General features: G+C 52.9%; 111 protein-coding genes, 14 tRNA genes, 1 rRNA gene and 2 pseudogenes. 100 read left to right on the forward strand and 28 right to left on the reverse strand.

Features of this window, described 5'->3' with window-relative positions:
* The 3 genes from ACFSOY_RS00030 to ACFSOY_RS00040 all read right to left on the reverse strand — a co-directional run.
* Positions 1-652 (reverse strand): ArsB/NhaD family transporter (locus ACFSOY_RS00030; RefSeq protein ID WP_386044432.1); only part of this gene is annotated, 652 nt, incomplete at its 3' end.
* 40 nt (positions 653-692) lie between these two features.
* Positions 693-1,016 (reverse strand): ArsR/SmtB family transcription factor, encoded by a 324-nt coding sequence (locus ACFSOY_RS00035; protein ID WP_386043121.1) that lies wholly within the window; start codon positions 1,014-1,016, stop codon positions 693-695.
* 112 nt (positions 1,017-1,128) lie between these two features.
* Positions 1,129-1,740 carry an ArsI/CadI family heavy metal resistance metalloenzyme gene (locus tag ACFSOY_RS00040; protein ID WP_417852002.1) on the reverse strand — a complete coding sequence of 204 codons (612 nt, stop codon included), beginning with the start codon at positions 1,738-1,740 and terminating at the stop codon, positions 1,129-1,131.
* Between the two features lie 442 nt (positions 1,741-2,182).
* On the opposite strand from ACFSOY_RS00040, the gene ACFSOY_RS00045 reads away from it, so the two are divergent.
* The gene (locus ACFSOY_RS00045; protein ID WP_386043123.1) at positions 2,183-2,686 is read left to right on the forward strand and encodes an AAA family ATPase; all 504 of its coding nucleotides are present in this window, start codon (positions 2,183-2,185) and stop codon (positions 2,684-2,686) included.
* A gap of 59 nt (positions 2,687-2,745) precedes the next feature.
* Here the strand turns inward: ACFSOY_RS00045 and ACFSOY_RS00050 are convergent, their stop codons facing one another.
* The 3 genes from ACFSOY_RS00050 to ACFSOY_RS00060 all read right to left on the reverse strand — a co-directional run bounded on the left by ACFSOY_RS00050 (position 2,746) and on the right by ACFSOY_RS00060 (position 4,200).
* Positions 2,746-3,207, reverse strand: a complete 462-nt coding sequence (locus ACFSOY_RS00050; protein WP_386043125.1) for an ArsR/SmtB family transcription factor — start codon at positions 3,205-3,207, stop codon at positions 2,746-2,748.
* Between the two features lie 112 nt (positions 3,208-3,319).
* Positions 3,320-3,787, reverse strand: coding sequence for an ArsI/CadI family heavy metal resistance metalloenzyme (locus tag ACFSOY_RS00055; protein ID WP_386043127.1), 468 nt, complete (start codon positions 3,785-3,787; stop codon positions 3,320-3,322).
* Between the two features lie 80 nt (positions 3,788-3,867).
* Entirely contained in the window at positions 3,868-4,200 is a 333-nt protein-coding gene (locus tag ACFSOY_RS00060; protein WP_386043129.1) for an ArsR/SmtB family transcription factor, read from the reverse strand.
* Between the two features lie 567 nt (positions 4,201-4,767).
* Here ACFSOY_RS00060 and ACFSOY_RS00065 point away from each other — a divergent pair.
* The gene (locus ACFSOY_RS00065; RefSeq protein WP_386043131.1) at positions 4,768-5,802 is read left to right on the forward strand and encodes a flavin-containing monooxygenase; all 1,035 of its coding nucleotides are present in this window, start codon (positions 4,768-4,770) and stop codon (positions 5,800-5,802) included.
* Between the two features lie 575 nt (positions 5,803-6,377).
* Positions 6,378-7,544 carry an MFS transporter gene (locus ACFSOY_RS00070; protein WP_386043133.1) on the forward strand — a complete coding sequence of 389 codons (1,167 nt, stop codon included), beginning with the start codon at positions 6,378-6,380 and terminating at the stop codon, positions 7,542-7,544.
* 139 nt (positions 7,545-7,683) lie between these two features.
* Here the strand turns inward: ACFSOY_RS00070 and ACFSOY_RS00075 are convergent, their stop codons facing one another.
* Positions 7,684-8,667, reverse strand: coding sequence for an arsenic resistance protein (locus tag ACFSOY_RS00075; protein ID WP_386043135.1), 984 nt, complete (start codon positions 8,665-8,667; stop codon positions 7,684-7,686).
* A 530-nt stretch (positions 8,668-9,197) separates the two neighbouring features.
* Here ACFSOY_RS00075 and ACFSOY_RS00080 point away from each other — a divergent pair.
* The gene (locus ACFSOY_RS00080) at positions 9,198-9,677 is read left to right on the forward strand and encodes a hypothetical protein (RefSeq protein WP_386043137.1); all 480 of its coding nucleotides are present in this window, start codon (positions 9,198-9,200) and stop codon (positions 9,675-9,677) included.
* A 134-nt stretch (positions 9,678-9,811) separates the two neighbouring features.
* Here the strand turns inward: ACFSOY_RS00080 and ACFSOY_RS00085 are convergent, their stop codons facing one another.
* Positions 9,812-10,123, reverse strand: coding sequence for a hypothetical protein (locus ACFSOY_RS00085; RefSeq protein WP_386043139.1), 312 nt, complete (start codon positions 10,121-10,123; stop codon positions 9,812-9,814).
* Between the two features lie 446 nt (positions 10,124-10,569).
* Positions 10,570-10,953: a hypothetical protein gene (locus tag ACFSOY_RS00090; RefSeq protein WP_386043141.1), complete on the reverse strand. Its 384-nt coding sequence runs from the start codon at positions 10,951-10,953 to the stop codon at positions 10,570-10,572.
* 723 nt (positions 10,954-11,676) lie between these two features.
* Between ACFSOY_RS00090 and ACFSOY_RS00095 the strand changes: the two genes are divergently transcribed.
* From ACFSOY_RS00095 to ACFSOY_RS00160, 14 genes are all read left to right on the forward strand, one after another.
* Positions 11,677-12,615 (forward strand): cation diffusion facilitator family transporter, encoded by a 939-nt coding sequence (locus tag ACFSOY_RS00095; RefSeq protein WP_386043143.1) that lies wholly within the window; start codon positions 11,677-11,679, stop codon positions 12,613-12,615.
* Between the two features lie 255 nt (positions 12,616-12,870).
* Positions 12,871-13,488 carry an SCO family protein gene (locus ACFSOY_RS00100; protein WP_386043145.1) on the forward strand — a complete coding sequence of 206 codons (618 nt, stop codon included), beginning with the start codon at positions 12,871-12,873 and terminating at the stop codon, positions 13,486-13,488.
* A gap of 164 nt (positions 13,489-13,652) precedes the next feature.
* A complete protein-coding gene (locus ACFSOY_RS00105; RefSeq protein ID WP_386043147.1) occupies positions 13,653-14,228 on the forward strand; it encodes a class I SAM-dependent methyltransferase in 576 nt (191 codons plus the stop codon).
* Between the two features lie 16 nt (positions 14,229-14,244).
* Positions 14,245-14,853, forward strand: a complete 609-nt coding sequence (locus ACFSOY_RS00110; protein ID WP_386043149.1) for a DedA family protein — start codon at positions 14,245-14,247, stop codon at positions 14,851-14,853.
* Positions 14,832-15,533, forward strand: coding sequence for a response regulator transcription factor (locus tag ACFSOY_RS00115; protein WP_386043151.1), 702 nt, complete (start codon positions 14,832-14,834; stop codon positions 15,531-15,533). Before ACFSOY_RS00110 ends, ACFSOY_RS00115 begins: the two co-directional genes overlap by 22 nt.
* Complete coding sequence (locus tag ACFSOY_RS00120) at positions 15,523-17,025, forward strand: sensor histidine kinase (RefSeq protein ID WP_386043153.1); 1,503 nt, start codon at positions 15,523-15,525, stop codon at positions 17,023-17,025. The genes ACFSOY_RS00115 and ACFSOY_RS00120 overlap by 11 nt, the downstream gene beginning before the upstream one ends.
* A 148-nt stretch (positions 17,026-17,173) precedes the next feature.
* Positions 17,174-18,646, forward strand: a complete 1,473-nt coding sequence (miaB, locus tag ACFSOY_RS00125; RefSeq protein WP_386043155.1) for a tRNA (N6-isopentenyl adenosine(37)-C2)-methylthiotransferase MiaB — start codon at positions 17,174-17,176, stop codon at positions 18,644-18,646.
* Positions 18,643-19,062 carry a YlbF/YmcA family competence regulator gene (locus ACFSOY_RS00130; protein ID WP_386043157.1) on the forward strand — a complete coding sequence of 140 codons (420 nt, stop codon included), beginning with the start codon at positions 18,643-18,645 and terminating at the stop codon, positions 19,060-19,062. The genes miaB and ACFSOY_RS00130 overlap by 4 nt, the downstream gene beginning before the upstream one ends.
* Before the next feature lie 129 nt (positions 19,063-19,191).
* On the forward strand, positions 19,192-21,939 hold the full coding sequence (gene mutS / locus ACFSOY_RS00135; protein ID WP_386043159.1) for a DNA mismatch repair protein MutS: 2,748 nt from the start codon (positions 19,192-19,194) through the stop codon (positions 21,937-21,939).
* Positions 21,940-24,066: a DNA mismatch repair endonuclease MutL gene (gene mutL / locus ACFSOY_RS00140; protein WP_386043161.1), complete on the forward strand. Its 2,127-nt coding sequence runs from the start codon at positions 21,940-21,942 to the stop codon at positions 24,064-24,066.
* Complete coding sequence (locus ACFSOY_RS00145) at positions 24,067-24,861, forward strand: class I SAM-dependent methyltransferase (RefSeq protein WP_386043163.1); 795 nt, start codon at positions 24,067-24,069, stop codon at positions 24,859-24,861.
* Positions 24,858-25,799, forward strand: coding sequence for a tRNA (adenosine(37)-N6)-dimethylallyltransferase MiaA (miaA, locus tag ACFSOY_RS00150; protein ID WP_386043165.1), 942 nt, complete (start codon positions 24,858-24,860; stop codon positions 25,797-25,799). Before ACFSOY_RS00145 ends, miaA begins: the two co-directional genes overlap by 4 nt.
* Positions 25,800-25,844: 45 nt before the next feature.
* Positions 25,845-26,075, forward strand: a complete 231-nt coding sequence (hfq, locus tag ACFSOY_RS00155; protein ID WP_038094535.1) for an RNA chaperone Hfq — start codon at positions 25,845-25,847, stop codon at positions 26,073-26,075.
* 101 nt (positions 26,076-26,176) lie between these two features.
* Positions 26,177-26,386, forward strand: coding sequence for a hypothetical protein (locus ACFSOY_RS00160; RefSeq protein ID WP_386043168.1), 210 nt, complete (start codon positions 26,177-26,179; stop codon positions 26,384-26,386).
* 48 nt (positions 26,387-26,434) lie between these two features.
* Here ACFSOY_RS00160 and ACFSOY_RS00165 read toward each other — a convergent pair whose 3' ends face one another.
* Positions 26,435-26,986 (reverse strand): Hsp20/alpha crystallin family protein, encoded by a 552-nt coding sequence (locus tag ACFSOY_RS00165; RefSeq protein WP_386043170.1) that lies wholly within the window; start codon positions 26,984-26,986, stop codon positions 26,435-26,437.
* A gap of 251 nt (positions 26,987-27,237) precedes the next feature.
* Here ACFSOY_RS00165 and ACFSOY_RS00170 point away from each other — a divergent pair.
* The 24 genes from ACFSOY_RS00170 to ACFSOY_RS00285 all read left to right on the forward strand — a co-directional run bounded on the left by ACFSOY_RS00170 (position 27,238) and on the right by ACFSOY_RS00285 (position 58,879).
* Positions 27,238-27,313 (forward strand) — tRNA-Trp (locus tag ACFSOY_RS00170).
* A 23-nt stretch (positions 27,314-27,336) separates the two neighbouring features.
* A tRNA-Gln gene (locus tag ACFSOY_RS00175) sits at positions 27,337-27,411 on the forward strand.
* 346 nt (positions 27,412-27,757) lie between these two features.
* Positions 27,758-29,461 carry an FAD-dependent oxidoreductase gene (locus ACFSOY_RS00180; RefSeq protein ID WP_386043172.1) on the forward strand — a complete coding sequence of 568 codons (1,704 nt, stop codon included), beginning with the start codon at positions 27,758-27,760 and terminating at the stop codon, positions 29,459-29,461.
* A gap of 456 nt (positions 29,462-29,917) precedes the next feature.
* Positions 29,918-30,000, forward strand: a tRNA-Leu gene (locus ACFSOY_RS00185).
* A gap of 23 nt (positions 30,001-30,023) precedes the next feature.
* Positions 30,024-30,100 (forward strand) — tRNA-Arg (locus ACFSOY_RS00190).
* A gap of 29 nt (positions 30,101-30,129) precedes the next feature.
* Positions 30,130-30,205, forward strand: a tRNA-Ala gene (locus tag ACFSOY_RS00195).
* Between the two features lie 4 nt (positions 30,206-30,209).
* A tRNA-Asn gene (locus ACFSOY_RS00200) sits at positions 30,210-30,285 on the forward strand.
* A 4-nt stretch (positions 30,286-30,289) separates the two neighbouring features.
* Positions 30,290-30,366, forward strand: a tRNA-Glu gene (locus tag ACFSOY_RS00205).
* Positions 30,367-30,438: 72 nt separating this feature from the next.
* Positions 30,439-30,514, forward strand: a tRNA-Val gene (locus tag ACFSOY_RS00210).
* 18 nt (positions 30,515-30,532) lie between these two features.
* Positions 30,533-30,608, forward strand: a tRNA-Met gene (locus tag ACFSOY_RS00215).
* A gap of 4 nt (positions 30,609-30,612) precedes the next feature.
* A tRNA-Asp gene (locus ACFSOY_RS00220) sits at positions 30,613-30,689 on the forward strand.
* Between the two features lie 22 nt (positions 30,690-30,711).
* Positions 30,712-30,802, forward strand: a tRNA-Ser gene (locus tag ACFSOY_RS00225).
* A gap of 3 nt (positions 30,803-30,805) precedes the next feature.
* Positions 30,806-30,879: transfer RNA gene (locus tag ACFSOY_RS00230), tRNA-Gly, on the forward strand.
* A gap of 5 nt (positions 30,880-30,884) precedes the next feature.
* Positions 30,885-30,961 (forward strand) — tRNA-Ile (locus ACFSOY_RS00235).
* 25 nt (positions 30,962-30,986) lie between these two features.
* Positions 30,987-31,103 (forward strand): 5S ribosomal RNA (gene rrf, locus ACFSOY_RS00240).
* Positions 31,104-31,557: 454 nt separating this feature from the next.
* Entirely contained in the window at positions 31,558-31,731 is a 174-nt protein-coding gene (gene sspK / locus ACFSOY_RS00245) for a small acid-soluble spore protein K (RefSeq protein ID WP_386043174.1), read from the forward strand.
* A 124-nt stretch (positions 31,732-31,855) separates the two neighbouring features.
* The gene (locus ACFSOY_RS00250) at positions 31,856-35,008 is read left to right on the forward strand and encodes an MMPL family transporter (protein ID WP_386043176.1); all 3,153 of its coding nucleotides are present in this window, start codon (positions 31,856-31,858) and stop codon (positions 35,006-35,008) included.
* A 51-nt stretch (positions 35,009-35,059) separates the two neighbouring features.
* A complete protein-coding gene (locus ACFSOY_RS00255; RefSeq protein WP_386043178.1) occupies positions 35,060-35,641 on the forward strand; it encodes a TetR/AcrR family transcriptional regulator in 582 nt (193 codons plus the stop codon).
* Between the two features lie 70 nt (positions 35,642-35,711).
* Positions 35,712-36,836 carry a tRNA 2-thiouridine(34) synthase MnmA gene (gene mnmA, locus ACFSOY_RS00260; protein WP_386043180.1) on the forward strand — a complete coding sequence of 375 codons (1,125 nt, stop codon included), beginning with the start codon at positions 35,712-35,714 and terminating at the stop codon, positions 36,834-36,836.
* 187 nt (positions 36,837-37,023) lie between these two features.
* A complete protein-coding gene (locus ACFSOY_RS00265; RefSeq protein WP_386043182.1) occupies positions 37,024-39,036 on the forward strand; it encodes a PAS domain S-box protein in 2,013 nt (670 codons plus the stop codon).
* A gap of 71 nt (positions 39,037-39,107) precedes the next feature.
* Positions 39,108-39,386 carry a hypothetical protein gene (locus ACFSOY_RS00270; RefSeq protein ID WP_386043184.1) on the forward strand — a complete coding sequence of 93 codons (279 nt, stop codon included), beginning with the start codon at positions 39,108-39,110 and terminating at the stop codon, positions 39,384-39,386.
* A 343-nt stretch (positions 39,387-39,729) separates the two neighbouring features.
* Positions 39,730-40,353 carry an HIT domain-containing protein gene (locus ACFSOY_RS00275; RefSeq protein WP_386043186.1) on the forward strand — a complete coding sequence of 208 codons (624 nt, stop codon included), beginning with the start codon at positions 39,730-39,732 and terminating at the stop codon, positions 40,351-40,353.
* Between the two features lie 236 nt (positions 40,354-40,589).
* Complete coding sequence (locus tag ACFSOY_RS00280; protein ID WP_386043188.1) at positions 40,590-45,809, forward strand: amino acid adenylation domain-containing protein; 5,220 nt, start codon at positions 40,590-40,592, stop codon at positions 45,807-45,809.
* 167 nt (positions 45,810-45,976) lie between these two features.
* On the forward strand, positions 45,977-58,879 hold the full coding sequence (locus ACFSOY_RS00285) for an amino acid adenylation domain-containing protein (RefSeq protein WP_386043190.1): 12,903 nt from the start codon (positions 45,977-45,979) through the stop codon (positions 58,877-58,879).
* A 185-nt stretch (positions 58,880-59,064) separates the two neighbouring features.
* On the opposite strand, the gene ACFSOY_RS00290 is transcribed toward ACFSOY_RS00285, so the two are convergent.
* Positions 59,065-59,742 carry a hypothetical protein gene (locus ACFSOY_RS00290; protein ID WP_386043192.1) on the reverse strand — a complete coding sequence of 226 codons (678 nt, stop codon included), beginning with the start codon at positions 59,740-59,742 and terminating at the stop codon, positions 59,065-59,067.
* A 12-nt stretch (positions 59,743-59,754) separates the two neighbouring features.
* The gene (locus ACFSOY_RS00295; RefSeq protein ID WP_386043193.1) at positions 59,755-60,183 is read right to left on the reverse strand and encodes a hypothetical protein; all 429 of its coding nucleotides are present in this window, start codon (positions 60,181-60,183) and stop codon (positions 59,755-59,757) included.
* 250 nt (positions 60,184-60,433) lie between these two features.
* On the opposite strand from ACFSOY_RS00295, the gene ACFSOY_RS00300 reads away from it, so the two are divergent.
* From ACFSOY_RS00300 to ACFSOY_RS00310, 3 genes are all read left to right on the forward strand, one after another.
* Positions 60,434-61,228 carry a thermonuclease family protein gene (locus ACFSOY_RS00300; RefSeq protein ID WP_386043195.1) on the forward strand — a complete coding sequence of 265 codons (795 nt, stop codon included), beginning with the start codon at positions 60,434-60,436 and terminating at the stop codon, positions 61,226-61,228.
* Positions 61,229-61,345: 117 nt separating this feature from the next.
* Positions 61,346-61,903 (forward strand): GNAT family N-acetyltransferase, encoded by a 558-nt coding sequence (locus tag ACFSOY_RS00305; RefSeq protein ID WP_386043196.1) that lies wholly within the window; start codon positions 61,346-61,348, stop codon positions 61,901-61,903.
* Positions 61,904-62,233: 330 nt separating this feature from the next.
* Entirely contained in the window at positions 62,234-70,507 is an 8,274-nt protein-coding gene (locus ACFSOY_RS00310; protein ID WP_386043198.1) for an amino acid adenylation domain-containing protein, read from the forward strand.
* Between the two features lie 193 nt (positions 70,508-70,700).
* On the opposite strand, the gene ACFSOY_RS00315 is transcribed toward ACFSOY_RS00310, so the two are convergent.
* Positions 70,701-71,288: a flavin reductase family protein gene (locus ACFSOY_RS00315; protein WP_386043200.1), complete on the reverse strand. Its 588-nt coding sequence runs from the start codon at positions 71,286-71,288 to the stop codon at positions 70,701-70,703.
* A gap of 58 nt (positions 71,289-71,346) precedes the next feature.
* On the opposite strand from ACFSOY_RS00315, the gene ACFSOY_RS00320 reads away from it, so the two are divergent.
* Entirely contained in the window at positions 71,347-72,033 is a 687-nt protein-coding gene (locus ACFSOY_RS00320) for an ArsR/SmtB family transcription factor (RefSeq protein WP_386043201.1), read from the forward strand.
* Positions 72,034-72,271: 238 nt separating this feature from the next.
* Here ACFSOY_RS00320 and ACFSOY_RS00325 read toward each other — a convergent pair whose 3' ends face one another.
* Together ACFSOY_RS00325 and brnQ are read right to left on the reverse strand one after the other, a co-directional pair.
* Positions 72,272-72,829 (reverse strand): GNAT family N-acetyltransferase, encoded by a 558-nt coding sequence (locus ACFSOY_RS00325; RefSeq protein WP_386043202.1) that lies wholly within the window; start codon positions 72,827-72,829, stop codon positions 72,272-72,274.
* Between the two features lie 151 nt (positions 72,830-72,980).
* The gene (gene brnQ / locus ACFSOY_RS00330) at positions 72,981-74,294 is read right to left on the reverse strand and encodes a branched-chain amino acid transport system II carrier protein (RefSeq protein WP_386043204.1); all 1,314 of its coding nucleotides are present in this window, start codon (positions 74,292-74,294) and stop codon (positions 72,981-72,983) included.
* 455 nt (positions 74,295-74,749) lie between these two features.
* Between brnQ and ACFSOY_RS00335 the strand changes: the two genes are divergently transcribed.
* Positions 74,750-75,127, forward strand: coding sequence for a rhodanese-like domain-containing protein (locus ACFSOY_RS00335; RefSeq protein ID WP_386043206.1), 378 nt, complete (start codon positions 74,750-74,752; stop codon positions 75,125-75,127).
* Between the two features lie 330 nt (positions 75,128-75,457).
* Here ACFSOY_RS00335 and ACFSOY_RS00340 read toward each other — a convergent pair whose 3' ends face one another.
* Positions 75,458-76,069 (reverse strand): hypothetical protein, encoded by a 612-nt coding sequence (locus tag ACFSOY_RS00340; protein ID WP_386043208.1) that lies wholly within the window; start codon positions 76,067-76,069, stop codon positions 75,458-75,460.
* Between the two features lie 517 nt (positions 76,070-76,586).
* Here ACFSOY_RS00340 and ACFSOY_RS00345 point away from each other — a divergent pair.
* From ACFSOY_RS00345 to ACFSOY_RS00405, 13 genes are all read left to right on the forward strand, one after another.
* Complete coding sequence (locus ACFSOY_RS00345) at positions 76,587-77,804, forward strand: MFS transporter (RefSeq protein ID WP_386043210.1); 1,218 nt, start codon at positions 76,587-76,589, stop codon at positions 77,802-77,804.
* Positions 77,805-78,096: 292 nt separating this feature from the next.
* Positions 78,097-78,387, forward strand: a complete 291-nt coding sequence (locus ACFSOY_RS00350) for a putative quinol monooxygenase (protein WP_386043211.1) — start codon at positions 78,097-78,099, stop codon at positions 78,385-78,387.
* A gap of 908 nt (positions 78,388-79,295) precedes the next feature.
* Positions 79,296-94,496 carry an amino acid adenylation domain-containing protein gene (locus tag ACFSOY_RS00355; protein WP_386043212.1) on the forward strand — a complete coding sequence of 5,067 codons (15,201 nt, stop codon included), beginning with the start codon at positions 79,296-79,298 and terminating at the stop codon, positions 94,494-94,496.
* A gap of 407 nt (positions 94,497-94,903) precedes the next feature.
* Positions 94,904-95,626 carry an NlpC/P60 family protein gene (locus tag ACFSOY_RS00360; RefSeq protein ID WP_386043213.1) on the forward strand — a complete coding sequence of 241 codons (723 nt, stop codon included), beginning with the start codon at positions 94,904-94,906 and terminating at the stop codon, positions 95,624-95,626.
* Positions 95,627-96,165: 539 nt separating this feature from the next.
* Entirely contained in the window at positions 96,166-96,849 is a 684-nt protein-coding gene (locus ACFSOY_RS00365) for a response regulator transcription factor (RefSeq protein WP_386044434.1), read from the forward strand.
* Between the two features lie 4 nt (positions 96,850-96,853).
* Complete coding sequence (locus tag ACFSOY_RS00370; protein ID WP_386043214.1) at positions 96,854-97,855, forward strand: sensor histidine kinase; 1,002 nt, start codon at positions 96,854-96,856, stop codon at positions 97,853-97,855.
* 94 nt (positions 97,856-97,949) lie between these two features.
* Entirely contained in the window at positions 97,950-98,633 is a 684-nt protein-coding gene (locus tag ACFSOY_RS00375) for an ABC transporter ATP-binding protein (RefSeq protein WP_386043215.1), read from the forward strand.
* The gene (locus ACFSOY_RS00380) at positions 98,630-101,221 is read left to right on the forward strand and encodes an ABC transporter permease (protein ID WP_386043217.1); all 2,592 of its coding nucleotides are present in this window, start codon (positions 98,630-98,632) and stop codon (positions 101,219-101,221) included. Before ACFSOY_RS00375 ends, ACFSOY_RS00380 begins: the two co-directional genes overlap by 4 nt.
* A 483-nt stretch (positions 101,222-101,704) precedes the next feature.
* Positions 101,705-102,820, forward strand: a complete 1,116-nt coding sequence (locus tag ACFSOY_RS00385; RefSeq protein WP_386043218.1) for a hypothetical protein — start codon at positions 101,705-101,707, stop codon at positions 102,818-102,820.
* Between the two features lie 793 nt (positions 102,821-103,613).
* Positions 103,614-115,850 carry a non-ribosomal peptide synthetase gene (locus tag ACFSOY_RS00390; protein WP_386043220.1) on the forward strand — a complete coding sequence of 4,079 codons (12,237 nt, stop codon included), beginning with the start codon at positions 103,614-103,616 and terminating at the stop codon, positions 115,848-115,850.
* Positions 115,847-119,236, forward strand: a complete 3,390-nt coding sequence (locus ACFSOY_RS00395; RefSeq protein WP_386043222.1) for a non-ribosomal peptide synthetase — start codon at positions 115,847-115,849, stop codon at positions 119,234-119,236. The genes ACFSOY_RS00390 and ACFSOY_RS00395 overlap by 4 nt, the downstream gene beginning before the upstream one ends.
* Before the next feature lie 12 nt (positions 119,237-119,248).
* Positions 119,249-122,179, forward strand: a complete 2,931-nt coding sequence (locus ACFSOY_RS00400; protein WP_386043223.1) for a type I polyketide synthase — start codon at positions 119,249-119,251, stop codon at positions 122,177-122,179.
* 28 nt (positions 122,180-122,207) lie between these two features.
* Positions 122,208-128,183, forward strand: a complete 5,976-nt coding sequence (locus ACFSOY_RS00405) for an amino acid adenylation domain-containing protein (RefSeq protein ID WP_386043225.1) — start codon at positions 122,208-122,210, stop codon at positions 128,181-128,183.
* A gap of 73 nt (positions 128,184-128,256) precedes the next feature.
* Here ACFSOY_RS00405 and ACFSOY_RS00410 read toward each other — a convergent pair whose 3' ends face one another.
* Positions 128,257-128,457, reverse strand: a complete 201-nt coding sequence (locus ACFSOY_RS00410) for a hypothetical protein (RefSeq protein WP_386043227.1) — start codon at positions 128,455-128,457, stop codon at positions 128,257-128,259.
* 427 nt (positions 128,458-128,884) lie between these two features.
* Between ACFSOY_RS00410 and ACFSOY_RS00415 the strand changes: the two are divergent.
* The 13 genes and pseudogenes from ACFSOY_RS00415 to ACFSOY_RS00475 all read left to right on the forward strand — a co-directional run.
* A pseudogene (locus tag ACFSOY_RS00415) lies at positions 128,885-129,352 on the forward strand (AAA family ATPase); the annotation flags it as partial.
* Positions 129,352-129,576, forward strand: coding sequence for a hypothetical protein (locus ACFSOY_RS00420; RefSeq protein ID WP_386043229.1), 225 nt, complete (start codon positions 129,352-129,354; stop codon positions 129,574-129,576). The pseudogene ACFSOY_RS00415 and the gene ACFSOY_RS00420, both read left to right, overlap by 1 nt.
* Before the next feature lie 187 nt (positions 129,577-129,763).
* Positions 129,764-130,339, forward strand: a complete 576-nt coding sequence (locus ACFSOY_RS00425; protein ID WP_386043231.1) for a hypothetical protein — start codon at positions 129,764-129,766, stop codon at positions 130,337-130,339.
* Positions 130,326-130,994: an HNH endonuclease gene (locus ACFSOY_RS00430; RefSeq protein WP_386043233.1), complete on the forward strand. Its 669-nt coding sequence runs from the start codon at positions 130,326-130,328 to the stop codon at positions 130,992-130,994. The genes ACFSOY_RS00425 and ACFSOY_RS00430 overlap by 14 nt, the downstream gene beginning before the upstream one ends.
* A gap of 99 nt (positions 130,995-131,093) precedes the next feature.
* Positions 131,094-131,207: pseudogene (locus tag ACFSOY_RS00435) on the forward strand (HNH endonuclease); the annotation flags it as partial.
* 34 nt (positions 131,208-131,241) lie between these two features.
* Positions 131,242-131,553, forward strand: coding sequence for a hypothetical protein (locus ACFSOY_RS00440; RefSeq protein ID WP_386043235.1), 312 nt, complete (start codon positions 131,242-131,244; stop codon positions 131,551-131,553).
* 94 nt (positions 131,554-131,647) lie between these two features.
* On the forward strand, positions 131,648-131,977 hold the full coding sequence (locus ACFSOY_RS00445) for a hypothetical protein (RefSeq protein WP_386043237.1): 330 nt from the start codon (positions 131,648-131,650) through the stop codon (positions 131,975-131,977).
* A gap of 239 nt (positions 131,978-132,216) precedes the next feature.
* Entirely contained in the window at positions 132,217-132,564 is a 348-nt protein-coding gene (locus ACFSOY_RS00450; RefSeq protein ID WP_386043239.1) for a hypothetical protein, read from the forward strand.
* Positions 132,565-132,588: 24 nt separating this feature from the next.
* Positions 132,589-132,906 (forward strand): hypothetical protein, encoded by a 318-nt coding sequence (locus ACFSOY_RS00455; RefSeq protein WP_386043241.1) that lies wholly within the window; start codon positions 132,589-132,591, stop codon positions 132,904-132,906.
* A 175-nt stretch (positions 132,907-133,081) separates the two neighbouring features.
* The gene (locus tag ACFSOY_RS00460; RefSeq protein WP_386043243.1) at positions 133,082-133,567 is read left to right on the forward strand and encodes a hypothetical protein; all 486 of its coding nucleotides are present in this window, start codon (positions 133,082-133,084) and stop codon (positions 133,565-133,567) included.
* Between the two features lie 12 nt (positions 133,568-133,579).
* Positions 133,580-133,867, forward strand: a complete 288-nt coding sequence (locus tag ACFSOY_RS00465) for a DUF3850 domain-containing protein (protein ID WP_386043245.1) — start codon at positions 133,580-133,582, stop codon at positions 133,865-133,867.
* A 13-nt stretch (positions 133,868-133,880) separates the two neighbouring features.
* Complete coding sequence (locus ACFSOY_RS00470; protein ID WP_386043247.1) at positions 133,881-134,156, forward strand: hypothetical protein; 276 nt, start codon at positions 133,881-133,883, stop codon at positions 134,154-134,156.
* 79 nt (positions 134,157-134,235) lie between these two features.
* Entirely contained in the window at positions 134,236-134,754 is a 519-nt protein-coding gene (locus ACFSOY_RS00475; protein ID WP_386043249.1) for an ArpU family phage packaging/lysis transcriptional regulator, read from the forward strand.
* A gap of 214 nt (positions 134,755-134,968) precedes the next feature.
* Here the strand turns inward: ACFSOY_RS00475 and ACFSOY_RS00480 are convergent, their stop codons facing one another.
* Positions 134,969-135,580, reverse strand: coding sequence for a hypothetical protein (locus ACFSOY_RS00480; protein ID WP_386043251.1), 612 nt, complete (start codon positions 135,578-135,580; stop codon positions 134,969-134,971).
* Between the two features lie 649 nt (positions 135,581-136,229).
* On the opposite strand from ACFSOY_RS00480, the gene ACFSOY_RS00485 reads away from it, so the two are divergent.
* From ACFSOY_RS00485 to ACFSOY_RS00495, 3 genes are all read left to right on the forward strand, one after another.
* Positions 136,230-136,304: transfer RNA gene (locus ACFSOY_RS00485), tRNA-Ile, on the forward strand.
* A gap of 143 nt (positions 136,305-136,447) precedes the next feature.
* A complete protein-coding gene (locus tag ACFSOY_RS00490; protein ID WP_386043253.1) occupies positions 136,448-136,741 on the forward strand; it encodes a hypothetical protein in 294 nt (97 codons plus the stop codon).
* A 51-nt stretch (positions 136,742-136,792) separates the two neighbouring features.
* On the forward strand, positions 136,793-137,008 hold the full coding sequence (locus ACFSOY_RS00495) for a hypothetical protein (RefSeq protein WP_386043255.1): 216 nt from the start codon (positions 136,793-136,795) through the stop codon (positions 137,006-137,008).
* Between the two features lie 27 nt (positions 137,009-137,035).
* Here the strand turns inward: ACFSOY_RS00495 and ACFSOY_RS00500 are convergent, their stop codons facing one another.
* Positions 137,036-137,779, reverse strand: a complete 744-nt coding sequence (locus ACFSOY_RS00500; RefSeq protein ID WP_386043257.1) for a Cthe_2314 family HEPN domain-containing protein — start codon at positions 137,777-137,779, stop codon at positions 137,036-137,038.
* A gap of 96 nt (positions 137,780-137,875) precedes the next feature.
* Here ACFSOY_RS00500 and ACFSOY_RS00505 point away from each other — a divergent pair, with 96 nt between their 5' ends.
* The 5 genes from ACFSOY_RS00505 to ACFSOY_RS00525 all read left to right on the forward strand — a co-directional run bounded on the left by ACFSOY_RS00505 (position 137,876) and on the right by ACFSOY_RS00525 (position 140,504).
* On the forward strand, positions 137,876-138,199 hold the full coding sequence (locus ACFSOY_RS00505; protein ID WP_386043259.1) for a hypothetical protein: 324 nt from the start codon (positions 137,876-137,878) through the stop codon (positions 138,197-138,199).
* Positions 138,200-138,266: 67 nt separating this feature from the next.
* Entirely contained in the window at positions 138,267-138,419 is a 153-nt protein-coding gene (locus ACFSOY_RS00510; RefSeq protein WP_386043261.1) for a hypothetical protein, read from the forward strand.
* A 660-nt stretch (positions 138,420-139,079) separates the two neighbouring features.
* Complete coding sequence (locus tag ACFSOY_RS00515; protein WP_386043263.1) at positions 139,080-139,367, forward strand: hypothetical protein; 288 nt, start codon at positions 139,080-139,082, stop codon at positions 139,365-139,367.
* A 442-nt stretch (positions 139,368-139,809) separates the two neighbouring features.
* The gene (locus tag ACFSOY_RS00520; protein ID WP_386043265.1) at positions 139,810-140,307 is read left to right on the forward strand and encodes a hypothetical protein; all 498 of its coding nucleotides are present in this window, start codon (positions 139,810-139,812) and stop codon (positions 140,305-140,307) included.
* A 71-nt stretch (positions 140,308-140,378) separates the two neighbouring features.
* On the forward strand, positions 140,379-140,504 hold the full coding sequence (locus ACFSOY_RS00525; protein ID WP_386043267.1) for a hypothetical protein: 126 nt from the start codon (positions 140,379-140,381) through the stop codon (positions 140,502-140,504).
* Positions 140,505-140,721: 217 nt separating this feature from the next.
* On the opposite strand, the gene ACFSOY_RS00530 is transcribed toward ACFSOY_RS00525, so the two are convergent.
* A complete protein-coding gene (locus tag ACFSOY_RS00530) occupies positions 140,722-141,021 on the reverse strand; it encodes a hypothetical protein (RefSeq protein ID WP_386043269.1) in 300 nt (99 codons plus the stop codon).
* A 110-nt stretch (positions 141,022-141,131) separates the two neighbouring features.
* Between ACFSOY_RS00530 and ACFSOY_RS00535 the strand changes: the two genes are divergently transcribed.
* From ACFSOY_RS00535 to ACFSOY_RS00545, 3 genes are all read left to right on the forward strand, one after another.
* Positions 141,132-141,638, forward strand: coding sequence for a sigma factor-like helix-turn-helix DNA-binding protein (locus tag ACFSOY_RS00535; protein WP_386043271.1), 507 nt, complete (start codon positions 141,132-141,134; stop codon positions 141,636-141,638).
* Between the two features lie 185 nt (positions 141,639-141,823).
* Positions 141,824-142,654, forward strand: a complete 831-nt coding sequence (locus ACFSOY_RS00540) for a hypothetical protein (RefSeq protein ID WP_386043273.1) — start codon at positions 141,824-141,826, stop codon at positions 142,652-142,654.
* A gap of 47 nt (positions 142,655-142,701) precedes the next feature.
* The gene (locus tag ACFSOY_RS00545) at positions 142,702-144,183 is read left to right on the forward strand and encodes an ATP-binding protein (protein WP_386043275.1); all 1,482 of its coding nucleotides are present in this window, start codon (positions 142,702-142,704) and stop codon (positions 144,181-144,183) included.
* Between the two features lie 335 nt (positions 144,184-144,518).
* Here the strand turns inward: ACFSOY_RS00545 and ACFSOY_RS00550 are convergent, their stop codons facing one another.
* The 4 genes from ACFSOY_RS00550 to ACFSOY_RS00565 form a co-directional block, all read right to left on the reverse strand.
* Positions 144,519-144,668, reverse strand: a complete 150-nt coding sequence (locus ACFSOY_RS00550; RefSeq protein WP_386043277.1) for a hypothetical protein — start codon at positions 144,666-144,668, stop codon at positions 144,519-144,521.
* A 527-nt stretch (positions 144,669-145,195) separates the two neighbouring features.
* On the reverse strand, positions 145,196-145,573 hold the full coding sequence (locus ACFSOY_RS00555; protein WP_386043279.1) for a hypothetical protein: 378 nt from the start codon (positions 145,571-145,573) through the stop codon (positions 145,196-145,198).
* A 2,909-nt stretch (positions 145,574-148,482) separates the two neighbouring features.
* A complete protein-coding gene (locus ACFSOY_RS00560) occupies positions 148,483-148,773 on the reverse strand; it encodes a hypothetical protein (RefSeq protein WP_386043281.1) in 291 nt (96 codons plus the stop codon).
* Positions 148,774-149,085: 312 nt separating this feature from the next.
* Complete coding sequence (locus tag ACFSOY_RS00565; protein ID WP_386043283.1) at positions 149,086-149,526, reverse strand: hypothetical protein; 441 nt, start codon at positions 149,524-149,526, stop codon at positions 149,086-149,088.
* 374 nt (positions 149,527-149,900) lie between these two features.
* On the opposite strand from ACFSOY_RS00565, the gene ACFSOY_RS00570 reads away from it, so the two are divergent.
* From ACFSOY_RS00570 to ACFSOY_RS00620, 11 genes are all read left to right on the forward strand, one after another.
* Positions 149,901-150,365 carry a hypothetical protein gene (locus ACFSOY_RS00570; protein ID WP_386043285.1) on the forward strand — a complete coding sequence of 155 codons (465 nt, stop codon included), beginning with the start codon at positions 149,901-149,903 and terminating at the stop codon, positions 150,363-150,365.
* Between the two features lie 105 nt (positions 150,366-150,470).
* A complete protein-coding gene (locus tag ACFSOY_RS00575; protein WP_386043287.1) occupies positions 150,471-150,665 on the forward strand; it encodes a hypothetical protein in 195 nt (64 codons plus the stop codon).
* 352 nt (positions 150,666-151,017) lie between these two features.
* Positions 151,018-152,409 (forward strand): hypothetical protein, encoded by a 1,392-nt coding sequence (locus tag ACFSOY_RS00580; protein WP_386043289.1) that lies wholly within the window; start codon positions 151,018-151,020, stop codon positions 152,407-152,409.
* Positions 152,410-152,422: 13 nt separating this feature from the next.
* Complete coding sequence (locus tag ACFSOY_RS00585; protein WP_386043291.1) at positions 152,423-153,097, forward strand: DUF4376 domain-containing protein; 675 nt, start codon at positions 152,423-152,425, stop codon at positions 153,095-153,097.
* 344 nt (positions 153,098-153,441) lie between these two features.
* Positions 153,442-153,636: a hypothetical protein gene (locus ACFSOY_RS00590; protein WP_386043293.1), complete on the forward strand. Its 195-nt coding sequence runs from the start codon at positions 153,442-153,444 to the stop codon at positions 153,634-153,636.
* A 5-nt stretch (positions 153,637-153,641) separates the two neighbouring features.
* On the forward strand, positions 153,642-155,294 hold the full coding sequence (locus tag ACFSOY_RS00595; RefSeq protein ID WP_386043295.1) for a recombinase family protein: 1,653 nt from the start codon (positions 153,642-153,644) through the stop codon (positions 155,292-155,294).
* A gap of 34 nt (positions 155,295-155,328) precedes the next feature.
* Complete coding sequence (locus ACFSOY_RS00600; protein WP_386043297.1) at positions 155,329-155,766, forward strand: hypothetical protein; 438 nt, start codon at positions 155,329-155,331, stop codon at positions 155,764-155,766.
* Positions 155,741-156,334 carry a GTPase gene (locus ACFSOY_RS00605; protein WP_386043299.1) on the forward strand — a complete coding sequence of 198 codons (594 nt, stop codon included), beginning with the start codon at positions 155,741-155,743 and terminating at the stop codon, positions 156,332-156,334. Before ACFSOY_RS00600 ends, ACFSOY_RS00605 begins: the two co-directional genes overlap by 26 nt.
* Entirely contained in the window at positions 156,315-156,923 is a 609-nt protein-coding gene (locus ACFSOY_RS00610) for a hypothetical protein (protein ID WP_386043301.1), read from the forward strand. The genes ACFSOY_RS00605 and ACFSOY_RS00610 overlap by 20 nt, the downstream gene beginning before the upstream one ends.
* Positions 156,920-157,114, forward strand: coding sequence for a hypothetical protein (locus ACFSOY_RS00615; protein WP_386043303.1), 195 nt, complete (start codon positions 156,920-156,922; stop codon positions 157,112-157,114). The genes ACFSOY_RS00610 and ACFSOY_RS00615 overlap by 4 nt, the downstream gene beginning before the upstream one ends.
* A 167-nt stretch (positions 157,115-157,281) precedes the next feature.
* Positions 157,282-157,644: a transposase gene (locus ACFSOY_RS00620; RefSeq protein ID WP_386043305.1), complete on the forward strand. Its 363-nt coding sequence runs from the start codon at positions 157,282-157,284 to the stop codon at positions 157,642-157,644.
* Positions 157,645-157,715: 71 nt separating this feature from the next.
* On the opposite strand, the gene ACFSOY_RS00625 is transcribed toward ACFSOY_RS00620, so the two are convergent.
* Positions 157,716-158,795, reverse strand: a complete 1,080-nt coding sequence (locus ACFSOY_RS00625; protein WP_386043307.1) for a DUF418 domain-containing protein — start codon at positions 158,793-158,795, stop codon at positions 157,716-157,718.
* Positions 158,792-159,379 (reverse strand): TetR/AcrR family transcriptional regulator, encoded by a 588-nt coding sequence (locus ACFSOY_RS00630; RefSeq protein ID WP_386043309.1) that lies wholly within the window; start codon positions 159,377-159,379, stop codon positions 158,792-158,794. Before ACFSOY_RS00630 ends, ACFSOY_RS00625 begins: the two co-directional genes overlap by 4 nt.
* Positions 159,380-159,800: 421 nt before the next feature.
* Here ACFSOY_RS00630 and ACFSOY_RS00635 point away from each other — a divergent pair, with 421 nt between their 5' ends.
* Positions 159,801-160,577 (forward strand): stalk domain-containing protein, encoded by a 777-nt coding sequence (locus tag ACFSOY_RS00635; RefSeq protein WP_386044436.1) that lies wholly within the window; start codon positions 159,801-159,803, stop codon positions 160,575-160,577.
* A gap of 185 nt (positions 160,578-160,762) precedes the next feature.
* On the forward strand, positions 160,763-161,302 hold the full coding sequence (locus ACFSOY_RS00640) for a cysteine hydrolase family protein (RefSeq protein WP_386043311.1): 540 nt from the start codon (positions 160,763-160,765) through the stop codon (positions 161,300-161,302).
* 142 nt (positions 161,303-161,444) lie between these two features.
* On the opposite strand, the gene ACFSOY_RS00645 is transcribed toward ACFSOY_RS00640, so the two are convergent.
* The gene (locus tag ACFSOY_RS00645; protein ID WP_386043313.1) at positions 161,445-161,573 is read right to left on the reverse strand and encodes a hypothetical protein; all 129 of its coding nucleotides are present in this window, start codon (positions 161,571-161,573) and stop codon (positions 161,445-161,447) included.
* A 202-nt stretch (positions 161,574-161,775) separates the two neighbouring features.
* Here ACFSOY_RS00645 and ACFSOY_RS00650 point away from each other — a divergent pair, with 202 nt between their 5' ends.
* Both ACFSOY_RS00650 and ACFSOY_RS00655 read left to right on the forward strand, forming a co-directional pair.
* Positions 161,776-162,357 carry an LOG family protein gene (locus ACFSOY_RS00650; RefSeq protein ID WP_386043315.1) on the forward strand — a complete coding sequence of 194 codons (582 nt, stop codon included), beginning with the start codon at positions 161,776-161,778 and terminating at the stop codon, positions 162,355-162,357.
* A gap of 411 nt (positions 162,358-162,768) precedes the next feature.
* Entirely contained in the window at positions 162,769-163,272 is a 504-nt protein-coding gene (locus ACFSOY_RS00655; protein WP_386043317.1) for a VUT family protein, read from the forward strand.
* A 68-nt stretch (positions 163,273-163,340) separates the two neighbouring features.
* Here the strand turns inward: ACFSOY_RS00655 and ACFSOY_RS00660 are convergent, their stop codons facing one another.
* Positions 163,341-164,054, reverse strand: a complete 714-nt coding sequence (locus ACFSOY_RS00660) for a hypothetical protein (protein ID WP_386043319.1) — start codon at positions 164,052-164,054, stop codon at positions 163,341-163,343.
* A 169-nt stretch (positions 164,055-164,223) separates the two neighbouring features.
* On the opposite strand from ACFSOY_RS00660, the gene ACFSOY_RS00665 reads away from it, so the two are divergent.
* Entirely contained in the window at positions 164,224-165,447 is a 1,224-nt protein-coding gene (locus tag ACFSOY_RS00665) for a glycosyltransferase (RefSeq protein WP_386043321.1), read from the forward strand.
* The last annotated feature ends 52 nt before the right edge of the window (positions 165,448-165,499 follow it).

Here is a 165,499-nt window from a genome sequence, read left to right on the forward strand (position 1 = left end):
GTGGCAATAAGGCAAAACACGTTGCTTGAACAGGTGTCACGCGCTGGATATTCCGGAAGAAAAGGTACAAAACCAACAAACTGGCCGCGAGCGAGAAGAAGTTGGGAATGATCATTCTGCTGGCGTATTCAACGAACCCAATGTTGAAATAGTCGGCCGAAACGATGTTCACCAGGTTGCTCACGACGAAAGGAAGCGATGTCGTATCCGCGATAAAGCCGCTCGCGAGTATGAACGGAAATATCATCTTGTCAGGTAACTTCAGCGCTCGAACCTGAGCGAGTACGATGGGAGTGAGGATTAGAGCGGCACCATCATTTGCAAACAAGGCAGCGACCGCAGCCCCTAAAAATACGACATACACGAACATCAAGCGACCGTTGCCTTTCGCTAGACGGGCCATGTGAAGAGCTGACCACTCAAAAAAGCCGATCTCATCCAGTAGCAAGGAGATGAGAATGATCGCAACAAAAGCTAACGTAGCATTCCAAACGATCCCGGTGACTGTCCAAACATCGGCGAAACTCACAACTCCGCAAAGGAGTGCGAGCATTGCCCCTCCGGAAGCCGACCAGCCAATGGAAAGCCCTTTCGGTTGCCAAATCACAAAGACCAGAGTGATCGCAAAGATGGCAATCGCAATCCATGCCATTGAAGACATATTTCCAACCACTCCTTTTAACGAGAGATGTTTACCTACAACATACTTTGCGGCCTTTTGTTTTGAGTTCCTCAATCTGACTGCCCATGTCCGGAAGAACTTTCAGGTTTTCTTGTAGGAACGGATAAAGCGAGCCATCTAAAGAGTAGAAGATCCACTGTCCTTCTCGACGCTCTTGCACCAGCTTTGCGTTTTTGAGTTTTCTTAAGTGCTGAGAAATGGCAGGCTGTGTCATCTGCAAGATCTCGACGAGCTCACAAACACATAGTTCTTCACTTCTCAACAAGGCGAGAATGCGCAAGCGTGTCTTATCTGCTAGGGCTTTGAAGCATTCCTCCAAAACTTCGATCTCCATCTCATCACCTCATCAGTATATAATCATATGCTTATATACATGTCAATCGAGATGCTTTTACATTTCTCCAGAAGCAAAAGCATAGTCCATCGTAGGGATGGACTTTGCCTATTTACTTGCAACAGGAATCGACGGAAGCCAGTTCAGAGGGGGCCGACGGTGCACAGCAAATCGATCCTGCTTGTGGAGCTTGAGCTGACTCGAACTCGGAGTCCGCTTTCGTGTAGAAGATCTCCCACGCATTTCCTTCCGGATCATGGACCCAAATCTTATCCTGTACAGCATAGCAGCAGGTAGTGTTGATTTCATCAAGAGATACAAGGCCGGCTGCTTGGAGACGAGCTTTGTGTGCAATCACCTGTTCTGTGCCCTGCACTTGGAATCCAAGATGATTAAGTGCACCACGGTTCTCATAGGGACGAACGTTCATCGAGAAGTGCAACGGTGGGTTGTTCAGCTCAAATTTCGCATAGTTTTCCTTCACCTTGGTCGGTTCTGTTCCGAAAAAGGCTTTGTAAAACTGGAGGTTCGGTTCAAGAGCCTTTACATTGATGGCAAGATGCATAACTTCCGGATCGATGATGTCCGAAGTTTGTTTCGAGATGTCGATCCCTTTCTTAGCCATCGATTTGACAGCACTCGGGTTCAGACCATGTGCTTCGATGCCTGCACTTCGAACCTCAAATCGGTCACCCAAATACTTTTTCCCGAACCCTTCTGCAATTTGGCTGCGGCAAGAATTTCCTGTGCATTCATCGAGAAATGAAGGGGAGGATTGTTCAGTTCGAACTTTGCGTGGTTCTCTTTGACTTTAGTTGGTTCGGTGCCAAAAAAAAGCGAGGTAAAACTCCAAATTCTCCTCAAGGTTCGTTACATTAATTGCGACGTGTATACGGAAATCAGCCATGATTCTCATCCTTTCATCTACTGAATAATTGTCAACCAGAAGTATAAACCGACTAGCGTAATGAAGAGCGTTGGAAGTGTTAACACAATACCTGTTCAAGGGGCTCGCTTTTCGTAAATCGCAGCTGAGCAAAGTTCAACTAACGTTTCCCGGTAGCGAAATCGTCGTTACTTACTTTACGATACAGTTATCACCCGAAGCCCTCTACTAAGTGTTATTATTGACATAATCTATTTTCGATGAAAAAGGGGTAAAAAATATGATGAACTCTTCGGATTCAACATCAAATAAGAAGGCGATAATTCTGGTGACAGGGATGTCGGGTACAGGGAAATCAACGGTTCTGGTCGAACTTGCTCGTAGAGGGCATAGAGTTATCGACACTGATTACGATGGGTGGAGTGAGAATGTGGATGGTTCCGGGTGGTTGTGGCGAGAGGATCGCATCGATACGCTGCTCACTAGACATACCGAAGGTGCTTTATTCATTTCAGGTACAGTATCAAATCAGGGTAAATTTTACTCGAGGTTTGATGCAATAGTGCTGTTAAGCGCCCCCCTTGAAGTAATCCTTGAACGTGTGGCTTCCCGAAAGACGAACGAATATGGAAAAACTGCCGAACAACGTGAAGAAATTGTACACTATGTCAACACTGTCGAGCCTCTATTACGTGCTGGAGCTACAATTGAAATTGATACCCGCACGCCACTTGATCAAGTTGCAACCGAGCTTGAGCTCATTGCCAAGAATCCAGCAATCTAATACTTTATTTTCACAGACAAACATCTACAATATAGTCTAGAATGAACGTCCATGAAATCTTAAGATAAATGGACATGAAAAAGGGGCGTCGCTGTCACCAAGACCAAACATGTGGATATAATTGGATATCCATTGGTGACCTCGCTATATTCGTTTTCTTTTGCATCATTTTCGCTTAGCGTACGTTTTCCGCGTTTTGTTGGCGGTACCCCTTTAAGGCCTTTCTGCTTGAGTTCCTCAATCTGACTGCCCATGTCCGGAAGAACTTTCAGGTTTTCTTGTAGGAACGGATAAAGCGAGCCATCTAAAGAGTAGAAGATCCACTGTCCTTCTCGACGCTCTTGCACCAGCTTTGCGTTTTTGAGTTTTCTTAAGTGCTGAGAAATGGCAGGCTGTGTCATCTGCAAGATCTCGACGAGCTCACAAACACATAGTTCTTCACTTCTCAACAAGGCGAGAATGCGCAAGCGTGTCTTATCTGCTAGGGCTTTGAAGCATTCCTCCAAAACTTCGATCTCCATCTCATCACCTCATCAGTATATAATCATATGCTTATATACATGTCAATCGAGATGCTTTTACATTTCTCTAGAAGCAAAAGCATAGTCCATCGTAGGGATGGACTTTGCCTAATTACTTGCAACAGGAATCGACGGAAGCCGGTTCAGAGGGGGCCGACGGTGCACAGCAAATCGCTTCTGCTTTTGGAGCTTGAGCTGACTCGAACTCGGAGTCTGCTTTCGTGTAGAAGATCTCCCACGCATTGCCTTCCGGATCATGGACCCAGATCTTATCCTGTACAGCATAGCAGCAGGTAGTGTTGATTTCATCAAGAGATACAAGGCCGGCTGCTTGGAGACGAGCTTTGTGTGCAAGCACCTGTTCTGTACCCTGCACTTGGAATCCAAGATGATTAAGTGCACCACTGTTCTCATAGGGACAAACGTTCATCGAGAAGTGCAACGGTGGGTTGTTCAGCTCAAACTTCGCATAGTTTTCCTTCACTTTGGTCGGTTCTGCTCCGAAAAAGGCTTTGTAAAACTGGAGGTTCGCTTCAAGCGACTTTACATTGATGGCAAGATGCATACGCAACTGAGACATTGGAGATCTTCCTCTCTGGTTTTGGTTTTGGTTTTGGAGTGCATTCAGATCAAAAAAGTTTGATATGAGGATCAAAAAAATTAGCAGCCGGAAGGACCTTTCAGTCGGAAGAGACAGCAAAGCTCGTCGGAGAGGATGTGGTTGACTTCTTTTTGATTGATTTGGTAGTAGTTCCACTTTCCCTGCATCTCCACTTGAATCAGCTCCTGATCGAGCAAGATCTTCAAATGGTACGAGAGATTGGATTGCGGCATATCGATCATCTCGACCAGATCACACACGCATACCTTGCCGTGTTGAACCAGCAAGTTCATGATGTGCAGACGCTTCGCGTCCGAGAGCGCTTTGAACTTCGCTTCGTATTTCTTAAATAGATCGGCGGATACTTCCGAGGTCATTGGGAGCTCTTGCATTTTGTACACCTCATATCAAAAATCTTTGATTTGTCTCTCTGCAGACATTTTATTCGATCTGGAAAGAATGTGCAAGGTCAAATCAAAAAAATTTGATGTTCATGATTGGCATGCTCAGTACAAATGATTATTTACCCATAACACAGGAGTAGGATGAGCACCTCTCAGGCTGTAGGACTATCGAGGATATCCTCGATATGGTCTAAAGGGGTAGAGCGATGATCAAGGTGCAATAAATCAAAAATAGAAATTCAAAAACAACCTTCCGAGCTAGAGCAGGAAGGTTGTTTGATAGTATCGGTTGACATTGGAAGATTGACAAAATACACCTGTCCGTGTATCTTTATCACAAATATATGAACATATGATCATATATAATATGTGATCGTGATGAAGCAGGCATTCTTCATACTTAGCTGTGATCGCTGATCGTGGCGCTACGTTGATCGTTGTCGCCAATGCCATGCGACTCATGCTTAGTCGTTAAAGCGGAAGACAAAAACGGCTGCCATCGAAATTGATGCTTGCCTTTCGATCGGTCGTAATTCTGGAAAGGGTGATGGTCTGATGGAATACAACTTTGAAGTCGTGGTAATCGGCGCAGGACAAGCGGGGCTGTCCATGGGATACCACTTAGGTCAAAAAGGCGTATCCTATACGCTTCTGGAAGAGCATCCAAGAGTAGGCGACTCTTGGCGAAACAGGTATCAATCGTTGGAACTGTTCACCCCGCGAGAGTATTCAGCATTGCCAGGGCTCAAGATGATTGGAGAACCAAAAGGATATCCCACCAAAGACGAAGTAGCCGACTATTTAGAAATGTATGCGGAGCATTTCCAGATGCCAGTCATGCTCAACACTTCTGTGCAGGCGCTACAAGCGGTTCCGAACGGTTTTCGAATCTCCACGAGTCGTGGAGACATTCACGCTCATAAAGTGGTGGTTGCAATCGGAGCGTTTCAAAAACCGTTTACCCCGGCATTATCTGGAACTGTGGCAGACAGCGTGTTTCAAATACATGCGGCCGATTATCGCGATCCGTCCCCGTTGCGCGACGGAGCTGTCCTCGTGGTAGGAGCTGGAAACTCTGGTGTTCAGATTGCACAGGAGCTGACCGAAAAGCATCAGGTCATCCTGTCGGTCGGGAAAGAGATGAAATTTTTGCCAAAAGAGTGGATGGGACGCAGCATCTTCAAATGGATGGATCTAACTGGAGTTGCAAAGGCCACTGTAGATAGCAAGCTAGGCAGATTCATTCGCAAAAACGACCCGATTATCGGGTTTGAAGTCAAAGCGTTTTTAAAATCGGGCGCGATTCAATTGCGCCCGAGAACGAAGTCTGCCAATGGCAACGAGATCGTATTTGAAGACGGTTCGTCTTGTGAAGTTCAAAATATTATTTGGGCAACCGGATATCGCAGTGATTACAGGTGGATCAAGTTATCAGGATTGTTTGATGAGGATGGAAACGTGATTCATCAGCGCGGTAAGACACCGGTGCCGGGGATCTTTTTCCTCGGGCTGTCGTGGCAATATAGAAGAGGTTCAGCGCTGTTGATGGGCGTAGGGGAAGATGCTGAATACTTGGCGGGTTGGATGTAAGGGCAAGCGACACTCTTAGAATGAACAGGCCGTGATCAAATGGACACGGCTTACCGCACCGGATGTGGCTTTTCGATCGCTGGTGGGATAAGGGCGAGGTGTGGGGCGGCAGTGGCAAGGAGGGGGCAGATGCCGATCGTATCTGAAGACGCTTGGAGCGAGATGGAGTATGTGCTGCAAGAAGCTTTCGCCCTGTTCCGAAATTCGGGTCGCCTCTCTCATTAGCCAAGTCGCCGAATCTTGACTTACATTAGCGAACATGTTATTTTGATCTTTATCGAAACATTGGCGAACAGCAAGTATAGGCTTTGAAAATACTCTATGGCCGCTAATCTTAATTAGCGGCCATGTATTAGTTTGCGCGGAATAAACATCCGCTTTTTAATGATTTATATCCTTGTCTTATGGGGATTCGTGTTTTTGTGGCGGTGAATGAGGCGATCTAATATAGAGGATTTTTAATTTATAGCAGAGAGGTGAGTTGAATTGACTAGAGATATTAGCCGATTCAAAAACGTTTCAGTGTTCCAAGCGCTTCTAAATTAAACACAATAATTTAGAAGCGAGGGAGAAATATGGGTAATCAAAGAATCGTAAACAAGTCATTTCTTTTGTTATTTTTCAGCAACTTTTTCGTTTTTATTGGGTTTGAAATGTTGCTCCCAATTTTGCCAGCCTATTTGTTGTCTATCCATGCATCTTCTATTCAAGTAGGTTTGGTCACAGCGTTATTTTCGATCGGCGCTGTGCTAATCAGACCTTTTGTGGGCTACTACTTGATTGATAACCAACGGAAACGATTAACCATTGGTGCAAGTGCAGCGTTGATGCTTATTACGCTTGTATATCCTTTCCTCAGCAATGTATGGCTGTTTCTCTTTTTCCGTTTTTTCCATGGCATTGCCTGGGGAGTATCAACAACCGCCAATAGTACGATCGCAGTCGATTTAATTCCCAAGAAACGATTAGGAGAGGGGATGGGGTATTTTTCCGTTTCCACAACGGTTGGTGCGATCATAGCACCGAGTGTAGGTATCTTTATCTACGACTCTTTCTCCTTCCAACATTTGATATGGTCATCCGTAGCACTCAGTTTTTTGGCAGTAATGACGCTTCTAGCGATGCGGTCACCTGCTCCTGTTCAGGGTGAGAAACCAACCTTTCAATTTGTGAAAACGATTTTCGAAAAAGACGCATGGTTTCCCGCACTCTTGATGGTAATCACAACGTTTCCTTTTGGAGCTGTTGTTACTTTCCTCGTTCTTTTCGGTCAAGAACAGGGATTGGATCGTATTTTTCTGTTCTTCCTTATCAATGCGGCCGTCTCAACTGCATTACGTCCGTTTACTGGCAAATGTTATGATAACAAAGGGCCGTGGTTGATCATCATCGGATCAGCCATATTAGGATTTTTGTCGCTGCTCATCTTGTCTTATGCAACCAATGATCTTCAGCTTATTATCGCGGCGATTTTATTTGGTGCAGGATATGGAACAGTAACACCTTCCTTGCAAACATGGGCGGTTCAGAAGGTAAGTAAAGAAAAAAGCGGAGCGGCCAATGCGACTTTTTTTTCCAGTTTTGACGTTGGTGTTGGAGTTAGCGCATTTGTACTAGGTATTTTCGCTAAATGGATTAGTTTAGCTTTGATCTTCCGGATAGTTAGTATATGTTTTATTGTTGTTGCTTTTTTAGCCTATAAGGATTATAGGAAAGAAAAGAAAAAGGGAAAATTGAACTAAAAACAAAACCGTCTCTATGTTCGATAGAGGCGGTTTTGTTTTGGAATTATATCGGCCAGCCGGCAACGGCGCCCGAATCAGCCTACCACCACCAGCATAGCGCCCTGCTCAGCTCGACCCGGTCGCCGTTGCACGCTGGCTAAACCGAGCTTACCATCGCATCTCCTCTCAGGATCAACTTTGGAACAAGACGGATATAGATCAATTCCCCGATGATTTCAACCAGTGTCTGCGTCACGATGACAGCGGTGACCAAGCTGCTGGTGTCTGCAGGTAAAGCTAGCGCGAAGGGAAGAACCACCAGCGAGTTGCGGGTTGCACCGCTGAAGATTAACGCGCGCCCCGCCCCGATATCCAGTTTGAACCATCGGGCGAGAAAACGGGAGATAAAAGGCGTGATCGCCATAAAAGCGATGTAGATGGGGATCACAGATCGAATCATCTCGAAAGACCCGGACAGCTTGCCGATTTGGGAGGCGACGATGACGAATAGTGTGATCGCCATGAAAGGTACGGGAATCCAAGCTGAAGCTTCCAGAAGACCTGCCCCCAGCCGACCTCGTTTCGCTACCGCTTGGATGAGCAAAGCGATGGCTAACGGGAGCGCGATCAGCTCGAAGAATGATTCGAAGAACGGTGCAAAGTGCACAAGCTTCGACGCTTCCTCGCCCATAAAAAGCCATAGGTAGACGGGCAACAGCAACATCTGGGTGACAAAAAGCAGGGGAGTGGCGATGAGGATCAATTTTTCATTGCCGCGCCCAAGCTGGGTGAAGACGATGACATAATCGATGCAAGGTGTGAGCAGGACGAGAAAAACGCCGAGCAACAGCGGCGGGTGATCAGGAAGAAACCGCGTCAAGATCCAAACGAGGATCGGGATGAACAAATAGTTGACGGTGAGCAGCGCATAGATAAATCGCCGATTGCTCAGCGCTTCTTTGATGCGAAAAAATGGGATCTGAGAAAACATCCCGTACATCAGGATGCCGAGGCTGATCGAAATCCAGCTGACGAGGTTCGAACCGAAATCTGTCCAGAGCAATCCCACTCCTGCAGCGAGTGCAAGCGTTGCAATATAGACCCATACTTGATTGTTTTCCAGTTGTTCTCTTGTGATCATGAGGAGACCCTCCACTTCCAAACCATAACTCACCGACTATTGTAACATCTCTGTTCCTTCATCGGTAATCATGCTTTCTGGATGCATTGTGGGCGTAGATGAGGACATTCGTGATCGCACATGTCATTCTATCATCGAGATATGGGAGCAGAAAAAGGGGAAACAGGTGTGGCAAAAAATAAGGAGCCTGTGTTACAGATAATCGGGGAGGAAAGATCGAATCGAGGGGAGCAGGGCACAAAAAGCAGAGACCGCATGTCTTGGCCTCTGCTTGAGAGCTGCTCTAGCAATTAGCCGGGCCTATCGCTCAGTTGGCAGAGCGGCCGAGTCTTAATCTGTCGGTCGCAGGTTCGAGCTCTTCTGGGATAACCAAACAAATATGCATAAATGAATATCTACTAGCCGTTCATACCTGAATGCACGCGAAATAGTAATGTTGTGAAAACGAAATCAGCCAAATTCAGGATAACATATAAAATGATTATCCGGTAACATGAATATGTAATTACAAAAAAGAAGGGGTGTTATTGATGAAGAAATTGGTTGTTGGAATGCTCTCTGCTTTAGTTCTCACACTCGCGGTCGCTCCTCATGGAGTAAATGCGGCAAATTATCAGGACGGCTATGAGAACAACGATAAGTTTGCAGACGCGTATCCGATTGGGCAAAAACCATTTGCGATTTTGGCAAGCCTTTGGGGAGATCCTACAACATCAACTAAAAGTGGATGGGATGAAGATTTTTACGAGGTCACAAGTTCAAGTCAGAATGAATTGGAAATCACTTTGCAGGTTCCCAAGAACAGTGCTACTGTAACTTATGATTACGACTTAGAACTCTATGACGCAAACTTCAACTTGGTCGCGTCTTCTAAGAATAGCGGAAACAAAGACGAAAAGATTGTGCGAAACTTACAAGGAAAAAAGCATTACATCAGAGTGTATAGCTATAACGATTCGTATACAACCAGCAAGTACATCTTGACTGGTCTGGAACGCTTTTTAGGGTAGGCGATAGAAGGGACATCAAGAAAACCAATCTGCACAACCGAAGCTCACCTCTCACGAGGTGGGCTTCTTTGCTTGCAGGTTAGAGGCCACAGCATTTGCTTGGATCAATAAAAAAGGAGGCGAGAGCCTCCTCCTTAGGGAATTCTATCCACCTTGCGCACAAGCCCTGAGTAATGCGCTTGAATCTTGTCACCGATAATTTCAGTATCGTCCAGGGAAAGTCTGCCAACGTAAAAATTACTATCTGCGTAATCATAATAGAAAGGGACAGTCGTCCCGAGAGGGTAGTCTACGTACACGTGAACAACTTTTGAATGGGGGAAGATACTTTCTACACTTGCTGAGGTTAGACTGGAAGTACCAAGGCTAACAGGGGCTGCACTAGCGGATGAAGCGATTGCTAGGGCGGAGAAAACAGCAAGAGTACCAATTGCTAGTTTTTTCACTGTTTATCAACTCCTTATATTTTAAATTTAGTATAACATCGGGAAACCGAGCGTGTTTTCTTGAAAAATTGCGCTTTAGAGAAGCTGGGGTACTATTTGCGGCACAAAATCATGCATTATCGCCAATATATATTCATTTATGAATATTAGGAGAAGTGCAAGCATAAAAGCTCATCACGCGCTGAAGACAGCGCCGTCTGATGGGCTTCTTTGCTTGCAGTTGCCAACAAAAAAAAGGAATCGGAACGATGTCCCCGACAGAAGCTCGCATGTTCAACAAAATGGCAGAGGAGATCCGCCAGACCGCGGTAACGCCACGCAGTCAGCAAGGCAAGAGGTGTGTGGATCAGGATGGGTGCTTGGCTGAGCAGATAATCCGTCTACAGCAAGAGAAAGCCGCCCATTCTTTGTTAAGAGAAAGGACGGCTTGATCTTATGACAGCATGTTACCAAGAGATTGTGCCAGTGGTCGTCGAAGGGGTGTTGCAAACGACTTCGAGATAGTAATCGCCAGACTTCAGTTTAGAGCTGGACGAGAAACCGATCGATCGGTTTCCACTTTGAAGGAACTCCGGAATGATCTCATCATCAAAGATAATGCCCTTCTTGTAGACTGAGTAGTAGCATGCAGAAGTAACACCGGAAACTGTAGCGCTTTGAGACCCTGAAACGTTCAAGTAAGCATCCGAAGTAAGGGTGAAGTTTTTCTTTTGAGGAACCCAGGTACCAGAGTGGGTGAAGCTGTACGTAGTCGATCCTGCGTACGCAACCGTTGCAACAGCAGTGATCATACCAACGGCGGCTAAAGATGCAATCAATTTTTTGTTCATTTGAGAACCTCCAGACTATTTGTTATTTACTACCTGAGCACATAATATTATATTTTAAATAAGAAGTCAAATAGTAAAATAAAATCGAATAGCAAAAGCATCGATGAGATGCGGCTGGAACATTACCTGCGCATCAAAGAAACGAGAAAAGGGCTGGGATGCGTAGAATTTGGCGAAAAGTGGATGGACGACCTTGAGAAAACAATGATTGCCCCCATCGCACCCCGAAACTAATGAGTATGAGCGCATCGACTACCAGACGGATGCTGATGATAAACACCTTAGAGAAGTGCCACCGATCAGCTACTTCCATAACAATCCCATTCTGTAAGCCTTGACAAGATGGAAGGATGTGTTATAAATAATATATGATCAATTGTTCATATATTTGTTTTATTGACAAAAGACGAAGAGATACAAAACGAATCGATGGAGAAAAAAGCATTGCACCACTTTCAAACGGAGTGGTGATAAAAGGAAAGGGATCGATACGCTCCCAGTGTGGTACAAGTACAATCTGCAAGGAAGTACGCGCATCCTGACTGTTCTCACAAAGTGGTGCTGTTATCGACAGGTCGGGAGAACTTTGCGGAGCAAAACGTGCGACGTCGGGGAAGTAAAGAAGCAGACCTTTCAGCAGAGAATGGAAACGAAACGACAAAAGCAACACAAAAGAGAGACCGCGTAGAAAATCCCGTAAATCATCGTGCAGGAGGGAATGGCATGGGACACCATCATAAACATGGACATCATCATCACCATCATGGAGACGGCAGCAAGCGTTCGCTGACCATCGCGCTTGTGATCACAGGCGGCGTGTTTGTAGCAGAGTTGATCGGGGGGATCATGACGAACAGCTTGGCGCTGCTCTCCGATGCGGCCCATATGTTTAGCGACGTGGCGGCGCTGTTGCTCAGCTTGATCGCCATCTGGCTGGCTCGAAAGCCGGCCACGTTGCGCCGTACGTTTGGGCTGCACCGCGCTGAAATTTTAGCTGCGCTGTTCAATGCGCTCACGCTGATTCTCGTCACAATCTACATCTTTTGGGAAGCGTATGAGCGCTTTCAAGATCCACCTGAGGTGCAGAGCGGATTGATGCTCGTCGTGGCGGTGATCGGATTGCTGGCCAACCTGATCAGCGCATGGTTCCTCGCCCGCGGTGGCGAACACAAGCACAACCTCAATGTGCGCGGTGCGCTCCTGCACGTGCTCGGAGATGCACTCGGTTCGGTCGGCGCGATCGGCGCGGCCCTGGTCATCATGTTCACCGGTTGGAAGTATGCCGATCCGATCATCAGCGTGATCATCGGGGTGTTGGTGCTGATCAGCTCCTTCCGCCTGTTGAAAGATACTGTGCTGGTGTTGTTGGAAGTCGTCCCTGCGCAGATCGATCTGGGGGAGGTCAAGGAAGCGATGCGATCCGTACCTCATGTCCAGCACGTATACGATCTGCATGTGTGGACGATCACCTCCAGCTTTCTCTCGATGAGCGGTCATGTGGTGATCGATGAGGCGAGCAAGAGCGATCAGGTGTTGCGGAATCTGGAAGCGGTGTTGAAGGAGCGATTCGGCTTAACGCACACCACCATTCAGATCGAAACGAAGAACGGCCGAACAGACCTGCACGATTGCCCAGCGCAAAGCGATCATTCGCACCGATAGAGCCGCACCCGGCATGAAAAAGAGCAAAATCGTGCTTTGTTCGAAATTTGGTAACTGATATCGGTGGCAACATGGTTGACGGTCAATCCGATTCGAGATACATTGTCCATGAACATTTGTTCATGTGTACACGAACGAGAGAGAGATGGAGAGAAGCTAGCGGGGCGGAGTTCAAAAAGAGCCGACCGGCTCAGGACATAACGATCTGCTTCGTCGTCCACGACGAACCCTGCTGACTGAAGGGAGACAAGCACGATGAGGATCAGGAAACAAGTATGGGTGGCGGGGATCATTCTGCTGGTGATCGCGCTGGTAGCGGGGCTTTGGCTCTGGAAACAATCGGCTGCCGATCAGCTGGAGATCGTAAGCGACGCGCCCGACTTCACGTTGCAAAACTTAGAGGGCAAAGATGTGACCTTCAGCGATCTAAAAGGCAAGACGAAGATCGTCGAGTTTATCTTCACCAACTGCCCGGACGTCTGTCCGACCACGACTGCGCAACTTGTGCAGATTCAGAAGCAGTTGAAAGAGGACGGTCTGTTCGGCAAAGATGTAGAGTTTGTCACGATCACCTTCGATCCGGAGCGAGATACGCCTGAAGTCTTGAAGAAGCACGCGGAGGCGATGGGCATCGATCAAAACGGATGGTCGATTCTGCGCGGTGATGTGGCGACCACGAAGAAGGTTGTCGAAGATTACTGGGTCTACGCGGAAAAGCAACCGGATGGAAGCTTCATCCACTCTTCGCGCTCCCTGTTTTTGATCGACGAGAAAAACCAGATCCGCAAGATTTACTCGATGGGGGAAGAGATGCCTCGCGAGGAGATTCTGGCAGACATCAAGACGCTTGAAAAGGGATTCTTTTCTTTCTAAGATAATATGAGTGAAGCGATCTGACGACATCGGGCGGATCGCTTCACTCTTTTTTTGTTTCAGACTGAACGCGATCCCTTCAGTTTTTCTTAAGAAATTCCCCTCTTTTGTCCTAAGAAGTTTTCGATAGGATGTGAACAAGACGAAAAGGGGGAATGAAAAAAATGTTCGAATCGACAGCAGATTCTACAACTTTCGATAGATGGGTCTTTCTTTCCAAATTTTTGAGCGCACCCAAACAGGTGGGATCGATCCTACCGAGTTCACAACATCTGACGCGCAAGATGATGAGCCATGTTCCTTGGCATGAGGTCGACAGCATCGCCGAGTTAGGAGCAGGCACCGGCGTGTTTACGCGCGCGATCTACGATCGCCTGAGCCAGGGCGGTAAAGCGATCATCTTCGAATATGATGATGCGATGCGCGACCGGCTGATCGAAAGGTGGCCCAGCCTGAACTATTGGAGCGATGCGACCGAGCTGAACCAAGCGCTTTCGATCAGCAAGATGGGCGAGCTCGACTGTGTGATCTCCGGTCTGCCGTTTGCCAACTTTGAGCAGTCGCTGCGCGATAAACTGCTCGACGAAGTGGTCAGCGCGTTGCGTCCAGGGGGGCTGTTCATCGCCTTTCAATATTCGTTGCAGATGCGAAAGCAGTTGCGACAGCGCTTTTCGAGCGTCAAGGTCGACTTCGTGCCGCTAAATGTTCCGCCGGCGTTCGTCTACGTCTGCCGAAAATAGAGGGGGAGATGGTAAAATGAGTCTGGAGCTGTTGCTTGGATGGATTGGGCAGTACGGCTATCTGGCGCTATTTTTCGCCCTTTGGCTCGGCATCATCGGGCTGCCGATCCCCGATGAGAGTGTGGTGATGGCTGGCGGGTTCGTCGCGTCAACCGGGCTGTTGCACAGCGTGCCCGCCTTTTTGCTGACCTATCTCGGCGTCGTCTCGGGCCTTTCGCTCGGCTATCTGATCGGTCGGCGGGCAGGGGCGCCGATACTCGACAAGATCGGCAGCAAGCCGAAATGGGCTAAGCACCTAGCAAGCTCCCAACGGCTGCTCCGCCGCTATGGCCCGGCTGCGCTCTGCGTGTCCTACTTGTTGCCGGTGGTGCGGCACATCGTGCCTTATCTGGTCGGGGCAGGCAAGATGAGCTTTGCCCGCTATGCGCTCTATTCCTACACGAGCGGGCTGATCTGGACCTCGCTCTATTTTGCCCTCGGCTATCTGTTTGGCGGATATGCGGAAGCGATCGCGTCTGCCGTCACCACCTACGGCATGTATGCGCTCTATGCGTTGCTTGGCGCAGGTGCGATCCTGTTTGTGGTTTCAAGGAGGGAGTTCCTTTGGAAAAAGAGACGATATTGATCGTCGATGATGAAAGAGAGATTCGCAATCTGATCGAGATCTATCTTAAAAACGAAGGGTATCAGGTGCTGCAAGCGGAGGATGGTCAACAGGCGATCGACCTGCTCGAAAATACGGATGTCGACCTGATCATCCTCGATATCATGATGCCTACACTAGATGGACTGACCTTTACTTTACAAGTCCGCGAGCAAAAAGACATGCCGATCATCATGCTCTCCGCCAAGTCGCAAGATCTGGACAAGATCCACGGGCTCAGCACCGGAGCGGACGACTATATGACCAAGCCGTTCAATCCGCTTGAACTGATCGCTCGCGTGAAATCCCAATTGCGCCGCTATGTGCGGATCAACAGAGCGCCCGTTCAGCCCAGACAGGAGAATGAGATCGAGCTGGACGATCTGCTGATCAACACCGCGACGCACGAAGTTCGCGTCGGCGGGCGGGACGTGCGACTCACACCGACCGAGTTTGACATCTTGGAGTTGCTCGCTCGCAACCGCGGCATGGTGTTCAGCGCGAAGCACATCTATGAAAAAGTGTGGAAAGAGCCGTTTTATCGCTCCGACAACACGGTGATGGTCCACATTCGAAAAATCAGGGAAAAGATCGAAGAGAACAGTCGCAAGCCGAAGTATATCAAAACGGTGTGGGGAGTGGGATACAAAATTGAGACGTAGACTGGTCGGCCTGATCAAGAATCTCGTCAAGCGTGTTCAGCGAAGTCTGCGGACTCAACTGATCCTGACCTTTGTGTTCTGTTTGGCGTTTGCGGCTGCCATCGAGATCGTGATCATCCAGCTGCTTGAGGACAAGTTTGCCAGTCGCTACGTCGAAACGTATACCGGAATGAAGGAAATGGAGCATCAGACCCAGCATTTAGCGGGTGTGATCAACCGGGTGCAAGAATTGTATCCGCTCGATCCGGCGAGCCAAAAGAGCGAAATTCAAAACCTGCTGAACGACGGAGAGCGCGACACTCTGGCGAATACGGCAACTTTTCGCATCGTCGATGAGAAGGGCGAAGTGATGATCAGATCGGAAAACGCGAGTCGGGAAAGCGTAAACTTATCCGATCTGTTGCGCCGAGTGATGGAGCAGCGCAACCAAACTCAATTTTTAGATCAAACGTCAGCCTTCGTCACCCTGTATCCGGTCGAATTTGTGGACAAGGAAGCCTATCTGATCTGCACGGGCATTCCCAGAGAGGAAGTGCAACAGGGGGAGAAGTTCACCGAGGCAGGGGCGTTGCTGTTCGTCGTCATCTTTCTGTTTTTGTTCTATCAGATCACCAAGCGCAAGACAGACTATATCGAAGAGCTGTCGCGCGAGCTGAAGGTGATCTCCCAAGGAAAGCTCGGCCATCGCGTCCGCAAAAGGGGAGAAGATGAGCTTGGCATCCTCGCACACAGCATCAATCAGATGGCGGAGGATCTGGAGGCGAAGATCGAAGAAGAGCGGAAGGCGGAGCGGTTGAAAAACGAGCTGATCTCCAACGTGTCCCACGATCTGCGCACGCCGCTCACCTCGATCATCGGCTATCTGCGCTTGCTGCACGAGGGTCGTGCGAAGACGTCGGAAGAACAGCGGGAATATTTGCGCATCGCCTTTGGGAAGTCGGAGCAGTTGCAGCGACTGGTGGAAGACCTGTTCGAGTACACCAAGCTGTCCCATCATGACGTTCGGTTGGCCAAGCAGATCGTCTCGCTCAATGAGCTGGTCGGTCAGATCAGCGAAGAGTATGTGCCGCTGCTGGAGGAGAGCGAGCTGCAATTGGTCAGCAAGCTGTCCGAACGGGAGCTCTCGGTCGATCTCGATCCGGAGAAGATGGTTCGCGTCTTCGAAAACCTGCTGATCAATGCGATCAAGTACAGCCACAAGCCGAGCGTGGTGGAGCTTTGTTTGCAAGAGCAAGACGGAGGTGCCTTGCTCCTGTTGCGAAACAGGGGAGACGACATCGCACAAGAACAGTTGGAACGCCTCTTCGAGCGCTTTTATCGGCTGGATCAGTCTCGCTCGACAGACAGTGGCGGATCGGGCCTCGGCCTTGCGATCAGCAAGAGCATCGTCGATCTGCACGGCGGGAAGGTCTGGGCGACGAGCAACGCGGGTGTGATCACGTTTTACGTATGGTTGCCAGTGGCAGAACCACAAGCGGAGCGGCAGTTGTGAACGTTCGTCCACTCGGATCGTCGCATCAGGACCTGATGATATTGGCAGGTGTGTCAGAGCGGTGAAACGAGAATCCTACCACTGTATTTCCCTCTCGAATTTCGATATAATGGCATTTAGTCATGGAAGAAAGAGAAAGGGGATTTGTATGAGCGCAAACAATGAGGGATTCATTCATATAGACGACCTTGACCAGCATGCTGCCGATACGCATCGACCGACGATCGCAGAGCGCCAGCGCGTCGACTATCGCGAGATCGCGAAGGAAGTCGGACGTCTGGGCGAAGGGAAATCATACTTCATCCGCACGCATGGCTGTCAGATGAACGAACACGATACGGAGATCATGTCTGGCATGTTGGAGGAGATGGGCTACCGTCCGGCTAAAGACATGCTCGATGCCGATTTTATCCTCTACAACACATGTGCGGTCCGGGAAAACGCGGAGGTCAAAGTCTGGGGAAACCTCGGGACTTTGAAACCGCTGAAAGCAAAAAATCCGAACTTGATCATCGGCCTCTGTGGCTGTATGGCACAGGAGGACGTTGTGCGCGAGCGCATTCGCGTCACACATCCGCATGTGGACATCGTGTTCGGAACGCATAACGTCCACGTGTTGCCGAGCTTGATCGAACAGGCGCACCACAGCAAAGAGACGATCTTCGACGTATGGGATGCTGCTCACGAAGGCACGATCGAAAACCTGCCAAAAGTTCGCAAGGACGATGTGCGCGCCTGGGTGAACATCCAATATGGCTGCAACAAATTCTGCACCTACTGCATCGTGCCGTTCACTCGCGGGGAAGAGCGCTCCCGCCTGCCAGAAGATGTGGTCGAGGAGATCAAGCAGTTGGCAGAAGAAGGCTATAAGGAGATCACCTTGCTCGGCCAAAACGTCAACGATTACGGTCTCGACCTCGGCAATGTCGATTTTGCCGATCTGCTCGAACTGGTCGCACAGGTGGAAGGGATCGAGCGCATTCGCTTCACCACCTCCAACCCGTGGAACTTTACCGACAAGCTGATCGATACGATCGCCCGCCACAAGAAGATTCCGAACTACATTCATCTGCCGGTGCAGTCGGGCTCTTCGCAAGTTTTGCGCCGCATGAAGCGCGGCTATACGCGCGAGGAATATCTCGATCTGGTCAACCGGATTCGCACGCGCATCCCCGATGTGGCGTTGACCACCGACATCATCGTCGGTTTCCCCGGCGAGACGGAAGAGCAGTTCCAAGAGACCGTATCGCTGCTGGAAGAGGTGCGCTATGAAGGCGCGTACACGTTCGTCTACTCGCCGCGCGCCGGGACGCCAGCAACTCGCCTGCAAGACGATGTGACGGAAGCGGAAAAGAAACAGCGCCTTTATCGCCTAAACGAAGTGCAAGATCGAATCTCCTTCGAACAGAACCAAAAGCTGGTCGGCCAAGTGTTGGAAGTGCTGATCGACGGGAAGTCGAAAACGAACGCAGAAGTGCTGCAAGCTCGTTCCGAGTCGAACAAACTGGTTCATCTCACCGGCGCTGACGAACTGGTCGGCCAACTGGTTCATGTGAAGATCACCGAAGCGAAGACATGGTATCTGCGCGGAGAAGCGCTGCCGCAGGGGGTGCAAGTATGAGCGACATTCTCACCGCACACAAAGAGCTGAGCGAGCGCGCCGCACAGATCGGCGAAATGGTCACGAAGTCGCTTGAGATGTCGATCTTCAAGCAGGCGGAGCGCGATCTGCAAAAGCATCAGGAAGCGCAAGATCTGATCGCAGACCTTCAGCAAAAGCAAGCGCAAGGCAGCGAGGTCGATCATCTGCTCGACCGTCTGGAAGGGCTCGATGTGGTGCGCCACTTCACGGTGGCCCAACAGGGGCTGTCCGATGTGGTCGCCCATGTGACCAAGATTCTGACCGCAACGCTGTCCGACCGCCTCGACATCTTGCTGGAACAGCAAGGGGGTTGCGGCTCCTGCCCATCGACCGGCTGTGATGGCACATCTGGAAATGCCGGCTGTGAAGGCGGTTCGACCTCCTGTCACGCGTAATGCATGTACGAACGGAAAAGTCTGATCCCTCTGCAGAGGGATCAGACTTTTTGCTTGCAGCAGAAGAGGACTTCTCTTCCTGACATTTGTTATAATGGACAGGAATGTGAGGAGAGCGGGAGGATATGAATGGCTAAGTACACACCGATGATGCAACAGTATATGGACACAAAAGCGCAAGTGCCTGATGCGTTGCTGTTTTTCCGTCTCGGCGACTTTTATGAGCTGTTTTTTGACGATGCGGTGGCAGCTGCGCGCGAGTTAGAAATCACGCTGACCGGACGGGCTGGCGGATCGGATGAAAAGATCCCGATGTGTGGAGTGCCCCATCATTCGGCAGAAAACTATATTTTGCGCTTGGTGGAAAAAGGGTACAAAGTGGCGATCTGCGACCAGGTGGAAGACGCGTCCGCAGCGAAAGGGATCGTGCGCCGCGAGATCGTGCGCGTGGTGACACCGGGCACGGTGATGGAGAGCAAAGCGCTTCAAGAGAAGGCCAACCTCTATCTGGCGGCGGTCACCGCGAAGGACGGCGCTTATGGCTTGGCGTTTTGCGACCTGTCGACCGGGGAGCTGTCTGTCGTCGAGCATGAGGATGAGCAAGCGATGTTCGATGAGATGATGCGCTTCCAACCGGCCGAAGTGGTCGTTCCAGCTGGTGAAGAACAGAGCGAGTATGCCCTGACGATCAAGGAGCTTTTGCGCACCGTCTTGACCGCAGCAGGCGAGAAGACACATCGCCAGGACCGGGCGAGCGAAGCGCTGCTCGGACATTTTGGCGTGATCTCCGTCGATTCGTTCGGCTTGGCACAGCACCCGCTCGCCATATCGGCTGCCGGCATGCTGCTCACCTATCTGTTGTCGACGCAAAAGCGCAGTCTAGGTCACTTGAAGATGCCTTCCTATATCACCAGCGACGAATATATGACGCTTGATTCGTTCTCGCGTCGCAACTTGGAGCTGATCGAGACGCTTCGCGACAAGAGCAAGCACGGGGCGCTGTTAGGGCTGCTCGATGAGACGGTGACCGCGATGGGCGGTCGGCTGCTGCGCCGTTTTGTGGAGCGGCCGCTGGCGAACAAGCGGCGGATCGAGGAGCGCCTTGACTCGGTAGAAGAACTGCACGACCACCTGCTGCTGCGGGAGGATGTGCGCCAACTGCTCAATCTGGTCTACGATCTGGAGCGCTTGGTGGCGCGGGTCGCGTACGGGTCTGCCAATGCGCGGGATCTGCAGGCGATCGGCTCGTCGCTGTCGATCTTGCCCGACCTGAAGGAGCGGCTGGGGGGGACGGCTGCTACACTGCTGACCAGCATCGCGGAGGGGATCGTCGACTTCGCTCCGCTCGTCGATCTGATCGAGCGCGCTGTCGTGGACGAGCCACCTGTGTCGGTGCGAGATGGGGGCGTGATTCGCGACGGATTTGACCCCTATTTGGATACGCTGAAGCAGGCTAGCCGTGAAGGAAAGCGCTGGATTGCCAACTTGGAAGCTGCGGAGCGCGAGAAGACGGGCATCAAGTCGCTCAAAGTCGGATTCAATAAAGTGTTTGGCTATTATATCGAGGTGTCGCGCGCCAATGTGCAATATGTGCCGGATACCTACGAGCGCAAGCAGACGCTGACCAACGGGGAGCGCTATGTGACGCCTGAGCTCAAGGAGAAGGAATCGTTGATCCTCGAAGCGGAAGAGAAGCTGATCGACCTGGAATACCAGACGTTCGTCAAGGTGCGCGATGAGGTGGCCTCCTGGCTTGCCAACATTCAGCTGGCTGCCGAGTCGATCGCTTTGGTCGACGTGTTGCAGTCGCTCGCGACCGTGTCGAGCAAGCGCCGCTACGTGCGACCTGAGATCATGACGGACGACCGCATCGAGATCATCGAAGGGCGGCATCCGGTGGTCGAGGCGATGCTAAAAGGGGAGCCGTTCGTCGCCAACGACACGGTGCTCGACAACGGAAGCAACCAGATCTCGCTGATCACCGGCCCGAACATGGCGGGGAAATCGACCTACATGCGCCAGGTGGCGCTGATCGTGCTGCTCGCTCAGATCGGGAGCTTTGTGCCGGCAGATCGAGCGCAGATCGGGATCGTCGATCGCGTCTTCACCCGCATCGGGGCGTCTGACGATCTCGCAGGTGGTCAGTCGACCTTTATGGTCGAGATGGTGGAACTGGCCAACATCTTGCATCATGCCACGCCAAAAAGCTTGATCATCCTCGACGAGATCGGGCGGGGAACCTCGACGTTCGATGGGATCTCGATCGCACAGGCGGTGGTGGAGTTTCTGCACGAAAACCCGCAGGTGGGTGCCAAGACGCTGTTCGCCACCCATTACCATGAGCTGACAACGTTTACCGAATCGTTTGCAGGCGTGCGCCACTATTCGACGCACGTGCAGGAAAAAGGCGAGGGGATCGTCTTTTTGCGGAAGATTCTCCCCCAAGCGGCAGACCGCTCCTACGGGATTCAAGTGGCGAAGCTGGCCGGGCTGCCGCAGGAAGTTTTGGCGCGAGCGCGCGAAATTCTTGCGGAGCTTGAACAGGGGAAGTCTGATGTGCGACCGACAGGGTATGCACAGCCCGATCCGCTCGGCGGTGCGATGATCTTGCGCGAAGAGCCTGTGGCAGCCGCACAGGTGGAGACAGAAGATGAGGGACGGTCAGTTGCGCCAGAGGCGGTGCAGAAGGGCAAGAAGCGGGCAGGGAAAGAGAAGGATGATTCTTCTACCCTGCAGCTGTCCCTGTTTGGCGATGCGACGCTGGAGCATGAGATCGTCGAGAAGCTGCGCAGCGTCGATGTGATGAGATTGACGCCGCTCGATGCGATCAACCTGATCTACCAGCTTCACCAAAAAGCGAGGGGTGGTGCGGAATAGATGGGAACGATTCAAACCTTGAGCGACCTGCTCGCCAACAAGATCGCAGCCGGTGAGGTGGTGGAGCGACCCGCCTCGGTGATCAAAGAGCTGCTGGAAAATGCGATCGATGCGCAGAGCTCGACGATCGCGGTGGAAATTGAGCAGGGCGGGCTTGACCTGATCAAAGTCTCCGATGATGGCATCGGCATGGGGACAGAAGATGCGCTCAAAGCGTTTGAGCGCCACGCGACGAGCAAGATTCGCACAGACAAAGATCTGTTTCGCATTCGGACGCTCGGCTTTCGAGGGGAGGCACTGCCTTCGATCGCCTCTGTCGCCAAGGTGGAAGTCAAGACACGAACCCAAGAGGCGAACGAGGGGATGCGGGTCGTGATCGAAGGTGGCAAACTGGTCGCCCATGAGGTGTGTGCGGCCAAAAAAGGGACGGAGATCGCCGTTCGCGATCTGTTTTATAACACGCCAGCGCGATTGAAATATCTAAAGTCGATCCAGACGGAGCTCGGGCATGTGCTCGACTATGTGAACCGCATGGCGCTCGCCCATCCGCACATCTCGTTTCGCCTGTACCACAACGGGCGGCAGGTGATTCAAACGCCGGGCGATGGGAAGCTGCTCCACGCGGTGGCGGCGATCTATGGAAGCGACCTCGCGCGGCAGATGGTACAGGTGCAATGGGAGACGTACGACTACAAGATCGAAGGCGTCGCCGGCTTCCCTGAGCTAAACCGCGCCAATCGCAATCATTGTTCGTTTTTCATCAATGGGCGGTTTGTGAAAAGCTACCAGCTGCTCAACGCGGTGCAGTCAGCCTACCACACTTTGCTTCCGATCAATCGCTATCCGGTGGTCGTGCTGTCCCTGACGCTCGATCCGGGACTTGTCGATGTGAACGTCCATCCGAACAAGTTGGAAGTTCGCTTTTCGCAGGAAAAAGATGTGATGGCGGCCGTGCAACAGGCGGTGGAAGAAGCGTTAAAGGGTCAGACCTTTATTCCGAAGGCCACCGCCAAGTCGTACCAGAATGAACCGAAGGAAAAGATGTTGCAGGAGAAGATGGACCTGCGGGTGATCTCGCCGCCGAGGCAGGAGTCGGAGCCGCCGGACAACGTCCGCCCGAGCGCGTCAGCAGGGGCAAACGGGCCGCGGTACAGAGAACCGCTTCCGCAAGGCGGTGCGCTCGTCCGCGAAACACCGTCCACTTTTTACGGTGCGAAAGAGCGGGAGCGAGACCAGCCGCTCTCCCGTCAGCAGGTGGAAGCTGCGCTCGGAGCATATAGTCGACCGGAAGCTGGTGAGAACGCAGATGTGAGCTCTCCAACTGCGGTGCAGGGGGCGGCGCCAGATGCGTTCGCCCGCGGGCAGGAAGCGAGTGCCGAGCTGCGAGCGCAGGAGAGCAGCTCGCACCGCATGGAGCGATCGGCAGGGCAGATCGATTCGAGCAACTCGGCGATCGATGAGCGACAGGATGTTAGCGTCAACGATATGCGCGAGGGCACGATCGAGAGCGAGGAGCGTGCAGGGGAGCGGGAACAGCGACCGAACTTGCCACAGTTTCAGCCGGTGGCGCAGGTGCTCGGCATGTACATCGTGGCGCAGGATGATACCGGCTTGTATCTGATCGACCAACATGCGGCGCATGAGAAAGTGCTGTTTGAAAAGTTTTCACAAAAGCTGTCGACAAGGCAAATTCGTCCGCTTCCGCTGCTGGTACCGCTGACGCTCGAACTGACAGCCGCAGAGTCGGCGAGGCTGGAAGAGAAGATCGGAGCGCTCGCCGAATGTCAGATCGAAGTGGAGAGCTTCGGCGACAGAACGTTCCTGATCCGCTCGGTGCCAGACATCTGGGAAGGGCTGCCCACGCAAGGGCTGTTGCAAGAGCTGATCGACGAATTGCTGCAAGAGGGCAGCACGAAAAATCCGTTGCAACTGATCGAGGACAAGGTGATCAGCAAAGCGTGCAAAGCGGCGATCAAAGCGAACCGCTGGTTGTCGATGCCGGAGATGATCGCCCTGTGCGACCAGCTGAGGGAATTAAAAAATCCGTTCACCTGCCCCCACGGTCGACCGATCATCATCCACATGTCGACCTATGATCTGGAGAAGCAATTTAAAAGGGTGATGTAGTTGCAAAATCGAACGATTACGGTCACGACCGGATTGAAAGCGCGCGATGAATATGTGGCGCAAGCAAAGCAGTACGCGGCGGAGATCGGTGGCGTATATGTGGAGCGCCGAAAGCGTGGCTTGGGCAAGATGCAAGAGATTTACGGCGATCCGTTGCTCGTCGTGTCGGAGCGCGTCAAGCTGCACATCGGCGAGGAGGAATTCTTTTTTCATCCAAGCATGGCAAATACGAGAATTAAGCGGCTGACATCTGGCGACAATGATATCGTAATCGAATATTCGGATGCTCGTCCGGGGGATGTGATTCTCGATTGCACACTCGGGCTTGGCTCCGACTCGATCGTCTTTGCGCATGTTGCAGGTGAGAGCGGGCGAGTGATCGGCATCGAATCATCAAATGTGATCGCCTATTTGGTCAAGCGCGGTCTGCAGGAGGTCACAGTTGATGTAAAGGCGGTCAATGCGGCGATGCGACGCGTCGAGGTGATCTGTGCAGATCATCTCGACTACATGCGAACGCTGCCAGATCGCTCTGTCGATATCGTCTACTTCGATCCGATGTTTCGCCGCACCGTCGAAAAATCGCATGCGATCGAGCCGATGCGCGTCTTAGGCGATGACCGCCCGATCACCGCAGCAGCGATTGCGGAAGCGAAGCGCGTGGCGAGGCGGCGCATCGTGATGAAAGAGCGCTGGTACTCGAAAGAATTTGAGCGGCTAGGGTTCAAACTGTTGCGCAAATCTTCCGGTTCGACCAACTATGGCGTGATTGATCTGGAGGGAGCGGGCAGATGAAGAAGGAAAAATTGAGAGTGTTGATCATCGTCGGACCGACTGCAGTTGGCAAGACGGCGCTGAGCCTCGCCTGTGCCAAAGCGTTTGATGGCGAGATCTTGTCGGCCGACTCGATGCAGATCTATCGGGGGATGGATATCGGCACAGCCAAGATTCGACCAGACGAGATGGAGGGCATCCCCCATCATGGGCTCGACCTGGTCGATCCTGACCAGCCGTTTACGGTGGTGGAGTTTCAACGCTATGCAGATCGAGTGATCCGCGACATTCATCAACGCGGCAAGCTGCCGATCATCGTCGGCGGCACGATGCTGTATGTAAAATCGCTGATCGACCCGATGGATTTTACCGAAGCGAAGGAAGATCCTGAGTTTCGTCAGCAGCTCTGGCAACAAGCGGAAGAGCAGGGTGGCGAACTTTTACATAAGCGCTTGCAGGAAATGGACCCTGTGACAGCAGATCGCCTGCACCCCAATGATATCAAGCGGGTGATTCGCGCTTTGGAGGTGCATCACACAACAGGTGTGCCGATGTCACAATCGTTCGGCAACCAAGCGAACGAAGGCATGTACGAGCCGGTGTTGGTCGGTCTGAACCTTGAGGACAGGCAGGAGCTGTACGAGCGGATCAACAGGCGGGTGGAGATCATGATCGAGCAAGGATTGCGAAACGAAGTGGAAGATCTGCTGGCCCAAGGATATCATCGCGACCTGCAAAGCATGCAGGCGATCGGCTACAAAGAGATCGCCGACTGCTTGGCAGGGCGCTTGACGCTTGCAGAAGCGATCGAATCGGTCAAACAGGGTTCGCGGCGCTATGCGAAGCGTCAACTTTCTTGGTGGCGCAGAGAAGAGCGAATCTGCTGGTTTGATGTCGAGAAAACGAAAGAAAGGGATCGTATCCAAAAAATCCAACTCCTGTTAGAAGGAATTTCATAGAAGGGGTACGAATACCATATAAAAAAAGAGATGGGGGTAAATACATTGAACAAACAACAGATTAATATCCAAGATCACTTTCTGAATCAAATCCGCAAGGATAACATTCCGGTGATCATTTACCTCGTGAACGGATTTCAAATTCGCGGGGTTGTCAAAGCGTTTGACAACTTCACGATCATCGTCGAGTCAGAAGGAAAGCAGCAAATGGTCTACAAGCACGCGATCTCTACGTTTACCCCAATGAAAAACGTTAGTTTCCACGCTGCTGAATAAGCGTTGAGATAGAAAACGCTTGGGAAGTGTTCCTTTGGAGCACTTCTTTTTTTATTTTCGCTCGATTTGGGGAAAGCTAGGCGTGTGTGAGGTGAACATCTGTGCCGAAACAGGAAGATCAGCAGCTGCCGGAGATGAGCGTCGATCATATCTTCTCGATCCTGGAAGATGTCCAGACGGCGAAGCTCCCCGTCTCCGATGCGGTCGATTCACTGGCCTACTGGTATCACGAGGCGTTTCAGACCGGAGAGATCGATGTCGAAGAGCCGTCCGATGCCGATCTGTTCGCAGGAGAAGACATCTGGACATAGCGCGAAAGGACCGCATGTAGTCGATGCGGTCCTTTCCTTTCCGGTGCATCAAAAGGTGATCGGCACGCTGTGGCCGCGAGGTTTGGACCCCCTGCGCATGTCTTTGATCATCCGAATCTCAAGCAGGCCGTTCTTGTATTGTGCGCGCGTCTGCTGGGGGCGCACCCGATGTGGAAGTGAGACGCTTCGCTCAAAAGAACCTCGAAAGCGCTCGTTCAAGTGGAATCGATCCTGGCTGAAATTCCCAAACCGTCCGGCGAGATTGCCGGAGACGGTGAGCTGATCAGGCTGGACGTCCACTTTGACATCGTTCGCCGATTCGAGACCGGGCACTTCCACGACCGCGACGACCTCTTGCCGGGTCTGATAGATATCGATTCGAGGGGGCATGAGCCCCTGTGTGACATCGGTGCCGTGCAGACCCTGTCCACCGAACAAACCTTGCCAGTCGGGCATCGACTGCAGTTTGTTCAGCTCGGTCATCGGCAATTGCTTCATCACGTTTTGTAAAAATTGCGGGCCGAACATTCGGCGGAGAGATTCATTCATGTTGCCAACGTTGCGCATCTGTTCAAACTGACTTCCGTTGTTGTTCACCATTGTTCCGACCTCACCTTCCTTCATCATGTGCAGTTTATGCTAGAAAGAGCAGGAAAGGTGCGACCGTGAAGGAGCGCTTCTGAAGCAGAAAATGAAAAATCTCGGCTGAAAAATGAAGCTCTTGAAGCGTTTTTTCGGTTCAGGAGCTTGAAAAGAGGTCAGGTCCCATGATACATTTGTTTTCGTCAGATGGACAAAATCATCTTGACGGTGTAAGTGGGATGTGTTAGATTAAATCCCAGCAATGATACAGGGGCATAGTTCAGTTGGTAGAACGTCGGTCTCCAAAACCGAATGTCGTGGGTTCGAGTCCTGCTGCCCCTGCCAACTTTTATTACAATCTCGCTCGATGGGGAGTCGCCAAGCGGTAAGGCAACGGACTTTGACTCCGTCATGCGAAGGTTCGATCCCTTCCTCCCCAGCCAACTTCCATGTTGCTCGTATCGAGTGACTCAAGCGACAGGAACCAATCGAATCGTCCGAACAAGCACCCCTTTGCGGCGCATCGAGTATGCGAGTGAAGGGTTTTTTTGTGTTTGCAGATCATCAGCTATGGCGTGAAGTGATAAAAGGGTGGAGAGGAGGTGGATCGGTAGTGGTTGATGCTCAGCCGGATCATCGAGGTTAGGGAGACCGATTGGTGTTCGCGGTTGTTGCACAGGGAGTTGGATTACCTGGCTTATATTTTATGAAAATTATAATTTACAAATACATATAAACGTTATACTATCGAGGTACAATCAAAATTTGTTTTGTGGAGGGTTGGTTTTCTTGAAAAAAATCGCAAAATCGCTTTCCTCCATCACCATTCTTACCGTGCTGGCAGTGCCGCTGTTTGCGACGGCAGCAGAGGCGAAGACGATCGTCATCTATGGTGATACGATGGCAGGTGTGGCCGCTGCCGCAAAAGCAGCATCGAACGCACCGACGCATCAAGTCATCCTGATCGCGCCAGGAACTTCGAGCAAACTTGGAGGGCTGGGGACTGTTGGCGGTCAAAACTTTTACGACACAAAAAAATGGTATAGCCCGAGTCTGGGAACGACCGATCATCCGCAGAAAGGCACTTTCGCTTGGTGGTATTCACAAGTCGGGCAGTTTTACAACACCGACACGCTGGCGAGCAGAATGGCGTCCGACCTTGCGAAGTATTCGAACCTTTCGATCATCTGGAACTCTGACATCGAGAGCATGACCACCGCCACATCGCCCTATCGCGTGACCGGGCTCAACCTGAAAAATGTAGTCCGCAACTCGACGACAGGCTATGTCACGTTTGGCACCACCACGAGAACGGTGACAGGAGATGTGTTTATCGATGCATCTGACGAAGGGCGTCTTGCACGCCTCTCGAACTGGGGGGGAACGACCGGACGTTTCGACTGGCCGTCAAACTATCTCGATGCGGATGAGACGGGCGTCAATGGCAAAGCGCGTCAGCAGGCGACAACGCTGATGTTTAAAGTGAAAAATGTGAACTGGCCAACCGGGGTAAGCTACCCCTATACGAATGGCGACATGATCTTCACCGTCGATTCGTCGACAGGCGCACGGGCGCTGTACGGCGGCAAAGATACGCTCAACACCTCGGCGACCGTCAAATCATTCAACGACACCTGGGGGCCGCAAGGGTATGCGATCAAGCCGATGAACATCGCGGAAAACGGTCCGAGCTCCATCTCCAACGGCGAATGGTGGGTCAACACGCTGCTCGTGTTCAACGTTGACGGACGTGCCTACGAAAAGGACAGAGGAACCTCGCGCTTTCCGAGCAACATGCGCTCCGATTATAAGACGGTCGATCAAGCTTGGGTTGCAGCGCGTGATTTTATCGCCACTCCCAGCTTTTTGACGGCGCTCAAACAGTTCAAAGGCCTCGAAAATGCGCAGTTGGTCTACGATCTGTCTGGCAAACCGGTCGTCGGCGATGTGATGTACCTGCGCGAGTCGATTCACAATTCGAACAGCTCGACAAGCAACGCGAACGGCACGGAGAACTCCAACTATGAGTTGACGACAAGCGAGAGCATCGGCGCGGGCAACAGTGCGACAACCGGTACGGACACCGGAAACTACAGCACGCGGATCGGGCTGTCCTTCTACAACTCGGATATTAACGCCTACAAGTATAGCGACATGAAAAATGCGTCGGGCAGTTATATTTGGCCGGTCACCAACGCGCTGCGCCCCGACCTTTCGTCGACGCCTGCCAACAACCCGGCGTACGTGCCTTACAAAGCGCTGACCACCAGCTATGTCGCCAACCTGCTCCTACCGGGCTATGCGGTCGGCACCTCATCTTACGGCTGGTCGGAGCATCGCGTCCTGCCCAACCTGACCGTCTTCGGGGATGCGGCAGGTGTGGCGGCTGCACACGCGGTCAACACCAGCGTCAACCCGCTGTATTTCACTTCCTCCGACATTTCGAGTGTCCAAGCGAAGCTGAGCAGCACAGGTGCGCGTCTCGATAAGTAAGCGCCGACAACATCCGGTTCCGTCGCGAACCGGATGTTCTTGCGTTTGGGGAACCTGTTGAAGATCGGTTGCGTCAGACTGGGGGTGCAATGTCGATTGCGCATTGGCGAGCGGAAGCAGGTGAGTCGTGACAGTCACTATATAATAGCCGGCGTTTGCCATTCGCTTTGAGGTCGAAGGCTGGGGATGCGAGCTGCGGTGAACCACCGTCAGAGACGATCCGAAAAGAGGATCTCTGCAGAGAAGAGAGGGCGATAATCAGAAGGCTGTTCATCAATTGGAGTCTGCCAGAATAACGGAAAGGAAAGCGCAACACAATCGAGGAAAATATTTTTACACACAACCTCTTGCATCTTCCGTGAAAATCATGTATATTAGTTTTCGCAGGCAACACTGGGCACTCGGTGCTGAGTGGCTGATGGAAAAAGTGTTCCTGTCGAAGCGTAAAAGCTGTGAGCGGATGTGGCGGAATTGGCAGACGCACTGGATTTAGGTTCCAGCGGGCGACCGTGGGGGTTCGAGTCCCTTCATCCGCACCATGTTTTCACAAGCAACCTATTTTGTGCCCTTAGCTCAGCTGGATAGAGCGTTTGACTACGAATCAAAAGGTCAGGAGTTCGAATCTCTTAGGGCACGCCATAAAAGTCGGCACGTGAGTGTCGACACTTGGGGGTATAGCTCAGTTGGTAGAGCACCTGCCTTGCAAGCAGGGGGTCAGCGGTTCGAATCCGCTTATCTCCACCAAGATTCCTCGATAGCTCAGTTGGTAGAGCGCCCGACTGTTAATCGGATGGTCACAGGTTCGAGTCCTGTTCGGGGAGCCATCATGGCCCGTTGGAGAAGCGGCTTAACTCACCGCCCTTTCAAGGCGGCATTCACGGGTTCGAATCCCGTACGGGTCACCATGTTTTTTAAGGAAGGCCAACTAAGGACGCGACGTCCTGTCGCAACGTTGGCACTAGTACGTCCTGTACGTCGGAGGTTTAGCTCAGCTGGGAGAGCATCTGCCTTACAAGCAGAGGGTCGGCGGTTCGATCCCGTCAACCTCCACCATTTTTAACCTAATATTGTCGCGGGGTGGAGCAGTTGGCAGCTCGTCGGGCTCATAACCCGAAGGTCGCAGGTTCGAGTCCTGTCCCCGCAACCAAGCTGGAGCTGTGGTGTAGAGGCCTAACATGCCTGCCTGTCACGCAGGAGACCGCGGGTTCGAATCCCGTCAGCTCCGCCATATTTACAAGTAAGAATGATACGGAGAGTTGGCCGAGTTGGTCGAAGGCGCTCCCCTGCTAAGGGAGTATACTGGAAACAGTATCGAGGGTTCGAATCCCTTGCTCTCCGCCATCTGCGGATGTAGTTCAATGGTAGAACTTCGGCTTCCCAAGCCGACAGCGTGGGTTCGATTCCCATCATCCGCTCCATCTATGGGCCCATAGCTCAGTTGGCTAGAGCGCACGACTGATAATCGTGAGGTCGGAAGTTCGAATCTTCTTGGGCCCACCATTTGTTACATTTCACATCCCCATAGTCTAGTGGCAATGTCGCGGAGGTCACACCTGTTCCCATCCCGAACACAGAAGTTAAGCTCCGCAGAGCCGATGGTACTTGGACCGCAGGGTCCTGGGAGAGTAGGTCGCCGCTAGGCGAGAAAAGACTCGATCTGAAAGGTCGGGTCTTTTTTGTTTGCAGAGGAAGTAGAAGAAGTGCCGCGTTCGGAGCGGAGCGGAGAACCACCGAAGCGAAAGCGAAGGTATGGTACTTGGACCGCAGGGTCCTGGGAGAGTAGGTAGTCGCTAGGCGAGAGAAGACCCGATCTGATCGATCGGGTCTTTTTTGTTTGCAGAGCAAGTAGAAGAAGTGCCGCGTTCGGAGCGGAGCGGAGAACCACCGAAGCGAAAGCGAAGGTATGGTACTTGGACCGCAGGGTCCTGGGAGAGTAGGTCGCCGCTAGGCGAGAAAAGACTCGATCTGAAAGATCGGGTCTTTTTTGTTTGCAGAGGAAGTAGAAGAAGTGCCGCGTTCGGAGCGCAGTCCTTCATGAACAGCTCATGTTCTCCTTTCCGCTCGGGAACGATAGACTGGAAAGGGGGAATCGATACATGCGCAACAAAGACAACCACCCGGGCAATTTTGGCGGACCGAAGCGTTTCAAGAACCCAAAGGCAAAATCGGAATACGCACCGCTTCGACCAGACGGTTCGATCGCACCGCGCCCGCAAGAGCGGATGCACGAAGGAGCAACGCATCACGATTTTCCAAATGAAAACTCATGAGTCTTTCAACCTGAGCCATCGCGCTCAGGTTTTTTGTTGACACGGTGTCATTTTGGGAGGTATAGTACAGTTGTGATTGGAAATGACACCATGTCATTGTTTTATCAGAGGAGGGGAGAGACCTTTGATCGAAGCATGGATTCGCAGCTTGGCCAAAGCTCGCTGGTTTGTGCTGATCTTGTGGGTGGCGCTGGTCGCAGGTTCGATCTTTGTCCTGCCAGATCTAGGTAAGATCGTGCAGGAGACCGAAACTGCCTTTGTGCCATCCGATGCAGAATCGGAGCAGGCGAAGCAACTGCTGGAGAGGATTGCAGGAGACGATCAGGCGCAATCGACCGCGATCGTCGTCATGCACCGCGACGGCGGACTGACCGACAGCGACCGCTCATGGCTGAAAGACAAATGGGAAGAGCTGAAGCGAGACAAGGACAGTCTCGGCATCCAAAATACCCAAACAGCCTTTGAGGAACCGCTGTTGGCCGACAAGTTTGAAAGCAAAGACAAATCGACGCAGATGCTCTTGGTCGGCTTCCCGCGCGAAGATGCGGCAGAAGTGACGCAGGAGAGCGTTGACAAGGTTCGCGAACGTTTGGAGGCACCACCGGAAGGCGCAACCGCGTACGTGACTGGCGGCGCGGCGATCATGAAAGACTATATGACGACCTCGCAAAACGGTTTGCGCAAGACAGAATACCTGACGATCGGTCTGGTGCTCGGCATTCTGCTGCTCGTCTTCCGTTCGCCGATCGCACCGTTCGTACCGCTTTTGACCATCGGGTTGTCATTCGTGCTATCCCGAGGTCTCGTCGCGCTGGCGACCGAGTTTGGAATGCCCGTCTCATCCTTTACAGAGACGTTTCTGGTGGCCGTGCTGTTCGGCGCGGGTACCGACTATTGCATTCTGCTCATCCATCGCTTCCGAGAGGAGCTGGCGAACGGGTTAGACCGGGTGGACGCGTTGGTAAAAACGATGCGGACAGTCGGCAAGACGGTCATCTTTTCCGCATCGACCGTCCTGATCGGCTTTTTCATGATCGGGTTTGCTAAATTTGGCCTCTATCAGTCGGCGGTCGGCGTGGCGATCGGCATGGCGGCAACGCTGATCGCAGGGCTTACGTTGACGCCAGCCTTGATGGTGATCTTGGGGCCGAAGATGTATTGGCCGTTCCAGATCAAGCCAGGTCAAGGGCATGGTGACAGCAAACTGTGGAAAGGCATGGCAGGTCTCGTTTCGAGAAAACCGTTGCTCGTGCTGTTGATCACGGTGATCGTGCTTGCACCGTTTAGCCTGTTGTTTCAAAATCAGCGGTCGTTTGACGAGATCGCCGAGATCGATCCGGAGATCGGCTCGGTCAAAGGATTCCGCACGATCGAAAACGCGTTTTCTTCTGGCGAGATGTTCCCGGTGACGGTGGCTGTGACCAGCGATGAATCGATGCGCACCGCAGAAGGTCTGGCAGCGCTGGAGAAGATCTCTGCAAACGTCAGCCTTGTGCCGAACGTGAAAGAGGTGCGCAGCGCTGCTCGACCGCTCGGTCAACAGCTGGAAGAGCTTGTGCTCACCCATCAGCTCGGCCAAGTGAACGATGCGCTCGGCGATATGAAGTCTGGGGTCACCGAGCTAAAGGACGGCCTGTCCGAAGCGGCAAGCGAGCTGACGAAGGGCTCCGGCGGCATCGACGAACTGCAGACCGGACTGAACACGCTCGCTTCGAAACAGCGGGAAGCGGCGTCTGGCACCGAGCAGATCGCAAACGGTCTGCAAAAAGGCGCGGCAGACGTGCAGGCTGGCTTGCCGAAGTTTAAAGAGCTTGGCGACGGGCTTGGTCTGATGAAGGAAAACACAACGCAGATGCAAAGTGGGCTCAGCCTTGTACAAGGTGGGCTTTCCCAGACGGAGCAAGGTCTGCAAGCGACAGAAAAAGGGCTCGGCGATCTGACGCAGACGGCAGGCTCGATGTCGAGCGACCTGCAAAAATTGCTGGCAGCCTATCCGCAGCTGGCAAACGACCCCACCTTCCAAGCTTTGCTGCTCAAGCAACAAGGTGTGGCGCAAGGGCTGACCTCTGCGCAGGAAGGGCTGCATCAGATCAACCATGGGATGCCGCAGCTGGTCGGCAGCACCGGCCAGATCGCCGGCGGTCTCGGCAAGCTGGCTGAAGGTCAGGGGCAGATGCAAGCGGGCATCTCGGCGCTTCCTGATCAGTTCAATCAGCTTGCAAAAGGGCTGAATCAATCGGTGTCGGCGCTCAACCAAGTGACGGACGGACAGAAACAGCTGGCCGACGGCACGGCACAAGCGGGCAATGGGATCGGCGACCTGAAGTCTGGGCTGACGGAGCTGAACAAAGGGCTCGGCGCAGGAACCGATGCGCTCGGTCAGATCGCCACAGGTCTGACCGAGGTGAAGGACGCTCAGTCGGGCATGGTGGAAAATGGGGCGAAGCAGATCAACGGCTGGTACCTGCCGCCAGACAAAGTGAATGACTCAGAGCTGAAGCAGGCGTTCGACACCTACCTGTCTCCAGATGGCAAGGTGGCCAAGGTGGAAGTGGTGCTGTCGATCAACCCGTACTCGAATGAGGCGATGGGGATGCTCGATCAGATCCGCAGCGCGATCGAACAGGGAACGTGGGGCACCGCCCTGAAAAAACCTGAAATCAAATTCACCGGCACGACGGCGAAGTATGAGGAGCTGGAAGGGATTTCGAAAGCGGACTTTTTCCGCACGGGGGCGTTGATCCTCGTCGGGATCTACATCGTATTAGCCCTCTTGCTGCGCTCGGTGCTCGCGCCGCTCTATCTGCTGATCTCGCTCGGGTTCTCCTATCTGGTGACGATGGGGATCATCGAGTGGATCTTTGTCGATCTGCTCGGGCAGCCAGGGCTGTCGTGGACCGTTTCGTTCTTCGCCTTCATGCTGCTCGTAGCGCTTGGCGTCGACTATTCGATCTTCCTGATGGCTCGCTTCCGCGAGGAGTATGCACAGTCAGAAAATGTGACGAACGCGATGAAGCGGGCGATGACCACCACAGGCGGTGTGATCATCTCCGCTGCGGTGATCATGGGCGGCACGTTTGCTGCGTTGGTCTTCTCTGGCGTTTCCTCGCTGGTGCAGATCGGTGCGACCGTCCTGCTCGGGCTGGGCATCTACACGACGATCGTCATGGGCCTGATCGTTCCGGCGATGGCGATTCTGTTTGGGGAGGCCAACTGGTGGCCGCTCAAGCGGGCGAAAAAGACTTCCGCTCAGAAAGAGCAAGCGGTACAATACTAATCAAAGGGGCGTAACCACGCCCCTTTTTTCTAAAGATTCGAGGTGTGACCATTGCAAGCGCAAAAAAAAGAAGCGCGTCAGGAGCGCATCCTGACAGAAGCGGCTCGGCTTTTTGTAGAAAAAGGGTATGAGCAGACCACCGTGAGCGACATCGTCAAAGCTTGTGAGATGGCGCGCGGCACGTTTTATCTCTATTTTGACTCTTTGGAATCGGTGCTGACCGAACTGTTCAGAAAGACGACCGACCTGCTCTGGGAAGAGGTCGAGCGGATCAGGGGGAACAGCTTGGTGGAAGACGGAGTGCTGAAGACGATCATCACGTCGATCTTTCACTCGTTAGCCGAGAAGAAGGAGCTTTTGCAAGTCTATCGCTCGGGCGGTGGACGTGAGTTTCAGATGTTTAAATACCGCGTCTTTTGCGAGATTCTCGGCACTCGCGTCGTCGATCTGATCCAGCAAGGACAGAATGTGCAAGAGCTGCGCAGCTGCTCTCCAGAGCTGGTGTCGCAGATGATCATCTCATTGATCGACCAGATGGCCTACTATGCGTTGGTGTTAGAGGAAGGTGCGCACGACCGCGAACGAGTGATCGAGGAGCTGTGCGACTTTATCCTGCACGGGATCGCAAAATAAAAGCTTGTCAAGATGGACAACATAGCATAATGTACAGTCAGAATACAAGTTTTGAGAATTGGGGATGTATATGAGCAAAAAACCGGAAGAAACTCGTGTGGTTGTGGGCATGTCCGGCGGTGTCGACTCCTCCGTCACCGCTTGGTTGCTCAAACAGCAAGGATATGATGTGATCGGCGTCTTTATGAAAAACTGGGATGATACGGATGAGTTTGGCCATTGCACCGCCGAAGATGATTTTGCCGATGTGCGCCGGGTGTGTGACAAGATCGGGATTCCCTATTATACGGTGAACTTTGAAAAGGAATACTACGCGAAAGTGTTCTCTTACTTTCTCGACGAATATAGAAAGGGGCGCACGCCCAATCCTGATGTCCTCTGCAATCGGGAGATCAAGTTTAAAGAGTTTCTCGATGCGGCGCTCGATCTGGGCGCAGACTATATCGCGACGGGGCACTATGCGCGCGTGGTCAATCAGGAAGGCGAGTATCAGCTCCTGCGCGGCGTGGATCAGAACAAGGATCAGACCTATTTTCTGAACCAGTTGAACCAATACCAACTGTCGAAAGCGATGTTTCCGATCGGGCATCTGCCGAAGCCAGAGGTGCGCAAAATTGCGGAAGAGGCAGGGCTTGCGACGGCGAAGAAGAAAGACTCGACCGGCATCTGTTTCATCGGCGAACGCAATTTCAAAGAGTTTTTGAGCAACTATCTGCCCGCACAGCCTGGGGAGATGCAGACGCTTGCTGGCGTTGTGAAAGGTCATCACGATGGGCTGATGTACTATACGCTAGGTCAGCGTCACGGCCTTGGCATCGGCGGCTCTGGGGAGCCGTGGTTTGTCGTCGGGAAAGACTTGGAGCGCAACGTCCTCTATGTGGAGCAGGGCGAGCATGAGGAGCTGTTTTCAAGCGGACTGTTCGCGACCGATCTCAACCTGATCGCAGAGGCGAATCGCCCGCGCACCTTTTCCTGTACAGCTAAGTTTCGCTACAGACAGCCAGACCAAGGTGTCACCGTGCATGTGCGGGAGGACAACACCTGCTTGGTCTCGTTTGACGAGCCGCAAAAGGCGGTCACACCAGGCCAGTCTGTCGTCCTCTACGACGGGGATGTTTGTCTGGGGGGAGCGACGATCGATCAGGTTTTCAAAACGGCGGCCGAGTTGGAGCGGGCGCTCAACGAACAGAAATAAGCGATTGGAAAGCCATCGGCAGAATGCGGCCGATGGCTTTTTTGTGTGGTTTATAATTTGTGAAAACTTCAAAATGAGTAACTATCAGGAAGGATAAAATAATTATTTGTCGAAATTGACTTACGATTGATCGATGCTTAATCCGATCGGATCTCAAAGCAACTTGAACCGAGTAAGGAGCTTTGCTATGAATGACTATTTGGAAGCACGGAGAGCGGGGAGCAAGCGAATCGCGGGTGGGATTGCCTTGACCATTTTGATCGTCAGCGGCGCATGGCTGTTGGGGAGAGAGCGGCTTGGGGACGCAACTGCGAATCATTGGTTCGACTGGCTGTTCGTGCTGTTTTTAACCATCGTAATCTTTGGCTATGTGCAACTGAAAGTCGGGTCGCTGTGTCAGTCCTTTCAGCTCAGCCGATCGCTTTTTGAAAACAATCCAGGCGCTGTCTTCACATTTGACCTCAACGGGCGTTTTCGCGAGGGCAATCGCGCTTGTGAAAAGATGACCGGCTTTTCGATCGCAGAATGGACGACGTTGTCGATCCGCACGCTGCTGTCTCCAGAAGCGTTCGAGCGGACGTATGAACACTTTCAAAAAGCGGTGCAGGCGATTCCGCAAAAGTTTGAATTGAACCTGATCCGAAAAGATGGGCTTCGCATCTTGATTCACGTTCACCTGATTCCGATCATGATCAAAGGCAAGGTGGTGGGCGTCTATGCGCTGGCAAAGGACATCACCGAGAAGCGGAGAGCGAAAGAAGAGCTGCGCGCAACGAAGCAGCAGTTAGAATCGTTCGTTTCCAATTCGCCAGACGCGATCTACATGTGCGATCTCGATGGACTCGTCTATCAGATCAACAGCGGTTTTGAGCGAATGTTCGGCTTGAGGGGAGCGGAGATCATCGGCGAGAAAATTGAGCGGATCATCCCCGATGAGCTGGTTGTGGATGAGCAGGAACGAATCAAAGAAGTGTGGGCTTCCAATTGGGAGTACAACTGCATCGACACGATCAGAAAGCACCGGGATGGCCGACTGTTGTATGTCAACCTGACCTTGGCGCCCGTTCACGACAGCAATGGATATCTGGTCGGGCTGGTCGGAACGGCACGCGATGTGACGATCCGAAAAAGGATGGAAGAAGCGTTGCGACAGAGCGAAGCGAAATACAGGCTGATCACCGAGAACATGTCAGACCTGATCGGCGTCTCCGATCTGGAGGGCGTGCTCGAATATGCGTCGCCATCGTTTCAGGAGGTGACCGGATACAGCCCGGAGCTGCTGGTCGGCGTAGCGCCGTTCATCCTGTTTCACCCAGACGATATCGCCAAGATGAAACAGGTGCTCGCGGCGGTGGTGGTGGAGAAGCAACCGTTTAGGATCCAGTTTCGCATCAGACATCGAGACGGTCACCTTCTGCTGATCGATGCGAACAATGCGCCCGTTCTGAACGAAGAGGGCGGAGTTGAAGGCGTTGTGATCGTAGGGCGCGACATCACCGAGCGAGCAAAAACGGAAGAGCTGTTGCGCAAGTCGGACAAGCTGTCGGTGGTAGGCGAACTGGCGGCAGGTGTGGCGCATGAGATTCGCAATCCGCTCACCTCGATCAAAGGCTTCGTCCAGCTCTTGCAAGCGCGTGATTCGAACAGAGCGCACTATTATGACATCATGAGGTCGGAGCTTGACCGAATCGAATTTATCATCAATGAATTTCTCGTGCTGGCCAAGCCACAGGCGATCCGTTATCAACAGACAGATGTGCGAAGCCTGCTGCAAAGCATTGCGGTATTGCTCGACACGCAGGCGATCTTAAACAATGTGCAGATTCGAATCGAATCGGAGCAACACCTTCCGCTGATCGAATGTGAAGAAAATCGACTGAAGCAAGTGTTTGTCAACGTGATGAAAAATGCGATGGAGGCGATGCAAGAGGGCGGTCAACTGCTGGTGGAAGTGATCAAAGAGCACGAGGATCGAGTGTTGCTCCGCTTTTCAGACACTGGTTGTGGTATCTCAGAGTCAAGACTCTCGAAGCTTGGGGAGCCGTTTTATACGACGAAAGAAAAAGGTACGGGTCTTGGCCTGCTCGTCTCGTACAAGATCATCGAGGAACATCATGGCACGATCTCGGTGCAGAGTGCCGTCGGCAAGGGAACGGTCGTCGAGATTCGACTGCCGATCAATCGATGCGAAATCCTATAGGCGCAGCTCGTGTCGCATCGAAAAGTCGAACACTGCGCATCGTGAGGCTGGACTTCACCCGTTGCGCAAAGATGAAGAGCCATATCGACGACCGTATCTGGTTGTCGGTACGGCTCTTCTTTGCTGAGAGAGTCGAACAGAGGACAGATGGGGGTGATGTGGGGGTGATGCAGGAGGGATGCAGGAGAGATGCAGGAGAGATGCAGGAGAGATGCAGGAGGGATGCAGGAGGGATGCAGGAGAGATGCAGGAGAGATGCAGGAGAGATGCAGGAGAGATGCAGGAGAGATGCAGGAGAGATGCAGGAGAGATGCAGGAGAGATGCAGGAGAGATGCAAGGAGAGATGTAGGAGAGATGTAGGAGAGATGTAGGAGAGATGTAGGAGAGATGTAGGAGAGATGTAGGAGAGATGTAGGAGAGATGTAGGAGAGATGTAGGAGAGATGTAGGAGAGATGTAGGAGAGATGTAGGAGAGACCGGTAAGCGCCTCGCTCAATCAGCAGTTTTCAACTAGGATCGCCTGCTTGCTTCTCAACAAGGTGAGCAAAAGGAGCTTCGAAATAACAAAAGACTGATAATTGCAATAATATTTAATCGGATTTTTCCATTCGAGGAATGATGCGACTCAGATACTGGATTTTGATGTTATATTTGGTAGAATAAGAGAATCGAGAAGGGGAGAGTGGAGCGAAATGGTTGCAAAATGGCTGTTCCGATTGGCAAGATCGCGCATGATGGGAAAGTTTGTCGGCTATTGGTTTCAGTACGGAAGCTTGCTACTCCCCGTCAAAAAAGTGTTCACATCATCTGAAGTGGTCAGTTTTTTCCACCCGCGGCCCTCCTATCCGAATCATCTGCTGCTCGTCCCCAAGCGGGCGATTCGTTCTTTGAACGAGCTGGCACAGCGAGATCACCATCGCTTTTTTCTCGCAATTTTGGCAGCGGCGCGAGAAGTGGCCAGCCAGCGGGGGATGTCAGACTATGTGCTATGCTCGAATGGAGGGGCGCGCCAAGAGGTGATGCAGGTACACTTCCATCTGTTCGCCGGAAACGGGTGGGCGAACGCGCCGCAGGACTTGGGATCTGTCCTGCTAGAGGATGACCGCGTGATCGCCTGCGATCACCCGCAGGCAAGCTGGGAGACGCACCTGGTGATCGAGAGCAAGCAACGGCTGTGGGAGGATGTGATCGAAGCTTTGCCTGCTGTGGTGGAATCGCGCAGGCTGCTCGAAAACGGTTATACGGTCGTCGTGCCACCTGCAGGTGATGGTGCTTTGCATCTGATCGCAGGAAAATGGCGGGGCGATTCTGCCTAGCGAGAGCTGTTTTCTGAACAGCTTGGACAAAAGGGCGAGCGGGCAAAAACGGAGGAGAAAGCTGCGTTCGATCCCTGCTGCGAATCAACTTGAAAACAGGATGTAAACGAGCTTTCCAGTCACGATGGAAGGCTCGTTTTTGCGTTTCTAAAATTAACTGTTAAAGGGAGGTTTCCTTTTATGAATTGTCGAACTCTTTAAATCAGCAGTAGAACTCAGGGGGAGAGGGTAGAGTGATGACGATCATCGAATTGTTGCAGAGGCGAGCGCATGAGCAGCAGAATCAGCTCGCATATACATTTATGGGTGAGGATGGAACGGAACACACGTTAACATATGGACAGTTGGATCGAGAGGCAAAAGCGATCGCAGTCGAGCTGATGCACCAAGGGGCAGAAGTTGGCGACCGCGCGCTGTTGCTGTATGCACCTGGGATTGCCTATATCTGCTCTTTTTTTGGTTGCCTGTATGCGGGCGTCGTCGCGGTGCCAGCCTATCCGCCGCGCAGCAACGGCAATCTGGGACGCTTGCAGGCGATGGTCGAGGATGCGAAGGCGCGGTTTGCGCTGACTTCGACGGAGATCTTGCGCGGCGTGGAGCGGCGATTTGCAGAGACGCCAGAGCTGTCAGACCTTTGCTGGTTGGTGCCGGGGGCGGCGGAGCGCAAGATGGGGGAGCTGTCCCTTCCTCAGCTTTCGGAGCGGGACTTGGCGTTTCTGCAATACACGTCAGGATCGACCTCGCTGCCAAAAGGGGTGATGCTGACGCACGGGAATCTGGTGCACAATCTCGGCTTGATCGAGCGGTGCTTTGGCACATCGGCAGAAGATCGCTGTGTGATCTGGCTGCCTCCCTATCATGACATGGGTCTGATCGGAGGGGTGATGCAACCGCTGTTTACAGGCTATCCGGTCACGCTGATGGCTCCGGTCGATTTTATCCAAAAACCGCTCAAATGGCTGGAGACGATCTCGAAAAACAAAGCGACGGTGAGCGGCGGGCCTAATTTTGCCTACGAGCTCTGCTTGCAAAAGGTGACACCTGAGCAGCGAGATCAGCTCGACCTCAGCTCTTGGCAGATCGCCTTTACCGGGGCTGAGCCGGTGCGCGCCGAGACGTTGGATCGATTTGCCGAGTTTTTTGCACCTTGCGGCTTTCGCAAGGAGGTGTTTTACCCCTGCTATGGATTGGCAGAAGGGACGCTGTTTGTCGCGGGTGGCAAGAAGTCGGACGCCCCTGTTGTGCGGGCGTTCGAGGGGGAAGCGCTGTTGGAAGACCGGGCGGTCACAGGCGGAGATCGACTGCTGGTCAGCTCCGGTCGCGTCAACGAAGTGGAGCAGCGTGTCGCCGTCGTCGACACGCTGACCGGACAGATCGCCGCTGATGGCCGAGTCGGCGAGATCTGGGTCAGCGGGCCGAGCGTTGCGGCTGGCTACTGGAACCGCGCGGAGCAGACGGAAGAGTTTTTTGCAGCGAGGCTCGCTTCGGGCGAAGGTCCGTTCTTGCGGACGGGAGACCTCGGCTTTGTGCATGAAGGGGAGCTGTTTGTCACCGGCAGACAGAAAGACCTGATCATCATTCGCGGTCAAAACTACTACCCGCAAGATCTGGAGTTTGTCGTGCAGAATTCCCATCCGGCCGTGCACAACAGCAATGGTGCTGCCTTCTCTGTCCTCGTGGACGGCGAGGAGCGCTTGGTGGTCGTGCAGGAGGTGGAGCGCGCTCACCGCAAAGGGAACTTAGCTGAGGTCGTGCAGACGATCAGACAAGAGGTGTCGAAGGAGCATCAGCTGCAAGTCTATGCGGTGGTGCTGTTAAAGCCGGTCAGCATTCCGAAAACGTCGTCCGGCAAGGTGCAGCGCCATCTGTGCAAAGAGCGGTTTTTGAACGGGTCGCTTGAGGTGATGTACCAAGAAGTGCTCGGGGAAAGTGTGGAAAGCGGTGGTGTCCACAATGCGGAGCGGCCTGCCGATGCGGATGTCGATCTCCAGGTGACAGGAAATTCAGAGGCGATCGACCTGCAAGATTTGCGCCTGCGGGAGGCGGGCGATCGCCAAGCGCTGGTTGTCAAACATCTGCAGCGTGCGGTGAGCGCTGTGTTGAAGGCGGGGCACGTCGAGATCGATCTGTCGCTGCAGGCGCTGGGGATGGATTCGATGATGGCTGTTGAGCTGAAGCATCAGGTCGAAGAGAGCTTCCAGATCAGACTGCCGCTCGATTTCCTGTTGGACGGACCGAGCGTCGAGCAGGTGGCAGAGGAGGTGTGCCAAAGGCTTGCGGTTGGAGTTGAAGCGGATCTGGAGGTACGAGCTGGCGATCTTTCCGAGCATGCGCTGTCGCACGGACAGCGGGCACTCTGGTTTCTACAGCGTCTGGCACCAGAAAGCGCGGCGTACAACATCGCCCGCGCCTTCCGGGTGACCGGACTTGATGTGGAGCGATTGAAAGGCGCTGTGGATCGACTGGTCGAACGCCATTCCCAGCTGCGCACCGTGTTTTCCGAACGGGACGGTGAGCCTGTGCAAAATGTGCTTCCAGTCGCAGACGGCTATTTTGTGCACGAGAGCATCGCTGAAGCTGAGCTCAAGGCGCGGATGGATCGGGAGGCGAACAGACCGTTCGACCTGGAAGCAGGGCCGCTGTTTCGCCTCTATCTGTTCGAAGTGGAAGAGGGAACGCCTGTCATGCTTTGGGTGATGCATCACATCATCGTCGATCTTTGGTCGTTCGACGTGTTGCTCAAGGAGCTTGGCACGCTGTTCACAGGAGAGGAGCTACCAGCCCCGCGGTCGAGCTACGCGGAGTATGTCGCCTGGCAAAAAGCGTTGCTCGGCAGCGCGGAAGGAGAAAAGATGTGGGCCTATTGGCAGGAGCAGTTGAGCGGCGAGCGGGCGGTGCTCCAGCTGCCGACCGATCGTCCTCGACCGCCGGTGCAGACCTATCGCGGGGAGGAGCACCGCTTCTTGCTCGGAGCGGAGTTGAGCGCCGTGCTCAAATCGGTGGCCAGGCAGCAGGGAGTGACGCTCTATGCCTTGCTGATGGCGGCGTTCCAAGCGTTCTTATACCGGTACTCCGGGCAGGAGGACATTCTGGTCGGAACGCCTACGACCGGGCGTAGCAGCGTGAAACATGCGGGCGTGATCGGCTATTTTGTCAATCCGGTGGTGCTGAGAGGTCATGTATCCGGTGAGATGTCCTTTGCCGACTTCCTCGCGCGAACGAGTGAAAAAGCGCGCGGTGCCTTGCAGCACGGGGATTTCCCGTTTCCGTTGCTCGTGGAGCGAATCCAACCGGACCGCGATCTCAGCCAGCCTCCGCTCTTCAACGTCTTCTTCACGTTGCAGTCGATGGAAGAGGGGATCGCAGGCATCGAGATGGAACCGGTGCAACTGAGCCGTCAGTTCGCCCAGTTCGATCTGTCGCTGTTGATGGAAGAGCAAGAGGGGGAGCTCGGCGGGGTGGTCGAGTTCAACTGCGATCTGTTCGAAGCGACCACGGTGGAGCGGATGATCGGCCATTTCCAAGAGCTGTTGCGCGAGGTGGCGCTCAACTGCAAAGTCGAGATCGGCAAGATGAATATGATGACAGCCGAAGAGCGCACAGAACTGCTGATCGGTCGCAACTCGACCGCAACTCCCTTCCCAGCGGAAACGGGCTTGCATCAGCTGCTCGAACGACAGGCTGCACAGACGCCAGATGCGGTGGCGCTGGTGTTTGAAGGGGAGTCGATGACCTATCGGGAGCTGAACGCAAACGCCAATCGGCTCGCTTGGCATCTCCGCGAGCGCGGGGTGACAGACGACGTGCCGGTCGGCGTGATGGCAGAGCGGTCGTTCTCGTTTGTGATCTCCATCTACGCTGTGCTCAAAGCGGGCGGGGCGTACGTGCCGATCGATCCCGACTACCCGGAAGAGCGGATTCAATATCTGCTCAGCCATTCGCAAACAAAGCTGTTGCTGACCCAAGAAAAGCTGTTGTCGCGGACAGAGGGTGGAATCGCGGTGGATGCGCTCTTGGCAAGCTCGCCTTCGCTGCCCGATCAGAATCTCGATCTGCCCTACGACCCGGATCGACTGATGTACATTCTGTACACGTCAGGATCGACCGGAACGCCCAAAGGCGTGATGATCAAGTCGCGCAGCTTCGCCAATCTGGTGCACTGGTATAAGACGGAGTTTGAGATCGGGCGCGAGGATCGCGTGTTGCTGATCGCACCATCCTCGTTCGACCTCTCGCAGAAAAACCTGTTCGCACCGCTGATCGGCGGTGGGCGTTTGGTTCTGTTCACGCCAGGGCTGTACGATTATGACAAGATGGCCGACACGATCGAGCGAGAGCGCGTGACGCTGGTCAACTGTGCGCCGAGCGCCTTCTACCCGCTGCTCGATCTCGATCTGGAGAAGCTTCGCTCGCTCCGACAGGTGCACTTGGGCGGTGAGACGATCAATCTGGCCAAGATGAAGCGCTGGATGAAGTCGGCGAGCTGTTCGGCAGAGCTGATCAACACCTATGGGCCGACCGAGTGCACCGACATCGTCTCCTTCTATCGCGTCCAGCCAAAAGATGTGGAGGAAGCGGTGTCGGTGCCGATCGGCAAACCGGTTTACAACGCGAAGCTCTACGTGCTCGACCAGGGGCTGAACGTGTTGCCGCAAGGGGCGATCGGGGAGCTTTGCATCGGCGGCATCGGGCTTGCCAGAGGCTATTATGCGGCAGAGGATCTGACGGCTGCAAAGTTTGTGCAGACGCCACATCTGCCCGAGCAGATGGTGTACAAGACGGGCGATCTGGTGCGCTACCTGCCAGATGGAAACATCGACTATCTGGGTCGCATCGACCATCAGGTGAAGATTCGTGGCATTCGGATCGAAGTCGGTGAAATTCAAGCGGTGCTGCTCGAACATGATCAGGTCGCCGAAGCGCTGGTCATGGCGCAGGAAGATGATGCTGGCAACAAGCGGTTGGTCGCCTATGTGACCGGTGAGGCGGGACTCGATCAGCTGGAGCTGAGAAGCCACGTGAAAAAGAAGCTTCCAGAGTTTATGGTGCCTTCCGCCTTCGTGGTGTTGGAGAAGTTCCCGCTCACGCCAAACGGCAAGGTGGATCGCAAAGCACTGCCTGTGCCGGAAGGGGCGCTCGACCGCACTGCCGTCCCCTATGTCGCGCCGACCACGCTGACAGAAGAGAAACTGGTAGCGGTGTGGGAAGAGATCTTGCAGGTGGATCGCGTAGGCATTCACGATAACTTCTTCGACCTCGGTGGTCATTCTTTGCTGGCGACACAGGTGATCTCACGCGTGCGCAACCAATTTGAAGTGACACTCCCGGTGACGCAGGTGTTTGAAGTGCCCACCGTGGCCGAACTGGCCAAGCAGATCGACCGATTGAAAGGGGAGCAGAAGCCGCAACAGCGCAAGTTGGTGCGCGCCTCCCGCGAAAATCATCGCATTCGCTAAGCGAGCGTCTACAAAGTGGCGAATTCTGAAGTATGCATACAGAGAGTAAACCAGCACATTGTGTGTTGGTTTTTCTTTTCTACAAATAAATAACTTAATTGCAGGTCGAGTCTTATAACATGTAGAATTGAAAGCATTACAACTATGGGAATTGGGGGCTTTCAGTCATGACGGTGGCAGAACTTCTGCGGCAGCGAGCAGCGGAGCAGGGCGACCAGATCGCCTATCTCTTTATCAGGGAAGATGGAACGGAAACGAAAGTTTCGTATCGAGAGCTCGATCAAAAGGCGCGGCAGGTGGCCGCTTTTTTACAAGCGCAGGATGCGGTGGGCGAGCGCGCTCTGCTGCTGTACCCACCTGGAATCGAATACATCACCGCATTTTTTGCCTGCCTCTATGCGGGTGTGATCGCGGTGCCAGCCTATCCGCCTCGTGCCAACGGCAATCTTGGCCGTCTGCAAGCGGTGGTGCAGGATGCGGATGCGAAGCTTGCCTTGACAACATCTGCGATCTTAGCGAGCGTGAAAAGCAGATTTCGCGAGCACCCGGAGCTGCAAAATCTCGACTGGCTCGTGCCGGCTGCTGAGTTGGACGGCATGGAGAACGCGTATCGCCACCAGCAGATCGCAGGCGACGACCTCGCGTTTTTACAATATACATCTGGCTCCACCTCTTTGCCCAAAGGGGTGATGCTCTCGCATCGCAATCTGTTGCACAATTTGGAACTGATCGAAAATAGCTTTGGCACCAGCCCGCAGGATCGCTGTGTGATCTGGCTGCCTCCGTATCATGACATGGGGCTGATCGGGGGGATCTTGCAGCCTTTGTTCACCGGCTATCCGGTGACCTTGATGGCGCCGGTCGATTTTATCCAGAAGCCGTTCAAATGGCTGGAGACGATCTCGCGGACGCAGGCGAGCGTCAGCGGCGGCCCCAATTTTGCTTACGAGCTGTGTTTGCAAAAAATTACGCCGGAGCAGCGCGATGCGCTCGACCTGAGCGCTTGGGAGGTCGCCTTTACCGGCGCAGAGCCGATTCGCGCGGAGACGATCGAGCGGTTTGCCGACTATTTTACGCCCTGTGGGTTTCGCAAGGAGGCGTTTTACCCCTGCTATGGTCTTGCTGAAGGAACTTTGTTCGTCTCTGGAGGTCAAAAGTCGGAAGTTCCGGTCGTGCGCAGTTTCGATCGGGAGCTGCTGAAGGAGAACCGAGCGGTGAGCGATGGCGACCAGCGGTTGGTCAGCAGCGGTCAGCTCCGAGCGGGCGGCCAGCAGGTGCTGATCGTCGATGCGCAGGAGCGGACATGCTGTCAGGACGGGCAGGTCGGTGAGATCTGGGTGTCCGGATCGAGCGTTGCCAAAGGGTACTGGCGGCGGCCGGAGCAGACGGAAGAGACGTTTGCCGCCCGCTTGCAGTCTGGTGAAGGTCCATATTTGCGAACGGGCGATCTAGGCTTTGTGCTCGACGGTGAACTCTATGTGACAGGGCGTCAAAAAGACATGGTGATCATCCGCGGCAGGAACTATTATCCGCAGGATGTTGAGTTTGCGGTGCAATCATCGCATCCGGCGGTGAAAAACAGCAATGGAGCTGCCTTTGCCGTCGAAGTGGGGGGCGAAGAGCGCCTCGTCGTCGTCCAAGAGATCGAGCGAGCGTACCGCAAGGCAGATCTGGAAGCGGTCGTGCGCGCGGTGCGTCAGCAGGTGGCAGCCGAACATGAACTGCAGACGCACGCGATCGTGCTGCTCAAGCCGGTCTCGATTCCGAAAACCTCTTCGGGCAAGGTGCAGCGCCATCTCTGTCGCGAACGGTATTTGCAGGGGACGCTCGATGCGGTCTATCTGAGCCGCTTGGGCGAAGCGGATTCGGCAGAGCAGGATGTGGCAGCGACCAGGAGCAGTGACCAGCCCGCTTCGCTCGATCGGAACGAATTGCTCGCCTTGTCGAAGGAGGAAGCGCGGGCAGCTCTGATCGGCTATCTGACAGCCCAAGCGGAGAAAGCGCTTCGGCTCGCCGGGGGGACGATCGATCCATCGCTTCCGCTGAGCTCACTCGGCATGGACTCGATCGCAGCGGTGGAGTTGCAACATCTGGTGGAAGCGGAGTTTGGCGTCGCGCTCGCACTTTCCGACCTGCTCGACGATCTGACCGTATCCGCTTTGGCGGCCAACGTCTTGTCGAAGCTGACCGATGGTACTTCGGTCGAAGCTGAACTGAATGAGCGGGCGAACTCCGATGCGGTGATGCTGTCTGAAGGGCAGCGCGCGCTGTGGTATCTGCAGCGCTATGCACCGGAGAGCGCCGCCTACAACATCGCCCGCGCGGTCAGGCTGTCAGGTCGTCATGATGCGGATGCGCTTCGCCATGCATTCGAAAAGTTGGTCGAACGCCATCCGCTGCTTCGCTCGCAGATCGCAGAGCAGGACGGAGAGCCTGTCTTTTTGGTGCAGCCGTCCGAGCGGGTGCCCTTTCTGATCCTCGACGCGACGGCGTGGACGGAGGGTGAACTGCACACGCGCTTGCAGGCGGAGGCGGATCGTCCGTTCGATCTTGAGCAGGAGTTTCCGGTGCGAGCGCTGCTGTTTCTGCGCTCCGCACAGCAAGCGATCCTGTTGCTGAACGCCCATCATATCGTCTCCGATTTTTGGTCGTTTGGCGTGATGGTCAAAGAGCTGCAGACGCTCTACGCGGGCGAGGAACTGCCTGCGCCGCAGCGCAGCTTTGCAGAGCATGTTCGCGAGGAGAAGGCGATGCTCGGCGGCGCCAGAGGCAGAGACTTGCGCAACTATTGGATCGAGCAGCTGCAGGGACGGACAGCTGCGCTCAACCTGCCGACCGACTTTTCTCGCCCTGCTGAGCAGACGTTTGACGGATCGGCCGTTCCCTTTCGCCTGTCAGCCGAGCTGACCGAGCGCTTGCGCCGCTTGGCGCAGGAGCAGAAAGTCACCTTGCAGATGGTGCTGCTCGCCGCCTTTCAAGTGCTCTTGCATCGCTACACGGGTCAAGAGGAGCTGGTGGTCGGAACGCCTACGACGGGCCGAAACAGCGCCAAAAATGCGGGGTTGATCGGCTATTTTGTCAATCCGGTCATCATGCGTGCCGACTTTGCGGAGCGTCAGAGCTTCTCCGCCTTTTTGCAACAGGTCAGACGCACCGTGCTGGGGGCGCTCGCGCATCAGGAATACCCCTATCCATTGCTCGCTCAAGAGTTGGGAAAGGATCGCGATCCGAGCGATCCGCCGCTGGTGCAGGTGATGTTCACCTATCAAAAATCGCATCTGGCAGAGCTTGGGGCTGATTTTTCCACCTTCGCGTTGGGCGAAGGCGGGGCACAACTTCCGTTTGGCGATCTGACGCTCGAAGCAATCGAGCTGGAACAGCGGTTCGTGCAGGTCGACCTCGCCCTGTCGATCGCCGATACGGCAGACGAGCTGATCGGGAGGATCGAATACAACGCAGGGCTCTTTTTAAAGGAGACGGCGGTGCGGATGACCGCTCATCTGACCACGTTGCTGACCAGCATCGCAGCTGATGGCGATCGGCCGATCGCCACGCTTGAGCTGTTGACCGAGCGGGAAAAAGAACATCTGCTGACCGAGTGGAACGACAAGACGGCTCCTTATCCGCACCACCTGACCGCGATGGAACTGTTCGATCAGCAGGTATTGAAAACGCCTGAAGATGCGGCAGTCGTCTTTCAAGGGCACCGCATGTCCTATCGAGAGCTCGGACGGCAAGCGGATCGCTTGGCCGCACATCTGCGCGCGAAAGGCGTTGTGACCGGCCTGTTTGTCGGCTATTTTGGCGAGCGCAACCTCGACTGGGCAGTCGCTGTCTTGGCGATCTTCAAGGCGGGCGGGATCTATGTGCCGCTCGATCCGAAATACCCGATCGAGCGATTGACCTTTATGATCGAGGACACGACACCACAGGTGATGCTCACCTATCGCGATCTGGTGGACAAGTTGCCTCCGCATGATTCGCACATCCTCTGTCTGGACGAGGAGCGTGATGGGGGAGAACTGGTAGACGAAGAGCGCGTGCAAGGCGCGGTGACGCCTGACGACGTCGCTTATGTGATCTTCACATCCGGTTCGACAGGTCGTCCGAAAGGGGCGCAGGTGGAGCACAAAGGGATGCTCAACCATCTGCTGGCCAAGGTGGATGAGCTGGAGATGACCCCGGCAGATCGCATCGCCCAGAACTCGTCACAATGTGTGGACATCTCAGTCTGGCAACTGCTGACCGGATGGATGATCGGTGCGGAGACGCACATCCTGCCCGATGAGGTAGCGTTCGATCCGGCAAGGCAGCTCGATGAGATGGAGGCGACCGAGCTCACGATCGTCGAGACGGTTCCGTCCTTGTTGCGGGCGATGATCGAAGAGGTGGCGATGCGCGAGGCTGTCCCCGATCTGTCAGCGCTGCGCTGGATGATTCCGAACGGGGAAGTGCTGCCGCCAGAGCTCTGTCGCAAATGGTTGGCCTTCTATCCGCAGGCCTGGCTGATCAACGCCTACGGCCCGACCGAGTGCTCCGACGATGTGACCCATCATTTTATCAAAGAGCCGCCGGGAGAAGAGGTGACCAACGTTCCGATCGGTCGCGTGATTCCCAACATGAAGCTGTATATCCTCGATGCGGAGATGCAGTTGGTGCCGATCGGAGTGCCGGGCGAGCTGCACATCGGCGGAATCGGAGTCGGCCCAGGCTATCTCAAAAACGAGGAGCGCACCGCGCAATCGTTCTTGCCCGATCACATTTCCGGAATTCGGGGCGCTCGCCTGTACAAGACGGGCGATCTGGTTCGCTTGCGCCATGATGGTCTGCTTGAGTTTTTAGGCCGGATCGACAATCAGGTGAAAATCCGCGGCTTCCGCATCGAGATCGGTGAGATCGAGACGGTGATCGCCAAGCATCCGTCTGTGCTGGAGACGGTGGTCGTCGCACGTGTTGTAAAGCCTGGAGATAAGCGGTTGGCCGCCTACCTGGTGGTCAAGCAGGAGGAGCGGCCAACCCCGCGCGAACTGCGAAATTTTGTCCGGGAAAAACTGCCGGAACACATGGTGCCGTCCGCCTTCGTCCTGCTCGATGCGATGCCGCTTACGGCGAATGGCAAGATCAACAGACGCGCGCTGCCCGAACCAGATTATGCTCAGCTCGATGTCGGGTCGTACACCGCGCCGCGCACCCCGTTGGAGCAAAAGGTCGCCGCGATCTGGGCGGACGTGTTGGGAGTGGAGCGAATCGGTGTGCACGACCACTTCCTCCTCCTCGGTGGCCACTCGCTGCTGGCCGCGCAGGTGGTCTCGCGGACGAGCCGATCGCTCGGCGTGCAAGTGCCCTTGCGCACGCTGTTTGAAGCGCTGACGGTGGCGGAGTTTGCCGAGAAGCTCGCAGGTCTGCTCGATGCGCAAGGTGAGCAGCGCGCGCCGATCGTGCCGATCGACCGCTCAGCAAATCTGCCGCTCTCCTCGTCGCAACAGCGCCTCTGGATGATGGAGCAGATGAACCCGCAGTCGGCGTTTTACAACATTCCACACGCGCTGCGCCTGCGGGGAGCGCTCGATCGCCAAGCGCTGCTGAGCAGTTTGCAGTCGATCGTCGATCGCCATGAAGTGTTGCGAACGACCTACCGCGAAGTGGACGGACAGGCTGTCCGAGAAGTGTCGGACTCCTTTGTTGTCGCGCTGCCGACGCTCGACCTCAGCGGGCTGGCTGGCTCCGCGCGGGAAGCGGAGATCGGGCGACTGGCAGAGGAGCATGGCCAAAAGCACTTCGACCTCGCGCGCGGCCCGCTGATCGCCTGCTCGCTGTTGCGCTTGGCGGAGGAGGAGCACGTCCTGCTCTTCAATGTCCACCATATCGCCTTTGACGGCTGGTCGGTCAGCATCTTGATCGAAGAGCTGGTCGCGCACTACGAGGCGGTCGTGCAGGGGGCAGAGCCGGTGTTGGCGCAGCGTGTGCTACAGTATGCAGATTATGCAGCTTGGCAAAAGCGACGGTTGCAGGAGCCTGCTGTCACCGAGCAGCTCGACTACTGGAAAGAACGGCTGGCGGGGGAACTTCCCGTGCTGCAACTGCCGCTCGATCGAGCGCGTCCGCCGGTGCAGACACACGAGGGGGCGACGGAGCGCTTCGTGCTCGAAGCGCCGCTGGCAAAACGGCTGCATGACCTGTCGCTGCGCCACGGAGTCACCCTGTTCATGACCATGCTCGGCGCTTTCCAAGCGCTGCTCGCCCGCTACAGCGGACAGGAGGATCTTCTGGTCGGCACGCCGATCGCCGGCCGCCACACGCCGGAGACGGAGGGGATGATCGGCTTCTTTGTCAACACGCTGGTGATGCGCACCGACCTCTCGGGCGATCCGACGTTTGCGGAGCTGCTCGAACGCGTCAAAGAGACGGCGCTCGGTGCGTACGAGCATGATGAGGTGCCGTTTGAAACGCTGGTGGAAGAGCTTCAACCGGAGCGAAACAGAAGCGTGTCCCCGCTGTTCCAGGCGATGTTCGTCCTGCAAAACGCACCGACCGCAGAGCTGCGCTTTGAAGGGCTCAGCGTGGAGCGCATGCACATCGAGACGCACACCGCAAAATATGATCTGACCTTAGCGCTTGAAGAAGGGGAGGACGGCATCCGCGGGGAGTTTGAATTTAACACGCGGCTGTTCGATCGCGCGACCATCTTGCGGATGGTCGGTCACTACACGACGCTGTTGCACGCGGTGCTCGCCGAGGAGCGAACTCCGATCTCCACCTTGCAGCTGCTGACCGAAGCGGAGCGGGAGCAACTGCTCGTCGAGTGGAACCGAACGGAGCGCGACTATCCTGCTGAACTGTGCATTCATCAGCTTTTTGAAGCGCAGGCGGCCAAGCGACCTGAGCACCCAGCGGTGATCTATCGCGAGCAGGCGCTGAGCTATGGAGAGCTGAATGCGCGGGCGAATCGACTCGCGCGCAAGCTGCAAGCGGCAGGGGTTGGCCCTGAGAGCGTCGTCGGGCTGTTGATCGATCGGTCGCCCGAACTGCTCACCGCGATGCTCGCCGTGCTGAAAGCGGGAGGTGCTTACCTGCCGCTCGATCCGGCCTATCCAAAAGAGCGCTTGGCCTACATGATTGACGATGCGTCGCCGACGCGGATCGTGACGCGCAGACATCACCTTGCCTCCTTGTCGCCGCTCGACGGAACTTCGATCATGCTTTTGGATGATCAGGAAAGCGGAAAAGCGCTTGACGAAGCGGATCACCAAAATGCGGTTGCTGATGTACAGCCGAACCATCTGGCCTACATCATCTACACGTCAGGCTCGACCGGCCGCCCGAAAGGCGTGATGATCGAGCACAGGGGCGTGGTCAATCTGATCACCGAGCCGCAGCTGTTGTTCGATGCGGACAGCCGAGTCTTGCAGTTCTTCTCTTGCAATTTTGATGCGTCTGTTCACGAGATCTTCACCTCGCTCTCCGTCGGTGCCACCCTGGTGATGGCACATGATGAAGTGCGGATGCCCGGTCAGGAGATGATCGAGTTTCTCCGGCAGCAGCAGGTGACGCATGTCGATCTGCCGCCCTCGGTGCTGACCGCCCTGCCAGAAGCTGATCTGCCAAAGATTCGGGTGCTGACGACCGGGGGAGAAGCCTGCACGAGCGAGATCTTGACTCGCTGGTCGCAAGGCCGCATCCTGCTCAACCAGTACGGGCCGACAGAAGCGACCGTCACCGCGACGATGTCGCGCTATGAAAGCGTGACCGACTCGCTACTCCCCGACATCGGGCGACCGCTGCAGAACAAGAAAGCTTACATCCTCGATCGCAACTTGCAACCTGTGCCGATCGGCGTGCAAGGCGAACTGCACATCGGCGGGGTCGGCATCGCCAGAGGGTATCTGAACAGACCCGATCTGACAGCAGAAAAATTTATCAACAATCCGTTCGCAGCGCAGGAGCAAGAGCGCCTGTATAAGACGGGCGATCTGGTGCGCTGGCTCCCGAATGGTCGGATCGAGTTTTTAGGCCGTGCGGATGATCAGGTAAAACTGCGCGGATTCCGCATCGAGCTCGGGGAGATCGAAGCGGTGTTGCATGCGCACCCGAGCATCGCCCAATCGGCGGTGATAGTCGCCGAAAATGAGCGCGGTGACAAAGTTCTCGTCGCCTATCTTTCCTGTAAAGAAGGATGTGCGGTCGATGGGGCAGAGTTGCGCGCCTATGCGCAAGTAGCGTTGCCTGAGCATATGATCCCCTCGTCGTTTGTGTTTCTGGATGCGCTTCCGCTCAATCGCAACGGCAAGGTGGATCGCCGCGCCTTGCCGAAGCTGACGGGGGAAGTGGAAGAGCCGACCGGTCGACTGCCCGCATCGGATGCGGAAGTGAAAGTGGCTGCCGTCTTCTGCGAGGTGCTCAGCCTGCAGCGTGTGAGCGCCGAGGACAACTTTTTTGAGCGCGGGGGTCACTCGCTGTTAGCGACACAGGTGATCACGAGGCTGCAAGCGGCGTTCGACATGGACATCCCGCTGCGCACCCTGTTCCAAGCGCCGACCGTTGAAGAGCTGGCGAAACGGCTCCAAGCAGAAGCGTCAGCAGGTAGGACATCTCCTGCCCTTCTGACGGTGTCACGAGATGAGTCGCTGCCGCTCTCCTATGCGCAGCAGCGACTGTGGGTTCTCGAACAGCTTGCTCCGGGCACAGCGCTCTACAACATGCCAGGCACGGTGCGCCTGCAAGGTGAGCTAAACCGAGAGGCGCTCAGGCACAGCTTGCAGAAGATCGTCGACCGTCATGAGGCGCTCCGCACTTCCTTTGAAACGGTCGACGGCCAAGTGGTGCAGCGAATCGCAGAGCGATCACCTGTGAAACTGACCATCGTCGATGCTCGTCAGGCGACAGAGGAAGCTGTGTTGCGTCTGCTGCGCGAAGAGATGGAGACGCCTTTCGATCTGACGGTCGGGCCGCTTGTGCGCTTCCGCTTGGTGGAAACTGCAACGGACGATCATCTGCTGGTGTTGAACATGCACCACATCGTGAGCGACGGCTGGTCGATGGGCATTTTTGTGCGCGAGTTTGCCGCGCTGTATGAAGGGATCGTGACGGGAAGCGCAGTCGAGCTGCCCGCGCTTGCGATCCAATATGCCGATTATTCGGTCTGGCAGCGAAACTGGCTGGACAGCGGTGTGCTGGAAGGGCAGCTCACCTATTGGAAAGCGACGCTGGACGGGCTGACCGTCTTGCAACTCCCGACCGATCGCCAACGTCCACCTGTACAGTCGCACGCGGGAGCATCCGAACGGTTTGTACTGTCGGCAGAGTTGACCGAGCAGCTCCACGCGATCGGTCAACAGCATGATGTCACGCTCTACATGACCTTGCTGGCAGCCTTTCAGACGCTGTTGATGCGCTATAGCGGGCAAGAGGACATCGCGGTCGGCTCTCCGATCGCCGGACGCAACCAGCTCGCGACAGAAAACTTGATCGGCTTCTTTGTCAACACGCTGGTGATGCGCACCGATCTCTCCGGCAGGCCCACCTTTGCCGAGCTGCTCGGGCGCGTCAAAGAGACGGCGCTCTCCGCCTATGCGCATCAGGATGTGCCGTTTGAACGGCTGGTCGAAGAGCTGCAGCCGGAGCGCGATCTCAGCCGTCCACCGCTCGTGCAGACAGTGTTTGCCCTGCAAAATGCGCCGTTTGCTCGCGCCGAGCTGCCAGGGATGGTGCTGACGCCCCTTGAGCTCGAAGAAAAGAATGCGAAATTCGATCTGACGCTGTCGATGGAGGAGAGCGACGGACGATTGACCGGAATGCTCGAATATGCGACAGACCTTTATGATCGAGCGACGGTGCAGCGCCTGATCGGCCATTTTGAGACGATGTTGCAGGCGATCGCAGCCGATCCGAGCATGCAGATCACACAATTGCCGTTGCTCACGCCAGCAGAGGAGCATCTGCTGGTGAACGCTTGGAACGATTCGCGCAATGACTACCCGCGAGATCGCTGCATCCATCAGCTGTTTGAAGAGCAAGCGGAGGAAACGCCAGATGCGATCGCCCTCACGTTTGAGGGTGAGCACATGACCTATCATCAGCTCGATCAGCAGGCGAACCGGCTGGCCCGCCACCTGCAAAAGCAAGGTGTGGCACCGCGAGAGTTGGTCGGCCTGGCCGCCGAGCGCTCCTTTGAGATGATCATCGGCATGCTCGCGATCTTGAAGGCGGGAGGCGCGCTCGTTGCGCTCGACCCGAACTATCCTGAAGAGCGACTGTCCTACCTGATGCGAGACTCGGGGATTCGGGTGCTCTTGACCCAGCCGCATCTGGTCGATCGATTGCCTGAGCACGATGTGCAGATCATCATGCTTGCGGAGGAGCGCTTGTTGGCAGACGAGAGCTCGGAGCGGATCGAGTGCCAGGTGACAGCAGACGACCTGCTGCATGTGATCTACACGTCCGGCTCGACCGGACAGCCAAAAGGGGTCATGGTCACACATCGCGGGCTGGTGCGTCTGTTCCGCAACAACCCGACGGTCGGCTATCGGCAGGGTGAGGTGGCGATGCAGTTCTCGTCGATCTCCTTTGATGCGGCAGGGATGGAGATCTGGGGAAGTCTGCTCAACGGGATGCGCCTGGTGCTCTTCCCACCATATCTGCCATCGCTGGCTGAGCTCGGCACCGTGATCCGCGATGAGCAGGTGACGCTTCTCTTCCTGACCACGGCGCTGTTCCACCAACTGATCGACGAGCGGATCGACGATCTGCATCATGTGAAGCAGTTCATCATCGGTGGTGAAGCGATGTCCGCCCTGCAGGCGAACAAAGTGGTCGCCCAATTGCCCGACTGCCGACTGACCAACCTGTACGGGCCGGCTGAAGGCTCGATCTACGCGACCGCCTTTCAGGTGCACGAGGCGAAACGACCGTTGCAGTCTGTGCCGATCGGCAATGCGGTCGCCTCCGCCGAAGCGTATGTGCTCGATGCGCATCAACAGCTGCTTCCGGTCGGCGTGCCTGGTGAACTGTACATCGGCGGGGACGGCGTGGCGCTCGGCTATCTCAACCAGCCAGATTTGACTGCAGAGCGCTTCTTGCCACACTTCGATCGCGCGCGCCAAGCAGAGCGACTCTATCGCACAGGCGATGCGGTGCGCCGCTTGCCAGATGGCAACATCGAGTTTCTCGGACGTCTCGATCATCAGGTGAAGATCAGAGGTTTCCGCATCGAGCTCAGCGAGATCGAAAGCGTCATCGGCCAGCATGACAGCGTGTTGGAGCGCATCGTCATCGCTCGCGAGGGCCGGCTGGTCGCCTATGTGGTGACCGTTCCCGGTACATCATTGACCGGCGCGGAATTGCGCACGGCGCTGAAGAGCAAGCTGCCAGGCTATATGATTCCGTCCGCCTTCGTGCTCCTCGACGCTCTGCCGCTGACACAAAACGGAAAGGTCGACCGCCGCGCGCTGCCAGAGCCTGACAATTTCTCGTTTGGCGGAACGGAGGAGTACACAGCACCGCGAACGGCTACCGAGCGAAAGTTGGCAGCAATCTGGCAAGATGTGTTAAATCTGGAGCAGGTCAGCGTGTTTGACAGCTTCTTTGAGCTCGGAGGACATTCGCTGCTCGCCACGCAGGCGATTTCGCGAGTGAATGAAGCGTTTCATCTGCAGCTTCCACTGCGCGCTCTGTTCGAAGCGCAGTCGGTCGCCGCGCTGGCTGAGGCGATCGAATCGATCGCCGACGAGAAGGGAGAAGGCGCTGTGCAGCCAATCGTGCCGATCGACCGCAGCGGCAAGCTGATCTGCTCGTTCAATCAGGAGCGAGTGTGGATGCTCGATCGCATGGACCCGGGCACGCCCGCCTACAACATCCCGTCGGCGATGCGCTTGACCGGAAAGCTCGATGTGGACGCGTTGGAGCGGAGTTTCAACGAGATTGTAAACAGACACGAGTCCTTGCGCACCGCCTTTGGCGAAGAGGAAACGGGTGTGTTTCAGCGGGTGATCCCCTCGCGCTGGTGGCCCTTTGTGCGCCATGATCTGCGCGAACTTCCTGCCGAGCAGCGCGAAGCGGAGGCCAAGCGCTTGCTCTCGCTGGAGGTGGAGACCAACTTCGACTTGACTGTCGGGCCGATGTTCTCCACCATCCTGATTCAGCTGGGCGAGGAGGATTACATCTGGTCGTTGACGATCCATCACATCATCACCGACGGTTGGTCGATGGGGGTCTTTTCGAAGGAGATGTCGGCGCTTTACGAAGCGTTCACCGCAGGGAAAAGCTCGCCGCTGCCCGAGTTGCCCGTTCAGTTTGCCGACTATTCAGCTTGGCAGCGCAACTGGCTACAAGGTGAGGTGTTAGCGCGCAAACTTGACTATTGGGTTGATCAACTGAAACAGAGCGAAGCACCGCAGATTCGGACCGACTTCCCGCGTCCGGAGCAGATGAGCAAGCGAGGCAAGACGATCCAGTTCGACCTGTCAGTCGAGCTGACCGAGCGATTGAACGATCTGAGCGCCCAACTGGGCGTGACGCTTTACATGACGCTGATCAGCGCCTATCACTTGCTGCTCTCACGCCTCAGTGGACAAGACGACATTCTGGTCGGTTCGCCAGTTGCCAACCGCTATCGAAAAGAGACGGAGGAGATGATCGGGTACTTTATCGGCAACGTTCCGATGCGGGGCGATCTTTCGGGCGATCCGACCGTGAGCGAGCTGTTCCAACGGGTGCGCACCTCGACGCTCGGAGCGTATGAACATCAGATGGTGCCTCAATACTTGATCAGCAACGCGCTGGAGCGCAAGACCGCCCTGTACAACGCGCTGTTCATCCTGCAAAACATGCCGATCTCGGAGATCTCGTTGCCAGGTGTCACCAGCTCGATGATCGAGCCTGATATGGATGTGTCCAAGTTTGATATGACGATCACGATGATCGAGATGGAGGGACGGCTGCAGGGGTACTTGGAGTTTAGCACCGACCTGTTCCTGCTCTCGACGGCGGAGCGATTGATGGGACAGTATCAAGAGATCCTGCTCGCCTTTGCCGAGGACCCGACACAGCGAATCTCCCAGATTCGCGTGCTGTGATCGGAAATAAAGGATCGCTTTGCGGCGAACCTTAGCGTTCACTTCCAGATCGGGTAACGTTTAACTCGATCAACCTGCCAGAAGCAAAAGACCCCCGATCACCATGTTCAGGTGATCGGGGGTCTTCGCTTTGCACTCGATTGATTGATCGAAGCGGCTTTCTGCAAGTAAGAACGCTTCAACCATCACCCTTTCAGCATCTTTTGCTGTCGATACCAGGCTAGAAAGGCGAGAAACGGGATTTTGCTGGCGATCGATTCATATTCCAAAAACCCGCGGCGAAAGAAGATATATCCGAGGAGACTCAGCACCAAGAGCGGGATCGCATAGAGGTCAAACTGCCACTTGAGCACCAAGCTGAGCACAATTTCGACCGCTAAGTAAACGCCATAAAAAAAACCGAGGACAGCGAGCGAACGCATCATGTTGGCGAGGGCGAGAAAGAGGTCGCGTTTGATCATCTTGTCTTGAACGGGGGAAAAGGCGAGGTTGAACAGGTCGGGGTCGTTTGGCTGTACCGGCCTTCCGTAGAAGTCGGACAGCGAAGACAAGATCGCTTCATTCAGTTGGGTGGTGAAGCGCAAACTTGACAGGCGGCCTTCTAACCGGCCTCTTCTGCGCCGCTTGCGACGCCCGATCTGCAACAACCAGCTCGTCGTCGGCTCGCTTTCGATCGTCCGTGCGATCTGGGCGAGCAGCTGTCCTGCGAGATAGCCGATCACAAGCAAAAGCGCGAGCGTGCCGAACTGCATGCCGTCATTCCAGATCGGAAGTCCAGGCGCTTCTCGCTTCACGATTCCCAGCAACAGAACACCGGGGAAGAGAACTGCAATAAAATCATAGACTTGCAGCGGCAAATTCAAGCCAATACCTCCTTACTCCTCCTCTTGCAAATCTGCCGACGCGGACGGCTCTTCAAATTCCGGTTCCCAGAACGTGTATCGGCCGCTCGAACCGGCCACCAAGAAAAACCCGTCCGGTCGCGTCAGCAACCAGCTCTCCGTCTCTGCGCTCGAACAGATCGCATCCAGGTAGAGCTCTCCGTCAAATTCCACCTGCAGATCGGACGGAAAATCGGTGTGAATCAGGCGGGTGATCATTCTCCCCACCAAGTCTTGCCGCAATCGCACAAGCGCTTGCTGATCCAGCTTGCCATACCTCATGTATTCGCGGTTCCGCACTCTCCAAAAACATTCCACATGGAGGGTGCCAAAATTGAATTTAAGCGAGGGCGTTGAGTTGTCGATCTCCACATCTTTCACGACTTGACCGAGAAAACGTGAAAAGTCAATTGTACTGTTCATGCAAAATACCTTCTTTTGGAATAGATTCTCTTCATATCTTAACACTTTTCTCACAATGAGAACAGAGGTGAATGCGAAAGCACCGCCGTTTCAACTTTGCGGCAGGAGGGCCGTTTCGCAGAGCAAGTGAAAGCACGCGCAGGAGAGACGGAGGAAACGATCAGGCAAAGCAGGAGCTTCCTTGCCACAGATTGCCGGCCTTTTGCATTCTTCCATTTTTTATTGTAGCGTAGAACGTGGAGGAGAAGATATGAAAAAAATAGCACTGTTGTTCATTTGTTGTTTGGGGCTACTTGGCTGCGCAGAACCTGGTTCAGATAAAAATTCGTCTTCGCCATCGTCTGCTAACTCTGCAACTTCGGCGATCGAAGGGCGGTATGCGGTCGTGACCCATGTGGCAGATGGTGACACGATTCAATTGGAAAATGGCGAGAAAGTGCGCATGATCGGCGTCAACACGCCGGAGACGAAGAAGCCAGGCACGGCAGTACAGCCCTACGGCCAAGAGGCGAGCGATTTTACCAAAAAGGCGCTTGAGGGGAAAAAAGTTTTTGTGGAGACTGATGTCCAACCGACAGATCGCTATGGCCGAACACTGGCCTACATCTACACAGAAGCGCCGAAGACGGAGGCGGACATCGAAGCGCTGATGTTCAATGCGACACTTTTGCGCGAGGGCTACGCACAGCTGATGACGATTCAGCCGAATGTAAAATATCAGGAGCTTTTTCTCAAGCTTCAGCGCAAGGCGCGCGCCGATAATCTGGGGCTTTGGGCGCTCGGCATCTACAAAGATTCGGCGAAATCGACCAACGATGTTTTCGAAAAGGAAGTGCCGGAGGGAGCGAAGAGCGATCCGGCCGAAAAAGAAGCGGTTCAACCGACCGGATGCGCCGATCCGAACATCAAGGGGAACATCAACACCAAGGGCGAGAAGATCTACCACGTCCCCGGTGGGCGGTACTATGAGCAAACGAAAGCGGAGCAGCTATTCTGCTCGCCGGCAGAAGCGGAAGCGGCTGGCTTTCGTAAATCGAAACAATAAATACGTTATCCGGCTCTCGTCTGTTGACGATCCGATCTATGATCCGCTACTCATGTACAGCTACGAGCAACAGGAGATCGAGGTTAGGTGATCGACTGCAGAACAGGAGGAACCAAGATGATACGCCCGGCAAAAAAAGAAGACTTCCAACCAGCGATCGAACTGATCTATTCCACGATTGGCAACATAGCACACACCCTTGCCGGAACGGACGATCCGAACGAAACGAGACGAGTGCTCGAAGCTTTTTTCCAGCAGGAGGGCAATCGACTCAGCTATCAGAACACGCTCGTCAAAGAGCTCGATGGGCAGGTGATCGGCGTGCTCGTCTCCTACGCGGGCAGCCGCACTGACGAATTGGATCGTCCGTTTCTGGAACGCCTGATCGAGCTGACGGGCGATCCGCACCTGACGATCACCAAAGAAGCGCGAGATGATGAATACTACCTTGACACGGTGGCGGTCGCCGAAGGGTTTGAAGGGCGAGGATTCGGCCGAGAGCTGATGAGCGCTTTTGTGCAAAGAGCACAGTCGCAAGGTCACCAGCGACTGGCCCTGCTCGTGGAGCAGGAAAACGATCGCGCCTTTCGCTTGTATGAGCGGTCCGGCTTTCGCGTTGATGGCGAGCTGGAGGTCAGCGGCTATCAGTTTCGCCATATGGTCAAAGCGCTATAGTTCGAGTATCGAGCAGAAAGCCTTGGCAATTGCCAGGGCTTTTTTGTGTTGCACCGCTGCCGCCACAGCAGCTGCGAATCGAGAGCGCAGCGGATGGTAAAAGGAAAGAGAAAAACAAAAGAGATAACTTAATGTGTAATTTGACCTCAGTTATGAAAAGATGTACTATGTTATTATATAAGATTTATTCTAATACATTTTGTTATTACTTCGGTACACTTTATTCAATTCGAATGAAGTTATACCGACTTGCAATTTAGATCGACACTTTCTGTCGTTTGTCCAAAATCGCCGATGCGCTGTGATTTTCCAAGGGAGGGAAACTGCAAGATGACCGAACGATTCTTGTCACCAACCAAACGATTGCCGATGCTTCAATTGCCCACAGACCACCCGCGCGGTGCTGTTGCTCGCTATCAGGGTGAGTCCTGTTCGTTTCTCATCTCACAGGAGCTGTCCGACCGGCTGTCATCGATCGGCCAGCGATCCGATGTGCGGCGCTCGACCGCTCTGCTGGCCGCTTTTTGTCTGTTGCTCGCTCGATATGCGGCAGCGGGTGAGCTGAATGTCAGCGCGATCGATTCTGGCCTGGATGAAGCGGGTGCCCCGCTTCTCTTGCATGTCGATCTGTCCAATGCGCGTTCGTTTGAGGAATTGATCGATCTGGTGCAAAAGGCGGAGCGGGAAGCGCAGACGGTGCGTTTACCGATCGAGGATCTTCCACTGCAGATGCAGGCGGATGGCCGAATAGAAGCTGGGGCGCTCGTGCCGATCGCCTTTGAGATCGGCTCGGCAAACGTGGATCGAGGGGTGCAGACGATGTGCGACTTGCACCTGAGCATCGAGGATGGGACAGCCGATCTTGTTGGACGTTTTACTTACAATGCGAACCTTTGGCGACCGGAGACGATCGAGCGGATGTCCGGTCATTTTCTCACGCTGCTCGCCGCGCTCTCAACAGAGCCCAGTCGTTCCTTAGCAGAGGTGTCTCTGCTGACCGATGTGGAAAGAAATCAGCTGCTGGTCGAATGGAACCGAACGGAGACTCCCTATCCGAGCGCGAGCATGCAGCAGTTGTTCGAAGAGCAGGTGAATCGGACCCCTGATGCGGTAGCGGTGATCTATGAGGATCGCTCCCTCACCTATGGAGCGCTCAACAGCCAAGCAAACCGACTTGCACGCCGTCTGCGACTGCTTGGCGTCGGTCCGGAAGCGCGGGTCGGCATCTGCGTGGAACGGTCGCTCGACTTGGTGGTCGGGCTGCTAGCGATCATCAAGGCGGGAGGGGCGTATGTGCCGCTCGATGCCAACTATCCGGACGATCGATTGCATTTTATGTTGGAAGATTCTGAAGTATCGGTTCTTTTGACGCAGCGAGCGCTTTTGCCGAGGATTCCCACGCAGGGTGTGGAGCTCGTCTTGCTGGATGATGGCGAGCAAACGTCAGGCATTGCGGATGATCGCGACCTGCCTTGTGAGACGACGATCGACAACTTGGCGTACATCATCTACACGTCAGGTTCGACCGGCCGACCGAAAGGGGTTTGTGTGCCGCAGCGCGGGGTGGTGCGGTTGGTCAAAGCGAGCGATTATGCGAGCTTTGCGACTGACGAAGTGTTCCTGCAGTGCGCTCCGATCTCCTTTGATGCGGCGACGTTCGAAATCTGGGGGGCGCTGCTGAACGGAGCGCGCCTGGTCATCTGCCCGGCTGGCAAGCTGTCGGTGGCAGAGATCGGACAGGTCATCCAAACCGCTCAGGTGACAACCCTCTGGTTGACTGCGGGGCTGTTCAGGCAGATGGTGGAGTCGCAGTTAGAATCGCTGAGCTCCGTTCGGCAACTGTTGGCGGGCGGTGATGTGCTCTCTGTGTCCCACGTGAAAAAAGTGCGGCAGCGCTGGCCGGAATGTCGCCTGATCAACGGTTACGGCCCGACGGAGAGCACCACCTTTACCAGCACTTATCGGGTGAACGATATCGAGTCGATCGAGAGCTCGGTGCCGATCGGCAGACCGATCGCCAACACGACCGTCTACGTGCTCGATCGCCATCTGCAACCGGTGCCGATCGGAGTTCCCGGCGAACTATATGTCGGTGGGGATGGATTGGCTCGCGAGTATCTGAACCGTCCGGACTTGACGGCGGAGCGATTTGTTCCTAATCCGTATGCTGAGCCGAATGCGCTGATGTATCGGACGGGCGACTTGGTGCGCTTTCTGCCCGATGGCAATCTGGAGTATTTAGGACGGATCGACAATCAGGTCAAAATACGAGGCTATCGCATCGAATTGGGGGAGGTCGAGGCGGTGCTCGGCGATCATCCGGCGGTGAAAGATTGCTCGGTCATCGCCCATGCGGACGAATCGGGAGACAAGCGGTTGGTCGCTTACATCGTGCCCGATGCGAGCGGGCAGCGGACAGAGCAGTGGGAGACGCTGTTTGATGATTTTTATCAGCAGGATGGGCCGGAGCACGATCCGACGTTTCATCTGGTCGGCTGGCATTGCAGCATGCGGAAACGGCCGATCCCCGCTGAGGAGATGCGCGAATGGCTCGATCATACGATCGAGCGGATTTTGCATCACCATCCAACGCGGGTGCTTGAGATCGGGACTGGATCGGGGATGATCCTCTACCGCGTGGCACCAAAGTGCCAATCCTATACCGGCACAGACATTTCTCAGGCGGTTGTGCAAAAGCTTCGGAACAGTGCGCAAGAATTGAACATGCCGCATGTGCAGGTCGTCCATCGGCGAGCCGACCAGCTCACCGATTATGCGGCAGGCGAGTTCGACATGGTGATTCTCAACTCTGTCGTACAGTATTTTCCGAGCATCGAATATTTTCTGAACGTCCTTGAGCATGTGGTGCGTGCGATCGGAGAAAATGGGACCGTCTTTGTCGGGGACGTCAGGAGCTATCCTTTACTGGAATCGTTCCATCTCGCTTGCGAGCTGTTCGATCAGCCTGATGAGGAACTGTTGGAAAACGCGGTGCGGCGTGCACGGCGTGCGGTGCTGATCGATAAGGAGTTGGTGATCGATCCGGCATTCTTTCTCGCCTTGCAGAAACATCTTCCGCAGATCGGTCATGTGCAGATTCGTCCTAAGCGCGGTCATTCGCTCAATGAGCTGACAATGTTTCGTTACGATGTGACGCTTTCGATCGGCAAGTCTGAACCGAGCATGGCTGATGGGGCGTCGCTCGATTGGCAAACGGACGAGCTGACGATCGCCGAAGTGCGCCGATTGCTCGCCGAAGAGCAACCTGACAAGCTCTGCATCAAGCGGGTCCCCAACGCGAGGCTGACAGATGTGACGCAGATGCTGGCAGCGGTGAAGAGCGGCGTGTTGCCCGAGACGGTCGGCGAGTTGCGCGCCCTTGTCGATCCTAGCTGCGGCATCGATCTGGAGGAGCTGTTGGCAGCCTCTGCCGATCTGCCCTATCGGTCGGACGTCAGCTGGGTCGATGCGGATGAAACGGGCTGTTTTGACGTGCTGTTTGTCCGAATGGGTGGGGAAGAGGCGCTCGAAGAGATGGAAAGGAAGGCGGAAGCAACGCCGCCACACTCGCACTCATGGCGTCAGTATGCGAACGATCCGCAGCAGGCGATCTACAATCACGAGCTTGTGCAAGAGATTCGCGATCATTTGCGGGCAAAACTTCCCGACCACATGATTCCTTCTGCCCTGATCAGTCTGTCCGAACTGCCGCTGACCGCAAACGGCAAGCTGGACGTTCGCGCGCTTCCCGCTCCTGACTTTGCGCAGGCGCTGGAAGGAGTCGAGCAGGTAGCGCCGCGCAACGCGAGCGAGGAGATCTTGGTCGGTCACTACCAGCAGATTCTCGGCGTGGAACCTGTAAGCATCTTCGCCAGCTTTTTCGAACTGGGCGGTCACTCTTTGCTGGCGATGCAGTTGATTTCCAGAATCAGAGAATCGTTCGGCGTTGAGCTGAAGCTGAAAGCGCTGTTCGAATCGCCCGATGTGGCGGCGCTGGCAGAATTGATCGGACGTGAGCGCTTTGGGAAGCGAGCAGAATCTGCAGCTCCGATCAGACCGATCGAACGAGCGGCACTTCTTCCCGCCTCGTACGCCCAACAGCGGCTGTGGTTTCTCGATCGACTCAACGGTGAGGACTATCTCTACAACATGCCGTTCGCCCTCCATCTGTATGGAGAACTTCAAGTCGAGCCGCTGGAAAAGGCACTCCAGGAGATCGTGCGACGCCATGAGGCGCTTCGCACCCGCTTTGCTGACCGGGACGGAATGCCGATGCAGTGTGTTGAGGAGCACAGGATCGCACCTCTGCAGCAGATCGATCTCACCGCCATCGATGCAGACCTTCGCGCTGCAGAGGCGCAGCTTTGGTTGCAGCAGGCGGCGCAGCTACCGTTCGATCTGACGCATGATCTGCCGATTCGCTTTTCGCTGTTGAGGCTGGGAGAGCAAGAGCACATCCTTTCGCTGATCATTCACCATATCGCAGCGGACGGTTGGTCGATGGGAGTGCTGGCAGAGGAGCTGTCGATGCTCTATGACGCTTTTTCCAGCGGATCGCCGTCACCCCTTTCCGATCTGTCGGTCCAATATGCCGATTATGCACACTGGCAGCGAGAGCGGGTGCAGAGCGGGGCGATCGATGAGCAGGTCGAGTATTGGCGAGAGCGGCTGAGCGGCCCACTGCCGGTGTTGCAATTGCCGACAGACCGCCAGCGACAGCAGGTCAATCGCCATCGCGGAGCGGTTCATCTGCTCCAGGTGCCAAGCGCACTGACGAAGCGCCTTCGACTGCTCAGCAAACAGGAAGGCACCACCCTGTTCATGTCGATGCTGTCAGCATATTACGTGTGGCTCCATCGCTTGACCGGGCAGGAGGATCTATTGGTCGGATCTCCTGTCGCCAACCGTGGACAACGAGAGATCGAGCGGATGATCGGCTTTTTCGTCAACATGTTGGTCCTGCGAACCGAACTGTCCAGCGAGCTGCCGTTTCGGGAACTGCTCCAGCGCGTGCGCTCGACGGTGATCGATGCGAGCATCCACCAGGATGTCCCCTTTGAAAAGCTGGTGGAGGAACTGCAACCGGAGCGCAATCTGAGCAGCATGCCGCTCTTTCAAGTGGCATTTCAAATCACGCCTTCCTGGGAGTTTATGCTGTCTGGGCTGACGGTGCAACCGATCGAGATCGACAACGGTTCGGCCAAATTTGACCTCTCGCTGGCGCTCACAGAGATCGACGATCGGCTGATCGGCCGCCTCGAATACAACGAAGACCTGTTCGACAGCCTGACGATCGAGCGTTTTGCCGGCCATTACCTAATGCTGTTAGAAAGCATCGTCGCGACCCCGGACGCCCGATTGTGGGAACTGCCGATGTTGTCAGCAGCGGAGACACAGCTAGTGAAGAACGATTGGAACCGCCAGCAGACAGTCTATCCGCAGCGCTGTTTTCCACAGCTGTTCGCCGAGCAAGTGGCGAAAACGCCAGATGCGGTGGCGCTGATCGCGGGGGATATCCGTCTCTCCTACGCTGAGTTGAACGGTCGCGCCAACCAGTTGGCTCATCACTTGCAGCGCTTAGGTGTCGGCCCCGAGTCGCTGGTCGGCATCTGCTTGGAGCGCACCGTGGAGCTGCCGATTGCGATCCTCGGCGTGCTCAAGGCGGGCGGCGCGTTTGTTCCGCTCGATCCTGCCCATCCGGCAGAGCGACTCGCGCTGATTCTCGAAGATGACAACCTGTCGCTGTTGGTGACCAGCGAGTCGTTGCTTTCGGTGTTGCCTCCACTTTCGGTACAGCAAGTGCTCGTCGATGCGGAGCAGGAACTGATCGGCAGACAGCCGAAACAGAACGTTCAGTCCTCTGTGCGCCCCGACAACCTGGCCTATCTGATCTACACATCAGGCTCGACCGGTCGGCCCAAAGCGGTCATGGTCGAACATCGACAGCTGATGTCAACGCTGCTGGCCAGCCAAGATCATTTTGCCTTTTCAGCGGCAGATGTGTTTCCGTGGATCGCATCGTTCGCCTTTGACATCTCCTACTTCGAACTGTTCAATATGCTGATCTCCGGCGGGACATCCGTCCTGCTCATGAAAGAGAAATTGCTCGATCTGACCGCTCTGGTCGGCGACTTGGAACAGTTCACGATGCTGTTTACCGTACCGAGTTTGATGCGGCAGATCCTCGACACGAGGAAGCGACTGGCGATCGACACGTCCCGCTTCGAGCAGCTCCGCACGATCTTTATCGGTGGTGAAGCGGTGCCGCCCGAACTGCTCGTCGAGATGCATCAAACGTTTCCCAGCGCGGAGGTTCAGATTCTCTACGGGCCGACCGAAACGGCGATCATCTGTACGCATCATTTGGTGTCGCGGGAGAGATCGCCGGAGCGATCTGTGATCGGCCGGTCGATGCGGCATGCGAAACTTCGGATCTGCGACAAGTCGGGCGCTGTGGTTCCAATCGGTGTGGCGGGTGAGCTTTACATCGGCGGTAGCTGTGTCGCGCGCGGGTATTATGGACGGGCGGAGCTGACTGCGGAGCGGTTTGTGGAGCAGGATGGTGAGCGCTGGTACAAATCGGGCGATCTGGTGCGCTTTCAAACGGACGGCACGATCGACTTCCTCGGGCGCATCGACAACCAGGTGAAAATTCGCGGGTTTCGCATCGAACTGGGCGAGATCGAAGCGGCGTTACACAAGCTGAAGCATGTGCGAGAAGCGGTAGTGCTCGCCCATCAGTTCGGCTCGGATGACAAGCGATTGGTCGGCTATGTCGTGCCCGATCAAGATGCGCAGTTGTCCACAGGCGATCTGTACAGAGAGCTCAAGGCAAAGCTGCCCGACTACATGGTGCCCTCCGCTTTCCTGATGCTGCAGTCGATGCCGCTCAATGCGAACGGGAAAGTGGATACGAGGTCCTTGCCGGTCCCGGAGATGCGTTCCTCCGATTCGATCGAGGCGTACTGCGCCCCGAGAAATTCGCTGGAAGAGCGAGTGGAAAAAATCTGGAGCGAGATCTTGCGCTATGAAAAGATCGGGGTGAACGATAACTTTTTTGGGCTGGGCGGCCATTCTTTGCTGGTCACCCAGGTCATCTCGCGCGTGCAAGCAGCTTTTCAGGTGAGTTTGCGGGTGAGCGATCTGTTTGGAGCACCGACGATCGCCGAATTTGCGGAGCGTGTGCAGAAGGCGGTCGACGGAGCTCATCAGCTGGATGAGCGGAAGATCGTCCCTCTCGCCAACAGAGAGCAAGTTGTGCTCTCACATGCTCAGCAGCGGTTGTGGTTTCTCGATCAGCTGGAGCCAGGCTCAGCCACGTATAATGTTCCGATCAACTTGCGCTTGTGCGGAGAGCTCGATGTGTCAGCGCTGGAGCGAAGCCTGGAGGAGATCGTGCACCGCCACGAATCGCTGCGCACAACGTTTGCAGAGGTCGAAGGAGTCGGGGTACAGCGGGTCGCCGATATTTCCGAGCACTCGATCCAACTGCGCTCGATCGATCTATCAGATGTTGCAGAAACGGAACGGGACGCGTGGGCGGAACGCTTGGTCAAAGAAGACGCGAGCCGGCCGTTCGATCTGCGAGAAGGACCGCTGTTGCGCGTGCTGCTGATACGGATTGAGGTAGAAGAGCATGTTCTGCTGTTCAACATGCATCACATCATCACCGATGGGTGGTCGAACAACGTATTTATGGAAGAGCTGTCCACCCTCTATGAAGCGTTTGTGGAGGGCAGACGATCGCCGCTTCCTGAGATGGAGCTCCAGTATGCTGACTTTGCGGTCTGGCATCGCGAGCGGTTGCAAGGGGAGGAACTGCAAACGCTGCTCGACTATTGGAGCGGTCAGCTGGGCGGTCAGCTTCCGGTGTTAAACCTCCAGCCTGGCCAATGGCGTCCAACAGAGCGAAAAGGTCGTGGAGCGGTGTTCACGTTCCAAGTGCCTGCCGACCTTACGCAGCGGATCAAGTCGTTCTCCGATCAGGAAGGGCTGACGCTGTTTATGTCATTGCTCACCGCGTTCAAACTGTTGCTGTTTCGTCATTCTGGACAGAGCGATCTGTTGGTCGGCATGCCGATCGCCAACCGCAACCACAGCGAGATTGAACGGCTGATCGGCTTTTTTGTCAACACGCTCGTCTTGCGCACCGACCTCTCGGGTGATCCTACATTCCGCGAATTGCTCGCTCGTGTGAAAGAGACGGCACTGGGAGCGTTTGCCCATCAGGACATGCCGTATGATCTGCTGGTCGACGAGTTGAAAGTGGAGCGCGAAGTGGGGCTCTTTCAAGTGATGTTCCAAGTCCTGCACAACGTGCCTGCGAAATTGTACGGGCTAGATGTGGAGAGCAGATGGATCTACAATGACACTGCCAAATTCGATTTGACGATCTCGATCGTCGACCACGGGGCGGACATGGAAGGGATTCTCGAATACGATTGCGACCTGTTCGACGAACCGTTTATCGAACGGTTGAGCAGCCAGTTTTTGCAGATTGTCGAGACGGCGCTCACCGACCCCGATCAGCAGGTGAGCATGCTGCAGATCGAGTCAGAAGCGTATGAGTTTGCAGAAGAGATGCTCGATGAGCTGTTTGGCTGAGCAGAAGCTGAGCGGACAACTTTCAGTTGTGAAGCGAAACGGCCATGCGTCCACTGCGCGCACGACCCAAGAAAATGAGTCAAACTGTCTGAAACGAGAGCGATCAGGGAAGGTGGCCAATCGAGCCGCCTTCCCTTTTTCATCCTGCAGCCTGTTGCAAGTCCAGTCCGTGTCGACCGCTCGCTTCCGGTGGTTATCTCCACACCACATCGTTTCGCGCTGGCAAAAAAGTTCCTTTCTGATCGGCCTGCTGTTGTGCGAGATAGCGGTACGCGCGGTCATGATGATCACCAACAAAGTAGACCGGGTCTACCGCTTCGTTTTTCAGGTGCAGCTGATCGTCAAGCAGAGTGGTAGCGATGTGACGCTGTACGATGCTGCCGACGACGATCACATAGCCCCCCTCCTCATCAAGATGGCTCACCTCGCATTCGAGTGAGATCGGACACTCTGCGACCAACGGCGCTTTGACTTGAACGGCGTCAACAGGTGTCAGTCCGCTCAAGGCAAACTTATCGTGTTCAGCCCCGCTGCTATATCCGCAGATTTCGATCGCTTCCATCAAATTGCGGTCAGGCACGTTGACGACAAACTGACCGACTTCACGGATGGCTCCGATCGCATGCCCTCCGCGTCCGAATCCAAGGCAGATCATGTTGCCGAGTGAAAAGGAGGAGGACAGGGTCGCCAAGTTGGGAATCCCCGCTCGATTGTAGAAGCTGACCAGAATGACTGGGAACCCATAGTACAATTTTTGAATCTCGATCGCATGTTTGTTCATCTGTTCGATCCCTCCTCACTCGATTGTAAGCGAGGAATGTTTCGGCTATCATCGAAGTATGAATGTTTATCCTGATGTTGCAAGCATCGCATCGTTGATGGCAGATCGAACAAGAGCGATCATATTAGACGTGCTGTTGGACGGACGAGCGCTTCCAGCAAGTGACTTGGCTCGTCTGTCAGGTGTAACCCCGCAGACGATCTCTGCACACTTGACAAAGTTGGTCGAAGGGAATCTTTTACAAGTAGAAACGCAGGGACGCCACCGCTACTATCGGCTGTCTGGCCCCGAAGTGGCCAACGCCTTGGAAGCGATCTCACTGCTCGCACCACCTGTCAAAATCCGCTCATTGCGGCAATCTGTGGAGATGGAGCGCCTCAGAGAGGCTCGAACTTGCTATGATCACCTTGCAGGTCAGCTAGGTGTCGCACTGACTCGTGCGCTGGTAGATCGGGGATGGCTGCAGGAAAGGACAGGCGACTACATCGTGACCGAAGCAGGCGCGGCACGACTGGAACGCTTCGGCGTTGATCTGCACGCGTGTTACAAGGCCAGACGCCATTTTGCCAAGCCCTGTCTCGACTGGAGTGAGCGCAGGCATCATCTCGGCGGGGCGCTGGGAGCTGCGATCTCCCGCCGTCTATTTGAACTCGCATGGATTGAAAAAGATCCGAGCTGTCGAGCGGTGCGCGTTACAGCTTTGGGAAAGGAGCGGTTGTTCGAAGAGTTTGGCTTGGAAAGCTAGCAGGGTGAGGGGAGGACAAAGAGAGCGGCAGATCGAGGTTGATCGCGCCGTTCTCCACCGGTGCGCGGGACCTTCGAAAAGCAACGGAGTAGAAGAGTAGCAGACGTAGATCTCAGCAGGAAGGGGTCACTCAAATGACAGGAACATGCGAAAAGACCTGTGCCAATTTGCGCTTGGCACAGGTCTTTTTTCATCAGTTCGAGCACTGATGATGTGATCCCGCTCGGATGCAGCACGATCAGTTCGATCGGTTCGACCAGTCTGTATCGAGCATCGCCCAGATGTAATGGTCTTCCCATTGTCCATTGATCTTCACATTTTTGCGGAACAGACCTTCTTTGTGAAAGCCGAGTTTCTCCAACAGCCGGTTTGAACCTTCGTTTTGCGGCATCACGCCCGCTTCGATTCGGTGCAGTTCGGCATGTTCAAACCCATATTTCAAACAGAGGCGAACCGCTTCTGACATCAAGCCCTTGCCATGATGTGCCTGATCCATCTCATAGCCGAGCAGAGCTCTTTGACCCGGTCCGCGTTGGACAAACATCAGGTCGACGCTGCCGATGAAAGCGTCCGTCTCATTCAAAAACACATGAAACGCATAGCTTTTGTCCTGCTCCCACTCCTGGTGTTGTCGTTCCAGCTTTCCACGCATCGCTTCGAGCGTGAAATCATCTTCAGATCTCAGCGGTCGATATAGATCGAAAAGCTCCTTGTTGCGCAGATGGTGTGCCAACAACTCTTCGGCGTCTGACACTTGCGTCTTGCGAATGTAAAGTCGATCTCCTTGAAGTTTCATGCGATGATGTCCTCCAGCTAAACTAGTAGTGGTGTCACTTCTTTCTTTTATCCTAGCAGATTTCCGAAAATTCAACAAAGAGTATTTCGTAGTACGAAAGTATTCGGAAATCGGAATGAGCTGGTCGTTGTGTTCGCTTGCTTGTGATCGCCTATTTGGTGCCGATCGCTGCTCGTCTGCGAAACATCAAGCTGAAACATCCTGCGACCAGTGCGGGCAAGATCCATCCTGCACCTACCGAGTAGAGGGGAAGGCGAGAGAAAACCGAGTTCCAAGCTTGCGAGAGCAGCGTTTGGTTGATCAGATCCAACCCGCTGTACAGGAGAACCGTACAGACGGTCATTCGAAAGAGGGCAACGTTTGCTCCACCGGAGCGTTCTGATAGCGCGAGGAGGATCAGTACGATCGCGACCGGATAGAGCAGACCGAGCAGAGGCAAAGAGAATGCCAAGATGTTGGTGAGCCCGAGGTTGGCGATGATCAAGCTCACAGCGCAGACAGCGTTGACCCAAGTCTGATAGGAGACGCGAGAGGAAAGCGTAGCAAAATATTGACTGCACGAGGTCGTCAGGCCGATCGAGACGCACAGACAGGCGAGAAAGAACACTGCGCCGAGCAAAAGGGTGCCGCCTGCCCCGAACAGGCTGTTCATCACGTTGGACAACGTTTGTGCGCCATTCTCTGCTCGGCCGAAAGAAGCGCTAGCAGCTCCGAGCGAGCCGAGGATCAGATAGAGGATGGTCAGCAGCCCGCCAGCGAGCAGGCCGGAGCGCATCATATAAGTGGATATCTTTTTGTTGCTTTCAATCCCTTTCGATCTGATCGCATTGGCGACGACGATGCCGAACGCAAGCGCCCCCAGCGCATCTCCCGTTTGATAGCCATCCAAAAAGCCTTGGAACACCGGGTGGGCGAAATACTGTCCTTGCGGTGCGCCAACTGGCGGCAAAGGGGAGAAGAGGCTCTTGAGAAAAATCAGCAGGATCAGGATCAATAAGAGGGGGGTCAGCAGTTTCCCAAACCGTTCCACGAGCTTCGAGGGGGTTCTGCTGAGCCAGAGCACAAGGCTATAGAAGCACAGGGAGTAGAGAAAGAGCGACACAGGTTCATCGGCGAGTGCGCTCGGCAGCAGCGGTTTGATGCCCATTTCGAACGCTAAGCTGCCAGCCCGCGGGATGCCGAGCGCAGGCCCGATGCACAGGTAGATCGCCAGAGGAAACAGGAGCGCAAATAAAGGATGTACCCGTCCTGCTAAACGATCGAACGAGCCAGTTCTGGCGATGGCAGCCACCCCGAGGAGCGGCAATCCGACGGCAGACAGGATGAATCCGATCAGGGCAAGCCAGACATGGTCGCCAGCCATACTTCCGAGATAGGGCGGGAAGATCAAGTTTCCAGCTCCAAAAAACATTGAAAACAGCATAAAACTCATAAAGATCAGGTCCTTTTTTGATAATTTCTCCATGTGCTGATTCCTCGGTCCTTTGCTTTCATGATGTAATGCACATGTGCTTTTTAGTGCTAAAGAGCAAGGCAAGACGTTACGAATCGGAACCCTCTCTTTTGGATATTGGATAGTATCTTAGCAGTCTTGAAGCTTGAATTCAACAACCTGCTCTATGATTAAAATTTCTGGATTTTATTGTGGAAACAGGGAGCGCGAAAGGAAGAGTCATGTTGAGGCGTGTGAAACTTTTATCCTCGGAAAAGGCTGGGAATGCTTCATAAAGAGCGTGACCGTTTCCACCGTTCATCTTACAGCCGATCGCTCCACCTCCTCGCAACGGGTGTGATGATTCGATCTGAACAGGACACACCTAACCGTTAAGGTCGAGAAGTTTGACTTTTTGTTGTTCAAGCGTATAATTAGGTTCATCCCATATACCCATAGGGGTATATAGGGAGAAAGGATGTGAGAGGATGAACTGGATCGTCTTTTTACTCTTCGCGTTGATCTTGTGGTTTGTCGTGTCACGGATGCTTCCGGTCAAAGGGTTGCGCAATCTATCGGAAGCGGAAGCGCACACATTGCTTCAGACTCCTGACGAGTATGAATTTCTCGATGTTCGCGAAGTTCACGAATATGAGCGCGGCCACATCCCTGGCTTCAGAAATATTCCGCTCAGCCAATTGCCTTCTCGAATGGACGAGATCGATCGTTCTCGCACGGTCGTGTTGACCTGTCAGAGCGGCATGCGCAGTCTGCAGGCGGCAAGAGTCTTGCACAAGCGAGGCATTCGCTCGCTCTGTCATCTGCGCGCAGGTGTCGGCGGGTGGAGTGGCAAGCTGGTCAGATAGACCCGCATGTGTGGTGAGGTATGAAGCGCATGCTCGTCTCCCGCCAAGAGGATTATGTTTTTGCAGGCATTCCGAATCGATCGGAATGCCTTTTTTTTGCAGAAAAAAATAACCCGAACTGGTAAGCGATCGTTCACCAGTTCGGGTGTTTGAAACTTGAGAGAGCACTTTCGTTAATCGATCACGAAACGGTCGAGCAACGCTTGTCCGACCTGAACGAATCGGGTAGGGATGCTCATCGCTCGATTCGCCAACATTTGCAGCTTTGCGGCTCGAACGTCATGTCAAATCGCTCATAAGCTGTTGACTCTGTAGGTCAGGTCGACTCTGTTAGTTCAGATTCAAAGGTGCAAAAACGGTGGCTCCGTTTGTCGCGATCCAAGCCATCCAAACAGTTCCCGATGCGTCTTGCGAAAGGATGGGAGATTTGCCGTACGCAACGGTAGCTTTCGGCCCGATTTGCCCGTTCACGATGGTGCGGACAACGATTTCGGTTCCTTTTTCGTATGCGAGAACGAGTCCTTTATCTGCGGTGTTCATCAGAGCGGGATTGGCCGCACCGGATGGCTCCAACACGATCGGCGAATAGATCGCTTCGTAATCATAGTAATTCTGTTGGCGCTTTTGATAAACCAGTTTGACGCCAGACGCTTCTGATAATTCCCAGAACAGCCACATGTTCTTTTGCGCATCGTACGCCATGGCAGGTTTGTAGTTGCGACCTGATGTGATCAGGTCATACTCTTCACCATAGGAGTCCCAGTATTTGTTCACGTAGCCGAGCTTGATCTTCCATGTGTCGTAGCCGCTGTTCACATTTTGTGCCCAGACGAACTGAGAATTTCCATTCGGATCTCTGGTGAAAAACGAATCCCGATTATCGCCAGGGATCAGGTAGCTGTATCCACCGTGAACTGCTGTTTGCGACCATTTCCCTGCCATCAACCAGAAACTGCCCTCTTGATATTTTGTCCAAACGAAAGTTTAAAATAAATAATAGGTTTATATGTCGTTTGTTAGTATTATTTAATTTATGTAATATATTGAAATTATGATGAGTGTATGAAGTTGAATCCTATTTAATAGAACGATATGCGGTGAATTCAATTTCGTATGGCTCGATCAATTCTTGACATCGAACCAGATGGAGGGGGCGATCAGCGAGAGAGAAAATAGAGCGTTTTGAGTCTATTGTTTTGTGTTATTTATTATCATTTCGTTTGTACTTTTTATTTACATAGTTTTTCAGAATGGTTATGATCGATCTGTAGGAAGTAGCATCGATTCTTGTTCTAGCATTTGATGTTTTTGGCTCATCTCGTTTTTTGCCTATTCTTCTTTTTGCCTATCCATTGAATGCTTCTGCGAGAACAATCGATAGGTTTGCTCATCGGTTAAAGAATCGCTCAGCTACTCACAGTCGAGTTGCAAGGAGTGCTGTCAAATCGTCGCCTCAAATATGTTTCAAGTATTGAAATACCGTGACTTTCGATTGCTGTGGCTCGGGCTGATGATTTCCAACTTCGGAACTTGGGCGCAGCTTTATGCTGAGCAATGGTTCATCTTCGGCATCAACGGATCGGCGCTCGATGTGAGCCTGCTCGTCTTTGTTCAAGCGGTGCCAAACATCCTCTTCATGGTGATCGGAGGCATTTTGGCCGATCGTTTTGATCGGAAGAAGCTTTTGTTCTTTACGCAAGGAGCGCAAGCGTTTCTGACCTTGTTGCTCGCGCTGCTGATCAGCATGAACATGATCAGCCTCTATCTGTACCTTTCGATCAACTTTCTATATGGCCTGATCATCGGATTGGACATCCCCGCTCGTCGCTCGATCGTTCCCAACATCGTGCCGATGGAGCACCTGTCCAAAGCGCTATCGATCTACAATGCAACGTTTCAACTCGCTTTGTTTGCTGGCCCGGTGATCGGCTCGACCCTCGTTGCACTTTTTGGTTACAAGACGGTTTTCTTTTTAAACGCGGCTACTTTCACCGCCATCCTGTATGCAGTCTGGCAGATGAAAATCCCAGAGAAGATCCGCCATGTTGATTTCAAGCCGACCGTTTTTGCAGAGCTTCGCCGTGTTGGCACCGTTTTTCAGACGCACCATGTGCTGCTGATCATGGTGATCCTCAACTTTCTGTTCGTCGCGTTAGGTCGAATCGATTATCTGTTCCCTTCGATTGCGACCCACCAGTTAAAGATCGGTGTCGAAGATGCCGGATGGTTAAATTCATCCTTAGGGATCGGGTTTGTGGTCGGTTCGCTCGTGATCGGCACGTTTGAAACGTACTTTAAGCAGAACTTGGTTCGCGTGTTGCTCTTTCAAGGGCTGATCTTATGCACCACCTCCTGGTTGCTGTCCGTTTCTACCTCTGTGTGGATGGCTTGTGTGATGATCGCCATGCGCGGAGCCTTTCTTTCGATCGTAGGCATCTTGATCAGCAACGCCTTGCAGATTCGAACGCCAGATGAACATTTGGGTAAAGTCATGGGCGTACAAAGCGCTGTGATTTCGCTCGCGAGCTTGGCCTCATTTCCTGTCGGTTTGCTGGTCGATCGATACGGAGTTGATTCCAGCTTGCAGTGGTTTGCGGTCGGGAGCGCACTGATCTTCTGTTATATGCTGTTCAACAGGCGGCACTTGCGAAAGATTCGGACTGCTGAGGTGAAATGAGTGAGGGGATCAACCGTGAAGGAGACTCGTTTGAGTAAATGTGGGCAGACAGTTGAAGGAAAGAGTGGGTTTCCCGCTTGGGGACTCCCTTTTAACGTGAAATTGGCAGACGACTTTATTGATTGATCATGCCGTATCAAGTTACTGCTCTCGCGCTTGATCAGGGGGTTCGAAGGAAATCGAGGGAATCTCGATTCGATCCACCTGCTTCGAGAACCGGGCGTTTTCTTGCAATTGTCGTCTAACTTGGAGAAAATGAGAAAAACTACTTATGGTGAAAGGTGGGAGTAAGATGGTGATCATTCACGCATATCTGGTCGTGAATCCGAAGCATCGGGAGCAGTTTTTACAATTGGCTAGACATATTACGAGCGGGTCGCAAGCGGAAGAAGGGAACATCAGCTATCGATTGTATGAGGATGCGGAGCGCTCCGATGCATTTGTGATCGTGGAAAAATGGAAAGATCATCAAGCGATTGCGCATCATAATCAGACAGATCATTTCAAAAGTTTTATTCGGGATGTGAAAGGGTTGTTGGAGGAAGAGCAGGTAGAGGTGTACGACGTCGTAACCAATCCTTAGGATCGCGTATGTGTTGAAGTTGATCGCTTGCAATGGTTGGCTGTACTCTCTTCCGCTTGGGAAGGGAGTTTTTCTTTTGCTCTTCTTTCGCGAGTGGAACCTTTGGAGGAAGATGAATTTGTCAGCACGGATGATAGAAAAGAGATAGGGTGACAACTCGGAGCACTCCTAGTGGTGGAGTGTGATGAGAGGTGGGATTTCTTGAAGTGCTTACCACTTGAAAGAAACCTTCACCTTAGTGGAGGTAGCCCGATCACAATAATTCGTATGACCTTGCGGGAATTTAATTTTTCGAAATATGCTCGATCAAATCGTTTTGCTGAAAAGCGCCCAACCAGGGGGCTTTTTCTTTTTCTAAGCGGCGACAGTATTGAAGGGATGCACAGAACCGATTCATTCGGAGAACAGGATCGCTCTGGTGACGAGCACCTGCTGAATCTGAACATAATGCAAATGATCAGGGTCATTTGAAGTCTGTTGATTCTGAAATATTCCAGCGATTACACTATATTTCATGCGGCTGATTATTAATTTTTCACTAACCTAGCTTGAAATATTTGTATGACTTAATATAAGATATATTGGAAATATACTGTGAAATTCTATACTGCAATTGCATCGTTTGTTAAACGGGATTTTTGAAGTAGGGGGGCGTTGTAAAGGGGTAAAGTTGTCGAACTTGTTTTTCGATTGGAATCTTCAACGCTATTTTTAAGGAAGCGAGACGCTTTTCAGTTGAGGAAGGTATTAGATAGAGACCCTTAAACGGGGGGCACTGTTGCCCTATACGAAACATAGTTGGAAGATCGGCTCTTTTTTACATTTCATTACCTGACTGGACGTTTTGGATTCACAGGAGATGCATTTCCATTGTGCAAGACTAGATTTCTTCTAAGGGAGGCTGTCTGATGAAACCCACTTTTGAACAAAACAACACAGCTGAACAAGAGATGAGCGGAACTGATGTTGAAGTTTATGCATTTCCTGCGTCATTCTCTCAACAGAGGTTGTGGTTCCTTGACCAACTGACGCCAGAAAATGCGATCTACAACATGCCAGCTGCGTTGCGCCTTCGCGGGGAGTTGAACGTTGCGGCGTTGGAGCAGAGCTTCGTGGAGATCGTCAACCGGCATGAGAGCTTGCGCACGACCATCGTTATGGAAGCGGATCGGTTGCAACAGATGATTCGCAGTGTGCAGCCGTTTTCTTTACCTGTGATCGATCTGCAGGGAGTGCCCGAAGCCAACCGCGAACAGGAAGCAAAAACTCGTGCCGAACAGGAGGCGCAGCGCGGATTCGATCTGGCGCAGGGGCCTCTTTTTCGCGCCCACCTGCTGAAGCTCGCCGCCGAGGATCATGTGCTGGTTCTGAATATGCACCACATCATCTCGGACGGTTGGTCGGTGATGCTGTTGATTCAGGAACTGGCAGTGCTGTACGCGGCTCATTGCAACGGGAGGCCATCACCGCTGCCAGAATTGCCGATTCAATATGCCGACTTCGCTCTCTATCAGCTCGACTGGATGCAAGGTGACGTATTGGAGGAGCAGTTGGCCTATTGGAAGCGACAGTTGGCGGGCGAGCTTCCAGTGCTGCAGCTGCCGTTTGACCGCTCGCGCAGCAGTGAGCAGACGTATCGCGGGGCGACGGTGCCAGTTGAGCTGTCTGCGCAGGTCACACGCATGATTCATGAGATGAGCAGACACGAAGGGGTTACACCGTTCGTCACACTGCTGACAGCGTTTGACGCTTTTCTTTACCGCTACACCGGTCAGCAGGAGATCTTGATCGGTTCTCCCGTGGCCAATCGCAGCATTGAAGAGGTGGAAGGGCTGATCGGCTTCTTCGTCAACAACGTCGTGCTGCGCGCCGAATGTGCGGACAACCCGAGCTTCCGTGAGCTGCTGCACCAGATGCGCAAAACGGCGTTTGATGCGTACGAGCATTCGGAAGTGCCGTTTGAAAAGGTGGTGGAGGAGCTGCAGCCGGAACGCAACATGAGCTACTCGCCCCTGTTCCAAGCGATGTTCGTGTTCGAGACGGCACGGTTGTCCGACTTACACCTGGAAGGTTTGAAGTTGGAATGGTTGACGATCGAGCGAGGTACGGCAAAGTTTGACTTGACGCTTTCGATCTTGGAGGAGGATGGGCAGTTCAAGGGTCTCTTTGAGTACAACGCCGACCTCTTGGATCGGACGACGGTGGAGCGGATGGCTCGCCATTTTGAGCGCTTGGTGCAGGGAGCGGTGGAGCGACCTGAATTGCGCCTGTCTGAACTGCCGCTTTTGACCGAAGCGGATACGGCGTTCTTAGAAACGCTGAACCTGACAACTTCGGAATATCCGGCGCACATGTGTGTCCATCAGCTGTTCGAAGCGCAAGTGGCGCGAACGCCAGAAGCGGTGGCGCTGCGGATGGGAGACGCTTCGCTTACCTACGGTGAAGTAAATCGCCGCGCCAACCGATTGGCTCATCATCTGCGCGCGCAAGGCGTCCATTCGGAAAGCCTCGTCGGGCTTTGCATTGAGCGCTCCTTTGAGCAGATCGTCAGCCTGCTCGCGATCTTGAAAGCGGGTGGCGCGTATGTCCCGCTCGACCCGTCGTATCCGGCAGATCGCTTGGCCTACATGCTGGAAGATTCCAACTTGCAGGTGTTGTTGACCCAAGAGCGCCTGCTCGACAATCTGCCTCCGCATGGAGCAACCGTGGTGATGGTCGATGCAGACGGGGAGACGATCGCACTTGCGAGTGAACAAAACATCGTCTGTCAGAGCAAGGCGGACGATCTGGCATATGTGATGTACACGTCCGGTTCCACCGGGCAACCAAAAGGTGTGTGCGTTCCCCACCGCGCGATCGTGCGTCTGGTGAAAAACGCCCAGTATGCAGACTTCTCGCCAGATCACGTCTTCCTGCAAGTGGCGACCGTTTCGTTTGACGCGGCGACTTTCGAGATCTGGGGGAGTTTGTTACACGGAGCGACGCTTGCGCTGATGCCGCCACACCTGCCGACGCTGGAAGAGGTCGGGCAAGCGCTGCGGGAGTATGGCGTCACCACGCTATGGCTGACGGTCGGTCTGTTCAATCTGATGGTGGACAGCCATCTGGAAGCGCTCCGAGGCGTGAAACAACTGCTGGTCGGCGGCGATGCGCTGTCGATGGCGCACATTCGCAAGGCGTTCGCGCTTGAGGGGACGCAGTTGATCAACGGCTACGGCCCGACTGAGAGCACGACGTTCGCCTGTTGCCATCCGATTCGAGCGGAAGATCTGAATGGCAACTCGATTCCGATCGGTCGGCCGATCGCGAATACGACAGCCTATGTGTTAGATGAGCAACAGAACTTGGTGCCCGTCGGTGTGGCGGGTGAGTTGTACATCGGCGGGGATGGGCTGGCCCGCGGCTATCTGAACAATCAAGAGCTGACGGAGGAAAGGTTTGTTCCGCATCCGTTTTCGGAAAAGCCGAATGAGCGCCTGTACAGGACGGGCGACATGGTGCGTTACCTGCCAGATGGAAGCCTCGAATTTATCGGCCGGATCGACAACCAAGTTAAGATTCGTGGATTCCGCATCGAGCTTGGCGAGATCGAGGCGAACTTGGCACAGCATCCAGATGTGCAAAAAGCGGTCGTGATCGCCCGGGAAGATGTCCCAGGGGACAAGCGTTTGGTGGCCTATGTGGAAACAAGCGCCGAAACCACAGCAGATTTAGCTCCTTACCTCAAAACGAAGATGCCGGAGTACATGATTCCGTCCGCCATCCTGAAGCTGGAGCGCCTGCCCTTGACGGCAAATGGCAAGGTTGACAAAAAAGCGCTGCCGATGCCCGATCGAACGGAGTGGGCGCTGGAAACGCAGTACATTGCCCCGCGAAACGATTGGGAGGAGTCGGTCGCGAAAATTTGGGCGGAAGTCTTGCATCTGGATCAGGTGGGGGTACACGACAATTTCTTTGATCTGGGTGGCCATTCGTTGCTTGCGACGCAGTTGATGTCGCGCATCCACAGCGAGTTTGGTGTGAAATTGCCGTTGCGTCTGCTGTTTGCGGAAGCGTCGACGGTGGAGAAGTTGGCGCAGCAGATCGAACGGCAGGCGAGGGAAGCGTCTGCTGGGCAAGGCGAGACCGCACAGATTCGACCGATGCCGAGAGCAGGCAAGCTGCCGTTGTCTTTCGCCCAGCAGCGGCTGTGGTTTATCGATCGCTTTGAGCCGGGCAGCAGTTTGTACAACGTCCCTACAGGCGTGCGGCTGCGCGGTACTTTGCAGGTGGCGGCGCTTCGGCAGGCACTGCAGGAGATCGTCAACCGCCATGAGGTGTTGCGCACCTCGTTTTCCCTTGTCGATGGAGAGCCGGTACAGGTGATCGCGCCAGAATCTGTCTTGCTGTTGCCGTTTGCAGATCTGCGTGACATTCCAGAAGCGGATCGCGAGGCGCAGGCGATGCGTCTGGTGCACGAAGAGGCGGGCACGCCATTCGATCTGGAAAAAGCTTCGCTGGTGCGCGCCAAGCTGTTGCAGCTGGCCGAGGAAGAGCACATTTTGCTCATCACGATCCATCATATCGTGACGGATGGCTGGTCGATGGGCGTGCTGATCCAGGAGTTTTCTGCGCTCTACACCGCTTTTGTCCAAGGGCAACCTTCGCCACTTCAGCCGCTTTCGATCCAGTATGCCGATTTTGCCCAGTGGCAGCGCGACTGGTTGCAAGGCGAGGTGCTCGACCAGCAGCTCGGGTATTGGAAACAGCAGTTGGGCGGCGATCTGCCGATGCTGCAACTGCCGACCGATCGCCCGCGCCCAGCGGTGCAGACGTTCGAGGGAGCCACGCTGAAATTCAAACTGCCGTCAGCTGTCAGCGATTCGCTCGCCGATTTCAGCAGGCGACAGGGCGTGACGCTTTACATGACGTTGCTGGCGGCGTTTAACACGCTGCTCTACCGCTACACAGGGCAAGAGAATCTTCTGGTCGGTTCGCCGATCGCCAACCGCAATCGGAGCGAGATCGAGCATCTGATCGGATTTTTTGTCAACACGCTGGTGCATCGCAACGATCTGTCGGGCAATCCGACATTTGCTGAACTGCTGAATCGCGTCAGCCAGGTGACGCTCGATGCGTATGCGCATCAAGACCTGCCTTTCGAGCGCTTGGTGGAGGAGATCCAACCGGATCGGAGCCTCAGCTACAACCCGCTGTTCCAAGTGGTGTTCGTGTTGCAGAACGCGCCGATGGACGGGTTGTCTCTGCCCGGCTTGGAACTGCATGCGGTGGAAGCGGACAACGATGCGAACGTCGACTTCACGCTCTCTCTGACCAACACTTCCAAGTTCGACCTGACGCTGTACATCGTCGAGGAAGCGGGCGGCTTCGTCGGGCGTTTTGAATACAATTCGGATCTGTTTGAAGCGGCGACGATCGAGCGGATGAGCGGGCATTACCTGACCTTGCTGGAGAGCATCGTGGACAATCCAGCGCAGAAGATCGCCGAATTGCCGATGCTGACCCAGTTGGAGCGAGAGCGGATGGCGCTCTGGAACCACACGGATGGAGAGGTGTCGGACGAGCTGTTGCACACGCTGTTCGACAAGCAGGCGGTGAAGACGCCGGAGCGCACCGCGATCGTATCGGCGGCAGGGACGATGAGCTATGCGGAGCTGGATCGTCGCGCCAATCGAGTGGCGCATCTGTTGCGCGACCTCGGCGCACAGCCGAATCGCCTCGTCGCGGTCGCGATGGAGAAAGGGTGGGAGCAGGTGGTCGCCGTGCTCGGCATCCTGCGTGCAGGCGCCGCCTATCTGCCGATCGACCCGACGCTGCCGCAAGATCGCATCTGGCACCTGCTGAAGCAAGGGGAAGTGGAAGTGGTGCTCAACCAGTCCTGGGTGGACGAGCGTCTGGCCTGGCCCGATCATGTGCAGCGCTTGGCGATGGATGGCGATCAGATGGCGAGCTATGCCGACACGCCGCTCACGACCGTTCAGAGCAAGCGCGACATCGCCTACGTGATCTTCACGTCCGGCTCCACCGGGCTGCCAAAGGGCGTCGTCATCGACCATCAAGGGGCGGTGAACACCTGTCTCGACATCAACGAGCGCTTCGGGGTCACGGAGGAAGATCGCGTGCTGGCGCTTTCGTCGCTCAGCTTCGACCTGTCTGTGTACGACCTGTTCGGGACGCTGGCGGTCGGCGGCACGGTGGTGATCCCCGACGCGAGCAGGCAGGGCGATCCTGCCTACTGGGCGGAGCTGGTGGAACAGGAGCGCATCACGATCTGGAACTCTGCGCCCGCGCTGGCCAAAATATTGGTCGAACATGTGCGCGAGACTGGCAAGTCGCTGTCGCAATCGCTCAGGCTGGTGATGATGAGCGGCGACTGGATTCCGCTGACGCTGCCCGTTCACCTGAAGCAGCTGGTGCCGAGCATCGAAACGTACAGTTTGGGCGGAGCGACAGAAGCGTCGATCTGGTCGATCCTGTACCCGATCCGCGAGATCGACCCGGCGTGGAAGAGCATTCCTTATGGCCGACCGATGAAAAACCAGCAGTTTTACATCTTGAACGAGGTGCTCGAACCCTGCCCGATCGGCGTGGCGGGAGATCTGTACATCGGCGGCATCGGCTTGGCGCTCGGCTACTGGCGCGATGAGGAGAAGACGAACGCCAGCTTCATCACCCACCCGCGCACAGGACTGCGCCTCTACCGCACCGGTGACCAAGGGCGCTACATGGCGGATGGCAACATCGAGTTTATCGGCCGCGTGGACAATCAGGTCAAAGTCCGCGGGTTCCGCATCGAGCTCGGCGAGATCGAAGCGGTGCTCGACCAGCATCAGACCGTCTTGGAATCGGTGGTGTTGGCGCGCCCCGATGCGCGTTGCGACAAGCAGTTGGTGGCCTACGTGGTGCAACAGGAAGCGCGAGAAGTGTCTGTGGAGCAGGAGGAAGAGCAAAAGCAGGAGCGCCTGGAGCAGTGGGAGCTGGTGTTTGATGAAACGTACAGCCAGCCGCTGTTGACAGACGATCCGACCCTGCACATCGCAGGCTGGAACAGCACGATCGATGGCGGGATGATTCCGGCGGACGAGATGCGCGTCTGGGTGGAGCGGACGGTCGAGCGCATTCAAGATCTGAAGCCACAGCACGTGCTGGAGGTCGGCTGTGGCACCGGCATGCTGCTCTACCGGATCGCGCCCGACTGCGAACAGTATGTGGGCATCGACCTCTCGCAAAAAGCGCTGGCGATGATCGAAGCACACCTGCCGCGCCTCAGCCTTGCGAACACCGTGGAGCTTGTGCACGGCAAGGCGGCCGAAAGCATGACGCAGATGCAGACAGCAGCGTTTGACACGGTGGTGATCAACTCGGTGCTGCAATATTTCCCCAGCGTCGACTACCTGTTGCAGGTGATCGAAGAAGCGTTGCGCGTGCTGAAGCGAGGTGGACACCTCTTCCTCGGCGACGTGCGCCAATATGCGCTGTTGGAAGTTTTCCACGCGGCGGTGCAACTGCATCAAGCTTCAGACAGTATGAGCAAACAAGAGCTGGTGCAGAAGTGGGAGGCGGGCCTCGCACAGGAGAAGGAACTGACGCTCGACCCGGCGTTTTTTGAAGCGCTGATGATCGAATGGCCGCAGATTACCGGTGTTGAGGTGCAGCTGAAGCGCGGGTATGAAGACAATGAGCTCACCGGGTATCGCTACGATGTGGTGCTGACGGTGGGGGAGGGTCGGAACGAGTCAGATCAGATCCCCGCCGAGTCGATTCGCGCCGAACAAAGCGCTGTGTCGCTGACAGCATCGGCAATCGAAGCGGATCAGCCAACAGGATCGACAGCGCCTGTCGCGGTCGCCGCGCAACCGCAGGAAGAAAAGGTGGTTCACAGCATCAGCTGGCAGGGAGCTGACCGTTCGGTCGCTGGCATCCGCGACTATCTGGTAGAGCAAGCGCCACAAGCACTGCTGTTGCAAGGCATTCTGAACGAACGCTTGACTGCGCACGTGCAGGCGCTCGAATGGCTGAAGCGGACAGAGGGGCCGGAGACGGTAGGAGCCTTCCGCGCCCAGCAAGCGGAGTTGGTGGAGACGCACGCGGTCACAGCGGTTGACGGGCAGGTGGCGCTGCACCCAGAAGCGTTTTTCGCGCTGGAGGAAGAACTTCCGTATGCGGTTCGCATCGACTGGCAGCGCGGCGCAGCGGATGGTAGCTACAACGTCCTGTTCATCCGGCACGATCAGGCTGGTGCGAAAGAGGCGAGCGCCGAGATGGGAGAAAGCGCATCCGCTTGCTCAACCCGTTTAAGAGAAGTTGAGCGCATCTCGCTGCATCCGATGCAACCGAGCGCGACTGCGAGAGCTGAGCGCCAACCGTGGAGCGCCTACGCCAACGAACCGCTGCAGAGCAAGCAGGAGGCGAAATGGGTCTCCCAGCTGCGCGCCCATGTGAAAAGCAAACTGCCGCCCTACATGGTGCCATCCGCATTTGTGGTGCTGGACGCGTTTCCGATCACCGCAAACGGCAAAATCGACCGGCAAGCATTGCCAGAGCCTGAACTGAAGCGCAGTGAGTTGGATCGCCCCTATGTGGCGCCGCGCACAGAGCTGGAACAGCAAGTGTCGACGATTATGGCGGACGTCCTCCACATCGAGCGCGTTGGCATGCACGACAACTTTTTCGAACTGGGCGGTCATTCGCTGCTGGCGACGCAAGCGGTCTCGCGCATCTCTTCCGTTTGTCAAGTACAGCTGCCGCTTCGAACTTTCTTCGAAGCGCCGAGCGTTGCTGAACTGGCCGAGCATATCGTCGCCGAGAAGCAGAAGAGCGTACAACTGCCGCCGCTGCTCCCCGTTGCACGCACCGAGGAGCAGGCGCAAACCCTTCCGCTCTCCTTCGCCCAAGAGCGGCTATGGTTCTTCGACCAGCTCCAGCCGGAGAGCAGCGCCTACAACATCGGCGACGCCGTGCGCCTGAGCGGGCGACTGCAAATCGAAGCGTTGGAACGGAGCTTGAACGCTGTGGTCGCCCGCCATGAAGCGCTGCGCACCACCTTCCGCGTCGTCGATGACAAACCGGTGCAGGCGATCGCGCCGCAGCTGAGCCTGCCGCTTGCGCTGATCGACCTGCGCGGCCTGCAAGCGGACGAGCAGGAACAGGAGACGTTGCGACTGGCGAGGAAAGAAGCGCAAACGCCGTTCGACCTTGTCAACGGGCCGCTGCTGCGCCTGACCTTGCTCCAACTTGCGGAAGCGGAGCATGTGCTGTTGCTGACCATGCACCACATCATCTCCGACGGCTGGTCGATCGGGATCTTGATCGGCGAGTTGATCACCAGCTATGAAGCGTTTCTGCAAGGCGAAGCGACCGCACCTGCATGGCCCGCGCTTGCGGTGCAATATGCGGACTACGCGCTGTGGCAGCGCGGCTGGATGCAGGGAGAATCGCTCGCCGAGCAGCTGAGCTACTGGAAGCATCAACTTGGCGACAACCCGCCTGTCCTGCAACTGCCGACCGACCGTCCCCGTCCGGCGGTGCAGACCTATCGCGGTGCCAGCGAGAGTTTTCTCCTGCCGTCTGAGCTGACCGATGCTCTCGACTTGGTCGGCCAAGGGGAAGGCGCAACCTTGTTTATGACGTTGCTCAGCGCTTTCCAAACCTTGCTCTATCGCTACACGGGGCAAGAGGACATCTTAGTCGGCACGCCGATCGCCAACCGCACCCGCTTGGAGATCGAAAGCTTGATCGGCTTCTTCGTCAACACGCTGGTCTTGCGTGCACAGCTGTCCCCGGAGATGAGCTGGCGCGAACTGCTTCAGCAAACGCGGGAGACGGCGCTGCAAGCGTACGCTCACCAGGATTTGCCGTTCGAGAAGGTGGTCGAAGAACTGCAACCGGAGCGCGCGCTAAGCCACACGCCGCTGTTCCAAGTGATGTTCGTTCTGCAAAACGCACCGATGGAGCGCATGGAAGCGAGCGGACTCAGCTTGACACCGCTTGGGATCAGCGAAACGGATACAGCCAAGTTTGACCTGACGATGCAGCTGACCGAGGCGGAAGGCGGACTGATCGGTGCGCTCGAATACAACACCGACCTGTTCGACCAAGCGACGATCATCCGCATGATCGACCATTTCCAAGCGCTCTTGCAAGCGATCGTGGCAAGCCCTGCGTGCAAACTTTCCGAACTGTCGCTGTTGTCGGCCAAAGAGCGCGAGCAAGTGCTAACCGGCTGGAATGACACGACGATCGAGTATCCACAGTTGAGCATTCAACAGCTGTTTGAAGCGCAGGTGCTGCAAACACCGGAGGCGGTGGCTGTGCAGCATCAGGAGAAGCAGGTAACCTATCGTGAGCTGAATGAGCGAGCCAACCAGTTGGCGCATGTTCTGCGCAGACAAGGTGTGGGGCCAGATGTGCTGGTCGGCCTTTGCATGGAGCGTTCTTTGGAAATGGTGATCGGACTGCTGGGGATCTTGAAAGCGGGAGGGGCTTACGTGCCGCTTGATCCGAACTATCCGGCAGAACGTCTCGCCTTCATGCTGGAGGACACACAAGTGGCTGTTCTGCTCACTCAAGAGCATCTGTGCACGTCTTTGCCAGAACACCATGCGGAAGTGATCTGCCTTGACAGCGAGTGGAGCGCGAAGATCGCAGGGGAGAGCACAAACAATTTGGCTTGCTTGAATCGATTGCAAGACCTTGCCTATGTCAGCTATACGTCCGGTTCGACCGGACGGCCAAAAGGCGTCTGCGTGCCGCATCGCGGAGTGGTGCGACTGGTCAAAAGCACCAACTACATTCAGTTCGACCGCGAAGATGTGTTCTTGCAGTTCGCGCCGATCTCGTTTGATGCGGCAACGTTCGAAATCTGGGGCAGCTTGCTCAACGGTGCCAAGCTGGTCATCTTCCCCGCGCACTTGCCAACGCTGGCAGAGTTAGGTCGCACCTTGACCGATTATCAGGTCACCTCGATCTTCTTGACGACCGCGCTGTTCAATCAGATGGTGGAGCATCAGCTCGATGACCTCCAATCGGTGCGGCAGCTGCTGACGGGCGGGGAAGTGATGTCGGTCCCGCATGTCAAGCTCGCACTGGAACGGTTGCCGAACTGCAGGCTGTCCAACGTGTACGGACCGACCGAAAGCACCACATTCACCAGCTTTTATCCGATGCCGACCGCTGAGCACGCCAAGAGTCCCGTACCGATCGGCCGTCCGATCGCCAACACGCAGGTCTATGTGCTCGACGCGCAGCTCAACCTTGCGCCGATCGGAGTTCCCGGCGAGCTGCACATCGGGGGCGACGGTCTGGCGCGCGGCTACTTGAACCGACCGGAGCTGAACGAAGAGAAATTTATCGCCAATCCGTTTGGGAAGCCAGAGGAGCGGCTCTATAAGACGGGCGACCTCGTGCGCTGGCTCGCAGACGGCAATATCGAGTTCCTCGGCCGCATCGACGGTCAGGTGAAGATTCGCGGCTTCCGCATCGAGCTTGGCGAGATCGAAGCGGTGATCGCCAAGCAACAGGGCGTCAAAGAAACGGTTGTGGTCGCACAGCAGGATCGCAACGGCGACAACCGCCTGATCGCCTATCTCGTGCCAGAAGCGGGAGGATCCTCCCTGCTGATCGGCGAGTTGCGCAACGCGATCAAAGCGCAGCTGCCCGACTATATGATGCCGTCCGCCTTTGTTCAGCTCGACAGGATGCCGCTGACACCGAACGGCAAGGTCGATCGCAAAGCGTTGCCTGCACCGGAAAGCTTTGCCCGAGAGCGGGAGGTGGCATATCTGCCGCCGCGCAACAGCACAGAGATCGCGCTGGTCCGCCTGTGGGAAGAACTGCTCGACACCAGCCCGATCGGAGTGCAAGACAATTTCTTTGAGCTCGGCGGACACTCGCTGCTGGCGACACAGCTAGTCTCCCGCCTGCGGGGTGCATTTGGCGTAGAAGTACCGCTGCAAGTCCTGTTCCACACGCCGACCGTCGACAAGTTGGCAGAGCGAATCGTGGAACTGCAGGCACAGCCGATGGGGATAGAGGCGCCACCGATGGTTCCGGTCGCCCGCATCCGTATCGAGAACGACAACTGCAGCGATCACGATGCTACCTTCGAGGCGAGGGGGCTTCAATTTGCATGCGAAGAAAAAGCGCCCGTGTCGTTCGCGCAACAGCGCCTGTGGTTCTTAGACCAACTCCAGGCGAACAACCACGCCTACAACATTTTCTCCGCGCATCGAATCTGCGGCAGGTTGGACGCCGCTGTGCTGAAGCGTTGCTTCCAGACGATCGTCAGCCGCCATGAAGCGTTGCGCACCGCTTTCATCTATGAAGACGGACATCCGTATCAAGTGATTCGAGCGGAACTTGAGGTGCCCTTGTCGATCCTCGACCTGCAGCACTTGCCAGTGGGAGAGCGGGAGGCAGAAGCGTATCGCTTGGCTACAGCAGAAGCGAAGCAGCCGTTCGATCTTTCTGCAGGCCCGCTGATCCGAACTGCTCTGCTGCGCTTGGGGCAAGAGGAGCACCTGCTGTTGCTCAACATTCACCACATCGTCTCAGACGGCTGGTCGATGGACGTGTTGATTCGCGAGATGCTCGCACTGTATGCAGCCTACAGCGAAAGCATCGAGCCTGAGGTGGCGCCACTGCCGATCCAATATGCAGACTTTGCCGTCTGGCAGCGGAACTGGTTGCAAGGTGACGTGCTGGACAAGCAACTCGCCTACTGGAAGCATCAGCTCGGCGGAGAGCTCCCGAACCTGCAATTGCCGACCGATCGCCCGCGTCCGACCGTGCAGAGCAATCGTGGCCTGACGCAGAAGTTTCATGTGCCAAAAGCGTTGAGCCACGAGCTGCTCGATCTGAGCCGCAAGGAAGGCGCCACCCTGTTTATGACGCTGTTGGCCGCTTTCAACACCCTGCTGCATCGATATGCCGAACAGGAGGATATCATCGTCGGTTCACCGATCGCAGGTCGCACGCGCGCGGAGATCGAAGGGCTGATCGGCTTCTTCGTCAACACGCTTGCCTTGCGCAACGACCTGTCGGGCAACCCGAGCTTCCGCGAGCTGCTGAACCGCGTGCGCAGTGTGACCTTAGGCGCTTATGCGCACCAAGACATGCCGCTGGAGCAGGTGATCGAAGCGCTCGATCTTGAGCGCGACTTGAGCCGAAGCAACCCGCTGTTCCAAGTGTTGTTCGTGCTGCAAAACGTCAAGCTCACCGAGCTGAAAGCATCGGGGATGCAGTTGGAACCGCTTCGTGTGGAGACCGAGTCGGCCAAGTTCGACCTGACCTTGCAGATGACCGAGACGGAGGACGGGCTGGTCGGCGAGCTTGAATACAACACCGACCTGTTTGACCGCGCGACCATCGCTCGGATGATCGAGCACTTTCAAATCCTGCTCGCAGGCATCGCCGCCGATCCTGACACTGAGATCGGACGACTGTCGATCTTGCCAGCAGCAGAAAAAGCAACGCTGCTCGCAGAGTGGGCGGTGACAAAGCGCGACTTCTCGATGGAGCCGCTCACACATCAGCTGATCGAGCTGCGCGCAGCCGAAACACCAGATGCGAGAGCCATTCAAGATGCGGACGGAAGCCAGATCACCTACGGCGATCTAAACCGCCTCGCCAACCGCTTGGCGCATCGCCTGCAGAAGCTCGGCGTAGGTCCAGAGGTGACGGTCGGGGTCTGCATGGAGCGCTCGATCGAAAATCTGATCGCGCTGCTTGCCGTGTTCAAGGCGGGAGGTGCCTACGTGCCGATCGATCCGAACTACCCGGGAGACCGCATCCGCTACATGCTTGACAACTCCGATGCGCTTGTGCTCTTGGCACACGATCGCACCTTGGGCATCTTGCCAGAACATGATCTGCCGTTGCTTTTGCTCGACCGAGTGGAGGAACTGCTGGCAGACGAAAGCGACGAAGACTTGGTGAACACCGCCGAGCTCTCCAACTTGGCGTACATCATCTATACGTCCGGCTCGACCGGACTTCCCAAGGGCGTGCAGGCGGAGCATCGGAACTTGCGCAACCTCTTGAATTGGTACCATCAACAGTACAGCGTACAGCCGGACTCCCAGTTTACCTATCTGGCGGGCGTGGCGTTCGATGCGACGATCTTTGAGATCTGGACCTGTTTGACCATCGGCGGGTGCTTGCACATTCCAGATGAGGACAGCCGTCTGCTGCCAGAGCGACTGCGCGATTTCCTGCTGACACGCAAGATTACGCACAGCTTCTTGCCGACGCCGCTCGCTGAAGGGGTGCTGTTCGTCGACTGGCCGGAGGAGGCCGCCTTGGAGTGTCTGATCGCCGGCGGTGATCGCTTGCGGTACTATCCATCGCCCGGTCTGCCGTTCACCCTGTACAACCTATATGGTCCGACAGAAGCGACGGTCGGCACCACGACCGGCGCGATTCCGCCTTTTGCAGAGAACGCTCCGAACTTGCCGTCGATCGGCAGACCGGTGATCAACACCGAAGTCTACATCTTGGACAAGCACCTGCAGCCGGTGCCGATCGGCGTGCCCGGCGAGATTTACATCGGTGGAGCCTGCTTGGCTCGCGGTTATCGCAACCGTGACGATTTGACGACGAACAGTTTCCGCCCTCATCCGTTCCAGCCAGGCGAGCGCGTCTACAAGACGGGTGATCGTGCGCGCTATCTGCAGGATGGGCAGATCGAATTCCTCGGCCGCAACGACTTCCAAGTGAAGGTGCGCGGGTTCCGCATCGAGCTCGGCGAGATCGAATCGGTGATCGCCAAGCATCCTGGCATCAAAGAAACGTTGGTGATCGCGCAGGTAGACCGCAAAGGTGATAACCGTCTGATCGCCTATCTCGTGCCGGAAGCGGGCGACTCCCCGCTTTCGATCGGCGAATTGCGCAGCGCGATCAAAGCACAGCTGCCCGACTATATGATGCCGTCCGCCTTCGTTCAGCTAGCAGAGATGCCGCTGACGCCGAACGGCAAGGTGGATCGCCGGGCGTTGCCTGCGCCGGAGAGCTTTGCGACAGAGCGGGAGACGCCGTACCTGCCGCCGCGCAACACGACCGAGATGGCGCTGGTTCAGCTGTGGGAAGAGCTGCTCGACACCAGCCCGATCGGCGTGAAGGACAGCTTCTTCGACTTGGGCGGTCACTCGCTGCTCGCGGTCAAACTGGTCGCGGAGATCGAAAAGCAGTTCGGTCGCGAACTTCCGGTTTCTGTGCTCTTCCAGGGCAACACGATCGAGCAGCTGGCGATGGTGCTCAACGAAGAATCTTCGGAGCAGAAGTCACCGATCGTCGCCATGCAGCCGCATGGATCGCGCTTGCCGTTCTTCTGCATCCACGCTGGAACGGGCGGTATTCTGCAGTACATGGAGCTTGCGCGCACGTTCGGCACCGATCAGCCGTTCTACGGCATTCAGGCGCCTGGGCTGGAAGATGAAAGCGAACCGCTCTTGACGATCGATGCGATGGCGACACATTATTTGCAGGAGATCAAGCAGATTCAGCCAGCAGGACCTTATGTGCTGGGTGGCTGGTGCGTTGGCGGCGCGATCTCCTTTGAGATTGCCAAGCTTCTTCAGCAGCAAGGGGAAGAGGTGGCGCTCGTCGCGATCATGGACTCGGGCGTGCCGAATGAAGAGGCGGGCAGACAGGAACTGCCGGACAACCTGTTTGGCATCGAGTTTGCGAAGTTGATGTTGCCGCACGTCGATGAGCAGACAGAAAAGATGCTGGGGGAGCTTGCGCAACTCAGCATTGAAAAATGCTTGGGAGCTCTGCTTCAGCTTGGCCAAGGGGCGGAGATTTTGCCGCCCGACCTGACCCTTCCGAGGTTTACGCGCATGCTGCAAGTCTTCAAGAAGACCAAGGCAGCGTTCGACCGTTACCGCCCGACACCTGGCAGCGGCACGATCGCATTGTTCATGGCAGAGGAAGTATCGCCAGACCTGCCAGACGCGACGCAATACTGGCTGGATTCGCTCGGAGCTGAGACTGACTTGCACCAGATTCCGGGCAATCACAACAGCATGCTCGAACCGCCAAACGTCCAAGTCCTCGTCGATCGGTTGAATTTCTATCTCGATCCGATCAATCAGCGAAAGCGGAGCGAGTAGGAAGCAGATTCTTTGAAAAGGGGATTTGTACTGCTGTCCTTTTCAAGAGAAGCTAGCAACAGCAGCATGCACTGAATGAATGGTGACCATAAAGCAAGAGAATGAATGCGGGAGGATCGAGCAGATCCTCCCGCATTTGTCTTGACTAGTGCTACATAGAGGAACTCGAATAGTAGTAGACATATCCACCGTATGTTGCGTAGACAGACTTTTGGTTCTGATGATATTTATGTATCATGGACTTTTTTCTGCTTGTCAATGAACTTGGTGTTTGGTGTTGTCGTCATGATCACAGCGAGTTTTAGGTGGTTTATCAATAATGTAGTCATAAAAATAAAATAAAAATTGAAATATAAGATTCATGGTGGTAAGATAATGGGACACTAAAGAAAGGGAGTGTTCGTTTAATGAAAAAAGCAGCAAGCTATGCATTGGCTGCAGTGGTCGCGATATCTGCTGTTGTTGGCGTCCAAGGGCTCACCGCGCAAACCGCGTCGGCACAAGATCCGCATGCGGTCAGTTTTAGCGGCATCACCGCAGCCGCAGGTGTTAACGTTCGATCCGGTCCGGGGACGAACTACTCGACCGTTGCGACAAAGCCGGGGAACGTGACGGTACAATTTGCTGGCATCGAATACGGCACGATCGTTCCGGACGTTTTTCTGGGCAAACCTGACCCGCGCTGGTACTACTATTATGAAAACGGAGTGAAGCGCTACATCGCATCAGCGGTGATCAACGGTCTCCCGCCAGTATCCAAACTGCGTCCGAAAGACCGTGCGGTCGCTTGGGCGATCGATGCGCAAGGCCGCACCGATTACAATTGGTATTGCCAGATGTTCGTTGAGAACGCATACGGTACCACCGGGCAGTACGCTTCAGCGATTGCGGCTTCGAACAGCTTGAACACCGGTGGGTCGCTGTCTTCCGCACCGATTGGCTCGCTCGTTTTCTTCGCACCTGCCGCTGACAACGGCTACTATGGCCATGTTGGGATTTATATCGGTCAAAACACGATGATCAATGCAAAATCTACTGTCGTTGCAGACAACATTGCAACCTCTTCCTACTTCTCTTCCCGTTACACGGGCTGGGGCTATCCGCCATCTTCTTGGCCAGGACATAATTAAGAAATCAGATGAGGCGCGACCCATTGTGGGACGCGCCTTGTTTTGTTTGTTACTCCGAAACACATCCACTTTTTCAAACTCTCCGGCACGATACAGGGAAGAGCTGCGGGAAATGTCCGACAAGACTGCCAGTCTCGTCCCTCCCACATAGGCTAAGTTGCGAAACGCTGGCCGTGCTTTGGAGTCGAACTGGTCTCGCGCTTACTACAATTCGTAGAAGGTGAGCACAATCCACAGGGTGATCACTAAGTACATACGTTTCATCATGATCAGCCATCAGCTATTGATGGCTGGTTTCAATTCCGTCTCTTTTTGCATGGATTCCCGATAACGTGATACTGTTGGGGGAGCCAGATCTTCACTCTGGAAAAAACGTCCTTTGCTCGTGGGATGGACTCTTATCTTGAATTACATCAGTGGTCATCAAGGTGGTCATCAAGCATGGACTATGAGAAAGCCAATCGACCTCAGATCTTATTTACCTAGTATCTAAATTTAGGAGGCCCATTTTGATGGTGGTTCGTACAGATGATCTGCAGATGAAAATTTTACTGGTCGAAGATGACAAAACGATCGCCTCCGGTCTGGAATATTCGCTGCAGCAAGATCGCTTTTCTACCGTTCTTTGCCATGATGTCGCATCAGCAAAAAAGGTGCTCGCTGAAGACATCGATCAATTCGCTTTGTGCTTGTTTGACCTATCGCTTCCCGATGGAAGTGGCTATGAACTGTGCAAATTGGTAAAAGCGGAACGAGATATTCCGGTCATCTTCTTAACTGTGATCGACGATGAGGTCAATGTAGTGATGGGGCTAGATATGGGTGCAGATGATTACATCACAAAACCATTTCGCGTTCGTGAGCTGCTCTCGCGGATTAAGTCTGTCCTGCGCAGATACCACAAGCCCGCTCAGACTCTTTCGGTGATCGAGATTCACAATGTCCGCATTAATACATTGGAAGGAAAAGTGTATAAAAACGGCGCTGAAATTCCATTGACCGCATTAGAGTATCGATTACTGCTGATCTTCGGCAACCATCTTGGACAAGTTCTCTCCAGAAATCAGCTCTTGGAGCAGATTTGGGATGTGGCAGGCGATTTTGTGAATGACAATACCTTAACTGTGTACATCAAAAGGCTTCGGGAGAAGTTGGAGGATGATCCACAGCATCCGACAATGATTAAAACGGTGCGCGGTTTCGGCTATAAGGTTGGTGAGTGATTAGATGCTTCGCAATCGAGAGATTCAAATATTACTGTTAATCATGAGCTCAATCAGCTTGGCGACGATTTTTGCCGTCGCTTTTATCTCCACTACTGCCGCGGTATTTGTGTTCATCCTGGCGATTTTGCTGATTGGAATCAGTTTAGCGTTCACGAGCTGGAGATACCGTGAGCTGGAAAAGCTATCTCTCTATTTGCGAGAAATTAGCGGTGGCAATTATCACCTTGATGTTCGCGATAATCAAGAAGGCGAGCTGAGCATTTTAAAGAACGACATCTATAAAGTGACACTGATGCTGTCAGAGCAGCGATCGCTTCTGCAACGTGACAAAGTTCAGCTGATGGATGCCATTTCCGATATCTCTCATCAGCTCAAAACACCGCTTACCTCGATCACCGTCATGGCAGATCTGTTAAGCAATCCCGACCTGCCGTCCGACAGAAGAACAGAGTTCACCCGCAACATTCGTACACAGCTCGAACGAATCGATTGGCTGGTTTCCTCATTATTAAAGCTATCGAAAATCGACGCCAAGGCGATCTCATTCAAACAGGATTGCATCGCAGTGAAGAAGCTCATCCAAAAGTCGTTAGCTCCCGTTTTGATACCGATGGATATTAAAGAGCAAAACGTCTCCATCCAAGGCGATGACAATGTTACTTTTGTCGGTGATTTCAATTGGACTGCTGAAGCGATCATCAATATTTTGAAAAACGCTGTGGAGCACACACAACCAGGCGGAGCGATCGCGATCACTTTTTCTGAAAACGCGCTTTTCACAGAAATAATAATTTCTGACAATGGAAGAGGAATCGAAAAAGAAGATTTGCCTTACATTTTTCGACGTTTTTATAAGGGGAAGAATGCGGGCGAGGGGAGTATCGGCATTGGCCTAGCGATGGCCTACAGCATTGTCGCAAGTCAGAACGGGGTGATCGATGTGACGAGCGACGGCGAGCAGGGCACACATTTTCGGGTAAAGTTTTATAAACAAGTGATTTGACCGTAAGTGACCGAATTGTCATCTTCATCGTCACCTGAAAGTCATTTTAGACAGATAGAATGAGATCCATCAGCAAAGCTATGGAGGTTGTACCATGGAAATTTTAAGAGTAGAACGTCTGTCTAAAGTATATGGAAAAGGTGAATCGGAGGTAAAGGCGCTGGACGATGTTTCATTTTCGATCCGCAAAGGTGAATTCGTCGCGATCATTGGTCCGTCCGGGTCGGGAAAATCGACGCTCTTGCATTTGCTGGGCGGTGTCGATCATCCAACTTCGGGCAAGGTCTTCATTGAGGGAACAGACATGTATGACCTTAACGAAACACAGCTGGCGATCTTTCGTCGCAGGCAAATCGGTCTGATCTATCAGTTCTATAATCTGATTCCGGTGCTGACAGTCGAAGAAAATATTACGCTGCCGCTCCTGCTGGATAAACAAAAGATCGATCAGAAGCAGTTAGATGGTCTTGTCAAGACATTAAATTTGCAGCAGCGGTTGAACCATCTGCCGAACCAACTATCCGGCGGGCAGCAACAGCGGGTCTCGATCGGCAGAGCCATCATCAGCAATCCTGCGATTATACTGGCAGACGAGCCGACTGGGAATCTGGATAGCAAGAACAGCGGCGAGATCGTCGAGCTATTGAAAATGTTGAATAAAACTCGTCATCAGACGCTGATCGTCATCACGCATGACGAACGCATCGCTCTGCAGGCAGACAGGGTCATCGCGATCGAAGACGGAAAGATTGCCAAAGACGAGGTGACTCGTCCATGAACATTGTTAACAGACTCACGATCAGGCATTTGAAGCAGAACAAGCGACGAACGCTGGTCACGATGATCGGCGTCATCATTTCGGTTGCGATGGTGACAGCAGTTGCAACGCTCGTTTTTTCCTATTTGGACTTAATGAAAAGGCAGACGATCGCAGACAATGGGCAGTGGCATGTCCTCTATCAAGATGTCAGCAAGGAGCAACTTGCGGCGATAAAAAATGATGAGGCTACCCAAGCGGTTGCGATCACCAGAGATCTGGGATATGCCCCGTTAGCAGGGGGACAAAACACCAAAAAGCCGTACTTGTTCATTAAAGAGTACAATGAACAGGGCTTCGCGCAATTTCCGGTGGAGTTGAGCAATGGGCGTCTTCCGCAAAACGACAAAGAGGTTGTTATTTCGGAGGCCATTGCGACGAACGCAAAGGTGAAATATGCAATCGGCGATCGTCTCACCCTTCATGTCGGTGAACGATTTGCAAAAGATACCGACTATCCGTTGGGCCAATCCGACTGGCTGCAGATCACCGATGGTCAGACAACCGAAACTCTTCAAAATATGACAACCAAGGATTACACAGTGGTCGGCTTCATCAAGCGTCCCGTATGGGAGCCGGCATGGGCTCCAGGTTATACTGTCATCAGCTATGTCGATGAAAGCTTGATGACGACAAGTGATCGAGTCGATGCGGCAGTGATTTTGCAAAAAATTGATCGTTCCCTGTTCCTCCATGCGGAAGATTTGGCAACGAACAATCGCATCGAATCTGTCAAGTACAATCAAGATCTACTTTATTATTACGGCGTCGTCAAAAGCGAAGTCATGAACAGCACGCTGTTCTCATTGTCAGCCATCATTATCGCGGTGATCATGATCGGTTCGGTTTCGCTGATCTATAATGCTTTTGCAATTTCTGTCTCGGAGCGTGCTCGTCATCTGGGGATGCTTGCGAGCGTGGGAGCCACGAAAAGGCAGAAGCGAAATTCGGTGTTTTTTGAAGGTGCTGTCATCGGAGTGATCAGCATTCCGATCGGGATGATCGGTGGAATTGTTGGGATCGGAGTTACGTTTTGGTTCCTTAACTCGATGATTCAAGGGGTACTTGGGATTACGGAAAAGCTGACAGTGATCATTACGCCGTTGTCGCTCCTGATCGCCTGTGTCGTATCGATGGTCACGATCTTCATCTCGACCTATCTCCCAGCTGTAAAAGCTTCCAAGATCTCCGCGATCGATTCGATTCGCCAAACGGCCGATGTGAAACTCACGCGCAAAACTGTAAAAACGTCGAAATTCATTCGCAAGCTTTTCGGGATCGAAGCGGAGATCGGATTGAAAAACTTAAAAAGGAACAGACGAAGATACAACGCCACCGTCTTTTCGCTGATCATCAGCATCGTGCTGTTTTTAGTGGTGTCATTTCTTACCGGGAGTCTGAAGCAGTCCCTGATGCTTTCGCAGAAAGGCGTTAATTATGATATTGAAGTTTCGTACAGCAATGACGACCGTATCGACGATCAGACGGTTCAATCGATAACTTCCTTGGAAAATGTAACAGAATACAGCTTGATGCACGAACTGCTTATGAATGCTTGGATCGAAGAAGCATCGATCTCCGATCAACTGCATGAGGCGTTGAAGAAGGATCGAAGCATGCTTGAGGATGGGAAATATCCTTATACAATTGTGGTGCATGCATTAAACGATTCGAGTCTGCAAGCCTATGCGAAAGCGGTCGGTGCAAATTACCAACAGCTGGTGGATGCGAATCATCCTGCTGCAATTGTGGTGGATACTGTTCACTATAAAGATTTTACTTCAGGGAAATATGTCCGAACGAAGTCCATTCATACGAATGTCGGCCAAAGTTTTGATTTGACTCTGGGGACGGAAAAAGAGACGGATGTAAACAAAATGACAATTGCTGCGTTGACAGATCAACCGCCGATGGGGATCAACCAATTTGTAGCAGGTGATCTCAGTGTTGTGGATATCGTCGTCTCTGAACCAATCATGAGCCAACTGATGGACGGCAAGGACAACGCTTACGTTCAAACTTATCTTTATCTGAATAGCAGCGACCCTTTGCAAACGCAACAGGAAATCGAGGAACTGAAGGCGCCCAATCTGCATGTATACAACCTGTATCAGTCCAAAAAGCAGGAAGAACAGAGTATCTTGTTGCTATCTGTCTTTTCGTACGGTTTTATCGTCTTAATTTCAGCGATTTCGATTGCGAATATCATGAATACGATCTCGACGAGCATCGCCCTGCGGAAGCGGGAATTTGCCATGCTGAAATCGGTGGGGATGACGCCGAACGGTTTTGCGAAGATGATGAACTATGAAAGTGTTTTTTACGGGTTCAAGTCACTGCTGTTCGGTCTTCCGCTCAGCCTCCTCGTGATGTATCTGATCTATCGGGTGCTGTCAAACAAATTCAGCTATGAGTTTGCGCTGCCTTGGATGAGTATCCTATTGGTCATTGCCGCTGTATTCGTCATCGTCAGTTCTGTCATGCTCTATTCCAGCTCAAAAGTAAAAAGGGAAAACCTTATTGACGCATTGAAACAGGAAAGTATATAGGAAGTGATCGGCTCTGACTCGGTTGAAGTCAGAGCCGATTTTTTGTGCAAGATTCAATCCTCGTTCTAAAACGAAGATTGGTGAAGTGGAAGCGTGTTTTTATTGCATTCTAACAAATACGCTATATACTTAAAAAAGTAATATAAATCAACTTTCAATTTTTATTGCTCTTTACCTAGGAGGCGATTGGAAGATGAAACACGTTAGCCAGAATCGGGACTCCCAGCAAGGATCGAGTTTGCAATCGTATCATTCGGACAGCCGAGACCCACAGGCTCAATCGACGACTCTGCCGATCGCACCTAAGATCATGCAGTTGCAGAAAACGTTCGGGAACCGCGCCGTGACGCAAATGCTCCGAAACAGACAGGCTGCAAGGAACGCGAACCTGCCGGCACAAAGGGCTGTAGCTGTCGCGCAAGCGAAATTCCAGATGCTCTCATCGAAGAATTTACTAGCCTCACCTCTCAAGACATTGGTAAGATGGGAAATAAAAAATTGGATAGTCTACGCGTTGCCTGCAACAAGCTGATAAAAAGTGTAGGGGAATGGATCCAACTGAACCAACAAGATGAAGATATCGAGAAGGCGAACTCCTACATCGAAAAGCTGATCAGTTTTCGAAATAGTGTGCAAAATACGAAGCCGATCGTCGAGATTCCTCCGGGCATCAGAGCGATAAAAGAGCTTGGTCTCGCATCACATGCCTTGTATTCGGATGTGGAGGCGGGCAGGACTTCAGAATTGGGGGTGGCTTCAGTCCCTGTGATTGACTCTTCGCAAGAAGAAGATCAAGGCCCGCTCTGGTCGACAGAAGTGTTGATCGACAGGTTGAAGCCAAAGGGTAACGGGTTAAAGTGGTGGGCTTCGGCAGCCATGGGGCTCCGAGAGTCGACATCTAGCATGGGACCTTTAAGTGCGGTGAACACGAAGCTGTTGCTGTCCTTAGGGAGCGGCAGTATCCCAATCGCGCTTAAACCGCCTAGTGAAAAACAGCCGCAAGGTGAGTATATTGTGTTGAACCCGACTGCTCCGGTCGTCTTTGATCGAAATGAAGACCTCTATGGGCTTCGATCGGACAGCAAGGGGAACCCGGAGCATGCAGTTAGCTATGATGCTTTTATCACTCGACTTCAAACGGTAGAAACTGCTGGAAATCCTAAGGACAAGGATCGAATTATTGCAGCCGCAATGCTCGAAATGATCAAAGAGCCAACAGTAGACCCCAAGGGTATTAAAGCTGAGGATTTGGGCACACTTCGGGAACTGCTGACCTGTTGGATGGTGGCAGAACCGGCTCGTCACAGATCTATGACTCTCATCAGTGTGTTGACACTAGAAAAAATTCGAGCAGGTGCGCTCACCTTCCAAAACGCGCTCAAAGATGATGGGGAGTTTGCGATGGTCGGAAAGGGAACGGCTGCCGATGGGCGCCGCTCTGAATTGCGGGAAGAAGAGGTGCTCCGAGGCGAATATAAAGGTGATCCTGCCAAAGAGTCGAAAGTGGCGCGGAAGCAGATCAGTATGTTGATGGGGGCCAATCCTGATCGTCCAGATGCGACTTTGTTGCGAATCTTGCGCGAGTATGGAGGGGTGTGATGAGGACGAAGTCGACGATACTGCTGGATTTTTTTAAAGGATCGGGCGAAGCAGAGCGGGCTGACGCGCAACTTGGATGAGATCCACTTTAAGTTTGGAGAGACGGGCATCATGCGGGCGGTCAGATTGAAACAGGCCGGGAAGCTGTTGCGTTGAAGCAAGAAGATTGGGAGGCACTTTAGATAGAGGAGAGTTAAAGAAATGCTAGAGTCTTTTTAGAGAAAAGTTGGAGTCGCTGCGGAGTTTTGACCCCCTTTGACAAGGTGATATGGCAGTAAGGAAGTTCAGCCAGTGAACCTTGAGGGATGGCTGAAGCACGACTGAATGGTAGACATTTGATTGAAGCTCGTCACTCATGTGATGAGCTTTTTTGTTTGCCATCAGTTTTCCGAGCAATTTTGAAAGTCTAAAACCCACGGAGGCGTAAGATTGCATGCCAGACCAAAGTAAAACGAACTGTAAGTACGATGATGTGGTAACCGAGCAAGACTTGAACCGCATCGAGAACGGCTCTACCTATTCATGCTGCGAAAGTTTAGTTACGAAATATATGAAGAGATTGTGTTGTTTTCCTGAAAAAGAAATATATTAATTTTCAGAAAAATGCTTGTGAAAAATTACGAGTTTGGTTATAATAAATCGACAATAAAATATCAATAATATCTATTTTATAATATTGTTTATAAACTGAATTATCTTTGTGATTATTCATTTAAACTTAAAGTAAAATCTAATCGCAGAGCAGTTTGTTAAGTCGGAGGAAGTACGTTTCCATGAAGGGAGCAGTAACAATATGTCGGATAAACTACAGACAACTGCTCAGGCGACTGAACAGTTGATCTATTGGCAACAAAAATTAGGAGGGGATGTCGTGCGCCAACAACTTCAGACTGACTATCCACGCACGAACGACAACATGGAAACCGGGAATTTGTTGAGCCATGAATTGACTCCAAATCTACTCGATTCTCTTTCAAGGTATTGTAAGGACGAATGTGTTGACCGGTCTTTAATGTTCATGACCACCTTCTTTATCCTGCTGCATCGATTGACTGATCAAGATGATGTTTGGATTGGAACCCGCATTCGTCTGTCACATGGTGCAGATGAGCGATGGGAGAATGATGTGGTGTTGCGTACAGACTTGGGCGGAAACCTCAGTTTTTGTGAAGCACTATCCAGAGTTTGCGACACATGGGAAAAGGCAAGCGATCACGCTGATGTGTCGATTGAACAGATCAAGGAGATGTTGCAGAGCGAGGGAGCTCAGGCAGGTGAGCCGCTGTTTCGGTTCATGTATCGATACCATTCAAACGATTGGGTAAACAACGAGAAGTTTACAATTGATCTAGCACTGTACGTTGTGGAGCAAGATAATACGCTCAAACTGGATTGGCAATACAATGGTTCTTTATATGAGGAGAGTACAATTAAAGGATTTGCGGAGCGGTATTGCAATCTCTTGTGGGATTTTGTGAACAATCCTCAAGCGAAAATGTCAGAAATTTCGATTCTTACCGCCGGTGAGCGCCGATTGTTGTTTGATGAATGGTTGCGTACAAGTGAGGACTTTCCAGCAGACAAGTGCTTTCACCAACTGTTCGAGGAACAGGCAGAACGAACTCCTGATGCAATCGCGGTTGAGTTTAACGGTCAACGACTTACTTATCGCGAATTGGACGAGCGTTCAAATCGGTTAGCTCATTACTTGCGTGGCAAAGGAGTCAAGCCGGAAACATTTGTCGGTCTGTGCGTTGACCGTTCGATCGAATTAATCGTTGGTTTGCTCGGCATTTTAAAAGCGGGAGGTGCTTATGTACCGCTTGACCCGTCTTACCCAGTGGATCGCCTCTCCTTCATGTTGGCAGATACAGCAGCACCTGTCTTGATTATGCAGGAACAGTGGATCGGCCGTGTGCCTACTCAGGATATTGAAGTCGTGAGAATTGATGGGGATTGGAACCTGATTGCGAAAGAAAGCAGTGAGCGTTTGGTACACCAATCGACCATCGACAACGTCGCATATGTCATTTACACTTCGGGCTCCACAGGTCGTCCCAAAGGTGTTTTAGTCACTCATGCAGGCATTGGCAACTTGATGACTGAACAAGTGGCGCAATTGGAAATAGGTTCGGGATTCCGTGTCTTACAGTTTAACTCGATTAGTTTTGATGCATTTGTCTGGGAATTGACGTTAAGTTTGCTGACAGGTGCTACTTTATGCCTTACAGACCGAGAGACCTTGCTAGGACCCAACTTTGCCGATTTATTAGACGAGAAACAGATCACGACCGTCACGGTGCCGCCTACATTCTTGTCGATGCATGAGCCAAAGGAAATGAAATACCTTCGTCATTTAATTGTCGGCGGAGAGGCGTGTTCGAAAAATTTGGTGCAACGTTGGGGACGCGGTCAAAAGTTCTTTAATGTTTATGGCCCAACTGAGGCGACGGTGGTTTCAAACGTGTATCAATGCTCTGTTGAAGAAGAAATCAACCCAGCGATCGGTCGTCCATTACGCAATGTAGAGAGTTACGTTTTGGACAAATACATGCAACCAGTGCCAATTGGTGTACCAGGTGAACTGTATATAGGGGGAGTTTGTCTCTCACGCGGATACTTAAATCGACCTGAGCTGACCCAGGAACGCTTTATCGAACATCCTTTCTCAGAGAAAACTGGTAAGCGTGTTTATAGAACGGGCGACTTGGTTCGTTGGCGAAAAGACGGTGAGATCGAATACATCGGTCGAATTGACAATCAAGTCAAGGTTCGTGGACATCGTATTGAACTTGGCGAGGTTGAAGCGGTGTTAGGAGACTACCCCGGTGTCAGGGAAGCGGTTGTGATCGTACGTGAAGATCAACTGGATGATCAGCGTTTGGTCGCTTACTTTACAGTTGATGAACAGGTCGACGACGTGATGAATATTCGTCGTTGGTTGAGAGGTAAACTGCCGCCATACATGATGCCGGCTGCATTTGTTTGCCTGGATGCATTCCCGATGAATCCGAACGGCAAGATCGAAAAAAGTTTGCTCCCAACACCGAACGTCGCTCAGAAAGTTGAGTGGGAGACGGGAAAATACCGCGATTCCCTTGAAGAGGAGATTGCGAAGATTTGGTGTGAGATTTTGCAGGTGCAGCAAGTCAGTGCGGAAGATAACATCTTTGATCTGGGCGCACATTCGCTGTCTTTAACGCGAGTGGCTTCGCGTGTAAAAGAACTCTTCCAGATCGAGATGCCGATCCAAATGCTGTTTGATGCGCCGACAGTGCCGGAGCTCGCAGACCTTGTTCGTGTCGCAGTTAAATCTGAAAAAGCGGAGTCGCTGTTCGCAAGACATGGCGAAAGTGCGCCGTTGTCGTTCTCTCAAGAACGTCTCTGGTTCCTCGATCAATATCTTGAAGATCCATCGATCTACAACGTGCAGTTTGCGTTTCGTCTCGAAGGTGCATTGAATCGAGCGGCGCTTGAGAAAAGTTTGAATGAGATCATTCGACGCCATGATGTGCTGCGTACCACATTTGCGACCGTTGACGGTGTGGCGATACAAGTTGTGGCACCAGAACTGCACTTGGTCTTGAACGAAGTCGACTTCCAAGAGTGTTCGTCGACAGATGTATTGGCAGAAGTTGAACGATTCACACAGAGCGAATGTGCACGCGCTTTTGATTTGAAGCAAGGGCCGTTAGTACGTGGTTCCCTGATTCAATATGCAGAAACGGGACATTTCTTGGTCTTGATCATGCATCACATCATTGTTGATGGTTGGTCGCTGGGCCTGTTGGTTGAGGAACTGAAATCGCTCTACCAAGCGTTTGCGCATCATCAAGTGTCTCCTTTGCCAGAACTGGCGATCCAATACTCCGATTTTGCTGCTTGGCAGCGGGAATGGATGCGAGGAGATGCACTTCAACAGCAGATGGACTACTGGAAGCAGCAACTGAGCGGGGAACTGTCGATGTTGCTTTTGCCGACAGATCATCCACGTCCGAACATTCAAACCTATCGTGGTGGGCAACAGAAAATTCAATTGACCGTTGTACTTGGTCAGGCATTGCAAGAACTGAGCAGAAGGGAAGGCGTCACCTTATTCATGACGTTGTTGGCAGCCTTCAAGGTACTGCTACACCGTTACACCGGGCAACACGACCTGCTCGTCGGCAGTCCGATCGCCAACCGAAATCGTCGGGAGCTCGAAGAATTGATTGGATTTTTTGTTAACACATTGGTCTTGCGTACGGATCTGTCGGAGCAGCTGAGCTTCCGAGAACTGTTGCATCGTGTGCGTGAGGTCACAGTAGAGGCGTATGCACATCAAGATGTTCCGTTTGAAAAATTGGTCGAAGAATTAAGTCCTGATCGCAGTCTTGGTTATTCCCCACTGTTTCAGATCATGTTCGTGATGCAAAATGCCTCGGGTGATGGACTTGGTCAGTTCCAAATGGACGACTTACAAGTGCAAGCCTATGAATTTGATCGGGGCATGGCGATGTTTGATTTAACAATGCAAGTTCATGAATTGAACGATCGTCTGCAGGTATCGCTGGAATACAATCGAGATTTATTTGAAAGTGCAACAATCAAGCGCATGCTTGAACATTTCCAACAGCTGCTCGAATCGGCCGTTAGCGAACCTGATCAGCAAGTTGTTCAATTGCCAATGTTGTCACCAGCCGAGCGGAAGCAACTGTTACAGGAATGGAGCCTAGAGGCGCTCGACTATCCGGCCAAGACGTTCCAGGAACTGTTTGCATCGCAAGTGGAGCTGAGACCTGATGCGGTGGCGATCGAGTTTACAGATGGTCAGCTGACATACCGCGAATTGGATGTGCGATCGAATCAATTGGCCAGATATCTTCGCGAGCGGGGAGTCGGAGTGGAAACATTGGTCGGTCTTAGCTTTGATCGTTCGCCTTCGATGATCGTTGGAGTGCTCAGCATCCTGAAAGCAGGTGGTGCGTATGTACCGCTTGATCCGAATTATCCATCTGATCGCCTGGCGTACATGATGGAAGACTCGCAAGTTTCTGTGTTGGTCACAGAAGCGAAGTGGCTCCGTTCATTACCGACTCATTCAGCAAAAACGATCTTGTTGGACTCTGATTGGGAGCAGATCGCTGAGCAGAGCACAGAACCGTTACAGCATGAAACACAACTCGACCATGCGGCGTATGTCATCTACACATCAGGTTCAACCGGTCGACCAAAAGGTGTCGTGGTCACCCATTCGGGGATCGGCAACTTGATGACCGAACACAAGCGCAGTTTTGGGGTGCAGGCGGGAGACCGTGTCTTGCAGTTTAGCTCGATCAGCTTTGATGCGTTTGTATGGGAACTGGTGATGTCGCTGTTAACGGGTGCCACCTTGTATCTGACCGATCGCGAGTCGTTGCTGGGAGCCGATTTCGTTGACATGTTACGGGAGAAGAAGATCACAGCTGCATTGTTGCCTCCGTCGTTCTTGGCGATGCAGACGCCACAGGAGTTGCCAGACTTGCGCAATTTGATCGTCGGGGGAGAGGCGTGCACACAAGACCTGATCAAACGCTGGGGGGAGGGCCGAAACTTCTTCAACGCATATGGTCCGACCGAATCGACAGTGTGCGCAACATTGTATTGCTGCACCCCGCAAGAGGAGAGCCATCCACCAATCGGCAAGCCGATCATGAACACGCAGGTATACGTGCTCGATCAGAATCTGCAGCCGGTTCCGGTCGGTGTGCCAGGGGAGTTGTATCTAGGAGGTGTTGCGCTCGCACGCGGGTATCTGAATCGACCGGAACTGACGGCAGAGCGTTTCATCTCACATCCCTTCTCGCAGGAACGAGCGGCGCGTTTGTATAAGACGGGTGACTTGGTGCGCTGGAACAAAGCCGGAGTGATCGAATACTTGGGCAGAACGGACAACCAAGTGAAGATCCGCGGTCACCGGATTGAATTGGAAGAGATTGAAGCCGCCTTGAGCCTTTGTGCAGGGATACGTCATGCGGTCGTGACCGTGCGTGAAGATGGAGACAAGCGACTGGTCGCATACGTTGCAGGTGAAGTGATGGCTGATGAGGTACGCCACTGGCTCAAAGAGCAGATGCCAGAGTATATGATACCGTCGTCGATTGTCGTGTTGGAAGCTATGCCTTTGACTGCGAACGGGAAGGTGGATCGCCAAGCATTGCCAGATCCAGCACTGGAAGTGGAGACGGCTGCTCATGCAGAGTATTCGCCACCAGTTACGGAAGTGGAAATTATGGTTTCGGAAATTTGGGCAAAGGTGTTGAATGTAGCGCATGTAAGCCGCAACCACAATTTCTTTGCTTTAGGTGGACATTCGTTGCTAGCAACACAAGTCGTTTCCCGCATGCTGGAAGTTCTGAATTGGAACATCCCAGTTCGCCTTCTGTTTGAAGCGGATACGCTCGCTGCGTTCTGTAGCAAGTGTGAACAGCAGCACCATGAAGTAGCGCTGTCAAAGTTACCGGTTCTACAGGCGGTAGAGTCAAGGGAGAAACTGCCGTTATCCTTTGCTCAGCAAAGCCTCTGGTTCCTCGATCAATTCTTGTCCGATCGTTTCGTTTATAACATGCCAGTGCTCTATCAATTGAATGGCATGCTGGATCCTTCGGCGTTAGAGTGTGCGCTGAATGAAATTGTTCGCCGTCACGAGATTTTGCGCACTGTCTTTGTCGAAGTCGATGGCATCGCCAAACAAGTGATCTTGCCAGAACTGGACCTGAACATGGCATGTACAGATTTGAGCGATATAACGGGTCCAGAGCAACGTCAAGAACGATTGAAGCACGTGCTCGCCACCGGAGTTTATCATGAGTTTGACCTGAGTAACGCACCGTTGTTCGCCGTTTCCTTGGTCAAAATAGGCGAAGAAGAACATGTGCTGTTACTGAACATGCACCATATCGTATCTGACGGTTGGTCTGTCGGAGTGCTGATGGAAGAGCTAAATGTTTTGTATGAAGCATTCTCCCAAGGTCGTCCTTCTCCATTCGTACAGTTGGAAGTTCAGTACGCAGACTTTGCCGTATGGCAACGTGAGTGGCTGCAAGGAAACATACTGGATGAGCAGATGACCTATTGGAAGCAGAGATTAGGTGGAGGACTGCCGATCTTGCAACTTCCGACAGATCATCCTCGACCAGCCGAGCAAACCTACCGCGGGTCTCGTGAAACGATCATGATTTCCAAAGAGATCACCGAGGGTTTGAAAGCGATCGGAACACGTGAGGGCGCTACGTTGTACATGACGCTGTTGGCGGCATTCAAAACGTGGCTCTGCCGTTATACGGGAGAAGAGGACATTTTGGTCGGTAGCCCGGTTGCGAACCGCAGATACTCCGAGCTGGAAAAGTTGATCGGTTGCTTTATCAATACGCTCGTGTTGCGCACCGATTTGTCAGGCGATCTTACATTTAACGAGTTGTTAGGGCGCATCCGTGAGACCGTTTTAGAAGCTTACACGTATCAAGACGTTCCGTTCGAACAATTGGTTGACGAGCTGAGTCCTGAACGAAACACAGGTTATTCACCACTGTTCCAAGTGATGTTTGTGTTACAAAACGCACATGGTGATCGGCAACAAATCGGTGACGTAAAAATTCGCCCATTGCCTGTAGAAATGGACATCGCCAAGTTCGACCTGACGTTGTCGATGCGTGAACATGAGGGAGGATTGGCAGCTGAATTTGAATACAACAGCGATTTGTTCGACCGTGAGACCATTCTCCGATGGGCTCGACATTTCGAAGCATTGCTCGCTGGCGTGACAGCCAATCCAGATGCTCAATTGTCACGTTTGCCACTGCTCCTAGAAGCAGAAATGCAGGAAATCTTGACACGAGGCAAGGGTCAATGGCAAGAGTTTGAGCGGGATTTATGCATACATCAGTGGTTTGAAGCACAGGTCGTTCAAACTCCTGATGCTGAGGCGGTGGTGATGAAGGAACAGCGCCTGACGTACCGTGAATTAAATGAGCAAGCAAACAGACTGGCGCACTATTTATCTGCATTTGGCGTTGGTCCAGAAGTGAAAGTCGGAATCAGCTTAGAACGATCGATTGAAATCGTGATCGCGATTCTCGCGACGTTGAAGGCGGGAGGCGCCTATGTGCCACTCGACCCCAACTATCCACCGGACCGAGTCAAGTATGCGCTTGAGGACTCGCAAGTCGCCGTCTTGCTGACAGAAGAGCATTTGTTAAACAAATTGCCGGAGCATCAGGTTCCAGTGATTTGCCTTGACCGTGATGCTGATATCATCAGCCGTCATGAGTCGGACAACTTGCCGTGTGAAACGAACGCTGACAGCCTAGCCTACGTCATCTACACGTCCGGTTCGACAGGTAAGCCAAAGGGCGTTTTGATTCCACATGGGAACGTAATCCGCTTATTAAAAGCAACGGAGCATTGGTATGGATTTGATGAACAGGATGTTTGGACGTTGTTCCACTCCTATGCGTTTGACTTCTCAGTGTGGGAAATCTGGGGGGCGCTGTTGTACGGTGGTAAAGTCGTCGTCGTGCCGTATTGGGTCAGCCGTTCTCCTGAGGACTTCCTAGACCTATTGGTCGGTGAACAGGTGACAGTGCTCAACCAAACACCGTCAGCATTCCGCCAATTGATCCAAGCGGAGGAACGAAAAGGGGACGTAGCCCAGCCATTGGCACTGCGTTATGTGATTTTCGGTGGGGAAGCACTGGAGCTGCAAAGTTTGAAACCGTGGTTCGAGCGTCATGGGGATGAACGGCCGAAATTGTTCAACATGTACGGTATCACGGAAACGACTGTTCACGTCACGTATCGTCCGATCGGTTGGGGGGACGTAGTAAGTGGAACGGGCAGCGTGATCGGTGCTCCGATCCCAGACTTGCAGGTCTTTGTGCTCGATCAATATCTCCAACCCGTACCAATCGGCGTGTGTGGGGAGATGTATGTCGGCGGTGCAGGTGTCGCCCGTGGTTACCTGAATCGTCCGGAACTGACCAACGAACGTTTCATTCAACATCCATTCTCGACCGACCCGGATGCACGTCTCTATAAAACAGGGGACTTGGCACGTTACTTGGCGGACGGGGATCTGGAGTATTTGGGACGCGTCGACCATCAGGTTAAGGTTCGCGGATTCCGGATTGAGCTTGGCGAAATCGAGTCCAGCCTCGTAGAGCATCCGCACGTTCACGAAGCTGTAGTGCTGGTACGGGAATACACGGATGGCGAGAAGCGTTTAATCGGCTATGCAGTGACTGATCTCGATCAGCAACTAACTCCGCGTGAACTTCGAGAGCACCTGTTGCAGAGTTTACCTGAGTTTATGATCCCAGCCGCATTTGTTATCCTCAAGTCTTTGCCGCTGACTGCAAACGGCAAGGTCGACCACCGTGCATTGCCGTCACCTGAAGAGAACCGTCCCGAACAGATGCACACTTATACAGCACCTCGCAATGAAGTTGAGGAAAAATTGGCGGGCATTCTCACAAAGGTCTTGAAAGCGGAACGTATTGGTATTCATGATAACTACTTTGAGTTGGGTGGCGACTCAATTCTGAGCATTCAGGTACTAGCTGAGGCACGAAAACAAGGCATTCAGTTCACCTTGCAAGATTTGTTCCGTCACCAGTCGATTTTTGAATTGACAGAATCGGGTGTCCTGATCTTAGTGGATCGTGAAATGGAGAAACAGACACCATTTTCGCTGATCACCGAAGCTGAGCGTAAGCAGTTGCCGTCCAATCTGGAGGATGCATACCCACTGACCCAACTGCAATTGGGAATGTTGTTCCACAGTGAAAAAGAAGCTCAGCAAGCAATTTATCACAATGTGTCACTTCATCATCTGCGCGCACCATTTGATCAAGATTCGATGGAGCAAGCGTTAGCGGTACTGGTGTCTCGTCACCCAATCTTGCGTACTTCGTTTGCATTGACCGGTTATCGCGAACCATTGCAATTGGTACATCGTCATCTGGTGATTCCATTTGAAGTATACGATCTGCGTGATCTGCCAGCAGGTGAACGCGAACAAGCGCTGGATCGTTGGTTCGATGCAGAATTGAAGCGTCCGTTCGATTGGAATTGTCCGCCGATGCTTCGTGTCAGCATGCATCGAATGGATGAGGAAACTTTTCAATTTGGTTTGACCGAGCATCACGCAATTTTGGATGGATGGTCGGTTGCCTCGTTACTCACTGAAATTTTTGTAACCTACATGTCTTTTGTAAAAGGTGAAACACCTGATTCAGGAGCTCTGCAGTCGCAGTTTCACAAGTACGTCAAATTGGAGCAGACTGCGCTAGGATCGGAAGAAACAAAAGCGTATTGGCAGCGAAAGCTACAAGGCTTCACGTTTACACAACTTCCGCGAATCGAAGGAAGAGATCGCACGAAGCCATCCCAGATGCATTTGAATCGAGTCGAAGTGCCGCGTGAGGTCTCGCATGGCTTAAAACAGATGGCTCAGCAGGCGAATGTACCGCTTAAAAGTGTTCTTTTGACTGCACACATTCGCGTGTTGAACGTGTTGGGGGCTCAATCGGATGTGTTGACCGGTTTGGTCACCAACGGTCGGATCGAGGAAGTGGATGGCGAGCGAGTGCTCGGCTTGTTTTTGAACACGTTGCCATTGCGACTGGAGGTAGCAGGAGGAACCTGGCAGGAACTGGTGCAAACAGTATTTGCCACCGAACGCGAACTGTTGCCACACCGCCGTTATCCAATGGCGCAGATTCAGCAGGATTTGGGTGGGCAACAGTTGTTCGAGACTGCGTTTAACTATACGCATTTCCACGTTTATGAAGCGCTGTCGGGCATTCCGGACGTGGAAATCCTCGGTGAGAGATCGCTTGCGGATTCGAGTTTTGTGTTTGCCGTTGAGTTCGGATTGGATTCACAAAATGCGGAAGTGCAGCTGTATCTGCGTTGGAATGAAGCGGAATTGACTCCTGAGCAGGCAGCGAGATTCGGATCATACTACCAGAATGTATTGGAACAAATTGCTTCGGACCCATCGGGTCGCTACGAAATCCACTCGGTCATATCGGCGGATGAGCAGCATCAAATTCTGGTGGAATGGAATGAAACTTCGGTTGAATATCCGAAAGTTGAACTCTTACACCATCTGTTTGAACAACAGGTGGAAAGAACGCCTGATGATCTGGCCGTTTCGTTTGAGGGCTGTGAAGGCCTGACGTATCGCCAACTGAATGAGCAGAGCAATCGGCTGGCACACCGTCTGCAAAAGCAGGGTGTCGGACCGAATGTACTGGTGGGTGTCTGCATGGAACGATCATTGGAAATGGTGATCAGCCTCTATGCAATCTTGAAATCGGGAGGCGCGTATTTGCCGCTGGACCCGTTCCTGCCAGCAGAGCGATTCGCTTTCATAGTAGAAGAGGCACAAGTCTCTGTCTTGTTGAGCCAATCGCATTTGCATGACAAACTGCCAGAATACGGCGCAGAAGTGATTCACCTCGATCTGGAAGCCACATGGGCGAAGTTAGCCGATGAGAGTGTTGGGAATCTTGTTACTGCAACGACGTCGCAGGATACCGCTTATGTGATTTACACATCGGGATCAACAGGAAAGCCAAAAGGCGTCATGGTACCACATCGAGGTATCATCAACCGCCTGTTATGGATGCAAGCGGAATACAAGCTCACCGCTCTTGACCGGGTGTTGCAGAAAACACCATTTACGTTTGACGTTTCAGTATGGGAATTCTTCTGGCCGTTGTTCAGTGGAGCATGTCTGATTGTGGCGAAACCGGAAGGTCATCAAGACAGCGCGTATTTGGTCGAACTGATTCGAGAACAGGGGATAACAACCTTGCATTTCGTACCTTCCATGCTACAGATCTTCGTGGAAGAATCGCAGGTTCAGACTTGCACGTCTCTGCGCCTCGTATTCTGCAGTGGTGAAGCGCTGCCGTTCGAACTGCAAGAACGTTTCTTTGAAATCGGTCAGGCGCAACTTCACAATCTCTATGGACCGACAGAGGCTTCTGTCGATGTCACCTACTGGGCTTGTGAACCAAACGGTGACCGCAAATTCGTGCCAATCGGTCGACCGGTTGCCAACACCAACTTGTACATTCTCGATCCGTTCCTGCAACCGGTACCAGCAGGTGTGGCGGGTGAACTGCATATCAGCGGTATTCAGGTAGCAAATGGTTATTACAAACGTCCAGAATTGACTGCCGAGCGGTTTATCGCAGATCCTTTCTCCGCGATGCCGGGGGCATCGATGTATAAAACAGGTGACTTGGCAAAATGGCTGCCAGACGGAACGATTCAGTATTTGGGTCGTATCGACAACCAAGTGAAGATTCGCGGTTTGCGCATCGAATTGGGTGAGATCGAAGCGGTGCTGGGCAGTTGTTCCGGCGTGCGGGAAGCAGTTGTCACCGTTTGGGAGGTTGTACCGGGTGATCAGCGCCTCGTAGCCTATTTGACAGCAGATGAGCAAGCAACTGTAACAGACCTGGAATTGCGTCAACAGTTAAAAGCGCAATTGCCAGACTACATGGTACCGTCGATCTTGATCTGGCTGGAAGCGATGCCGCTGTCGCCAAATGGCAAGGTCGACCGCCGTGCTTTCCCAGCGCCTGTATCGGATCTCATCCCGGCGATAAACGAGTATGAGGCACCAGGCAATGAAACGGAGGAGTTGTTGGCCGGCATTTGGCAACAAGTCTTGTGTAGAGATTGTGTCGGCCGGAACGACCACTTCTTTGAACTCGGTGGTCACTCTCTGCTGGCGATGCAGGTCCTCTATAAGCTACGGGAGATCTACAGCCTGCCGCTCCCGATCGGCTTGCTGTTTGAAAAACCGACTCCGGCGCTGCTCGCCGCCGAAGTGGAACGGCTCATCGCGGAGTCGGTCCGGCAAACCGAACAACCGATGAAGCGGCAGACGGACGGGGAAGACGCGCTTCGGCTGCTTGAGGAGCTGGAGTTAACGGATGAAGAGGTGGAGCTGCTGCTCCAAAAAGCGTTACTGGAAGCGGAGGATGCACAATGAGTTCGAACATCAAACAACTGGATCAAATGACGCCGGAAGAAAAGCGAGCGATGCTGGCACAGTTGATGCAAAAGAAAAACGGCGATGTGAAAACCGCCCCTGTCTCTTTTGCTCAACAGCGCTTGTGGTTTGTCGAGCAGCTGTACCAAGGCAGCCCGATGAACAACGTTCCGCTGGTGCTCCGCCTGCGCGGCTTGCTCGACCTGGAGGCGATGGAATGGTCGTTGCAGGAAATCGTGAACAGGCAGGCGGCGTTCCGCACCACGTTTGCTGCCGTCGAGGGTCGGCCCGTCCAGCGGATTCATCCGCCCAAACCGTTTGCCCTGCCGCTGATCGACTTGAGCGGTCTGCCCGAGGGGGAGCGGGAGGCGGAAGCGGAGCGACTGATGACCGAAGAGGCGGCGCGCACCTTCGACCTCGGCCGCGACCTGCTGTTGCGCGCTGCGGTCATTCGCCTGGAGGACGAGGAGCACCGGCTGATGCTGACGATGCATCACATCGCCACTGACGGCTGGTCGCGCGGGGTGCTGTTGAAGGAACTGACCGACTTTTACCGGGCCAGGACACAGGGGGTAAAGGTGCAGTTGCCGGAGCTTGAGGTCGGCTACGTCGACTTTGCGGTCTGGCAGCGTGATCATTTAAAAGACGATCGCCTGAACGGCCTGCTCGGGTACTGGAAGGATCATCTCGCCGGTGCTCCGGCCCAACTGGACCTGCCGCTCGACCGTCCCCGCCCCAGCAAAGAGAGCTTTGCGGGCGGCCAGGTGCGGATGCTGGGTTCTGCCGGCCTCCTGCAGCGGCTGAAGGAGCTGAGCCGCAGGGAAGAAGCCACGCTGTTCATGACGCTGCTCGCAGCCTACTACACGCTTCTCTGCCGCTACAATCGTCAGCAGAGCATCGTGATCGGCACACCGGTTGCCAATCGCACCCGACAGGAGCAAGAAGGGCTGATCGGCTTTTTTGTCAACATGCTGCCGCTGCACCTCGATCTGTCCGGCGACCCGACCTTTTGCGAGCTGCTGCAGCGCACGAAGAAGACAGCGCTCGGTGCGTTTGCGCATCAAGACCTTCCGTTTGAGCGGCTGGTCGAAGAGCTGGACGTCGAGCGCAACCTGAACCAGTCTCCGCTGTTCCAGACCACGTTCACGCTGCAAAACGCGCCGTCCACAGCGCTGGAACTGCCCGGCTTGGTGCTGGACGTGTTCGAGCAGACCACCGGCACCGCCAAATTTGACCTCTCTCTGTTTCTATGGGAAGCGGACGGGGGACTGGCCGGCGGATTCGAATACAAGACCGACCTGTTTGAAGAGGGGACGGTCGAACGGTTGTCCCGTCATTATTTGGCGCTTTTAGAAAGCATCGTCGATGCGCCGGACAGCAGAATCTCGGAGCTTTCGATCATGTCGGCACAAGAGCGAGCGCACCTGGTGCAGTTGGGCGAAACGGATACGACATCGGCGCGCGACGAGCTGCTGCATCAACTGTTTGAAGAGCAGGTGCTGCGCACCCCCGATCATCCGGCACTCGTGTTCGAAGGCCGGACGATGTCCTATCGTGAGCTGAACGAACGGGCGAACCGAGTGGCTCATCACCTAAAAGCGCAGGGGCTGGGCCGCTGTCAACTGGCCGCCATCTTCATGGAACGCTCTTTTGAGATGGTGGTGGCGGTGCTCGGCGTGTTGAAATCGGGCGCGGCGTATCTTCCCCTCGATCCCGATTACCCGGCGGAGCGTCTGCAGTTCATGCTCGATGACTCCGAAGCCCGCTTTGTGCTGACGATGGAAGCGCTGGCCGGGAACATGCCTGCAAACCGCGCGAATTTGCTCTGCCTGGACCGCGACTGGGCGGAGATTGCCCGTTCGAACGCCGACAATCCTCAGGGTGGGGCGCTGCCTTCCGATCCGGCGTACGTCATCTACACGTCGGGCTCCACCGGCCGTCCGAAAGGTGTCCTCACTGCGCATCGGGGCATCTGCAACACGATCCGCTGGTACCATGATGATTTCCCGATGACGACGGAGGATGCACAGGTGCTGAAGTCGCCGTTTAGCTTCGACGCTTCTTTGACGGAGTTTTTCGTTCCGCTGTCCTCTGGCGCGCGCATCGTCATCGCCCGTCAAGGCGCGCATCGCGACCCCGGCTATCTGGCCGGCTTGATCGCTCATGAGCGGGTGACGGTGATCCAGGTGGTGCCGACTCAGCTGCAATTGCTGCTCGATGAGCCGCGATTTGCCGAGTGCGTGCACCTGCGTCAGGTCTACTGCGGGGCGGAGTTGTTGACAACCAGCCTGCTGGAGCGGTTTCATGCCGCATCGAAAGCCGATCTGATCAACATATACGGGCCGACTGAAGCATCGGTCGAATGCACCTATTGGTACTGCGAGCGCGGCGATGAGCGCCACGCCATCCCGATCGGACGACCGATTCCGCGCATGCAGCTCTACGTGTTGGACGAGCGCCTGGAACCTGTGCCGATCGGCGCGGTCGGCGAGATTTACGTCGGTGGGATCGGGGTAGGTCTCGGCTATCTAAAGCGGCCGGAAATGACGGCGGAGCGCTTCCTGCAAAGCCCATTTGCTGCCGCCGGAAGCGGGGAGCGGCTATACAAGACGGGCGACTTGGCGCGCTGGAATGCGGAGGGGGCGCTGGAGATCATCGGCCGCGCAGACCATCAGGTGAAAATTCGCGGACACCGCATCGAATTGAGCGAGATTGAAAATCTGGTCCATGAGGCGGACGGCGTGCGCAACACGGTCGCTCTGGCGCGGGAAGTGGAAGGCGACGCGAGGCTGATCGTCTATTTCACGCTCGACAAGAACATTGCCAATCCGTTCGAAGCAGAAGCGCCGGGTATAGAGACGCCGGCCCGCCAATTGGCTTTGTCCCTACAGCAGCGTTTCAAAGAGCTGCTCCCGGCCTTTATGGTTCCTTCCGCTTTTATCCCACTTGAGGAGATGCCGCTGTTGCCGAGCGGAAAAATCAACCACAATCTGCTGCCGGAACCGAAGATCGAGCGCAACACGCACATCGAATTTGTAATGCCGCAAAGCGAATCGGAGGTCTTGGTCGCCGCGATCTGGCGGGAAGTGTTAAAGGTGGACAAGGTTGGCCTGCATGACAACTTTTTCGATCTGGGCGGGCATTCACTGCTGGTGATCCAAGTGCACACCAAGCTGTGCCGGGAAATGAACAGGGACATCGCGCTGGTCGAGATGTTCCAGCACCCGACCGTCTATGCGCTGGCCAAACTGCTGAGCGCTCCGGAAAATCACGACAGCGGTGACAGCCTGTCTATGCAACAGGCGGAACTGGCGGCGGAAGCGCGGACCAACGCGATGCAACGGCGGATAGAAGCCCGGCAGCAACGCCGCGATGCCAGACAATAAGGAGGAACCGGTATGAATCAGTTTCATGGCCATGAGATTGCCGTCATCGGGATGACCGGACGTTTTCCCGGAGCGAAAGACATCGAACAATTCTGGGACAATTTAAAAAACGGCATCGAATCGATCCGGTTTTTTAGCAGAGAAGAATTGCTGGCTGCCGGCATCCCGGCGGAGCAGGTCGACGATCCGAACTACGTGCCCGCCAAAGGGGTGCTCGACGGCGCGGACATGTTTGACGCCGCCTTTTTCGGGTTCTCCAAGCGGGAGGCGGAAGTGACCGACCCGCAGCAGCGCCTGTTTCTGGAATGCTCGCATGAGGCGCTGGAACATGCCGGGTACGACCCGGGACAGTACAGAGGCCGCATCGGCGTTTACGGCGGCTCCAACCTGAGCACTTATCTGTACTTTAACCTGTTTCCTAACCAAGAGATCATCAATTCGGTAGGTCTGACCAGCGTGGTGATGGGCAATGACAAAGACCACCTGGCCACCCGTGTTTCCTATAAGCTCAACCTGACCGGCCCCAGCGTCTGCGTGCAGACGGCCTGTTCGACATCGCTGGTGGCGATACATACGGCTTGTCAGGCGATCATCAGCGGCGAGTGTGACATCGCCTTGGCGGGCGGTGTCTCCATCGGCGTGCCGCAGATCTCCGGCTATCCGTATCAAGAAGGCTCGATCGCGTCCCCGGATGGGCATTGCCGGGCATTTGATGCCCGGTCGGGGGGCACAGTGTCCAGCAATGGCGTCGGGGTCGTGGTCCTGAAGCTGCTCGAAGACGCGCTCGCCGACGGCGACACGATCCACGCTGTGATTCGCGGTTCGGCGATCAACAACGACGGCGCCAATAAAATCGGCTACACCGCCCCGAGCGCAGAAGGCCAGGCTGCGGCGATCAGCGAAGCGATGGCGGTGGCCAAAGTGCCGGCCGAATCGATCTCCTACGTCGAAGCGCACGGCACCGCCACCAACCTCGGCGATCCGATTGAGATCCTCGGCCTGACCAAAGCGTTCCGCACCCGGACGGAAGCCAAAGAATTTTGCGCGATCGGTTCGGTCAAGACGAATGTCGGGCATCTCGATGCGGCGGCCGGCGTGACCGGGCTGATCAAGACGGCGCTGTCGCTCAAGCATCAACTGCTGCCGCCGTCCCTTCATTTTGAGTTGCCGAACCCGAAGATCGATTTTGTCAACAGCCCGTTTTACGTGAACAACAAACTGAGTCCGTGGCTGAGCGAAAAAGGGCCGCGACGAGCTGGTGTCAGCTCCTTTGGCATGGGTGGCACCAACGCGCATGTGATCCTCGAAGAAGCGCCAGCAAGCGTTCCCACAGGCCCTTCGCGCGGTCTGCAGCTCCTGATGCTGTCGGCGAAGACGAGCACAGCGCTGGAAGCGGTGACCGAACGCCTGCTCCGGTACTTCGAACAGCACCCGCAAGTCTCGCTGGCCGATACCGCCTACACGCTGCAGGTGGGGCGCGCCTCTCACCCTTTTCGACGTCTCGTGCTCTGCCGCGATGTCGAAGAGGCGAAGCGAATGCTCCGCGAACGCCCTTCCGACCGCGTCATCAACGGTGCGTCCGACATGGCGCGCCGTCCGGCGGTGCTTCTGTTCCCGGGCAGCGGTGCTGAAGAGCTGCGGCGCACGGCACAGGAGCTGTATGCGTCCGAATCGGCGTTTCGCCAACAGCTCGACAAGCTGCGGGAAGTATTCCTTGCAGTGACCGGACAGAACCTTGATATCGCGCTGTCCGCTCCGCAACAGCAAACGGAGGACGCCGTCTTGTTCGTTCTCGAATACGCGCTGGCGAAGCTCTGGCTGGACTGGGGGCTGCAGCCGGAAGCGCTGATCGGGCACGGCGTAGGCAGCTTTGTCTCGGCGGCTCTGGCTCAAGTGCTGACCGTGCAAGACGCATTGGTTTTGGTGACAGAACGGGCGCGGCTGCTCGGAGCGCTGCCACAGGCAGTCGCGCTGGAAGTGCCGCTTTCGGCAGCCGAACTGGCGCCGGTGCTCGGCAGTGAGTTGTCGGTGGTCGAAGAGGTGGGCCCGCACCGCACGATCATCGCCGGCCCGCGAGCGGCGATCGAGGAATTTCAGCGCGATCTGGCAGACTTCAATGTCCGCTGCACGGTGGTCACCGAACGCTTTACGCTTCCGTCCGCCATTTCGGATGCGACAGTCGGCGCTTTTTGGGAAAAATTGCAGGTGGTGCGCCTGCACGAGCCGCAGTTGCCTGTGCTGTGCTCGACGATGCGTGACTGGCTGAGCGTGGAGCAGGCGACCGATGCCCGCTTCTGGGCGGAGCAGTTGCGAACCCCCGTGTCGTTCTCTGATGGGCTACAGGACTGGGCTAAAAAATCGGCACATCTCTACCTGGAAATCGGCACGATGGGCTTCCTGGGAGAGCGGGTCCGCAGCATGCTGCCGGCAGAGCAGGCAGGTGCTCTCTGGACGTCTGTCCGCGATGAGAATGCGCCATGGACTGCCGCCGAGCACCTGCAGGTGATCTGGGGCGAGATCTGGCTGCAAGGCGGCGTGGTCGACGGCGCGGGTTACCACAGAGGGGAAGCGCGCCGCCGGATTCCACTGCCAACCTACCCGTTCGAACGCCAGTCCTTCTGGGTTGGGCAAATCGTGCAGCCGTTCGCGGCAGGCGTCAGCGCGAAAGGAACGGATGAGGAAGTGCTTTTGGACACGGACAATGAGATCGAGCTGAACATCGCGAAAATCTGGTCGGAGCTACTCGGCATCAAGCAAGTGACGTTAGATGACGACTTCTACGAACTGGGCGGCGACTCGCTCTTGTCGATCCAGTTGATCGCACGGATTAAAAAACTGTACCCAGTCGAACTCGACATGCGGCAGCTAGTTGAAGCGACGAAGATCGGCGAATTTGCCGAAATTGTGGAACTGGCCCTCATCGAAGAACTCGAGCGGCTTTAACAACGGAGAGAGAGGAGGAGGTTCTTGAATGTCTGCCAATCGATTAAAAGATCGCCTGTCGAATCTGACCCCGGAAAAAAGAGCGCTCCTTGAAAAGCTGAAAAAGGGCGGCTTCCAGGAGACTTCGGAGAGTGACGTCATCCGTCCCCGCGACGAGCAGGGTCAGGCTCCGCTCTCCTTTGCCCAGCAGCGGCTGTGGTTCCTCGACAAGCTGTTGCCCAACCGCAGCGCCTACAACATACCAGGCGGCATCCGGCTGAAAGGCAACGTCAAAATAGAAGCATTGGAAAAAAGTTTCGAGGAGATCCTCCGCCGCCATGAAGTGCTGCGCACCCGCTATGAGACGGCGGACGATGTGCCGGTGCAGATCATCGAACCTGCCGGTCCCTATCATCTCGAAGTGGTTGATGTGCGCGAACTGCAGGGCGCGGCGCGGGATGCGGAGATCGACCGCTTGTATCAGGCGGTCAACAAAGGAGTTTTCTCGCTGGAAGAAAGCCCGCTTCTGCGCGCCAAACTGATTCAAACGGCCGATGATGAATATGTGTTGGCGCTCTGTGTGCACCACATCGCTTTTGACGGCTGGTCGGCCGGTCTGCTGACCAAAGAGCTGGCCGCTTTGTACCACTGCTTTGCCCACGGGCTGCCGTCCACACTGTCGGAGCTGTCGATCCAATATGCCGATTATGCGCTCTGGCAGCGCAAGTGGCTGCAAGGAAAAATGCTGCAGAACCAGCTCTCCTACTGGAAAGAGCAGTTTCAAGGCGCGCCGACACTGATGTCGCTGCCGACCGATCGTCCTCGCCCGGCGGTGCAGTCCTACCAAGGGATGAGAACTTCGTTCGTGCTGCCATCAGAAATGGCGGTGCGGGTGAATGAGCTGTCCAGACAGCAAGGGGTAACCCCGTTCATGACCTGGCTCTCCGTCCTCTCCACGCTGTTGATGCGCTACAGCGGAGAGCAGGACATCGTCATCGGTACGCCGGTCGCCGGTCGCAACCGCATCGAGCTGGAAAACGTGATCGGCTTTTTCGCCAACACGCTGGCGCTGCGCATCAACCCTGCCGAAGCGGTCAGCTTTTCTGATCTGCTGCGCCACGTGCGCAAAGTTGCGCAAGGCGCATACTCACATCAGGATCTGCCGTTCGACCGCCTGGTGGAAGAGCTGCAGCCGGACCGCGACCTCAGCCATCATCCGCTGTTCCAGGTCATGTTCGCGTACCACAACTATGAAAATCCGGATCTGGTGCTGGAAGATGTCGTGCTGACGCCGACCGAGATCGACAGCAACACGACCAAATTCGACCTGTGGTTCTCAATGTCTGAACATGCGGACGGCGTGTTCATCACGATCGAATACAACACCGACATCTTCGAGGCGGAGACGATCGAGCGTCTGAAAGGCCATTTCCAAGTGCTGGCCGAAGCCGCCCTGCAACAGCCGGAACGGCCGATTGCCCACCTTGAGCTGCTCACCGAAGCGGAGCGCGAGCAACTGCTCGTCGAGTGGAACCGTACCGCCGTGGAGTACCCGCGCATCGACAGTCTGCATCAGCTGCTCGAAGAGCAGGTCGAGCGAACGCCCGACGCCATCGCCTGTGTGTTCGAAGGCCGCGAGCTGACCTACCGCGAACTGAACGCCCAAGCGAACCGACTGGCCCATCATCTTCGCTCGCTGCAGGTAACGGCTGACACGGTGGTCGGGATCTGTGCCGAGCGCTCCTTGGAAATGGTGATCGGGCTGGTGGCGGTCTTGAAAGCGGGTGGCGCGTATCTGCCGCTCGATCCGGGCTATCCAAAAGAGCGGCTTGCCTTCATGATCGAAGACGCCAACCTGAGCATCATGCTCACCCAACAGCATCTGGCGGATGAACTGCCGCAGCATGACGCGCACGTCATCCACCTCGACCAACTCGACACCTTGCCCGCCGGACAAAGCGGGCAGAACCTGCCAAACATCGTCGCTCCGGACAATCTAGCCTATTTGATCTATACGTCAGGCTCAACCGGCAAGCCGAAAGGGGTGATGGTGTCGCATCGCGGTGTGATCAACCGCCTGCAGTGGATGCAGGCCGAGTATCGCCTAGATCAAAAGGATGCCGTCTTGCAAAAGACGCCGTTCAGCTTTGACGTTTCGGTCTGGGAGTTCTTCTGGCCGCTGATCACGGGCGCGAAACTGGTCGTCGCCCGTCCGGACGGCCACCGGGACAGCGCGTATCTGGTGCGTTTGATCGGCGAGCAGCAGATCACGACGCTGCATTTTGTACCTTCGATGCTTCAAGTTTTCCTCGAAGAAAAAGACCTGTCCGCCTGCAAGAGTGTCAAGCGAGTCATCTGCAGCGGAGAGGCGCTGTCTTATGAGCTGCAAGAGCGTTTCTTCTTGCGGATGTCGGCGGAGCTGCACAACCTGTACGGCCCGACGGAAGCGTCGATCGACGTCACCTATTGGCAGTGCTGCACGGACAGCAGACGCCGCTCGGTTCCGATCGGGCGTCCTGTCGCCAACACGCAGCTCTATTTGCTGGACGAGCATTTGCAGCCGGTGCCGATCGGGGTGCCGGGCGAGCTGCACATCGGCGGCGTCCAAGTGGCGCGCGGCTACTTGAACCGCCCGGAATTGAGCGCTGAGAAATTTATTGCCGATCCGTTTTCTGGCGACCCTGGCGCCCGCCTCTACAAGACGGGCGACCTCGCCCGCTACCTGCCGGACGGCACGATCGAATATATAGGCCGCATCGACCATCAGGTCAAGTTGCGCGGCCTGCGCATCGAGCTCGGTGAGATCGAGGCGGTGATCGCGCAGCACGAATCAGTGCGCGAGGCGGTGGTGATGGTGCGCGAAAATGACAAAGCGGATCAGCGTCTGATCGCCTATGTCACGCGAAACTCCGACTATCAGGCAGCAGAGGCGCCCGTTCAGGAAAGCTCACTCAAAGCAGAGCAGGTTGCCAACTGGCAGCTCGTATTTGACGAGACCTACCGCCAGACGACAGGCGAGGATGAATCGGAATTCAACATGGTCGGCTGGAACAGCTCCTACACGGGTGAACCATTAAGCCGCGACGAGATGAAAGAGTTTGTCGGCAGCACCGTCAACCGGATATTGGAACAACGACCGCGCCGGGTGATCGAAGTCGGCTGCGGCACCGGGTTGTTGCTGTTCCCGATCGCGCCGCACGTCGAGCAGTACCTCGGCACCGACTTCTCTGCTGTCGGCTTGAACTTCATTCGGCAGCGTTTGGCGCGGATGGAGCGCACGCTACCTGTCGCCTTGGAGCAGCTTTCCGCCGATCAGCTGACAGAGCTGGAAGCAGGTTCGTTCGACACGCTGGTCATCAACTCGGTCGTGCAGTACTTCCCGGGTGTCGACTATCTGCTTCGCTTCCTCGACGGCGCTATGCGCCTGATCGCCCCAGGCGGCTGTATCTTCCTCGGCGACATCCGCAGCCTGCCGCTGCTCGAAGCGTTCCATACTTCGGTTCAACTGCATAAAGCGGCCGATGAGATGACGGTTGAGCAGTTGCGGTTGCTGGTGCAAAAAATGCTGGCCGAAGACGAGGAGCTGAACATCGACCCGGCGTTTTTCGATGCGCTGCTTCGCGTATACCCGCAGCTGTCCGCTGTGGAAGTGCTGCTCAAGCGCGGCCGTCACCACAACGAGCTGAACCAGTTCCGCTATGACGTGATTCTTCGCGTCGGCGCAGGGACACAGGCGCAGGATACGCTGTGGCTGGATTGGGCGGCCGACGGCTGGAACGTCAGCCTGCTCGAACAGGCGCTGCAGGAATCGGCGCCGGACCAATTGGTTTTGCGCGGGGTTCCGAATGCCCGTCTGGAAACGGAGCGCCGGGCGCTGACGCTGTTGCCGAGGTTCGACGGCAGCAAGACGGTCGGTGAACTGCGTCGGGTGATCAAGGAACAGGCGGCTCCTTCCGCTGTCGATCCGGAAACGCTGTGGCAACTTGCCGAAGCGTGCGGCTATGAGCTTGAGATCATGCCGAATGCCTTTCAGCCTACGGCCTTCGATGTGCGGTTCACGAAGCGGGGGAGCGCTGCGCCGCAGCTTGTTTCCGAAGCGGCCGCCACGCTGGAGCCTGCTGCTCCTACCGATTTCCGACAGTATGCGAACAACCCGCTGCACGCCAAGATCTCCCGCCAACTGCTGCCGGAGTTAAAAGCGTATGCCAAAGGGAGGCTGCCCGACTTCATGGTGCCGACCCACTATTTGCTGCTGGAGGTGCTCCCACTTTCTTCCAATGGCAAAGTCGACCGCAAAGCGCTGCCGATGCCGGTGCTGACGCTGTCCGATACTGCGGTTGCCTACGAAGCGCCGCGCAACGAGATCGAGCAGACGCTGGTGCAGATCTGGGAAGAAGTGCTGGGGGCGGAGCAGATCGGCATTCGTCAGAACTTCTTTGAGATCGGCGGCGACTCGATCAAAAGCATTCTCGTCATCTCCCGAGCCTACCGTGCCGGTCTGGAACTGACGCCGCAACAGCTCTTCCGCAACCAGACGGTCGCCGATCTGGCCACGGAGGCTGTCGTGCTGGAACAGGCGCAGGAGGTGGAAGCGACGGAGGATACATCGTACGACTATCCGCTGGTCAAGCTCAACCGATGTGACCTGCACGAGGCGGTCGGAGAGGAGCTGGAAATCGAGGACGTGTATCCGCTGTCGCCGATGCAGCAGCATATGTTCGAAGAGCTCCACGCCAATCCGGAGCCCGGCCTGTTCTTTGTACACCGCTTTGGCGTGATGCAAGGGGAATTGCGGCCGGACCTGCTGGCTCAAGCTTGGCAGATCACGGTGGATCATCATGCCCACCTGCGCTTGCAGATCGCCTGGGAAGGGCTCGTGCAGCCGGTGCAAGTGGTGGCGAAGCAAGCCAAGGTCGACTTTGAATATCAGGATTGGAGCCATCTCAGCGAGGAGGAACAGGAGGCCGGGATTCAGCGCCACCTGGAAGACAAGTGGAACCAGTGCATGGACTACTTAAAGCGGCCAACCCCGTGGTCGATGCTGTTCGTTCGAATCGGCGAAGACCTGTACCGCGGAGTCTGGAGCAACTCCTACTTGTTCATGGACGGCTGGAGCTACACGATCTTGAACAACGAGGCGTTTAACAACTACAGCGCGCTGTGCGAAGGCAAGCCGATCGTAGTCGCGGAGGGGCGCACCTACCTCGAATACGCCGTTTGGCGCATGAACCGCGACCTGACCCCGGCCCAAGCGCACTGGGTGGAAAATCTCAACGGCTACACCGAGCCGGTGCCGTTTTTGGAAAGCATTCCGGGCAACCGGATCGGCAGCGAGGAAGGGTTCGGCCGTCAACAGCAGTTCCTGTCTCTTGCGACGACTGAAAAGCTGCACCGCTTGGCGCGCTCACACAAAGTGACGGTCAACGTGCTGATACAAACGGCATGGGCGCTGTTGCAAAGCCATTACAGCGGCAGCCGCGACATCGTGTACGGCGTGGTCTCATCTGGACGCCAGCCTGCCTTTGCCGGCATCGAGACGGTCGTGGGTCAGCTGATGAACATGCTACCGCTGCGCATCGTGATCGATGAACAGCAGTCGGTGCAGGAGCTGTTGCAGCTCGTGCAGGAACGCCAGCTTAAATTGTCCCAGTTCGACATCACGCCTCAGCGGAAGATTCGCGAGTGGATCAACTGGCCGCATGAACGGCACATGTTCCAAAACTTTATGGTCTTCCAAAACCTCGGCTCCTTCGCCTCCACGCTGGACGGCTTCATGAACGACAAAGAGATCTACGGCTTGTCCTCTCCGCCGCAGAAGAACGATTTCATCGCTCGCATGGAGCATCCGCTGCGCTTTGACGTGTTTATCGGGGAGCAGATCGAGCTTTACATGTCGTATTACCGCAAGTACCTGACCGACGCCGCAATCACCCGCGTGATCAGCGATCTCGAAGCGATGATCGAGCGCATGACGGCCGACTTGGCACAGTCGGCGGGAGAACTGCTGATAGGTGGCAACGACTGAAAGCACGAGGGGATCTCAAGATAACGATCGCTTCAATTCTACCTGAGCAGCGCACCAAGGTGGCCGACCTTCCTCACTGAGCTTGCTCAGTGAGGAAGAGGAAGCCGTGTTTCTCAACTTGGCGAACAGTGCGGCAATCGACGATCTTCGTTATGACAGCCATAGCCTGGCGCTTGAAGCGTCTAGGCGGGCGCTGGAACAGATGGGCTTTCAGGCCGAAGAGGTCGATATCCTCATCCTGCTCCGAAGCCGCGTGACAGCCCTGTTGCAGCATGGAGCTCTATGCTGCTGCAAATGGCCTAGAACAGCTACAACCTGCGAAACCTAGCCTGATCCAGATAGCACTGCAAAAGTGATGAAAAAGCGAGCCCTCATCTAGGCGGCTCGCTTTTTTTGTTCAAGTAACCCGACCATCCGCTTCCCGCTGAATTTTACAAGTATAGCAACGAGGGTTGTTCTTTTGGCTCTTATACAAAGGAGAACTAGAGCCGTTCTTTTGCCCCGTGACATTCACCCATCCCATTCCGCCTACATAGGCTATAGCACAGTCTTTTCAAAGCGAGGTGGAAAACAACGTGATCAGGAGCGGTCAGAAGCTGCCGAACCAGCGTGATTCGGTCGATGTGATCGACCAATATCGCAATGGTGAAGTGGCGCTGAACGAAGCATTACGGCGATTATACGGAACGAACAGCTCGAATGTGCGCAGAGAAGGGAACCGCTCAACACAGTCGGAGACACAGCGCTTCCAGCAAATTTTGAACGAGCTCGATACGATGATCGGCCTCAAGCAAGTCAAGACGTTGGTCAAAGAGATCTACGCTTTTGTCCAAATTCAGCAGAAGCGGGCGCAGGCGAAACTCGCCACAGAGCCGATCGTGTTGCATATGATCTTCAAAGGCAATCCAGGGACAGGTAAAACGACTGTAGCGCGCATCTTGGCGAGATTGCTTCGCGAGATGGGGGTGCTTTCAAAAGGCCATCTGGTGGAAGTCGAGCGTGCAGACTTGGTGGGGGAATACATCGGACACACCGCGCAAAAAACACGCGACCACATCAAAAAGGCGCTCGGCGGTATTATGTTTATCGACGAAGCGTACTCTTTAGCGCGCGGCGGTGAAAAGGATTTCGGAAAAGAAGCGATCGACACGATGGTTAAAGCGATGGAATGAAATATTATACCGCTTCTGCGGAGGATCTAAAGGAGCCAAAGTGGGGAGGGGAGAGCTTCGAACCCAAGTGGCGCGGGCTTTCTTCCGACTTGGACAAGCTGGTCATGATGTACTGGTACGATCTCATGACTTTCGAGGAAATGGCGGAGAATGCAGGTACGCACTGGTGGACCATCAAGGAATTGTTCAAACAATATGATGTTCCGAGAATGACGATTTAAGAGAGAGCTAGATATAAAAGGGAGATAGATTACCCTAAATTGTATCAGCTCCATCTGGTTGATGGGCAGAGCCTCCAAGCAATTTATCGTGAGCATGGGTATTCGCCTGCTTATATAAGACAAGTTTTACGAGAAGGCCAAGAGAAGGAATCTTGTCCCTCAGATGGAATGTAAGGAGCAAAACCATTTGGGGAAGGGGATTCGCTTGCCTACATCGGAAAGACGAAAAAGTAGAGGGAATAGTTGGTCTAGAGGTAAAGGTGAACCTGGTCTTATCGGTCGGAAGAAAGTGGACTGGTCCATCTTTGAAGAGGGGACGACGATTCCTCAAAATGTTGTACAGTTCTTTTCTCGAGCGAATGATGGGAGGATGCCCGAGCGCGGGGAAGTGTTTTACATCACGCTGGTAGTGGATGAGAAAGAGTATAAAGCAGAATTGCACAACAAGAAGCGCCAAGGGTCTGATCTCACGCAAATTCGGTATGACTCGAACAAAGAGTTACGCCAGGTCTTTCTTGAACAGTTCCAACGAAGTTATGCCTATATCAAACCAGAGCGTGAGAGGCTGCTTGCGATGGGGCGGAAGCCATCTGTTGTGGTACCTGATCCAATCGCGGAGTACCTGGAGTTCCATGAAACTACCGGTCCGTTCCGTTATCACGTGGAGCTGGTCCACTTTGGTGGGACACTTCCATCTGAAAGTAAGTGCTCGCGGAAAATCAGATCAGTTGACTGGAGATCTGCCAGATGTGAAATCAAATAGCGCATCTCCGTGGCAAAGAGACGAGCTGATTCTTGCACTTGATTTGTACTTCAGGCACCATCCATCTACATTGCATAAAGATCACAGGGAGATCATCGGGTTAAGTCGACTTTTGAACGAATTGCCGATCCATAAAGAGCGCGGGGAGAAGTTCCGGAATCCAGCTGGCGTCTTTAAAACTGTCTGGACGTTTGATATATATGATCCAAACGGGACAGGAAAAGGCTTTTCCCACCCATCTAAATTGAGTGAGATCGTCTGGAACGAGTATGCAAACGACCCCGCAAATCTTCAACTGGTTGCTCGTCGAATAATCAAAGGATTAGACTCGGATCAGTTTGATAGTGCAATCAATAATGATGAGGAGATCGAGTTTCCAGAAGGAAAAATCCTGTTTCGGATGCACAAATACCGCGAGCGAAGCAGCAAGGTTGTACAACAGGCTAAGCAGGAAGCCCTTGAAAACGGTCGCCTTCACTGCGAAGTATGCGGATTTGATTTCGTGAAGGTGTACGGAGAACTTGGAGAGGGATACATCGAGTGTCATCATACCCTTCCCATCTCTGAGTACGAGGAAGATCAAAAGACAAAGGTAGAGGATCTGTCCTTGGTTTGTTCGAACTGTCACAGGATGTTGCATCGAAGAAGACCGTAGCTTGGTACGGAGGAACTGAAGCAGCTACTTTATCAGAAGGACAGATGAGTACGTTTGTCCTTTTCAAAAAACACATAAAATTAGGGGCTAGCTCGTGAAGGCGAAGATACCGTAGAGAATACGATTGCATTGTGTCCGAACTGTCATAAGAAGATGCACATTTTAGATTTGCCGGAAGATGTGGAAGCACTGAAACGAAAAGCCATAATTTGAAAGAAGATTTCAAAATGATGGAAAGGGGTGTCGTATGAAATTCGAATTTGAAAAATACGATCACTTTTTTGCTGAGAAGATCGAAATGATGAAAGAAAAAGAAAGCGATGACTATAAGCTGAGATTGCTGAATCGCATCACCTCGTCAATGGATGCAGCAAGACTATTGATCGGGGAAGGATTTTTTGTTGAGGCCCCAGCGTTACACTGTGTAGCGTTTGAACATTCGGTTCGACTCGCGTATGTTGATCAGAACCCGAATATTTTTCAGGAAAGGCCGAATGCATTCAAGATATTAGTCTTCGGTTTGGAACTAAAAAAAGACCCTGGAAAAAGTAGACCCTGAATTGCAACCACTTTATCATCTATACAGTGGTTTCGCACATGCGGATACATTAGGGTTAATTCTTGAAACGAAGGAATACGACGAAATCTCAAGGATGTTGCAAGTTTTTATGTCCTTCTTTATTCTACTGTTGTTGGTAGATGTCTACCCCGATGTAAAAGCGACCATGAATGGTGAACAATTACTCCAGATTATGCATTTTATCATCAGTGAATTAATTACGAAATATGCTCCTACATTATCCGTAGAAGAAATGAATTCTTTGAACCAAATCGACTTTAGTGAGATCACTGCTAGCGAAGAATTGAACTCATTTTGGGATGATTTGAGAGCAGCAACAGAATCAGGAGAAGAAGTGAGCGACTTTATGGAAGCTTTGGTTCGAGAACACTTTGGAGACATTATTGATAATAAAAAATCATAAACAGAAAGCCACCTCGCTCTGCAGACTGAGGTGGTTTTTTGTATTAAATACGGAAAAAGTATGTCAGATGAACAACGAAACAACATCTTTAATTGTTTGTGGTTTTGATAGAGTTTTGTTGTTTGTCTATTTCAAACATCTCTTGATTGTAAATATACGGATGGGTAGAATTTATAGACGACCTGCAGTTGTTGGACGGGAAACTCGTTATGAACCTCGGGACAGAGGAAAATGACGTCATGGTAACGAGGGGATATGATGGACTGCCGAACAAGTACAACACATTGGACATCGGACCCGCGCTGGTGGTCGGAACGGTGGAGCTGACAGATGCACAGCTGGAAAAGATCCAATCCGAGTACCAAAACGGTGGGGAGTGCGGTTGGTGCGGGAATGTTGCATCAATGTTGAGGCCGCCACACATGTTTGATTATGGCAAGAATGGGGAGCGGATGTGCAAGATCTGCTGGAACCACGACCGGCAGATGTATCTCGGCGCCAACGGTGTAGACATTGGACTGTTTGATGAGGACGACAAATCGGAGTCCTGTACGAGTTGCAGCAAGTATTTGGCGGAGGAGGCATAGAAAATCGAAGGGGAGCGATAAGAGATGAGCGAGCAAAAGAGTCTTATGGCGCAAGATCTACGACTGTACCGTGTTAACGACGAGTTCTCGGACTGGTACATTGCAAGATCGGTGGACGAAACAATCCGAGGTCATATCGACACCTACGGAGTAGCTCCAGAAGATGTTTGCGCGGCTGACGTGACCTGTTACGAGGAGGACCAAGACTTCACGCTGACCACATTGAACGACGACGATTCGCAGGTTAAAGATACGAAAAAGGTACGCGAATGGCTGGAAGATTGGTTGACGAAGCATGACGTGCACGAGGTACCGTACCATTTCGCCAGCACAGAAGCATAGAGGGGCGGGATACCAAGTGAAATAAGATGTATGGGAGATCAGTGAATGCGGGGAATACGAAAGCCGCGTCGCTAGTGATCTGGAACAGAATACCGCGCAACTGATGATCGGCATTGCACCTCCGAATCTGAAGCGATACATGGTGCCAGCAGAGGCAATGTGAGGGGGGGATACCATGAACGCCAAACAGATCATCGAGGCACTGCGGCAACGCCACAGCCAAGAGAACGCAGGTGTGAAGGAGTGGGCGTTCTTTGAGGAGTTGCGCGTGACGACTGGTCTCAATCCATTGAGTACACGGCACCGCGATTACCGCTTGGATAAATCCAAGGCGCAACGGATCGATGCCTGGGTGATCAACTGCTATCCGTCGAAAAACTTCTTGCGTGTCGCCTACGAGGTGAAGGTTAGCCGGTCGGACTTCCTGCACGAGATCAAACATCAAGAAAAGAGACAGCAGGCGCTCGCTCTGTCCAATCAATACTTCTTCGTGGTACCGAAGGGACTGGTGAAGCCAGAGGAAGTCCCGGAAGAATGCGGCCTGATCTACGTAGACGGTAATCAGCGGGCGCGAGTTGTGAAACAGGCACCGATGCGTGAGACTGCACCACCTGATTGGGGCTTTCTCTGTTCGATCGCGCGGCGGTCGCAAACAGGATAGGAGGAGTAGACGATGAGCGAGGAGAGACAACTCGGCTCGATTGTATTCCATCACCTGAAAACGTGGCCGGAACACTTTGAAGCAGTTACACATCCTGACCCAGAGCGCCGCAAGACGGTAGAGATCAGATATGATGATCGGAAGTTCTCTGTCGGGGATATTTTGCACCTGCACGAGTGGGACCCTGTGACTGAAAACTTCACGGGGGAAGAGACAATTCGGCGTGTGACACACATCTTGAAAGGGCAACCGTGGCTGCCCGAGGGGTATGTTGCTCTGTCGATCAGGAAAGTAGTCTGAGGGGTGGGATACCATGAGCGAGCAAAAGAAACGCTGGACGGGTGTACTGATTGGCGAGACGATCAGCGCCGAGTTCAACACCCGAGACATAGTCACATTGGAGAGAGGTCGTGAAATCATCGATGGTTTCATAGGGGAAATCGAAAGCCGCGGATTAAAAGGCATGTGGTACCACGGAATTCTCGGTGTAGACATTGCCAACCGAAACGAGATCAAGAAGATCCAAACGAAGTGGGCAAACAACCAATGTACCTGCAATCGCCAGAAGAACTGCCCGGTTTGCGCATAACAGCACCACCGCCATGAGAGCGCAGTATGCGACTCTCTTTCGGCGTTTCAAATAGACCACATGAGAGGGAGAGATAAATATGCAACTGACATTTGACCTGCCGAGAGTTGACGAGAGAGCTACCCGAGCTGCCGTAAAGAAGGCAATCGAGCAGTACCATGACTACCGGAAGACACTTGATTGCTCAGCAGCACCTCTGCACCTCGTAAAAGGGATCAAGGGACCGAGTGCAAACACGACAGTAGCTCGACCGGACACGGATGCCGACCTGATCCGATCGTCGCACCAACGCACCGCCTACGCCGACATGGTAGAGGTAGCGGAACGCCTGCAACAGCACCAAGCGTGCACAATCGCCATGATGGACTATGTCAATGCAGTAGAGCAAGCTGTAGTAAACCTGCCGGAGTATGAGCAAAAGGTCATGAGATCAACGCTTATGGTGGATAAGCGTAAACGTCGCAAGGATACCGTTATCTGGCCGGAGCTCGGGCTGTGTAAAAATGACTACTACGAATGCAAGGAAAAAGCCGTGCTACGAATTGCTTTTGCGCTGCGGATCGAAGTCTACGAGTCAAAAGGGGACGACGCGGCGTGATCAGGGAAAAAACGCGGACTTTTTGCGGAGTTTTCAGGGAGAAAGTCAGGGAAAAAAATCGTGTCAACCTGTTGTATTATGGTATCAAGGAAGCTCAGGCAGACAGCGAGGGAAGACGCCGACGAGCTCCTGACGATGGATAGACCGCTTGCAGATCATGACGATCAAGGCAGGCGGTCTATCTTTTTAGTATGTAACATTACCGCACATAACATTACTCAGTGCAATCAAAGACGGCAGCAATGTAGTCTTTGTACTTCATTCCTCGTCCAGACGCGTGCGGCCAAGCGAAGCCAAAATGATGGAGAAACGCTCTATCAGTGTCAGTGATCCTTGTATGATCTCCTTTTTTCATAAGCTCATTGGTTATGTTTGATGCAAGGTGAGGTCGTCGCGCATGTTTAGAGCCAAGTAGCACAATATCTCGCATGTCTGGTTGTAAGTCGGGTGTCACCTTCGGCCAATCGCATGGCAAGTCGATCCGACCGACAGCAGGAGGCAGCTGCAAATCCATCACCATCTCGACGATATCGGGAGAGTGCTGCTCTGCGTTCGCAACGGGGGACAGTTTGCTTCTCAGCTCGCAGTTTTCCGCCTCCAGTTGGGCGACCAAGGCATTCAGACGCTCAATTTCGGCGAGCAATGCCAGATCGGGCCGCTTTGAGTGGATAAACGCCGTGAGATCGGCATCGGTGATCTCGTAGCCAGACTTACGTTTGGTGATGGTCCCTTTCAACTCGCCGGATCGGAGCCAGCGGCGTACGGTCTGCTCGGAGTCTGTGATTCCATGTTGAGCCAAGATCGCGAGTACTTCGGTAACGGTCATCGTGATCCTCCTTATCGTTTCGTAGAGTAACATTACTTTGGGTAATGTTACATAGTGTTATATTATATATTGTAACGTATGAAATATTAATGTTGCAACGTGTAATGTATCGCAATGTAATATTATATTCTGCAACATAAGAAACGTAGCGGGCCTATAGCACAGATTGTTAGAGCAGCCGCTTTGTAAGCCTACGGTTACGGGTTCGAGTCCTGTAGACGGCACCATAAGAAAAGACCACCTGCCGCGAAACCGCGTATCAGATGGTCTTTTCGTTATTCGATTGCTCTATGACTGGTTAAGTTTGATCGATTTGGTTTTTGCATTTATATCTAAATAACACTCGGAATGGTTAATTCTAACAACATCCTCCGAGAGCTTGATATTGGACCATATATATCCATCTTTTAAATCATACCAAACCGCATTTGTATCATTGTCAAAAAATTTGATTTGACAATATGTGCTCTTGTAAATTTTCCAGCCCAAAACTTCATAGTACTCATTCGTCTCTGTCATGAATGTATCTCCCCTGTATTAAAGTTATCATCAGTATATCACAAATAAGTGTCTTGTTTGACAGTTATTTATATAAGGAACTGATTAAACAACTCATGAAAAAGCGACTACCATCTAGTGGTCATTTCGCGGGCCTATAGCCCAGCGGTAGAGCGGGCGGCTCATAACCGCTTGGTCGCAGGTTCAAATCCTGCTGGGCCCACCAAAATATGCATAAATGAATATGTGTCGAAGCTATTTGGATTATCAGCTAGAAACAGGACGAATTATTCAGGTAATTCGTCTGCGGTCAGATAATTTCATTTTATTACTTTGTGATAAAATTATAAAAATTGGAGGTTGATCTGAATGAAGAAAGTGATCTTGGCTATTACTCTCGCTGCGGCATTGTCTGGAGTTGCATTCTCAACTACTGGAAATACGGTAAAAGCTGCAGGCAACGATCATCAATGGACGGTCTCAAATCAGTTTAAATCAGATTATTGGAAATCTGAAGATGTTTATGTGAATGGTGTCCTGAAAAGATGCACCATCAGTTTAGTGTACATTCGTGATTATGCAGAGTGTCTCACTCACCCTGGCGAGGTGAATATCAGTCAATGGTACCTATACGGTGAGAGTCACTCACTTAGTCACATTTAGGGTTACGGTCATTCCCCTCGAAGCTCATCACTGATGTGGTGGGCTTTTTGTATGGGCTCAATAATCGAAAAAGGGGAGAAGGTGATGACTGCAGCGGAAGCTCGCAAGCTCAACAAAATGGCAGAGGAGATCCGCCAGACCGCCGCGACACCACGCTGTCAGCTCGGTAAGCCATGCGAGTGGTTGGTGCCTGCAGGAGCGGGGAAGGCGCTCTGCGGGACTGTGCGGTGCGTTGATCAGGATGGGTGGAGTGTAGAGAGGGCATAGAAAAACCAACCCACGCCGAGTGGTTTTTTAATCTTTTCGAGGGATATGCTGTTTCAAGGCACCAACAACATCCACGATCAGTTGAAAGGAGTCGTACATCTGCTCGTGAGTTGTTTTGGAGTTGCGATACTCGCCGATGCCTAAGCTAATTTTTTGCTTAATTACGCTAATTCCTGACGTGACCATTGTGGCTGGGTGGTTATGTGTAGTGTCGTTTCGTGTACGATCCGCTTTTTTAAATATGCTTGAGCGTTTAATTTCCAAAAGGGCTCGGCGAAGTGCAGGGTTAACAGTTTTGAGCTTGTTTATTGCTGTTTTGAATGAGACGTTTTCGTTCTTGTTTTCGTCCAATGTCAAGCCGTAACACTGGAAGACAATATGTCCAACAGTATCGAAAGTTGAAAACAACTTGTAGTAGTAAACATCAGCGTAGTAATCGAACATGATCTTTCGAGTTGTATGGGCGGGCTCAGTGAAATGTGGAAACAGATCATACGAGTTACCCGCCTTACCAGGTGAAATGAAGTGTGGATCGTCGGGGATACCTTTCTCGTAGTAAAAAGTAGCGAACACATAGCTCATTTCCACATCGGTAATTCGATCCCAGAGGATTTCCGCCCAGTGGGCAATTTGCTCGTTAATCATCCAGATTCGGTAAGGATTCTCTCGAAGCTGATACTGGAATTGATGAGACGAATATGTAAGGGTACGAAGCGGAATTTGTTGATATATGCGTTCGTAGTCTTCTGTTGTTGGATGTTCAGAAAGCATAAAACCACTCCTCATCTCCTTTTATTTTACTTTTCTACACGATGAAGGAAATTACCTCTTGTAGGAGTAGTTGTAAGTTGGAAGGGGGTGGATGAGATGACTAAGGACGAGATTCTTCGTGAAACACTACTCTTTCTACAGGAAAATCCTGAAACGAGTATTGATAGCATCCACAGTAATATTAAGAACATCTTAGCTAAACAAGAGAAGTACGGGACAGTCACAACAGGCAACCAATTCATGAGAACAACTCAATTTGTTGACCTGACAAATGAAGTTGCGCTCAACATCAATGTGGTAATATGGGATCTAATTGCGGAGCGGGTCCTGACACCAGGTGTAGACCGATCTAATTTGAAATTTCCGTGGGTGCATGTGTCAGACAAAGAGAAACTTAAGCAAAAGATCAGAAGTTCGTAGGACACCCGGTTGGGTGTCTTTTTTGTGGCAATGGCAATAGCAGTCATTGAGGTGGTGAGATGACCTAATGGCAAAGGCAAGATACAGCGACGAACAGAAGGCAGAAGCGATCCGCATCGCCCAGGAATCGACGGCGGTGGAAGCTGAACGCATCACTGTTATCAAGGCGATGACGATCAGGAGCTGGCTGTCACGATTGGTACAACAAGACGATCGCTGATCTGGCGCTCCTCCTTCGGATCAGCAGGGGGAGAGGAGTGAGGGGAAATTTTGTGCGCAAACAGTGCGCCAATTCATCCAACATCCTATGTATGATGATAGTGTGAAGAAGTTAAGGCGCAGGAACGCACCAGACGATGGATAAAGAGACCACTTAGGTACCTAAATACCAAGCGGTCTCTTTTTGTAATCATTGATTCGGTTTCTTGACCCATTTTCCGTCTTTGTCTTTCACGACCTCATCACCTTGGCCGTCGTACGATGTTTCGCCTTTGCCATTGGGGTTGGGCTGAGTACGAACAGGAGGAGTGGCTGGAGATCCTGTGGTAGTCGGTGATGGACCGGCAGATGGTGACGGGTTGGTTTCGGGCATTTGGAACAACTCCTTTGAAAAGTGATCAGCTCTAGTGTTGTCTAATTGTAAAGAGTTATCCCAGCATGGGCCTATAGCTCAGTTGGTGGAGCAGCTGGCTCATAACCGGCTGATCGCAGGCTCGAATCTTGCTGGCCCACCAGAATATGCATAAATGAATATTGATCAGAGATTACTAGACGGTCGACTAAAAATCGATAGCTATATCATCTGTATCAGTGACAACCCCAAATTCAAAAGATGATCGTCTCTGTTAAGATAATTACAAACATAAAAGGGGTGACTGTATTGAAAAAAGTTGTCTTAGCTCTAACCTTTGCTTTAGCGCTGTCAGGTGTTACGTTTGCCACAACCAATCAAAGAGCGGAAGCAGCAACGGGCCACAATTGGATGTCCACGATGCAGTACAAAAGTGAGGCTGCCGAGTTGCACTTCCCGTACGTAAATGGACAAGTGAAACAATGTACTATCTATAATCAATATGTTCGTGATTACGCTGAGTGTGTTAACCATCCTGGCGAGGTAGAAATCGGGGCGTGGATGTTTAATGGTCAAACCCATTCTCTATCTCACTAGAAGTTGCATTTGCTCTCATGAAGTCCATCTCAAATGAGGTGGACTTTTTTGATGCAGAAAGGGGACCGTCTGATGAAACAACCAATAAACCGCAGACAACTCGACCGCATCGAGCCGGAAGTCCGCCAGATTGCCTCTACACCACGCTGTCAGCTAGGTAAGAGGTGCGAGTGGCTGATTCTTGCGCGGCGGTAAAGCACTCTGTGGCTGTGCGGTGCATGGATCAAGACGGGTGGTCGGCGGAGCTGAGGGCATAGTCTGCATATTGACAAAGTACAGTTAAGTAGATGAGATTATTCTAAAATGAATATCATTCATACCAAAATGCTGTAAAAGAGAGGGAATCAACAGTAACGTTGCAAAATCGCCTTGGAATTAAAATACATAGTTTTGGGTTGTTGTTTATGATTGATATATATAAAACAAAAAGGAGATGGTTAAGATGAAAAATAAAAGTTTGGTTGTTGCTTTAGGGCTATTGGTTTCCGCTGTATCTTTGTCAGGTACAGTAAGCGCTGAATATTATAACGAAGCGCTGTCTTCAAAAGCTAAAGCAGTTGTGATCGATGCTGTTGACGTTTCGACAGCTACAAGAAGTCAAACGGACTGGAGTAATAATGGACAATGGATCATCAATCATCCGACTCACTTAGGAGTTGTGGGAGATGGGTCAAGTGGCGGAACAGTAAAAGTAGAATTTAGCGATGTAAAAGATTCATTCGGGAACAGTCTCTCCTCTTGGTCTTTTGATGTTTACCTGTACAACAATGATACTGGGAATTCGACATCAGTAAAAACAGTAAGCGATTGGCAAGGTGCACAGTTCAAAAACTTGCTTAATGGGGACTATAAGGTTTACGCAACGAATAAAAGCGGTAAAAAAGTCGATTGTAAAGCCACTATCACATGGACAGGTGTATGGGGGCAAGGCTGGAACTAATTGCGACTAAAGCACTCCATCAGGGGTGCTTTTTCTATTGCAACGAACCATGGAGGTGGTGAGATGACCTAATGGCAAAGGCAAGATACACCGAAGCAGAGAAGGCAGAGGCGATCCGCATCGCCCGGGAATCGACGGCGGTGGAAGTCGAGCGCATCACTTGCATCAAGGCGACCACGATCAGGAGCTGGCTGTAACGCGGCTAGCGTGCATTGAGCAGGAGATCCGCTAGACAGTCTGGTGTGTACATCTGGATGGGTGGTCGGGGGAGCAGAAGGCGTAGAAAAACAACCCGGTGAATGGGCGGTTTTAGGGTCAATCATTCCAGTTGATCGTTCCTGTATAGCGAAGTGAACAATGAAAAATAAGCGTCCACCACATTTGAAGGTGGACGCTTAATAGAAATGCTGGTTTCTAATAATCACAAGGGTTGACGTATCCTTTGTAAAAAGCGACCCAATAGATACCAAAGTACGCCTCCCTTTGTTCGGAAGATACGTACGGGATGTAGCCACAATATCCATCCTCTTCGTACCAATACTTGTCTTCGTAATAACCTTCTGTGTAGTAGTCTTTCCAACCGGTCACCAATTTTTTAAGCTCAGGTTGAATAATAGCTTGTTGAGTTGTGTCTGGTACATTTGCGGAAAAGGATGGTGTTGAAGAAAGCAATGCGGCACATGTTACAACTACACCAATTGCAAGTTTTTTCATTAACAATACCACCACCATTCTATCGTATTTATTATTTATTTTATATAAATAATATGAATTGTCAAGTAATATGGTAAATTTACTGGGATGAAAAAGAGGGAGGTCCTACAATGAATAGCTTCACTCAGGATTTGTTAGAGCAATACGAAGCCGAATACGCATCGATGTGTCGGCGTCTGAAGGAGGCTGAAGAGCCAGAGAGGAGAATCATATCGAGCATGTGCAGAAGCTTGAATGACTCGATCCAGTTGATGAAAAACGGCTCGTTACAGAGGAAAGATGTTGTCCTAGTCGGTGGAACAGCAGAGATCGATCGGGTGGCAGTAAAGGAGAGCTGGGCTCGATATATGATCAATGAAGATGAACAAGAAGATGATGAAAAAAGAGAGCAGGATCTGGTGTGGGAAACACACGCAGACCTGCTCTCTTTGCTTTCAGAGCGCGAAGCGATCTGTATCCTCTCGTTTGAGCGAGGCATGTCTCTTCAAGAGATTGGCGACGCGTTGGGTGTTAGCCGTTCAAGCGTTCAGAGCTACCTTGAGCGAGGACGGAAGAAATTGAACGCAGCCAACTCGGTACAGATGTCCTTGTTTACGGATGACTCTATATATCTTTGAACCTCTATGAATTGAGAAACTTCGAAAGGTGGAAGTAAGCGATGCACACATTGTTTTAGGGAGATCACCGGCTGTTTGTGAACAACGGAACTGTGTTTGGCGTATATCGTCTACCGCGATTCCCATATGAACACCAGGAGAAATCTATCAAGCTATCCCTGTTCCGCCAGCTCGAAGTCCTTTTCATGACCTACCACGGAAAAGGACAGATCCTATCGATCGCGAAGCCGATCTCCAAAGAACGAACGATTGAACAGATGGAATCCTATAGCAATCATGAGTATTGGCACCAACACGTCGATTCGGCAGAAGAGATGATCGATCAGACTGGGACATATGAGAGGATCTCCTTCTTGATCCTCCCCTTAGCTTCAGCGCATAGCGTCTCGTGGGATGCTGTTTTAGACCGACCGGATCTCTTTCGCGAGCGGATGGGCGATCAATTGAAACGTTTTTGGGGTTATCTGAAAAGGAAAGCGACGAACGGGAAGGGGATTCCGGTCCTGACGGAAGCGGAGCTTGAAGTGGCGAAGAAGGCAGGCACGCGGATGTTGAATTCTCTTGAGGCGCTGATACCGCAAGTTCGTCCAGCCACTCCACAAGAGCTAGAGTTGCTACATCGCGCGCCCTATCATCGAGGGTTGCATGAGATTCCGACAATTCTCCCGTCTCCACTTCCAAGCACGGTATTGATGACAACGGAAGGGGTGACGCTTCGCCCGCGTCCGCTGAAGCTATCTCTTACATCTGCTGTTGTCCAAGAGGACACTTTTCGGCTCCGTTTGAAGCACGAGGATGGATCTGTATCGTACCAGTCGGTGATGGCAGCAGCAACTATGCCGGAGTATGCCGAGCAGGTTGGTGACGAGTGGTTGTACCAGCCGCTCGAACATCTGGACTTCCCGATCGATGTTTCCATACACTTCGAAGTCACGCCGCCAAAGAAGGCGAGGGATACCGTCCACCGCCGCCAAAGAAGGCGAGGGATACCGTCCACCGCCGCAAAAGGATTGTAGAGTCGCAGGAACAGGAGTACGACAAAGTTGGAGATGTCCCGCTCGACGTGTTGGACGGGCTTGACGACGCGATGAGCCTTGAGGCGAAACTGAAGGCGGGGATGTCCTTGGTGCAGTATCAGACGTTCTTTGCGATCGGAGCGGACTCAGAGGCGGAAATGCATCGACGAGAAGCCAAGTTGAAAGAGCGGATGGATAGCGTGATGCAGCTCGTCCACCCACCAGGTGAGGCACTTCGACTTTGGCAAGCATTCTTTCCTGGAAAGGTGGATGGGGTGGAACGCAGCTGGTCGATACCGGCAGATCCACAGATGCTTGCATGTTCCGGTTTGCTCGGGACGATGGAAGTAGGCGATCCAAAGGGGCAATGGTTTGGATATGAGGTACATAACCAGTCGCCGGTCTTCGTTGATTGGTTCCGAGCGATGACAGAATTGAATCGAACCGGTGCTGTCGCCTACGTCGGGACACTTGGAAGTGGGAAGTCGATCGGGATGAAATATTCAAGCGACTGCATGCTTCAATGGGGTGCGATCGGAGTTGTGATCGATCCTAAAAAGAGGGAGTATTATTCACTGATCGAGAGATGGCGCTCTGAATCGGTTTGGTGGCAGTTTGGAGCAGAAAGCCAGTTAAGTTTTACACCGTTTCGCCTTGCAGATAATCGAGCCGAATGTAAGGCGATCGCAGAAGGGTGGCTTAGCGTGCTACTCAATATTACCTCGCGGCGTGTTGACCAACGTGCTTCTCTTGTCATCCGAAGGGCTCTTGAGCTTTTGTACCAAGGTGAAGAATGGGACATGGAACATTACCTAGAAGCACTAAAGCAAGAACGAGCCAATAAGGGCCGCACGAAGGAAGAACAAGAGTTAGCGGATCTCTTCTACGAATTGCTCGCTCACTACGAGGATGATGCTGTGGGTCGCACGATCTTCGGACGTGACGGGGAGGGGAATGAACTAAATACGAACGCTCGGCTACTTGTCGTATCAACTACCGGTCTTGACTTCCCTGACGCAAATACTTCACCTGACGCCTGGAGTGAATCACAAAGATTTGGGGTAGCTATACTTTATCTGGTGGCTCAGATCGGGTTCCGCCGGATCTTGGATGCGCCGTCACATGTGATGAAGTTCTACGATCTCGATGAAGCGTGGCGTATCCGAGCAATCCCAGAAGGGCGGGCGTTGATCAATCAGATGATTTTACAAGGTCGATCAATGAACCTAGTTCTTCAATTGGGAGTTCAGAATCCAGATGTCTTACTGCCGATGCCAAATGAGGCGAATGACGACCTCACCGCAAACCTCGGATGGATTTTCGTAGGTCGATTGATCTCGAAGACTCAGATTGAACATGCGATCCGTTTGCTTGGCTTGCCGGACGATGAGGACTATGTAACGAAGTTCCAGTCATTCGAAAATGGCCGTGGCTTTTTGCGAGACCCCCAAGGTCGGATCGCAGAGATTCAGATAGAGGTTTTGCCCGAAGCGCTTCTGGAGCAGTTTGGTTCTACTCCGGGGAAGTAGGAGGTAAACCGTGATAGGAGAGTTTTTGAGTAACATGGAGACGGCGATATGGGTAGTCGTAGGATTATTGTTAACCACTCGCCGGTCTCTTCTTTTTGATATTGTTTTTGCTGGGTCAGTTTGGTTCGACTCAGGGGAGATAGGGAGCGTAAAGTAGGAAATACATGTAAAAGAACATGCCCTGACGAAAACTCGTCGGGGCATGTAACCACAATGACGTTAGTATGTTGGTTTTACGACGTCACAATTGTTGACGTCACCAAAAGAGTTCAAAGAATGGTGAAAATGAGAAGCTTTTTCCTCATGGCTACCATCCTTTCTTGGTATTTATTCACCTATTTGTAAGGGTTAACGCCACCAGCACAGCAACCAGGGGTTCCTTCTCGATGCGCGAAAACAGCTTGTTCAGACGAGGTTGAAAATACCAAGCTTGAAGTTACTAATAGAGCACCCATAATGGTGAAAATGAGAAGCTTCTTCTTCACGGCTATCACCTCCCTATATACGTTTGTCTTTAATAATACCTATTAACATAGTGAAAGGCGATATATTTTGAAATTTCAAATAATATATCGCTCATAATCCCTCAAGGCCGATAGTTGAACCTAGTGCCGATGACGACAATTCAGAATCCAGATGTGATGTTACCGAAGCCTTGTGAGGAGAACGACGACTTGACCGAAACCTCGGATGGACCTTCGTTGGCCGTCTGATCTCCAAGACGCAAGTTGAGCATGCAATCCGCTTGCTCGGCTTGCCGGATGATGTTGACTATACAACTAAGATTCAATCCTTCGCAAACGGACGAGGGTATCTACGTGATCCGCTTGGCCGGATCGGGGAGATTCAAATTGAAGTCTTGCCGGAGGAATTGTTGGATCAGTTTGGTTCGACTCCGGGGAAGTAAGGTGGACTGAAAAACCCGAAAGATAAGCGGCCCTTTCTAAAGAGCCCTTCTTTCGGGTTAAAGTTCTGGTATATAACGACGGCTAATTCCCTAGATACTGCTGGTTTACCAAGAAATTGTTCCTGTTGTTCTGGATGCACTGTTGCAAGCGACTTTTAGATAATAGTCGCCCTTTTTCAGTTCAGATGTGCTGAAATTCACGTTGGCATCCCTTGTGTGCTCTTCTTTAATGAGGGTATCAAACCAAAGGGGTACCGATTTGTAAACCATGTAATAACAGTCTGGGCCATTACCCCAAGTACCATTTTGAGAACCGCTTACGGTTACAGTTGCGGCAGAGTCCAAAGTGAAGTCTTTTTCTTGTGCTGCACCATAACCAGTGTGGTTGAAATCATAGGACAGTGAATCAGCGAGGGCAACAGATGATAACGCTGTTGCTGCTAAACCGACAGCAAAGAGTGTGGCAAACTTTTTCTTCTTCATTTTACTACCTCCTAATTATTTTTATATTTATATTATATAATGAACATTTTATTTTGTAAATATATTTTTGGTTTTTTTGATATTTTACCTGAATCTATGGAAGAATCTGCAACCTTCACCGACTTCGTAGAAGATGCAATATACGAAATTGAAAGAAAAAAATATGTTTACATATTTATCATATTACATTATTCTGAATACAGAAAAATAATTCACATATTACAAACCATTTGAGGATTGGTGATAACTTCTAATGAAAGACATTTTGAAAGCTTCAATGTTATCTCGATGAAGAAGGTCGCTCACTAGATACTATAAATGTATATACTAATCTCACATTGTTTGCGAGATGGTACGAAGAAACGAATGGTGAAACCTTCCGACCGGACAACATCACAGCTCTTGACATACAAGACTACCGAAGTCTCCAAGGTATTTATTGTACTGGAAAACTTGGGATCGGTAATTGTCCCATGGCCAGAGCGCCAGAATCAATATTTACTACGCTTGTGGAGCTGTAATTTTTCGCGTACGAAATGGCCGCGTCAAGTGATCCGAAGGAGTTGAGGTGCGTGAAGTATTGAAAGAAGTTGTACGCCGCTTTTGGAGCCGGTGTGGGTGGGGTGTAAGAAGAACCGCCTCCCCCTGAGTTGGAACCACCACCAGAAGATGAGGAGCCACCATTGTGATAATGGTATTGGCTGTATTTCAGGCCCCATTTTTCACAGTTCGTGTAGCAGGTATGCCCTCCGTTTTTTGTCTGTTCGACCTGGATGTGCGGATGTGGTCATCGGCAGAAGAACAACCGCTAATGCAACTGTAAGTGCAAGTACTTTTTTCAAAGCAATACCTCCATAACAATATAATATTTATTGTGTTAAATTAAAATATGCCATATTTTTTATTTTAAATAACGGGGTGCTGTTGTTTTATTTTTAATATAGATGATATCTTCTGAGGTTTTTACCTGGAAAACACCAAAAATCCCGTTTGTGGGAGAGTATCTTTGGTGTAATTCGTCCTATCAAGTAGCCGTTATAGGGGACGTGGCCGTCTGGAAGTGACGCGGCGCTGTAAGCGCTACTGTCCGTTAACCATCCTATGGACGCACTGCTGCTCAAAAATCAGATGTTCCTCGTAGAGATGAGCGAGGCATCTGCTCGCGGGATCTGCGAGACAGTGGGAGAGGTATACAAGTCGGCTGACTAAACTCCTACCACGCCAACTTCCAAGCTCGATAAAGCGTCAGCGCAGCTCGTCATCGCCCCTACGGCTCGATCACCCAGACATCGAGCGACGAGATCACCGTTGCCTGTAATTACGCGGCCAATGCGCTCAGGCGGGCGGTGGGCTTGGAGATCTCAACCGATCTGGGCAAGTCGACCCAAAGGGAGCTGAGATCATCTTCCGCGCATCAGGAGTGATGTGGGAGGGCGCGCGGACGGTGGAGCTGCGGGACTGCTTCCATCATGCCGCCGAAGTTCTACGGACAGTGAAATAGAGTACGCAGCCTCGCCTAATTGGTGGGGCTTTTTTATTTCCACCTCATCTTTTTGGATCTTTAGCGGCTCTATAGCAAGACCAAGAAGGAGGTGCTTAATGCCTTATGTTCCGAAGACAGACTGGAAATACAATGATGTACTGTCTGAGAAGGATATCGTTCACGGCGAATTCATTGGTGGAAGCAGATGGCATCGAAGGATTTATTGCGCGATGCAAATGCTGTGGACAACCAATAGACCTGCGTAGAGATTTCTTTGCAGGTCTATAGTCTACTTCATTTCTGTTGGGAGCTGTTCATAGAACTGGTACCTACAAATTAATACGGAAGATCGCAGCTATTAATTAATGAGCCTTTGGTTCCAGTCCTTGTATAACTTATATCTCTAGGTATTTGATTGGAGCTGTTGTTCATAATGTAAATTACATAATTTCCTGAAATAAGGTTAGTGAATTGGGTAGACTTTTTGTTCTGATTTATAGTACTTATCGGAGTTGTATTTCCGGTTGTTTTGTTATATAGCCATACATCCAGACTCCAATTCGAGTTACTCATGCTTGAGAACGAAATTTCTTCAACAGACCCTGGATACGTCACGTTCAGATAATACATATTGGCTTTCATGTGCTTGTAACCTGCAAGTGTAAAATACCCCGAGTTAGAGGCATCCGGTACAACAGCTCGCATTCCATTTACTTTCCATAGTAAGGGATCCTTCATTCGATGATGCGGATACAACGGTTGGCGCTATCAACAAGGCAAGCGCTGTTATTAACATTACACTTTTTAATTTAATTACATACATAGATTTATATAAATTAATAAAACGTGTTTATAAGAATAAATCAACAAATTCAATGGTGGTGAATAATTGGATATACTCTTTAAAATGTTGATCCCCCTGATGATACAAATCGTCGCCCTGTTTTTTCTTATAGAGTGAAAATGAGTTGCGCATCAGTTCTTGCCTTTTTTCGTGGATAAACGTAGGTGGGATAAGGTACGCTGAGCTTGATGCAGTGTAGTACGAACAGCAGAAGGAAGCGGAGAGAGCGCGCCAAGAGGCGGAACAGCGGCGCAAGGAAGAGGATAGGGCTCGGCTTAGAGAGGAACGCAAGGCGCACAGCGGGATGCGGCCAAACAGAGCGTATAGTCGATCCCCTATAGGTGCAGACGCTCATCTATGGCGATTGTCTATCTTGTTAAGAAATACAATCCAAAGAACGATGTTGCGTATAAACTGAAAGTAGGGGCAAAAAAGTGTAATAATGGTCGCGCGCGTACAATTTTGGCTTTAACTAACGGCGAGCAGGATTTTCTTCGTCATTGAATCGCACTTCCAGTTTCATTGTAGCAAAAAAACCACCGTGCAGGATGACGGTGGTTGCTGCGAAGCGAGACTCAGCTGTTAGTAGCCGACGTAGTAGACCTCGCCAATGTAAGTCACATAGTAGTATTTCGTATCGCTACCATAATGATCTGACCAGTAGGCTCGGATCCAGCCTTGGTAGCCGTTCTGATCATAATAGATTCGGGTTGGATAGGTGGTGCCGTACAAATACTTTTTGACTACTTCCACAGTTTTTACATCTGCATCCGCTGTAATGACAGCGTTCGCTTGATGAGCGAGTGTTGCAGAGGGTGCTACGGTGAGAAGAGTTGCAACAGTGAACAAAGAAAGCAAAAGTTTGGATTTCATTGTTTTACCTCCTGATTATGATGTTTGTTTTATAATATTATATAAATGATATAATGTCAAATAATTACTTATAAAATTAATAAATTAACCACGAAAAGAATAATGCTGTCATAAATCCCCTTTGCATACCCCACAACGAGCTACAATTTTCTCAATTGGAGTGGGCTCTACGCCCCAAACCCGCACGGTAATCGAAGAGTCGTAACGACGCATGGCCGCGATGAATGGCGGGGCTTTTATTCTGCTCCTTGAAATGTAAGCCAAATTCCGTAAAAAAGAGACTCCAACATAGAGGAGTCTCTTTTGTTTCATCTACCAGCCAACCCAGTTCATTTGCACAGTGCCACTAATACGAAGCATTGTGAAGTTGCTTTTCATGAGCTCCACTCTATACTTGCCAGCTTCAAGACCTGGAAAATAGGCAGAACTGACAGAGGCATTGGTGCCCCCCCATGCCACTTCGTTATAGCCTCCACCAGGCTGCTCCTTATAGAGTGTAACAGCCACACTCCATGCTGGATTGGTTCCTGGGCTTGGCGTTATCGTTACGTTGACAGAACCATTGTAGTCGACAACCATTGTTTTCTGAACCACGATGTTCCCTGACATTGAAAATTCAGCAGGTCCGTAACTACTAAGGATCTCCGGAGCTACTACTGAATGGATCGCTTCATTGCCTGTAGAGGCGCTGGCATTCGGCGTCAAAAATGTAATCATTGCGAGCGACGAGGCTACGAGAAAAAGCTTTTTCATAGAAATACCTCCCTATAAGAACTTCAACCATAGTTCATTATATAAAAACTCGGAATATTTCGTATTTGTGATTGCGACACTCTGTATACTATGAGGTTGCGGAATCGTAAAGATCGTACCTTTTTCATGTAAGAATATTCATTTATGAATATTCTCTCTATCTTATGTGATGCTACCTAGCGACCATTGAGTTTTTGATTTTGTCCTTATATTAAACTAAGAAGAGAAATAGGATTAGATGGATTAAGACAGATCGCCAGAGTTTATGAATTATTTTCTGGTTTGATTATTTTAAAAAACAACTATTGATTCACTTTATAATATAATTGTAAAATATCAAAGTAACTACATCACAAATCGAAAGGATGATTTTAATGAAAAAAGCCCTCTTGGCACTAGTTGCCGCAGGAACAGTTGTTGCTCTTCCTACAGCTAGTTTCGCTGCAGAATCTTCGTGGTTTCCATCGGGTTCTGTGGTAAAGCATTTGGCTAATTCAAATGCCATCATTTACCCAGAAGTAAGCAGTAAAGCATTTGGCACCCTCGCAATCCCATCCAAAGCAGAAAGATTCATCGGAACAATTACTACTAATGGTGTTACTTCAATGGGTTCGGCCAACTCAGGTGGTGGTTTCAGCTCTATGTTTGGAATCCTTTACAAGAAAGGGTCTAGTGTCATTTATAGTATTGGTGTCCCAGAAGGCAAGTACAGTGCAATTAATTTGTCAAATAACAACCCTAGTTCTGAGTATTACCTTCCGGTTGGAACCTACGATGTCTACATCTACAACCCCTCTGTTATTCTTGAGTACGCAAATGGTGTCCTTTACTGGGACTAAACGAATCGAAATGTACAATTGTTCTAGCTAAAAAGACTGTTTGCAAAATCGCCGATCTAAGGAGTATACTAACCTGAATAAGAACGTGTGTTCGAGTTGATGGATATGCGATCAACTGAACTCCTACATAAGATGCTACTCCTACAGATTCTTGAGGAGCAGGTAGAGGCCGAAAGGGTAAAGCTGCTGAACGAGATCAACGAGACAGACTTGCAGATCGAAGACAAAGAAGCGAAGAGGAATGGGGTGGTCGTGACGTTCCGCGAAGTCGGCCAACAGCGGCGCGTGACGATCATGTAACCGAAGCTCAGACCATCCGCTCAAGAGTTATTTTCGTTAAGCTTTGGCAAAAAGACAGACGATCAATAGAGGAGCCGTTTGAGTTTTTTTAGAGAAAAACAGGAGTTTCTTTGGAGTTTTGACCTCCCTTGACAAGGTAATATGATATCAAGGAAGTTCAGCCAGTGATCTTCAAGGGATGGCTGAAGCACAACTGAATGGCAGACATTTGATAGAAGCTCTTCACTCATGTGATGGGCTTTTTGTTTGCCATCGGTTTTCCGAGCAAAGCGAAAGGAGGGGAGAAACAATCGTGATTCGATAGCGGTAGTTCGCATGGACCAACGAAAAAAATCAAGGAGGTGTAAAATTCATGCCTTATCAAAGCAAAACAAACTGGCAGCACGAAGATGTGGTAACCGAACAAGACTTGAACCGTATAGAGGGCGGGATCTTAGAGGCGCAGGAGATGGTAGACGAGCATGTGAGTCGGACAGATAACCCTCATGGCGTTACACCGGAGCAGATCGAGGCAGAAACTCCCGCAGGGGCTCAGGCAAGAGTGGACTCGCACGCAAACAGGAGAGACAACCCTCATGGAGTCACTGCCGGACAGATCCCGATCGAAGATACAGCAGGTCACTTCGCCACGAGAGACGTGGAGGGCGCACTGGCAGAAGTTTTTACGCATGGCGTTGATGGCAAAGCGCAGATAACCGCCGCTATCAGCGCCAAAGGGGGAGCCGTGCCGGGGAGCGCGCCGCACAGCTTCGCAGAGCTGGCGATGGGGGTGGGAAGTATCCATGTAGGGGACTACTCGGTGGGGGAAAAGATCGAGTACAAGTCTCTAGGACTAAAAAATCCACCGCATTACCCTATTGCGGGTTTCGGGTCAGAGCGCCTTGCTATAACTGCATGCGACTCATTCGGCTTTGTTTATGTTCTGGTATTAGGGGCGAAATCGATTAGGAAGTATGATCCGGTTACTTGGAATTATACCCTCCTGCAATTGCCAGCCCCCCATACCACTAAAACAATTGAGGTTTTCCAAATGTACAACGATGAAATCTACGCGGTATTTATGGACGGGTCATACCGAGTAGCTAAACTCAGTTTAGATGGGGCAGGGTCTTGGGTATCAGTCTCCGCCTCGCCCTACTATCCTTCGGGATTTGTTGTCCGAGAGTCTGGCGTGTACTTAGTCGATCAGAGTTACATTAGGAAATTCAACCGATTAACAGGAGCTGAAGAATGGCGTAGATTCGCGTCAAGTTACAACCTACTAAACTTAGCTGTTGATGAAGGTGAGATGTACTTTTATATCATCACCACCGACGGGAGCAACACCGTTATCTTGAGTAAGATGAAACTGAATGGAGCAGGTTTTGCATCCATTTGGACTGGATATCCGGGTGGTAATTACCAAATTGCCGCCTTGGAGGACGAATACGTCTACTGTGGAGGAAAACGCTACGGATCGACAAGCGGCACTCCTTTGTGGTCAGTATCTTTTGGTGATGGAGTGACTGCTGCATTCGCTCTTCCTGATAGGAGTGTAATATTCGGGGCGCGCTCCGGTGGTCAGATTAAAAAGTTCAGTTCAGACGGATCGACAATATACGACTTAGTCAGGCCGTTTGATAATGTCCTGAGTAATCCCTTGAATCTATCACCGAAAAACTTTGCAGTTTTCGAAGGATCAGTTTATGCACAAGAGGAATACTATTTCATCAAAATTTGTGAAACACTCAAAATTACCAAATAGGGAGATGATAGAAATGGCAAAGCTTTACTATATGCCAAACAAGCCAGCGCCCGATAGATGTGAGGTTATATCAATTTACAATCTTCCTGATGATCCATCTGAGGGAGCCACGCCTTTCATCGAAGTCGACGTATTTCCTGAGCCCGTGTACAAGAAATACAAGAGGGCGGATCTCTACGTCAATTCTCAAACTTCCGAATGGTGGTTCGAGTACGTCGATCGACCCTTGACCACTGAGGAGCAAGTCGAGATCTTACAAGAGCAGCTGAAGGCTGAGCTCAACAAAGCCAAAACGGCAGATCAGCGCTACCGCGAGTTAAACTTGACGACCACGTCGATTGATCAGGTCAAACAAGCAAAAATCGACCAGTTGAACGAGGCGTGCGAGTCCGAGATCCTGCGAGGCTTCACCTCCGTGACGACTGGTCATTTTTATGCCTTTGGAGTGTATGATCAGACGAACTTCACACAGCAGATGCTCTTACTTCTTGCGGGTACGACTGTTGGTGATGTGACGTGGCAGACGGAGGATGCGGGAGAGGTCGACCATTCCATGAAACAGTTTCTAGCTGTTTGTGCAGAAGCGGAGCAACACAAGCGCACAAAAATCCGTCGATATCAACAACTCAAAGCGCAAGTAAAGTCAGCGGACACCTGGCAGCATGTGGACGCGATCACATGGAGCTGAAACCTGGAGACATCATTCTCGTGCGTAGGTCCGACGAGCTATCGGAGCGTTTCATCGAATGCGTATCAGATTCAGCTAGGTGGAGATTTGTCTCTTCCTGATAAGAAAGCAGCATAGCAAAAACTCCGTTTTATTGAGCGGGGTTTTTATTTCCTTAGTTCGAGGAACGATGTACTACTTCCAAAAATTATCGCTCAAGATGAGAGCATCATTTCTTCGTAACATTCGCTTATAAATTCTGTTAGGCTCAAAATCGTACGAACGTAATCAAGGCACTGCAAATTCGGATAGGAGCAACAGTCCAAGCAGACCGTTCATACCCTTTTCCAAAGGGGGTATGCGACATGGCGGAGCGCGGAAGAGACGAAGTGTTTACCATTATCGAGACCCACCCAGAGGAAGGCCCAACAATTGAAGAAATCATGGACACTCTACACGACTGGTTCTATGGACTCCTAGTTACCGGAGAGTTGAGGAGGCATGGTGGGATTAAAGGCAAATTGCTACCATCAGAACAAGAGCTACAGGACATGGAGTGAGTTGCATGATTCAATACGAAGGGAAAAAGGAATACACACCACAAGAGCTCCTGAACTTGATCGAGAGAATCAAGGCAATCGTATACGCCCGTGTCTCAACAGGGGATCAAGTCAAGAACTATTCGATCGAATCGCAGATTAAGCTATGTGTCGATAAGGCAAAACGAGAAATGGGATATCAAGAGAACGAAATCCTAGTGGTCATTGAGCCTGGTGAATCGGGAGATGATCCGAATCGACCTGCACTGAATCACGTCCTCGATATGATCGAAAACGGTGTGGGACGGAAAGTCTTTATGTTGCACCCAAATCGTATGAGTCGCGACCTATACCTGCAAACGATGGTGTCGAGACGGGTATGGGAAAGAGGATGCGACCTTGTCTTTGTAGAGTTTGATGTGGATCCGGATAATCCGGAAAGCATGCTCATGTATAACATCCAAGGGTCGATCGCGCAGTACAACAAAGCGAAAATTCTTGCGGACACAGATCGTGGCCGCAAGACGATGTTGAACAAAAATAAAATACCGGGTATAAGACGGATCTACGGCTATTCCTTTCACAAGGAGCTCGACACCTTGGTCGAAAATCCCGAAGAAAAAGACGTTTATCTACGGATGGTAAGCTGGATTCGATTCGGGAAAGAAGGGCAAGAGATGAGCTGCACAAGGGTTGCAGAGGAGTTATCCTTACTTGGTGTTCCAGGGCCGGACGGAGGCATTTGGTACCAGAGTACGGTGAGTCGTATTCTACGCAATCCGGTCTACCTGGGCACTTATTTTTACGGAAAAACAAAAATCGAAAAGAAACGCGGTCAAAAGCGTCAAGTCGCACAGCCGAAAAACAAATGGTACTCCATTTCAGTACCACGCTATATCGATGAAGAAGCGTATGAGGATGTTCAGCGAAAGCTCAATGACAATGTAAAAAAAGGCCGTGGGGCTAAAACCGATCATTACTTGCTGAAGGGATTGGTACGCTGTGGGAGATGTGGTGCAGCAGTCGGTGCGGCACCGTTGAAACGCTCCCAAAGTGTCACCTACTACTATTATGGCTGTACCAGGAAAACGAAAAAGGGGTTCAAGGTTGGTACCGGTGAGCCGAATCAGGTTTGCCGAGGAAGGAACTGGCGACAGGATGTGGTGGATGAACAAGTTTGGAACTATCTTCTCGATCGTTTACAAGATCCGGATCGGATTATCGCGGAAGTGGTGAAACAGCAACAGGATGTCAAACAAATCGAGGAGCTCCATCAGAAGCAATCAACGCATGAGAAACGGCTCAAAGAGAACAACGACGAGCGAAAGAACTTTTTGCAGCTTTTCGCAAAGGGGCGAATTCGATCGGAAGAAGAGCTTGATGAGCTGCTCGCATCGGTCGATCAGCGCATCGACCATCTGGAGCATGAACTTACGATGGTGAAGGAGGCACTACGAAATGCCTCGATGACAATCGATGAGCTAGAGATTGTAAAGCAAAGCATCGAAGAGTTCCGAAAAATCATTTATCATAACGATTTTAACTTCAAGGCGAAGAAAATGCTTGTGGAGCGCTTCGTTTCCAAAGTAATACTTGGTGAAAACACGATCGAAATCATCACGAGGTGGCACCCCATCTCTCAATCTATCGAACAGAGGAGGCCGTCCGGCTACGGCTGAAACCGGTACAATAATTCATGCAATGGTCAAAGCGATGGAGGATCATAAAAACGATTTCGTCCTCATCTTGGCTGGCTACGGGTATGAAATGGATCTGTTTTTACGCACCAACCCAGGGCTACCATCCCGTTTTCCGATCGTTGTCAATTTTGAAGATTACTCGGAGCATGAACTAATGCAGATCGCCGATACGATGCTGCGCAAGCGCGAGTATAAACTGTCGCCCGACGCGTCCAATAAACTGCGCACGCACTTGCGCACATCTGTGCAGAGTGGTCGGCGGAATTTTAGCAATGCTCGGATGGTGCGCAACGTGATCGAACGCGCGATCCGACTTCAAGCGGTGCGGCTGCTCGATGCGAGCCGAAACTCGCGGGAGGATTTAATGCGCATCGAACCGGATGATTTGGTTTTGGGGGAGGAACTCAAAAATGAGGAACTGTCTCGTGATTGGGAGGACCAACGTCGGTAAGACGATCTTTTGCATCAATTTTGCTGAATTCCTCGGCCTGCAGCGGATGGAAGTGTACTTTCAGCTTCCCGACGGCACCACGCGGCAACGAAAGTTGGACGTGGTCAGCGCTCGGCATGAACTGTCTGGCGTCGGCATGCACAAGACGCGCAGCCTGCAGTCGATCTCGCTCGACCTGCCGCGGGGAAAAGGTACGCGCCAGTTCAAGTTGACCGACTCGACAGGTCTTGCCGATGGGATTCATCCCGATCTTGAGATGCGCGAGGCGATGGCGCAGACGCTGCAAGAGCTGCGCCACGCCGATTGCATTTTGCATCTCGTGGACGCACGGGAGGTGCAAAAAGCGGGCAGTCTTGATGCGCTCGGCGATTTGGACTTGCAGATTGCCGAACTCGGACAGCGCAAAACCGGCTATCTGTGCCTTGCGAACAAGTGCGATCTGCCGGAAGGAAAAAGCGGGTTTCGCTTGCTGCAAAAGGAATTGAAGGGACTGAAACTTCTGCCGATCTCCGCGCTTTACCGCCAAGGATTTCGGGAGGTGAAAGAACATGTTTATCGCTTGGTCTAGCCTCTTTGTCGAATGGTTCGGCATTGTGCTGGCTGGCCTTGTGATCAAACTGATGGACGATTGGCTCGATGTGGAATTTGACCAGTGCATCGGTCGGCACACGTTAGCAATTCGGCTTGGTCGTGCCTGCTTGCCGTACAGTTTGCTCGGCTTTGGTCTGGCCCTGGCGCTCGCACCCGATGTCGCGTTGACGCTGTTTTTGGCCAGCTACGCGATCGGCATGGGACATGATCTGCGCGAGAAGATGCCCACCAAGCTTCCCGGCTGGGTGGAATCATTGGCAGCCGTCAGCTTTTCGGTGTGGGCGACAGACATCCGGCTCACCGTCTGGGCGCTGTTCGTGATGACGACGATCCAGTTGCTCGACGATCTGATGGATCTGCAAAATGACCGCCGATCCGGGCAGAACAATCTGGCGAACCGCTTTGGTTTTGTGGAAGTGACGCTGTTGATGTTTATCTGCTTGTTGGCATCTATCTTGCTGTCGTCGCTAAAAACGGTCGAAGTTTTGCTTGCGGCACCGTTTGTACACATGCTGCTGGCGCTGTTCGGAGGTCTCGGCATACGGGGAAGGAGGGAGGAAGGATGACGCCTTACCTGATCAGTGCCGTTTGCTTGCTGATCGCCATCTTGATCGGTTATGCAACCGGTCGCCGCGTCGGATTTCGAGCGGGCAAAGAGGAAGGGCGGCTGCTCTCCCGCCTCGAACTGCGAGAGCAGAGCTTGCGCAAAGGGGTGTGCCCGACATGCGACAAGTCGGTTGGCACCATACAGCATTGATGACCTCATGTATGGTGCGAAAAGTCGATGAAAAGCACCCAGTCTGAAATTACTCCTTTCCATACAAGCTGGAACAAAAGACCCCTTCTGTGACTGAACCGAACCCCTTAAAGTAGACAATGGGAAAAACCCTCTCCCGTCGAAAATCTACTTTAGGGGTTTTTCATATGACAAGAAAAGGACAGAAACATACTACGTATTCTTTTGAACTGAAGAAGAAAGCAATTGAATTGGGACTGAATGGCATGACGAAGAAGCAGGTGGCAGATGAGTTGGGAATTAACGATTTTAATCGCCTCAAGGTTTGGATGCGAAAGTATAAGACTGGGGGTGAATTCGAACTTGTAGATCAACGTGGGAGACGGGAGAAGTACGTGGATCGGGAGCGCTATATTCGCAAGCTGGAAGTGGAGAACATTGCGCTAAAAAAGGTTTACGAAATCTGGACAAGGAGGGGTCTTCGTGAGGGTCCTTTTTGCCTTCTGATCGAGCGCTGGATCGCAAGGGAGCAGTACGAATCGGAGAGATAGGATGAGCGACGATTGATTGGATGCAGGAGAGACGGAGGGGGTCTGACGAACTTCCCTCCAACGCACACATTTCAGCAGAACTTTCTCATGATCAGTTCAACAGGGCCTCTGGTCATCCATCTTCTCCAGAAGAACGAAAAGAGGAAGGCAAGCACGAAGTAACCACAGCCATATACGATCGCAAAAGAAAGACTTCCATTTTCCATATAGCCTAACGCTTCAAGAAAACCCAATCCGATGATGACGTGCCCGATATAATGAGATAAGGAGAGTTGACCGGTAGCGATCATCGCTTTCGTTAGAAAAGAATTCGCAAACTTGTCGGCCAAATATAAGCTGATCACAAGTACGGCCAACGCGGAACAAGTTCCGGAGAGGACATAAAGCATAGTCGGTGGCATCGGTTTCGTCGTAAACAGATAGGTTGCCGCCTCATGGTCCAGAACAGGAGAGATCCATTTGATCAGGAGGAGGGAAATCAGCTCGAAAATGATCGTTCCAACTGATGCAAAGAGTAGAACTTTCAACCTTTTTCCCTGCGATAGCCAGCCCTTTCTACCGATCCACAAGCCGATCAGAAAAAAGCATAACCATGGAAAGATCGGATGAAAACCATTGAACAATAGATTGCGAAAAAATCCTGTGAATGTCCAAAAATCGGTGTATTCGTGAAAGTTCATACTCCACCCTTTGCTGTAGTCGAACAGGAGCAAAAACAGTTGAGACGCGAAAAGAAAGCTGACAAATAGGCCGAGTATCTTGTTGTCGGAGAGGGTGATCAAGACGGACGCGACGAGCAGAAACACGGCGTAATAGTGCAAAATATCCGCACTCCAACCAATCGCAAGCAAAAACATCCCGGCGAGGAAAAGGAATGTCGCCCTTCGGTACAAACTGTTTCGAGTTTGACGAATCAGTTCCTTGTTCCTCGACGTTCTAATCTTTGCTGTCATGAAGGACACGCCGATGCCCGCCAGCACGACAAACAATGCGGATGCTCGTCCCTCAAACAGTCCTGCGAACGCTCTCAACCAGGGTGCCCCGCCTTCTTCAGCTTGCATGGCGATCTTATAGTTCACGAGAATCATACCAAAGATCGCCAAGGCTCTCGCATAATCAAGACCTGTAATTCGCTGCGACAAATGGCTCATTGCTCATCAACTCCTCTGACAAGGCGTAAGACTGCGCTCTTCCAAATGGCAGCATACTCGTACTCAAACCCAAAGCTTGTGAAATTATCGATGCTGTCCATGATCATGGTCAGCATCTGCGCTTTGATTGACAAATCTCTTCCATCGATCGAGCCAAGCGATGCACCGTGTTGCAACAGTTCAGTAAAACCCGCTCGATATCCATCTAGTATATCTAGCAATCTCTGGGAGTATTTTGTGTTTCTGTAACCAAGCGCTTGATACTGATTCATGATTCGAGAATAATAGGGGTCCTCTTTTTGCTTTTCCACCATGCTCAGACCATCGGAGATCAGCAATGCCACAAAATTATCATTCGTATAATTTTGGACCGAAAAGAATGTTGAAAACCCAATGCTTTTGCAGATCTCGTCCAAAAGAGCATCGATCAGCGACTCTTTTGACACAAAGTGGTAATACAAGGCGGGCTTGGAGATTCCCACCTCTTTTGCGATCATCGCCATGCTTGTCTTCTCAAAACCATGCTCTGCAAACAAACGGTAGCCCGTTTCTAAAATCACTTCATATGTCGAAGTCGTACTCATGTCATCCACCTTTCGCCACACGTTTACTTACCGGTCGGTTAGTAAATGATATTCGATCTTTCCTTTTTTTGCAACAACGTGCGGTGACGCCGCGCACATCTGGTGCGATGGCGCTGATCGGCATTCAGATTCCGCCTACTAAACACCAAAGCACCCTTCGACTTATGTAGCAGGTCGGAGGGCTCTTTTATGCTCGGTGAAAGCAAGTCGATCGCTAGTACCGATTCTTTCGTGAACTGAGGTACAAATTTTCAATGTGGAGAGCAACTAAGTGATCACATTTTATTAACATATAGCAGGAATTAAATTAATATCGTGGTCAAAAATTTCTTTGTGCATACTACAAGGAAAAAATAGACAAACAAATAAATATTTGTTATAGTAGGATAAAATTTACTAGGAGGTAATAATTTTGAAACGAATGCGCGATGTGGTTCTTGGTATTACGATCGGAGTTATCTTGACAACAGGTGTGACAGCAGGAGCCGCAGCAGTTAAGAACTATGTAATGACAGAGGTAACATACCCTGTTTTCGTTAATGGAAAAGAGTACAAAGATACAACGAGACCGATCCTAAACTATGAAGGGAGCACGTATGTTCCACTTGCCAAGCTTGGCGACATCACCGGATTGAATTACATGTGGAATGATAGTGCAAAACGAGTGGAGATCAACACATCTACTGATGTTAAGATCGTCACACCAGTTGATGGAAACATCAGAGATGTGGATGCCGAACTCGCTGAGCGAGAATGGATCAAGAGGTTTACTGAAAACAATCCCGTTGTGACCGCGGACGGCACTTCTTACTTTTATGATGGTGCCTTTGGGATGAATTTCTTCAATGCTTACAATGCTTTCGACAATACAAACAAAGGATTTACCGATGAGGATGATATTCAGTATATTTTGGCGAGGCTGCAAGGAAAAAGTGAACTACCTCCTCGATTGAGCGACGGATGGATCTCGGTCGGAGTGCTCCGAGCAGGATATGGTTTTAACGTGAAAATCGAAGATGATCAAATCCTGTTCGTAGCTCCTCGCCCAATGTACAACCCCGAGGTGATTGCAAAGTTTCCAGTAGCTGAGGCTTGGGAAAACGGAGAGAAGACTGTAAAAGGGGTTCGAATTGTGAAACATGAGGATTACTACTACTTCAGCATCGACGATCTGGCAAAATCAAAAATTATTAAGTAATCTGGAGTTTCCACCCTAGGCTGTCATTCAGATCAAAGACCTCGTTCATTTGAGCGAGGTCTGTTTGTTATCATATGTCCTGCATTCATTTTGGGAGGGGGATGGTGAGTGGGTTGAACCACGAACACTGATTCAAGAAAGGATATCTTACCCCTCTACGCGAACAAAGAAAGTGGATCTATTTTTTGTTAGATTTATCCATGAAAAAACAACGGGGGGCAAACATGAAAATTGGATTTCTGATCGTTGATATGCAAAACATTTTCTTACAAGATCGGATGGAGCGGCTGAATGTGGAAGCAGCTTGTGAGTACATCAATCACGTGGCAGGATTGTTGCGTGAAAAAGATCAGGTTGTCGTCCATGTTCATGACATGGAAGGGTCGGATGAGGATACAGATGTGGAAGCAAGAAATACGATCCCAGAAATCACAGTGGGAGCGAATGACATCCGAATTGAGAAGCAGTATTCAAATGCGTTTTGGAAAACGGATCTCGAACAAGTGCTTCGTGATCAAGAGGTCGGATTGGTGATCGTTGCGGGCTTTGCTGCCGAGCAATGTGTCACTTTTACTTTGAATGGTGCGATGGAAAGAGGGTTTCAATCGGTTCTGCTACAAGGCGGGATTGTGAGCACTTACGCTGATGCGATCAGCTCGATCTATCGCGATCGGCCGGTAACTTCCTACAAGATGATCGAATTCATGATGAGTAACATCAAGTAAAGAAGTGAGCGACGAAAGCGCGCGAAAGAGGAGGAGTTGCTCCCATCCCATGCATCAGAATGCTGCCAGATCAACTTTACCGAATGATCTCCACAAAAGGTAGCAGCTAATCGTCATGGAGGTTACCTTCGAATCCAACAAGTTAACTGAAAGGCTCCTGGCGAGTGGAACGCTCCCGCATCGAATACGCAGAAAAGCCCCGCTCAGTGCCGCCCAGTCCAACGGCTACCAATGCGACTGCCGCAAGCGAAGCGATCCATATTTTTTTCAAAACGATCCCTCCTCCGTTTTTCTCGAACAGCTGATGATCAAGCGATTTCCAGAGCGGACGTACTCGACGAGATCGATCGGATGTACTGAATGATCCTGAGTCGAAGATTGCATGATTCGGAATCGCTTCACTAGGGGTGTTAAATTGGATCTGAATGCTCTATGATGAAAGGCGTAAATCGGTACGATACGAGGTGGAAACAATGAAGCGGATTTGTGTTTATTCCGGCTCTAATCCCGGAAGCAAAGCGTCCTACGTAGAAGCTGCTATCAACTTGGGCAAAGCGATGGTCGCAAACGGCAGCGAGCTGGTGTATGGCGGAGGCAGTCTTGGTCTGATGGGTCGTGTGGCGAATGCGGTGATGGAGCACGATGGGAAAGCGATCGGCGTGATGCCGCGCGGACTGTTTCGTGGCGAGCTAGTGCATCAGAACCTGACGGAGTTGCACGAAGTCGAAACGATGCACGAACGCAAAGCTTTGATGGCCGATTTGGCTGACGGGTTTATTGCGCTTCCAGGCGGGGTCGGAACATTCGAAGAGCTGTTTGAAGCCATTTGCTGGGCGCAAATCGGTCTTCATCAGAAACCGATCGGGTTGCTAAACGTGGAAGGGTTCTTCGACCCTTTGATGAAGATGATGGAGCATTCCGCAAAGGAAGGGTTTATGCGTGCGAGCAGTTTAGAGCTATATATTGTAGAAGAAGATCCGCAAGTGCTGTTGGAGCGGATGAACAGCTACACAGCACCCGTTCAACAGTTGAAGTGGACGGAGTTGGAGAAGTAGTCGATAGAAAGGGAGGGGACGAGCGGTCTACCTCTCTTTCTTTTTGATGAAGAGGAGAGGTCACCCGAACATCGTTGATTGCAGATCTGGATGCGAGAGTTGGAGAACTGCTTATGATCTAGAGGGTTGCCAAATACCCTGTTAATCTCTGTTCGAGGTCTGTTCGTCCTCCCTGTGATCAGTTCTGAGTCGAGCAGAAGATGATTGTCCATATAAACAAAGCCGAGAAACATATCGTTCGAGGATCTGATCGTTGCGCAAAACGGAGTCTGGTGGTGAAAAGCTGCATTCTTTGTCTAATTCCCGCGAATCATCTCATTTCCACGGAAATCAAAAATCATGTATATAATAGAAGGATGTAAAGAGGCATACGAGTAAGGAATGGTTTGTCGGTGGAGGTGATAAACTCCTATGTTTCTTGTAGTTTTGTATTTGGCAGCGATCGTGGCGGCCAATCTGTCTGTCGCTTTTTTTGGTCCCGCGTCTACCATCTTGAATGCGTTCTTGTTCATCGGTCTGGACATCACAACTCGCGATGCCTTGCATGAGCGCTGGCAAGGCAAGCGCTTGTGGATCAACATGGCGTTGCTCGTGCTCACCGGCTCGGTCATCTCCTACCTGCTGAATCGTGAGGCAGGGCAGGTAGCTCTCGCCTCATTTGTTGCGTTCGCGCTCTCTGGCGTCGCTGACACGATCATCTATCATCTGATGCGCCGCTATCCGAAGTGGAAGAAGGTCAACGGATCGAACATCGTCTCCTCGGCGGTCGATTCGATCACCTTTCCCACCATCGCCTTTGGCACGTTTATTCCGTGGGTGGTTGCGGGTCAATTTTTGGCCAAAGTTTTTGGCGGCTACGTTTGGTCACTCATCCTCAACCGCTTTGTCTGGAAGGAAACTCGCGTTAAGGGGTGAGCAGCAGCTCGTTCTTTCACGCGCTGATCAGGCTGTGCTGATCTGGATGTGCTGATCTGGATGATCGATCATTTCCGACCTTTAAGCTGTCGGCTGAAGAAATAGATCGCGCCTGCGAGCAGTGCGAACGCACCGACGAGGAGCAGGGTCGTCTGAGTCGGATCATACCACATGCGGATCTGATACCAGGTTGCGGGGAAGCGAAGCCAGTCGAGCATGCCAAACCGACTCTGACTCCCAGTCGCCAGCACATAGCGACCTGTCCCACCGGATGGGTCATACACTGCGATGTAATAGGTGCCAGGTGCGAGCGATCTGGAGTACAGCTGGTGATCGATGTAGCTCGTCTGGGTGAAGGGCTCGTATGATTCGTCCGCTTCTCCGTTCCAGAGCAGGGTCGCGCGACCCATGTTCGCTGGGAGGTCGAGCGGATAGGAAGGCGGCTCATTTGTCGTCGGCAGGCCCGGTCCGAAGATAAGGAAAGCGGGCCCCCACGATTGATACGCCTGTTTTTTCGGCACGGAGATTCGGGCGTAAAAGGGGGACTCTTCGGTCACGGTCACTTTGTAGAGATCCACTTGACGGGGCGTTTTTAACTCGCCGTAGATCGCGTATGAGGTGAGCGGATCGGGGATTTCATACGCCTGTTCATATCCGTTGATGCTGCGCTCCACTAAGATCGGCTTGTGCGTCATGGCGGATGCGGGCAGGAAGAGAGCAGCGACCAGCAGAGCGAGCATGTACATGAACAGGTGAGAGCGCTGTTTGGCGAATCGTTTCATCAGGGGGGATCACCTCCTTGTACCAGACATATGCGCTCGTAGATCGGGACAGACTGTTTTTCTGCGAATTGTCCCCGCTCGCTCGATCGGGTAAGATGAAAGGGTTTCTGATGGATGGACGATACATCGAGAGATGGATGGACGATACATCGAGAATGGTGGATGATGCATGTCGAAAATGCTGATGATCTCCTATTACGCACCACCGATTCTGAACGCAGAATCGATCTTGGTTGCGAAGACGTTAAAGTTCTTATCGAAAGAATATCAGATCGATCTGCTGACCGTCGGGGAGGAGACCGATTTTAAGCAAGACCCGTTTTTGCTCGAAGAGATGGGCGGGGAGGTCAACGTGATCCGAGCGGCCAATCCGAAGCCGTCTTCTCGCCTGATGCGCAAAATCTATCGGGAGGCGGTCGCTCGACTGTCAGCGCTGGACAACCCGATCTGGCAACGCCGAGCAGAGCGGGCAGCGATCGATCTCGGGGGCGATTATGATGTGCTCTACAGCCGCTCGCAACCGGGAGCTAGCCATGTGGTTGCCTTGCGCGTCAAGGAGCGGTACGGAACGCCTTGGGTCGCGCAATTTAGCGATCCGTGGGGGCACAATCCATATCATCAGCTGCAGGGGAAGGCAAAGCGAGCGGTCGAACGGCTGGAGCAACAGGTGATTGAGCGGGCCGATCATCTGATCTTTCCGACGCTTGAGATGCGCGATCTCTACGCATCTGTGTATCGAGGGGCAGATGTGGAGAATCGTTCAACTGTGCTTCCTCATCATTTTGATGCCGCTTTGTATCAGGGCGGTGCGGCGAAAAAGCGGGATAGGAAAATTGTGATGTCCTACATCGGGGACTTCTATGGGCTGCGCAGTCCCGCCCCGCTGATTAAAGGTCTGACCTTTTTGAAGGAAAAGCGTCCCGATCTGGTGGAGCGATTGGAATTGCAGGTGGTCGGCAATGTGGAACGAACGTTCCATCCGCTGCTCGAAGCGGCAGAAAAAACGCTCGGTGTACAGGTGACGCGGGTCGGGCAAGTGCCGTTTCGGAAAAGTTTGGAGCTGATGGCGGAGAGCGATCTGCTGTTGCTCGTCGATGCGCCAAGCGATGTCAACCTGTTTTTATCGTCCAAGCTGATCGATTATCTCGGGGCGTATCGCCCGATTCTCGGCATCACGTCGACCAAGGGCACAGCAGGTCGTCTGCTGCAAAGCTATGGGTGGCAGGTGCACCATCCGGACGATGTACAAGGGATAGCAAACGCGCTGGAGACCTATCTCAGTCAGCTCGCGCAGCTGCAGGAGCGAGCGCGCAACACAGATATTGATGCGTTTCGCTCGGAGAGCGTGGTCAGCGAGCTGACTGCGATCTGTGAGCGTGTACGGCACAGGTAGGGTAGGTTCGATCGTAAAGCTGGGCACCGCGCAGCTCCTGCGTGCTCAGATC

Origin of the sequence: Tumebacillus lipolyticus (genome assembly GCF_042682745.1) — a bacterium.
Taxonomy (GTDB): Bacteria; Bacillota; Bacilli; order Tumebacillales; family Tumebacillaceae; genus Tumebacillus_A; species Tumebacillus_A lipolyticus.

What these genes read in the sequence shown, in the direction of transcription:
- ACFSOY_RS00380 (WP_386043217.1), top strand. Translation starts at nt 98,630, where the DNA reads ATGAACATTGTTAACAGACTCACGATCAGGCATTTGAAGCAGAACAAG.
- ACFSOY_RS00095 (WP_386043143.1), top strand. Translation starts at nt 11,677, where the DNA reads ATGGGACACCATCATAAACATGGACATCATCATCACCATCATGGAGAC.
- ACFSOY_RS00320 (WP_386043201.1), top strand. Translation starts at nt 71,347, where the DNA reads ATGAATGTTTATCCTGATGTTGCAAGCATCGCATCGTTGATGGCAGAT.
- ACFSOY_RS00050 (WP_386043125.1), bottom strand. Translation starts at nt 3,207, where the DNA reads ATGGAGATCGAAGTTTTGGAGGAATGCTTCAAAGCCCTAGCAGATAAG.
- ACFSOY_RS00060 (WP_386043129.1), bottom strand. Translation starts at nt 4,200, where the DNA reads ATGCAAGAGCTCCCAATGACCTCGGAAGTATCCGCCGATCTATTTAAG.
- ACFSOY_RS00615 (WP_386043303.1), top strand. Translation starts at nt 156,920, where the DNA reads ATGACGCCTTACCTGATCAGTGCCGTTTGCTTGCTGATCGCCATCTTG.
- ACFSOY_RS00475 (WP_386043249.1), top strand. Translation starts at nt 134,236, where the DNA reads ATGCAACTGACATTTGACCTGCCGAGAGTTGACGAGAGAGCTACCCGA.
- ACFSOY_RS00580 (WP_386043289.1), top strand. Translation starts at nt 151,018, where the DNA reads ATGCCTTATCAAAGCAAAACAAACTGGCAGCACGAAGATGTGGTAACC.
- sspK (WP_386043174.1), top strand. Translation starts at nt 31,558, where the DNA reads ATGCGCAACAAAGACAACCACCCGGGCAATTTTGGCGGACCGAAGCGT.
- brnQ (WP_386043204.1), bottom strand. Translation starts at nt 74,294, where the DNA reads ATGGAGAAATTATCAAAAAAGGACCTGATCTTTATGAGTTTTATGCTG.
- ACFSOY_RS00480 (WP_386043251.1), bottom strand. Translation starts at nt 135,580, where the DNA reads ATGACCGTTACCGAAGTACTCGCGATCTTGGCTCAACATGGAATCACA.
- ACFSOY_RS00560 (WP_386043281.1), bottom strand. Translation starts at nt 148,773, where the DNA reads ATGAAATCCAAACTTTTGCTTTCTTTGTTCACTGTTGCAACTCTTCTC.
- ACFSOY_RS00270 (WP_386043184.1), top strand. Translation starts at nt 39,108, where the DNA reads ATGAAGAGCCATATCGACGACCGTATCTGGTTGTCGGTACGGCTCTTC.
- ACFSOY_RS00325 (WP_386043202.1), bottom strand. Translation starts at nt 72,829, where the DNA reads ATGAAACTTCAAGGAGATCGACTTTACATTCGCAAGACGCAAGTGTCA.
- ACFSOY_RS00595 (WP_386043295.1), top strand. Translation starts at nt 153,642, where the DNA reads ATGATTCAATACGAAGGGAAAAAGGAATACACACCACAAGAGCTCCTG.
- ACFSOY_RS00440 (WP_386043235.1), top strand. Translation starts at nt 131,242, where the DNA reads ATGAAATTCGAATTTGAAAAATACGATCACTTTTTTGCTGAGAAGATC.
- ACFSOY_RS00655 (WP_386043317.1), top strand. Translation starts at nt 162,769, where the DNA reads ATGTTTCTTGTAGTTTTGTATTTGGCAGCGATCGTGGCGGCCAATCTG.
- ACFSOY_RS00660 (WP_386043319.1), bottom strand. Translation starts at nt 164,054, where the DNA reads ATGAAACGATTCGCCAAACAGCGCTCTCACCTGTTCATGTACATGCTC.
- mnmA (WP_386043180.1), top strand. Translation starts at nt 35,712, where the DNA reads ATGAGCAAAAAACCGGAAGAAACTCGTGTGGTTGTGGGCATGTCCGGC.
- ACFSOY_RS00365 (WP_386044434.1), top strand. Translation starts at nt 96,166, where the DNA reads ATGAAAATTTTACTGGTCGAAGATGACAAAACGATCGCCTCCGGTCTG.
- ACFSOY_RS00315 (WP_386043200.1), bottom strand. Translation starts at nt 71,288, where the DNA reads ATGAACAAACATGCGATCGAGATTCAAAAATTGTACTATGGGTTCCCA.
- ACFSOY_RS00110 (WP_386043149.1), top strand. Translation starts at nt 14,245, where the DNA reads ATGAGTCTGGAGCTGTTGCTTGGATGGATTGGGCAGTACGGCTATCTG.
- ACFSOY_RS00495 (WP_386043255.1), top strand. Translation starts at nt 136,793, where the DNA reads ATGGGCTCAATAATCGAAAAAGGGGAGAAGGTGATGACTGCAGCGGAA.
- ACFSOY_RS00105 (WP_386043147.1), top strand. Translation starts at nt 13,653, where the DNA reads ATGTTCGAATCGACAGCAGATTCTACAACTTTCGATAGATGGGTCTTT.
- ACFSOY_RS00610 (WP_386043301.1), top strand. Translation starts at nt 156,315, where the DNA reads ATGTTTATCGCTTGGTCTAGCCTCTTTGTCGAATGGTTCGGCATTGTG.
- ACFSOY_RS00285 (WP_386043190.1), top strand. Translation starts at nt 45,977, where the DNA reads ATGACGGTGGCAGAACTTCTGCGGCAGCGAGCAGCGGAGCAGGGCGAC.
- ACFSOY_RS00565 (WP_386043283.1), bottom strand. Translation starts at nt 149,526, where the DNA reads ATGAAAAAGCTTTTTCTCGTAGCCTCGTCGCTCGCAATGATTACATTT.
- ACFSOY_RS00505 (WP_386043259.1), top strand. Translation starts at nt 137,876, where the DNA reads ATGACTAAGGACGAGATTCTTCGTGAAACACTACTCTTTCTACAGGAA.
- ACFSOY_RS00600 (WP_386043297.1), top strand. Translation starts at nt 155,329, where the DNA reads ATGGAGGATCATAAAAACGATTTCGTCCTCATCTTGGCTGGCTACGGG.
- ACFSOY_RS00665 (WP_386043321.1), top strand. Translation starts at nt 164,224, where the DNA reads ATGTCGAAAATGCTGATGATCTCCTATTACGCACCACCGATTCTGAAC.
- ACFSOY_RS00370 (WP_386043214.1), top strand. Translation starts at nt 96,854, where the DNA reads ATGCTTCGCAATCGAGAGATTCAAATATTACTGTTAATCATGAGCTCA.
- ACFSOY_RS00045 (WP_386043123.1), top strand. Translation starts at nt 2,183, where the DNA reads ATGATGAACTCTTCGGATTCAACATCAAATAAGAAGGCGATAATTCTG.
- ACFSOY_RS00405 (WP_386043225.1), top strand. Translation starts at nt 122,208, where the DNA reads ATGTCTGCCAATCGATTAAAAGATCGCCTGTCGAATCTGACCCCGGAA.
- ACFSOY_RS00130 (WP_386043157.1), top strand. Translation starts at nt 18,643, where the DNA reads ATGAGCGACATTCTCACCGCACACAAAGAGCTGAGCGAGCGCGCCGCA.
- ACFSOY_RS00510 (WP_386043261.1), top strand. Translation starts at nt 138,267, where the DNA reads ATGGCAAAGGCAAGATACAGCGACGAACAGAAGGCAGAAGCGATCCGC.
- ACFSOY_RS00280 (WP_386043188.1), top strand. Translation starts at nt 40,590, where the DNA reads ATGACGATCATCGAATTGTTGCAGAGGCGAGCGCATGAGCAGCAGAAT.
- ACFSOY_RS00295 (WP_386043193.1), bottom strand. Translation starts at nt 60,183, where the DNA reads ATGAACAGTACAATTGACTTTTCACGTTTTCTCGGTCAAGTCGTGAAA.
- ACFSOY_RS00340 (WP_386043208.1), bottom strand. Translation starts at nt 76,069, where the DNA reads ATGGCAGGGAAATGGTCGCAAACAGCAGTTCACGGTGGATACAGCTAC.
- miaA (WP_386043165.1), top strand. Translation starts at nt 24,858, where the DNA reads ATGAAGAAGGAAAAATTGAGAGTGTTGATCATCGTCGGACCGACTGCA.
- ACFSOY_RS00540 (WP_386043273.1), top strand. Translation starts at nt 141,824, where the DNA reads ATGACCTACCACGGAAAAGGACAGATCCTATCGATCGCGAAGCCGATC.
- ACFSOY_RS00355 (WP_386043212.1), top strand. Translation starts at nt 79,296, where the DNA reads ATGAAACCCACTTTTGAACAAAACAACACAGCTGAACAAGAGATGAGC.
- ACFSOY_RS00080 (WP_386043137.1), top strand. Translation starts at nt 9,198, where the DNA reads ATGAAGAAATTGGTTGTTGGAATGCTCTCTGCTTTAGTTCTCACACTC.
- ACFSOY_RS00360 (WP_386043213.1), top strand. Translation starts at nt 94,904, where the DNA reads ATGAAAAAAGCAGCAAGCTATGCATTGGCTGCAGTGGTCGCGATATCT.
- ACFSOY_RS00065 (WP_386043131.1), top strand. Translation starts at nt 4,768, where the DNA reads ATGGAATACAACTTTGAAGTCGTGGTAATCGGCGCAGGACAAGCGGGG.
- ACFSOY_RS00400 (WP_386043223.1), top strand. Translation starts at nt 119,249, where the DNA reads ATGAATCAGTTTCATGGCCATGAGATTGCCGTCATCGGGATGACCGGA.
- mutL (WP_386043161.1), top strand. Translation starts at nt 21,940, where the DNA reads ATGGGAACGATTCAAACCTTGAGCGACCTGCTCGCCAACAAGATCGCA.
- mutS (WP_386043159.1), top strand. Translation starts at nt 19,192, where the DNA reads ATGGCTAAGTACACACCGATGATGCAACAGTATATGGACACAAAAGCG.
- ACFSOY_RS00420 (WP_386043229.1), top strand. Translation starts at nt 129,352, where the DNA reads ATGAAATATTATACCGCTTCTGCGGAGGATCTAAAGGAGCCAAAGTGG.
- ACFSOY_RS00300 (WP_386043195.1), top strand. Translation starts at nt 60,434, where the DNA reads ATGAAAAAAATAGCACTGTTGTTCATTTGTTGTTTGGGGCTACTTGGC.
- ACFSOY_RS00455 (WP_386043241.1), top strand. Translation starts at nt 132,589, where the DNA reads ATGAGCGAGCAAAAGAGTCTTATGGCGCAAGATCTACGACTGTACCGT.
- ACFSOY_RS00350 (WP_386043211.1), top strand. Translation starts at nt 78,097, where the DNA reads ATGGTGATCATTCACGCATATCTGGTCGTGAATCCGAAGCATCGGGAG.
- ACFSOY_RS00275 (WP_386043186.1), top strand. Translation starts at nt 39,730, where the DNA reads ATGGTTGCAAAATGGCTGTTCCGATTGGCAAGATCGCGCATGATGGGA.
- ACFSOY_RS00070 (WP_386043133.1), top strand. Translation starts at nt 6,378, where the DNA reads ATGGGTAATCAAAGAATCGTAAACAAGTCATTTCTTTTGTTATTTTTC.
- ACFSOY_RS00500 (WP_386043257.1), bottom strand. Translation starts at nt 137,779, where the DNA reads ATGCTTTCTGAACATCCAACAACAGAAGACTACGAACGCATATATCAA.
- ACFSOY_RS00630 (WP_386043309.1), bottom strand. Translation starts at nt 159,379, where the DNA reads ATGAGTACGACTTCGACATATGAAGTGATTTTAGAAACGGGCTACCGT.
- ACFSOY_RS00650 (WP_386043315.1), top strand. Translation starts at nt 161,776, where the DNA reads ATGAAGCGGATTTGTGTTTATTCCGGCTCTAATCCCGGAAGCAAAGCG.
- ACFSOY_RS00570 (WP_386043285.1), top strand. Translation starts at nt 149,901, where the DNA reads ATGAAAAAAGCCCTCTTGGCACTAGTTGCCGCAGGAACAGTTGTTGCT.
- miaB (WP_386043155.1), top strand. Translation starts at nt 17,174, where the DNA reads ATGAGCGCAAACAATGAGGGATTCATTCATATAGACGACCTTGACCAG.
- ACFSOY_RS00575 (WP_386043287.1), top strand. Translation starts at nt 150,471, where the DNA reads ATGCGATCAACTGAACTCCTACATAAGATGCTACTCCTACAGATTCTT.
- ACFSOY_RS00535 (WP_386043271.1), top strand. Translation starts at nt 141,132, where the DNA reads ATGAATAGCTTCACTCAGGATTTGTTAGAGCAATACGAAGCCGAATAC.
- ACFSOY_RS00375 (WP_386043215.1), top strand. Translation starts at nt 97,950, where the DNA reads ATGGAAATTTTAAGAGTAGAACGTCTGTCTAAAGTATATGGAAAAGGT.
- ACFSOY_RS00465 (WP_386043245.1), top strand. Translation starts at nt 133,580, where the DNA reads ATGAGCGAGGAGAGACAACTCGGCTCGATTGTATTCCATCACCTGAAA.
- ACFSOY_RS00620 (WP_386043305.1), top strand. Translation starts at nt 157,282, where the DNA reads ATGACAAGAAAAGGACAGAAACATACTACGTATTCTTTTGAACTGAAG.
- ACFSOY_RS00450 (WP_386043239.1), top strand. Translation starts at nt 132,217, where the DNA reads ATGGTAACGAGGGGATATGATGGACTGCCGAACAAGTACAACACATTG.
- ACFSOY_RS00035 (WP_386043121.1), bottom strand. Translation starts at nt 1,016, where the DNA reads ATGGAGATCGAAGTTTTGGAGGAATGCTTCAAAGCCCTAGCAGATAAG.
- ACFSOY_RS00100 (WP_386043145.1), top strand. Translation starts at nt 12,871, where the DNA reads ATGAGGATCAGGAAACAAGTATGGGTGGCGGGGATCATTCTGCTGGTG.
- ACFSOY_RS00265 (WP_386043182.1), top strand. Translation starts at nt 37,024, where the DNA reads ATGAATGACTATTTGGAAGCACGGAGAGCGGGGAGCAAGCGAATCGCG.
- ACFSOY_RS00410 (WP_386043227.1), bottom strand. Translation starts at nt 128,457, where the DNA reads ATGCTGCAACAGGGCTGTCACGCGGCTTCGGAGCAGGATGAGGATATC.
- ACFSOY_RS00395 (WP_386043222.1), top strand. Translation starts at nt 115,847, where the DNA reads ATGAGTTCGAACATCAAACAACTGGATCAAATGACGCCGGAAGAAAAG.
- ACFSOY_RS00075 (WP_386043135.1), bottom strand. Translation starts at nt 8,667, where the DNA reads ATGATCACAAGAGAACAACTGGAAAACAATCAAGTATGGGTCTATATT.
- ACFSOY_RS00590 (WP_386043293.1), top strand. Translation starts at nt 153,442, where the DNA reads ATGGCGGAGCGCGGAAGAGACGAAGTGTTTACCATTATCGAGACCCAC.
- ACFSOY_RS00345 (WP_386043210.1), top strand. Translation starts at nt 76,587, where the DNA reads ATGTTTCAAGTATTGAAATACCGTGACTTTCGATTGCTGTGGCTCGGG.
- ACFSOY_RS00625 (WP_386043307.1), bottom strand. Translation starts at nt 158,795, where the DNA reads ATGAGCCATTTGTCGCAGCGAATTACAGGTCTTGATTATGCGAGAGCC.
- ACFSOY_RS00555 (WP_386043279.1), bottom strand. Translation starts at nt 145,573, where the DNA reads ATGAAGAAGAAAAAGTTTGCCACACTCTTTGCTGTCGGTTTAGCAGCA.
- ACFSOY_RS00490 (WP_386043253.1), top strand. Translation starts at nt 136,448, where the DNA reads ATGAAGAAAGTGATCTTGGCTATTACTCTCGCTGCGGCATTGTCTGGA.
- ACFSOY_RS00585 (WP_386043291.1), top strand. Translation starts at nt 152,423, where the DNA reads ATGGCAAAGCTTTACTATATGCCAAACAAGCCAGCGCCCGATAGATGT.
- ACFSOY_RS00335 (WP_386043206.1), top strand. Translation starts at nt 74,750, where the DNA reads ATGAACTGGATCGTCTTTTTACTCTTCGCGTTGATCTTGTGGTTTGTC.
- ACFSOY_RS00635 (WP_386044436.1), top strand. Translation starts at nt 159,801, where the DNA reads ATGCGCGATGTGGTTCTTGGTATTACGATCGGAGTTATCTTGACAACA.
- ACFSOY_RS00525 (WP_386043267.1), top strand. Translation starts at nt 140,379, where the DNA reads ATGGCAAAGGCAAGATACACCGAAGCAGAGAAGGCAGAGGCGATCCGC.
- ACFSOY_RS00305 (WP_386043196.1), top strand. Translation starts at nt 61,346, where the DNA reads ATGATACGCCCGGCAAAAAAAGAAGACTTCCAACCAGCGATCGAACTG.
- ACFSOY_RS00390 (WP_386043220.1), top strand. Translation starts at nt 103,614, where the DNA reads ATGTCGGATAAACTACAGACAACTGCTCAGGCGACTGAACAGTTGATC.
- ACFSOY_RS00470 (WP_386043247.1), top strand. Translation starts at nt 133,881, where the DNA reads ATGAGCGAGCAAAAGAAACGCTGGACGGGTGTACTGATTGGCGAGACG.
- ACFSOY_RS00055 (WP_386043127.1), bottom strand. Translation starts at nt 3,787, where the DNA reads ATGTCTCAGTTGCGTATGCATCTTGCCATCAATGTAAAGTCGCTTGAA.
- ACFSOY_RS00090 (WP_386043141.1), bottom strand. Translation starts at nt 10,953, where the DNA reads ATGAACAAAAAATTGATTGCATCTTTAGCCGCCGTTGGTATGATCACT.
- ACFSOY_RS00530 (WP_386043269.1), bottom strand. Translation starts at nt 141,021, where the DNA reads ATGAAAAAACTTGCAATTGGTGTAGTTGTAACATGTGCCGCATTGCTT.
- ACFSOY_RS00165 (WP_386043170.1), bottom strand. Translation starts at nt 26,986, where the DNA reads ATGGTGAACAACAACGGAAGTCAGTTTGAACAGATGCGCAACGTTGGC.
- ACFSOY_RS00310 (WP_386043198.1), top strand. Translation starts at nt 62,234, where the DNA reads ATGACCGAACGATTCTTGTCACCAACCAAACGATTGCCGATGCTTCAA.
- ACFSOY_RS00460 (WP_386043243.1), top strand. Translation starts at nt 133,082, where the DNA reads ATGAACGCCAAACAGATCATCGAGGCACTGCGGCAACGCCACAGCCAA.
- ACFSOY_RS00520 (WP_386043265.1), top strand. Translation starts at nt 139,810, where the DNA reads ATGAAAAATAAAAGTTTGGTTGTTGCTTTAGGGCTATTGGTTTCCGCT.
- ACFSOY_RS00385 (WP_386043218.1), top strand. Translation starts at nt 101,705, where the DNA reads ATGGGAAATAAAAAATTGGATAGTCTACGCGTTGCCTGCAACAAGCTG.
- ACFSOY_RS00445 (WP_386043237.1), top strand. Translation starts at nt 131,648, where the DNA reads ATGTTGCAAGTTTTTATGTCCTTCTTTATTCTACTGTTGTTGGTAGAT.